Source organism: Streptomyces sp. NPDC059255, from assembly GCF_042752355.1.
Taxonomy (GTDB): domain Bacteria; phylum Actinomycetota; class Actinomycetes; order Streptomycetales; family Streptomycetaceae; genus Streptomyces.
The window spans coordinates 166,214-356,846 of sequence record NZ_JBHYZP010000004.1; the positions used below are offsets into that span (position 1 = coordinate 166,214).

The 190,633-nt window shown below is 71.1% G+C and carries 164 protein-coding genes, 6 tRNA genes, 1 other RNA gene, 4 pseudogenes and 1 riboswitch (1 of these 176 only partly in view); of the genes and pseudogenes, 68 read left to right on the forward strand and 107 right to left on the reverse strand.

Annotation, left to right across the window (positions count from 1 at the left end; genetic code table 11):
- A protein-coding gene (glmS, locus tag ACFXKG_RS07940; RefSeq protein ID WP_384834089.1) for a glutamine--fructose-6-phosphate transaminase (isomerizing) crosses the window boundary here: on the forward strand, nucleotides 1–1,478 show its 3' portion. It extends 352 nt beyond the left edge of the window; 1,478 of the gene's 1,830 nt are visible here — the last part of the coding sequence; its start codon lies off the left edge, out of view; the stop codon is at nucleotides 1,476–1,478.
- A 221-nt stretch (nucleotides 1,479–1,699) separates the two neighbouring features.
- On the opposite strand, the pseudogene ACFXKG_RS07945 reads toward glmS, so the two are convergent.
- Both ACFXKG_RS07945 and ACFXKG_RS07950 read right to left on the reverse strand, forming a co-directional pair.
- Nucleotides 1,700–1,894: pseudogene (locus tag ACFXKG_RS07945) on the reverse strand (hypothetical protein); the annotation flags it as partial.
- 205 nt (nucleotides 1,895–2,099) lie between these two features.
- A complete protein-coding gene (locus ACFXKG_RS07950; protein ID WP_384834092.1) occupies nucleotides 2,100–2,621 on the reverse strand; it encodes a universal stress protein in 522 nt (173 codons plus the stop codon).
- Nucleotides 2,622–3,722: 1,101 nt separating this feature from the next.
- Between ACFXKG_RS07950 and ACFXKG_RS07955 the strand changes: the two genes are divergently transcribed.
- The 7 genes from ACFXKG_RS07955 (at nucleotide 3,723) to ACFXKG_RS07985 (ending at nucleotide 10,995) form a co-directional block, all read left to right on the forward strand.
- Nucleotides 3,723–4,943: a GlxA family transcriptional regulator gene (locus tag ACFXKG_RS07955; protein ID WP_384834095.1), complete on the forward strand. Its 1,221-nt coding sequence runs from the start codon at nucleotides 3,723–3,725 to the stop codon at nucleotides 4,941–4,943.
- A 10-nt stretch (nucleotides 4,944–4,953) separates the two neighbouring features.
- Entirely contained in the window at nucleotides 4,954–5,556 is a 603-nt protein-coding gene (orn, locus tag ACFXKG_RS07960; protein ID WP_384834098.1) for an oligoribonuclease, read from the forward strand.
- A gap of 165 nt (nucleotides 5,557–5,721) precedes the next feature.
- Nucleotides 5,722–5,794: transfer RNA gene (locus ACFXKG_RS07965), tRNA-His, on the forward strand.
- A gap of 324 nt (nucleotides 5,795–6,118) precedes the next feature.
- A complete protein-coding gene (locus tag ACFXKG_RS07970; protein WP_384834101.1) occupies nucleotides 6,119–7,462 on the forward strand; it encodes an extracellular solute-binding protein in 1,344 nt (447 codons plus the stop codon).
- 3 nt (nucleotides 7,463–7,465) lie between these two features.
- Nucleotides 7,466–8,548, forward strand: coding sequence for a carbohydrate ABC transporter permease (locus ACFXKG_RS07975; RefSeq protein WP_384834103.1), 1,083 nt, complete (start codon nucleotides 7,466–7,468; stop codon nucleotides 8,546–8,548).
- A 9-nt stretch (nucleotides 8,549–8,557) separates the two neighbouring features.
- On the forward strand, nucleotides 8,558–9,517 hold the full coding sequence (locus ACFXKG_RS07980) for a carbohydrate ABC transporter permease (RefSeq protein ID WP_384834106.1): 960 nt from the start codon (nucleotides 8,558–8,560) through the stop codon (nucleotides 9,515–9,517).
- Between the two features lie 68 nt (nucleotides 9,518–9,585).
- A complete protein-coding gene (locus ACFXKG_RS07985) occupies nucleotides 9,586–10,995 on the forward strand; it encodes a GH1 family beta-glucosidase (protein WP_384834109.1) in 1,410 nt (469 codons plus the stop codon).
- Nucleotides 10,996–11,170: 175 nt separating this feature from the next.
- Here the strand turns inward: ACFXKG_RS07985 and ACFXKG_RS07990 are convergent, their stop codons facing one another.
- The gene (locus ACFXKG_RS07990; RefSeq protein ID WP_384834111.1) at nucleotides 11,171–12,619 is read right to left on the reverse strand and encodes an ATP-binding protein; all 1,449 of its coding nucleotides are present in this window, start codon (nucleotides 12,617–12,619) and stop codon (nucleotides 11,171–11,173) included.
- Nucleotides 12,616–13,344 (reverse strand): response regulator transcription factor, encoded by a 729-nt coding sequence (locus tag ACFXKG_RS07995; protein WP_384834114.1) that lies wholly within the window; start codon nucleotides 13,342–13,344, stop codon nucleotides 12,616–12,618. The genes ACFXKG_RS07990 and ACFXKG_RS07995 overlap by 4 nt, the downstream gene beginning before the upstream one ends.
- Before the next feature lie 148 nt (nucleotides 13,345–13,492).
- Between ACFXKG_RS07995 and ACFXKG_RS08000 the strand changes: the two genes are divergently transcribed.
- Nucleotides 13,493–14,113: a hypothetical protein gene (locus ACFXKG_RS08000; RefSeq protein WP_384834116.1), complete on the forward strand. Its 621-nt coding sequence runs from the start codon at nucleotides 13,493–13,495 to the stop codon at nucleotides 14,111–14,113.
- A 57-nt stretch (nucleotides 14,114–14,170) separates the two neighbouring features.
- Here ACFXKG_RS08000 and ACFXKG_RS08005 read toward each other — a convergent pair whose 3' ends face one another.
- Together ACFXKG_RS08005 and ACFXKG_RS08010 are read right to left on the reverse strand one after the other, a co-directional pair.
- Nucleotides 14,171–15,028 (reverse strand): spermidine synthase, encoded by an 858-nt coding sequence (locus tag ACFXKG_RS08005; protein ID WP_384834119.1) that lies wholly within the window; start codon nucleotides 15,026–15,028, stop codon nucleotides 14,171–14,173.
- 268 nt (nucleotides 15,029–15,296) lie between these two features.
- Entirely contained in the window at nucleotides 15,297–15,737 is a 441-nt protein-coding gene (locus tag ACFXKG_RS08010; protein WP_384834122.1) for a hypothetical protein, read from the reverse strand.
- Nucleotides 15,738–16,032: 295 nt separating this feature from the next.
- On the opposite strand from ACFXKG_RS08010, the gene ACFXKG_RS08015 reads away from it, so the two are divergent.
- Nucleotides 16,033–17,430 carry a tetratricopeptide repeat protein gene (locus tag ACFXKG_RS08015; RefSeq protein ID WP_384834125.1) on the forward strand — a complete coding sequence of 466 codons (1,398 nt, stop codon included), beginning with the start codon at nucleotides 16,033–16,035 and terminating at the stop codon, nucleotides 17,428–17,430.
- Between the two features lie 93 nt (nucleotides 17,431–17,523).
- Here the strand turns inward: ACFXKG_RS08015 and ACFXKG_RS08020 are convergent, their stop codons facing one another.
- The gene (locus ACFXKG_RS08020) at nucleotides 17,524–18,120 is read right to left on the reverse strand and encodes a histidine phosphatase family protein (RefSeq protein WP_384834128.1); all 597 of its coding nucleotides are present in this window, start codon (nucleotides 18,118–18,120) and stop codon (nucleotides 17,524–17,526) included.
- Between the two features lie 215 nt (nucleotides 18,121–18,335).
- Between ACFXKG_RS08020 and ACFXKG_RS08025 the strand changes: the two genes are divergently transcribed.
- The 7 genes and pseudogenes from ACFXKG_RS08025 (at nucleotide 18,336) to ACFXKG_RS08055 (ending at nucleotide 25,205) form a co-directional block, all read left to right on the forward strand.
- Complete coding sequence (locus tag ACFXKG_RS08025) at nucleotides 18,336–19,400, forward strand: phosphatase PAP2 family protein (protein ID WP_384834512.1); 1,065 nt, start codon at nucleotides 18,336–18,338, stop codon at nucleotides 19,398–19,400.
- Nucleotides 19,321–20,541 (forward strand): hypothetical protein, encoded by a 1,221-nt coding sequence (locus tag ACFXKG_RS08030; protein WP_384834131.1) that lies wholly within the window; start codon nucleotides 19,321–19,323, stop codon nucleotides 20,539–20,541. The genes ACFXKG_RS08025 and ACFXKG_RS08030 overlap by 80 nt, the downstream gene beginning before the upstream one ends.
- The gene (locus tag ACFXKG_RS08035; RefSeq protein ID WP_384834135.1) at nucleotides 20,532–22,166 is read left to right on the forward strand and encodes a hypothetical protein; all 1,635 of its coding nucleotides are present in this window, start codon (nucleotides 20,532–20,534) and stop codon (nucleotides 22,164–22,166) included. Before ACFXKG_RS08030 ends, ACFXKG_RS08035 begins: the two co-directional genes overlap by 10 nt.
- Before the next feature lie 52 nt (nucleotides 22,167–22,218).
- A complete protein-coding gene (locus ACFXKG_RS08040; RefSeq protein WP_384834138.1) occupies nucleotides 22,219–23,559 on the forward strand; it encodes an AAA domain-containing protein in 1,341 nt (446 codons plus the stop codon).
- A 73-nt stretch (nucleotides 23,560–23,632) separates the two neighbouring features.
- The gene (locus tag ACFXKG_RS08045; RefSeq protein WP_384834141.1) at nucleotides 23,633–23,995 is read left to right on the forward strand and encodes a hypothetical protein; all 363 of its coding nucleotides are present in this window, start codon (nucleotides 23,633–23,635) and stop codon (nucleotides 23,993–23,995) included.
- A gap of 436 nt (nucleotides 23,996–24,431) precedes the next feature.
- Nucleotides 24,432–25,141: pseudogene (locus ACFXKG_RS08050) on the forward strand (bifunctional DNA primase/polymerase).
- Nucleotides 25,132–25,205 (forward strand) — tRNA-Lys (locus ACFXKG_RS08055). The pseudogene ACFXKG_RS08050 and the gene ACFXKG_RS08055 overlap by 10 nt, the downstream one beginning before the upstream one ends.
- Nucleotides 25,206–25,295: 90 nt before the next feature.
- Here the strand turns inward: ACFXKG_RS08055 and ACFXKG_RS08060 are convergent.
- Nucleotides 25,296–26,540, reverse strand: coding sequence for a M6 family metalloprotease domain-containing protein (locus ACFXKG_RS08060; protein WP_384834143.1), 1,245 nt, complete (start codon nucleotides 26,538–26,540; stop codon nucleotides 25,296–25,298).
- Between the two features lie 464 nt (nucleotides 26,541–27,004).
- On the opposite strand from ACFXKG_RS08060, the gene ACFXKG_RS08065 reads away from it, so the two are divergent.
- Nucleotides 27,005–29,062, forward strand: a complete 2,058-nt coding sequence (locus ACFXKG_RS08065; protein ID WP_384834146.1) for a putative bifunctional diguanylate cyclase/phosphodiesterase — start codon at nucleotides 27,005–27,007, stop codon at nucleotides 29,060–29,062.
- Between the two features lie 150 nt (nucleotides 29,063–29,212).
- On the opposite strand, the gene ACFXKG_RS08070 is transcribed toward ACFXKG_RS08065, so the two are convergent.
- The 4 genes from ACFXKG_RS08070 to ACFXKG_RS08085 form a co-directional block, all read right to left on the reverse strand.
- Nucleotides 29,213–30,286, reverse strand: coding sequence for a serine hydrolase domain-containing protein (locus tag ACFXKG_RS08070; RefSeq protein ID WP_384834149.1), 1,074 nt, complete (start codon nucleotides 30,284–30,286; stop codon nucleotides 29,213–29,215).
- 248 nt (nucleotides 30,287–30,534) lie between these two features.
- Nucleotides 30,535–31,590, reverse strand: a complete 1,056-nt coding sequence (locus ACFXKG_RS08075) for an LLM class flavin-dependent oxidoreductase (protein WP_384834514.1) — start codon at nucleotides 31,588–31,590, stop codon at nucleotides 30,535–30,537.
- Between the two features lie 250 nt (nucleotides 31,591–31,840).
- Entirely contained in the window at nucleotides 31,841–32,569 is a 729-nt protein-coding gene (locus ACFXKG_RS08080; protein ID WP_384834152.1) for a decarboxylase, read from the reverse strand.
- The gene (locus tag ACFXKG_RS08085) at nucleotides 32,566–33,555 is read right to left on the reverse strand and encodes a decarboxylase (protein WP_384834154.1); all 990 of its coding nucleotides are present in this window, start codon (nucleotides 33,553–33,555) and stop codon (nucleotides 32,566–32,568) included. The genes ACFXKG_RS08080 and ACFXKG_RS08085 overlap by 4 nt, the downstream gene beginning before the upstream one ends.
- A gap of 189 nt (nucleotides 33,556–33,744) precedes the next feature.
- On the opposite strand from ACFXKG_RS08085, the gene ACFXKG_RS08090 reads away from it, so the two are divergent.
- The gene (locus tag ACFXKG_RS08090; RefSeq protein WP_384834157.1) at nucleotides 33,745–34,695 is read left to right on the forward strand and encodes a D-2-hydroxyacid dehydrogenase; all 951 of its coding nucleotides are present in this window, start codon (nucleotides 33,745–33,747) and stop codon (nucleotides 34,693–34,695) included.
- Between the two features lie 64 nt (nucleotides 34,696–34,759).
- Nucleotides 34,760–36,223 (forward strand): amidase, encoded by a 1,464-nt coding sequence (locus tag ACFXKG_RS08095; RefSeq protein ID WP_384834517.1) that lies wholly within the window; start codon nucleotides 34,760–34,762, stop codon nucleotides 36,221–36,223.
- Between the two features lie 101 nt (nucleotides 36,224–36,324).
- Here the strand turns inward: ACFXKG_RS08095 and ACFXKG_RS08100 are convergent, their stop codons facing one another.
- Nucleotides 36,325–36,822 (reverse strand): DUF3830 family protein, encoded by a 498-nt coding sequence (locus ACFXKG_RS08100; RefSeq protein ID WP_384834160.1) that lies wholly within the window; start codon nucleotides 36,820–36,822, stop codon nucleotides 36,325–36,327.
- 107 nt (nucleotides 36,823–36,929) lie between these two features.
- Here ACFXKG_RS08100 and ehuB point away from each other — a divergent pair, with 107 nt between their 5' ends.
- The 6 genes from ehuB to ACFXKG_RS08130 all read left to right on the forward strand — a co-directional run bounded on the left by ehuB (nucleotide 36,930) and on the right by ACFXKG_RS08130 (nucleotide 41,035).
- The gene (gene ehuB / locus ACFXKG_RS08105; protein ID WP_384834163.1) at nucleotides 36,930–37,832 is read left to right on the forward strand and encodes an ectoine/hydroxyectoine ABC transporter substrate-binding protein EhuB; all 903 of its coding nucleotides are present in this window, start codon (nucleotides 36,930–36,932) and stop codon (nucleotides 37,830–37,832) included.
- A complete protein-coding gene (ehuC, locus tag ACFXKG_RS08110) occupies nucleotides 37,829–38,521 on the forward strand; it encodes an ectoine/hydroxyectoine ABC transporter permease subunit EhuC (RefSeq protein ID WP_384834166.1) in 693 nt (230 codons plus the stop codon). Before ehuB ends, ehuC begins: the two co-directional genes overlap by 4 nt.
- The gene (ehuD, locus tag ACFXKG_RS08115; RefSeq protein ID WP_384834169.1) at nucleotides 38,518–39,171 is read left to right on the forward strand and encodes an ectoine/hydroxyectoine ABC transporter permease subunit EhuD; all 654 of its coding nucleotides are present in this window, start codon (nucleotides 38,518–38,520) and stop codon (nucleotides 39,169–39,171) included. Before ehuC ends, ehuD begins: the two co-directional genes overlap by 4 nt.
- Entirely contained in the window at nucleotides 39,161–39,943 is a 783-nt protein-coding gene (locus ACFXKG_RS08120; protein WP_384834172.1) for an amino acid ABC transporter ATP-binding protein, read from the forward strand. The genes ehuD and ACFXKG_RS08120 overlap by 11 nt, the downstream gene beginning before the upstream one ends.
- Before the next feature lie 190 nt (nucleotides 39,944–40,133).
- Nucleotides 40,134–40,892, forward strand: a complete 759-nt coding sequence (locus tag ACFXKG_RS08125; RefSeq protein ID WP_384834174.1) for an IclR family transcriptional regulator — start codon at nucleotides 40,134–40,136, stop codon at nucleotides 40,890–40,892.
- Between the two features lie 69 nt (nucleotides 40,893–40,961).
- Nucleotides 40,962–41,035, forward strand: a tRNA-Lys gene (locus ACFXKG_RS08130).
- Nucleotides 41,036–41,120: 85 nt separating this feature from the next.
- On the opposite strand, the gene ACFXKG_RS08135 is transcribed toward ACFXKG_RS08130, so the two are convergent.
- From ACFXKG_RS08135 to ACFXKG_RS08150, 4 genes are all read right to left on the reverse strand, one after another.
- A complete protein-coding gene (locus tag ACFXKG_RS08135) occupies nucleotides 41,121–41,612 on the reverse strand; it encodes a phospholipase (RefSeq protein ID WP_384834177.1) in 492 nt (163 codons plus the stop codon).
- 372 nt (nucleotides 41,613–41,984) lie between these two features.
- Entirely contained in the window at nucleotides 41,985–42,572 is a 588-nt protein-coding gene (locus tag ACFXKG_RS08140; RefSeq protein WP_384834180.1) for a lytic polysaccharide monooxygenase, read from the reverse strand.
- A 245-nt stretch (nucleotides 42,573–42,817) separates the two neighbouring features.
- On the reverse strand, nucleotides 42,818–44,644 hold the full coding sequence (locus ACFXKG_RS08145) for an SPFH domain-containing protein (RefSeq protein ID WP_384834183.1): 1,827 nt from the start codon (nucleotides 44,642–44,644) through the stop codon (nucleotides 42,818–42,820).
- Nucleotides 44,641–45,993: a peptidoglycan-binding protein gene (locus tag ACFXKG_RS08150; RefSeq protein ID WP_384834185.1), complete on the reverse strand. Its 1,353-nt coding sequence runs from the start codon at nucleotides 45,991–45,993 to the stop codon at nucleotides 44,641–44,643. Before ACFXKG_RS08150 ends, ACFXKG_RS08145 begins: the two co-directional genes overlap by 4 nt.
- Nucleotides 45,994–46,199: 206 nt before the next feature.
- On the opposite strand from ACFXKG_RS08150, the gene ACFXKG_RS08155 reads away from it, so the two are divergent.
- The 3 genes from ACFXKG_RS08155 (at nucleotide 46,200) to ACFXKG_RS08165 (ending at nucleotide 50,775) form a co-directional block, all read left to right on the forward strand.
- A tRNA-Lys gene (locus ACFXKG_RS08155) sits at nucleotides 46,200–46,273 on the forward strand.
- Nucleotides 46,274–46,756: 483 nt separating this feature from the next.
- Nucleotides 46,757–48,826 carry a glycosyltransferase family 2 protein gene (locus ACFXKG_RS08160; protein WP_384834188.1) on the forward strand — a complete coding sequence of 690 codons (2,070 nt, stop codon included), beginning with the start codon at nucleotides 46,757–46,759 and terminating at the stop codon, nucleotides 48,824–48,826.
- Nucleotides 48,823–50,775, forward strand: coding sequence for a galactose oxidase-like domain-containing protein (locus ACFXKG_RS08165; protein ID WP_384834191.1), 1,953 nt, complete (start codon nucleotides 48,823–48,825; stop codon nucleotides 50,773–50,775). Before ACFXKG_RS08160 ends, ACFXKG_RS08165 begins: the two co-directional genes overlap by 4 nt.
- Nucleotides 50,776–50,778: 3 nt before the next feature.
- Here ACFXKG_RS08165 and ACFXKG_RS08170 read toward each other — a convergent pair whose 3' ends face one another.
- From ACFXKG_RS08170 to ACFXKG_RS08200, 7 genes are all read right to left on the reverse strand, one after another.
- On the reverse strand, nucleotides 50,779–52,308 hold the full coding sequence (locus ACFXKG_RS08170) for an ABC1 kinase family protein (protein WP_384834194.1): 1,530 nt from the start codon (nucleotides 52,306–52,308) through the stop codon (nucleotides 50,779–50,781).
- 130 nt (nucleotides 52,309–52,438) lie between these two features.
- A complete protein-coding gene (locus ACFXKG_RS08175) occupies nucleotides 52,439–52,921 on the reverse strand; it encodes a hypothetical protein (protein WP_384834196.1) in 483 nt (160 codons plus the stop codon).
- A gap of 187 nt (nucleotides 52,922–53,108) precedes the next feature.
- Entirely contained in the window at nucleotides 53,109–53,912 is an 804-nt protein-coding gene (locus ACFXKG_RS08180; protein ID WP_384834199.1) for a class I SAM-dependent methyltransferase, read from the reverse strand.
- A complete protein-coding gene (locus ACFXKG_RS08185; RefSeq protein ID WP_384834202.1) occupies nucleotides 53,909–54,778 on the reverse strand; it encodes a hypothetical protein in 870 nt (289 codons plus the stop codon). Before ACFXKG_RS08185 ends, ACFXKG_RS08180 begins: the two co-directional genes overlap by 4 nt.
- A gap of 502 nt (nucleotides 54,779–55,280) precedes the next feature.
- On the reverse strand, nucleotides 55,281–56,336 hold the full coding sequence (locus tag ACFXKG_RS08190) for a glycoside hydrolase family 6 protein (protein WP_384834205.1): 1,056 nt from the start codon (nucleotides 56,334–56,336) through the stop codon (nucleotides 55,281–55,283).
- A 94-nt stretch (nucleotides 56,337–56,430) separates the two neighbouring features.
- Nucleotides 56,431–57,063 (reverse strand): class F sortase, encoded by a 633-nt coding sequence (locus ACFXKG_RS08195; RefSeq protein WP_384834520.1) that lies wholly within the window; start codon nucleotides 57,061–57,063, stop codon nucleotides 56,431–56,433.
- A gap of 169 nt (nucleotides 57,064–57,232) precedes the next feature.
- Nucleotides 57,233–58,090, reverse strand: a complete 858-nt coding sequence (locus tag ACFXKG_RS08200; protein ID WP_384834208.1) for a hypothetical protein — start codon at nucleotides 58,088–58,090, stop codon at nucleotides 57,233–57,235.
- A gap of 208 nt (nucleotides 58,091–58,298) precedes the next feature.
- Here ACFXKG_RS08200 and ACFXKG_RS08205 point away from each other — a divergent pair, with 208 nt between their 5' ends.
- A complete protein-coding gene (locus ACFXKG_RS08205; RefSeq protein WP_384834211.1) occupies nucleotides 58,299–59,078 on the forward strand; it encodes an HAD-IIA family hydrolase in 780 nt (259 codons plus the stop codon).
- An 84-nt stretch (nucleotides 59,079–59,162) separates the two neighbouring features.
- On the opposite strand, the gene ACFXKG_RS08210 is transcribed toward ACFXKG_RS08205, so the two are convergent.
- From ACFXKG_RS08210 to ACFXKG_RS08220, 3 genes are all read right to left on the reverse strand, one after another.
- Nucleotides 59,163–59,564: a hypothetical protein gene (locus tag ACFXKG_RS08210; protein WP_384834214.1), complete on the reverse strand. Its 402-nt coding sequence runs from the start codon at nucleotides 59,562–59,564 to the stop codon at nucleotides 59,163–59,165.
- Nucleotides 59,565–59,617: 53 nt separating this feature from the next.
- Nucleotides 59,618–60,565: a hypothetical protein gene (locus tag ACFXKG_RS08215; RefSeq protein WP_384834217.1), complete on the reverse strand. Its 948-nt coding sequence runs from the start codon at nucleotides 60,563–60,565 to the stop codon at nucleotides 59,618–59,620.
- 251 nt (nucleotides 60,566–60,816) lie between these two features.
- Nucleotides 60,817–62,091 carry an ROK family protein gene (locus tag ACFXKG_RS08220; protein WP_384834523.1) on the reverse strand — a complete coding sequence of 425 codons (1,275 nt, stop codon included), beginning with the start codon at nucleotides 62,089–62,091 and terminating at the stop codon, nucleotides 60,817–60,819.
- A 133-nt stretch (nucleotides 62,092–62,224) separates the two neighbouring features.
- On the opposite strand from ACFXKG_RS08220, the gene ACFXKG_RS08225 reads away from it, so the two are divergent.
- Both ACFXKG_RS08225 and ACFXKG_RS08230 read left to right on the forward strand, forming a co-directional pair.
- Nucleotides 62,225–63,394 (forward strand): Gfo/Idh/MocA family oxidoreductase, encoded by a 1,170-nt coding sequence (locus ACFXKG_RS08225; protein ID WP_384834219.1) that lies wholly within the window; start codon nucleotides 62,225–62,227, stop codon nucleotides 63,392–63,394.
- On the forward strand, nucleotides 63,391–63,885 hold the full coding sequence (locus ACFXKG_RS08230; protein WP_384834222.1) for a heme-degrading domain-containing protein: 495 nt from the start codon (nucleotides 63,391–63,393) through the stop codon (nucleotides 63,883–63,885). The genes ACFXKG_RS08225 and ACFXKG_RS08230 overlap by 4 nt, the downstream gene beginning before the upstream one ends.
- 109 nt (nucleotides 63,886–63,994) lie before the next feature.
- Here the strand turns inward: ACFXKG_RS08230 and ACFXKG_RS08235 are convergent, their stop codons facing one another.
- The 3 genes from ACFXKG_RS08235 to ACFXKG_RS08245 form a co-directional block, all read right to left on the reverse strand.
- Nucleotides 63,995–64,855: a fumarylacetoacetate hydrolase family protein gene (locus ACFXKG_RS08235; protein ID WP_384834225.1), complete on the reverse strand. Its 861-nt coding sequence runs from the start codon at nucleotides 64,853–64,855 to the stop codon at nucleotides 63,995–63,997.
- Nucleotides 64,856–64,959: 104 nt separating this feature from the next.
- Entirely contained in the window at nucleotides 64,960–65,730 is a 771-nt protein-coding gene (locus ACFXKG_RS08240) for a YidC/Oxa1 family membrane protein insertase (protein ID WP_384834228.1), read from the reverse strand.
- A 132-nt stretch (nucleotides 65,731–65,862) separates the two neighbouring features.
- On the reverse strand, nucleotides 65,863–66,183 hold the full coding sequence (locus ACFXKG_RS08245; protein WP_384834231.1) for a DUF6412 domain-containing protein: 321 nt from the start codon (nucleotides 66,181–66,183) through the stop codon (nucleotides 65,863–65,865).
- A gap of 290 nt (nucleotides 66,184–66,473) precedes the next feature.
- On the opposite strand from ACFXKG_RS08245, the gene ACFXKG_RS08250 reads away from it, so the two are divergent.
- The 3 genes from ACFXKG_RS08250 (at nucleotide 66,474) to ACFXKG_RS08260 (ending at nucleotide 71,772) form a co-directional block, all read left to right on the forward strand.
- Nucleotides 66,474–67,475 (forward strand): SEC-C metal-binding domain-containing protein, encoded by a 1,002-nt coding sequence (locus ACFXKG_RS08250; RefSeq protein WP_384834234.1) that lies wholly within the window; start codon nucleotides 66,474–66,476, stop codon nucleotides 67,473–67,475.
- A 106-nt stretch (nucleotides 67,476–67,581) separates the two neighbouring features.
- Nucleotides 67,582–70,677, forward strand: coding sequence for a DUF3427 domain-containing protein (locus ACFXKG_RS08255; protein WP_384834237.1), 3,096 nt, complete (start codon nucleotides 67,582–67,584; stop codon nucleotides 70,675–70,677).
- Nucleotides 70,678–70,686: 9 nt separating this feature from the next.
- Nucleotides 70,687–71,772 (forward strand): hypothetical protein, encoded by a 1,086-nt coding sequence (locus tag ACFXKG_RS08260; RefSeq protein WP_384834239.1) that lies wholly within the window; start codon nucleotides 70,687–70,689, stop codon nucleotides 71,770–71,772.
- 5 nt (nucleotides 71,773–71,777) lie between these two features.
- Here the strand turns inward: ACFXKG_RS08260 and ACFXKG_RS08265 are convergent, their stop codons facing one another.
- A complete protein-coding gene (locus ACFXKG_RS08265) occupies nucleotides 71,778–72,587 on the reverse strand; it encodes a DUF6602 domain-containing protein (protein WP_384834242.1) in 810 nt (269 codons plus the stop codon).
- Between the two features lie 241 nt (nucleotides 72,588–72,828).
- Nucleotides 72,829–73,464 carry an ATP-binding protein gene (locus ACFXKG_RS08270; protein ID WP_384834245.1) on the reverse strand — a complete coding sequence of 212 codons (636 nt, stop codon included), beginning with the start codon at nucleotides 73,462–73,464 and terminating at the stop codon, nucleotides 72,829–72,831.
- Nucleotides 73,465–73,656: 192 nt separating this feature from the next.
- Here ACFXKG_RS08270 and ACFXKG_RS08275 point away from each other — a divergent pair, with 192 nt between their 5' ends.
- The 3 genes from ACFXKG_RS08275 (at nucleotide 73,657) to ACFXKG_RS08285 (ending at nucleotide 75,843) form a co-directional block, all read left to right on the forward strand.
- Nucleotides 73,657–74,505 carry a helix-turn-helix domain-containing protein gene (locus ACFXKG_RS08275; protein ID WP_384834248.1) on the forward strand — a complete coding sequence of 283 codons (849 nt, stop codon included), beginning with the start codon at nucleotides 73,657–73,659 and terminating at the stop codon, nucleotides 74,503–74,505.
- Complete coding sequence (locus tag ACFXKG_RS08280; protein ID WP_384834251.1) at nucleotides 74,502–74,720, forward strand: DUF397 domain-containing protein; 219 nt, start codon at nucleotides 74,502–74,504, stop codon at nucleotides 74,718–74,720. The genes ACFXKG_RS08275 and ACFXKG_RS08280 overlap by 4 nt, the downstream gene beginning before the upstream one ends.
- A 271-nt stretch (nucleotides 74,721–74,991) precedes the next feature.
- A complete protein-coding gene (locus tag ACFXKG_RS08285; RefSeq protein WP_384834254.1) occupies nucleotides 74,992–75,843 on the forward strand; it encodes a DUF1963 domain-containing protein in 852 nt (283 codons plus the stop codon).
- Between the two features lie 15 nt (nucleotides 75,844–75,858).
- Here ACFXKG_RS08285 and ACFXKG_RS08290 read toward each other — a convergent pair.
- The 3 genes and pseudogenes from ACFXKG_RS08290 to ACFXKG_RS08300 form a co-directional block, all read right to left on the reverse strand.
- Nucleotides 75,859–75,951 (reverse strand): annotated as a pseudogene (locus ACFXKG_RS08290) (MerR family transcriptional regulator); the annotation flags it as partial.
- A gap of 163 nt (nucleotides 75,952–76,114) precedes the next feature.
- Nucleotides 76,115–76,507, reverse strand: a complete 393-nt coding sequence (locus ACFXKG_RS08295; protein WP_384834257.1) for a hypothetical protein — start codon at nucleotides 76,505–76,507, stop codon at nucleotides 76,115–76,117.
- A 248-nt stretch (nucleotides 76,508–76,755) separates the two neighbouring features.
- Nucleotides 76,756–77,664: a LysR family transcriptional regulator gene (locus ACFXKG_RS08300; RefSeq protein WP_384834260.1), complete on the reverse strand. Its 909-nt coding sequence runs from the start codon at nucleotides 77,662–77,664 to the stop codon at nucleotides 76,756–76,758.
- A gap of 286 nt (nucleotides 77,665–77,950) precedes the next feature.
- Between ACFXKG_RS08300 and ACFXKG_RS08305 the strand changes: the two genes are divergently transcribed.
- Nucleotides 77,951–78,757, forward strand: a complete 807-nt coding sequence (locus ACFXKG_RS08305) for an SDR family NAD(P)-dependent oxidoreductase (protein WP_384834263.1) — start codon at nucleotides 77,951–77,953, stop codon at nucleotides 78,755–78,757.
- Nucleotides 78,758–78,875: 118 nt separating this feature from the next.
- Here the strand turns inward: ACFXKG_RS08305 and ACFXKG_RS08310 are convergent, their stop codons facing one another.
- Nucleotides 78,876–79,808 carry a phytoene/squalene synthase family protein gene (locus tag ACFXKG_RS08310; protein WP_384834266.1) on the reverse strand — a complete coding sequence of 311 codons (933 nt, stop codon included), beginning with the start codon at nucleotides 79,806–79,808 and terminating at the stop codon, nucleotides 78,876–78,878.
- A gap of 441 nt (nucleotides 79,809–80,249) precedes the next feature.
- Between ACFXKG_RS08310 and ACFXKG_RS08315 the strand changes: the two genes are divergently transcribed.
- Entirely contained in the window at nucleotides 80,250–81,164 is a 915-nt protein-coding gene (locus ACFXKG_RS08315) for a hypothetical protein (RefSeq protein ID WP_384834269.1), read from the forward strand.
- A gap of 289 nt (nucleotides 81,165–81,453) precedes the next feature.
- Here the strand turns inward: ACFXKG_RS08315 and ACFXKG_RS08320 are convergent, their stop codons facing one another.
- From ACFXKG_RS08320 to ACFXKG_RS08330, 3 genes are read right to left on the reverse strand one after another with little or no spacing between them, the layout of a single operon-like run.
- On the reverse strand, nucleotides 81,454–82,506 hold the full coding sequence (locus tag ACFXKG_RS08320; protein ID WP_384834272.1) for an ABC transporter ATP-binding protein: 1,053 nt from the start codon (nucleotides 82,504–82,506) through the stop codon (nucleotides 81,454–81,456).
- On the reverse strand, nucleotides 82,503–85,595 hold the full coding sequence (locus tag ACFXKG_RS08325) for an ABC transporter permease (protein WP_384834275.1): 3,093 nt from the start codon (nucleotides 85,593–85,595) through the stop codon (nucleotides 82,503–82,505). The genes ACFXKG_RS08320 and ACFXKG_RS08325 overlap by 4 nt, the downstream gene beginning before the upstream one ends.
- A 1-nt stretch (nucleotide 85,596) precedes the next feature.
- Complete coding sequence (locus ACFXKG_RS08330) at nucleotides 85,597–89,214, reverse strand: FtsX-like permease family protein (RefSeq protein WP_384834278.1); 3,618 nt, start codon at nucleotides 89,212–89,214, stop codon at nucleotides 85,597–85,599.
- Between the two features lie 304 nt (nucleotides 89,215–89,518).
- Here ACFXKG_RS08330 and ACFXKG_RS08335 point away from each other — a divergent pair, with 304 nt between their 5' ends.
- The gene (locus ACFXKG_RS08335; protein WP_384834526.1) at nucleotides 89,519–90,226 is read left to right on the forward strand and encodes an ABC transporter ATP-binding protein; all 708 of its coding nucleotides are present in this window, start codon (nucleotides 89,519–89,521) and stop codon (nucleotides 90,224–90,226) included.
- Nucleotides 90,227–90,380: 154 nt separating this feature from the next.
- Here the strand turns inward: ACFXKG_RS08335 and ACFXKG_RS08340 are convergent, their stop codons facing one another.
- Entirely contained in the window at nucleotides 90,381–91,808 is a 1,428-nt protein-coding gene (locus tag ACFXKG_RS08340) for a DUF445 domain-containing protein (protein WP_384834281.1), read from the reverse strand.
- A 170-nt stretch (nucleotides 91,809–91,978) separates the two neighbouring features.
- Here ACFXKG_RS08340 and ACFXKG_RS08345 point away from each other — a divergent pair, with 170 nt between their 5' ends.
- On the forward strand, nucleotides 91,979–93,406 hold the full coding sequence (locus ACFXKG_RS08345; protein ID WP_384834284.1) for a GDSL-type esterase/lipase family protein: 1,428 nt from the start codon (nucleotides 91,979–91,981) through the stop codon (nucleotides 93,404–93,406).
- Nucleotides 93,407–93,446: 40 nt separating this feature from the next.
- On the opposite strand, the gene ACFXKG_RS08350 is transcribed toward ACFXKG_RS08345, so the two are convergent.
- The 4 genes from ACFXKG_RS08350 to ACFXKG_RS08365 form a co-directional block, all read right to left on the reverse strand.
- Complete coding sequence (locus tag ACFXKG_RS08350) at nucleotides 93,447–94,163, reverse strand: DUF1707 domain-containing protein (RefSeq protein WP_384834289.1); 717 nt, start codon at nucleotides 94,161–94,163, stop codon at nucleotides 93,447–93,449.
- Nucleotides 94,164–94,195: 32 nt separating this feature from the next.
- On the reverse strand, nucleotides 94,196–95,179 hold the full coding sequence (locus tag ACFXKG_RS08355) for an ATP-binding cassette domain-containing protein (protein WP_384834292.1): 984 nt from the start codon (nucleotides 95,177–95,179) through the stop codon (nucleotides 94,196–94,198).
- 120 nt (nucleotides 95,180–95,299) lie between these two features.
- Nucleotides 95,300–96,136 carry an ABC transporter permease gene (locus ACFXKG_RS08360; protein WP_384834529.1) on the reverse strand — a complete coding sequence of 279 codons (837 nt, stop codon included), beginning with the start codon at nucleotides 96,134–96,136 and terminating at the stop codon, nucleotides 95,300–95,302.
- 64 nt (nucleotides 96,137–96,200) lie between these two features.
- Entirely contained in the window at nucleotides 96,201–97,001 is an 801-nt protein-coding gene (locus ACFXKG_RS08365; protein ID WP_384834295.1) for an ABC transporter permease, read from the reverse strand.
- 326 nt (nucleotides 97,002–97,327) lie between these two features.
- Here ACFXKG_RS08365 and ACFXKG_RS08370 point away from each other — a divergent pair, with 326 nt between their 5' ends.
- Nucleotides 97,328–99,784, forward strand: a complete 2,457-nt coding sequence (locus ACFXKG_RS08370; protein WP_384834532.1) for a transglycosylase domain-containing protein — start codon at nucleotides 97,328–97,330, stop codon at nucleotides 99,782–99,784.
- Here ACFXKG_RS08370 and ACFXKG_RS08375 read toward each other — a convergent pair.
- The 3 genes from ACFXKG_RS08375 to ACFXKG_RS08385 form a co-directional block, all read right to left on the reverse strand.
- The gene (locus tag ACFXKG_RS08375; protein ID WP_384834298.1) at nucleotides 99,768–100,088 is read right to left on the reverse strand and encodes a DMT family transporter; all 321 of its coding nucleotides are present in this window, start codon (nucleotides 100,086–100,088) and stop codon (nucleotides 99,768–99,770) included. The two genes, ACFXKG_RS08370 and ACFXKG_RS08375, sit on opposite strands and share 17 nt — an antisense overlap.
- 34 nt (nucleotides 100,089–100,122) lie before the next feature.
- Nucleotides 100,123–100,189: riboswitch (guanidine-III (ykkC-III) riboswitch) on the reverse strand.
- Between the two features lie 47 nt (nucleotides 100,190–100,236).
- A complete protein-coding gene (locus tag ACFXKG_RS08380) occupies nucleotides 100,237–100,539 on the reverse strand; it encodes a co-chaperone GroES (RefSeq protein ID WP_329827408.1) in 303 nt (100 codons plus the stop codon).
- A 115-nt stretch (nucleotides 100,540–100,654) separates the two neighbouring features.
- Nucleotides 100,655–100,984, reverse strand: a complete 330-nt coding sequence (locus ACFXKG_RS08385; RefSeq protein WP_382887469.1) for a DUF3618 domain-containing protein — start codon at nucleotides 100,982–100,984, stop codon at nucleotides 100,655–100,657.
- Between the two features lie 136 nt (nucleotides 100,985–101,120).
- Between ACFXKG_RS08385 and bcp the strand changes: the two genes are divergently transcribed.
- From bcp to ACFXKG_RS08400, 3 genes are all read left to right on the forward strand, one after another.
- Nucleotides 101,121–101,588, forward strand: coding sequence for a thioredoxin-dependent thiol peroxidase (gene bcp / locus ACFXKG_RS08390; protein WP_384834301.1), 468 nt, complete (start codon nucleotides 101,121–101,123; stop codon nucleotides 101,586–101,588).
- A 115-nt stretch (nucleotides 101,589–101,703) separates the two neighbouring features.
- Nucleotides 101,704–103,200 carry a glycine betaine/L-proline transporter ProP gene (gene proP, locus ACFXKG_RS08395; protein ID WP_384834304.1) on the forward strand — a complete coding sequence of 499 codons (1,497 nt, stop codon included), beginning with the start codon at nucleotides 101,704–101,706 and terminating at the stop codon, nucleotides 103,198–103,200.
- Nucleotides 103,201–103,301: 101 nt separating this feature from the next.
- A tRNA-Leu gene (locus ACFXKG_RS08400) sits at nucleotides 103,302–103,385 on the forward strand.
- 58 nt (nucleotides 103,386–103,443) lie between these two features.
- On the opposite strand, the gene rdgB is transcribed toward ACFXKG_RS08400, so the two are convergent.
- The 3 genes from rdgB to ACFXKG_RS08415 form a co-directional block, all read right to left on the reverse strand.
- Nucleotides 103,444–104,046 carry an RdgB/HAM1 family non-canonical purine NTP pyrophosphatase gene (rdgB, locus tag ACFXKG_RS08405; RefSeq protein ID WP_384834307.1) on the reverse strand — a complete coding sequence of 201 codons (603 nt, stop codon included), beginning with the start codon at nucleotides 104,044–104,046 and terminating at the stop codon, nucleotides 103,444–103,446.
- 90 nt (nucleotides 104,047–104,136) lie between these two features.
- On the reverse strand, nucleotides 104,137–104,868 hold the full coding sequence (rph, locus tag ACFXKG_RS08410; RefSeq protein ID WP_384834310.1) for a ribonuclease PH: 732 nt from the start codon (nucleotides 104,866–104,868) through the stop codon (nucleotides 104,137–104,139).
- A 215-nt stretch (nucleotides 104,869–105,083) separates the two neighbouring features.
- The gene (locus ACFXKG_RS08415; RefSeq protein WP_365813002.1) at nucleotides 105,084–105,317 is read right to left on the reverse strand and encodes a PTS glucose/sucrose transporter subunit IIB; all 234 of its coding nucleotides are present in this window, start codon (nucleotides 105,315–105,317) and stop codon (nucleotides 105,084–105,086) included.
- 179 nt (nucleotides 105,318–105,496) lie between these two features.
- On the opposite strand from ACFXKG_RS08415, the gene ACFXKG_RS08420 reads away from it, so the two are divergent.
- A complete protein-coding gene (locus ACFXKG_RS08420; protein ID WP_384834314.1) occupies nucleotides 105,497–106,777 on the forward strand; it encodes a PTS transporter subunit EIIC in 1,281 nt (426 codons plus the stop codon).
- Nucleotides 106,778–106,929: 152 nt separating this feature from the next.
- A complete protein-coding gene (locus ACFXKG_RS08425) occupies nucleotides 106,930–108,216 on the forward strand; it encodes a PTS transporter subunit EIIC (RefSeq protein WP_384834317.1) in 1,287 nt (428 codons plus the stop codon).
- A 115-nt stretch (nucleotides 108,217–108,331) separates the two neighbouring features.
- On the opposite strand, the gene ACFXKG_RS08430 is transcribed toward ACFXKG_RS08425, so the two are convergent.
- From ACFXKG_RS08430 to clpS, 8 genes are all read right to left on the reverse strand, one after another.
- Nucleotides 108,332–109,090 (reverse strand): MBL fold metallo-hydrolase, encoded by a 759-nt coding sequence (locus ACFXKG_RS08430; protein WP_365812997.1) that lies wholly within the window; start codon nucleotides 109,088–109,090, stop codon nucleotides 108,332–108,334.
- 256 nt (nucleotides 109,091–109,346) lie between these two features.
- Nucleotides 109,347–110,297, reverse strand: coding sequence for a cysteine synthase (locus ACFXKG_RS08435; RefSeq protein WP_365812995.1), 951 nt, complete (start codon nucleotides 110,295–110,297; stop codon nucleotides 109,347–109,349).
- Entirely contained in the window at nucleotides 110,297–110,602 is a 306-nt protein-coding gene (locus ACFXKG_RS08440; RefSeq protein WP_384834321.1) for a MoaD/ThiS family protein, read from the reverse strand. The genes ACFXKG_RS08435 and ACFXKG_RS08440 overlap by 1 nt, the downstream gene beginning before the upstream one ends.
- A 160-nt stretch (nucleotides 110,603–110,762) precedes the next feature.
- Entirely contained in the window at nucleotides 110,763–110,879 is a 117-nt protein-coding gene (locus ACFXKG_RS08445) for a putative leader peptide (RefSeq protein WP_365812991.1), read from the reverse strand.
- Nucleotides 110,880–110,999: 120 nt separating this feature from the next.
- Complete coding sequence (locus ACFXKG_RS08450; RefSeq protein ID WP_384834324.1) at nucleotides 111,000–111,413, reverse strand: Mov34/MPN/PAD-1 family protein; 414 nt, start codon at nucleotides 111,411–111,413, stop codon at nucleotides 111,000–111,002.
- Between the two features lie 115 nt (nucleotides 111,414–111,528).
- Nucleotides 111,529–113,007 (reverse strand): amino acid permease, encoded by a 1,479-nt coding sequence (locus tag ACFXKG_RS08455; RefSeq protein WP_384834327.1) that lies wholly within the window; start codon nucleotides 113,005–113,007, stop codon nucleotides 111,529–111,531.
- A gap of 451 nt (nucleotides 113,008–113,458) precedes the next feature.
- Entirely contained in the window at nucleotides 113,459–114,061 is a 603-nt protein-coding gene (locus ACFXKG_RS08460) for a DUF2017 domain-containing protein (protein ID WP_384834330.1), read from the reverse strand.
- Complete coding sequence (gene clpS, locus ACFXKG_RS08465; RefSeq protein ID WP_384834333.1) at nucleotides 114,061–114,408, reverse strand: ATP-dependent Clp protease adapter ClpS; 348 nt, start codon at nucleotides 114,406–114,408, stop codon at nucleotides 114,061–114,063. Before clpS ends, ACFXKG_RS08460 begins: the two co-directional genes overlap by 1 nt.
- Nucleotides 114,409–114,511: 103 nt before the next feature.
- On the opposite strand from clpS, the gene ACFXKG_RS08470 reads away from it, so the two are divergent.
- Both ACFXKG_RS08470 and ACFXKG_RS08475 read left to right on the forward strand, forming a co-directional pair.
- The gene (locus ACFXKG_RS08470) at nucleotides 114,512–115,840 is read left to right on the forward strand and encodes a nicotinate phosphoribosyltransferase (protein ID WP_384834336.1); all 1,329 of its coding nucleotides are present in this window, start codon (nucleotides 114,512–114,514) and stop codon (nucleotides 115,838–115,840) included.
- A gap of 454 nt (nucleotides 115,841–116,294) precedes the next feature.
- A complete protein-coding gene (locus ACFXKG_RS08475) occupies nucleotides 116,295–116,900 on the forward strand; it encodes an isochorismatase family protein (RefSeq protein ID WP_384834339.1) in 606 nt (201 codons plus the stop codon).
- Between the two features lie 94 nt (nucleotides 116,901–116,994).
- Here ACFXKG_RS08475 and ACFXKG_RS08480 read toward each other — a convergent pair whose 3' ends face one another.
- Together ACFXKG_RS08480 and ACFXKG_RS08485 are read right to left on the reverse strand one after the other, a co-directional pair.
- On the reverse strand, nucleotides 116,995–117,321 hold the full coding sequence (locus tag ACFXKG_RS08480) for a hypothetical protein (protein WP_384834342.1): 327 nt from the start codon (nucleotides 117,319–117,321) through the stop codon (nucleotides 116,995–116,997).
- 124 nt (nucleotides 117,322–117,445) lie between these two features.
- The gene (locus ACFXKG_RS08485) at nucleotides 117,446–119,869 is read right to left on the reverse strand and encodes an immune inhibitor A domain-containing protein (protein WP_384834345.1); all 2,424 of its coding nucleotides are present in this window, start codon (nucleotides 119,867–119,869) and stop codon (nucleotides 117,446–117,448) included.
- Between the two features lie 459 nt (nucleotides 119,870–120,328).
- Here ACFXKG_RS08485 and ACFXKG_RS08490 point away from each other — a divergent pair, with 459 nt between their 5' ends.
- The gene (locus ACFXKG_RS08490; RefSeq protein ID WP_384834348.1) at nucleotides 120,329–120,622 is read left to right on the forward strand and encodes a hypothetical protein; all 294 of its coding nucleotides are present in this window, start codon (nucleotides 120,329–120,331) and stop codon (nucleotides 120,620–120,622) included.
- 36 nt (nucleotides 120,623–120,658) lie between these two features.
- Here the strand turns inward: ACFXKG_RS08490 and ACFXKG_RS08495 are convergent, their stop codons facing one another.
- Together ACFXKG_RS08495 and ACFXKG_RS08500 are read right to left on the reverse strand one after the other, a co-directional pair.
- Nucleotides 120,659–121,498 carry an RDD family protein gene (locus ACFXKG_RS08495; RefSeq protein ID WP_384834351.1) on the reverse strand — a complete coding sequence of 280 codons (840 nt, stop codon included), beginning with the start codon at nucleotides 121,496–121,498 and terminating at the stop codon, nucleotides 120,659–120,661.
- Nucleotides 121,499–121,583: 85 nt separating this feature from the next.
- A complete protein-coding gene (locus ACFXKG_RS08500) occupies nucleotides 121,584–123,032 on the reverse strand; it encodes an RDD family protein (RefSeq protein ID WP_384834354.1) in 1,449 nt (482 codons plus the stop codon).
- A 472-nt stretch (nucleotides 123,033–123,504) separates the two neighbouring features.
- Here ACFXKG_RS08500 and ACFXKG_RS08505 point away from each other — a divergent pair, with 472 nt between their 5' ends.
- Nucleotides 123,505–123,978, forward strand: a complete 474-nt coding sequence (locus tag ACFXKG_RS08505; RefSeq protein WP_384834357.1) for an SsgA family sporulation/cell division regulator — start codon at nucleotides 123,505–123,507, stop codon at nucleotides 123,976–123,978.
- Nucleotides 123,979–124,033: 55 nt separating this feature from the next.
- Here ACFXKG_RS08505 and ACFXKG_RS08510 read toward each other — a convergent pair whose 3' ends face one another.
- Nucleotides 124,034–124,816, reverse strand: a complete 783-nt coding sequence (locus ACFXKG_RS08510) for a hypothetical protein (RefSeq protein WP_384834359.1) — start codon at nucleotides 124,814–124,816, stop codon at nucleotides 124,034–124,036.
- Between the two features lie 33 nt (nucleotides 124,817–124,849).
- A complete protein-coding gene (locus ACFXKG_RS08515; protein ID WP_384834362.1) occupies nucleotides 124,850–126,217 on the reverse strand; it encodes an FAD-binding oxidoreductase in 1,368 nt (455 codons plus the stop codon).
- A gap of 97 nt (nucleotides 126,218–126,314) precedes the next feature.
- Here ACFXKG_RS08515 and ACFXKG_RS08520 point away from each other — a divergent pair, with 97 nt between their 5' ends.
- A complete protein-coding gene (locus ACFXKG_RS08520) occupies nucleotides 126,315–127,961 on the forward strand; it encodes a tetratricopeptide repeat protein (protein WP_384834365.1) in 1,647 nt (548 codons plus the stop codon).
- A 357-nt stretch (nucleotides 127,962–128,318) separates the two neighbouring features.
- On the opposite strand, the gene ACFXKG_RS08525 is transcribed toward ACFXKG_RS08520, so the two are convergent.
- The 4 genes from ACFXKG_RS08525 to ACFXKG_RS08540 form a co-directional block, all read right to left on the reverse strand.
- On the reverse strand, nucleotides 128,319–128,750 hold the full coding sequence (locus ACFXKG_RS08525) for a hypothetical protein (protein ID WP_384834368.1): 432 nt from the start codon (nucleotides 128,748–128,750) through the stop codon (nucleotides 128,319–128,321).
- Nucleotides 128,750–128,884, reverse strand: coding sequence for a hypothetical protein (locus ACFXKG_RS08530; protein ID WP_384834371.1), 135 nt, complete (start codon nucleotides 128,882–128,884; stop codon nucleotides 128,750–128,752). Before ACFXKG_RS08530 ends, ACFXKG_RS08525 begins: the two co-directional genes overlap by 1 nt.
- A gap of 119 nt (nucleotides 128,885–129,003) precedes the next feature.
- Nucleotides 129,004–129,189, reverse strand: coding sequence for a hypothetical protein (locus ACFXKG_RS08535; protein WP_384834374.1), 186 nt, complete (start codon nucleotides 129,187–129,189; stop codon nucleotides 129,004–129,006).
- The gene (locus tag ACFXKG_RS08540; protein ID WP_384834377.1) at nucleotides 129,186–129,899 is read right to left on the reverse strand and encodes a TetR/AcrR family transcriptional regulator; all 714 of its coding nucleotides are present in this window, start codon (nucleotides 129,897–129,899) and stop codon (nucleotides 129,186–129,188) included. The genes ACFXKG_RS08535 and ACFXKG_RS08540 overlap by 4 nt, the downstream gene beginning before the upstream one ends.
- Nucleotides 129,900–130,009: 110 nt before the next feature.
- On the opposite strand from ACFXKG_RS08540, the gene ACFXKG_RS08545 reads away from it, so the two are divergent.
- On the forward strand, nucleotides 130,010–131,143 hold the full coding sequence (locus tag ACFXKG_RS08545; protein WP_384834380.1) for an FAD-dependent oxidoreductase: 1,134 nt from the start codon (nucleotides 130,010–130,012) through the stop codon (nucleotides 131,141–131,143).
- Between the two features lie 636 nt (nucleotides 131,144–131,779).
- Here the strand turns inward: ACFXKG_RS08545 and ACFXKG_RS08550 are convergent.
- On the reverse strand, nucleotides 131,780–132,772 hold the full coding sequence (locus ACFXKG_RS08550; RefSeq protein WP_384834383.1) for a phosphotransferase family protein: 993 nt from the start codon (nucleotides 132,770–132,772) through the stop codon (nucleotides 131,780–131,782).
- Between the two features lie 9 nt (nucleotides 132,773–132,781).
- On the reverse strand, nucleotides 132,782–132,946 hold the full coding sequence (locus ACFXKG_RS08555; RefSeq protein ID WP_384834386.1) for a hypothetical protein: 165 nt from the start codon (nucleotides 132,944–132,946) through the stop codon (nucleotides 132,782–132,784).
- 188 nt (nucleotides 132,947–133,134) lie between these two features.
- Here ACFXKG_RS08555 and ACFXKG_RS08560 point away from each other — a divergent pair, with 188 nt between their 5' ends.
- Nucleotides 133,135–134,067: a hypothetical protein gene (locus ACFXKG_RS08560; protein ID WP_384834389.1), complete on the forward strand. Its 933-nt coding sequence runs from the start codon at nucleotides 133,135–133,137 to the stop codon at nucleotides 134,065–134,067.
- 108 nt (nucleotides 134,068–134,175) lie between these two features.
- Here the strand turns inward: ACFXKG_RS08560 and hppD are convergent, their stop codons facing one another.
- The gene (gene hppD, locus ACFXKG_RS08565; RefSeq protein WP_384834535.1) at nucleotides 134,176–135,255 is read right to left on the reverse strand and encodes a 4-hydroxyphenylpyruvate dioxygenase; all 1,080 of its coding nucleotides are present in this window, start codon (nucleotides 135,253–135,255) and stop codon (nucleotides 134,176–134,178) included.
- Between the two features lie 232 nt (nucleotides 135,256–135,487).
- On the opposite strand from hppD, the gene ACFXKG_RS08570 reads away from it, so the two are divergent.
- The 4 genes from ACFXKG_RS08570 (at nucleotide 135,488) to ACFXKG_RS08585 (ending at nucleotide 138,259) form a co-directional block, all read left to right on the forward strand.
- The gene (locus ACFXKG_RS08570; RefSeq protein ID WP_382887414.1) at nucleotides 135,488–135,958 is read left to right on the forward strand and encodes an Lrp/AsnC family transcriptional regulator; all 471 of its coding nucleotides are present in this window, start codon (nucleotides 135,488–135,490) and stop codon (nucleotides 135,956–135,958) included.
- A 79-nt stretch (nucleotides 135,959–136,037) separates the two neighbouring features.
- Nucleotides 136,038–136,658 carry an ArsR/SmtB family transcription factor gene (locus tag ACFXKG_RS08575; protein ID WP_384834392.1) on the forward strand — a complete coding sequence of 207 codons (621 nt, stop codon included), beginning with the start codon at nucleotides 136,038–136,040 and terminating at the stop codon, nucleotides 136,656–136,658.
- Between the two features lie 33 nt (nucleotides 136,659–136,691).
- On the forward strand, nucleotides 136,692–136,901 hold the full coding sequence (locus ACFXKG_RS08580) for a hypothetical protein (protein ID WP_384834394.1): 210 nt from the start codon (nucleotides 136,692–136,694) through the stop codon (nucleotides 136,899–136,901).
- Nucleotides 136,898–138,259, forward strand: a complete 1,362-nt coding sequence (locus ACFXKG_RS08585) for an MFS transporter (protein ID WP_384834397.1) — start codon at nucleotides 136,898–136,900, stop codon at nucleotides 138,257–138,259. The genes ACFXKG_RS08580 and ACFXKG_RS08585 overlap by 4 nt, the downstream gene beginning before the upstream one ends.
- Here the strand turns inward: ACFXKG_RS08585 and ACFXKG_RS08590 are convergent.
- The 6 genes from ACFXKG_RS08590 to ACFXKG_RS08615 all read right to left on the reverse strand — a co-directional run bounded on the left by ACFXKG_RS08590 (nucleotide 138,213) and on the right by ACFXKG_RS08615 (nucleotide 144,581).
- Nucleotides 138,213–138,971 carry a S16 family serine protease gene (locus ACFXKG_RS08590; RefSeq protein ID WP_384834400.1) on the reverse strand — a complete coding sequence of 253 codons (759 nt, stop codon included), beginning with the start codon at nucleotides 138,969–138,971 and terminating at the stop codon, nucleotides 138,213–138,215. The genes ACFXKG_RS08585 and ACFXKG_RS08590 overlap by 47 nt on opposite strands.
- Nucleotides 138,972–139,203: 232 nt before the next feature.
- Nucleotides 139,204–139,845, reverse strand: a complete 642-nt coding sequence (locus ACFXKG_RS08595; RefSeq protein ID WP_365819357.1) for a helix-turn-helix domain-containing protein — start codon at nucleotides 139,843–139,845, stop codon at nucleotides 139,204–139,206.
- Nucleotides 139,846–140,386: 541 nt separating this feature from the next.
- Entirely contained in the window at nucleotides 140,387–142,177 is a 1,791-nt protein-coding gene (locus tag ACFXKG_RS08600; protein ID WP_384834403.1) for a DEAD/DEAH box helicase, read from the reverse strand.
- A gap of 165 nt (nucleotides 142,178–142,342) precedes the next feature.
- The gene (locus ACFXKG_RS08605) at nucleotides 142,343–142,732 is read right to left on the reverse strand and encodes a type II toxin-antitoxin system death-on-curing family toxin (RefSeq protein ID WP_384834406.1); all 390 of its coding nucleotides are present in this window, start codon (nucleotides 142,730–142,732) and stop codon (nucleotides 142,343–142,345) included.
- Nucleotides 142,729–142,929, reverse strand: a complete 201-nt coding sequence (locus ACFXKG_RS08610) for a ribbon-helix-helix protein, CopG family (RefSeq protein WP_365819364.1) — start codon at nucleotides 142,927–142,929, stop codon at nucleotides 142,729–142,731. The genes ACFXKG_RS08605 and ACFXKG_RS08610 overlap by 4 nt, the downstream gene beginning before the upstream one ends.
- Nucleotides 142,930–142,970: 41 nt before the next feature.
- A complete protein-coding gene (locus tag ACFXKG_RS08615; RefSeq protein WP_384834409.1) occupies nucleotides 142,971–144,581 on the reverse strand; it encodes an MFS transporter in 1,611 nt (536 codons plus the stop codon).
- Nucleotides 144,582–144,749: 168 nt separating this feature from the next.
- On the opposite strand from ACFXKG_RS08615, the gene ACFXKG_RS08620 reads away from it, so the two are divergent.
- Nucleotides 144,750–144,821, forward strand: a tRNA-Cys gene (locus ACFXKG_RS08620).
- 98 nt (nucleotides 144,822–144,919) lie between these two features.
- On the opposite strand, the gene ACFXKG_RS08625 is transcribed toward ACFXKG_RS08620, so the two are convergent.
- Nucleotides 144,920–145,816, reverse strand: a complete 897-nt coding sequence (locus ACFXKG_RS08625; protein WP_384834412.1) for a hypothetical protein — start codon at nucleotides 145,814–145,816, stop codon at nucleotides 144,920–144,922.
- A gap of 159 nt (nucleotides 145,817–145,975) precedes the next feature.
- Between ACFXKG_RS08625 and ACFXKG_RS08630 the strand changes: the two genes are divergently transcribed.
- The 4 genes from ACFXKG_RS08630 to ACFXKG_RS08645 all read left to right on the forward strand — a co-directional run bounded on the left by ACFXKG_RS08630 (nucleotide 145,976) and on the right by ACFXKG_RS08645 (nucleotide 151,121).
- A complete protein-coding gene (locus tag ACFXKG_RS08630) occupies nucleotides 145,976–148,051 on the forward strand; it encodes a cellulase family glycosylhydrolase (RefSeq protein ID WP_384834415.1) in 2,076 nt (691 codons plus the stop codon).
- Nucleotides 148,052–148,165: 114 nt separating this feature from the next.
- Nucleotides 148,166–148,612, forward strand: coding sequence for a hypothetical protein (locus ACFXKG_RS08635; protein WP_384834418.1), 447 nt, complete (start codon nucleotides 148,166–148,168; stop codon nucleotides 148,610–148,612).
- Nucleotides 148,609–150,501: an alpha/beta hydrolase gene (locus ACFXKG_RS08640; RefSeq protein WP_384834421.1), complete on the forward strand. Its 1,893-nt coding sequence runs from the start codon at nucleotides 148,609–148,611 to the stop codon at nucleotides 150,499–150,501. The genes ACFXKG_RS08635 and ACFXKG_RS08640 overlap by 4 nt, the downstream gene beginning before the upstream one ends.
- Complete coding sequence (locus tag ACFXKG_RS08645; RefSeq protein WP_384834423.1) at nucleotides 150,498–151,121, forward strand: hypothetical protein; 624 nt, start codon at nucleotides 150,498–150,500, stop codon at nucleotides 151,119–151,121. Before ACFXKG_RS08640 ends, ACFXKG_RS08645 begins: the two co-directional genes overlap by 4 nt.
- Before the next feature lie 16 nt (nucleotides 151,122–151,137).
- On the opposite strand, the gene mycP is transcribed toward ACFXKG_RS08645, so the two are convergent.
- From mycP to ACFXKG_RS08690, 9 genes are all read right to left on the reverse strand, one after another.
- Complete coding sequence (gene mycP / locus ACFXKG_RS08650; RefSeq protein ID WP_384834426.1) at nucleotides 151,138–152,514, reverse strand: type VII secretion-associated serine protease mycosin; 1,377 nt, start codon at nucleotides 152,512–152,514, stop codon at nucleotides 151,138–151,140.
- Nucleotides 152,515–152,546: 32 nt separating this feature from the next.
- On the reverse strand, nucleotides 152,547–154,061 hold the full coding sequence (locus tag ACFXKG_RS08655; protein WP_384834428.1) for a hypothetical protein: 1,515 nt from the start codon (nucleotides 154,059–154,061) through the stop codon (nucleotides 152,547–152,549).
- 33 nt (nucleotides 154,062–154,094) lie between these two features.
- A complete protein-coding gene (locus ACFXKG_RS08660; RefSeq protein ID WP_384834431.1) occupies nucleotides 154,095–154,592 on the reverse strand; it encodes a hypothetical protein in 498 nt (165 codons plus the stop codon).
- Nucleotides 154,593–154,767: 175 nt separating this feature from the next.
- Entirely contained in the window at nucleotides 154,768–157,077 is a 2,310-nt protein-coding gene (locus ACFXKG_RS08665; RefSeq protein WP_365819391.1) for a molybdopterin cofactor-binding domain-containing protein, read from the reverse strand.
- Nucleotides 157,074–158,474: a (2Fe-2S)-binding protein gene (locus tag ACFXKG_RS08670; RefSeq protein WP_384834435.1), complete on the reverse strand. Its 1,401-nt coding sequence runs from the start codon at nucleotides 158,472–158,474 to the stop codon at nucleotides 157,074–157,076. The genes ACFXKG_RS08665 and ACFXKG_RS08670 overlap by 4 nt, the downstream gene beginning before the upstream one ends.
- Nucleotides 158,471–159,367, reverse strand: coding sequence for an FAD binding domain-containing protein (locus ACFXKG_RS08675; RefSeq protein ID WP_384834438.1), 897 nt, complete (start codon nucleotides 159,365–159,367; stop codon nucleotides 158,471–158,473). The genes ACFXKG_RS08670 and ACFXKG_RS08675 overlap by 4 nt, the downstream gene beginning before the upstream one ends.
- A gap of 246 nt (nucleotides 159,368–159,613) precedes the next feature.
- On the reverse strand, nucleotides 159,614–161,416 hold the full coding sequence (locus ACFXKG_RS08680; RefSeq protein WP_384834441.1) for a beta-N-acetylhexosaminidase: 1,803 nt from the start codon (nucleotides 161,414–161,416) through the stop codon (nucleotides 159,614–159,616).
- 334 nt (nucleotides 161,417–161,750) lie between these two features.
- Nucleotides 161,751–162,050: a DUF3039 domain-containing protein gene (locus ACFXKG_RS08685; protein WP_329826823.1), complete on the reverse strand. Its 300-nt coding sequence runs from the start codon at nucleotides 162,048–162,050 to the stop codon at nucleotides 161,751–161,753.
- A 280-nt stretch (nucleotides 162,051–162,330) separates the two neighbouring features.
- The gene (locus tag ACFXKG_RS08690) at nucleotides 162,331–162,891 is read right to left on the reverse strand and encodes a YqgE/AlgH family protein (protein WP_365816166.1); all 561 of its coding nucleotides are present in this window, start codon (nucleotides 162,889–162,891) and stop codon (nucleotides 162,331–162,333) included.
- A 274-nt stretch (nucleotides 162,892–163,165) separates the two neighbouring features.
- Between ACFXKG_RS08690 and murA the strand changes: the two genes are divergently transcribed.
- Entirely contained in the window at nucleotides 163,166–164,506 is a 1,341-nt protein-coding gene (murA, locus tag ACFXKG_RS08695; RefSeq protein WP_384834445.1) for a UDP-N-acetylglucosamine 1-carboxyvinyltransferase, read from the forward strand.
- A gap of 302 nt (nucleotides 164,507–164,808) precedes the next feature.
- On the opposite strand, the gene ACFXKG_RS08700 is transcribed toward murA, so the two are convergent.
- The 10 genes from ACFXKG_RS08700 to ACFXKG_RS08745 all read right to left on the reverse strand — a co-directional run bounded on the left by ACFXKG_RS08700 (nucleotide 164,809) and on the right by ACFXKG_RS08745 (nucleotide 176,688).
- Nucleotides 164,809–165,090, reverse strand: coding sequence for an HU family DNA-binding protein (locus ACFXKG_RS08700; RefSeq protein WP_004571953.1), 282 nt, complete (start codon nucleotides 165,088–165,090; stop codon nucleotides 164,809–164,811).
- Nucleotides 165,091–165,530: 440 nt separating this feature from the next.
- Entirely contained in the window at nucleotides 165,531–166,961 is a 1,431-nt protein-coding gene (locus ACFXKG_RS08705; protein ID WP_384834448.1) for an NAD-dependent malic enzyme, read from the reverse strand.
- Between the two features lie 363 nt (nucleotides 166,962–167,324).
- Nucleotides 167,325–169,778: a HelD family protein gene (locus ACFXKG_RS08710; protein WP_384834451.1), complete on the reverse strand. Its 2,454-nt coding sequence runs from the start codon at nucleotides 169,776–169,778 to the stop codon at nucleotides 167,325–167,327.
- Nucleotides 169,779–169,853: 75 nt separating this feature from the next.
- A complete protein-coding gene (locus tag ACFXKG_RS08715) occupies nucleotides 169,854–170,711 on the reverse strand; it encodes an anti-sigma factor family protein (RefSeq protein WP_384834454.1) in 858 nt (285 codons plus the stop codon).
- Nucleotides 170,708–171,295 carry a sigma-70 family RNA polymerase sigma factor gene (locus tag ACFXKG_RS08720; RefSeq protein ID WP_114624088.1) on the reverse strand — a complete coding sequence of 196 codons (588 nt, stop codon included), beginning with the start codon at nucleotides 171,293–171,295 and terminating at the stop codon, nucleotides 170,708–170,710. Before ACFXKG_RS08720 ends, ACFXKG_RS08715 begins: the two co-directional genes overlap by 4 nt.
- Before the next feature lie 441 nt (nucleotides 171,296–171,736).
- Entirely contained in the window at nucleotides 171,737–172,348 is a 612-nt protein-coding gene (locus ACFXKG_RS08725; RefSeq protein WP_384834458.1) for a CGNR zinc finger domain-containing protein, read from the reverse strand.
- 148 nt (nucleotides 172,349–172,496) lie between these two features.
- Nucleotides 172,497–173,027: a GNAT family N-acetyltransferase gene (locus ACFXKG_RS08730; protein ID WP_384834461.1), complete on the reverse strand. Its 531-nt coding sequence runs from the start codon at nucleotides 173,025–173,027 to the stop codon at nucleotides 172,497–172,499.
- 36 nt (nucleotides 173,028–173,063) lie between these two features.
- The gene (locus ACFXKG_RS08735) at nucleotides 173,064–174,203 is read right to left on the reverse strand and encodes a uroporphyrinogen-III synthase (protein ID WP_384834463.1); all 1,140 of its coding nucleotides are present in this window, start codon (nucleotides 174,201–174,203) and stop codon (nucleotides 173,064–173,066) included.
- Between the two features lie 215 nt (nucleotides 174,204–174,418).
- Nucleotides 174,419–175,795 carry a nitrate/nitrite transporter gene (locus tag ACFXKG_RS08740; RefSeq protein ID WP_384834466.1) on the reverse strand — a complete coding sequence of 459 codons (1,377 nt, stop codon included), beginning with the start codon at nucleotides 175,793–175,795 and terminating at the stop codon, nucleotides 174,419–174,421.
- Nucleotides 175,796–176,016: 221 nt separating this feature from the next.
- Nucleotides 176,017–176,688 (reverse strand): SnoaL-like polyketide cyclase, encoded by a 672-nt coding sequence (locus ACFXKG_RS08745; RefSeq protein ID WP_384834469.1) that lies wholly within the window; start codon nucleotides 176,686–176,688, stop codon nucleotides 176,017–176,019.
- 252 nt (nucleotides 176,689–176,940) lie between these two features.
- On the opposite strand from ACFXKG_RS08745, the gene ACFXKG_RS08750 reads away from it, so the two are divergent.
- Nucleotides 176,941–178,014, forward strand: coding sequence for a LacI family DNA-binding transcriptional regulator (locus tag ACFXKG_RS08750; RefSeq protein ID WP_384834472.1), 1,074 nt, complete (start codon nucleotides 176,941–176,943; stop codon nucleotides 178,012–178,014).
- A gap of 92 nt (nucleotides 178,015–178,106) precedes the next feature.
- Here ACFXKG_RS08750 and ACFXKG_RS08755 read toward each other — a convergent pair whose 3' ends face one another.
- The 4 genes from ACFXKG_RS08755 to ACFXKG_RS08770 form a co-directional block, all read right to left on the reverse strand.
- A complete protein-coding gene (locus tag ACFXKG_RS08755) occupies nucleotides 178,107–179,477 on the reverse strand; it encodes an acyltransferase family protein (RefSeq protein WP_384834475.1) in 1,371 nt (456 codons plus the stop codon).
- Between the two features lie 11 nt (nucleotides 179,478–179,488).
- The gene (locus ACFXKG_RS08760; protein WP_384834538.1) at nucleotides 179,489–181,648 is read right to left on the reverse strand and encodes a glycosyltransferase; all 2,160 of its coding nucleotides are present in this window, start codon (nucleotides 181,646–181,648) and stop codon (nucleotides 179,489–179,491) included.
- 159 nt (nucleotides 181,649–181,807) lie between these two features.
- The gene (locus ACFXKG_RS08765; protein WP_384834478.1) at nucleotides 181,808–182,590 is read right to left on the reverse strand and encodes a hypothetical protein; all 783 of its coding nucleotides are present in this window, start codon (nucleotides 182,588–182,590) and stop codon (nucleotides 181,808–181,810) included.
- 206 nt (nucleotides 182,591–182,796) lie between these two features.
- Nucleotides 182,797–183,744 carry a LysR family transcriptional regulator gene (locus tag ACFXKG_RS08770; protein WP_384834481.1) on the reverse strand — a complete coding sequence of 316 codons (948 nt, stop codon included), beginning with the start codon at nucleotides 183,742–183,744 and terminating at the stop codon, nucleotides 182,797–182,799.
- Nucleotides 183,745–183,969: 225 nt separating this feature from the next.
- Here ACFXKG_RS08770 and ACFXKG_RS08775 point away from each other — a divergent pair, with 225 nt between their 5' ends.
- Nucleotides 183,970–185,328 (forward strand): MFS transporter, encoded by a 1,359-nt coding sequence (locus ACFXKG_RS08775; protein ID WP_384834484.1) that lies wholly within the window; start codon nucleotides 183,970–183,972, stop codon nucleotides 185,326–185,328.
- Between the two features lie 88 nt (nucleotides 185,329–185,416).
- Here ACFXKG_RS08775 and ssrA read toward each other — a convergent pair.
- The 5 genes from ssrA to ftsE form a co-directional block, all read right to left on the reverse strand.
- Nucleotides 185,417–185,803: a transfer-messenger RNA gene (ssrA, locus tag ACFXKG_RS08780) on the reverse strand.
- A 159-nt stretch (nucleotides 185,804–185,962) separates the two neighbouring features.
- Entirely contained in the window at nucleotides 185,963–186,442 is a 480-nt protein-coding gene (gene smpB, locus ACFXKG_RS08785; RefSeq protein WP_329826808.1) for an SsrA-binding protein SmpB, read from the reverse strand.
- An 84-nt stretch (nucleotides 186,443–186,526) separates the two neighbouring features.
- A complete protein-coding gene (locus tag ACFXKG_RS08790; RefSeq protein WP_384834488.1) occupies nucleotides 186,527–187,807 on the reverse strand; it encodes a S41 family peptidase in 1,281 nt (426 codons plus the stop codon).
- Nucleotides 187,808–187,874: 67 nt separating this feature from the next.
- Nucleotides 187,875–188,795 (reverse strand): permease-like cell division protein FtsX, encoded by a 921-nt coding sequence (gene ftsX, locus ACFXKG_RS08795; protein ID WP_384834491.1) that lies wholly within the window; start codon nucleotides 188,793–188,795, stop codon nucleotides 187,875–187,877.
- Between the two features lie 56 nt (nucleotides 188,796–188,851).
- Nucleotides 188,852–189,541, reverse strand: a complete 690-nt coding sequence (ftsE, locus tag ACFXKG_RS08800) for a cell division ATP-binding protein FtsE (RefSeq protein ID WP_384834494.1) — start codon at nucleotides 189,539–189,541, stop codon at nucleotides 188,852–188,854.
- Nucleotides 189,542–189,857: 316 nt separating this feature from the next.
- Between ftsE and ACFXKG_RS08805 the strand changes: the two genes are divergently transcribed.
- Nucleotides 189,858–190,052: a hypothetical protein gene (locus ACFXKG_RS08805; RefSeq protein ID WP_384834497.1), complete on the forward strand. Its 195-nt coding sequence runs from the start codon at nucleotides 189,858–189,860 to the stop codon at nucleotides 190,050–190,052.
- Between the two features lie 86 nt (nucleotides 190,053–190,138).
- On the opposite strand, the pseudogene ACFXKG_RS08810 reads toward ACFXKG_RS08805, so the two are convergent.
- A pseudogene (locus ACFXKG_RS08810) lies at nucleotides 190,139–190,633 on the reverse strand (hypothetical protein); the annotation flags it as partial.

A 190,633-nucleotide genomic window follows, 5' to 3' on the forward strand; every position in this document is an offset into this window, starting at 1 on the left:
TGGAGGCGGACGGGGTCGTCTTCCTCTCGGAGACCGACACCGAGGTGGTCACCCACCTCGTCGCCCGCTCCCAGGCGGACACCCTGGAGGAGAAGGTCCGCCAGGCGCTCCAGCTCGTCGAGGGCACCTACGGCATCGCCGTCATGCACGCGGACTTCCCGGACCGTATCGTCGTCGCCCGCAACGGCTCCCCCGTGGTGCTGGGCATCGGCGAGAAGGAGATGTTCGTCGCCTCCGACGTGGCGGCGCTGGTCTCGCACACCCGCCAGGTCGTGACGCTGGACGACGGCGAGATGGCCACCCTCAAGGCCGACGACTTCCGGACGTACACCACCGAGGGGTCGTCCACCTCGGCGACGCCGACCACCGTGGAGTGGGAGGCCGAGTCGTACGACATGGGCGGCCACGACACGTACATGCACAAGGAGATCTCGGAGCAGCCGGACGCCGTGGACCGCGTGCTGCGCGGCCGGATCGACGACCGGTTCTCCACCGTGCACCTCGGCGGGCTGAACCTGGACGCCCGCGAGGCGCGCGGGGTGCGCCGGATCAAGATCCTCGGCTGCGGCACGTCGTACCACGCGGGTCTGATCGGGGCGCAGCTCATCGAGGAGCTGGCGCGGATCCCCGCCGACGCCGAGCCGGCCTCGGAGTTCCGCTACCGCAACCCGGTGGTGGACCCCGACACGCTGTACGTGGCGGTGTCGCAGTCCGGTGAGACGTACGACGTGCTGGCGGCGGTGCAGGAGCTGAAGCGCAAGGGCGCCCGGGTGCTGGGGGTCGTCAACGTCGTGGGCTCGGCGATCGCCCGGGAGACCGACGGCGGGGTGTACGTGCACGCGGGCCCGGAGGTCTGTGTCGTCTCCACCAAGTGCTTCACCAACACCGTGGTCTCGTTCGCCCTGCTGGCGCTGCACCTGGGCCGGATCCGCGACCTGTCCGTGGCGGACGGCAAGCGGATCATCGCGGGGCTGCGCAGGCTGCCCGAGCAGATCGCGGAGATCCTGGCGACGGAGCACGAGATCGAGAAGCTGGCGGCGGAGTACGCGCAGGCGAGTTCGATGATGTTCATCGGACGGGTACGGGGCTACCCGGTGGCGCTGGAGGCGTCGCTGAAGCTGAAGGAGATCTCGTACATCCACGCCGAGGCGTATCCGGCGTCCGAGCTGAAGCACGGCCCGCTGGCGCTGATCGAGCCGGCGCTGCCGACGGTGGCGATCGTCCCGGACGACGATCTGCTGGAGAAGAACCGCGCGGCGCTGGAGGAGATCAAGGCGCGCAGCGGCCCGATCCTGGCGGTGGCGCACCAGGAGCAGGAGAAGGCCGACCACACGATCGTGGTGCCGAAGAACGAGACGGAGCTGGACCCGATCCTGATGGGGATCCCGCTCCAGCTGCTGGCGTACCACACGGCGCTGGCGCTGGGCCGGGACATCGACAAGCCGCGTAACCTCGCGAAGTCGGTCACGGTCGAGTAGCCGAGCGGACGGGACAGGCAGTACGGGCAGTACGGGCGGTACGGGCGGGACAGGCGGGACGGGCCGTCGAGCTCGCGGCGCGGCGGCCCGTTCGGCCCGTTCGGGCGTGAGAGCGCCCCCAGCGCGTGCCACCCGTCACACTGGGGGCGCTCTCCGAAGGGGCCGGTGCTTGCCCGGGCACCGGCCCTCGGCCCGGGGCCGGTCGTGGCCTAACCGGTGGTACGGAGTTCGGGCAGCCCGGCCGCGAACAGGGCGACGCCGCCGACGTACAGCGCGAGGGTGACGGCGTCCGCCGCCGTGACGCCGTTCACGGCACCGGTCAGGCCGATGCCGAAGGCGAGCAGGGGGAGTCCGAGGGCAAGATGGCCGAGAATCGAAGTGGAATTGGCGCTTCCCGCAGAGACGTCGTTGGCCACGGCGGGCTCCCTTCACGGTGTGCGGGCGTGCTGAGCCCCAGTGGCCGTTATGTACCCTTCACCGTCGCGCGGCGCACCTCTACGCGTGAGTAAATTCACGCTGCGGGCAAGGAAGTTGACGGCTCCTCAGGGATTGAGGTCGCGACTTCTCAAGGTGTGAGGCCGCGCGGTGCCGTCGCGTGGATCCCCGAAGCCCCGCCCGCCCTCAGGGGATGACGACGACGGGGCGCTGCGCGCGGCGGGCCAGCCGCCCGGCGACCGAGCCGAAGATCCGCCCGACGATGCCGTGCGTGGAGCCGACGACGATCGCGTCGGCGGAGTACTCCTCGCCGACCTCTTCGAGTTCGTGGCAGATGTCACCGCCGCGCTCGACCAGGATCCACGGCACCTCGGTGAGGTAGTCCGCGCAGGCCAGTTCGAGGCCGAGCACCTCGGTGCGGTGGTCGGGGACGTCCACGAAGACGGGGGGCTCGCACCCCGCCCAGACCGTGGTCGGGAGGCGGTTGGCGACATGGACGATGATCAGGCCGGAGCCGAGGCGCCGGGCCATGCCGATGGCGTAGGCGAGGGCACGCTCGCTGGACATCGAGCCGTCGAAGCCGACGACCACTCCGTGCCGGAAGGCCGGATCGCAGGAGGCGTGCGTCTGTTCCGCCGCTCGGAGGCCTGCCAGAGGGTCGGCTACCTGCTCGCGGTCTGCGGGTTCTGGGATTTCGTGACCGGCCATGGATGTCTCGGCGAAAGAAGTCCTCTTGAGAAGGAGCAACGAGTGGCGGGGTGGACGGAGCTGTGTCCGGGAATCATCTTCCCAACCCCATACCCCAAAGGGTACGGCGACACTCCTCTCATGCCCAGAGCCCGCCGCGTCACACGCGGCGTTCCAGGGAGCATGCACGAGGCGGTGCCGGATCGCAATGCCGGGTGGCCCCTACAGGCTTCCCGGGCGGTGCCGCCGCACCCCTCGGAGACCCGGGATCACTCCCACGAGTGAGCGGGCGGTCCGGCTCGCCGTTGACCGTCGGCCACGGCGCCGCCCCGGGGAGCCGCGCGTCCCCGCACCTCCCGGCGCCCGACCCTCAGGAGCGCCACGCGCCACGCGGCGCCCGGGCGGCGCGGCACGGCCGGGGGCCCGCGTCCCGGCGCCGGCTCCGGGGACCCGCGGCCCCGGGCGCCGGCGCCGCACGGAATACTGGGAGCGGTCCCACGAGCCCGTCACAGGCCGCCACAGGCCCGCGACGGGCCCTCCGGGAGCCCTCCCCGGGCGCCTCGCGGGGCGCGCACCACCGAGGGGCCGACCGCCGTCGGACGCGATGGCGGCGTACGTAAGGATGTACGGAACGTACGGACCGTCCGGAAGCCGTCACTCGTGGAGGGTTCAACCAGATGGACAGGGGGCGCGGGAGGTCTCACGCGCGTACGAGAGTGGTGCGCCGGGAGACTGGGCGCATCACACAGACGAGCCCATCGCTTTTCAGCCAACTTCGCACTTGGGCCCAACCTTTGATGAAATGGCCTGCCAACCCCCTTGCCACCAGGGAAGAAAGGACCGCTACGGCCCTCCGCACCCTACGGGGATGGGCCATGCACGAGAGGCCTACTTCCACTCTCGGCTCGCGAGTGGAACGCTTCGTGATCGAATGCTTCGCGCCAAGTTGCCTTGTCGACATAGCGCCGGTTGGAGAACTTGTCACGCCGGCACCACGGAACACAGTAGATTCGATCATGAGGATCGACGGCTGGGGACCCGTGCAAAACCGAGGGGAATCGTGCAGGAGCGAAAGGCCCGACAAGAACGGGGAGACGAGAACACCGAGGGGGGCTTAGCGCCATGAGCCAGGACTCCACCGCCGTGCCGGAGTCAGTACGGAAACTTTCCGGGCGTCGACGCCGGGAAGTCGTGGCCGTGCTGCTCTTCAGCGGCGGCCCCATCTTCGAGAGCTCCATTCCGCTCTCGGTGTTCGGAATCGACCGCCAGGACGCCGGGGTTCCCCGCTACCGCCTGCTCGTCTGCGGTGGGGAGGACGGCCCGCTGCGCACCACCGGCGGGCTCGAACTGACCGCGCCGTACGGCCTGGAGGCGATCAGCAGGGCGGGCACCGTGGTGGTGCCGGCATGGCGGTCCATCACATCACCGCCACCACCGGAGGCATTGGACGCGCTGCGCCGTGCCCATGAGGAGGGCGCCAGAATCGTCGGACTGTGCACCGGCGCGTTCGTACTCGCGGCGGCCGGACTGCTGGACGGCCGCCCGGCCACCACGCACTGGATGTACGCGCCGACGCTCGCCAAACGCTATCCGTCCGTCCATGTGGACCCGCGGGAGCTGTTCGTCGACGACGGGGACGTACTGACCTCCGCCGGAACAGCGGCCGGAATCGACCTGTGCCTGCATATCGTCAGGACGGACCACGGCGCGGAGGCAGCGGGGGCCCTGGCCCGCCGGCTGGTCGTACCGCCGCGCCGCAGTGGCGGTCAGGAGCGCTATCTGGACAGGTCTTTACCAGAGGAGATCGGCTCCGACCCGCTCGCGGAGGTCGTGGCCTGGGCGCTGGAACATCTCCACGAGCAGTTCGACGTGGAGACGCTCGCGGCGCGCGCATACATGAGCCGCCGTACCTTCGACCGGCGGTTCCGGTCGCTCACCGGAAGCGCGCCGCTCCAGTGGCTGATCACCCAGCGGGTGCTCCAGGCACAGCGGCTCCTGGAGACCTCCGACTACTCGGTCGACGAGGTGGCCGGCCGGTGCGGCTTCCGCTCCCCGGTGGCGCTGCGCGGGCACTTCCGGCGGCAGCTCGGCTCCTCCCCCGCGGCGTACCGGTCCGCCTACCGGGCCCGGCGCCCGCAGGGCGATCCCATGCCACCGGGGGTCATGGAGTCGATGGTGCCCGCCCAGGCGTCCGCCCACTCCAGACGGGCGGCGGCGGCCTCCAGCGCCCCGGGTCATCCGGCGGCGTCGGCGGCCCTGCCGGACCACGGCAAGCCCGGAGGGGACCTGTACGCGGCGGGTCCGGGCCGTCCGAGTCTGCCCGGCCAGCGGAGCGCCCCGTAGGGTAAGGCGCATGAACGATCGAATGGTGTGGATCGACTGTGAGATGACCGGGCTCTCGCTGGTCGACGACGCACTCATCGAGGTGGCCGCCCTGGTCACCGACTCGGAGCTGAACGTGCTCGGTGAAGGGGTGGACATCGTGATCCGCCCGCCGGACGCGGCGCTGGAGACCATGCCCGAGGTGGTGCGGCAGATGCACACCACCTCGGGGCTCCTCGACGAGCTGGCGGGCGGCACCACGCTCGCCGCCGCCGAGGAGCAGGTCCTGGCGTACGTACGCCGGCACGTGAAGGAGCCCGGGAAGGCACCGCTGTGCGGGAACACGGTCGGCACCGACCGCGGCTTCCTGCTCCGCGACATGGCGACGCTGGAGGGCTACCTCCACTACCGCATCGTCGATGTCTCCTCGATCAAGGAACTGGCCCGCCGCTGGTATCCGCGGGCCTACTTCAACAGCCCGGAGAAGAGCGGCAACCACCGCGCGCTGGCCGACATCCGCGAGTCCATCGCGGAGCTGCGCTACTACCGGGAGGCGGTCTTCGTACCGCAGCCGGGGCCGGACTCGGACACGGCGAAGCAGATCGCCGCGAAGCACGTCCTGCCCGCGGAATAGCCCCCTCCCGGGGCCCTGGGCCCGCCCCCCGCGCCCACCCGCTCGGGGCCTGCCCCGGGCCCGCGCGGGCCCGTTGTCGCGGCCACGACAACGCGGGTGCGAGCACCCTCGCGGACCCTGTACACTTTTTCTCGGCCGGTCAGGGAAGTACGAAGACCGGTCGTGGTGGGTATAGCTCAGCTGGTAGAGCACCTGGTTGTGGTCCAGGATGTCGCGGGTTCAAGTCCCGTTACTCACCCTCGATGAAGATCGCCCCCGGAGCCTGTACGACAGGGTCCGGGGGCGATCTTCGTTCGCTCGCGACCACCGCCGGTGCCGCCACCGCCACCCGCGGGAGGAATCCGCGCCGAGTCCAGCCCTGTCCCTTGACACCCCTACGGGGACCCGCGACGCTTCAACACATCACTTGTGGGAGCGCTCCCACCGTACCTGACCCATACATGCCCCGCACGTGGCCCGACCGCGCCGGATCCCCCCTCGCAACGCGGACAGCGGCACGCAGCACGACGCACGCACGCGGTTGGCCGGAGGCCGGCGACGTCGGTGGCACTAGGAGGACGTCATGCGTACACGTACTCGCCCGTCCCGTAGGCTCGCGGCCCTCGCCGTCGTCGCGACCCTGGCCGCGGGCGCGCTGGCCGGCTGCGCCTCGGACGACGATCCGGCCGACGGTGCCGACAGCGCGAGCAGCGGCGGGGCCGTCGGGGGCAAGGGGAGGACGACGCTCACGGTGGGGGTCTTCGGCGCCTTCGGCCTCCAGGAGGCCGGGCTCTACGACCAGTACATGAAGCAGAACCCCGATGTCGTCATCAAGCAGACCTCCATCGAGCGCAACGAGAACTACTACCCCCAGCTCCTCACCCACCTGGGCTCCGGCAGCGGGCTCGCGGACATCCAGGCCGTCGAGGTCTCCAACATCGCCGAGGTCACCGCCACCCAGAGCGACAAGCTGGTCGACCTCGGCAAGGCGCCCGGCGTCCGGGAGGACAGCTTCGTGCCGTGGAAGTGGGCGCAGTCCACCACCGGGGAGGGCAGGACCATAGGGCTCGGTACGGACATCGGTCCCGAGGCCATCTGCTACCGCAAGGACCTCTTCGCCCGAGCGGGACTGCCCACGGACCGCGCGGAGGTGGGCAAGCTGTGGGCGGGTGACTGGGGGAAGTACCTGGCGGCCGGGAAGACGTTCAAGGCCAAGGCCCCCAAGGGGACGGCCTTCGTGGACTCGGCGAGCGGCGTGATGGCCGCCATCACCGGCAGTTCGGCGGAGCGCTTCTACGGCAAGGACGGCAAGGTCGTCTACAAGACCAACCCGGCGGTGAAGGGTGCCTGGGACGAGGCCGCCGCGTTCGCGAAGGAGGGGCTGACCGCCAAGCTCCAGCAGTTCACGCCCTCCTGGGACCAGGCCTTCGCGAACAGCACCTTCGCCACGGTCTCCTGCCCGCCCTGGATGCTCGGCTACATCCAGGACAAGGCCGGGGCCGCGGGCAAGGACAAGTGGGACGTGGCCGCCGCGCCGAAGCCCGGCAACTGGGGCGGCGCCTTCCTCACCGTGCCCGAGGCCGGGAAGAACAAGGAGGCGGCCGCCAAGCTCGCCGCCTGGCTGACCGCGCCCGAACAGCAGGCGGTCCTCTTCGAGAAGCGGGGCAGCTTCCCCAGCTCGCAGGCCGCGTACGCGCTGCCGGCGGTCTCCGGCGCCAAGCACCCGTACTTCGACAACGCGCCGATCGGGCAGATCTTCACCCAGGCCGCCCAGGGCGTCCCGGTGCAGATCCTCGGCCCGAAGGACGGCATCATCGCGCAGAACCTGGCCGATGTCGGCATGCTCCAGGTCGACCAGAAGGGGACCTCGTCGAAGGACGGCTGGAACGCGGCCGTGAAGGCGATCGACAACGCGCTGGACCAGTGACCCATGGCCAGTGACGCACCCGCCGCCGCGCCCTCCGAGGAGGAGGGCGCGGCCCCGGCCGCGGCCCGGACCCGCCGCGGGACCGCCGGCTCCCGGACCGCCGACTCCCGGAACCCAGGCTCCCGGAGCCCCGGCCGGTCCGGCGAAGAGCGCCTGGAGAGGCGGCGGGAGCGGCGCAGCCGCTGGTACCGCCGCGACGTGCGGTGGAGCCCGTACGCCTTCGTCGCGCCCTTCTTCGTCTTCTTCCTGGCCTTCGGTCTCTTCCCGCTCCTCTACACCGGCTGGGCCTCGCTCCACCGGGTGGAGCTGACCGCGCCCGGCGACATGGAGTGGGTGGGGCTGCGGAACTTCTCCCGGCTGGTGAGCGACGAGTTCTTCTGGAACGCGCTGAAGAACACGCTCACCATCGGGGTGCTGTCGACCGTCCCGCAGCTGCTGATCGCGCTGGGCGTCGCCCATCTCCTCAACTACCGGCTGCGCGGCTCGATGTTCTTCCGGGTCGCCGTGCTCACCCCGTACGCCACCTCGGTGGCCGCCGCGACCCTCGTCTTCGTGCTGCTCTTCGGCCGCGACTACGGGATGATCAACTGGGCGCTGGGGATGGCGGGGATCGATCCGGTCGACTGGCAGAACGGCGCGTGGACCTCGCAGCTCGCGGTCTCCACGATCGTCATCTGGCGCTGGACCGGCTACAACGCGCTGATCTATCTGGCGGCGATGCAGTCGATCCCCGACGACCTCTACGAGTCGGCGGCGCTGGACGGGGCCTCACGGTGGCAGCAGTTCCTCCATGTGACCGTGCCGTCGCTGCGGCCGACGATCCTGTTCACGGTCGTGGTCTCGACGATAGGGGCGACCCAGCTCTTCGGTGAGCCGCTGCTCTACAACGGCGCCGGGGGCGCGAACGGCGGGGCCGATCATCAGTTCCAGACGCTCGGGCTCTACCTGTACGAGCAGGGCTGGGTGAATCTGCACCTCGGCCGGGCCTCGGCGATCGCCTGGACGATGTTCCTGATCCTGCTGGTCGTCGGCGCGGTGAACTGGCTGATCAGCCGCCGTCTGCGCACGAGCTCGCAGGGCCGGTGAGGGAGACACATGTCCACGACGACAGAGTCGCACGCACAGGCACAGCCACCGTCCCGGACCGGGCCCCCGGGGCCCGCGCGGCCCGGTCGGGAGGCACGGAAAGCGGCGCGGAAGGCGGCACGGGGAGCGCCGGGGCGCGGCGCCGGGCGGCAGCTGCACGGCGGCCGGATCACCTACGCGGTGCTGACCGTTTTCACCCTCGGCTCGCTGTTCCCGCTGGTGTGGACGGCGATCGCGGCGTCCCGCAACAACACCCGGCTCGCGCAGACCCCGCCGCCGTTCTGGTTCGGCGGGAACCTCTTCAGGAATCTGGAGATCGCCTGGACCGACGCCAACATGGGGACGGCCCTGCTCAACACGACCGTGGTCGCCGGGTCCGTCGCCGCCGGTACGGTGCTCTTCTCGACGCTCGCCGGGTTCGCCTTCGCCAAGCTGCGCTTCCGGTTCAAGAACCTGCTGCTCCTGCTGGTCATCGGCACGATGATGGTGCCGCCGCAGCTCAGCGTCGTGCCGCTGTACATGCTGATCGCCGAGTTGTCCTGGACCGACCGGCTCCAGTCCGTCATCCTGCCCACCCTGGTCAGCGCCTTCGGCGTGTTCTTCATGCGCCAGTACCTGACCGGGGCGCTGCCCACCGAGCTGATCGAGGCGGCCCGGGTGGACGGCGCGGCCAGCTGGCGGGTGGTGTGGCACGTCGTCTTCCCCGCCGCGCGGCCCGCGATGGCCGTGCTGGGGATGCTGACGTTCGTGATGGCCTGGAACGACTTCTTCTGGCCGATCATCGCGCTGACCCAGAACGGCAGCCCCACCGTGCAGGTGGCGCTGACCGGGCTCGGCCGCGGCTACATCCCCGACCAGTCGGTGATCATGGCGGGCGCGCTGCTGGGCACGCTGCCGCTGCTGATCGCCTTCGTGCTGTTCGGCAAGCACATCGTCGGCGGCATCATGCAGGGCGCGGTCAAGGGCTGAGCCCGCCGCCGGGCGTCCCCGTACCTCACCCCCCACCACCCATCCCTACGGTCACTGGGAGTCGCACCATGTCCGAGACCTTCCCGCCGGGCTTCCTCTGGGGCACCGCCACCGCCGCGTACCAGATCGAGGGCGCGCCCCAGGAGAACGGCCGTACGCCGTCCATCTGGGACGTCTTCAGTCATACGCCCGGCAAGACGGCGAACGGCGACACCGGCGACCTCGCCGTCGACCACTTCCACCGCCGGGCCGAGGACGTCCGGCTGATGGCGGACCTCGGTCTGAACGCGTACCGCTTCTCGGTCTCCTGGCCGCGCGTGCAGCCCACCGGGCGCGGGCCCGCCGTCCAGCGCGGGCTGGACTTCTACCGCGCGCTCGTCGACGATCTGCTCGCACACGGCATCGAGCCGGTCCTCACGCTCTACCACTGGGACCTCCCGCAGGAGCTGGAGTCGGCGGGCGGCTGGCCGGAGCGCGAGACGGCGTACCGCTTCGCGGAGTACGCGCGGGTCGTCGGCGAGGCGCTCGGCGACCGGGTGGAGCGCTGGACGACCCTCAACGAGCCCTGGTGCAGCGCGTTCCTGGGGTACTGCTCCGGGGTGCACGCCCCGGGCCGTACGGACCCGGTGGCCGCCCTGCGCGCGGCCCACCACCTCAACCTCGGCCACGGTCTGGCCACTCAGGCGCTGCGCGCCGTGCTCCCGGCGCGGGCGCAGATCTCGGTGAGTCTCAACCCCGCCTGTGTACGGGCCCGCACGCAGGCGCCGGAGGACCTGAACGCCCGGCGCCGGATCGACGCCCTCGCCAACCGGATCTTCAGCGGGCCGATGCTCGCGGGCGCGTACCCGGAGGACCTCTTCGCGGACACGGCGCGGCTCACGGACTGGTCCTTCGTCCACGCGGGCGACGCGGCGGTGGCCCGTCAGCCGCTGGACTCGCTGGGCATCAACTACTACCAGCCCGCCGTCGTCTCGGCCGCCGGGGAGGGGGACACGGAGCGGCACGACGGCCACGGCGGGGGCGACCACTCCCCCTGGCCGGGCGCGGACGACATCGCCTTCCACCGGCCGCCGGGCGAACTGACCGACATGGGCTGGTCGGTGGATCCGACCGGCCTCCACGACCTGCTGCTGCGCTACACGCGGGAGGCGCCGGGGCTGCCGCTGTACATCACGGAGAACGGCGCGGCGTACGAGGACAAGCCGGCCGCCGACGGCTCGGTCCACGACCCGGACCGGATCCGCTATCTGCACGGCCACCTGTCGGCGGTACGGCGCGCGATCGGGGACGGGGCCGATGTGCGCGGCTACTTCCTCTGGTCGCTGATGGACAACTTCGAGTGGGCGTACGGGTACGACCAGCGGTTCGGCGCGGTCCACGTGGACTTCGAGACGCAGCGCCGTACGCCGAAGTCGAGCGCGCGGTGGTACGCGAAGGTGGCGGCGACGGGGGAACTGCCGGAGCCGCCGGTCGGCTGAGCGGGGCGGGCGACGGGCGCGCGGGCGGCGGGCACGGCGACGGGAGCCCGGCCCGCCCCCGGCTGACGGCTGACGGCGAGCGGGATCGCGGGCCCCTCGGCTCACGGGGCTCACGGGGCTCACGGCGAGCGGGAGCCCCGCCCGCCCTCGGCTCACCGCGCCGCCGCGCCCGGGTTCACGCCTCCGCCGCCTCGGACGTGCGCGCTCCCCGGCGCGGCAGTCGCGGCCAACTGCCGCGCCCCCGGCCCCGGCCGCGCCCGCGACCGCGCGGCCGGTGGCCGCGCCGTTCGTCCGGGGAGCGCCAGCCGTCGAGGCCGATCCAGATCCGTATCTCCGTACCGCCGAGCACCGAGCGGCCGATCCGTACGTCGCCGCCCGTCGACTCCGCGACGCGGCGCACGATGTCGAGGCCGAGACCGGTGGAGCCCTCCCGGGCGCCGCTGTTGCCCCGGGTGAGCGCGGCCTTCGGGTCGGCGATGCCGGGACCGGCGTCCGAGACGAGGACGATCACGGCGTCCTCGCCGTCGTGCACGTCGACCGAGAAGGCCGTGCCCTCCGGGGTGTGGCGGAAGACGTTGCCGAGCAACGCGTCGAGGGCGGCGGCCAGTTCGGTCCGTACGACCGGGGCGCGCACCGGCCGGCCGATGCCGGCGACCCGTACCGTACGGTCCTCGTCCTCGGCCAGCGCGGACCAGAAGTCCATCCGCTCCCGGACCACTTCGGCGACGTCGCAGCCGCCGGCCGGCCCCGCCGCGACCGTCTGCGGCTTGGCCTCGCGGGCGGTGCGGATGATCGTGTCGACCTCGCGCTCCAGCTGCGCGACCGCCGACCTGGTCTGGTCGGCGGCCGGACCCTCGCCGAGCGAGGCCGCGTTGAGGCGCAGCACGGTGAGCGGGGTGCGCAGCCGGTGCGAGAGGTCGGCGGCGAGTTCGCGTTCGTTGGCGAGGAGCTGCACGACCTGGTCGGCCATGGCGTTGAACGCGACGGCGGCGGAGTGGAGTTCGGCCGGCCCCTCCTCGGGGACGCGGGCGCCGAGCTTGCCCTCGCCGAGGGCGTGCGCGGCGCCCGCGAGCCGCCGCGCGGGCTCGACCATCCGGATGCCGAGCCGGTCGGCGACGGCGACCGAGCCGACGATCAGGGCGGCGCCGACGCCCGCGAGGACCAGCCAGGCGGTGGTGACGCCGTTGGTGACCTCGTCCTGGGGGACGTAGATCTCGACGATCGCGATCCGGCCCGAGCCGAGTGCGGTCGGCTGGAGCAGCACGGAGCCGCCCGCGACCTCGGCGGTGGCGGCGCGCGGGGTGCTCCGTACGGTCTCCAGGTCCTTCTGCGCGGCCCGGCGGGAGCCGATCTCCAGGGCGCCCGCCCTGTCCTCCTCACCGGCCGGTACGTGGACGGCCATCCGTCCTTCTGCGCCCGCCTGGGTGGAGGCGACGGCGCGTTCCAGTTCGGCGCGGTCGGTGGTGATGGAGAGGGTGGGGCCCATCGCGGCGGCCTGCCGCTCGGCGTTGGTGAAGGCGCGGTCCCTGGCCATCTCCTTGATGACGAGACCGAGGGGTACGGCGAAGGCGACGACGACCATCACGGTGACCGCCAGGGAGACCTTGACCAGGGCCCATCTCATGGGAGCGGCTCCCTGCGGGGCCGCGCGGGACGGGGCCCCGCGGGCGGCTCCAGTTTGACGCCGACGCCGCGCAGTGTGTGCAGATAGCGGGGCCTGGCCGCCGTCTCCCCCAACTTCCGCCGCAGCCAGGACAGATGGACGTCGATGGTCTGGTCGTCGCCGTACGACTGCTGCCACACCTCGGCGAGCAGTTCCTTGCGCGGTACGACGACGCCGGGGCGCCCGGCGAGGAAGGTCAGCAGGTCGAACTCCCGGCGGGTGAGATCGAGCGGTGTGCCGTCCAACTCGGCCTGGCGGCGCAGCGGATCGATGGTGAGCCCGCCGACCCGCAGCACCCCCGGGGACGGCGCCTCGCCGGCGCCCGCGCGGGAGCGGCGGAGCACGGCCGCGATCCTCGCCGAGAGGTGCGCGACGGAGAACGGCTTGATGAGGTAGTCGTCCGCGCCGTCGTTGAGCAGCCGGACGATCTCGGTCTCGTCGTCCCGCGCGGTCGCGATGATCACCGGTACGTCGGTGATGCCGCGCAGCATCTTCAGCGCCTCGGAGCCGTCGAGGTCGGGGAGTCCGAGATCGAGGATGACCACGTCGAACGGGAAATGGGCGACTTCACGCAGCGCTTCCAGGGCCGTGCCGACGCTCCGGACGGTGTGGGAGGCCTCGGTCAAGTGCCTGATGAGGGCGGAGCGTACGAACTGGTCGTCCTCGACCACGAGCACACTGGGCATGGGCGGCACCGTACGCCATCGGGGCGGCGGAGGCGGGCGGGTCCGGGTGCTCGGGGCGGTGGACGGTGGTGAGATGGGCGACGGACGGTGGTGAGGCGGGCGACGGGTGGTGGTGACGGCGGGACAGGGGTGGCGCGGGTGGTGCACTATGGCCCCGATGCGCAGAGGACTCGTACACGCGATCGCCTGGCTGCTCGCCACCGGCGCGGCGGTGACGCTGACCTGGTGGGGCGTGCACACGGTCATGTCCGGGACGGCGTACGACCCGCCCCGCGCGCTTCCGCTGCCGGTGGACGGGGTCCGGGAGCGGGACGTCTCGGCGCTGGACTCCTCGACGCGGCGGCCCCGGAGCCCGTCGCCGGAGCCGTCGGCGTCCTCGGCCGCGCCCTCGGAGTCCGCGGGTGCGGAGGAGGGCCGTACGTCGCCTGCCGCGCCCGCGCCCACCGGGTCGGCGACGAGCCCCGCGGGGCCGTCCGGGGAGAGTACGGAGCCGTCCGCGGGCTCCGGTTCGGGCCCGGGCTCCGGCTCCGGCGCCGGCTCCAGCTCCGGCCAGGTGAAGAGCTATGCGGTGGACGGCGGCCGGGTCGTGCTGGAACTGGGCGATTCCTCGGCCGAGTTGGTCTCCGCGACGCCGGACGCGGGCTGGCAGGTGCAGGCGTGGACGGAGGAGTACTGGATCCGGGTGACGTTCACGCGGGACGGCCGGGAGGTCTCGGTCTTCTGTACGTGGCACGACAGTGCGCCGAGGGTGGAGTTCGACGACCGTTGACGGGCCCGGTCGCGGGGGCTCCGCGCGGGGGATCGGCAAGGGGCCGCGCGCGGGGCTTCAGTCCGCGAACGTACCGGCCGGGGGCAGCGGCGACGCCTTCGCGCCCGCGTCCGTGACGACGGCCGCCCCACCGGTGAAGTCGGCCAGTGCGCGCCCGTGTTCGACGCGGCCGGGATGCGGATCGCTCGCGACCCGGCGGGTCAGCTCGGCCACGGGCAGCTCCCGGTCCGCGGCGAGCAGGACGGCGTTGCCGAAGCGCCGGCCGCGCAGCACGGCCGGGTCGGCGGCGAGCGCCAGCCGCTCGAACGCGCCCGCGGCGGTGGCGATCTGGCCCCGGAGGTGGCCGAGCGGCGGACCGTCCGCGATGTTGGCGGCGTACCAGCCGTCCGGCTTCAGGGCCCGCCGTACGTCGGTCAGGAACTCGGCGCTGGTGAGATGGGCGGGGGTGCGGGTGCCGCCGAACACGTCGGCGATCACCAGATCCGCCCAGCCGTCGGGCACCTTGGCGAGCGCGGCGCGGGCGTCGGCGGAGCGGACGCGGATCCGCGCGGTGGGGTCCAGCGGCAGGTGTTTCCGTACGAACCGGACGAGGGCCGCGTCCACTTCGGCGATCTGCTGGGTGGAGCGGGGCCGGGTGGCGGCGGTGTAGCGCGCGAGGGTGAAGGCGCCACCGCCGAGGTGCACGACGTGCAGGGGGCGCTGGGCGGGGGCCACGAGGTCGATGGCGTGGCCGAGCCTGCGCTGGTACGCGAAGGAGAGGTGCGCGGGGTCGTCGAGGTCGACATGGGACTGCGGGGCGCCGTCGATCAGCAGCGTCCAGGCGCGGGCGCGCTCGCGGTCGGGGGTCAGCTCGGCGACACCGGCGTCGACGTCCTCGACGACGGCCTCCGCCCGGTCCCGCCTGCTGCGTGCCACACCCTCATTATCGGGGAGGCGCGGCGGCGCGGAGAACCGGGCCGGTGCCGGGGCCGGTGCGGGTGCCAGGGTCGCTGTCGGCTCGGGCGCCGGAGCCAAGGCCTGCGCGGGTGCCACGGCCGGTGCGGGCGCCGGGGTCAGGGCCGGTGTCGGCGCGGATGCCAGGACCAGGGCCGGGGGCAGGACCGGTGCCGGATCGGGCGCCAGGACCAGGGCCGGTGTCGGCGCGGGCGCCGGGGTCAGGGCCGGTGTCGGATCGCGCCGGCGGTCAGTGGCACCGGTCGGCGGCCTCGATCAGCCGGGCCGCCTCGCCCAGCGCCGCCCGGAGCACCACCGGATCCGTGACCGGCCCCGTCGCGTCGGGCGGCAGCAGCCAGCCCGAGCCGGTGACCGGCGGCTCCGAGGGGACGCGCCTGCCGCGGCCGAGCGTCTGCGTACAGGCGCTGCCCGGCAGGTCCCAGCCGGCCGCCGTGCCGGGCGGCACCAGGAAGCCGAGCGTGTCGCAGGAGCCGTCGTGCAGCACGGGACCGACCGCCGGGACGGCCCCGGCGGGCGCCGCGCCGCGCCGCAGGATGTCCACCGCCTCCAGCCCCTGCCGCGCCGGAACGGTCACCAGGTCGCAGGGTTCGCCGACGTCGTAGGGGCGCGCGCTGGACTCCTGGTGATGTGCGTGCTGAGCCGTCGTGCGTGAGCCACGGCTGGTCTCCATACCGACCTCCCACTCCCACTCCGACAAGGCGGGTCCTCCTCGTCGAATGCAGACACGTTGAGCGTCTCCGCCAGGTTCAACGCGGGGCGGCGTCAACGGCTACGGCGAAACGCCGCCGCAAAGGATGGCAGTTCATGGCGGATCGTGGGCGAGAAATCCGATTTGTAGCCAAACACTGCGTATAAGCACCGTCACGGACGGTACGTTCTTGCTGCGCCGGGTGACCGGCCGTGAACCGGCGGCGGGCCGGCCCTGTCCGATCCGTCCATCGGCCGTACCAGGAGAGGGCTCGGCCATGACGTCGTCCCGGACAGTTCCCAACCTCGCCTTCCGCCGGCTGCGCGGACAGCGCTCGCCGGGGGAGTTCGCCGCCGCCGTGCGCAGGGCCGCACGGGAGATCGGTGAACACGTGGCGTGCGACGCACGCTATATCGGGCGGGTGGAGGCCGGCGAGATCCGCTGCCCCAACTACGCGTATGAACGGGTGTTCCTGCACATGTTCCCCGGACTGACCCTGCGGGACCTGGGCTTCTCGGCGCGCGAGGAGGTACGCGGCAGAGCGGCGCGGGTCACGTCCCAGCGCCGCCCCGCGTCCGGCCCCGGTGCCCCCCTCACACCGCCGCCGAGACCCCCGGCCGGGACGGCACCGACGAACCACCCCAGCGACACCAGCGAGGAGAGCGACGTGCTGCGTCGCGCATTCATCACCAGCGGCCCCGCCTCCGCGATGGCCGCCTCCCTCGGGCACGGCGGTACCGCCGCCGCCTCCGTCCCGGCCCCCCGGCGGGTCGGCGAGGCCGAGGTGCACGCCGTCGAGGAAGCCGTACGACGGATCCGGCTGCTCGACGACCGGCACGGCGCCGACGGGCTCTACCGGAGCGCCGCCCAGCCGCTGCGGGCCGCGTACACCCTGCTCGACGCGGGCACGACGACCCGGCGGGCCACCGCCGACCGGCTCTACTCGGGCGCCGGCGAGCTGTCGATCTCGGTGGGCTGGCTCGCCCATGACTCGGGCCGCTTCGACGAGGCGCGCTCGCACTACGCGGAGGCGCTGGCCACGGCGCGGATCGCGGGCGATCCCGCCCTGGAGGCGCACGCCTTCTGCAACACGTCGTTCCTGGCCAGGGACGCGGGCCAGCACCGGGAGGCCGTACGCGCCGCCCAGGCGGGCCGGCGGGCGGCGGCCAAGCTCTCCTCGCACCGGCTGCTGTCGCTGCTCGCGCTGCGGGAGGCGGGCGGGCGGGCGTGGCTCGGTGACCGTACGGGGTGCGAGCAGGCGCTGTCCCAGGCCCACGGCTACTTCGAGCGCGGGCCCTCGGACTCCGACCCCGAGTGGATGTCGTTCTTCGGCGAGCCCGAGCTGGAGGCGCAGGAGGCGCTGTGCCACGCGGCGTTGGGCGACTGGGCGCGGGCCGCGCGCCACGCGTACCGCGCGACGGTCCTCCAGCAGCCGCACTTCGCCCGCAACCTCGCCCTGTACCGCGTGGAGCTCGCCACCGACCTGGCGCGCGCGGGCGCGCCGGACGAGGCGGCGGCCGCCGGGCACCAGGTGCTCGATCTGCTGGACGACATCCAGTCGTCCCGTATCCAGACGAAGCTCGCCGCGACGGCGCGGGTGCTGCTGCCGCAGCGGCGGCTGCCGGAGGTGGGCGCGTTCCTGGACCGCCACGCGTCGGCGAACGCGCGCGGGTGACGGAACGCCCGGGGTGACGGAATGCCCGCGCGTGACGGACGCCGCGGGTGACGGAACACGCGCGGGTGACGGGACGTCAGGAGGAGCGGCGGTTCAGGCCACGAGGTGCCCGGTGTCGTTCCAGACCTGGATGGCCGGCATGTCGTACGCCCAGCTCAGCACCGAGATCGATGTCGGGTCGAGCCGGATGCGGGCCGCGAACGCGATGTCCTCGCCCAGCCAGCGCGCCCCGATGGCGCGCAGGATGTGGCCGTGCGCGAAGACCAGGACGTCGCGGTCGGCGGAGCGCGCCCAGTCGACGACCTCGTCGGCGCGGGCCGCGACCTGCGCCAGGCTCTCGCCGTCCGGCACGCCGTCCCGCCAGATCAGCCACCCCGGGCGGGCCGCCTTGATCTGCGCCGGGGTCATCCCCTCGTACGCGCCGTAGTCGAACTCCATCAGCGCGTCCCAGGCCTCGGCGCGCCCCCCGAACCCGGCCAGCTCGCAGGTCTCGCTCGCGCGGGCCAGCGGGCTGGTGCGTATCTCCGCGTCGGCCAGCCCCGACCAGGGCTCGCGGTGCAGTCGCTCGCCGAGCAGCTTGGCACCGCGGCGGCCCTCTTCGAGCAGGGGGACATCCGTCCGGCCCGTGTGTTGTCCGGACAGCGACCAGGCGGTCTGGCCGTGCCGGGCGAGCAGGATGCGCGGTGCCATGAAAATGCTCCCTGAAGTTCCCATTGATGCCGTTCCATCATCGCGCACCTGAACGAACAGCGACTTCCAGGGGGCAACCTCCTGACGCGTACCGGCGTCCCTCATTGCGTCGAAGGTGATGTTGTCGAACGCGGATCCCTGGGTACACCCGGCCGAAGACGTCGATCGCGTACACCGTACGGTTGAACGTCGGCCGAAAGCTGCATGAAAACATGATGGAGACCGCCCGGATGTCGTACCGCGCCAGCGCCAGCGCCGCCCGCGCCGGTGGGAGAACGACGCACCCCCCGCGACTTCGGCCCCGCTGGTGGACCGAGCTGGCGCTGCTCGTCGTGGTGTACGCCGCGTACTCCGCGGGCCGGCTGCTGGCGCGCGGGGACGTGTCGACGGCGGTCGACCACGGGCTGGCGATCCTCCGCGTGGAGAAGGCTCTGTTCCTCAACGCCGAGCATCCCCTCAACCGGCTCTTCACCAGCACTCCGGCGATCGGGATACCCGCCGACTTCATCTACGCCTCGCTGCACTACCTGGTGACACCGGCGGTCCTCGTCTGGCTCTTCCGCCGCCGTCCCGCCCGCTACCGGGCGGCCCGCACCTGGCTGATGATCTCCACCCTCCTCGGTCTGGTCGGCTTCACGCTCCTGCCCACCTGTCCGCCCCGGCTGCTGGACGCGGGGCACGGCTTCGTCGACACCATGGCGCAGTACAGCTCGTACGGCTGGTGGGGCACGGAAGCCAGCGCGCCGCGCGGGCTGGGCGGAATGACGAACCAGTACGCGGCGATGCCGAGCCTCCACGTGGGGTGGGCGGTGTGGTGCGGGGTGCTGCTGTGGAAGCACGCGCGCACTCCGCTGGTGCGGTGGCTGGGCGTCATCTATCCGCTGGTCATCACCGTGGTGGTGATGGGCACGGCGAACCACTACTTCCTGGACGCGGTCGCGGGCGCCGCGGTGATGGGCGCGGGCGCGCTGCTGACGGGCCCCGTGACGCGCGCGCTGGAGCGCGTACGGGCCCTGGCCGCCGGGCGGCCGGTGGGGGCGGAGCCGGCCGACGGGCCGTCGCCGGTGGGGACGGAGCCGGCCGACGGGCCGTCACGGATGCCTCTCACGGCCCGGGCCGCTCCCCCGGCACACGCGGCGGACCCGGCCCGTTCGGCCCGCACGGCCCCGATTGTCAGCGGTGGATGCGAGACTTCCGCGGGTGAGCGATTCCCTGGGCAGCGGACCCGCAGCAGCACCAGCACCTCCTCCGCAGACGACACTCCGGCGACGGCTCGCTGAGCTGCGCGGCCCCACCGTCGCGCCGCATCCGCTCGACGCCCGCGCGCTGGCCGCCCTCGCGGCCAACCCCGGCTGCCGGCGCCGCGCGCTGCTCGACGGCGCGGGCGTCGACAAGGCCGCGCTGGCGACGGCGCTCGGCTCACCGGGTCCGTTCGGACAGTCGCAGTTCGCGTTCATGCGCGGCAACGCCTTCGAGGCCAAGGTGAAGGCCGACGGGGGTACGGAGCTGATGCGGCTGGTCGCCGAGCGGCTCGGCGGCGCCGCGCCACCGCCCGCCCCGGGCGAGGTCCTCGTACCCGACCTGTCGGCGGCCGGTCCCGAGGGCCGGGTGGCCCGTACGGCGCTGGCGCTGCGCGAGGCCACGGAGGCGGGCGGGTGGGCGCTGCTGGACCATCCGCTGCTGGCCCTGGAGGTCGCGGGGTCACCGGCGTATCTGGAGCCGGACGCGGTGGTGGTGCGGCCCGACGGCCTGTGGACGGTCGTGGAGATCAAGTCCTTCCCGATGATCGACGGTTCGGCGGACGCGGCGAAGGTGGGCGCGGCGGCCCGGCAGTCGGCGGTGTACGCGCTCGCGCTGGAGCGGGTCGCCCTGCGCACCGGGGGCGCCGAGGTGGGCCACCGGGTACTGCTGGTCTGCCCCAAGGACTTCTCCAACCTGCCGACGGCGTCCGTGGTCGACGTGCGCAAGCAGCTCTCGGTGACGCGCCGGCAGCTCGCGCGGCTCACCAGGATCGAGGAGATCGCGGCGGCGCTCCCCGAGGGCACCACCTTCGACGTGGAGCGCTGCTCGGGCGCGGAGCTGACGAGCGCCGTCGAAGCGGTCTCCGCGGCCTACGCGCCCGAGTGCCTGGCCGCCTGCGAACTGGCCTTCCACTGCCGCTCGGCGGCGCGCGCGGACGGCGCGGTGGAGGCGCTGGGCCGTGGCGTACGGGGCGAGCTGGGCGGGCTGGCCGAACTGGGCGGACCGGCGGTGCTGGCGGCCGCCCGCGGCGAGGCGGGCGACCCGGCGGACCCGACGGTGGCGACGCTCCGGCGGGCGGCGGCGCTGCGGGCGGAGGCCCTGGCCGCGGCGCGGCGCCCTCCATCGGCGGATGCCGGGGACGCCGCCGAGGCTGTCCTGGAGGCGGTCCCGTGTCGCTGATCGGTACGCTCGCCCGGCTGGAGGCCATGGAGAGCGGGCGCGCCCAGCCGCTGACGACGGTCCGGCACCGCCGGATCTCCGACCGGCCGCTCGTGCTGGTCCCGCTGACGACCGCGGGCGAGGCGGGCGCTCCGCTCGGCGCGCTCGTCGGGACGGACCGGGACGCGCCCCGGCTGCTGACCGTCGCGCAGCCGCGCGACCGCGATCTGCGGTTCGCGTTCCTCGGCGAGCTGGCCGAGGCGGTCCTGCCGCATCTGGACGCGTACGCCGATGTGATCGAGCCCGCCGAGCGGAACGAGACCGACCCGGAGACCGGGAAGCGGGTCAAGGTCGAGGTCGAACTGTGCGTGGACGCGCCGCAGCTGATCGTGCCGAACCGGCCGGGCGTCGACTTCGTCCGGCTGCTGGGCCGGTCGATGCGGTTCCGGCGGACGGCGGAGGACGATCCGGACGCGCCGTACCCCGCGCCGCCGCGCGTGCCGCTGCTCGGCCGCTGGCTGACGCACTACGGCGAGCGCGCCCGGGTGCCGGGCTCCTCGCTGCTGCTCGCGGTGACGGATCTGCTGAACCGCCACTGGGCGACGGGCCAGTCCAATCTGGAGGACCAGCATCTGGGCGCGCTGCTGGCCTGGCTCGACCCGCCGGACGGGATCCCGGGCGCGGAGGCGGCGCTCCGGGCGGAGCTGGGGCGGGACGGGGAGGGGCAGTTGGTGTGCCCGCCGGCCGGTCCGGCGACGGATCCGGCGTTCGACAACCGGCTGCTGGCGCCCGCGATCGAGGCGTACGACCGGGCGCGCGGCGCACTCGCGGCGGCGGAGGACGGGCCGGGCGCGGAGGAGCAGCTGGCCCGGCTGACCGCGGCCGAGCGGCGGATCCGCGAGCTGCTGGAGTCGGTCATGCGGCCCACGTGGGACGCGGTCTGGCACGGTCTGGACCTGCTGGGCGCGCTGCCGGAGGGCGAGCGTGTCGACGGCCGCTGGACGCGCGACCGCTGGTCCTTCACCGGCCACCGCGACCGGGTGCGCGCCGGGGAGCCGCCGCAGCCCCGCAGGGACGACGCGGTGACGGCGGCGCAGAAGCTCGCCTCGCGGGAGACGGCGCAGGGGCAGCTGGAGGCGCAGGAGGCGCTGGACGACCCGCTGGTGCTGGCGGGGCGTCGGCTGGCCGGTGAGGCGTTCCTCGGGGAGGTGACGGAGGTGGAGATGGCGTACAGCGAGAGCAAGCGGCCGAGCCCGCGCCCCCTCGTCACGCTCCGGACCGACGACCGCCCGCAGCTCGGCGCGGGGGTGAAGGTGTTCCGCTCGCTGGACGGCAGACCGCAGACGGCGGAGTTCGTACGGTACGAGGCGGCCGGCCCGGTGCGGGAGGAGGGCGGCCTGCTGGTGGTGCGGCTGACCGACCGCATGGGCCGGAGCAAGGAGCCCGCGCCGGGTTCCGTACCGGAGAAGGGCGACCGGATCGCCTGGACGCTCTTCGAGCACGACCAGCGGGGCGGTCCGAAGCTGCCCGACCCGGAACAGACGCCATGGACCCATGGCGGCCCGCCGGCCGGCCCGGAGGGGACGCTCGACGGGTCCGTGCCCGCACCGGCGCCGGACCCGGTGACGGAGGAGGACTTCCTGTGAGACCCCTCAGCCCGGTACACCGCCGCCGATCTCGATCCCCGGAGCCCCGCCGATGAACGAGCCCACCGTCCCGGACCCGGGCGCCGCCGCGACCCGGGCCACCGACGCGATCCTGCGCGACACGCTGCACGGCGCGCACCGCGGAGTCGTCGTCGACTCGCCGCCCGGCGCGGGCAAGTCGACGCTCGTCGTGCGGGCCGCGCTGGAGCTGGCCGCGGCGGGGCGCCCGCTGATGGTGGTCGCGCAGACGAACGCGCAGGTGGACGACCTGGTCGTCCGGCTAGCGGAGAAGAATCCCGAGCTGCCGGTCGGCCGGCTGCACAGCAACGACCCCGACCCGTACGACAAGACGCTGGACGAGCTGGCGAACGTACGGAAGTCGGCGAAGGCCGCCGATCTCGCCGGTCTCGACATCGTCATCTCGACGGCCGCGAAGTGGGCGCACGTCCAGGGCGTCGAGCCCTGGCGGCACGCCATCGTCGACGAGGCGTACCAGATGCGTTCGGACGCGCTGCTCGCCGTCGCCGGGCTCTTCGAGCACGCGCTGTTCGTCGGGGACCCGGGTCAGCTCGACCCGTTCAGCGTGGTGGGCGCGGACCAGTGGGCGGGGCTCTCGTACGACCCGTCCGCCAGCGCCGTCTCGACCCTCCTCGCGCACAATCCCGAGCTGCCGCAGCACCGGCTGCCGGTGTCGTGGCGGCTGCCCGCGTCGGCGGCGCCGCTGGTCTCGGACGCGTTCTATCCGTACACCCCGTTCCGCAGCGGTACGGACCACGGCGACCGGCGGCTCGCGTTCGGTGTCCCGTCCGACGGCTCGGGGCCGGACCGGGTGCTGGACGAGGCCGCCGCGTCGGGGTGGGGGCTGCTGGAGCTGCCCGCGCGGCGCACGCCCCGAACGGATCCGGAGGCGGTACGAGCGGTGGCGGTGGTGGTACGCAGGCTGCTCGACCGGGGGGCGGCGGCCACCAGCGAGCGCGCTCCCGATCCGGTGCCGGTGACGGCGGACCGGATCGCGGTCGGCACGGCCCACCGCGACCAGGCGGCGGCGGTGCGGGCGGCGCTCGCGGAGCTGGGGGTGAGCGGTGTGGCGGTGGACACGGCCAACCGGCTCCAGGGCCGTGAGTTCGATGTCACGGTCGTCCTGCACCCGCTCTCGGGGCGCCCGGACGCGACCGCCTTCCATCTGGAGACGGGCCGGCTCTGCGTGCTGGCCTCGCGCCACCGGCACGCCTGCGTCGTGGTCTGCCGGGCGGGCGTGGCGGAGCTGCTGGACGAACATCCGTCCACGGAGCCGGTACAGCTCGGGGTGACGGTGAAATTCCCGGACGGGTGGGAAGCCATGCAGTCGACCTGGGCCCAGTGGTCGGAGCACCGGGTCACGTGGCGCCCCTGAGGGGTACTTGCGGCGGGCGGGACAATGGACCGTGGCCCGCGGGCCCGGTACACGCACGAGCAGGAGGACTGACATGGCGGATCCCGAGCGGAGTGAGCGGAGTGAGCGGCGGCGTCCGCTGCGACCCGCGCCGCTGCTCTTCGAGCCGTCCGAGGCGGTCGCCGACCCCGAGCACTTCTTCGATCTCGAATCGATCGAGGACCCCGCCGAGCTGCTCGCCCGGTCGACGGAGCTGACACTGGCGTTCCGCGCGGCGACGGACCGCGCGGTGGAGTTCCAGGCGGTCGCCGCGGCGCAGCTCGCCGATCCGCGCCGGTTCGACCGGCTGACGACGGCGGACATCGCGGAGCGCGCGGAGTGGACCGAGGACTACGCGAAGAAGATGGTCGAGTTCGGCCGGGAACTACTCGCGGGCGACGCGCAGCCGGGCCAGTAGCCCGGCGGTGACGCGCGGCCGGGGCCGTGGCCCGGCACTGACGCGCGGCCGGCGCCGTGGCACGGCGGTGACGCGCGGCCGGGTCAGCAGCCCGACGCTGACGTCCGGCCGGCGCCGTGGCCCGGCACTGACGCGCGGCCGGGGCCGTGGCCCGGCACTGACGTGCAGCCGGCGCCGTGGCACGGCGGTGACGCGCGGCCGGGTCAGCAGCCCGACGCTGACGTGCGGCCGGCGCCGTGGCCCGGCAGTGACCTGCAGCCGGGTCAAGTGGTCCGGCAGTGACCTGCAGCCAGGTCAAGTGGTCCGGCGGTGGCCTGTAGCCGGGGCAGTAGCCCGGCATATGCCGGGGCGCAGGTTACGCCCCTCTGGGGTGTCCTGTCCCGGTTTCCGGAAACCCTGGGGAATCGGTTCATCACTCCCGGTAGACCTTATGGTCATGAGCTCATGGCTAAGAGATGAAGCCCCATTACGCCCCGGCCCGAGCGAGGACGAGCGCCGCACCGACCTCTTCGGCCTGCTGAGCGACGCGGGCCGCCACCAGACCGCCCAGGTCACCCCGGCCGGCGCGGACTGGCTCGCGTCCGCGGGCCCCTCCCCCCGCTCCCTTCTCTCCCTGTGGGCGGCCCGGCCCGCCACCCCCGGCGTGCTGCCCTGCGGCTCCGCCTTCGACGTGGTGAGCGCGCCGGCGATGTTCGGGCGGCACATGCTCAACCGGCTGTGGTGCGACGGCCCCGGCTCGGGCCCGGTCGCCGCGCACCGGGGCCGCACGCTGCTCTTCGCGGCGCCGGGCACCGCCCAGCGGCTGCCGTCACTGCTCTCCTGGGAGGAGTGGGGCGGCCGGGGCCCGGACGGGCGGGACACCGCTCCGCCGCCGCTGTTCTGCCACGGCGCGGGCGACGCCGTGACCGTACCGCCGCTCACCCCCGGCGCCCGGTCCGGGCCGCGCTGGCTGGTCGCGCCCGACACCCGCCACCCGTGGCTGCCGGGGCCCGACGTGCTGCTGTGGGCCTGCGTCCGGGCGGCCCGTACGGCGGCGCGCACCGCGCTCGGCCGCCTGGGCTGACCTCCTCGAACGCCTCCGGCATATCGATTTTTCTTCGCGCCGATCCGGGTGCTAAGGTCTACGACGTCAGCAGGCGCCGCTAGCTCAGTTGGTTAGAGCAGCTGACTCTTAATCAGCGGGTCCGGGGTTCGAGTCCCTGGCGGCGCACCGACAGGAAAGGCCCCTCGCTCCGGCGAGGGGCCTCTTCCGTATGCCTGCCCGCCTCGGACATCTGCCCGCCTCGGACGGCCGCCCGCTTCAGCCGGCCGGGGTGATCTTGACGGTGAAGGCGCCCGAGGACGTCCGCTCGGCCACCTGCACCTGGGTCCCCTCCCCCGGCACGGTGAACGTCTCGCCGACCGCCAGCGGCGCGTCCGCCAGGGGCGGGTAGACCGACCGCTCCCAGCACGCCTCGCTGCCCGGGTGGGTGTCCACCACCTCGACCGGACCGCCGCCGGACGCCTTCCCGCTCCGTACCCGGTAGATCAGCACCCCCTCCGTACAGGTGTGCAGATCGTTGCGGGTGGCGGTGCGCGCCTCGATCGCCAGGGCGGAGTCCTTGCCCGTGCGCACCACCGCGAGCCGGGTCCCGGCGGCGCCCCCGAAGGAGGGCTCGGCCGCGATCGGATCGAGGGTGAGGAGGGTCGTTCCCGTGGGGGGGACACAGCTCACCTGCCGCCGGTCCAGCCAGCCGAGCTTCCACTTGTGCCAGGCGAAGAAGTCCGGCGCCAGACCGAACTGGCTGCCCATCACGTCCCAGTCGCCGACGTAGGTGTCCCAGTCACCCTTGTCGTCGGTCGGCCGGTGGTAGAGGTCCGCCAGGTCGAAGACGTGCCCGGTCTCGTGGGCCAGCACGTTGCGGTCGGGCGGATGCCGCTCGAAGACGGTGACGACGCGCTTGATGTCCGTACCGTCGGCGCGCATCGGCTGGTCGAAGTTGACCACCTTCGTGGCGTCGGAGTCGACGCCCGGCGCGTCCGGGTCGGCCACGAAATAGACCACGTCGTACCGGGAGAAGTCGATCTCCGGATCGGCGGCGGCCAGCGCGTCCCGCAGATAGGCGGTGCGCCGGGCCGGCTCCCAGTCGCGCCGTATCCCGTACGAGGTGGAGGGGCGCGGCATCGTGAACCAGCGGAGCTGCGGGTGCGCGCGGAGCGTGAACCTGCCGTACGAGGCCCGCTCGTAGAAACGGCTGGTGGCCGGGAAGTGGTCGGCCGCCAGGGCGTCCGGGGTGGCGAGCGGCCGGGAGTCCGGGAAGGAGAGAAAGATCATGACCGCGTCGAGGGAGCGGACGGGCCGGGGATAGTCGTCGTTCCAGGTGTCCAGGCCGACGGAGTGGTGCGCGGCGGTACGGGGCAGGGCGCAGGGCCCCTGCGCGGTCGCGGTCGCGGCGGGCCCGGCCACCAGAGACGTGGTGGCGACCGCCATGAGGGAGGTGAGGGCCGCGGCGGCCCTGCGCAGCCGTGGCCTCTCCACTGCCTCGGGTGGCTGCGGATGCTCCACATCGACCTCCGGCTACGGCAGGGGAAACGGCGGTACGGCGGGTACTGCGGGTACGGCGTTCGGCGCGGCGGACGCGGGGCGGCACGCCACCCCCACCTTGTGCCGGTTTGCCGCGGTACGCCCTGTTGGGCTGCCCCACGCGGGTGAGAGCGGCCCGACACCCCGGGCCCGGCGGCGATGTCACAGCCGGTCACCTTTGGGTGGCCCGGTGCCACAGCCGTGCAGAAACGATCGCCCGACGCCGCGGGAACGGCTCTTCGGGGCCGCCTTCCGTACGGGGGAGCTGGAATGGCCACCCGGCCTACCTCTATGATCGGCACACTTTCTCTGGCTGATCCGTCTCCACCACCCCCCTGTACGACACGACTGCACCGCGGGAGCGAGCCGTGAGCGGAACCTCCGAAGGGCCGCCCTCAGCGGCGGTCGCGGCAGCGGGCGGCGGACACCCGCCGAACACGGAGCGTATGGATCGTCCGGAACGTCGGACCGTGGGCAGAGCCGTCCCCGACGACGACACCGAGCGACACGACCGGCCCGTCGCCGAGCAGGCCGACCGCACCGAGCAGCGCGCGCCGCACGAGACGAGTGAGGCGCGCGACTACCGCGCCGCCTTCCATGTCTCCCGGCTCGCCATGGCCCTCCTCGACCGCGAGGGCACGGTCCTCGACGCCAACGACGCGCTCGGCGCACTCCTCGGCACCGGGACCGGCGCGCTGGCCGACCAGGCCGCCGCCGACCTCCTCGACCTGGCCTCCGACACCCGCACCTGGCACGCGTACCGCGAAGCCCTCGACAGCCTGCGGGCCCGATTCCGCTGCACCCGGCGCCTCAAGCACCCCGACGGGAGGACGCTGTGGGCCGAGGTCACCGTGGCCCCCGTACCGGACACCGATCGCGTGCTGCTGTCGGTCACGGACATCAGCGACCGCCGTGAACTCCAGGCGCGGCTGCGCCATCTCCAGCAGCACGACCCGGTGACCCGGCTGCCCAACCGCACGCTCTTCTTCGAGCGGCTCGCCGCGGCGCTGGAATCGTCGGCGCCCGGCGACGGGCCGTTCGAGGGCGGGGGCGGGACATACGGCAGCAGGACCTACGCCACGGGCGCGGCGGCGTACGGCACGGGCATCGCGTACGGCGTGGCGTCGGCGGCGGCATCCTCCTCGGCAGCAGCAGCGTCGTACTCCGCGCGCGGACACGACCGCGCCTCCGGTCCCGGGCGCACGCCCGGGCGCGGTCCCGGGCGGGGAAACGGCAGAGTGGATGGCAGAACAGGGCGGATCGGCCTCTGCTATCTCGACCTCGACGGTTTCAAGGCCGTCAACGACACCCTCGGCCACCGCACGGGCGACCGGCTGCTGGCCGCCGTCGCGGGCCGGCTCACCGAGTGCGCCGACCACGGCGGGTACACGCGCAGCGGCGGCCATCTCGTTGCCCGGCTCGGCGGCGACGAGTTCGCGATCCTGGTCGAGGACTCGACCGGTACGGAACAACTCGCCGACCTCGCCCGCTCCGTGCTCGCCGCGCTCCAGCGCCCCTTCGACCTCGCCGGGCAGCGGCTCTCCGTGTCGGCGTCGATCGGGGTCGTGGAGCGCGCCGTGGAAGGCACCACCCCGACCGGGCTGATGCAGGCCGCCGACACCACGCTGTACTGGGCGAAGGCGGACGGCAAGGCCCGCTGGACCCTCTTCGACCCGGAGCGCAACGCCCACCGGATGACCCGGCAGGCGCTCACCTCGGCGCTGCGCCCGGCGGTCGAGCGCGAGGAGTTCGTCCTCCAGTACCAGCCGCTGGTGGGAATGGCCGACGGGATCGTACGGGGCGTGGAGGCGCTGGTCCGCTGGAACCACCCGCAGTTCGGCACCCTGTCGCCGAATCGGTTCATCGGTATCGCCGAGGAGGACGGCTCGATCGTGCAGCTCGGCGGGTGGGTGCTCCGTACCGCCTGCCGCCAGGCGCGACGCTGGCAGCTCGACCACCCGGGCGCCCAGCCGCTGTTCGTCAGCGTCAATGTGGCCGTACGTCAGGTGTGGGACTCGGACCTGGTCGGGGACGTGGCCGGGATCCTGGCGGAGACCGGACTCTCGCCGCACCTGCTGCAACTGGAGCTGACGGAGTCCGCGGTGATGGGCTCGGCGGGCCGTCCGCTCCAGGCGCTCCAGGCGCTGAGCGACATGGGCGTGCGGATCGCGATCGACGACTTCGGCACCGGCTACTCCAACCTGGCCTATCTGAGCAGGCTGCCGGTCTCGGTGCTGAAGCTGGACGGCTCGTTCGTCCGCGGGTTCCGGTACGACGAGGGGGTGCACCCGAGCCCGGCGGACGAGACGATCGTGGAGGCGCTGATCCAGCTGGCGCACCGGCTCGGGCTGACGGTCACGGCCGAGTGCGTGGAGACCTCGGGCCAGGCGGCACGGCTCCAGCGGATCGGCTGCGACACCGGGCAGGGGTGGCTCTTCTCCCGCCCGGTGGCACCGGAGCGGATCGCGGAGATGATCGCGGCGGTGAGCCCGAACGGGGTGTGAACGGTCCGCCCGGGGCCCTTGGTCCCCCGGGCCGGAACGCCGCGCCACGAGCCTCTGCGCCGACCGACCGTCCGACCGCGCCGGCGGCGCCTCGCGTCGCGGTCCCCGCGCTGACGATCCTCTCGCCACGGTCCCCTGCGACGGGCCCCGTCAGCTCGTCAGAGCCGCCGCTATTCGCTCCGCCATCCGGCTCTGTTCCGCGTCGCGCCGTACCGGCGTGTAGGACCAGACCATCCGCAGCTTCCGGTCACGGGTCCCGAACGCGCCCGAGTTGTATCCGTACCGCTCACCGGTCTTGCCCCAGAAGGTGACACCGTTGACCGTGACCGTCTGGAGCCCGGCCGAGTAGCGGGCCGGGGTGCCGTCGACCATCAGCACCTCCGGGGGCGGCAGGGTGAACATGTGCTCCAGGAGGGACGGTGGCAGAAGTTCGCCCGCGAAGAGAGCGGCCAGGAACGTCTCCAGATCGCGGGTCGTGGAGACCGCCTCTCCGCTGCCGTAGGCGGCCGACTGGTTGTAGACGGTGGCGTCCTCCAGTCTGCCGTCGCTCATCTCCTGATAGCCATGGACATGGGGGCCGTGCAGATACGGATCGTCGCTCGCCGGTACGGACGTGCCGGTCAGCCCCAGCGGCTGGGCGATACGGCGGTGGATCTCCGCACCGTACGCACGGCCGGTGACCCGCTCTACGACCATCGCCAGCAGAAGGAAGTTGGTCCCCCGGTACTCCTGTTTGGTACCCGGATCGAACTTCATCCCCTTCGTACGGGTGACCCTCGCCAGCAGGCGCGCGGGCGTCAATCGGTCGTACCGGTGGGCCAGGATCTGCTCGGGGGTGCTCAGGTCCGGCTGATCGGGGCCGCTCGCGTCGGGCAGGCCGCTGGTGTGCATCAACAGGTGCGAGAGCCGGATCTCGGGATACTCCGCCGGCAGCAGATCCGGCAGATACCGCTGGACGGGGCCGTCCAGGCGCAGCCGTCCCTCACGCACCAGTTGGAGTACGACGGTCGCGATGAATGCCTTGCTGATACTGCCGGCCCGGACCTGGTCCCCGGTTCTTATCGACCTTCCGCTGCGCAGGTCGGCGACGCCCGACGTGCCGTACCAACGGCCTGCCGCGCCACCGACGCGGAGCTGCGCGCCCGTCGCCCTCGGGTGCTCCAGGTCGTCGATGGCGGATTGCAGGGCCTTGGTACTGAGGGACGGGAGGGGTGAAAGAGGCAAGGGAGACGGGCGTGATGGGTACGACTCGGCGGCGGGCCCTGCGTACGCCCGCGCGGGAACCGCCGCGGCGAGCGCTGCGGTCAACGCGCCGCCGACGAGGACCCGGCGCGAGAGCCGACGCGGGGACGAGGCACGTAACGAGGACTCGGAGATTTCGGTCATGTCTCCAGACTGAGGCTCCGCGTTCCCCACCGGATCAGGGCAGTCCCCGATCCAACCCCGACGTTCCCCTCACCGGCCCTCAGGTGTCACCCCTGAGACTCGCGCCCCGGCAGGCCGTATCCGTCCGCGATCAGCTCGTAGCTGCGCAGCCGCGCCTCCCCGCCGTGCGAGTTGGCGGTGATCATCAACTCGTCGGCACCGGTGCGCTTCTGAAGGTCGTTCAGCCCGTCGACGACCGCGTCCTTCGTGCCGTGCACGATGTTGCCGAGCCAGCTGTTGACGAACTCCTCCTCCATCGGGCTGAACCGGTACGCCTCCGCCTCCTCCGGCGTCGGGACCAGCCCCGGCCGGCCTGTCCGCAGCCGGACCATCGAGAGCGCGCCCGTCATCACCTGGCGGCGGGCCTCGCGTTCGTCGTGGCTCGCCAGGGCCGCGACGCCGATCAGGGCGTACGGCGCGTCGAGCACGGCGGAGGGCTTGAACGACTCGCGGTAGAGGTCGAGCGCCGGGATGGTGTTCTGCGCCGAGAAGTGGTGGGCGAAGGCGAACGGCAGCCCCAGCACCCCGGCCAGCCGGGCGCTGAAGCCGGAGGAGCCCAGCAGCCAGATCGGCGGGCGGGCCGCAGGTCCCTGGACCGGTCCCGGCACGGCGTGGATACGGGAGTACGGGTGGCCGTCGGGGAAGTCGTCGTCCAGGAAGCGGGTCAGCTCGGCGAGCTGCTGCGGGAAGTCGTCCGCGCCCTCGTTCAGCCGGTCGGAGCGGCGCAGCGCGGCGGCCGTCGCGCCGTCGGTGCCGGGCGCGCGGCCCAGGCCGAGGTCGACGCGGCCAGGGGCGAACGCCTCCAGCGTGCCGAACTGCTCCGCGATCACCAGCGGCGCGTGGTTGGGCAGCATGACGCCGCCCGAGCCGAGCCTGATGCGCTCGGTGTGGGCGGCGAGATGCGCGAGGATCACGGCGGGCGAGGTGGAGGCGACGCCCGGCATGGAGTGGTGTTCCGCGACCCAGTGGCGGTGGAAGCCGCGGTTCTCGGCGAGCCGGGCCAGCGCGACGCTCGTACGGAGCGCCTCGGTGGCGGTGGTGCCGCTGCCCACGGTGACCAGGTCCAGTACGGACAGGGGCACGGGCGCGGTGCCGCGGGCCATCCCCCGGATCGGGTCCGCCTCCCTCGCCGTTTCCGTCGTGCCTCGATCCGTCGTGCCTCGGCTCGCCTCGTCCACCGGTCAGCTCCTCCTGCGTGTGCGTCATGCGTCATCGTGAAGTCAGTGCACAGCACTCAACAGGAGGGTATCTCCGTTTATTCCCCGGCCGACGGGGTGTTCCCCCGGCCGACGGGTTACTCCCCGGCCGCCGGGTTCCCCCGGGCCGCCAGGTTCCCCCCGCCCGGCGGGCCCGTCACGCCGGGGACGGCCTGCTCGCGAAGAGCGTGCCCAGTTTCGGCTCCCGCACCGTGCGCTCCGCGAGCCGCAGCCCTTCCCAGACCGTGACCTGGTTCGCCGTGAGCACCGGCTTGCCGAGCACCTCCTCCAGCTCCGGCAGATACCCCGCCGTGTGCAGGGCCGTGTCCGGGAGCAGCACGACCTCCGCGTCCGGGTGGTCACCCGCGCGGGCCAGCTCCAGCACCTGCTCGCGGCCCCACGTGCCGACCTCGGCGGCCGTGATGATCCCGCTCGCCCGGTCGGCCACCACCTCGATGCCGGCCGATTTGAGGAAGACCCCGAAGTACTCCGTGACGTCGTCCGGGTAGGTCGCGGCGACGGCGACCCGTTCCGCGCCCAGCGCCCGTACGGCGTGGGCGAACGCGAACGACGTGCTCGACGCGGGCAGCCCCGCGGCCCGGGCGAGGGCGCGCGTCTGCTCGTGCGCGCCGTCCCACCCGTAGACGAAGCTGCCGCTGGTGCAGGCCCAGACCACGGCCTCGGCACCGGCCAGCCGCAGCTCCTCCACCCCGGCCGCCAGCCGCTCGCCCGCGCCCATCTCCAGCAGCGCGTCGACGCGGTGGGCGTCCTCCCCGATGTCGGTGTGGACGACCTGCAGTCTGACGTCGCTCGCGAGCAGCATCTCGATGCGCGGGTAGTCGTCCTCGGCGGAGTGGCCGGGGTAGAGGAATCCGACGGTGGTCATGTCCATCCTTCCGTATCGTCCGGCAGCGGCAGTGCCGGCGGGACGGGCCCGCCGGGGCCGGCCGGTGCGACGGGTGACGCCGGTGCCACCGATTCCACCGTAGGCACGGACTCGGCCGACGGCTCACCCTCCGCGGGCGGCGGGACCGGCACACCCGGGCGGAGCGGGGTGAGCGGCGTGATCGGGACGATCGGCGTGATCGGCACGATCACCGGCATCGGCGTGGCCGTCGGTGCCGACAACGACGGCGACGGCCGGTCGAGCAGCAGCGCCTGGTACGGGCCGACCGCGTGCGCGCCGAGGCGGCGCAGCGCGGCCCACATCGTGACCTGGTTGGCGGAGAGCACCGGCATGCCCAGTTCGGCCTCCAATTGCGGAATCACGTCGTACGTCGGCAGATTCGTGCAACTGATGAACAGCGCGTCGGCGGCCCCGACGGCTGCCTGTCGCGCCATGTCCATGACCGACCGGTAGGGGACCTTCCAGATGTCCCGGGTCAGCCCGAGGAAAGCGCGTCCCGTAACGGCTGCCCCCACCTCCGCCAGATACTCCTCCAGCGCCCGTGTGACGGACTCCGTATAGGGCGTGACCAGCGCGATCCTGCTCACACCCAGTTCCTCCAGCGCCTCGACGAGGGCCCCGGAGGTGGTGAGCGACGGCACCTCCCCGGCCCGGGTCATCGCCTCGCACATGGCCTTCTCGCCGGCCGGGCCGCCGACGAAACTGCCCGAGGCGCAGGCGTACGCGACGACCTCGGGTTCGGAGACGCCGAGGGCCCGGACGGCCTCCCCCAGGGTCTCGTGCTCACTGACCAGCCTGGCCAGGTCGAGGGAGACCTCGACCGGCACGTAGGGCGTCCTGGTCAGGCGCAACGAGATGTCGTCGGGCACCCATCGCCACAGCTCGCGATCGAGTGCGAAGTCGAACGGGGCGACCACACCCACGCCACGCTGTGGCTGCGGTCCACCCAGAAAGGAGACATCCATTGCCGGCCCCCTTGCTCACGCTCGTAGTGTCAAGGCACATGCTCTTGTTGACGACGGTAGGAGGGGGATGCGAGCGTGGTCAATCGGTACATCTCAGACGTTGCACGGAATTTTCCAACGGGAAATCCCGCTCGGCCCGCGCACCCGCTCCCACCTGGTGCAACGGCCCCGGCAGAAGGGCTGCTCCCCATGCCACCACCCACCCTCCTCGTCCTGTCGGCGGACCCGCCGCCGCGCCTCGGCCGGCTCACGGGACGGGCCAGGATCACCTCGGTCGACGCGGACGGCCTCGCCGAGCGGCTTCCGTCCGCGGACGCCCTGCTGGTCTGGGACTTCACCTCGGACGCGGTACGGGACGCCTGGCCGGGGCCGGGGGCGCGGCCCCGCTGGGTGCACACCGCGAGCGCGGGGGTGGACCGGCTGCTCTGCCCGGAACTGGTCGCGTCCGAGACCGTCGTCACCAACGCGCGGGGCATCTTCGAGGAGCCGATCGCCGAGTACGTGGCGGGGCTCGTCCTGGCCATGGCCAAGGATCTGCCCGGCACGCTGGAACTCCAGGGCCGGCGCCGCTGGCAGCACCGGGAGGGGCTGCGGGTCGCGGAGAGCCGGGCCGTCGTGGTCGGCGCGGGACCGATCGGCCGGGCCGTGGCCCGTACGCTGCGGGCGCTGGGCGTCACGGTGGCCGTCACGGGCCGCACGGCGCGCCCCGGGGTGTACGGCGCCGACCAGCTCGACCGGCTGCTGACCCGGGCGGACTGGGTGATCTGCGCGGCCCCGCTGACCGACGCGACGCGCGGCATGTTCGACGCCCGGCTGTTCGGGCTGATGCAGCCGTCGGCACGGTTCGTCAACGTCGGGCGCGGCCAGCTCGTCGTCGAGGACGATCTGGTCGCCGCGGTCTCCAAGCGGTGGATCGCGGGCGCGGCGCTCGACGTCTTCGACCAGGAGCCGCTGGATCCGCTGAGCCCGCTGTGGGACGTTCCCGGGCTGATCGTCTCCCCGCACATGAGCGGGGACACGGTCGGCTGGCGCGACCGTCTCGGCGAGCAGTTCGTCGAACTGTACGAGCTGTGGGTGGCCGGAAAGCCGCTTCCCAACGTGGTGGACAAGAAACGTGGGTACGTCCCCATGCATGACTGATCGCATCGGAGGCCACATGTCGAACGGCGGCACCAGGGATCACACGGCTACGGACCGGACGGCCATGGACGGGACGGCCACGGGCGGGACGGCCACGGACCGGACGGCCACGGACGCCCCCACCCGCCTCACCGACCTCACCGCACGCGCGCTGCTCGCGGGCTACGCGCGGGGCGACTTCTCCCCCGTCGACGCGACCCGTGCCGTACTGGACCGGATCGCGACGGTGCAGCCGCTGGTCAACGCGTTCGTACGGGTGGACTCCGAGGCGGCGCTCGCGCAGGCGGCGGAGTCCGCGGAGCGCTGGCGCAGGCAGGAGCCGCAGGGGCTGCTCGACGGGGTGCCGGTCTCGGTGAAGGACCTCTTCCTCCAGCGCGGCGGCCCCACCCTGCGCGGCTCCCGGGCCGTCCGGCCGGGGGGCGCGTGGGACGAGGACGCGCCGGCGGTCGCGCGGCTGCGGGAGCACGGCGCGGTCCTCGTCGGGAAGACGACCACCCCCGAGTTCGGCTGGAAGGGCGTCACGGACTCGCCGCTGAACGGGGTGACGCGCAACCCGTACGACGTCTCCCGCACCTCGGGCGGGTCCAGCGGCGGCAGCGCGGCTGCCGTGGCGCTGGGCGCGGCGCCGCTCTCCCTCGGCACGGACGGCGGCGGCTCGGTCCGTATCCCGGCGTCCTTCTGCGGGATCTTCGGCCTCAAACCGACGTACGGGCGCGTACCGCTCTACCCGTCGAGCCCCTTCGGCACGCTGGCGCACGCCGGGCCGATGACCCGGGACGCGGCGGACGCGGCGCTGCTCCTCGACGTGATCAGCGGCGCGGACTGGCGGGACTGGTCGCAGCTCGCCCCGGCGCGGGACGCGCGGGACGCGCTGGCGGCCGGTGCGGACGGGGTGAAGGGGCTGCGGGTGGCGTACTCCGCGTCCTTCGGCGGTCAGGTCGCGGTACGCCCCCAGGTGGCCTCGGCGGTGCGCGCGGCGGTGAGCCGGCTCGCCGAGCTGGGCGCGTACATCGAGGAGGCCGACCCGGACATCAGCGACCCGGTGGAGGCCTTCCACACCCTGTGGTTCACGGGGGCGGCGCGGCTGGTGGCGCCGTTCGGCAAGGAGCAGCGCAAGAACCTCGACCCGGGGCTGCGGGAGATCGTCGCGGACGGCGAGCGGCGGAGCGCGCTGGACTATCTGGCGGCGGTGGACGCGCGGATGGAGCTGGGGCGGCGGCTCGGCCGGTTCCACACCTCGTACGACCTGCTGGTCACGCCGACGCTGCCGATCACCGCGTTCGAGGCGGGCAGGGAGACCCCGAAGGGCTCGGGGCAGCGGCGCTGGACGGCGTGGACGCCGTTCACGTACCCGTTCAACCTGACGCAGCAGCCCGCGGCGACGGTGCCGTGCGGGGTGGACGGGGACGGGCTGCCCATCGGGGTGCAGATCGTCGCCGCGCGCCACGCGGACGAGCTGGTGCTGCGCGCGGCGCACGCGCTGTACGAGTCGGGGGCGGCCCGGATCCCGGCCCCCACGGCCGGCTGAGCCACCGGGCCGGCGGGAGCGGCGGGCAGGCGGGCGGCCCGCCGGTCCGCCCGTCGGCTCGCTTGCTCGCCTACCCGTCGGCCCGCCTGCCCGCCTTGGCGCTACGCGCGCCGGAAGCTGAGCGTCTCGCCGATCGCCCCCGCCCGCCAGAGGTCCTGGCAGGCGTCGGCCATCCGGTCGAGGCCGTCGACGATGCTGCCCCAGACGATGCCGGGGATCCACCCCATGTCGCCGTTGATCAGCAGGTTGTTGCGCTCGTAGAAGAGGGCGAGGTCCACGACCGTGCGGCGGCCCGCGGTGGCCTTCTCGTCGTAGCCGTACGACGCCGTGCCCAGCTCCGTGTCGGAGAAGGTGAAATAGCACAGATCCCCGGGGATCGGGGTCACTGTCGGATTTTCGAGGGGTGGCTCCTCGGCGGCGAAGGCCGGAAACAGCGCGTAGATCTCGTTGCGCGCGTACTTCGCGTGGTACACGTCCGAGCCCAGCGGCAGTGCCTCCCACACCGCGGCGCAGGTGACCGGAGCACGGTCGTCCAGGAGTTTCGCGGTGCAGTGCACGCCGCGCTTGTCCAATGACACGGTGACAAATCGATCGGTCATGCCCTCATGGTCCTCGTCCGGTCCCCCGAGTCAAGGGCACAGCGGCCGCACGAGATCGTCTCAAATCCATATGCATAACCCGTATGGAGTCGGGTAGCCGCGCGCCCATGGCTTCACCACCTGAGAACACCACGGAAAGACGCTCAAAACGGAACATAGGCCGACGTTCCCTGCTTCTGGGTACAGCGGTGCTGGGCGCGGCGGGGGCGCTCGGCGCGGCCGGATGCAGCAGGGTTCCGACGGGTGACACCCTCGCCCGGCTGAAATCGCAGCGCACCGTACGGCTCGGCATCGCGGGCGAGGCACCGTACGGGTACATCAACGACCAGGGCGATTTCACCGGCGAGGCGGTGGAGCTGGCGAAGGTCATCTTCAAGCGGCTCGGGATCGGCTCGGTGCAGCCCGTCGCGACCGACTTCTCCTCCCTGATACCGGGGCTCAACTCGCAGCAGTTCGATGTCGTCTCGGCCGGGATGTACATCAACGCCGAGCGGTGCGGCCAGGTCATTTTCGCCGACCCCGAGTACCAGATGCTGGACTCCTTCATCGTCCGCAAGGGAAATCCGAAGAAGCTGCTCTCCTATCAGGACGTGGTGCGCACGAAGGCGAAACTCGCCACGGGTACCGGCTACGCGGAGATCGATTACGCGATATCCGCCGGGATACCCGAGAAGGAGATCGTCATTCTGCAGGACCCGGTCGCGGGACTGAACGCCGTCGAGTCGGGACGGGTCGACGTCTTCGCCGGTACGGCGCTGACCGGGCGCGAAGTGGTGAAGAACAGCCGCAAGGCCGAGGCGACCGAGCCGTTCGCGCCGCTCGTGGACGGCGAGAAGAAGGTCGACGGCGGCGGTTTCGCGTTCCGTCCCACCGATACCGCTCTGCGGGACGCCTTCAACGTCGAGATCCACAAGATGAAGAAGAGCGGCGAACTGTTCCGCGTTCTCAAGCCGTTCGGATTCGCCGAGTCGGAGATGACCACCCTGACGGCAGAGGAGCTGTGCGCATGACCGCCGGCCTCTGGACCCACTGGGTGCTGCCGGGTGTCTGGATCACCGTTCAGCTCACCCTGTACAGCGCGGCGCTCGCCACCTTCGTGGCATTCGCCGTGGGAATCGCCCGTACGCACCGTTCGCGCGCCGTCCGTTTTCTCGCGGGCTTCTACACGGAGGTCTTCCGCGGCACGTCGGCACTGGTGCTGATGTTCTGGCTGTTCTTCGTCATGCCGGGACTCTTCGGCTGGGCCCTCGTCCCGATGTGGGCCGCCGTGCTGGCCCTGGGCCTGTCGTACGGGGCGTACGGCGCCGAGGTCGTGCGCGGCGCCCTGAACTCCGTCGCGCCGGCGCAGCGCGAGGCGGGCATCGCCCTGAATTTCACGCCGTGGCAGCGCATGCGGCTGATCCTGCTGCCGCAGGCGGTACCGGAAATGATCCCGCCGTTCTGCAATCTCCTCGTCGAACTGCTGAAGGGCACGGCGCTGGTCTCCCTGCTCGGGGTGGCCGACGTGTCGTTCGCCGCCTATCTGGTGCGGCTGGCCACCCAGGACAGCGCGCAGATCTACTCGATCACGCTGGTCATCTATTTCGTGCTCGCGTTCGTCCTCACGCGCGGCATGAAGGCGCTTGAGCGCAAGACGAAGGCCGGTATCGGCATCACCATGACACCGGGGACGCCGGGGACAGCGGGAGGCGCCCGATGAACAGCTGGGACTGGTCCGCCGTCGCGGACTTCATGCCACGTTTCTGGGACGGGCTGCTCCTCACCCTTCAGGTGCTCGTCCTCGGCTCGCTCCTCTCCTTCACGCTCGGGCTGGTCTGGGCGATCGGATTCCGGTCGCCGACGCGTTTCGTCCGGTGGCCGGTCAATGTCGTCACCGAGTTCATCCGGAACACGCCGCTGCTCGTCCAGCTCTTTTTCTTCTTCTTCGTCCTGCCCGAGTGGGGGGTGCAGTTCTCCGGGCTGACCACCGGGACGATCGCGATCGGGCTGCATTATTCGACGTACACGGCACAGGTCTACCGGGCCGGAATCGACGCGGTGCCCGTCGGGCAGTGGGAGGCGGCCACCGCGCTCAGTCTGCCCGTCGGCCGGACCTGGATCGCGGTGATCCTGCCGCAGGCGATCCGGCGCATCGTGCCGGCGCTGGGCAATTACGTCATCTCGATGCTGAAGGACACCCCGCTGCTCGCCGGGATCAGCGTGCTGGAAATGCTCCAGCAGTCCCGGCTGGAGAGCGCGGCCACCTTCCAGTACACCGAGCCGCTGACCGTGGTCGGTATCGCCTTCATCCTCATCGCCTATCCGGCTTCCCTTCTCATGCGAGCCCTGGAGCGTCGTCTTGTCCGCTGACCGAATCCCCCCGCAGACCACGGAAAAAGCCGCGGGCACCGAGCTGATCCGCTTCGAGAACGTCACGAAGAGATTCGGCGCGAACACCGTCCTGGACGACCTCTGTTTCTCCGTACGGCCGGGAAAGCACGTCACGCTGGTCGGCCCCTCCGGATCGGGCAAGACCACGATCCTGCGGCTGCTGATGACGCTGGTCAAACCCGACGAGGGCATCATCACCGTCAACGGCGACCAGCTGTTCCCCGCGACCGAGAAGCATGTGCGCGAAGTGCGGAAGAACATCGGAATGGTCTTCCAGCAGTTCAATCTCTTCCCCAACATGAACGTCCTGCGCAATGTCACGGAGGCGCCGGTCCGGGTGCTCGGACTCGACAAGGACGAGGCCGAGGAGCGCGGCCGGGAACTGCTCGACCTCGTCGGGCTCGGCGACCGCTGCGCGGCGAAGCCGACCCAGCTCTCCGGCGGGCAGCAGCAGCGCGTGGCCATCGCCCGCGCTCTGGCGATGCGGCCGCAGATCCTGCTGCTGGACGAGGTCACCTCGGCGCTCGACCCGGAACTGGTCGCCGGGGTCCTGGACGTCCTGCGGGACATCGCCCGCACCACGGACATCACCATGCTCTGCGTGACCCACGAGATGAACTTCGCCCGGGACATCTCCGACGACGTGATGATGTTCGACGCCGGGAAGGTCATCGAGTCGGGGCCGCCGGAGAAGATCTTCACGGACCCGGAGCACGAACGTACGCGCGAGTTCCTCGGCGCGGTGCTCTGAGCGCCGCGCTGACCTGCGCCCGGTCTCACACTCCGTTGAAGAAGTATCCCTCTGGCATATGCCAGCGTGGCGCGGCCCAGTACAGCGACCTGGGCCGCGCCGAATTCGGTGGTCAACAGCGCCCCTCTTTCCCACCCTTGACGGCTATCGTGGTGGTGAGCTTGCGGTAACAACCTGCCAAGGGGGGACCGTGGTGCTGAAGCCGGAGCCGACCGCCCCGTTCCATTCGGTGCGGTACGTCCTGCGTGTGCTGGAGACGGTGTCCCGGCACGGCGGCGGGGTGACCGCCGCCAGGATCGCCAGCGAGAGCGGGCTGCCGGCCGGACATCTCGCGCCGCTGCTCGCCATGTTGCGCCGCGAGGGTTACGTGGAGCAGGCGGCGGACGGGGCGTATGTGATCGGCGACTCGCTGACCCTGCTCGGTTCCGGCGCCGACCGGGCGCAGGTCCTCGAAACGCGGCTCCAGGACACCCTCGCCGAGCTGCGCGACGCGATCGGCGCGGCCATCTACGTCAGCCGGTACGTCGACGGCGAGATCAGGATCACCCAGGTCTCCGAAGGCCCCCTCACCCCCGCCGTCAACGAGTACGTGGACTTCCGTACGACGGCGCACGCGAGCGCGATCGGCAAGTGCCTGATGACCCAGCTCGACCACGGCAGCCGCAAGGAGCACCTCGCCCGTCACAAGATCGCGCGGTTCACCTCCCGCACGATCACCAGCGAGCGGCTGCTGCTCTCCCGGCTGGACGGCCACCCGCCCACCGTCCCCGTACTGGACCTCCAGGAGTACGCGGTCGGCACGGTCTGCGCGGCCGTCCCGCTGACGGCGGGCTCCGCGGTCGGCTGCCTCGCCCTCTCCCTCCCGCTGGAGCACGCCCACCGGCTGCGCGCGGCGGCCGAGACGCTGAACCGCAGGGCGGCCCCGGTGGCGCTGGCCCTGACGATCTGAGCCTCGGCGGGGGCGGAAGCGCTGGTGCCGAGCACCCTCGGACACCGGGTATTATTTTCGAGTCAGCAGGCGCCGCTAGCTCAGTTGGTTAGAGCAGCTGACTCTTAATCAGCGGGTCCGGGGTTCGAGTCCCTGGCGGCGCACCGACACAGGAAAGGCCCCTCGCGCGAGCGGGGGGCCTTTCCTCATGCTCATGTCAGATCACACCAGGGCGGATCGGGCCGAGGCTCAGGCCGCGCCCTTCGCGCCGCCGCCCTTCTGTCCGTCCACGCCGAAGATGTCCACCGCGTGGTAGTACGTCCACGCCGTCGCGTCGCAGGACGCCTTCGTCGCACCCGAGTAGGCCGAGCACACCCGCTTCAGGTCCGCGTAGAACGCGGAGTCGAGCCGGGCCTTGTTGGCGTCGAACTGCCCGGCCGCCTTGTAGTTGCGGTAACCGAAGTCGTGGCGCGCGCAAGAGGTGGCGAAGGGGAAGCCGAACGGGTTGTCGGGCGAGGAGGAGCAGTAGTCCGTGGACCAGTCGAAGCCGTAGGCGGACCAGGAGCCCTGGTTGCCACGGGCCGCGACCCAGGAGTTGTAGCTCGCCGCGCTCTCCTGGGTCCAACTGCTGAGCACCTGCGGCTTGTCGGCCGGTGCGGCGGTCGCCTGAGCGGCCGTCAGGAGAGTGAGGGGGAGGGCGAGTACGGCTGCTGCGAGAGGAAGTGCCAGACGTCTGCGCATGACGGAAAACCTCCGGGCATATGGGGGGAGACGCTCCATGACTGGGTTGGCACGGAGCGCCCACAGCGTGAACTCCACGGCTGTCGCACGGGTCTACGCGCGATGACCGACGCGGGAATGGTGCCCCAATTCCAGCCACCTGGAAACCCCTCTGGCGTTCGCACGCCCCTTGGGAGCGGCGCCTGTTGACGGTCCGTCCGCACTTGCCCGATTGGCTCCCGGGCGATCGGCGCCACACTCCCCAAGTCTTCACGAACCGACCCGCCGTCGGACCGGGCCGGGAGGCCGGACCGAGCGGCGGGTCAGGTCACGCGTGGATCAGAACGGCCGGAACGGCCAGAACTGTCAGAACTGCCGGAACTGCCAGAACTGTCAGAACTGGACGTCGGAGCAGGCGTAGAAGGCGTTCGACGTGTCCGCGATCGTCCAGACCGCCAGGATCATGTGGCGCCCCGACTTCGACGGGAGGGTGCCCGAGTGCGAAAGCGTGGCGGGCGGCTGCTGGTTGTTGTACGGCACCGTCAGGAACGGCTGCGTCTCCAGAGCCGCCCTGGTGAGCTTCTGCGACGGGTCCCAGCCGTTCTTGGTGATGTAGTACCGGAAGTCGGTCGTCGCGTGACGGGCGGTGAACTGCCAGCGGAAGGTGTGGCTCTGGCCACTCGTCAGCTTGGTGGTGGGCCACGCGCCGCCGCGCGGGTCGTCGAGCTGCGCGAACTGGCCGTTGCCGCCCGAACAGATGGCGCCGTCGGCGGGACCGGCCGCCGGGAAGCCCTTGGGCCCCTCGACGCTCTGCGGTTCCCACTGGATGTTGCCGCAGTTGGTGACGGTGCCGTTGGCACAGAGCTTCTGCCGGCTGATCGGGGAGTCGGTGTAGCCATGGCTGCTGGCGCTGCCGGTGGCGAGCAGGGAGACGGCGGTGACGGCGAGGCCGACGACGGCCGCGCCCATCTTCTTTCGCATGCTTCGCTCCAGAGAACGTGGGGGAGTTCGGTGAGCCGTACCGCACGCGCGCGCAGAAGGAGAACGACTGTTGGTCTGGACCAAGTCTCAGAGTATGGAGGATTTTTGGTCGTGTCCATAACAAGTACACAACGCGGTCCAGACCAATCGACCGATCATCGCTCAGCTCTCTCCCGGCTCTGTCCTAGCTCTCTCCCGGCTCTCTCCTGGCTCTCCCCGGCCGTCTCCCCGCCGCGCGGGCGGGCTCAGATCTGCTCCGCGGCCCCCTGCCGGCCCGTGTAGAACGCGACGGTGAGGTCCTTCACCAGCGCCTTGCGCTCGTAGTCGTCCAGCTCGACCAGGCCGCGCGACGTCAGCCGGTGCACCGTGTCGTCCACCGCGTCCACCACCGACGTCAGTACGGAGTCCCGCTGCCGGGCGTCGATCGCCGCGATCCGGCTGCGCTGCATCGCCGCGGCGATCTCCGGCGCGTACTCGATCCGCGTCGGCTGCGCGGAGAAGACCTCCACGCCGACGGGCCGGCACTCCGCCGACAGCATCCGGGTCAGCGCGTTCCCGACCGCCTCCGCGTTGCGCAGGGTCGGCGCCTCCTGGTGGAACGCGTCGGCGGGCAGCTGCGAGAGCACCCGCGCCATCGCCGCCTCGACCTGCTCGCGCAGATACTCCTCGTGGTCCTGGACACCGAGCGCCGCCTGTACGGTGTCCCGCACCCGCCAGACGACGAGGACGACGACGCGCAGCGCCGTGCCGTTCGCGTCGACCGCGGGCATCGGCTCGCTGCGCCAGTGCCGCAGCCGTACGTCCACCCGGCGGCGCAGCAGCAGCGGGCTCACCCAGAGCAGTCCCGTACGGCGCACACTCCCCCGGTAGTCGCCGAAGAGCGTCAGCACCCACGCCCGGCCGACCTGGCCCCGGCCGAGCCCGCCGAAGGCGAAGAGCGCGACCGTCACACCGAGCGCCAGCAGCGCCCACTCGCCGAGGCCGATGCCGTCGTACGGGAACGAGGGCAGCCGCAGCGCCTCCGTCACCGCGTCCGGCAGGGCCCCGGCCCACCAGGCCACGGCCGCGCACCCGAGCAGCGCGGCGAGGCCGACGAGCGCGGCGGCCGAGCCGGGAAGCGCGGGCCCCGGGCGCTCGGTGAGGTGCGGATCGCCGGGCGGCGCGGCGCGCGCGGGCACGGCGGTCGCCGGCGCGGGCGCGGAAACGCGCCGGATCCGGGGCTGTTCGCCGGTCCCGCGCCGCCGCCCGATGACGGTGGGCCTGGCCGTCCCTCCGGCGACCGCCCGCGCCTGCGGGGGTGTGCCGGGCTCGTCGCGGAAGAGGAGGTGGACGGGGATCTCGTGGGTGGTCTCGCCGACGATGAGCGGGCTCCAGCGCGGCCGGTCGCCGGGGTGCGCGGGGCGCGCGGACCGTACGGAGACCCCGTTGCCCCGGCCGAAGGCACCGGGCTCCAGCTCGAACACCGGGCGCGCGGCCCGGGGCGGGGCGAGCCACGTCTCGTCGGCGGCCCGGGGCGGGGACGCCGGGGCCGTGACCTCCGCGACGTCCGTGACCTCCGCGACGTCCGGCGGGGGCGTGGCCTCCGGCGGGGCCGCCGGGCCGGCCGGACCGGCCCGGTCCACGGTGCGCAACGGGCCTTCGGCATCCGCCGGGTACTCGGCGTCCACCGCCACGGCGTCCAAGCCGGTGGTCCTCACAGGGAGGCCCTCCCCCGGCGCCTCCGGCCCCTCCGGTTCCCCCGGCTCCTCCGGTCCGTGCGCCTCCCGGGCCGGCTCGGGCGCCACCTCCGTCTCCGTCTCCTGTACGGTCCCGGGCCCGGGTTCGCTCGCCGGGCGGGGCGCCGGCTCCTGCGAGGGCGCGGACGGGGGCGGGGGCGGGGGCGTAGGCGCCGGCGCCGGCGGTGGAGCGGCCTCCGGCGCGGGCTCGGGGCGTACCGTGAACAGCCCGCGCAGGCCGTCCTCGTCACCCTGCACACGCGGACCGCGCGAGCCGCTCGGGGTGGTCGGGGTGGTCGGGTCGTCGCCGGTCGGGGTGGTCGTCGTCATCGTCACCGTCATCCTCGTGTCCGTCATGCGAAGAGTCGCCGCCAGGTCCCCGGGCCGGGATAGCCGTCGGCCGCCGCGCCGCGCCAGCCCTGGGCCCGCTGGAACGCCTCGACATTGCGCCGGTCGGCCTCCGTCCACCGCGGGCCCGGCCCCGTGGCGTAATGCCGGCCGAAGCCGCGCTTCACGAGCTGCCGGCCGAGCTGGGCGACGTACGGGCTGGAGCTGCCGGGCCGGAAGTGCGCGCTCCCGGGGAACGCCGGCGCGGGGGCCGTTCCCCCGCCGGGCGGACGTCCGTGGCCGCCGCCGGAGGTGCCGCCCGGGGGCCGCGTGGACGGGATGTTCTTCCCGAGGCCCTTCACCAGAAGCCGCCAGGTCCCCGGGCCCGGTGTGCCGTCCGCCGCCGCGCCGCGCCAGCCCTGCGCGAGCTGGAACGCCCGGGTGGCCCGCCGGTCCGCGTCACCCCACCCCGGTCCCGGCCCCTGGGAGTAGAAGCGCTTGCCGCCGCGCTCCACCAGCATCCGGCCGAGCTGGGTGACGTACTTGTTGCGGGCTCCGGGGCGGAAGGCGCCCGCCCCGGGGAAGGTCGCGGACACGCCGCTCGCGGCCCCCGTACCGGCCCCCGGGCCCTTGCCGTCGGGCCCTTCGACGAGGCCCTTGTAGCGGTACGGGATGTAGCGGCCGTTGTTCTCCCAGTACGCCATGGGCGTGGACTGCGCACGGGCATTCGGCTTGGTCTGCTCGTACGCCCGGTAATAGGTGTGCGTGTAGTCGGTCCAGCCGCCGAAGAGCGTGACGTGCGACCCCTTGTTCGGGTCGTCCGGGTTGTGGAAGAGCAGCATGTCGCCGGGTTGCAGCTCCTCCCGGTCGATCCGTACGCCGAACTCCGCGAGGCTGCCGGTCCATTCGTTGTCCGCGAGGTGCCAGGCCATCGAGACATAACCGGAGCAGTCCTGGCGGTACCCGTCCGACCAGTACTTCTCCATGCTGTACGGCACCTCGGCGGCCACCCACAGCTTGGCGCGGTTGATGATCTCGGCGCGGGTGGCCGTGCGCGGCTCCGCCGGCGGCCGGCCGGCGCCCGGGCCCGGCAGGGGGCGCCCGTGGAGGGGCCCGCTGCCGCCCTGCGGGCTCTCCGGGTCGGGGTCGAAGGCCACGGCGGACGCCACACCCGCGGCGCGCGCCGGTTCGGCCCCCGTCGCGCCCAGGGCGACCCCGGCGGCGGTCATCAGGACCAGCGCGCGCCGGGCGCCGTGCGCCGCCGGGTGGCCGCCGGACCGTACGGGCAGGCCTTTGGCCAGATCACGCCGCCGCTCGGCGCACCCGGCGCAGGGACAGTCGGGAGCGGGCTCGTACTCCTCGAAGACAGGGACGGTCATGCGATCCCCTCCACACTCATCCTCATCACGGATCTCTTCGTTCAAGATCTTTCAACCCGGCGACACGGGCGCCTGGTGCGTCAACTGTGCGGACAAATCGCATTTTGACGGATCAACGGTAAGAAAGGACAATCCGACAGGCCGTAACGGCCATCAATTGGTCGGAGCCACCCCTCGCGGTCGGGTAGAGTTCTCCAGGTCAGCAGGCGCCGCTAGCTCAGTTGGTTAGAGCAGCTGACTCTTAATCAGCGGGTCCGGGGTTCGAGTCCCTGGCGGCGCACGCAGAGTGGAAGCCCCTTCACAGCTTGTGAAGGGGCTTCACTCGTGCCCGCGTCGGCCGACGACTCGCAGAATCACGCCAAACTTGGCGACCGCTCGCCATCGCATCCGTCACACCGAACACACAAATCGCCCAGATGCGCGCTAATCGGCTCTTCTCTCCCTTGCGATCCGGACGATGGTCGGACAACCTATCCTCAACTCATCACCACCAAAGGAGCACGCGATCCGCACAGTTGTGCGCGGCGCGCCCAGTTGTTCCAGCGGTGGGGATGCGGCGGGGCGGGGGCCCGTACGGACGCGGCTTGTGCGGTGCCGTCGGCGACATCGCGCAACCGGACCGGTCACTTCTCCTGTCCTAGGGAGACAGCGGCCGCACTTCACGCGCCCGGAGTGACGGTCGAGGGGCGCCACTCCGGACGCGAACATCCGGGCAGAACACTCGATCAATCACGCAGTACGTGTGCGTGCGGGGGGATGACTCATGACGTCGACGCCAGACGGACCGGCCGGACAGGCCGGACCGGCCGGGGACCGGCGGGAGCCCGACGCGTCCCGGACCACCCAACTCCGCATACCCGCGCACCTGAGAAGGGCCGGACAGCGGCGGCAGGCCAAGGCCGCCGCCCTGCCCAAGTACGACTACGAGCACTACAGCCGGCTCGCCGGGCCGCTGACCAGGCCCGACGCGGACAAGCCGTACAAGGTGCAGTACCGCTCGCTCCTCTCCCAGGAGACGCACCGCATCCGGGCCGCCCTGCTGCTCGGCGCGGCGCCGCTCCTCTCCATCGGGCTCTTCGTCTGGCTGATGCAGCCGCAGCACTGGACCGAGCGCGACCCCAACCTCAAGAACGACACTCTCCTCGTACTCGACATCGTGATGCTCGTCTCGATCGGACTGATCGAGCTGTTCCGCACGATGAACGTGATCTCCAACGCGCATGCCACGCTGGTCGCGCGTGACCCGGTCCCCGTCATACCCGAGAGCGGTACGCGTGTGGCCTTCCTCACCTCCTTCGTGCCGGGCAAGGAGCCCCTGGAGATGGTGACCAAGACGCTGGAGGCGGCGGTCCGGATCCGGCACCGCGGCGTCATGCACGTCTGGCTGCTGGACGAGGGCGACGACGCGGCGGTCAAGGAGGTCTGCGCCCGGCTCGGCGTGCACCACTTCTCCCGCAAGGGCATCGCGAAGTGGAACCAGCCGAAGGGCGCGCACCGCGCCAAGACGAAGCACGGCAACTACAACGCCTGGCTGGACGCGCACGGCGACGACTACGACTACTTCGCCTCCGTGGACACCGACCACGTACCGATGCCCAACTACCTGGAGCGGATGCTCGGTTACTTCCGCGACCCGGACGTCGGCTTCGTCATCGGCCCGCAGGTGTACGGGAACTACGACTCGTTCGTGACGAAGGCCGCCGAGTCGCAGCAGTTCCTCTTCCACGCGCTGATCCAGCGCGCGGGCAACCGGTACGGCGCCCCCATGTTCGTCGGGACGAGCAACGCGGTCCGGATCAGGGCGCTCAAGCAGATCGGCGGCCTCTACGACTCCATCACGGAGGACATGGCGACCGGCTTCGAGATGCACCGCCACCGCAACCCCGTGTCCGGCAACAAGTGGCGCTCGGTCTACACCCCCGACGTGCTCGCCGTGGGCGAGGGCCCGTCCGCCTGGACGGACTTCTTCACCCAGCAGCTGCGCTGGTCGCGCGGTACGTACGAGACGATCCTCAAGCAGTACTGGAAGGGCTTCTCCTCACTGCCCCCGGGCAAGCTCTTCAACTACACGATGATGATCATCTTCTACCCGATGTCGGCGCTCAACTGGATCCTGGCGGCGCTGAGCTGCGCGCTCTTCCTGGGCATGGGCGCCTCCGGGGTCCAGATCGACCCGACGATCTGGATGATGCTGTACGGGAACGCCTCGGCCCTCCAGATCGGCCTCTACATCTGGAACCGCCGCCACAACGTCTCCCCGCACGAGCCGGAGGGCTCCGGCGGGCTCGCCGGGATGGCGATGTCGGCGATGTCGGCGCCGCTGTACGCCCGTTCGCTGATGGACGCCGTACTGCGCCGCAAGAGCAGCTTCGTGGTGACGCCGAAGGGCGACTCGTCCAGCCCGGACACGCTCTTCGGCACGTTCCGGGTGCACTTCTTCTTCATCCTGGTCTTCGGCGGTTCGATGGTCGCGTCGCTGATCCTCGGGCACGACCACCCGGCGATGCTGACGTGGGCGACGCTGGCGATGCTGATCACGGCGGCCCCGATCTTCATCTGGCGGTGGTCCATGCGCCAGGAGCGGCGTACGAAGCGCCGGCGCGGGGCGCACCGCGGCGGCGCGGGTGGCGCGGGCACGGCAGGTGGTGCGGGTGCGGCGGAACAGGCCGTACCGCCGCTGGACCGTACGGCGCCCCTGCCGCAGATCCCGCACCAGCAGTACCAGGAACACCAGCCGCAGCAGCCACACCAGGCGCACCAGCAGGACCAGGCAGCGCCCACAGGGCAGACAGCACAGACAGCACGGATTCCTCTTGGGGGACGTAAGAAATGAGCGCGATTCCCGTCCGGCAGAACCACCGCAAGAACCGGGCCCGGCGCATCGCGATCGGCGCGGCCGTCGTCGTCGCGGTGGCCGGCTTCAACGGACCCGCGCTCTACCGCTTCGGCTCGGAGCAGTACCACGAGTACAAGATCAACCGCCCGGACTACAAGGCGGCGAACGGCTACTGGGAGTTCCTGGACGTCCCGGCCAAGTTCAAGATCAACTCAATCCACGCCTCGCTGCTGCACACCGGCAAGGTGCTGCTGATCGCCGGCTCCGGGAACAACCAGAAGAACTTCGACGCGGGCAAGTTCGAGTCGGTGCTCTGGGACCCGGAGACCAACACGTACAAGATGATCCCCACCCCCAAGGACATGTTCTGCTCCGGGCACACCCAGCTGCCCGACGGGAATCTGCTCATAGCCGGCGGCACGAAGCGGTACGAGAAGCTCAAGGGCGACATCACCAAGGCGGGCGGCCTGATGGTCGTCCACAACGAGGACCCGGACAAGCCGATGACGCTGCCCGCGGGCACGGTGTTCACCGGCAAGGAGAACGGCAAGACGTTCGTCTCCAAGGACCCGGTCCTGGTCGAGAAGGCCACCAAGGTCTTCGACAAGCAGACCGGCGCGTTCCTGCGCAACGACCCCGGGCTCGGCCGTATCTACGTCGAGGCCCGCGAGTCCGGCGCCCAGTACGAGACCGGCACCGAGGACAACTACCGGGTGCAGGGCATGAAGGGCTCCGACGCCCGCAACGTCTACGGCATCGCGCAGAAGCTGGCCCTCGACAAGAAGGACTTCCAGGGGATCAAGGAGGCCTACGAGTTCGACCCGACCGCGGAGAAGTACATCAAGGTCGACCCGATGAACGAGGCCCGCTGGTACCCGACGCTGACCACGCTCCAGGACGGCAAGGTCCTGGCGATGTCGGGGCTCGACGAGATCGGCCAGATCGTCCCCGGCAAGGACGAGATCTACGACCCGGAGACCCGGACGTGGAAGTACACCGGGATCATCCGGAAGTTCCCCACGTACCCCGCGGTCTTCCTCATGGACAACGGGAAGCTCTTCTACAGCGGCTCCAACGCGGGTTACGGACCGGCCGACGTCGGCCGTGACCCGGGGATCTGGGACCTGAAGACCAACAAGTTCGACAAGATCCCCGGACTGAGCGACCCCGACCTGATGGAGACCTCGGCGACGGTGATGCTGCCGCCCGCCCAGGACCAGAGGTTCATGGTGATCGGCGGCGGCGGGGTCGGCGAGTCGAAGAAGTCCAGCGACAAGTCCCGGCTGGTCGACCTGAAGGAGGACGACCCGCGCTTCAAGGACGGCCCGACCCTGGCCCAGGGCACCCGCTACCCGAGCGCCTCCCTGCTGCCCGACGACAGCGTGCTGGTCACCGGCGGCTCGAAGGACTACCGGGGGCGCGGCGGCTCGAACGTACTCCAGGCGCGGATGTACGACCCGGCGTCGGACTCGTACACCCGCGTGGCCGACCCGGCGGTCGGCCGCAACTACCACTCGGGCTCGGTGCTGCTGCCCGACGGCCGGGTGATGATCTTCGGCTCGGACTCGCTCTACGCGGACAAGGCCAACACCAAGCCGGGCGTCTTCGAGCAGCGCATCGAGATCTACACACCGCCGTACGGTTTCCGCGACACGCGTCCCGAGGTCACGGACGGGCCGAAGGAGGTCGAGCGCGGCGCGACGGCGACCTTCAAGGTGAAGGACCCGGGCACGGTCAAGACGGCGAAGCTGATGCGCCCGAGCGCGGTCACGCATGTCACGGACGTCGAACAGCGCACGGTGGCCCTGGACTTCGAGAAGACGGCGGACGGCATCGAGGTCACGGTGCCGAAGAACAGCGCGCTGGTGCCGTCGGGGTGGTACATGCTCTTCGTGACGGACGGGGAGGGCACACCGTCGAAGGCGGTGTGGGTGGACGTGCAGTAACGGTCAGCGGTCTCTGCGGCGCCGGTCCATGAAATATGCCGCCGCGGCCAGGGCGAGAACGGACCGGGCTACGCCCGGGCGGTCCGCGGTCAGGCCCCGGGGGAGCCGGGGACGCTGCACCTGGAGGGAGAGGGTGCGGTTGGACAGGTCGTTGGCGAGACTGCGCAGTTGCTCCAGGCTGGACGTCGTGCCGATCAGCAGTTCCGTCCAGTTGCGCGCCAGTTGCTGTGGTGAGGAGTACTCGCGCACCAGGTGCGTGAGGATCCCGTTGACCTCGGAGCGGAAGGCGTCGGCGAGTGCCAGGTCCGGGTGGAGGCAGCGGATCGAGCCTTCCAGGTTGGCGAAGGACTTGCCCAGGAGCGATACGGACGGGGCAGACGCGATGCCGCGGCGCGAGGCCTTTTCCAGGACTGAGGTGAGGGCGGCGCCGAAGTTGAGTTCCTGCAGGGTCGCCCCCGCGATCCTGGGGGCGAGGGCTGCCATGTCGGCGGCGAACCCCGGCAGGTCGGCCCAGGGCGTGGCGTGGCCCATCTCCGTCCACGCCTTGGCGAGACCGTAGCCGTCCCCCTCGGCCACGGTCATGAGCACCAGGACGAGGTGGAGGCTGGCCCGTTTGTCCAGACGCCCGACCATCCCCCAGTCGATGAGGGTGGCCGGGCCGTCCGGGGAGATGAAGACGTTGCCGGGGTGGGGGTCGGCGTGGAAGGTGCGGTCGATGAAGTAACCCTGGTACATGAACGACAGCAGATCCCGGCTGACCCTCTCCAGCTGTGCCGGATCGAAGGCGGCCCGGTCGGCGTGGCGCACCGATGTGCCCGGCGCCAGCGACTGCACCAGGACGCCAGGGGTGGCGTGCACGACGGCGGGCACGGCCAGGGAACGATACTTACGGATCGCGTCGCGGGCCCGGTCCATGTTGACGGCCTCGCCGGTGAAGTCCAGTTCGGGCTCCATGGCGTCGAACAGGCCGCCCAGCATGGCCTCAAGATCCACGACCGCGCTGAACCGCGGCGCGGTCCGGCCCACCAGCCTGGCAGCGCGGCGCATCAGCGCCATGTCCGCGGCCACGGACTCACGGATGCCCGGACGCTGGATCTTGATTACCACGGGCCGGCCGCCCGCCAGGGTCGCCCGGTGGGCCTGGGCGATGGAGGCGGAGCCGAGGGGCTTCGCCGTGTCGATGTCCTGGAAGCGGCGCCTCCAGTCGGGGCCCAGATCATGTTCGAGCACCGGCTCGAGCCGGGAGAACGGCAGGACCTCCACCTGATCGTGCAGGTTCTCCAGTTCGGCGATCATCGCCGGCGGCATCATGTCCGGCCTGGTGGAGAGGAGTTGGCCGAGCTTGACATAGAAGGGGCCGAGCCGTTCCAGTGCCTGGCGGACCGCCCGCGCCCGGCGTTGCTCGTTCCCGGGACCGTCGACGGGGGCAGCTTGCCTCCGACGGCCCCGCACGGAGACGGCGAGTTCCTCGCCGAGAAGTTCCTGCAGAACCCTGGCGACCAGACGGAGCCGGTTTCCGATGGGGGAGGGCACGATGGTGAGGCCTCGCAATTCCGCCGGAAACCGTGCGGAGGGTGGGGAGCTGTGGCGTGGGGGAAAGGGCGGAGGAGGAGAGAACGGCCCCCCGCTGTCCGCCGGGACCGGCGTACAGCGGGGGTGCCGACTACGCGGTTTTCCTGCTCGCTGGGGCCGGCAGCTTCAGGTTCTCCAGCAGGTCCATGAGCCTGCCGACCCCTTCGGTGAGCTGGGCCAGTTGCTGCGGCAGCTGCGCGAGGTCCGCCGTCAGTGAGGCCGCGTTCTGTGCGGTGCCGGCCAGTGCGGCGAGGGGGGACGCGACCTGGCCGGCCGTACCGAGTGCGCCAAGCGGTGATCCGCCGGACAGCAGCGCCGCGGGGTTGACTCCCGCGAGGGCGAGAGGATTGGCGGCGGCCAGCCCGGAGAGCCCGGCCATGGGGTTCACACCGGCCCCATTCGACGCCAGTGCCTGAACGGCACCGAGGGGCAGCGCGGCCAGAGCCGGGATCTGGGAGAGGGCCGCCAGCGTGTCCGCCTCGGATTTCTTCTTCTTGCTCTTCGTGGAATCCTCATCGTCGCGGTCGAGAAGGTCGTCCCACGCCTTCTTGTAGTCGTCCGCGATATCTCCCATGAGATCCTTGAAAGTATCGAACGTTGTCATTTCTACTGCTCTCCCAACTGATCTGAAGGCTGGGAACGATACGTCGCCGCGCCATCGGAAAACGCCCGGAAAGCGTACCGTTCATCAATGCGGGGAAGGCGGCGGGCGGATGGGCCCAGCCGGATATTCGGGAAGTGTCCATGTGCTGGACGGTGGCTCAGCGTCCCTTGTCCTCGGGGCGTTTCGCGCTCACGGTGAAGGCGACGGAGTACGTCAAGGTGTCCTCGTCGTCGAGATAGCACAGGAAGGACTCGACGGCACGCTCCGCTTCCTCCGCGCAGCCGAACGCGCGCTCCAGCAGCGGCCGGGCGACATCGAGCTTCAGTGCCCACTGCGCCCGCTCGACGGGGCCGACCCGCCCCGCGATGAGGTGGTACGGCTCCACCCGCACCCGGACATCGGTGAGACCGGCCGCACGGGCGAGCCGGCGCAGCGCCCGCCCCGTGTGCGGGTCGAAGCCGGTCGGCGCGAGGGCCGAGACGACCCGGTCCAGACGGGACCGCATCCCGGCGTCGACCGGGTCATGCCACACAAGCTGGCCGTCGAGGTCGAAGAGCACCACCGACCCGCCCGGCCGGGTGACCCGGGCCATCTCGGCGACCACACGCTGCCGTTCCGCCACGTACTGCAGCATCAGGCGGGAGTAGACGAGGTCGAAGGACCCGTCGGGGAAGGAGAGGGCACAGGCGTCGCCCGAGCGCCGCCGCACCGCCTCCCCGCCGGGTAGGTCCGCGCCCAGAGCCAGCCGTTCGGGGTTGCCGTCGAAAGCCGTCACACAGGCCTGAGGCCAGCGCCGTGCCACGGCGGCGGCGAGGTGACCGGGGCCGGCCCCCACGTCCAGTACGGCGGCTCCCGGGCGCGTCACCGCCGGAAGATACTCCGCCACCCACGCGTCGGAGTCCACCTTCCGCATCAGGCGCTCGGCCTCACGCGGATCCTCCATGACATAGGAAACGGTCATGCCGCGCTCCTTGAGGTCGCGAGCCGGCCGCCGGACCGCTGCCGGTACAGCGCGTCGATGTGCCGCTGCCAGTCGCCGGCCGCGTCGGCCGTCCAGATGCCCTGGCTGTAGGGCTGCACGGGTTCCGCTCCCAGCGTGGTCAGGAGGGGCGCGGCCGCTCCGGTGAGGGTCATCGGAACGGCACCCGGCTCGAAGTCCTCGTAGGCGGCCCGCACCGCTGCGGTCAGCACGCGTACCGTCCGGTCGGCCTCCTGAGGATCCTGGTCCGGGGCCACCAGCAGGTCGCAGCGGTTCTCCAGGAACGAGAAGTTGAGTCCCAGCGGCCCGCGGTAGGCGACCGCCGCGCCGAGCAGTCGGCCGTCGGTCTCCTGCCGTACCCAGATCCTGCGGTGCCTGCGCAGCCCCACGAGCCGGTAGAGCCAGTCCGTCTCCGCCAGCCGCAGGTCGCCCTGGTCCAGTTCCTCGGAACGGACGTACAGCTCGCCGCGGGCCCGACGGGCCAACTCGGCCAGCTCCGGAGAGGCGCCGCCGTCGAGTTCCACGACAGCCCGCGCGGGGCCGCTGTGGAGACTGCGGGCCAGGGCGAGCGGCACCATGACGTACTCGCCGGGGATGACGGTGGCTTCGGAGCCGAGGCGGTCGATCATCCCGCCGAAGGCACGCGCCGCGAAGCGGTTGCCGGGGCGGAACCAGTTCTGCTGGGTCGTCACCCCCTCCAGCACCGCAGGTGACTGGCTTTGCAACAGCACGGCCCTGCCGATCGCCGCCGTGCCCGTGCTTACCAGGTGCTGCGCCAGCCAGCCGCCGTGTGTGCTGCGCCAGCCCATCAGGGAGGCCCACCCGGTACCGGTCCGCTCCCCGGTCACGATCCGGACCAGCAGCTCACCGGCCCTCGAAGCCCGCCGCCAGTTCTCCGTGATCAGCGGCCAGTAGGGGGCCAGGCGTCGTTTCTTGGCCGGATAGAGAAAACGAGACTCCTCGTATCTCTGGAAAAGCTCCGGAATGCCTACCCGGTTGACTTCGAGATGACAAACGCTGCCGGTCTCTCTACCCCCTCCTTCGGTGGATGTGTTTGGTGCTTCGGAATCGGTGGCCACTCAGAATCCTCCCCGCATCGGGCCGACCGTGAACACCGAAATCCTACGGCGAGAATCGCAGAATGCGGCAACGGGCGGAATCCGTCACTCCATGGAGTGAAAACTTCGGGAAGGCGAAACACCGGCGAAATGTCACTTGATCACGCGCGGGCAGAAAAGACCATCGATGATCTCCGCGCATGCCGGGCTGCCCGCCGGCCGGACAGCGGTGCCCGGCCGGAGCGCGAACCGAGAGCTGGTCAGGTCTTCGGCACCTGTACTCGGCACCTGTCTATTTCGTGTTGCGCGCCAACTCCAGGGCGTACTTCTCGTACCAGTCCCCCGCCTTCGGCCCGCCCTTGCAGTCCCCGTCCGACTCGCCGGGGCGTTTGATCCACAGATACGCCTTGACCAGCGGGTCACCGGTCTGTGTCGTCGGGTCCTCGCCGAGGGCACGGCCCGGCGGGTTGCACCAGTTCTCGCTCGGATCGCCCTTGGTGTAGGGGCCGTTGCCGTTGCGGCTGGTGTCGATCACGAAGGGCTTGCCGCCGACCTTCGCGGAGAGCCGCTTGCCGTAGTCCTTGCTCGCGTCGGTCGTGTAGAAGTTGGAGACGTTGACCGAGAAGCCGTCGGCGGCGTCGACGCCCGCCCGCCGGAGCGGGTCGAAGAGCGCGTCGGGGGTCTGCCACCCCGCGTTGCCCGCGTCCAGGTAGACGGTCGTGGCGGGCTGCTGCTTGAGCCGCTCGACCGCGCCCTTCAGCAGGGCGTACCGCTCCTCGTGGAACTCCTGCGGTGTGCAGCCGTCCACCAGGTGCAGTACGGCGTCGGGCTCCAGCACCACCGTCGCCCTGCGCTCCCCGATCCCCCGCGCGACCTGGTCGACCCAGGTCCGGTACGTGTCGCCGTCCGCGGCGCCGCCCTTGGAGAACTGGCCGCAGTCGCGGTGCGGGATGTTGTAGAGGACCAGCAGGGCGTCGCGGTCGGCCTTCGTCGCCGCTTCCGTGAACCCCTTGGCCTGCGCCTCCGCGTTGTCGGGGGTGATCCACTCGGCGGCCGGCTGTTCCGCGATCTTCCTGATCAGCGCGGCGTTCCCGGTCTCTCCCTTGCCGGTGTACGCGGCGGCCTGGCGGGCCGCGCCGCCGTCGGGGTTGACCCAGTACGGATCCTCCGCCTTGGGGCGCTGGCTCACCGGCGCCGCCTTCCGGTCGCCGTCGCCGTCGTCACCGTCGCCGCCGGACGTACAGCCCGCCAGCAGCAGCGCCGCCCCCGCGACGGCCGCCCCGGCCTTCCTGACCCTCGGTCCCGTGCGGACGCCCCCACGTCCGCCACCGGAATAGCTGCCGTACATCCACTCCCCTTCGAATGCCGCCCGGAGCCACCAATCCTGGCATACCGGGTCCCGCGCCCGGCCCGTTACGGCGTCGGCCCGTCCCGGCGCGCGATCAGCGCACGCCGGTCAGATAGGCCGACACCACCACGTTCGCCGTATAGGCCTGCTCCGTACGGTCGAAGGTGCCGCCGCAGGTGATGAGGCGCAGCTCGGCGCGGGACCTCTCGTGGGCCCCATAGACCTTCTTCGCGTCGAACCGGTCCCGGTCGACGACCTGTACGTCGTCGATGGTGAACTCGGCGGTCTTCCCGTCGGTCCGTGTGACGTGGACCTTCTCCCCTGTCCTGGCCGAGCTGAGCCCGTAGAAAACGGCCGGTTCCGTCTGCGTGTCGACATGGCCGACGAGGATCGCGGCGCCCTCCGCGCCCGGCCGGACGCCCACGCCGTACCAGCCGACCGTGTCCGGCGCCGAGTACGGCGGCGGGTCGACCGCCCCGGAGGCGTCGAGCCCGCGCGGCACGACGGGCGCCTCGATGCCGAGGGACGGGATCTCGACGCGCCGCGGGGTCCCCGCGCCGGGCGTGGACTCCAGCGGGGTACGGGACGGCGGCAGTTCGGCGCCCAGCGAGCGGCCGACGGCGGCGACGTCCCCGGTGGAGGGGCCCGAGACGGCGCCCGGGACCTGGCCGTCCCGCCCCCAGAGCCAGAGGCCGAGCAGGAGTACGGCCCAGGCGGTGCCGGTCATCAGCCGCCCCGAACCGTACGCGTAGCCGCCCCGGTGCCAGCCGGGGCGGCGCCCACAGGAGCAGTGGTCCACGGAACAGTGCCCTGTCGAACAGAACGCGGAGGAGCAGTGGTCTATGGAACGCCGTCCCGACCAGCCGTGCCCTGGGGGCCGGTGTGCTGAGAACATGTCAGTTCGCGTCCCGCCCGGCCGCCGTACGCTGCCGCCGTACGCTCCTGAAGGCCACGGCGACCGCCGCGACACCGGTGAGGACCAGGCCGATCACGGCGTGCGAGGTGCCGGGGCCCGCCGTTCCTGCGGGCTCGTGCTCCTCCGACCGTCCTGCGGGCCGTGCGTCCGCGGGCCGGGTGTCCGCGGCGGGCTGTGCGTCCGCAGCGAGTTGGGCCGTACCGCCGCCGCCGGCCCGGACCGGGGCCCACGGCTCCCGGCGGTCGTGGTCACGGCCGTCCTTGTCACGGCGGTCCTTGTCCCGGCGGTCCTGATCCCCTCGGTTGTGATCACCGCCCTCGCGGTCCCGGCGGCCGTCGTCGCCGCGGTCCTGGCCGGGACGCTGCTGGTCCGCCCGGCCTGGATCGGGCTTGCCTGGATCAGGGCGGGCCGGATCAGGCCGGTTGCGGGCGACGACGTCGAAGCTGCCCGAGCCGGGGTGGTTGTGGCCGTCGCATCTGATGTCGATCTCCTGCCGTCCCCCGGTCGCGGACGCCTTCACCCGCACGAGTCCGGAGAGCGGCACCTTGAAGTCGGGATTCCTGGCCGCCTCGGCCTGGTCGCGGATCCAGTCCTCGCCGTAGGCGCGGGGGGCCAGGTTCACGTCGTTGGCGAAGACCGGGGACACGCCCACGGCCTCAAGGCCCTTGCATCCCTCGGCGCGGATCTCCACCTGATCACCTGGGGCGGCGGTGGACGGGATGACGGTGACCCGGACGCCGTCATGGGCCTGGGCGGTGGTGGCGGTGCCGAGGACGGGTGCGGCCACCAGGACGGTGACCACACCCGTGGCACGGAGAGCGAGCAGAGCAGTACGCATCGTGAACCTCCTGATACTGGCAAGGCTCACCCGTGCGCGGGGTTTTCGCATCCTCAACGGCGCGGCGTCCCCCCGTAGACCCCTCTGACGTGCTCAGACGCGGTCGACGAGATCGGCGATCGAGTCACCGTCCGCCGCGCCTGCGGGAATGAATAGGATGATAGCGACGCCCCCACTTCATCAGCCCGCATGGCAGGAGTCCGCACCCATGACAGAGCGCAGGCCGATCGAATCCTGGCTTACCGACATGGACGGGGTGCTGATCCACGAGGGCATCCCGATCCCCGGCGCCGGGGACTTCCTGAAGCGGCTGAAGGAGTCGGGGAAGCCCTTCCTCGTCCTGACCAACAACTCGATCTACACGCCACGCGACCTGCGCGCCAGACTGGTCAGGATGGGCCTGGACGTACCCGAGGAGAACATCTGGACGTCGGCCCTGGCGACGGCGCAGTTCCTCGACGATCAGCGTCCCGGGGGCACCGCCTTCGTCATCGGCGAGGCCGGGGTGACCACCGCGCTGCACGACATCGGCTACACCCTGACCGACCACGAGCCCGACTTCGTGATCCTGGGCGAGACGCGGACGTACTCTTTCGAGGCCCTGACGAAGGCTGTCCGGCTGATCAACAACGGCGCCCGGTTCATCGCCACGAATCCCGACGAAACGGGCCCCTCCGCCGAGGGCGCGCTTCCCGCCACCGGGGCCGTTGCCGCGCTGATCACCGCGGCCACCGGAAAGAAGCCGTACTTCGTCGGCAAGCCGAACCCGCTGATGATGCGCGCCGGGCTGAACGCGATCGGTGCGCACTCGGAGACCTCGGCCATGATCGGCGACCGGATGGACACCGATGTACTGGCGGGCCTCGAGGCGGGGATGAGGACCTTCCTCGTCCTGACCGGGGTCACCCAGCCGGACGAAGTGGACCGCTACCCGTACAGCCCCTCGAAGATCATGGACTCGATCGCGGACCTGGTCGACCTCATTTGAGGCCCGGCATCCTCAACCCCTGAGACCCCCGCAGGGAAGTTCCCCCGGGGGACTTCACCGGACACGCTGAGCTGATCAGAGACGCTACGCGTTCCGTTCATCGGCCAGCTTGTCCAGTTCGCGCATCGCCTCGGCGTGGGCGCTCATCCGGCAACTCACACTGCCGCTCGTGAAGAGCGCCACACCAACGACCGACACCGGCACGGACAGCCCGAGCACAGCCAGCGCTTCAGGCCAGTCGCGCTCGTTCTGACACCAATCACCCCTTTGCAGGCCGTCGTTGGCCGTACCGAATTCGGTCATCAACCGTGACTCGCACTCCTTCGGGTAACGGTCGTCGGGCTTCCTGTCGACCTCGTACGGTGTGAGCAGCAACAGGGCACACCATGTCCACTGGAGCGCCGCCACGACCAACAGGCCGATACCCCAGGCGCGTATCCGCCAGGCCCGGTCGCGGAAGTCGAGGTCGTACTCACGTGATCGCATGACGGACGAATCTAGCAGCGTGTCATCGCAGGTAGGCGGGCGCCGAGGTACGGTCAGCCCCGGTGGCCGGCGCGGAGGCTGCGGACGCCGAGGACGAGTACGGCGCAGGCGGTGAGCAGGGCCAGCGCGGCGACGATACGTCCGACGAGGTCGGCGCGGGTTCCGGTGGCGGCGAGTTCCGGGAAGCCGAAGAGGCCGGTGCCGGGGGACATTGCCTCGGTGCGCGCCCCCGACGCGACGCCGGTCAAAATACCCGTCGAGGAGCCGGTCGCGGTGCCGGGCGAAGTGCCGCCCGGCGCGCGGGAGTCGGCCGTACGGTGTGGGGCCGGGGCGGAGGCCGGAGCGGAAGCCTGAGCGGAGGCCGGGGCCGAGGCGGCGGGGGCACCGGCCGGTGCGGCGACGGCGAAGCGGTAGGTGTTGGACGCGCCGACCCAGTCGCCGTCGTTCCCCCGGCGCTGCACCGTCGCGGCGGTGGCCGAGATCCGGTTCGGGCGCGCGCTCGCGGTGAAGGCCAGCCGCGCCCGGACGGTGACGGTCCGGTGCGCCGCGACGGTGAAACCGGGCGACCCGTCGTCCCGTACGGCGACGATCTCGGCCTGGTCGGTCCGCTCCAGCGGCAGCACGCGCATACGCCCCCGGTCGTCGGCCATCTCCAGCTTCACCTGGGAGGCGTCGAGCACCCGGTCGCGGTCGTAGAGGACCACGACGGGGTGGAGGTTGCGGCACTCCGCGCCGGTGGTGTTGGTCAGGTCGAGCGACCACTCCCCGGCCGCGCCGCCGGCCCGGTACGCACCCGGGCCGCCGCGTAGCTCTGCCCTGATCGGGAAGTCGGGGTCGGCCACCCTGCCGCAGGTCTGGCCCGGGTCGCTGCCGGCCGGGCCGGCCGGCGCGGCCGGGGTGACCGAGGCTTCCGTGGTGGCCACGGCGAGCGCGGCGAAGGTGAGGAAAACGGCGAACACGACGAACACGGCGACGGCGGCGAGGAGGTGAAGCGGTCGCACGGAACGCATGACGGAACGGCCTTCGCTGGTCGCTGGACGGTCGGGGCGCCTCGACCGTGCCACGGGCCCGGGTTCCGACCGGCCACGCCACCCCACAGAACAGTCAGAAAATCATACAAATACACCTCATTGGGCCAGTACGGCTCGCCGACCCAGGGAAGTCGCTCCGGCTTCTCCGGGGGCACTCCGGCTTCCCGGGGGTCACCCCGGCTCCAGCCCCGTGCCGCCCGCCCCGCGCCGCCCGCCCCGCGTCAGCGGCCGAACACCGGCGCGAGCACCAACTGCGCCGCGCCCTCCGCGACCGCGTGCGCGCCTCCCCCGGCGAGCTCCACCGGGATGCCCGCGCCCCCGGCGCGCTCGTCGATCACGGCGCGTACGCCCCGTACGAAACACTCCTCGTGCGCGGCGATCGTCCGGCCGCCGAGCAGAACGCGCTCGATGTCGAGCAGGGCGACGAGGTTCGCGGCGCCCGCGCCGAGGACGCGCGCCGCCTCCGCCAGATCGCCGCGCGCGACGGCGGCCAGGCAGAGCACCTCGACGCAGCCCCGGTTGCCGCAGTCGCAGAGCGGCCCGTCGAGCTGGATGACCTGATGCCCGAACTCCCCCGCGCCGGTGCGCGCGCCCCGGTGCAGCACGCCACCGAGTACGAGCCCGGCGCCCAGCCCCGTACCGAGATGGAGGTACGCGAACGAGTCCCCGGCCCCCGTGGCACCCCCGGCAGCCGCCGGACTCCCGGTTCCGGCGCGCCCGCGCAGGGCGATTCCGAGCGCGGCGGCGTTGGTGTCCTTGTCGAGGACGACGGGCAGCCGGAGCCGGGCGGCCAGGGCGTCCCGCAGCGGAAAGCCCTCCCACTGCGGGAAGCCGGTGACCCGGCGGGGCACACCGGTCGCGTGGTCGAGCGGCCCCGGCATCGCGACCCCGACCCCCAGCGGCCCGACCCCCAGCGGCCCGGCACCCCCACCGCACCCGCCCGAACCGCTCACTCCACCCGTCCCACCCGGCCCGCCCCGTACGGCCTCGACCTGTGCCGCCGCCGTCTCGACGACCCGCTCCGCGCCCGCGCCCAGGTCGAACGGGACCCGGCGGACGGCGACCGGCGCCCCGGCCAGGTCCACCAGCACCGCCGTCAGCTCGTCCCGGTCGAGGTGCAGCCCCACGGCGTACGCGGCCGAGGGCACCAGCCGCAGCACGGTCCTCGGCTTGCCGCCAGTGGAGGCGCGGCGTCCGGCCTCGGCCGCGAGCCCCTCCCCCCGCAGCCGCGCCGTGATCTTGCTGACGGCCTGCGGGGTGAGCCCGGTGCGCTCGGCGAGTTCGAGCCGGCTGATGCCGCCCTCGCCCGCCGCGCGAAGCAGGTCGAGCACGAGCGCGGAGTTGTACCCGCGCAACACCGGCAGATTGGCCCCGGAGCCACCCGCACCACCCGTCCCGCCCGAGACACCCGCGACACCCACGCCAACGGCCCCACCGGCACCACACACACCACCGGAACCACCAGAACCATCCGCACCATCACCCGTACCGCGCATGCCCTCGCCCACACCCACGCTCATACGCACCCCATGTCCCCGCGCATACCCGCACCGGCCCCCGTTCTTCTGCTCACACCCGCCATTGTCCACCGCTCTTGCACTTTGGAAACGCCGTTGCTTAAGTGGTTGCATGACTGGTACCGGCACCCCTCCGCGCGTCGGACTCGTGGGCTACGGCCTCGCGGGCTCCGTCTTCCACGCTCCGCTGATCGCCGCAACCGAAGGACTCGTCCTCGACACGGTCGTGACCGCCGCCCAGGAACGCCGGGCGCAGGCGCGGGCCGAGTTCCCGGACGTACGGTTCGCGGCGACGCCGGAGGAGCTGTGGCAGCGGGCGGACGAGCTGGACCTGATCGTCATCGCCTCCCCCAACAGGACGCATGTCCCGATCGCGACGGCCGCGCTCAAGGCCGGACTGCCTGTCGTCGTGGACAAGCCCCTCGCGGGCACCGCCGCCGAGGCGCGCGGACTCGCGGCGCTGGCCGAGGAGCGCGGGCTGCTGCTCTCCGTCTTCCAGAACCGCCGCTGGGACAACGACTTCCTCACCCTCACCCGCCTTCTGGGCACGGGCCGGCTCGGCGACGTACAGCGCTTCGAATCCCGCTTCGAGCGCTGGCGCCCGCAGCTCAAGGGCGGCTGGCGCGAGTCGGGCGCGCCGGAGGAGATCGGCGGACTGCTCTACGACCTGGGCAGCCATGTGGTCGATCAGGCGCTGGTGCTCTTCGGTCCGGCGGTACGGGTCTACGCGGAGGCGGACGTACGGCGCCCCGGCGCCCAGACCGACGACGACACCTTCATCGCGCTCACGCACGCGAACGGTGTCCGCTCGCATCTGTACGCCAGCGCCACCACGGCCCAGCTCGGCCCGCGTTTCCGGGTGCTGGGCTCGAAGGCGGGGTTCGTGAAGTACGGCCTCGACCCCCAGGAGGCGGACCTGCGCGACGGCCGGCGCCCCGGCGGCGGCCGGGCGGCGGGCTGGGGCCTGGAGCCGGAGTCGCTGTGGGGCAGGCTCGGCGCGGGCGACTCGCCGCTGACCGGCGGGGGCCACCCGGTGGAGACCGAACCGGGCGACTATCCGGCGTACTACGCGGCGATCGCGGCGGCGCTGCGCGACGGCACGCCGCCGCCGGTGACCGCGTACGAGGCGGCGGCGACGCTCGATGTCCTGGAGGCGGCGGTGCGTTCGGCGCAGGAGGGCGTCACCGTCACCCTGGAACACCCCGTGGACACCACTACGAAGCCCGCTCCGGAGACCACCACTCCGCAGACCGCCGAGGCCCAGGAGGCCCCCCGCTCATGAACGCCACACCCACGGCCCCCACTTCCGTCACGGCCCCGACCGTCGCCGAACTGGAGTCCCAGGAAGCCCGCCTGACGTTCCGCCATTTCACCCATGAGACCGCCTGGGAGCTGGGCACCCTGCTGGTCGAGCTGGCGCGCGCCCGGAACGCGCCGGTGGCGATCGACATCCGCCGGGGCACGCAGCAACTCTTCCACTACGCGCTGCCCGGCGCGACGGCGGACAACGACGCGTGGATCGACCGGAAGCGCCGGGTCGTGGAGCGGTACGGAGCGGCCTCGCTCCTGGTCGGCACCCGCTGCCGCGCCAAGGGCACCACGTTCGAGGAGTCCTCGCGCCTGGACCCGGACCGGTACGCGGCACACGGCGGCTCGTTCCCGATCACCGTGGAGGGCGCGGGCGTCATCGGTTCGGTGACGGTCTCGGGCCTGCCGCAGCTCGACGACCACGCGCTGGTGGTAGAGGCGCTGGAGAAACTGCGCCGCGACTGAGGCACCGCACCACGGAGCGGGTACGGGTACGGGGGCACGGCAAGCCGTTGCCGCAGCCCCGTACCCCTTGCCCCACGTCGGCACGGCGGTGCGTCGGCGGATCGGCGCCTCAGGCGTCCTTGAACTCCTGCCGCTGCCGCCCCAGCCCGTCGATCTCCAGCTCCACCACGTCGCCCGCCCGCAGATACGGCTTCGGCTCCGGCCGGCCCATCGCCACGCCCGCCGGGGTCCCGGTGTTGATCACGTCGCCGGGATACAGGGTCATGAACTGGCTGACGTACCGTACGACCTCCCCGACGCCGAAGATCTGCTCGGCGGTCGTCCCGTCCTGCTTCAGCTCCCCGTTGACCCAGAGCCTGAGCCCCAGCGCCTGCGGGTCGCCCACCTCGTCGGCGGTCACCAGCCAGGGCCCCAGCGGGTTGAACGTCTCGCAGTTCTTGCCCTTGTCCCACGTGCCGCCGCGCTCGATCTGGAACGCGCGCTCGGAGACGTCGTGCGCGACGGCATAGCCGCCGACGTGCGCGAGGCCGTCCTCCGCCGAGTCGAGGTAGCGCGCGGTGCGCCCGATGACGACGGCGAGCTCGACCTCCCAGTCGGTCTTCAGACTGCCCCGGGGGACGAGAACGGTGTCATCAGGTCCGATCACTGTGTCCGGTGCCTTGAAGAAGATGATCGGCTCGGCCGGGATCTCGGCGCCGGTCTCGGCGGCGTGGTCGTGGTAGTTCAGCCCGATGCACACGATCTTGCCGATCCGGCCGAGCGGCGGCCCGACGCGCGTCCCCGCGCCGTCGAGCACCGGCAGCTCACCACCGGCGGCGGCCTGCCGTATCCGGTCCAGCGCGGCGTCGTCGGAGAGCAGCGCCCCGTCGATGTCGCCGACGAGCCCGGACAGGTCCCGGAGCGTCGTCCCGTCCTGGTCGAGCAGCGCCGGGCGCTCGGCCCCCGGCGTACCGACACGCAGCAGCTTCATGGTCCCTGGTCTCCTTCTCCTCGGCCGGATCTGCGATACATCCGATCATTACGCGGGATCGAGGGCAAGCCCCCGACCACCCCGTGGACGCCCGGCCCGCCCCCTCACATCGCGGTGCCGGGGGCGAGGGCGCCCGCGACGGGCATGTCCCGGTAGAGGAAGTACCGCTCGGCGGCCGTCCAGGTCGTGCTGGTCACCACGTACAGCGCGGCGGCGAGCGGCACGACGGCGACGGTGAAGAACGTCGCGAAGGACATCAGCGGCATCATCTTCGTCATCGCGCCGAGGCCGGGCACCTGCTGCCCGTCGGGGCCGGCCGGCATCGCGGGCGCGTTCGCCATCTGCGCCTTCGTACGCCGGTAGTTGAAGGTGGCGACACCGGCGACGATGGCGAAGAGTGCCAGGTACACCAGCCCGGCGCCGCCGAGGACGCCACCGTCGGCGAGCGCGTGCGTCCAGCGGCCGCCGAGGGGCGCGGCGAAGAGGGAGTGGCCGAGGAGTTCGTTGGCCTCGCCGCCGATCTCGCGGCTGGAGAAGAGGTGGTACATGAGGAAGAACGCGGGCATCTGCGCCAGGCTCGGCAGGCAGCCGGAGAGCGGCGAGACCTTCTCCTTGGTGTGCAGTTCCATGAGCGCCTTCTGCATGCGCTCGGGGTTCTTGCCGTGCTTCTTGCGCAGTTCGGCGATCTGGGGCGCCAGCTTCGTACGCGCCTTCTGCCCCCGGGCGGCGGCCCGCGACAGGGGGTGGATCGCGAGCCGTACGCACGCGGTGAACAGGACGATCGCCGCGGCGGCGGCGCCCGCGTGGAACAGCGGCTGGAGCAGCTCGGCGAGCTGCCCGACCAGGTGGGCGAATACGGACATGAACGCGGACAAGATGGAGCCCTCCGGGGGTCTCGTCGTGCCGGACGAAGGACGCTGCGGCATGGCGGCGGCAGCGAGGCATGACGACCCGCGTGGGGATACCCGGGGCGGGAACCGCCCGGGGGCTTGCGAAGCGAGGGATCCCTACGCGAAGGCCGCCGGCACCGTACGCCCGGGGGCTCGGGGCCGGGTGCGGCCGGCGGCGTCGGGATCGCGCTGCGGCAGGAAGGCGGTACGTTGCTCGCGGTCGCGGATGGCCGTCCGCACCCGGTGCCGGGGCTGGGCGGGCACGGAGCGCGCGCTGATCACGGCGCAGACGACGAGCGCGGAGCCCGCGGTGGCGGTGGCGGTCGCGGCGAGCGCGACGGCGGCGGAGAGGCTGCCCGCGTCGAGGAGCAGGAACTCGGCGAGGAGGAAGATCAGAAGCACAGCGGGGCGCAGCAGGCGCAGCGCACTGCGGACCATATGCCTGCCTCCTCCGTTTTCCGCTCCGTCCACCACGTCCTCTTCGTTATACACGATGCCCCGTCGGCACCGAGTCGTACAGAAGAAGGACAGCCCCTCCAGCGGCGCGCGGCGGCCTCGGGATGCCGCCGAGGCCCCCGGCGGCGCCCCGTGACGGCCCCGGAGGAGCTGCGGGGAGCGCCCGGGGAACCGGCTCCGTGGAGCTCCACGGCCCCGCCGGTCCGACCCGTCCCCCGCGCCCTGTCCCCTTGCCCTCCACCCCTGCCCGGTACGGCAGTACGGTGTGGACCATGCGCCCCGACATGCTGCCTGCCGACCACACCGCGGAAGCCGAGCGCCTGCTCCGCACCGCCGAGCGGTACCCCGAGGACCACGAGCCCCTGCTCCTCCGGGCGGCGGCCCACCTGGAACTCGCCGGCGACCGCGAACGCGCCACCGGCCTCTACGACACCCTCCTCGCGGCGTCCCCGGAACACCCGCACCTCGTGAAGGCGCTCCAGGCCGCCAACCTGTGGGAGTACGGCCACGAGGCGGAGGCCCGCGCGATCATCGAGGGGCTGCGCACCGCGGCCCCGCTGGACCCGGCACCCTGGGAGATCGTCGCGGAGACCCTGGAGTCCCACGACGAGCTGGAGGCGGCCCACGACTCGTTCACCAGCGCCCTGAACCTCCTCCTCGCCCCGGGCGAGGACGTCCCGTACCCCACCCACTCCCTCCTGATCGGCCGCCACCGCGTACGCCGCCTGCTGGGCCTGGACCACGACACCTGGGACGCCCTGGCCGACCGCGTCAACCCGGCCGCGGTCCCCCTGGACGAGCTTCACGACCCGAAGCGCCTCTGGTCCCTGGGCTCCGACAACCCCGCCGAGCTCCAGGCCGAGATCACCCGCCTCCGCGCCGAACTGGGCTCCTACCGCACCGCCCTGTCCCGCCCCTTCCCGGTGGCGCTCCTGCACTGGCCGGCCGGGGAACTGGCCGAACTCCTGGCCGCGTACCCCACCCTCACCGCCGAGTACCCCTCGCACGAGGCACACCTGGCCCAACTGGAAGCCGCCCTCCGCGACCTCGCCGCCACGGGCACCCCGAACCTGGGCATCGTCACGGCCACGGTCCCCTCGTACGAAGCCTTCGCGGCCTCGGAACAGTCCTCCCCCACCGAGCCCGCCCTGCTCCCCCTGTACGCCACCACCCTCGCCGCCCGAGGCCGAGCCACCCCGTGGCCGCCTTCCCGCAACGCTGCTTGCTGGTGCGGCTCGACCAAGGCTTACCGGGACTGCCACGGGGCGGCGTAGGGCGACGGGTGGACGATTCGACTGATGTTCCTTCGACGAAGGAACATCAGTGACCGCTGCAAAAGGCGAGATCGAACTTTGCAGCTTCGCTGAAGGGGATAACTGAATGACGGACGCGCTGAACTACGAGTCGTCAGCAACCGGGCTCTACGAGCAGCTCATTACGCTTCGACTCCAAGAGGCTTTTAAGAAACTGGATGACTTAGAGGCGCGGGCAATCTATTCCAAGGCCGGCATCGCATCAACTTCCCACGCCTTGGCGCGAAATGTGACCGATATCGTTCGGCGCGTCTTGCAGGGCCTGCCTACCTCCGAGCATGCCCACGCAGCGAATCACATCCTCGAGTCGGTCAGTAATTCACATGGCTTCCAAGAGTGGGTCGACATGGCATTGCCCACCAAGACCCCGGAGAAGCCTAGCCTCGACTGCGAGCTACGCGCAGAGATTTCTACCACCGACCGGCTAGATCTAATGTTCACGTCCGTTAAGTGGCACGACGTACACACTCTTGAAGGCCCGTTCCTTGCGGCCCACAAGCGTGGAGTACCCATCCGGGTTATTACGACGACACACCTTGGCATCACCGAGCGCCTCGCCCTGGATCACTTGGTCCAGGAGTTTGATGCCGAAGTAAAAGTAAAACACGATCCCCGCTCTACTCAATTAAACGCGAAGATGTGGCTGTTCCGTCGAAATTCTGGCTACAACACCGCCTACGTTGATAACTCACAACCCGTCGAGACCACACCTATCTATGATATCGCGCGAAAAACCCGCTTCTCATCGATCACAACCCCAGAGAAAATGGAAGCGTCCGAATTGACCTTTGACTCCTATTGGAACGAACCCACTTTTGCATCATATGACCCCGCCGTTCATACCAATCGCCTGGATGAAGACCTACAGCGGGCCAATGGCAGTTATTCCACAGCCAAGAATGACCAACACTCCACCTACTCAACTCTGAAAATTTACCCCTACCCACACCAGCAGGACATGCTGGAGCGCCTTGCAGTCGAGCGAGACGTTCATGACCGACATCTCAATCTTCTCGTCGCAGCAACCGGCACAGGAAAAACGGTCATGGCTGCGCTCGATTATCAAACCCTTAGAGCCAAATTTGGCCAGAATCCTCGCCTACTCTTTATTGCCCACCGCAAGGAGATCCTGGAGCAATCGATCCGCACATTTCGAAGCGTGCTAGACGATGAGACTTTTGGTGAACTACTGGTCGGCGGGGAGATCCCCTTCCACTGGAATCATGTATTCGCGAGCGTTCAATCGCTCAACGCCCGCACGCTGGATCGGCTAGCTAGCGATCACTTCGACGTTGTCGTTATCGATGAATTTCATCACGGCACAGCACCCACGTATAGGAAAATCTTCCATCACTTCACACCTATTGAGCTGCTCGGCCTAACAGCAACACCGGAGCGCACGGACGGATCAAATATCCAAGACGAGTTTTTTGACGGGCGAATCGCTGCAGAGATGCGCCTATGGGAAGCATTGGACAATGAGCTTCTCTCGCCTTTTCATTACTTTGGAATCACCGACACAACCGACCTCACCGCAATTCAATGGAAACGCGGATCATACGACCCTGCGGCACTCAGCGAGATCCTCACAGGAAATGTGAGTCGAGCTCAACTAGTACTGAAATCGATTGAAGAGAGAGTCACAGATCCAAAAAAAATGCGTGCGCTCGGGTTCTGTGTATCCGTAGCCCATGCTCATTTTATGGCAGAATCCTTCCAGGAAGCCGGGCTAAATTCCATCGCCCTTTCTGGCGAAACGCCAGGAGATCAACGCAAGTGCGCCGTCGAGTCACTGAAGTCCGGAGACCTGCAAGTAATCTTCTCCGTAGACCTATTTAATGAGGGTCTAGACATCCCCAATGTCGACACCTTGATTCTTCTTCGTCCGACATCCAGCTCGACCGTCTTCTTGCAGCAACTCGGACGCGGTCTGCGTCGCTGCGAGGGAAAATCAATCCTCACGGTGTTGGACTTCATCGGTCAACATCGGAAGGAGTTCCGATTCGAGGATCAGTTCCGCGCCCTCACCAACCTAACCCGAAACCGCCTTGTCACCGCAATCAATCAAGACTTCCCTCAGCTTCCTTCAACTTGCCAGATCACTCTTGAGCCCAAAGCCAAGAGTTTGATCATCGACAACATTCGCAGCCAAATCGCCGTAAACGTAAACCAACTCGCCAATGAGGTGCGGCAGTTTGGCGCATTGCACCTTGCTGAGTACCTCAAGGAGAGCGGTCGCGAGGTCAAGGAGCTCTACAAGGGAACCTCTCACTCATGGACCGCGCTGCTGCGTCGTACAAAACTCTTGCCCGAGCAGGCACCCGAAGGCGAGATCGGACTACTGAGGCGAGCCTCTGCTTTGCTTCATGTAGACGACCCAGCCCGAGCAGCCGCGTACACCCTTCTCCTGGAAGACGACAGCCCGTCGTACAACGATCTCACCGACTTGGAGCGCGCCTACGCACGCATGCTTTTCTTCACGCTTTGGCCATTGGGCGGCTTCGATACCTATCAAGCAGGCCTTGCATCGCTGCGCCCCCAACACGCCGTGCGCAGCGAACTGCGCCAGGTACTCGCGCACGTACTAGAGCACGTAGAGCACATCACGCCCGCCTTGCCGGCCCCTCACCACACCCTGCCGCTACGAGTTCACGCTTCGTACAGCCGCGAGGAGATTCTCGCTGGGCTCGGCGAGTCCACCATTGACGGTCTGATGCCAGCTCACTTCCGGGAAGGCGTGCGTTGGTGTGAAGCGATCAAGACTGATGCTCTACTCATCACCCTAGAAAAGGACGAGAAGGACTTCTCCCCTCAAACGCGGTACAAGGACTACGCGATGAGCGATTCACGCTTCCACTGGGAGTCACAGAACCAAACTTCCGAGTCCTCTCCCACGGGCATCCGCTACAGATCCCACCAGGACGCGGGCACCCACGTGTTGCTCTTTGTGCGTCGCTACAAGAAGACAGACATCGGCGGCCCGCAGCCGTGGATACTGCTGGGACCAGCAGACTACGCGTCACACACGGGCAGCAAGCCAATGGGCATCGTATGGAAACTACGATCCCCGCTGCCTGCTGACGTCTGGACCTACTCCGCAGTGACAGGAGCAGGCATCTCTTCCGAAGTACCTGTCAAGGAGACTGTCACTGGCAGGATCTAAGCTGATGGTATGACGAATGGCTCCATGATCCTTCCTGGCGACGTCCGCACTAGAGTCGAGATCTGCGCAACGTTCGGCGGTAGCCCATATGCGGGGATTTGCCCATCTCATGAGAAGCAGAACGTAGTCCTCTACTCAGACCCAGAAGTTGCAGAGCGGTTGGGCTACCACGACGGCTGGCTCTCCGAGGAGGACGCTCTCGGCCCCATCTTTGAGTACACAGGCGCGGGCATGTCGGGAGACCAATCGTTCTCGGGCTCAGGCGGCACAGGGAACAAAGCGATACTGCGACACGCTCAACAAGGCCGGACACTTCACCTATTTGTACGCGAGGGAAAGATCCCCGGCACTGGCACGAAAACGCATCGCTACGTTGGCGAGTTCGCTGTGGACGAGGAGCAGCCGTTCGTACCGCGCCGGAGTATAGGCGCGGATGAAAGAGAACGCACCACCATCGTTTTCCGACTACGCCCCACAGGAGATTTCGAACAATCTGCAAAAGACACACTAGTTCCAGCTCTAGGCACTACGGCTCAGTTTGTTCCTCGTGCCGTTACCATTGACATGTTGCAAGCAGCCGCCGTCACAGAGGGAAATTTCATAGCCCCAGACTTGAGGAATGAAAACAACTTTGCCGCACTAGGCGCCGCCGCTAGCGGGAAGCTAATCCCCGTTAAATCAATGAACGTGACAGAATTCGCACGGGCAGCTTCCGCAGCAACCACGGTCCGCCGCAAGAAGGCGCTCCTCATCGAGTCCTACGTAGCCCGCCTTGAGGCACAAGGGCATTCCGTCGGATCCTTTCAGATAAAAATCGAGGGCCACACTTCTACTTTGCGAACGGATTTCTTTGATGCCACAGACTATGTACTTTACGAAGCACAGGGATCCAGCGATCGCGACGCTGTAAGAATCGCACTTGGTCGGCTCCTCGATTACCGAAGGTACATAAAGCTCGATAATCGAGAATACGAGCCAAAGTCCGTAGCCCTCCTACCATCGCGACCTGATGCCGACATGGAAATATTGTTGGCAAGTCATGGCACTTCGCTCATATACCGGGAAGACGACGGCAGTTTCAGAGAGGCCGCTTAGGCTCTTCAGAGGGGGTCCCAGATCCGAGATATTGTTCCCAGAGGCGTCGATCCTGCATAAGGCATGAGATTCAATGGATGCATCCACGCCTCGGAGAAATGGACGTTGAGGTGGAGTGCGAGCGGTAGTAGGACATCATCCCCCTCCCACGCATCAATCTGCACAAGAGAAGCCCCGGGAGAGGGCGTGCGCTCCAACAGCCCATTCTCTTTCCCTCTCCACTGCAAAATTCCCTTACCGAGCACCCAGACACTGTCGGGCCACTCATGCACTTGACGAGTACTACACCACTCCATGAGATGATTCCCGAGAGTCTCAAGCTTTCCACTCTCGAAGGCCACAATGATTCCAGAGGTAGGAAAGTGATCATACGTGCGACCATACGCCGTGGTGGTTCGCCGAATCGGATTCGGAACCTTCCGGTAGGCTGTCTTTTCCATCTGGCGGGCTTTACTAATTTTATTGCACGCGTCGATGAGATCCACTTTAGCGAGATTGGTCTTGACTTCGATCAACCCATATACGCATTCATTGGGAATGATCCGATAGCCCTCCAGAGAGGTGAGTGGAAGCGCCCCACGATCTACAACCACGATGTCGCATTGCGACGAGACTTCCCCCGATGAAGTAACGATCTCCGCGTTGTGAACTGCTTCTACGTGAGCAGGCAGGTAAGACGACAGAAAGTTTTTAACCAAAACCTCTCGGGAAGTTCCAGCTTCGCCATTATGTTTGAATACTTTGGACTGGTCAAAGTCCGCACGCATCCTCTTGGCCACTGAACTAAGTATTACTCTCAGCTTCTCATGCGACATGCATGAATCATAGAGGACTGCTGCACTCTCGCTGGACTAGATCTAGATTGAGTGATGCCGAAGCTCCGATCTGGTCGTGTCTAAAGCGCTGAGGCGACCCAAGCGGCACGAAAACGTCCTTAAGGTCGAAGTAAGGCCTAGTCACCAGGCCGCCACCAGCCAAGACGGAACCGGACTTTCCGGCCATCACCTCCATCGCCGTCCGCAGTCGGGCCACCCGGATACGACCCGTCATTCCGTGTTACGACGCTGCGTCCAACTCCGCCTCGTAGTGCGTCTGAGCACGGTCGAGGGCTTCGTCCGGGTCGCAGCCGTGGGCCCGTAGCCAGTGGAGAAGGTCGGCGATCATGTCGATCGCGACTTCTTCCGCCACGGCTACCGAGAGCGGGCTGTTCGTCTCGGCGCTCAGGGGGCGTCTTGCCGCGTAGGAAGTGAGGAGCGCTTCGCTTCGGGTTACCCGGGGGCCGCCTGTGTGGCCCGAGGGCGAGGTCAGGGTGGTGGCGAGTTCGCACCACACGACCTTCGCGTCTGGGCGGAGTGTAATTCCCCATCGATCCGCGAGTTCGTCCACCAGCAGCATTCCGCGTCCCGACTCCGCGTCCTCGGAAGGAGCGAGCAGAGTAGGGAGCGCACGGGGAGCCGGGTCGCGGAGTTCGAGGCGCACGTGGGTGCCTTGTATCGAGACCGCGAGGGTTGCCGGAGTCCCGTCACCAACATGTCTGATGACGTTGGTGACCATCTCGCTGACACAGACCTGAGCCGCTGCGATGACTTCAGGCAAGCCCCAGAAGTCCATGTGCATTTGGAGCACCCGCCGCAGGCCGGCAACCTCTCTCGGCTCCGCCAGGAACGGAACCTCCCAGGGCTTTCTCTGCATGCATCCGTGATGGTCAGGGGACATGAGCCTCACCTTCCGCCGTTCCGCGTACGGACAGTTACGTATTGTGTGAGGATGACAGCCGCGCGTCCCGATATGCAATGTGCACGAAAGGATTCCCTCCAACGAGTGATTGGCGGGTCACTCCCTTTCGGATGGGATGGAACCTCCCCTATGTCATGAGGAGTTGAAGTGGCCGGATCACCTACTGCACGCCGTCGTCGGCTTGCGATCGAGCTGAAGAAGTTGCGCGAGGAACACGCCCTGACCTGCAATCAAGTCGGCAAGGAGCTGGACTGGAGCGGCTCCAAAGTCAACCGGCTGGAGACAGGCCAGGGACGGGTGCAGCCATCGGACGTCGATGCGCTGTGTCGGTTCTACGGAACCTCGGACGAGCTGCGCGCACTGCTGAAGGCTCTTGCGAAGCAGTCGAAGACCAAAGGTTGGTGGCATGCACACGGCGACGCCGTTCCCTCTTGGTTCTCTGTCTACGTGGGACTCGAACAGGCTGTCAGCAGTCTGCGCACCTACCAGGGCGAGTTCATCCCTGGCTTGCTGCAGACAGCCGAGTACGCCTCTGAACTGAGTCGGGTCACCCCAGACCTGTCGCCCGATGACATTCCGCGTCTCGTAGATGTCCGCATGCGACGTCAGGAACTACTCACCGAGGCCAGTCCGCCCGACTTCTGGGCGGTGGTGCATCAGAGCGCGATCTTGCAGGTCATCGGGAATCGACAGGTGATGGCCCGCCAGCTCGAACGTATGCTGGAAATGGCGAAGCTGCGGAACGTTACGGTGCAGGTACTGCCCTACGACGCGGGGACTTATCCAAGTACCGGCCCCTTCACCGTGCTCGGCTTCCCAGAGCAAGAGGACCCCGACATGGTGTACCGGGAAGGGCTGACGGACTCGGTCTACCTCGAACTCCCCACGGACGTAAGCATCTACACCAAAGCGTTCGACCACCTCAGGGCGCTCGCCCTGAGCCCGCAGAGATCAGCTTCGCTGATCCGCTCATCCATGGAGGATCACGCTCGATGACCCTGCCCCTCATAGGAGACCAGTGGCGGAAGAGCAGCTACAGCAACGGTGCCGGTGGCGAGTGCATAGAGGTGGCGTCCACTGAAGCGGTCGCAGTAGGGGTCCGTGATTCCAAGGACGTTGACGGGCCGCAGCTCGTCTTTCGACAGGCCAGTTGGACCGGGTTCGTGAGCGCGTTGCGGCATCAGCGGCTCGGGGGACGTCTCGGAGCTTGAGCTTCGAGGGTCGGGGTGGGCACATGCGGGGTGTTGAGCTGGGGCTTTGAGGGTGGTGGTCGGGCCGGGGCTCAAGCTTCGGGGGTCGAGCCCTGCTTGTAAGGATTGGTTGGTTCTTGTTCCCACCCACCCTCCCTTACCCGGCAAGGTGGTTGTCGCCTGCGGTGGTGGCGCGGGTGGGGTGGGGCGCTGTGCCGCGTCGGGCTCGCCAGGGTGAGGGGCCGGGCGGCTTCGAGGGGGGTGTGTCAGACCCTCGTTCTAGGGTTCTGTCATGACTCCTGAGATGCAGTACCGGTTACGTTCTTTCCGTGAGGCGGCGCTTGCGAAGGGCATTCCCGCCGACGACGTGGAGCGGTGGGTGGCCACCGGCCGCCCGTGCGCGACGATGATGGTGCGCGGGGACGGGCCGGTCGTGGGGCGGTTCGGCGGGCCGCTCCTGCTTCCCGCCGGCACCGCGGACCCCTTGTCCCCCTTCGTCGCCTCCGTCGATCTCGCGGCGCTGCCCGCCGACGTGACGGACCTCTCCCTGCCTCCCGACGGCCAACTGCTGCTGTTCGCCTTCCCCGCGACCGGCTACGACTACGAATGCATGGGCAGCGTGGTGTACGTCCCCGCCGGTACAGCCGTGGAGGAGCGGGACAGGTGCTCCTGGAACGAGGACGACGAGGACGAATACCGCGAGATGTTCGAGGACTTCCCTCAGGGGCCGATGCGGATGACGACCGATGTGTCGCTGCCTCACCACTACGCGGTCGAGGTCTCCAGGGACTGCGTACCGCTGCCCGGGCATCCCCGCGCCGAGGAACTGGTCGACGTGTGGGAGAGCATCGAGTCCAGCTCGTACCCCATCGGGAAGGATCTCCAGATCGGTGGATACTCCGACGAGGAGGCCGTCCACACCGACCCGCTCGCGCATGCTGTGGGCTGGGCCGTGAAGTCGGTGGAAGGGGGCCGGTGGGAGGGACCGGTTTCGGCTGACGTCGAGGACTGGGTGCTCCTCGCCGACTGGTACTGCGACGTCAGAGACCATGAAAGCGCCACCGTCCACTGGGTGATCCAGCGCGAGGACCTGGCCGCGCGGCGCTTCGACCGCGTGTTCACCGATGTCTTCTCGAACCCCTGACGCCTGTGCGCGGCGCTACTGCCAGGTCGCTGTGTCGGGGTCGATGCCGTGGGCGCGTGGGCTTGCGTCGATGATGCGGCGGAACCATGTGGCGAGGCCGGTGTGGATGCCGTGGACCGCCGGGAGGATGGCCTCGTTGGCCGGCTAGTCCGGAACGTGTGCGGCAGGCCCGCCGATGCCGCCGGGGCCGGCGGGTGCGACCAGTCCGGTCCACCCGCCTCGTGCGCCGCTTCGGCCTCTTTCGCGGCTGCGGCGTCGCGCTGTCGGGGGCTCAGTTCCGCGACTGCGCGGCCGGGTTGTTCTGACGGGCCAGGCGGGAGAGGAGCCTTTCGTACACCGTTGTCGCCGCCGCGACAACGGTCGCCAGCACCGCCAGTGCGAGGATGCCCAGCAGCGCGGGCCACTCGCGCCATGCGTCGCGGCACCGGAAGCTGTCGGACGGCAGCTCGATCAGCGGGCCCCGGCATATGGGCCTGCCGCTGCGCTCGGGACCGTAATCGGCGATCATCAGCCAAGCGAACACCCCCCAGATCACCAGGGCCAGGAGCATCCACGCGATCGACCACGCCTCCCTACGGCGTGCCTGCCGACGGTCCTCTTCGGCACGTTCCGGTGCGGCAGTCGCGGAATCGGGTGTGTGCGGCGCCGACGCTCGGGCAGTCATGTTTCCCCCTCTTGACCAGCAGTGATCGGAGGGCAGTTCATCACACCGCGCGGGATGGCGGCTCAGTGCCGGGCCCGGCTCAGTGCTGATTCAGGCCGCCCACCGGGACGGGGGCTGTGTGGCCGGTTGCTGGAGGTGTTCTCCTGGACCGGCGCCGAGCATTCGTTCCTTCCAGCTCCCCGACCTGCCCGGCGGTCTACGGCCCCTTCGGGACAAGCACGCGGCCGACGACCGGTGAGGCTCTTGACTCAGAGGGCGGTATGCGGGGCGAGGAGGCCGGTGCCGCACCAGTTCTGCTGACGGAGGTGGTCGAGCACGGCTGCCTCCGCCGAACCTGGGTGGCGGCGTGTACCGACGATGACGGGTTCGGTCAGGGAAGGCAGGAACGGGCGGGCGAGCTGTTCGAAGTTTTCGGGCACGGCCGATGCCGGAACCACGGTGACGCCCAAGCCCTGGGCTGCCAGTCGCACGGCGGTGGAGATCTGTGAGGCTCGGGCCACCGTGGGCGGGCTGATGCCCGCGTCGGCGAGCAGGCGGGCGAGGTATTCGTCGAGCAGGCTGGCGCGGCGGAAGCGCACCCATCCCTGTGTCGCAAGGTCTGCCATGCGCAGGGCCCTGTCGCCGGCGAGGAGCGGGTGTCCCTCGGGCAGGACGGCGACGTAGGTCTCCTCGCCCAGGGGGTGGATGTCGAAGGTGCAGCCGGTGGGGATGCGGTGGACGAGGATCATGTCGAGTGTTCCCTGGCGGGCCAGCCGTTCCATATCCGCTGGATCGGGCTCCTCGTGGAGAATGACCTGGAGTTTCGGGTGGCGGTGGCGGAGCCGGCCCAGTGCCAGAGGGAGCTGTCGTGCTCCCAGGCCCATGTGGACGGCGATGATGAGTTCACCGGCCAGTTCCCCGGAGGCGGCACGGGCGGCCAGGACGGCTCTGCGGGACGCGGTGGTCGCGATCTCTGCCTCGGCGAGGAAGGCGCGTCCGGCCATGGTCACTGTGACCCCGCCCGGTGTCCGGGTGAACAGCTGCACACCGAGGTGCTTTTCCAGAGCGCCGATCTGCTGCGACAGGGACGGCTGCGTGACGCGCAGACGCTCGGCAGCCGCTGTCATGGAGCCTTCTTCGGCCACAGCCAGAGCGTATTCGTATTGCCGCAGGTTCATCCGTTTCCACTTTCCGATGACATAGGCAATGTCAATCTCAAGTATGCGCTGACACTATTTGTCTCTATGTCTCGCGGATCCTACCGTGGTGCATGTCCGGTGGATCGCCGCCGCCGAAAGCGGTGGCCATCAGGGCGGGAGCCGGTACGGGCGTGCCGGTGAGGGGCCCGTGGCGGCGAGGCCGCCCGGCGGGTTCTGTTCGACAACGCATCGTCCCGATCCCGGGCAGTTGCCCCGGAGGCCCGCGTCACCCGGACGCTCACCGACATGGACGGGAGTGGCAATCATGGCAAATCAGACAGGTGTTGGCCGCGGCGACGGGGGATCGCCGAAGAACGCCGATTCGAGACTGGCGGGAAAGGTCGCGCTCGTGACGGGTGCTTCCAAGGGCATCGGGGCGGGCATCGCGCGGGAATTCGCTGCGGCCGGAGCGTCGGTCGTGGTCAACTACGCCTCCAGCGCCGCCGGCGCCGAGCGGGTGGTGCAGGACATCCAGGCGCGAGGGGGGACCGCGATCGCCGTGCAGGGCGACGTGTCGGTGCCTGCGGATGTCGAGCGCCTCTTCGCCAGGACCGTGGACGCGTACGGCCGGTTCGACATCCTCGTCAACAATGCCGGTGTCTATCACGCACAGCCGCTGGAGGCCGTCACGCAGCAGGAGATCGACCGTCAGCTTTCCGTCAACGTGACCGGACCGATCCGTACGATCCAGGAAGCCCTCAAGTACTTCGGGTCCGACGGCGGGTCGGTCATCAACATCGGATCGCTGGACAGCGCCCGCGCGGTGCCGGGGATGTCGGTGTACGCCGCGACGAAGGGCGCCGTCGATGCCTTGACGCGAGTCCTGGCCGCCGAGCTCGGCCCTCGCGGGATCCGAGTGAACACCCTGGCCCCTGGCGGTGTGGAGACGGAAGGCATCCACGCGGCCGGCTTCATCGGCAGTGACGCCGAGACGGACATGATCGGGCGCACCCCCCTGGGCCGCATCGGTCAGCCCGAGGATCTGGCGCGGGCGGCGGTCTTCTTCGCCTCCGACGACGCCGCATGGGTCACCGGCGAGCGCCTCACCGCCTCCGGCGGCCTGCGAGCCTGACACACCCTGACAACGCCGGAGTCCGCAGACCCGCTCCGTGGGATCCCCATGGGGACGCTGCTTTCGATCAGCAACCGCTGCATCGAGAGTTGCTCCCGCCCTTGCCGGCCGGACCGTCCTATTCGCGCGCGCGGCGCGCAGCCCGGTACTGGGACACCAGTATCTTCAAGACGGCGGGCATCGGTGCCTCCGCTCCCCCGTCGACCAGGTTGCCGCCCTTGTTCCGGATCGCGGACAGCTTCAGGTTCTGCATCTGCCACAGTGCGGTGACAAAGGGGCGCACCTCGGGCTCGACGAGCTGCGGAAGCACGCCTGCGGCGTGCAGTTGATGCTGTGCCAGGTCCGCCTGCTCGTGCACGAGCCCCGTGAGCGAGTGTCGCACGGCGTCATGCGCACCCGGGGATATGTCGGCGACGGTGAGCTGGTGGCGCGCCAGATCCTGGTACGGAATGCCGATCACGCCGTCGGCCGCGTCCTCTGCCAGATCATCGAGGTAGTCGACGCGCTGCATGGCCTCGATCAGTGCGCGGCAGGCGGCCTCGAAGGATGCCTGACGCCCGCCGGTGCGCGTGGGGGCGACGAAGGCGGCCATGAGCATGAAGGCGGGCAGTGAGTAGCCGTCCACGTACGTCTGCAGGTCCTGCTCTGTCGCGTGGCCGGTGTAGTCGACTTCGAGGTGCGCTCCATCGAGGAAAGTGTCGATGCGTCGGCGCAGGCCGGGGTGGCGTCGGACGGCATCGGCGAGCGTCCGGAGCGTAGCGTTTTCACTGGGCTCGGGGCCGTCGACGGCGGTGAGAGCGGCTGCGGTCCATTCCGCCAGGGCGTGTTTGCGGGCGCCGACGGCGCCGGTGTCGATGCGCTCGTCGGTCGAGTGCATGAAGGCGACTGCGGCGATGACCGGGGGGTGCAGTGCCGTGGGCAGCAGGAGGCGGACGGCCAGGTACTCCTTCTTGGCGAACTCCTTCACGAGAGCGCGTTGTCGGGTGTAGTCGTCGCACAGGTCGAGCCGGTGTATGCCGGCTGCGCGCAGGGTCTTCTTCCAGGTGGGCATGGGGGAGATTCCTTAGGTGGGGCGGGTTGCGAGCGTGCGCGCGGTGCGCAGCGGGATGCGCGGGTGAGCCAGGGCGCGGGGGCGGTACGCCGGTTGATGCCGGCGATCCGGCACGCTTCCCGGCTGCTCACGCCTTGATCCATGAGCCGGAAGTATTCCCGGCGCACGCTCCGGACGGGTGGGGCGAGGTGCGCCGCGTTCTGTATCGCGGCGGCCGGGCGGGCTCGACACGCCACGCACGGGTGGCGGGTGTTGACTTTTTGCGACCGGCTTGCCACTCAGGGTGAGCAGCGTCTAGCGTGCCCTTGGACGTAAAACAGCCTCCGCCTGGTGTTACCAGCACCGGACGGAGGCCTGACCGACGAGATCGAAGTAGGCGATCCCATGGCTGATTCGCAGTTTAGTGATGCGCCGAGGCGTGCGCACACCGCTTCCCATCCGATGGCCAGTGCCGGGTACGGCAAGCGTTCGGTTGCCGGTCAACCGGGCCGCTCCGGCGATGACTTCGCGCTGCTTCCGGGGCGTGAGGCTGCCATCGCCGGGTTCATCGACCGGCTTCCGGACGGGGCGGATATTTCGGTGAAAGCGCTGGCCAAGGTGATGGCGTACGGGCAGTGCGCCTTACGTACCGCCCTGAACTTCCTTGAGCAGGCTGGGCATCTCTTCCGGCGCCGGGAGGTGGTGGTCGGGCCGGGCGGGGCGCGGTGGGTCACCCGTACGTGGTTCTCCCGGGCCGCCCGGGACGGTGACTCCTGGGCGGCACAGCCCGCCGGTGATGCCCCGGGAGCGGTGCCGGATCTCGCCTTGGGCCCGGACACGAAGCCAGGCGCGGCCCCTGGCGCGGACTCGGGCGCGACGCCCGGTCCGGCGGGCTCCGCCGGGCGTCCGGCCCGGCTGCCGGGGCGGTTGCCGGAGCGGTCTCGGGCTTATGCCGTGCTCGCCTCCGTCGGGCAGCGGTGTCCCGCCCTGTCGCTGTCCGCCGCCGACTGCGCCGAGTTGGAGGCGCTGGCCGCCGAGTGGTTCGTACGGGGAGCCGGTGAGGAGGACGTGTTGCGGGCCCTCACCGGTGGACTGCCCGTACCGGTCCATTATCCGGCCGGGTTCGTAGGGTCCCGGCTCGTGGCCAAGCTGCCGCCCGAGTTGGTGGCCGCGCCGGTGGCATCGGGGCCGGTGGTGGCCGTCCTGGAGTGTGCGAGCTGCCGGGCGCCGGGGCGGCCGGAAGCGCTCGTCGACGGGGAGTGCGGTGCCTGCCGGGGCGCGCCCGCGCCCGTACGGCATCCCGCCGCGCTGCCACCTGAGCGGGTCCGGGCCCTCGCCGCCGAGGTACGGAGCGGCCGGGGGGCGGGGATGACGTAGGCGCGCGAAGTGGGTGCCGATGACCGCCTCGTGGAGGTGCCCGGCGATGGCGCGGTCGCCTCGACGCCCGCGACGACGCGGAGGTGGACGAACCCGTTGCGGATCTCGCAGGTGCCGGTCATCTCGCCGTGCAGGTCGTACGTGGTGGTGGCGGTGTCCTTGAGCGCGGCGCCTTCGGACATGGTGGAGACGGTGGTCGCGACGGCCCGTGCGCGCCGCGCGCGGGCCGTCCGCCGTGACCCCGCCGATTCTGCGGCGGGAAGCGGGCCTCCGCCGTGGTACGGGCCGGTCAGCGCGTCGCCCCGTCCGCCCCGCGCCCGCCGTCCGCCCCGCGCCCGCCGTCCGCCCCGCGCCCGCCGTCCGCCCCGCGCCCGCCGTCCGGCCACACCTGGATGTGATCCTGCTCCAGCTCCAGCAATACCCGCTGCTCCATTCCGAGCGCCGCCGTGTACTCCGCGGGCAGTTGGAGCCGGCCGGCCCGGTCCAGCATCGCGTACTCCCGGGCCACCACCGACTCCTGGCCCTCCGCGTCGATCTCCGTACGCCGCAGGACCTCGGACGACGTACGGCCGTCACGGATCGCGACCGTACGCCGCACCTCGTCCTCGACCGCCTGGTCGTGCGTGACGATCACGATCGTCGTCCCCAGCTCCTCGTTGGCCCGGCGGAACGCCGCGAAGACCTGCTCGCCCGACGCCGAGTCCAGCTCGCCGGTCGGTTCGTCGGCGAGGAGTACGGACGGGGAGTTGGCCAGCGCCACGGCGATCGCCACACGCTGCTGCTGGCCGCCGGAGAGCTGGTGCGGGCGGCGGTCCGCGCAGTCGGTCACGTCCAGCATCGCCAGGAGTTCCCTCGCCCGCTCGCCCTTCGCCCTCGACGTGCGGGCGGCGCGCGGCCGCCCGGTGCCCCGCGGGCCGCCACGGCCCCGTAGCTGCATCGGCAGGGCGATGTTCTGGACCGCGGTCAGGTACGGGAGGAGATTGCGCGCCGTCTGCTGCCAGACGAAGCCGACCACGTCGCGGCGGTAGCCCAGGCGGACCTTCGCGTCCATCGCGAGCAGATCGCGGCCCGCGACCCTGGCCGCGCCGGCCGTGGGGACGTCCAGGCCCGCGAGGATGTTCATCAGCGTGGACTTCCCGCTGCCGGACGCCCCCACCAGGGCCATCAACTCGCCCTCCTGGACGGTGAGATCGAGCCCCTGGAGCGCCTGCACCTCCACGCCGTCCGTGGTGAAGACCCGGACCAGCCGGTCGCAGGTGATCAGCGCGTCGTGCCCGTAGGACGGGCGGTCCCGGTGCGCGGTCGCCTGCCGTTCCAGCTCGCCGAGGGTCGGTTTCGTCATCGCGCGTCTCCTACTCTCAGTTCTTTGATCGATCCGCGTCTGCCCGCCCACCATGCCTGACCCGCGGCCACCGCTCCCGCGAGGAGCAGCACCCCGGCCGCCGGGAGCCCCAGGGACCAGCCGTCGGTACGGAGCGTCACGCCGCCCACCGAGGACGTGGAGGCCACGGCGAGCTGGGCCAGGTCGATGCCGGGGGCCAGCAGCCGGATGGTGGACCAGCCGACGAGGATGCCGCCCCCGGCGGCCAGCAGCGCCTGCGGCAGGGCCTCCAGGCCCAGCAGCTGACGGCCCTGGCGGGTGGTGAGGCCCATGGTGCGCAGCCGGGCGAGCAGTGCGCCGCGTTCCGGCGCGGTGTGCAGGAGGGAGAGGAGAAGGGCGATGACCGTGTAGGCCGCGCCGGCCAGGACGGCAACGGTGTAGATCAGTTCGGCGCCCGACTGGAGCGGCGACGCGGTGAACCCCGCCCGCTCCTCGCTCAGCAGGCTCACCTCCGGGTCCTGGGGGTGGTTCGGGGAGGTGGCGGCCCCGGCGCCAGAGTCCGCCCCGGTCTTGGAGTCCTTGGAGGTCTCCCCGGCCTTGGAGTCCTTGGTGTCCGCCCCGGCCCGGGTGTCCTTCGCCGCCGCCCGCAGCTCGCGTCCGTCCAGCCGGTCCCCCGTGACCAGCAGGGTCGTCGGTGCCGACGCCGTCAGGGCCGCGCTGTCCACCAGCAGGAATTCGGAGCGCGGGGCGGCCGGGGTGTGGGGCCGGACCGTGGTGATCCGTACGGTGATCTCACCGGCCGACGAGACGATCCGGCGCGGCTCCGTGCCCAGCCGCTCGGCGGTGCCGGGGGACGCCACCGCGTTCACCACGCCGTCCCGGCCCCGTGCCGTCAACGCGTCGGCGGGGAACGCCCCGAGGTCCAGGTGCCGGGCCAGCCGGGCGTACGTGCCGGGTTCGACGCCGATCAGGGTGACGGGCTTCTGCAGCTCGGCCGCGGCCCCCGTCCCACTGGTCCCGGTTCCGGTCCCGGTGTCGGTCCCGGTGTCGGTCTCCGTGGACGGGGCCGGTTCCGCGAGCGTGTCGATCCGTACCGGCGCCACGTCCCGTACGCCGTCCACCTGGCGCGCCGCCCGTTCCGCGCCCGCGGGCAGCGGCAGGGCGTCGCGCGGGGTGGAGATCCGCGCGTCCGCGCCGACGGCCAGCAGGGCGGCCCGGTCGCGCGCCTCGGTGATCCCGGACAGTACGGAACCGCCGAACGCCGCCGTCGTCAGCGCGATCAGCAGGGCCAGCAACGGCAGCGCGGTCGACGACGCCGGGGAGCGGCCCGCACGCGCCAGCGCCAGGAAACCGATCGCCCCACGCAGCCGCGCCGCCGGACGGGCCGCGTAGCGCAGGGGCAGCGGGTAGAGCCGTACGAGGACGAACGCGGCGATCAGCGCCACCAGGACGGGGGCCGCGCTCACCAGCAGGTCACCCGCACCGCCGGACGAGCCGGACGAGCCGGACGAACCGGACGAGGTGCCTCTGCGGCGCAGTGCCGCCACCGAGGCCACGGCCAGCAGGAGCAGGGTCAGTTCGGCCACGGTACGGCGGCGGCTCGGCCGGGATGCCGCCAGGTCGTCGCGGCCCCCGTACGCACGCGCCCTGCGCAGCGGCGGAACGGCGCGCAGCGGGAGCACCACGCAGGCCAGCAGCGCGACGGCGGACGCGGCGAACACGGCGGGCAGCAGGCGTACCCCGGTCGCGCCGCCGGTCCCGGGCCCGATCCCGGCCCCCGCCCCGGATCCGTCCACCATCAGCACCGCGAGCAGCAGCCCGGCCCCGGCGGCGGGCAGCGCGATCACGGCGCTCTCCGCGAGCAGCCGGCCGCCGATGCCGAGCAGGGAGCCGCCGCGCGAACGCAGCAGGGCGAGTTCGGCGGTGCGGCCCGCGGCGATCAGACCGCCGGCCATCGCGAGGACGACGGCGGCGACGGTGCCGATCCCGAAGGCCGCGACGACGACCACGCGCGCGATCTCCTCGCGCGTCGCGAGGTGGGAGGCGACGACCGTGCCGAGGCCGGTCCGGACGACCGCGTTCCCGCCCGCGATCTCCCGCATCCGCAGCAGGTCGGGGCCGCTTTCGAGGGACGCGGTGCGCCGCCCCAGCTCCACCGCGTCGGCGGCGGTCAGCCCGTCGGTGACGGGGGCGAAGCGCCAGTACTTCTCCGTGTCCGTACGGGTGCCGAGGAGCGCGGGCGCGGCCTCGGGCGCCAGCAGCAGCCCCGCCTCCCAGCGGAGCGCGGGCGGCAGGCTCGGCAGGGCGTTCAGCCCCGGGGTGCGCAGAAGCGGCTCGGCGGACCAGTAGCTTCCCCCGGGATCGCGGGGTTCGACCAGGCCGGTGATCCGCACAGTGAGGGCCGGTGTCCCGTAACGATCGCTCAGGTTGAGTACGGAGCCGACGCGCAACCGCAGTTCGCGGGCGGTCGCCGTGGTGACGGCGGCCTCCAGCTCCGTCGTGCGCGGGCCGACGCCCGGCTCCGCGGCCGGGAGGCGTCCGCTCCGTACGGTGGCGTGCGCGGCCACGTCCGACTGCGTGGCCAGGGTGAAGCGGGGCGGAATCCCCTCGGGGCGCGGCAGCCAGCGGTCCGTGCCGGTCAGGGGCTCGCCGGTGCGTACCCCGTAGGCGGACCGGCCGAGGTCCACCCGCAGCGGGCTCAGCAGGCTCGCCGCCGCCTGCCGGTGCACGGCTTCGAGCGCGTCGGGCAGCATCGAGGCCACCCGCCGGGGCTCGGGGATCTCCAGGCCCGCCTGGGGAGCGGTCAGTTGCACCATGGTGCCGGTGGCGGGCGTGCCGGCGATCTCGCGGCGCAGCCCGTCGGTCTCGTACGCGTCGACGGCCCGGGGGAACGCGGCGGCGAGGAAGGCCGTGAGCAGGACGAGCGCCCCGAAGGCGGCGGCGACCCCGGGCGCGGTCCGCAGCCGGGTGCGGACCCAGGGTGCGACGGGGCGCGTGCCGCGCGCCTTCCGGGCCGGGCCGGGAGTGGTGGGGCCGGCGGTGGTGGGTCCTGCGGTGGTGGGTCCTGGGGTGGCGGGTTCGGGGGTGGCGGGTTCGTGCGTACGGGTCATGTCAGTGGTCCCTCTGGTGGCGGAGCGCGGCCGCGAGGCCGGCGCCGCGCCGGGCGGCGAGGACGGCGGTGATCAGCAGGGGTACGGCCGCTACGCCCGCGAGGAACAGGGTCACCTGGGGCAGCGGGAGTTCCGCGAGCACCTGGGGGACGGGCCGGGCCGCGCCGGAGGTCAGCACGGTCAGCGGGACGAGCGCCCGAGTCAGCAGGACGCCGAGCGCCGCGCCGACGGCCAGGCCGATGCCGATCAGCACGCCCTGTTCCGTCACCACCAGCCGGGCGAGTCCCCGGCGGGGCGCTCCGAGGGCGCGCAGGACGGCGAGTTCGGCGGTCCGCTCGCGCAGGGAAGCGGCGGCGCCGACCGCGAAGCCTACGGCGGAGAGCGCGGCGGCGGCCAGCGCGACGGCGATCAGCGCGGAGCGCGGCCCGTCGCCGAGCGGGTCGCCGAGCAGTCCGGCCGCCGTCTCGTCGCGTACGAGCACCCGGGCGGGCTCGGTGCCGTCGGAGCGGTCGCGGAGCGCGGCGGCGACCTGCGCGGCGGCGCCGGGGGCGGTGCTCAGCCACCACTCGGTGGGGGCGAGGGAGCGGTCGGTCCGCGCGGCGAGAGCCGCGTTGACGGCCCGCAGGTCGACGAGGAGGGCACCGCCGCCGCCGGTGTCCGCGCCCGTGACTGCCTGTGCGTCCGCCGGTGCGCCGGTCGCCGCGGCCGGGTCCGGGTCGGTGTCCGTGCCGGTGCCCGTCGCCGATCCGGTCGTGGGCAGCTCCCGTACGGTCTTCACGACGGTCACCCGGACCTGCTCGCCCGCCAGCGTCAGGTCGACACTGCCGCCGAGGGTGACCCCGGTGGCACGGAGGAAGGCGTCGGTGGCGACGGCCGCGATCCGCTCGGGGGCGGCGGCGCCCACGACATCGAGCCGTACGGAGAAGAAGCCGGAGTCCTGGGAGGCCTGCCCGGTCGGGTACGTGACGGTCAGGAGCGCCGGGGCGGACGGGGATGCGGAGTCGGGGGCGGACGCGGTCGGTTCCAGGTCCTTCGGCTCACTCTCCCCGGCGCCGGCCGTCACCGTGGCGCTGCCGCGCCAGCGCACGTCGGCCGGGACGGGGACGGGGACGGAGGCGGGCGCGGGGCCGGCTTTGGTGGCTCCCGCCGCTCCGGTGGCGTCAGTGGCTCCGGTGTCTCCGGTGTCTCCGGTGTCTCCGGTGTCTCCGGTGGCGAGCAACCGCTCGACGGTCAGCCGGTGTTGCTCGGACTCCTGCCCGGCCACCCCGCCGAGCCGCAGCCCGGTCAGGCGGAGCGGCCCGGCCGGGGCGCTGTGGGTGCGTGCGGCGGTCAGGTCGAGATCGACGGTGGCCCGGTGGAGCCGCCCGTCGACCGGCACCTGTCCGGCGCTGAGCCGGTACGGGATGCCGTAGCGGTCCTCGACCACCACCAGCAGGGCGGCGGTGCGCCCGGTCGGCGGCGCGCCCGAGGCGTTCTTCCCGGCCGTGAGCCGCACGTCGAGGCCGAGCCGGCGGGTGTCGTCGGGCAGGGCGATCCCGGTACGTTCCCGGTCTTCCCGTACGGGCCCGTCCGCCCCCTCGTCCGCCCCTTCCTTCGTCACCCCGGCGGTCACCCTGCCCAGCAGGCTCTCCGCGGGTTCGTCGGCGAGATCGGCGCGCAGCAGCAGTCCTTCGTCGGCGTGTGCCGTGTCCAGCGCGAGTACGGTCGCCGACAGGCCGCCGGAGAGGCCCGCCTCCGTACGGTGCGCGGGGGCCACCTGGCGTACCCCCGGCAGCGCGGCGTAGAGACCGGCCTGGCCGGGGTCGGCGGGCCTGCCGTCCAGCACGCGTACCGACGCGCCCGTGGCGAAGTCCGCCTGGTCGCGCTGCGAACGGTCCCACGACGCGCTCTGGCCGAGGGCGAGCAGGCCCGTCGCCACCGCGAGGACCAGCAGCAGGGCGGGCCCGGCGCCGCGCAGCGACCGGCGGGCGAGGCGGTGGGCGGCCAGCGCGCCGGGCAGCGCGCGGCTGCGCGCGGCGCGGCGCTCGGCGAGCCGGGCCAGGGGCGGCAGCAGGCGCAGGGTGAGCACCGTACCGGCGAGCAGCGCCAGCGCGGGCGCGGCGACGAGCAGCGGGTCGATGCCGAGGCGGCCCTCGCGGTCGCTGCCGAGGGCTCCCGTCCCGGTGCCGGTCTGCCGGTCCAACTGCCAGTAGGCCAGGGCCGCGACGACCAGCAGCGCGAGGTCGGCGCCCGCCCGTACGGGTGCGGGCAGGGCGGCGGCCCGGCCGCGCCCGCCGCCGGTCGCCTCGGCGGTCCCGGGCGCCCCGGCGTTCCCGGCGAGGGCGGGCAGGACGACGACCGCCGCGCAGCCGAGCGCGACCGCCGCCGCGACGAGCCACACCGGCCAGGGCGGGAGGTCACCGAGGCCGGTCCCCGCGCCCGCCGCGCCGTCGCCCGCCGCGCCGTCGCCGGGCGCGGACGAACGAGCGAACAGGCCGGTCAGCGGGGCCGCGAGGAGCGGGGCGCAGAGGGCCGCCGGGAGCGCCAGGAACAGCGCCTCCGTGGCGGCGAGCGCGGCCAGCCGGGCGCGCGAGGCGCCGCGCGCCCGCAACAGGCCGGTCTCGCCCGCCCGTTCCGCGCCGAGCGACCGGGCCACCAGGAGCAGGGTGTACGCGGCGAGCAGCAGCAGCTGGAGCGCGACGATGACCAGAGCGGACCGGGACACCAGCAGCGCCCGCTCGGTCCGGTCGAGGAGGGCCGGCAGCGCCGTGGTCACCGTCGCGGCGCCGCCGAGCGCCGGTTCCTCCCGCAGCCGCTCGGGGACCTGGGTGGCTGCGGTGCGCAGGGCGTCGAGCCGGTCGGTGGTGATGCCCCGGTAGTCGGCGGCGGCCAGCCAGCCGGTGGCGGCGCGCGAGACCTGCCCGGCGGCGAGGACGGACGCGTCCGTGAGGAGCGGGCCGTAGGTGGTGAAGTCGACCTCGCGGATGCCGCGCCCGCCGAGCGCGTCCAGCCGCCAGTACGGGTCGGTGGGGTCGGTGGCCCGGTAGACCCCGGTGATCCGGACGGTCAGCCGGTCGTCGGTGAGCCGGTCGGTGAGCGCGATCCGCGCGCCCGGAGCCAACTCCAGCCGCCGGGCGGCCTCTTCGGGCAGGGCCACGGGGACGCTCCCGTCCGCGTCCTCACCTGCGCCCGCGTCCGTGCCCGTACTCGCGTCCGTGCCCGGCAGTTCGCCCGCCACCAGGGTGATCCGGGAGCGGTCCAGGGCGGCGAAGTGCGTCAGGTCCGGCTTGTCCCCGGCCACGGGCGCGGTGGACGCCCGGAGCGACTCGGGCAGCGCGTACGGTCCCGAGCGCTCCAGCTTCCGTACGGTCACCGGCAGCCCGTCGAACGACTCGCGCGCGCCTCGGACCACGGCCCGCTGCGCCGCGTCCCGCTCCCGCTCCGGAACGTCCGCGCTGATGACGAGCACGGCGGAGGCGGCGTCCCGGCCGCGCAGCGTCTCGCGCAGGGCGGTGTCCCCCACCGAGGTGGAGAACGCGGTGAGGGAGGCGAGCACACAGGTGGTCAGCACCACCGCGAGCAGCGCGGCGGCCAGCAGCAGCCGATGCCCCGCCGCGCGCAGAAAAACGAACCCCGTCACACTTCCCCCGACAACCCGTGCGCCGTCCGGCAGAACGGCTCCCTCTCCGGGTCTCCCCCGTCGATCCACGCCCAGCCAAACAGAAAACCATCCCATTGCCTACCCTGCGGTGCCCGCACATACTGTGGCCGGGCGACACCACAGGCCACGACGCGCAGGGGATGCGCCCATGACGGAACACACCAACACGCACGACACCGGCACGCACACCACAGGTACGCACAACACGGGTACCCACGACACCGGCACGCACGACACCGGCGCCGGGCGGAACACCACCCCACCCCCCGGCGCGTCCGGCCCGATGGTCAGCGTCGAGGACCTGCACCGCTCGTACGGCACCGGCCCCACCGCCGTCCACGCGCTGCGCGGCGCCTCCCTCGACGTCCCGCGGGGTGAACTGGTCGCCCTCAAAGGGCGGTCCGGGGCCGGCAAGACCACACTGCTCAACCTGATCGGCGGCCTGGACGCGCCGGACCGGGGCCGGGTCGTCGTCGACGGCACCGACCTCTCGTCACTCGGCGGGAACGAACTCCTGGAACTCCGCCGCGACCGCGTCGGATTCGTCTTCCAGTCCTTCGGCCTGATCCCCATCCTCACCGCGGCGGAGAACGTGGGCGTGCCGCTGCGGCTGCGCAAGGCGGCGGCGCGTGAGCGCGAGGAGCGGGTGGCGCTGCTGTTGGCCCTCGTCGGCCTCACCGACCACGCGGCGCAGCGCCCGGGCGAACTCTCCGGCGGTCAGCAGCAGCGGGTGGCCATCGCCCGCGCCCTCGCCAACCGGCCGGCCCTGCTGATCGCCGACGAGCCGACCGCCCAACTGGACGCGCACACCGGGCTCGCGGTGATGGAGCTGCTGCGTACGGTCGTACGGAGCGAGGGCGCGACCGCGCTGGTCGCCACGCACGACCCTCAGTTGCTCGAACTGGCCGACCGGGTGGTGGAGCTGAGCGACGGCCGGATCGTCGAGAACGGTCAGGAGCCCAGGAGGACCGGCGCGACAGCATCGCCGTGAGCCGCAGAAAAGTTTTTTCGTACGCGTTGAACACCCCGGGGCCGGGCCGCGTACTTAACGGCAACTCCCCCATGGTGGCTGGGCGCGTGAACGGACGACAGGGTCCGGTACACGCGCCCAGCACTTTTCTACGATCGGGCCTGGGCCGGGATTCTCACGCGCCCAGCGCGTGCGACACCGTGTAGATCAGCAGCCCGGCCAGCGCGCCGACCACCGTGCCGTTGATCCGGATGAACTGGAGGTCCCGGCCGATGTTGGCCTCGATCTTCTTCGAGGTGTCGGCGGCGTCCCAGCTCGCGACGGTGTCCGAGATCAGCGAGGTGATCTCGCCCCGGTACGTGGAGACGAGATAGGCCGCCGCGTCCTCGACCCACCCGTCCACCTTCCCCTGGAGCCGGTCGTCCGTCGCCAGCCGGCCGCCCAGCGAGAGCAGCGAGGCGCGCGCCCGCAGGCGCAGCTCGCTGCGGTCGTCCTCGGCCGCCGAGATGATCATGGTGCGTACGGACGCCCAGGCCGAGGCGATGATGTCCTGCACCTCGGGCCGCGCCAGCAGCTCCGACTTCAGCCGCTCGACCCGCGCCCGGGTGTCCGTGTCCGACTGGAGGTCGGCGGCGAAGTCGCGCAGGAAGCGGTCGATCGCGCCGCGCGCCGGGTGCGCCGGCATGTCGCGCATCTCGGTGACGAAGCGCACCAGCTCCTTGTAGACGCGGTCCCCGATCCTGCGGTCCACGAAGCGCGGCGTCCACCCCGGGGCGCCGCCCTGGACCGCGTCCATGACCGAGTCCCCGTGCTCCACCAGCCAGTCGTGCGCCCGCGCGCAGATCAGGTCGACGGCGCGGTGGTGGGCGCCGTCGGCGACGACCTTGTCCAGCGTCTTCCCGATGCCCGGCGCGATCTCCGCGGCGTCCGCGCGGCGGGTGATCGCCTCGCCGACGACGGCCTGGACGTCCGCGTCCCGCAGCACGGTGAGGGCGCCGCGCAGCGCCGTCGACAGCTCGGCGGTGACGCGGTCGGCGTGGTCGGGCTCGGCGAGCCAGGTACCGAGCCGGCCGCCGATGCCGAGGGCGCGCAGCCGGGTGCGTACGACATCGGCGGAGAGGAAGTTCTCCCCCACGAAGGAGCCCAGCGAGGCGCCGAGCTGGTCCTTCTTGTGCGGGATGATCGCGGTGTGCGGGATGGGCAGGCCCAGCGGGTGCCGGAAGAGCGCCGTCACCGCGAACCAGTCGGCCAGCGCGCCGACCATGCCCGCCTCGGCCGCCGCGGCGACATAGCCGGCCCAGGGGCCCGCGCCGGAGTTCTTCGCCCAGGTCGCGAGGACGAAGACCAGCGCGACGAAGACGAGCAGGCCGGTGGCGGTGGCCTTCATCCGGCGCACGCCGCGCCGTTTCTCCTCGTCGGCGGCCGTGTAGGAGAAGCCGGGCAGGGTCGCCGGCCGCCTGGCGCCCGTCCCGCCGGAAGCCGCCGCCCTCGGCCCCCCGGCCGGCCCGGCGGCCCCCGCCGCGCCTGTCGCCCCTGCCGCCTCTGCCGCTCCCGGCGTCAGCTCTTCACGCGGAGCCGACTTGTCCGGATCCGTACGTTCCATCCGCTCCACCCGTCCGCGTACACACTCATGGGCCTCATGCTCATGGGCCTCGTGGCCGGACCCACTCGTACACATTGTCCCTTCCTGACGTACTCCCGGGGCGCGCGTCGAGTTCCCCGGGCGATGCCGGATGATGGAGGCGAACGCAGGGGTGAGGGGATACGGGGGACATGACCAGACAGCGCGGATTTGCCCTGCTCGGGGGGCTGATAGGGGTGGTGGCGCTGGTGTGCGCCGCCATATTCGGCGGGTTCGGCCTGCTGGCCGCGGGGTCGGAGGCCCCCTCCGGCATCGCGGCGGGCCCGAACGGTACGGCGGGCCCGAACGGCACGTCCGGCTCGAACGGCACGGCGTCCGGCTCGAACGGTACGTCCGGCCCGAACGGCGCGGCGACGGGCGGCGGCGGTACGGGAGAGGCGCGGGCCCAGGCCCCGTCCACCGGCGGCCGGGCCGCGCCCGCCTCCGCCGACGCCTGGACCGGAACGTGGGCCACCGCCCCGGCCGGGGCCGAGAAGGACGTCCCGTACGGCTATCCCGGGCGTTCCATCCGTAACGTCGTGCACACCACCATCGGTGGTACCGGCGTCCGGGTCACCCTCTCCAACCTCTACAGCCCCACCCCGCTCCTGGTCGGCCACGCCTCCGTCGCGGTCGGCGCGGGCGGCCCGCGCGCGGCCGGAGGGACCCTGCGGCAGCTCTCCTTCGGCGGGCGGGCCGCGGTGACCATACCGGCCGGCGGGCAGATCATCAGCGACCCGGTGGTGATGCGCGTGCCCTACGACGGCGATCTGCTGGTCACGCTCCACACACCGGTCGCGAGCGGGCCCGTCACGTACCACCCGTACGCGCTCCAGACCTCGTACCTCGCCGACGGCGACCGCACGCGGGACACCACCGGGGTCCCGTACACCGAGCCGAGCAGGTCCTGGCGGTATCTGACCGCCGTCGACGTCCAGAACCGCGACGCGCGGGGGGCCGTGGTCGCCTTCGGCGACTCGATCACCGACGGCGTGGGCTCCCGCCCCGACGCGAACCACCGCTGGCCGGACATCCTCGCGGCCCGGCTGCGCGACCGGGACATCGCCGTGCTCAACGAGGGCATCGGCGGCAACCGGATCCTGGCGGACTCCGTACGGGACCGGAAGGGCGCGAGCGGTGTCTCCCGCTTCTCCCGCGACGTCCTCGAACGCGCCGGGGCCAGGACCGTCGTCATCGACCTCGGCGTCAACGACATCCTGCGCGGCGCCGAGCGCGACCCGGCCAGGATCACCGCCGGGCTCAGGGAGCTGACCCGGCAGGCGCACGCGCGCGGGCTGCGCGTCATCGGCTCGACGCTGACGCCGTTCGGCGCCTATCGCGGGTACAGCCCGGCCGCCGAGTCCGTACGGGAGCGGGTCAACGCGGAGATCAGGGCGGGCGGGGTCTTCGACGACGTCGTGGACTTCGACCGGGTGGTGCGCGACCCGTACGCCCCGCAGCGGATCAGGCCGCTGTACGACTCGGGCGACGGCCTGCACCCGAGCGACGCCGGATACCGGGCGATGGGCCGCTCGCTCAGCCTCGAACTGCTGGAGGCGAAGGCCCCCGCCGAGCTGTAGCCGGAGGCGCGACGGTGGCGCGGAGGCGGAGACGGGGCGGTCAGTCCAGTTCCTTCCGCTCCGCCTTCTTCTCCAGCCGCTGGCGCTTGCGCTCCTCCTTGAGCCTGCGCTTCTCCGCGTCCCGGAGCTTGCGCTCCACCCCGACCCCGCCCATCAGCGCGAACCCGGTGACGATCACCCGCGGCGAGCCGGGGCTCACCGCCGATCCGTCGTGCGGCGCCTCGCCGAAGCCGCCCATCAGGCCGAAGCCCCTGACCTCGACGTCCATGTCCGGCGGGACCGTGACATGGACACCGCCCATGACGGTGTAGCAGCGGATCACCACGTCGCGGTCCTCGAACCGGGCCTCGCGCAGATCGATCTCGCCGCCCGCCTGGAAGACGACGGCCGTGAACTTCCGGCCCACCGTCCACGTCCCCCTGCGGCCGAACCCGCCCCAGAACGCGAACGCGCCCTTGGACGTGGCCGGTTCGCGGCCGACGCGGTCGGCCCAGGCGGTCGGGGCGCTCTCCCCGTCCCCGTCCCTGGCCACGGCGCCGTCCGCTATCCGCGCCACGTCCGTCGTCGTCCCGGGCGCGGGAAGGTCCCGTACCAGCGGAACCAACTCGCCGTGCGTACGCGCCTTGTAGGCCACGCCGAGCCGCTCGTCGAACTCCTCCATCGTGAGCCGGCCCTCGGTCATCGCCTCACGGAGCCGCTCCGCCACCTGCTCACGCTCGGCGTCGGAGGCACGCGTCTCAGGCCGTTCACTCGTCATAGGAGCAGAGTAGCCACCCGCTGAGGCCCACGTCACACGGCTGATCGATCCACGTACATCTTGGCGATGACCGACTCGATGTCCGGCTCCCGCACCGAGAGATCCACCAGCGGATACTCCGCCGCGATCCGCGCAACCAGCGGCGCCGCCGACTCCGTCGCCGGGAACGCCAGCCACTGCCGCGGCCCCTCCACCTTCACCACCCGCGCCCCCGCGCCCACCACGTCGACCGGCGGCAGCTCGCGCTCCAGGTCGACGACGAGCGTCCGTTCGCTCTCCCCCACCTCGTGCAGCCCGGCCAGGGCCCCGTCGTACAGCAGCCGCCCGTGGTCGATGACCATCACCCGGCTGCAGAGCTGCTCGATGTCGGTCAGGTCGTGGGTGGTCAGCAGCACCGTCGTCGCGCGCTCCGTGTTCAGGTCGCGCAGGAACTCCCGCACCTTCGCCTTGGAGACCACGTCGAGCCCGATCGTCGGCTCGTCCAGATACAGCACCTCCGGGTCGTGCAGCAGCGCCGCCGCGATGTCGCCGCGCATCCGCTGGCCCAGCGAGAGCTGCCGTACCGGTACGTCAAGCAGCTCACCGAGATCCAGCAGCTCCACGCACCGCTCCAGATTGGTCCGGAACCGGGCGTCGGGGATCCGGTACATCCGGTGCATCAGCCGGTACGAGTCGATCAGCGGCAGGTCCCACCAGAGCGTGGTGCGCTGCCCGAAGACCACGCCGATGCGGTGCGCCAGCCGCGTACGCTCGCGCGACGGGTCGATGCCCGCGACCCGCAGCCGGCCGCCGCTGGGGGTGAGGATGCCCGTGAGCATCTTGATGGTGGTGGACTTCCCGGCGCCGTTCGGGCCGATGTAGCCGACCATCTCGCCGCGCGGCACCCGGAAGCTGATGCCGTCGACCGCCCGCACCCGGTGCTTCTCGCGGCGCAGCGGGCCGGTCTTCCGGCGCACGTCGAAGACCTTCTCGACGCCGTCCAGCTCGATGAAACCCGCCGCGTCGTCCGTCGTCATCCGCGTGCCCTCTCTCTTCCGTTCCCTGTTCTGTGCCTGTCCCGGCGTTCCTGTTCCAGTCCCGGCGTTCCGGTCCCTGTCCCGGCGTTCCTGCACCGGCCCCGTTCCTCCGCACCCGGCTCAGCTCCCCGTGCTGCGGTACGCCCGGAGCCCCGCCCGCCACGCCGCCATCGCCAGCGCGCAGCACCCGCACGCCACCACCGGCGGCAGGAACGCGACCGCGGCGGGCAGCCCCAGCGGGTTCTCCCGGCCCAGCACGTAGAGCGCCGGGATCCAGTTGACGAAGGCCAGCGGCACCAGGAACGTCACGCCGCGCACCAGGTCCTTCGCGAAGAGCGTCGGCGGGTACTGGAGCAGCGTCGTCCCGCCGTATGTGAACGAGCTCTGCACCTCGGCCGCGTCCTGCGCCCAGAACTGGAACGCCGCGCCCGCCACGAACACGGAGGCGAAGATCGCCGTCCCGCAGAGCACCATCATCGGCACCATCAGCACCCGTACGGACGTCCAGTCGATGTCCACGACGAGCAGCGCGTACCCCAGCACCAGCAGCCCCTGGACGACCCGGCCCACCCGGCGCAGCGCGAACCGGTCCGCCGCGACCTGCGCCAGTACGGGGACGGGCCGTACCAGCAGCGTGTCGAGCGTGCCGTCGCGCACCCGGCGCCCCAGCCGGTCCATCGAGCCGAGGAGCAGGTCGGCGAGGCCGAAGGCGGTGGCGGACGTCCCGTACAGGAAGGCCACCTCGGGCAGCGAGAAGCCGCCCAGGGCGTCGACGTGCGTGAACATCACGAGGATCGCCACGAAGTCGAAGACGGTCACCGCGAAGTTCCCCAGCGCCGTCATCGCGAAGGAGGCGCGGTAGGTCATCGTGGAGCGCATCCACATGGCGACGATCAGTCCGTACGCCCGCAGCCCGTCCCGCAGCACCGCCGCACGCGAGGCCCGCGGAATCCACACCTCCGGCCGGTCGCGCTCCGGTGTCCCGGACCGTCCCCGGCCGGAGAGGTCCGACAGCGTCTCGTCAGCCACCCTGGACCACCACCCTGCGCGTCGCCACGCCCTGGAGCAGCCGCCCGGCCACCAGCAGCGCCGCCGCCCAGCCGGCCTGGAACGCGTACGCCCCCGCCAGGTCCCACCCGGCCCGCCGGCCGAGGAACACATCGGCGGGGACCTGGAGCAGCGAGGACCAGGGCAGCGCCCGCGCGATCTCGCCCAGCACCCCGGGGAAGAGGGTGAGCGGCAGCAGCAGCCCGGAGAAGAACGTCCCCGCCAGGAACGAGATCTGCGCCACGCCCGCGCCGTCCAGCAGCCAGAACGCGGAGAGCGCGACGAGATAGCGGATCGCGAAGCTCACGACGACCCCGAGGAACACGGCGAGCAGGAACGCCGGCCAGACCAGCGCCGAGCCCGGCATCGCCAGGTCGAAGACGAACGAGCCGAACACCATCGGCGCGATGCCGCGCCCCAGCAGATGGAAGGCCGCGCGGCCCAGGTCCCCGGCGAGCCACCAGAGCTGGAGGTCGGCGGGGCGGTAGAGGTCGACGGCGATGTCGCCGGTACGGATGCGCTCGATCAGCTCGTCCTCGAAGCCGCCGCCCATCATGGCGCAGGTCATCAGCAGCCCCTGGCCGAGCCAGACGAAGGTGACGGCCTGGGAGAGGTCGTAACCGCCGAGCTGGGGCCGTTCGTCCCAGAGGGCGGTGTAGGTGTACGCGATGATGAAGCCGAACACCGTGTTGGTGAACACACCGGCCACGGTGGCCACCCGGTACGTCGCGTGACGCCGGAACCCTCCTGCGGCCACCGCTAAGTAGAGCCGCACGAAGGGCCCCTTTCTCTTCCGTCCCGGGCCGTCAGGCCGCAGGCACCAAAGCGCACGACCCTAGTCCGGCCGGACGGGCCACCGCGACCGAATATCGAGACCGGACACCACGACCGAACACCACGACCGGACATCGCGACCGGACATCGCGACCGGACATCGCGACCAGACATCGCGACCAGATATCGCGACCAGATATCGCGACCGGACATCCGGCCGAATATCCGGGTACCACCGCTCCGGCCCATCGCGTCCGGCCCTCCGGACCGTTCTGGCCGTGTTTCATAGGGCTGCGCAGCGTTTCTTATGCCTGCGTTACGAATGGACTGATACGACACCGTTATGCCGGGGAGTCAACCTTCGGCCACGGCCGAGGGGTCTCCAGACACATGAACGACGAGCCACAGCAGCGGACCGGTCGGCGCCGGCGCCGTTTCCTCCCGTCCCGGCGCATGGTGCTCGGCGCGTTCCTGGTGTGCGCGCTCCTCGCGATCGGCGGCTTCGCCCTCGGCTACAAGCTCGTCGGCATCCCGGCCGCCAACGCCGCGGCCACCGCCCAGTCGAACGTGTACCTGTACGCGGACGGTACGGAGATCGCCCGCGACGGCGCCGTCAACCGCGAGAACGTCCAGCTCGCACAGGTGCCCAGGACCGTGCAGCGGGCCGTGCTCGCCGCCGAGGACCGCGGCTTCTACAGCGAGCCCGCCGTCGACCCGCAGGGCATGGTCCGCGCCGCCTGGAACACCGCCACCGGCAAGGGCACCCAGGGCGGCTCCACCATCACCCAGCAGTACGTCAAGAACTACTACCTCGGCCAGGAGCAGACGATCGCCCGCAAGGCCAAGGAGTTCTTCATCGCGATCAAGCTCAACCGCGAACAGTCCAAGGAACAGATCCTCCAGGGCTATCTGAACACCAGCTTCTTCGGCCGGAACGCGTACGGCATCCAGGCCGCGGCGCAGGCGTACTACGGCAAGGACGTCGAGGACATCACCACGGCGGAAGGCGCCTACCTCGCGTCGCTGCTCAACGCGCCGAGCGAGTTCGACGTCGTCGTCCACCCCGAGAACAAGCCCGCCGCCGTCGCCCGCTGGAACTACGTCCTCGACGGCATGGTCAAGGAGAAGTGGCTCGACGCCCGCACCCGCGCCACCCTGAAGTTCCCCGAGCCCGGCCCGATCCGCTCCGCGGCCACCGGCCTCTCCGGGCAGCGCGGCTACCTCGTCCAGGCCGTCGAGGACTACCTGGCCGGCCACCGGATCATCGGCGCCGACACCCTGGCCACCGGCGGCTACCGGATCACCACCACCCTCGACCGCAAGAAGCAGAACGCGCTGGTCAAGGCCGTCGGCAACCAGGTCACCTCGCAGCTCGACAGCAGCCGCGCCGCCGACCGCAACGTCCGGGTGGGCGGTACCTCCATCGACCCCGCGACCGGCCGGGTGGTCGCCATGTACGGCGGCATCGACTACACGAAGCAGTACGTCAACAACGCCACCCGCCGCGACTACCAGGTCGGCTCCACCTTCAAGCCGTTCGTCCTCGCCTCCGCCGTCCAGAACGGCTCCGAGACCCAGGACGGCCGGACCATCACCCCCAACACCGTCTACGACGGCGACACCGGCCACATGGTCCAGGGCCCCGTCGGACCCACCGGCTACGCCCCGGCCAACGAGGACGACAAGGACTACGGCCCCATCACCATCAGGACCGCCACCGACAAGTCCGTCAACGCGGTCTACGCACAGCTCGCCCAGGACGTCGGCCCCGCCACCGTCAGGAAGACGGCCGTCGCCCTCGGCATCCCGGCCAACACCCCCGACCTCACCGCCTCCCCCTCCATCGCCCTCGGCCCGGCCACCCCGAGCGTCCTCGACATGGCCCAGGCGTACGCGACCCTCGCCCACCACGGCGAGCGCGTCCCGTACACGCTCGTCACCAAAGTCACCAAGAACGGCACGGACGTCGCACTGCCGCGGCGGGCCGCCACCCGGGCCGTCAGCCGGGAGGCCGCCGACACCACCACCGCCGTGCTGCGCGGCGTCGTCGACGGCGGGACCGGCACCGCCGCCCTGTCCGCCGGCCGCCCCGCGGCGGGCAAGACCGGCACGGCGGAGGAGGACCGGGCAGCCTGGTTCGCGGGATACACCCCGAACCTGGCCACCGTCGTCGCCGTCATGGGCGCCGACCCGAAGACGGCCCAGCAGAAGCCGCTGTACGGAGCGCTCGGCCAGGCCCGGATCAACGGCGGCGGCGCGCCCGCCGCCATCTGGGGCGAATACACCGCGGCCGCGCTGCGCGCCACCCCCGTACAGGACTTCGACCTCCAGGTCGCGGCCGGCGCCGAGGAGAGCGCCTCGCCGGACCCGGAGCAGTCGCTGGAGTCCGGCATGCCCGGCAGCGCCTCGCCGCGGCCCAGCACCCCGGGCCGCACACAGGGGCAGACCCAGGGCCCGTCACAGGGCCGGACGGGGGGCGCGGACGGCGCGGGCGGCGCCACCACCGGCGGCGCCGACGGAGGCCAGAGCCCGCCCCCGGGCCACCGCCCCCCGCCGCCGGGCGGCACGGACGGCGGTACGACCACCACGGGCGGCGGCGCCGGCCAGGGACCGCCCGTCGGCGGCCAGGGCGGCCCGGGAGACACCGCGGGCGGCGGCAGCGCGGGAGACGCGCGGGACCAGGGACCCCCGGGAGGCGCGCCCGACGCCGGTACGGCCGGACAGGGTCCGCCCGCGGCCCCGCAGCGCCAGGACTCCGGCGCCGCGCTCAGTGCCCGGACGTGACCTTCAGCCCCACCACGGCCACCACCAGCAACGAGACGAAGAAGATCCGGGCGGCGGACACCGGCTCCCCCAGCACCACCATGCCGAGCACCGCCGCACCGGCCGCGCCGATCCCGACCCACACGCCGTACGCCGTACCGATCGGCAGCGTCTTCGCCGCCTGCGCGAGCAGCACCATGCTGACCACGATCCCGGCACCCGTGAACACGCTCGGCCACAGCCGCGTGAACCCCTCGGTGTACTTCATCCCGATCGACCAGGCGACCTCGACCAGACCCGCGACGACCAACAGAACCCACGCCATGACGGCACCTCCGGCACAGAAAGCACGGACAACAGGTGCGTCGTCTTTCGATTGACCCGGTACGGCGCGTCTCGTCGGGTTCACCCCAACGTAGCAAACAGCCCGCGGGGAGACGACCGCCGACGTCTGCGCCCTGGGCGGGGGCGCCCTACAGATAAAGCCCGGTCGAGTCCTGGGACCCCTCGAACCGGTCGGCGGCGACCGCGTGCAGATCACGCTCCCGCATCAGTACGTACGCCACCCCGCGCACCTCGACCTCGGCCCGGTCCTCCGGGTCGTACAGCACCCGGTCCCCCGGCGTCACCGTACGGACGTTCTGCCCCACGGCCACCACCTCGGCCCAGGCCAGCCGCCGGCCGACCTCCGCCGTCGCCGGGATGAGGATGCCGCCGGACGAGCGCCGCTCGCCCTCCGGGATGTCGGTTCTGACCAGCACGCGGTCGTGCAGCATCCGGATGGGCAGCTTGTCGTGTTGGCTGGGGGAGTTCTCGCTCACGCCCCAGAACCTACCTGCCCGCGGCGCGTCCGTACGCCGGAGGGGTGACACGGACCGCCGCGGGAACCGCTCATCCCTTCCGGCGCCTCGCGGGCCTGCCCGCCATCACGAGCAGCCCCACCAGCCCGACCGCGAGCAGCGCCACCGGCACCACCCGCTCCAGCCGGGGCGCTCCGTCGTGCCCGACGAACGGCGCCCGCACCCCCGCGACCGTCCTGTTCACGGCGACGAACGCCCGCCCCGCCGTCTGGTCCACCCGGGAGGCCACCCTGGCCTTCGCGTCGCCGACGATCGTCTTCGGGTGCACCCGCACCCCGATCTCGTCCAGCGTCTCGGCGAGCTGCCCGCGCCTGCGGACGATGTCCGCCTCGATCTGCGCCGGGGTCCTGGAATCCGACACCGCGCTGCCTCCGTCGTCGTGTCCGGTAGTCCTTGGGCGACAGTCTGTCAGCTCCACCCCGACCGCACCCGACGGCACCCCCGATTACGCTCGGGCACGTACGACCGCGAGCCCGCCCCACGACCTACGGAGAACCATGAGCGAGCGACTCACCCCCGGCGACACCGCCCCCGCCTTCACCCTGCCCGACGCGGACGGCAAGGACGTCTCGCTCGCCGACCACAAGGGCCGCAAGGTCATCGTCTACTTCTACCCCGCCGCGCTCACCCCGGGCTGCACCAAGCAGGCGTGCGACTTCACGGACAACCTCGACCTGCTCGCGGGCGCCGGATACGACGTCATCGGCGTGTCCCCCGACAAGCCGGAGAAGCTCGCGAAGTTCCGCGACCAGGAGAGCCTCAAGGTCACCCTCGTCGGCGACCCGTCCAAGCAGGTCCTGGAGAGCTACGGCGCCTTCGGCGAGAAGAAGATGTACGGCAAGACCGTGACCGGCGTGATCCGCTCCACGATCGTCGTCGACGAACAGGGCAAGGTCGAGCACGCGTTCTACAACGTACGGGCCACGGGCCACGTAGCGAAGATCATCAAGGACCTCGGCATCTGACTGCCCGGGAACGCTGTGACCGAAGTCCCACTTCCGCGGGACTTCGGTTTGCATCCGCCATCGCCGTACAGAAGGTTCCCTTGGACTGCTTCACTCCGAGGAAAGGACCCGCGCCATGGCCGGCCAGCAGCACGACGAGGCGGCCGACCCCGCAGCGGTCAAACGCCACCCCGCCCTCTTCCGCACGATCAGGCAGCGGAAAAACCCCAAGCTGCGCCGGTCGGACATCACCGTCACCGACGAACGAGCGGTCAAGCGCGCGGTGAAAGCGGCCTCCCTGGGCAACGCCATGGAGTGGTTCGACTTCGGCATCTACAGCTATCTCGCGGTCACCATCGGCCATGTCTTCTTCCCGTCGGGGAACCCCACGATCGAGCTGCTCTCCTCCTTCGCGACATTCGCGGTCGCCTTCCTCGTACGGCCGCTCGGGGGCATGTTCTTCGGCCCGATGGGTGACAGGCTCGGCCGCAAGAAGGTCCTCGCGCTGACGATGATGCTGATGGCGGTCGGCACCTTCGCCATCGGCCTGATCCCCTCGTACGCCACGATCGGCTTCTGGGCCCCGGCGCTCCTGATCCTCTTCCGGCTGGTCCAGGGCTTCTCCACGGGCGGCGAGTACGGCGGGGCGTCCACCTTCATCGCCGAGTACGCGCCCGACAAGCGGCGCGGGTACTACGGCAGCTTCCTCGAATTCGGCACCCTCGCCGGGTACGTCGGCGCCGCGGGCCTCGTCACCGCGCTCACCGCCGCGCTCGGCTCCGACACGATGGAGGCCTGGGGCTGGCGCGTACCGTTCCTCATCGGCGGCCCGCTCGGCCTGGTCGGCCTCTACCTGCGGCTGCGCCTCGACGAGACGCCCGCCTTCCAGAAACTGGAGGCGGAGAGCGCCCACGCCTCGGAGGCGGCCGACCAGGTGGAGACGACGACGAAGGACGACCTGGTCGAGATCTTCCGCCGGTACTGGCCGTCGCTGATCCTGTGCATCGCGCTCGTCGGCGCGTACAACATCGCCGACTACATGCTGCTCTCGTACATGCCGACGTACCTCTCGGACCAGCTCGGCTACAGCGAGACGCACGGACTGCTGATCCTGCTGGGCGTCATGGTCGCGCTGATGCTGATCATCAGCCAGGTCGGCAAGCTCAACGACCGCTACGGCCGCAAACCGCTCCTGATGACCGGCATGCTCGGCTTCTTCTTCCTCTCCCTGCCGGCCTTCCTGCTGATCAAACAGGGCGGCGCCCTCGCAATCACGGCGGGCATGCTGATGCTCGGCCTCTCCCTGGTCTGCCTCCTGGGCACCATGTCGGCCGCGCTCCCCGCACTCTTCCCCACCCACGTCCGGTACGGCTCCCTGGCCGTCGGCTACAACCTCGCCGCCTCCCTCTTCGGCGGCACGACCCCCCTGGTCATCACCGCCCTCATCAGCCTGACCGGCGACGACCTGATGCCGGCGTACTACGCGATGGCGGCGGCACTGGTGGGCGTGATCGCGGTGGCCTGCATGAAGGAAACGGCCCGCAAGCCACTCACGGGCTCACCCCCGTCGGTGGAGACGGAGGAGGAAGCGGTGGAACTGGTCCAGTCCCAGACCCCGGAACCGAAGTTCTGACACGGCGTCACGTCCTGAGCCCCGCAGGCTCCGTGTATCCCCCTCTCCCACTCCCCCGTCCCCCGGCAGGTCGCCTCGCCCGATAGCATGGTGGCCGACTTGCGGCGGTGGCGCAGTGGCGACGCAGCAGACTTAGGATCTGTGGCCTGTGAAAGGGCTTGAGGGTTCGAATCCCTTCCGCCGCACAGCGAACGGCGTGCGTATCGAAGGATCGATACGCACGCCGTTTCTTCTCCCCGGCCCTCAGCCCAGCAGCTCCCGCACCACCGGTACCAGCGCCCGGAAGGCCTTGCCGCGGTGGCTGATCGCGTTCTTCTCCGGTGCCGTCAGTTCCGCGCAGGTGCGTGTCTCGCCGTCCGGCTGGAGGATCGGGTCGTAGCCGAAGCCGCCCGTGCCGGCCGGGGTGGGGCGGAGGGTGCCCTGGAGGCGGCCTTCGACGACGCGTTCCGTGCCGTCCGGGAGGGCGAGGGCGGCGGCGCAGGCGAAGTGGGCCGTGCGGTGGGGCGGGGCGATGTCGGCGAGTTGGGCGAGGAGCAGGTCCAGGTTGGCCCGGTCGTCGCCGTGGGTGCCCGCCCAGCGGGCGGAGAAGATGCCGGGGGCGCCGCCCAGGACGTCGACGCAGAGGCCGGAGTCGTCGGCCACGGCGGGGAGGCCGGTGGCGGCGGCGAGGGCGTGGGCCTTGAGGAGGGCGTTCTCGGCGAAGGTGACGCCGGTCTCCTTGACGTCGGGGATGTCGGGGTACGCCTCCGCCCCGACCAGGTCGTGCGGCAGGCCGGCGCCGGCGAGGATGGCCTTGAGTTCGGTGATTTTCCCGGCGTTGCGGGTGGCGAGGATCAGGCGGGTCATGCCCACCAGTATCCGTACCGTACGGACGCGCCGGGCGGGCGCCCGTACGGTACGGGGCCGTACCGTACGGGCGCACAAGTACGGGGCCGGTCAGGCCGTCCGGGCCAGGGCCTCGTTCTGGAGGGCGGCGAGGTCGACGCAGCCGGCCGTCGCCAGGTCCAGGAGGGCGTTCAGTTCCTTGCGGTCGAAGGGCTCGGCCTCCGCGGTGCCCTGGACCTCGACGAAGCGGCCGTCGCCGGTGCAGACGACGTTCATGTCGGTCTCGGCGCGGACGTCCTCCGCGTAGCAGAGGTCGAGGAGGGGCGCGCCGTCGACGATGCCGACGCTGACGGCGGCGACGGTGCCGGTGAGGGGGCGGCGGCCGGCCTTGACGATCTTCTTGCCCTGGGCCCAGGCGACCGCGTCGGCGAGGGCGACGTAGGCACCGGTGATGGCGGCGGTGCGGGTGCCGCCGTCGGCCTGGAGGACGTCGCAGTCGAGGACGATGGTGTTCTCGCCGAGCGCCTTGTAGTCGATGACGGCGCGCAGGGACCGGCCGATGAGGCGGCTGATCTCGTGGGTGCGTCCGCCGATCTTGCCGCGTACGGATTCGCGGTCGCCGCGGGTGTTGGTGGCGCGGGGCAGCATGGAGTATTCGGCGGTGACCCAGCCTTCGCCGCTGCCCTTGCGCCAGCGCGGGACGCCTTCGCTGACGGAGGCGGTGCAGAAGACCTTGGTGTCACCGAAGGAGATGAGGACGGAGCCCTCGGCATGCTTGCTCCATCCGCGTTCGATGGTGACGGGGCGGAGCTGTTCGGGGGTGCGGCCGTCGATTCGAGACATGGCCGTGAGCCTATCCGGAGGCGGGGAGGAGCCTGATCCGGTGGTGGTGACCGTGGTCGGATTCAGGCCCCGTCCGTACCGCGAGCGGCGTCGGGGGCGGGACGTTCCCGCGCCGGGCCGCGCGGGCCTCGCGGGGCCGAGCCCGTTCCGCGCCGCGGCCGTTCCGGGCCGAGCCCGTTCCGTGCTGCGGCTGTTGCGCCGCGGCTTCGGCGGACCTACATCATGTCTTCGATGTCCGCCGCGATGGGGTCGGCGTCCGTGCCGATGACCACCTGGACCGCGGTGCCCATCTTGACCACGCCGTGGGCTCCGGCGGCCTTGAGGGCGGTCTCGTCGACGAGGTCGGGGTCGACGACTTCGGTGCGGAGGCGGGTGATGCAGCCCTCGATCTCCTCGATGTTGTCGAGCCCGCCGAGCCCGGCGACGATCTTCTCAGCCTTGGTGGCCATGTCTTTACTCCCTGACGTTCGAACACAGACCGTTTCGTCACCGTAACGCACGGTTGGCCCATCTTCGCGGGCGTGCGGTCACGCCGTACCGAATGATGGCGGGGAGAAGCCTAGCCCAACTGGTCTACACCAGTCGTGGCGGGATGGGAGAGGGGCGGGCGAGGGACGGGAGAACGCCGATGAGCGCCGACAGCACCGCCGCGCCCGGGCAGCCGGCGGGGCCGCGGCAGTGGCGCTGGAGCGGGCTGTTCCAGGGGCTGCAGAAGGTCGGCCGGAGTCTGCAGCTCCCGGTGGCGGTGCTGCCCGCCGCCGGTCTGCTGGTCAGCCTGGGCAATCTCTTCGCGGCGTATCTGCACGGGCCGTTCTGGGACAGGACGGCGAAGGTGTTCACGCAGGGCGGTACGGCGATCCTCGACGGGGCGTTCGGGCTGCCGCTGCTCTTCTGCATCGGCGTGGCGATCGGCTTCGCGAAGAAGGCGGACGGGTCGACGGCGCTCGCCGCGGTCGCCGGTTTCCTCGTCTACCACAACGTGCTGGCGGCGTTCCCGGTCGGCGGTTCGGTGACGAAGGCGGCGCCGGAAGGTGTTCCGCAGAACCCCGGGGTGCTCGGGGGGATCCTGATCGGGCTGCTGACCGCGGTGGTGTGGCAGCGGTTCCACCGGACGCGGCTGGTGGACTGGCTGGGGTTCTTCAACGGGCGCCGGCTGGTGCCGATCCTGATGGCGTTCATCGGTGTGGTGCTGGGCGTGGCCTTCGGGTTGCTGTGGCAGCCGGTGGGTGATGCGCTGACGGCGTTCGCCAAGCAGCTCATCGGGCTCGGCGCCTGGGGTGCGGGGATCTTCGGGGTGGCGAACAGGCTGCTCATCCCGATCGGTATGCATCAGTTCCTGAACACGTTCTTCTGGTTCCAGGCGGGTTCGTTCACCAAGCCGGACGGGACGGTGGTCCAGGGCGATCTGACCCGGTTCTTCGCGGGGGACCCGTCGGCGGGGCAGTTCATGTCGGGGTTCTTCCCGATCATGATGTTCGGCCTGCCGGCCGCCGCGCTGGCCATCACGCACTGCGCGCGCCCGGAGCACCGCAAGCGGATCGCGGGGCTGATGCTCTCCGTCGCCCTGACGTCGTTCGTCACGGGGGTGACCGAGCCGCTGGAGTTCTCCTTCATGTTCGCGGCGCCGCTGCTGTACGGGGCGCACGCGCTACTGACGGGCGCCTCGATGGCGATCACCTGGGCGCTGGGGGTGCACGCGGGGTTCAGTTTCTCGGCGGGGCTGATCGACTACGTCGTCAACTGGCACCTGGACACCAAGCCCTGGCTGATCATCCCGATCGGCCTGTGCTTCGCGGTGATCTATTACGTGGTCTTCCGCTTCGCGATCACCGTGTTCGACATTCCCACGCCGGGGCGGGAGCCCGAGGAGCTGGAGCGGGAGGGCGAGCAGCAGAACACCAGGGCGTGACGGCCCGGCGGGTCCGCCGGCGCGTAATCCACGTCACATCTTTCGCCGAATTGCGGCGGTTCCTTATCTCTTCCTCACCGTGTACAACTGGTCTAAACCATTAGTGGTGTAGACCACGCGGCCGTGTGCCGCGTTCCCCCTGGAGGAAGTTGATGTCCACGGCCAGCGCCGCCCCCGCGGCGGAGAACAAGCCCGCTGCGGAGAAGCCCAAAAGGGGCAGCGCTGTCATGTCCGTGATGCAGCGTATCGGGCGCAGCCTGATGCTGCCCGTCGCCGTCCTGCCCGCCGGGGCGCTGCTCGTCCGGCTCGGGAACGCGGACATGCTCGGCCGTGACTCGTTCCCCGCGTTCATCACGAAGATCGCGGGCTTCATGGCCGCGGGCGGCAACGCGATCCTGGACAACATGCCGCTGCTGTTCGCCGTGGGCATCGCGATCGGCTTCGCGAAGAAGGCGGACGGCTCGACCGCGCTCGCCGCCGTCACCGGCTATCTGGTCTTCAAGAACGTGCTGGCCACCTTCACCGACTCCAACCTGCCCAAGGTGGCACAGGTGGTGGACGGCAAGGTGGTGATGACGGACGCGCCCGTCGACGCGAAGGTGCTGGGCGGTGTGGTGATGGGCATCGTGGTCGCCCTGCTGTACCAGAAGTTCTACCGGACGAAGCTGCCGGACTGGGCGGGCTTCTTCGGCGGCCGGCGTCTCGTCCCGATCCTCGCCGCCTTCGCCGGGCTCGTGATCGGTATCGTCTTCGGCTACATTTGGCCGGTTCTGGGCGCCGGACTGCACAACTTCGGTGAGTGGCTGGTGGGTTCGGGCGCGGTCGGCGCGGGCATCTTCGGTGTCGCCAACCGTGCGCTGATCCCGGTGGGCATGCACCACCTTCTCAACTCGTTCCCGTGGTTCCAGGCCGGTACGTTCGACGGGAAGAGCGGCGACATCAACCGCTTCCTGGCGGGCGACCCGACGGCGGGGCAGTTCATGACCGGCTTCTTCCCCATCATGATGTTCGCGCTCCCCGCGGCCTGTCTGGCCATCACGCACTGCGCGCGCCCCGAGCGCCGCAAGGCCGTCGGCGGCATGATGCTCTCGCTCGCGCTGACCGCGTTCGTGACGGGCGTCACGGAGCCGATCGAGTTCACGTTCATGTTCATCGCGCCCGTGCTGTACGCGATCCACGCGGTGCTGACCGGTGTTTCCATGGCGCTGACCTGGGCGCTCGGCATGAAGGACGGCTTCGGCTTCTCGGCGGGCGCGGTCGACTTCTTCCTCAACCTGGGCATCGCGACCAACCCGTGGGGGCTCGCGCTGGTCGGGCTCTGTTTCGCGGCCCTCTACTACGCGATCTTCCGCTTCGCGATCGTACGGTTCAATCTTCCGACGCCGGGCCGGGAGTCGGACGAGGAGCTCGCCGAACTCCGCAAGGCGGAGGCCAAGTAGGCGGCACTCCCGCTCCCCCCAGGGCCCCGTGGGCCCGGCCGATGTCAGGACCGGCCGGGCCCACGGTCGCGTGCGTCGGACGCCGGATCCCGGGCGCCGGGTCTCGGGCGGCGCGTCAGATCTCGTAGACCGCGCCCGGAACGGCCAGTTCCGCCGGGCCCGCGTACACGTCGCGCGCGTCGGCCAGGTTCCGGTCGCCGTCCGTCCACGGCGGCACATGTGTGAGGACGAGCCTGCGGGCGCGGGCGCGGGCGGCGTGTGCGCCGGCCTCTCGGCCGTTGAGGTGCAGGCCCTCCACGTCCTCCTTGCCGTAGGTGAAGGCCGCCTCGCAGAGGAAGAGGTCCGTGTCCTCGGCCAGCTCGACCAGTGGGTCGCAGACACCGGTGTCCCCGGAGTACGTGAGGGACCTGCCGTCGTGCTCGACACGGATCGCGAAGGTGTCGACGGGGTGCGCGACCTTCTCCGTACGGACGGAGAACGGGCCGATGTCGAACGAGCCCGAGCCCGGCTTGAGGGTGTGGAAGTCGAAGACCTCGCTCATCGCCTTGTCCGAAGGGGTGTCCGCGTACGCCGTGGTGAGTCGCTGTTCGGTGCCCTCGGGGCCGTAGACGGGGATCGCGTCGCAGCGTCCGCCGTCGAAGCGGTAGTAGCGCGCCACGAAGTAGCCGCACATGTCGATGCAGTGGTCGGCGTGGAGGTGGCTGAGGAAGATGGCGTCGAGGTCGTAGAGACCACAGTGGCGCTGCAACTCTCCGAGGGCGCCATTACCCAGGTCGAGGAGCAGCCGGAAGTCGTCGGCCTCTACGAGGTAGCTGGAGCAGGCCGATCCCGCGGAGGGGAACGAGCCCGAACAGCCGACGACGGTGAGCTTCATGGAGCGGGAACCTCCGTGGCGTGGACGGCGGGGCGACGGGGGTCGTGCGTTTACCGAGCGTAAAGCGCGAAAGGGCTGGTCGCTCCTTCACAGTGGTCCGTTGTGGGGGAACTCACCCAGGACGTCACTGGTTCGGATGGTCCGTACGGGTGGGCCCGCTGCCCGCGCCTTGTTTCCCGTCCTCCTGCGCGCTCTTTCGCACTCCCTCGCGCTCCTTCGCGCCCCTTCTCACGTACAGCACGAGCGGGCGCGGGCACTACGCCCAGAGCTGGCCGTGCAGCCTCTCGATCGCCTCTTCGGTCGTCGCCGCGGTGTAGACGCCCGTCGACAGGTACTTCCAGCCGCCGTCCGCCACGACGAACACGATGTCGGCGCTCTCCCCCGCCTTGACCGCCTTCCGGCCCACACCGATCGCCGCGTGCAGCGCCGCGCCGGTGGAGACGCCCGCGAAGATGCCTTCCTGCTGGAGGAGTTCGCGGGTACGGGTGACCGCGTCCGCCGAGCCGACGGAGAAGCGGGTGGTGAGGACCGAGGCGTCGTAGAGCTCGGGGACGAAGCCCTCGTCGAGGTTGCGCAGCCCGTAGACGAGGTCGTCGTAGCGGGGCTCCGCCGCGACGATCTGGACGGAGTCGACGTGCTCGCGCAGATAGCGGCCGACGCCCATGAGCGTGCCCGTGGTGCCGAGGCCTGCCACGAAGTGGGTGATGGACGGCAGGTCGGCCAGGATCTCCGGGCCCGTCGTGGCGTAGTGGGCGCCCGCGTTGTCGGGGTTGCCGTACTGGTAGAGCATCACCCAGGAGGGGTTCTCCGCCGCCAGTTCCTTCGCCACCCGTACGGCGGTGTTGGAGCCGCCCGCGGCGGGGGACGAGACGATCTCCGCCCCCCACATCGCGAGCAGGTCGCGCCGTTCCTGCGAGGTGTTCTCCGGCATGACGCAGACGATGCGGTAGCCCTTGAGCCGGGCCGCCATGGCGAGCGAGATGCCGGTGTTGCCGCTGGTGGGCTCCAGGATCGTGCAGCCGGGGGTGAGCCGGCCGTCCTTCTCGGCCTGCTCGACCATGTGGAGCGCGGGCCGGTCCTTCACGGAGCCCGTCGGGTTGCGGTCCTCCAGCTTGGCCCAGATCCGTACGTCGTCCGACGGGGAGAGCCGGACGAGACGGACCAGGGGCGTGTTGCCGACCGCCGCCAGCGGGGAGTCGTACCGCATCAGACGGAGCGCTTCGGGTCGGGCGCGCCGCCGGCCACGGCCGGGAGGATGGTGACGCTGTCGCCGTCGGCGAGCTTGGTGGCGATGCCGTCCAGGAAGCGGACGTCCTCGTCGTTGAGGTAGACGTTGACGAAGCGGCGGAGCTGGTTGTCCTTGGCGGGGTCGATCAGCCGCTCCCGGATGCCGGCGTGCCGGGTGTCGAGGTCGGCGAAGAGCGCGGAGAGCGTGTCGCCGGTGCCCTCGACCGCCTTGGCGCCGTCGGTGTAGGTGCGGAGGATGGTCGGAATGCGGACCTCGATGGCCATGGCGTGGGCTCCTGTCGGGAGACATCGTGACGGGCGGGAGACTGCGTGACGGGCGCGCGGCTCGGGCCCCCCGCGCGAGGGGGTGGTGCGGGTTTGCGGAGATGCGACGACGTGCGGGTACGTACGGGTACGGAAGACCGCGCTCCGGGCAGGCCGTCGCTCAGCCGGCGGCGCGGCCGGGACAGATGGCGCTGGCGAGGCGGCACAGATCGACGTGCAGCCGCGCCACGAGCAGCGGTGTGCTCGGCGTCTTGTCGCTCACGTCGATGGAAACCATGCGCTCATCGTATCGATTCCCGTTTGGCGCCCGGGCATGCGTTCCCAGTAGGTGGACGTCTGACGTCCACGGAGTGGACAGCCGGGCGGAGAGGGCACAGGACCTGCGGCGCAGGGCCGGTCAGACGATCTCCACCTGCTCTTCCTCCACCGTGCCGTCCACGATGCGGTACGAGCGGAACTGGAAGGGGCCGGAGCCGTCGGTGTCGGCGGTGGAGACCAGGACGTAGTGGGCGCCGGGCTCGTTCGCGTAGGTGATGTCCGTACGGGAGGGGTACGCCTCGGTCGCGGTGTGCGAGTGGTAGATGATCACCGGTTCCTCGTCGCGGTCGTCCATCTCGCGGTACAGCTTGAGGAGGTCCACCGAGTCGAACTCGTAGAAGGTGGGCGAACGGGCGGCGTTCAGCATGGGGATGAACCGCTCGGCCCGGCCGGTGCCCTCGGGGCCGGCGACGACGCCGCACGCCTCGTCGGGGTGGTCGGCTCGCGCGTGCGCGACGATCTGGTCGTGCAGGGCCTGGGTGATGGTGAGCATGAAGAAAATATAGAGGGACCGGCACACGCGCCCCCGGATCAGGGGTCGGCCAGGATCCGGGGGCGGGGACGGTGCGGGACGGGGACGGACAGGCGTCAGGGGTTGCCCGTACGGGTCACTCGGCGACGGGGGCGTACTCCGGGGTGCCGGAGGGCCCGGAGGGCTTCGGCCGCTGCGGGGTGCGGTTCTTCACGTACCGCCAGCCGATCGCGAGGAAGACGGCCCAGACCGCCCCCACGTAAAGGGAGATCCGCGCGTCGCTGTCGTACGCGATGAGGCAGGTGACCAGGGCGAGGAAGCCGGCCGCGACCCAGCTGAAGAGCGATCCGCCGGGTGCCGGGAAGGACGAGGCGGGCAGCCGGCCCGCCTCCACCGCGCGCCGGTAGCGGATGTGGCTGATCAGGATCATCATCCAGGTCCAGATGCCGGCGGCGGTGGCGACCGAGGTCACGTAGCCGAACGCCTTCTCCGGGACGATGTAGTTGAGGACCACACCGATGCCCATGAGGGCGACGGAGACGGTGATGCCGACGGCCGGGGTCCGGCGGGCGTTGAGCCGGCCGAAGGCGCTCGGTGCCTCGCTGTTGGCGGCGAGGTCGCGCAGCATCCGGCCGGTGGAGTACATGCCGGAGTTGCAGGAGGAGAGCGCGGCGGTCAGCACGACGAAGTTGACGATGCCCGCGGCGAGCGGGATGCCCATCGTCTCGAAGGCGTGGACGAAGGGGCTGGTGCCCGCGGAGAACTCCGTCCACTTGACGACGGAGAGGATCACGAGGAGCGCGCCGACGTAGAAGACGATGATGCGCCAGGGCAGCGTGTTGATGGCCTTGGGGAGGGTCTTCTCCGGGTTCTCGGACTCGCCCGCCGTGACGCCGACCAGTTCGACGGCGAGGTAGGCGAACATGACGCCCTGGAGGGTCATCAGGCTGGAGCCGATGCCGTTGGGGAAGACGCCCTTGTGCTCCCAGAGGTTGGCGGCGGTGGCGGTGTCACCGGCGTCCGAGAAGCCGAGGGTGAGCACGCCGAGGCCGATGACGATCATGCCGATGATGGCGGTGACCTTGATCATCGAGAACCAGAACTCGACCTCGCCGAAGATCTTCACCGAGATCAGGTTCACCCCGAAGAGAACCACGAGGAAGACGAGCGCGCTGACCCACTGAGGGATCTGCGGGAACCAGAAGTGGATGTAGATCGCGGCGGCGGTGAGTTCCGCCATGCCGGTGACCACCCACATCAGCCAGTACGTCCAGCCGGTGGCGAAGCCGAAGAAGGGGCCGAGGAACTCGCGGGCGTACTCCGCGAAGGATCCCGAGACGGGCCGGTAGAGGAGCAGTTCGCCCAGCGCCCGCATGATGAAGAAGATCACGACGCCGGCGAGGGCGTACATGAGGATGATGCTGGGACCGGCCTTGGCGATGTTCGCCCCGGCGCCCATGAAGAGGCCGACGCCGATCGCGCCGCCGATGGCGATCATCTGGACCTGGCGACTGCCGAGTCCGCGCTCGTACCCCTCTTCGCCCGGGCCGTGCCCGGCGGGACCGCCGACGGGCCCTTCGCCGCCGTACTCCTTGTCGACCTGCGCAGAGGTCATGGTCGTGCGCCCTTTCTCCATGCAGATCCGAGACCGTGCTCGGCCGCGGACCAGTTTCGTGATCCCCCCCGGATGTGGATGGAGTGCCACCGGCGTTCGGCCGGTCGGAAAACACCCCCGGGGACAGGGGTGGCGTCCCCGGGGGGTCTGGCAGATCTATCACGGGAGGACGGGCGTCCCGCGCCCGCGACTGTGGCACAGCCCACAGGAAAAAGGGGACGAATCGCACCGCGAACCGCAAAGAAGGCCGCGGTGGTGACGGGATCGTTATGCCGAATTGAGCGTCATTTGAGCGAATCGCGGGTGCATCGCGGATGGCGGGACCTCGCCTCACCGGAGCACCGCCGGAGCACCGTCGGAGCGCCGCCGGAGCGCCGGCCCCGGACATCGCCGGGGCGCCGGCCCCCGCCCTCCGGGCCTTGAGGCCTCAAGGCCTCAAGGCCTCAGAGCCTCAAGGCATCAGCGTCTCGACGAGTGTCTCCTGGAGGGCGCCGAGCCAGAGGTACGCCATCACCATCGGCTTGCGCGGGTCGGAGTCCGGCAGCCGGTACAGCTCACCGCCCTCGTCCTCGTCGGTGACCTCCAGCCGCGTACCGATCGTCAGGCGCAGGTCGTTGAGGGCGCCGAGCCAGTGCCGGCAGTCGTCGGGCGTCAGCTTCAGTACGGCGCCGCCCTCGCCCGTGGCGGTGAGCGCGTCCAGCGTCCGGACGAGCGCCACGCCGTCCTCGCGCTTGCGGTCCCGCAGGTCGTTCTCGGTGAACCGCCGGAACTCCGAGGAGTACTCCTTCAGCTCCTCCTCGTCGGCGCCGGAGCCCGGGCCCTCCGGGTCGCCGTACGCGTCCGGGAAGAGCCGGGCCAGCGCCGGGTCGGCCGGGGGTTCACTGGGGCCCGGGGTGAAGAGCGCGGCGAGCGGGTCCTCGCCCTGGGCGGGTTCGTCGGCGGGGCCGATCAGCTCCAGCAGTTGCACGGCCAGCGAGCGCAGGATCGAGATCTCGACCTCGTCGAGCGCGACGGCCGCGCCGCCGCCCGGGATCGCCTCGAAGCGGCCGGCCATCAGGTGCGGTCCTGCGAGAGGGTCGCCCAGAGCCCGAATCCGTGCATCGCCTGCACATCGCGCTCCATCTCCTCGCGGCTGCCGCTGGAGACGACCGCGCGGCCCTTGTGGTGGACGTCGAGCATCAGCTTGTGCGCCTTGTCCTTCGAATAGCCGAAATAGGTCTGGAAGACGTAGGCCACGTAACTCATGAGGTTGACCGGGTCGTTGTGGACGATCGTCACCCATGGCACGTCCGGCTCAGGGACCGCGAAGGTCTCCTCGGCCGATTCGGGGCGTTCGATCTCAGTCGGAGCAACACTCACGGTTCGGGACGACCTTCTTCTCTGCGGGGGGGGCGCCGGCATGCCGCGGCCTCACGCGTCCCATGCTGCCACCACGTGAGCGGTGTCGCACAAACGGCCACCGAGAAATCGTCAGAGTGACGAGTATTCGGGGTAGCATCGTTCTATGAACACTGCGGACCTTGGGCTGCCGGTGGACATTCCGTCGACCGCGCTCTTCACCGATCAGTACGAGCTGACGATGCTCCAGGCAGCACTGCGGGCCGGTACGGCCGACCGGCGCTCCGTCTTCGAGGTCTTCACCCGGCGGCTGCCCGAGGGCCGCAGGTACGGGGTCGTGGCGGGTACCGGCCGGCTCCTGGACGCCGTGGAGAACTTCCGCTTCGACACCGACCTGCTCGGCTTCCTGCGCGACAACCAGGTCGTCGACGAACAGACCCTCGCCTGGCTCGCCTCGTACCGCTTCCGCGGCGACATCTGGGGGTACCCGGAGGGCGAGGTGTACTTCCCCGGCTCGCCGATCGTGCGGGTCGAGGGCTCCTTCGCCGAGTGCGTGCTGCTGGAGACCGTGATCCTCTCGGTCCTCAACCACGACTCGGCGATCGCCGCCGCGGCCTCCCGGATGGCGACGGCCGCGGGCGGGCGCCGGCTGATCGAGATGGGGGCGCGCCGCACCCACGAGCTGGCCGCGGTGGCCGCCGCGCGCGCCGCGTACGTGGGCGGCTTCGACGCCACCTCCGACCTGGCCGCCGGGTTCCGGTACGGCATTCCGACGGTCGGCACGAGCGCGCACGCCTTCACGCTGCTCCACGACAGCGAGCGCGACGCGTTCCGGGCGCAGATCGACTCGCTCGGCCGGTCCACCACGCTGCTGGTCGACACGTACGACGTGGCCGAGGCCGTGCGGACCGCCGTGGAGATCGCGGGGCCCGAGCTGGGCGCCGTACGGATCGACTCGGGCGACCTGCTGCTGGTCGCGCACCGGGTGCGGCAGCAGCTCGACGAGCTGGGCGCGGCGAACACCAGGATCGTCGTCACCTCGGACCTGGACGAGTACGCGATCGCCTCGCTGGCGGCGGCGCCGGTGGACGCGTACGGCGTCGGTACGCAGCTCGTCACGGGCAGCGGGCACCCGACCTGCTCCATGGTCTACAAGATCGTCGCGCGGGCCGCGTCGGCGGACCCGAAGGCTCCGCTCCGGCCGGTGGCGAAGAAGTCGCTGGGCGGGAAGACCTCGGTCGGCGGCCGCAAGTGGGCGGCGCGCCGGGCGGACGCGCAGGGGTACGCCGAGGCCGAGGTGCTCGGCACCGGGGCCGTGCCGCAGGAGCTGCTGGACCGGCAGCTGCTGGTGGAGCTGGTCAAGGGCGGCGAGATCGTGGCGCGCGAGCCGCTGGACGTGGCGCGCGAGCGGCACCGGGCGGCGCGGGCGGCGCTGCCGATGTCGGCGACGCAGCTGTCGCGGGGGGAGCCGGTCATTCCGACCGAGTACGCGTGAGCGGCCGGGTCCCGGGGCACGCGAGGACGAACGGGGTACGGGGAGGGTACGGGCGGAACTCGGGCCGGGTACGGGCCCGGGCACGTGTACGGACGGAACTCGGGCCCGGGCACGGGTACGGGTACCGGCGGAACTCGGGCCGGATACGGGCCGGGTAACGGGTAGGACCGGGCGGGCCGGCGGCGGGCGAGCCGGACGGGCGCGCGCCGGGTGCGTGGGCCGCGGGTGCGGGTGAGACTGGAGGGACAGCGGATGCGCCGTACGAGAGCGATGCGCGCCCCCTCCCGCGCGGCGGCCGGAGTCTCTACGCTCGCAACCCGGCCGCCCCTCCCCCGGCCGCCGTACCGCATCCCGTACCGCTCCGCCACCCGTCACCCGCCACACCCGCCACACCCGTCACACCCGTCAGCCCCTCAGCTCATCGCTTTCCCGCTTCCTCAGTGAAGGACCCGCTATGCACCGCGCACTGATCGTCGTGGACGTACAGAACGACTTCTGCGAGGGCGGCAGCCTCGCCGTGGCCGGGGGCGCCGATGTCGCCGCCGCCATCACCGAACTGATAGGCCAGGCGACCGCCGGTTACCGGCACGTGGTCGCCACCCGCGACCACCACATCGACCCGGGCGACCACTTCGCGGTGCCCCCGGCCGTACCGGACTACGTCACCACCTGGCCGGTGCACTGCGTGGCCGGCACGGAGGGCGTGGGCTTCCACCCGAACTTCGCCCCGGCGGTCGCCTCCGGCGCGATCGCCGCGGTCTTCGACAAGGGCGCGTACTCGGCCGCGTACAGCGGCTTCGAGGGCTTCGACGAGAACGGCGTCCGGCTGGCGGACTGGCTGAAGGCGCGCGAGGTGACCGAGGTCGACGTGGTCGGCATCGCCATGGACCACTGTGTGAAGGCGACCGCGCTGGACGCGGTCCGCGCGGGCCTCACCGCGCACGTGCTGCTGGACCTGACCGCGGGCGTGGCCGAGGAGACCACGGAGCGGGCCCTGACGGAGCTGCGGGAGGCGGGCGTGGAGCTGACCGGCACGCCCGTGGTGGCGGCCCGCGGCTGACCGCCGGAAGGCCGGGAGCGGGGCCCCAGGGGCCTCGGGGCGCCCGTAGGGGTCCTTCGGCGCCCGGCGGAATACGCCGGGACCGGGACGGGCGTCAGTACCCCATCACCGCGGGTCTCAGCAGCGCCCGGATCGGCCGCCACAGCTGGTCCGCCGTCCCCGGCGCGTCCGGTGTCGTACGCCAGAGCAGGCCGTCCGGGTGGTGCAGTACGGCCGTGATCTCGTCCGGTGTCGGCGGCTCCGCGTTGCCGCGCAGATAGACCGCCGGCAGCCCCAGGTTCCGCAGCCTGGTCAGGGCGCGGGCCCGGTTCGCGGCGTGCACCAGGACGCGTACGGTGCCGCCCTCCGCCGCCGGTCTCGGCAGGTTCAGTGCGACCACCACGGTGCCGTTCGGGAGCTTGCTGAAGCCTCCGCTTGCCATGTCCTCATCGCCCCCGTAAGACGTTGTGTCAATAAGAGATCCGTAGGACGCACCTAAACACGATCGGCCGCCGCCCGCTAGAGGGCGACGGCCGATCATGGACTTGACCTGCGATTACTCCAGGTTACTTGCCAGACTTACCGACCTTGACCGTCATCGTCGAGCCGTCGAGCGGCTGGCTGATGATGCTGATCTTGGTGTTGGTGTCAGGAACCTTCACGCTTCCGCCCTTGTTCTCCTCGCTCCAGTAGGTGCCCTTGCGGTCGTCGAAGACCGGGGCGCCCAGGGACGGGGAGATCCGCGTCAGCTTGTCGGCGCGGTGGAGCGACAGACCGCTCGTCGGCCACCAGCTGAAGGTGGAGTCGTACGACTGGATCCGGTTGCGCATCAGCGTGCCGTCCGACCACTTCAGCGGCTTGGCGTGGGCGTCGATCGGCAGGATCAGGCCCTCGCCCGGGTGCTGGCTGGTGTTGTTGTCCTTCTGCGAGGTGTCCCACAGCCAGATCAACAGGCCGTTCTGGTAGGCGAAGTGCTCGACCTTGCCGTCGTTCGGCGCGGTGAAGCCGAAGTTGTACGGGCCGACCTTGAGGGTCTTGTCGTACGAGACGTACTGGCGGTTCTCCGCGATGTAGTACTGCTCGTACTCCTGGGTGAAGGACTCACCGATGCGCGAGAAGCCCTTCGCGGTCCAGCCCGCGTCGTCGCCCTCGGCGTTGTCGGTGAAGAGCGGCGCGCCGTCGGCCGTGAGGGTGATGGCGTCGGCGGTGAAGCCCTTGCCGGCCACGCCGCCGTCCGTCTGGTAGCGGAAGCGCAGGTCGAACTTCTGGCCCGCGTAGGCGTCCAGCGGGAAGCTGAGCTTCTTCGCCGTGCCCGAGACACCGGTCAGGGCCGGCTTGTCGGCGGCGTCGCGGGGCAGGGACTTGCCGTCCGCCGTGCCCTCCAGCGGCGTCCAGTTGGCGCCGCCGTCCGTGGAGACCTCGGTGTAGAGGTAGTCGTAGTCGGCCTCGATGTCCCACCAGCCGGTCAGGTCGAGCGACGCGGCGGACCTGCCGGTCAGATCCACCGAACGGGTGAGGGTGTTCTTGAGGTCGTCACCCATGTCGCTCCACCACTGCTTGGAGCCTTCCGCGGGCTTCACGACCGTCGTCGTCTTCTCCTTCTGGGGAAGTTCGACGACGAGCGCCTGCGGGTTCTTCGTGTTGTACGCGGAGACGCCCAGCTTGTGGGTGGAGTTGGTGGCCGCCTTGGCCTCGGCGTAGTCGAGCCAGCCGAGCTGGAGCTTGTCCCAGGCGGTCATGTCCCCGGGCAGGTCGCCGATCGCGTCCTTGCCGGTGCCGAGCCACGAGCCGGACGACATCAGCGTCCAGAAGGCGGTGGAGTTCTCGCCGCCCGAGGTGTCGTAGAGGTCGGGCAGGCCCAGGTCGTGGCCGTACTCGTGGGCGAAGACGCCGAGGCCGCCGTTCTCCGGCTGCATGGTGTAGTCGCCGACCCAGATGCCGGTGTCACCGACGGGCGCGCCGCCGGCCTTGTTGCCCGCGGGGCCCGTGGAGCCGGCGTTGGTGCCGTACGCGTACCAGCGGTGCGCCCACAGGGCGTCGGTGCCCTGGACGCCGCCGCCCGCGGACTCGTCCTCGCCCGCGTGGACGATCTGGAAGTGGTCGATGTAGCCGTCGGGCTCGTTGAAGTCGCCGTCGTTGTCGAAGTCGTACCGGTCCCACTGGTCGTACTCGGACAGGTACGCCTTGATCTCGGCGTCGGTCTTCCCCTGGGCCTTCTGGCCGGCGGTCCAGGCGGTGAGGCCGTCGCGGACCAGGTCCCAGACGTTGGCGCAGTTGGTGGAACCGCAGTAGTTGGAGCCGTAACGGGCCTCGTTCCACGGCACCTTGACCCAGTCGGAGACCGCGCCGTCGACCGAGTAGCGCCCGGAGGACGTCTTCTCGTAGTACGTCTTCAGGGACTCCTTCTGCTGTCCCTTAGCGTCCTTGCCGGTGCCGAAGTACAGGTCCTGGAAGTGCTCCTGGCTGTAGTCGGCCTGCCAGGCGGTGGAGTTGTCCACCTTCCGGTCGGGCTCGGCGATCTCGTTGTGCAGCGGGCCCGGGTCGCCGCCGTACTTGACGACGGGCGGCAGGGGGCCGTCGGCGCCGTCCGGGTCGTACATCGAGGTGTTGTCGACGTCGTCGCCGAACTCCACGAGGATGGTGAAGATCTTGTCGGTCTTCTCGCGGCCGAGCTCCACATACTTCTTGCTGTCGAGCTTGACGACCTTGGAGCCGCCGCGCTTCTCCACCGTGGCGTCGCCGGATATGACCTGCTGGAGCGCGGCCTCGCGCTGCTTGGACTGCTGCTTGCTGAACGGGCCGTCGAGGTCGTGGTCGACCTGGCCCTTCTGGGGCGCCGGGTCGCGGCGCTCCGCGCCGGACGGGGCGCTGGAAGCGGACGCGGGCTGCTCCTGGGCCTGAGCCGTGGTGAAGGCCGAGGCCGTCGCGGCGGTCGCGGCCAGAGCCACGACCACGGCGGAGACTCGTCTCGCCCGTCGGTTTCTGATCACTTGGTGGTGTTCCTCCCCGGCGCACGCGATCCGCGGACCGGGAGTGTGGATCCGCGCGCGTCTGCGCGTCATAAGTGACGACATTGGACCGGAGTTGGGGAAGAAAAAACAGATCTTGACTTGAACCCGTCAATTGCACTATGCGGCCTTCCGGTTTCGCTATCCGAACAGGGGAGTGAACCGGCCAACGGGCGCATACATCAGGCCTGTTGAAGGGGGGCGTGACTCGATGCGCCCCCCATGCACCGGAGCCATAAGACAGGTCACGCTTACTACCCGTTCCGTCCGGGCATCCACCGTCTAGAGTCGCTATGGAGTGCGACCGCCTTGCGGCGCCCTGGTACCACTTGTCCTCTGTACGAGATACGCGAGACGCACCAAACATCCCCAGAACCAGAGAGTCCCCCAAGCCCCCCAGAACCACACAGATATTGATGCCCCCGAGGGACGGATTCCGCCATGCCGCGTCCGACTGCCGCACAGCTCGCCTACGGCTCCGCCACCATCGTCTGTTCGACGCTCGCCATGCTGCTGCTCTCCGGTACGAGCACGGGGATCGGCGTCGCGGTGATCGGCGTCGCCGCGCTCGGTCTGGGGCTCCTGGTCGCCATGACCGTGCCGCTGCCCCGCAAGGCACGGGCCACGCGGGCGGCCACCCCGCACCGCCACCGGACCACCGGTGACACCGCGACGCGCGGCGAGGTGTCCGGGGCGCGAGCGACGTCTCCGGTCGGTGAGACCGCCCGTCACTGAGTCGCCGTCACTGAACCGGCCCTCGCTGAGTCGCCGTCACTGAGTTGCCGTCACCACAACGGTCCTGGCCGCCTTGTCGTGCAGCCCCTGCTTGTACGGCCGGCTGGCCAGGATCGTCACGATGATGATGAGCCACCAGAGGAAGAGGCAGCAGAGCAGCGCGGGCACCCAGAGCACGGCGGCGCGCACCAGCGAGGCGTTGCCCTCCGGTACCGAGCCGTCGTTGAGCATCGCGACCCGCAGCTTGAGCCACCGCTTGCCGAGGGTCTGCCCGTACTTCTTCGTCATCAGGGTGTCGTAGCCGACGTACGCGATGATCGAGATGAGCGACCAGACCCACTGCGTACCGGTGTTGACCTGGTTGGTGACCTCGTCCCAGCTTCCGGTGTTGTTCGGCGTGTTGCGCCAGCCGCCGACGAGCAGCGAGATGATCGCCAGCGGGATGAAGATGATCAGCGCGTCGATGACCCGGGCCGCGAGGCGGGTGGCGAACGGCGCGAGGGGCGGCATCCCGGCGAGCGGGTCCCCGCCGTAGGGGGAGCCGCTTCCCCCGTAGGGGTCCTGCCCGTAGGGAGAGCCGCCGTACGCGCCGCCGCCGGGGGCGTTCGGATCGTACGGCGGGGCCTTGGGCGGACCGTGCTCGCCGCCGTAGGGAGCGCCGTACGGGGATCCTCCGGAGGACGGCGGAGGCTCGTGGGGCGGTGGCGGTCCCTGCGGTTCCTGTGGCCCGTGCGGTTCCTTCGGCCCGTGCGGTTCCTGTGGCCCAGGGGGCCCCTGTGACTCCCGTGGCCCCTGCGGTTCCTGCGGCCCCTGCGGCTTCTTGAGGAAGGGGTCGTCCTCGGGGGGTGGGCCGGACGGCGGCTGATCATTGCTCATGGGGGCAGTGCACCCCGGCCCGCAGGGACCCGCAACGGCTGAACCGCCGTTCGGACGAACAGCCCGGCCGGCGCCTCACACCCCGTCAGCGGGCGACGAAAGTGTGGGCGATCTTGTCGTGCCAGCACTGCCGCCAGGGCCGGTCGAACAGGCACCACAGCACATTGCCGAGCCCCACGACGAGCACCCCGAGCACGCTGTAGACCAGCCAGCGGCGCAGCGCGGCGCCGAAGGCCGGAGCCTCGTGGGTCTCGATGTCCCGTACGTCGATCCCGCAGAGCTTCTTGCCCAGCGTGCGCCCCCACTTGGCGGTCGGCACCGCCTCGTAGAGCACGCCGACGACCAGCAGGGCGGCGAGGACACCGCCGAGGTAGCCGGCCGTGGTGGCGTCGAGCAGCCAGACCGTGACGGTCTCCCCGGTCTGTCTGGCCGCCTCGACCTTGTCGTCGATATGGGCCAGGGCCCGGGTGATGAGCGGTACGGCGATGGCGGCGACGACCGCCCCCAGCACCACCGTGTCGATCAGCCGGGCGACGACCCGCTTGCCGAGACCGGCGGGGCGGGAGGCGGCCTGGGCGCGCGCGGCCTGGAGGAACGGGTCCTCGACCGGCGGCTTCCAGGGGACCACGGGCTGGTCGGTCCCGTCCCCCTGGGCGAGCCGGTGCACCTGCTGGGCCCAGGAGGTGGCGCCGCCGCCGGCGCCGGCGCTGATGGGCCCGGGGTCGGGCTCGGGCTCCGGCGTGGGAGCGGGCGCGTAGGACTGAGGGGGCTGGGCGGACGGCTGGGCCGGTGGCTGCTGGGCCGGCTGCCGGGCGGGGAGCTGCGGCCTGGGTCCGGCGTCGAGCGCGCGGATCGCCATCGTGCCCGGGTCGGGGCGCCCGGCGGCGGTCTCCTCGCCCTTCGCGCGGCGCGCGGCGCGCAGGGCGCGGATGGTCATCGTCGAGTCGGCGGGCGGCTTGCCGCCCTCACGGGGCCCCGGGGCACGTCCGGAACCGGCGCCGCCGCGCCGCTGGGGGCGGATCGCGACCGTGCCGTCGGTGAGCGGCGCGTTCTCGTCGGCGTCGATGCCGGTGCCCGTGCCGCCGGCGTCCCCGTCCCCGGGGCCCAGGGCCCGTACGCCGGGCAGCGCGCCCCCGGTCGGGTCGGCGGGCGAGGGAGCAGGGGCGGGAACCCGGGGATCCTGTCCCGCGCCCGCACCCGCGCCCCAGGAGACCCGGGCGTCACGCTCGCCCCCGAAGCCGGACTGGCGGGAGGCGTCGGCCTGCCACGCGGAGGCGGGCTCCTGCCGGGGCCGCTCGGGCGGGTCCTCGTCGAGGAAGACGGGCCCCGTCTCGTCGACGGCGGGCGGCGCGGCGGCGGGCAGCGCGGCGGCGGGCAGCGCGGCGGGCGCGCCCTCACCCTCCCGGGGCGCGGGCCGCGAGGTGCCGGGCACCCAGGCGGCACCGTTCCAGTACCGGACATATCCAGGAATGGAAGGGTCCGGGTAGAAGCCTTCCCGGGGTACGTTCCCGCCGTCACCAGGAGGAGTAGCCACTGACCCCAACTCCGTTCGCTCACACCGTGATTTGACCTGACAGGGCCGCCCGGCGCCGGATCGGCGGCCGGGTTCGTACTCCCGCGCGTCCAGGAAGACATTAACGAAGAACTGGGGACCCGGAAGATGGTGGCCACCAGAAACGACCGCGTTCGGGCAGCCGCCCGGCAGTGCTGCTCCGCAGCGTAAAGCTGCGGGGTGGGATCTGTACGCCGACCTGCACGAATTCAGCACATCGGTTCGAACGGAAGCACGCGACCACCCGGCAGAAGACGCGAACCGCGCCCCCAGGTCGTCCACCACCCGGACGGGTAAGGACGGACGGCCCGGAAGCTGACGGCGATGCACCGCCGGGAAGGAGATCCCCCGTACAAAGTTGTTGTCGAAAGTCGCGTCATAAACCAAGACGTGGCGCCTCTCTCCCGGTAAGGCCCCGCAACTGGGCCCCTTGCCAGGAAAGGAAGTGCCCGCCATGCACTCTGTGGTCGAACGCGAGCTGGAACTGAATCTGGTGCTGTCGCCCGAGCACAGCATCCCCGTACCGGCCCGGCTGACGTACCGGACGGACGATCCGTACGCCGTGCACATCGCCTTCCACATCGGCTCGGACGCCCCCGTGCACTGGACCTTCGCCCGGGAGCTGCTGGTGGAGGGGGTCTTCCGGCCGTGCGGGCACGGGGATGTCAGGATCTGGCCGACGAAGGTCGAGGGGCGTCAGGTGCTGTGTCTCGCGCTCTCGTCGCCCGACGGGGACGCCCTGCTGGAGGGGCCGTCGGCGGCGCTGGCGGCGTGGGTGGAGCGGACGCTGCGGGTGGTGCCGCCCGGTACGGAGGCCGGGCGGCTCGGGCTCGACGGCGCGCTGACCGCGCTGCTCGCCCCGGCCGCGGCCGACGAGTTGTGGCTGCGGGACCCGTGGCCGTCGGACGGGTCCGCGGACGACACGTGAACACCCGGGACCCGTGGCCGTCGGACGAGTTCGGGGACGATGCGTGAACGCCCGGTCAGACGTTCAGTTCGCGGGTCTCCTCGATGAACTCGCGGACGACCGCCGCGTTCCGTACGGGCACGTCGCACCGCCCGGTGCTGGTCAGCACGCGGAGCACGGACGGGCCGGACGTCCGCGTCTCCGTCAGCTCCGACCAGTCGATCCCGGCCGGCCCGGCCGACGCGGCGGTCCCGCCCGGCAGGCCGCTCCGCAGGGTGATGCCCTCGTCGGTGACGTCCAGGTCGCCGAGGCGGACCGTGCCGTCGGTGTCCAGGGCCGCGCGCAGCCGGTCGAGCAGCCGGGGGCGTATGCCCGCCTCCAGGGCCTCGGCCAGCTTGTGCTGCCGTACGACGTGGGTGAGGACGACCGGCTGCCCGGCACGGGGCCAGATCGTGGTGGCCGGCGCCTGTTCCGTGGTGCCGAAGCCGCCGGGGCGGAAGTCGATCTCGCTGCCGCCCAGGTCGTGGCCGGTGGCGTCGATGTCCTGCCAGGCGTACGTGACCGGGGCGGCGCGCGGGGTCGCGAGCAGCACGCCGCCCTCGTAGACGACGGCCAGGCGCACGCCCTCGGCGGGCGGGATGCGGCGCAGGCCGGCGAAGCCCGCGTAGAGGAGGCCGGCCACCACGGGGACGTACAGGAAGGGGGACTTGAGGGTGAGGTAGGCGACCACGGAGACCATGACCGCGGGGACGAGCAGGACCTGGATCCAGGGCAGCCTGCGGTACACCCGGTGCACGGAGCGCCGGTCGCCCAGGCCTTCCCTGCCGGCCGTCGTGTCGTACTCGGTCAGCTTGCTCACACGTACCTCACCCGTACGGCCGCATCCTCGGCCTCAGAACAGCTTGCCCGGGTTGAGCAAGCCCAGCGGGTCGAAAGTCTGCTTGATCCCGCGCTGCAACTCCAGCCCCACCGGTCCCAGCTCGCGCGACAGCCACTCCTTCTTCAGCACGCCGACGCCGTGCTCACCCGTGATCGTGCCGCCCAGCTCCAGGCCGAGCCCCATGATCTCGTCGAAGGACTCCCGGGCCCGCCGGGACTCGTCCGGGTCCGCCTGGTCGAAGCAGACGACGGGGTGCGTGTTGCCGTCGCCCGCGTGGGCGCAGACGCCGATGGTCAGGTCGTACTTCTCCGCGATGGCGGCCGTGCCGTCGATCAGCGCGGCGAGCCGTGAGCGCGGTACGCAGACGTCGTCGATCATCGTGGCCGTCCTGACGGCCTCCAGCGCGGGGAGCGCGAGGCGGCGGGCCTGGAGCAGCAGCTCCGACTCGGCGGCGTTCTCGGCGGGGACCACCTCCGTGGCGCCCGCCGCCGCGCACAGCGCGCCGACCGCGGCGAGGTCGGCGGCCGGGTCCGGGGTGTCGAAGGCGGCGAGCAGCAGCGCCTCGGTGGATTCGGGGAGGCCCATGCCGGCCATCGCGTTGACGGCGCGGACGGTCGTACGGTCCATGATCTCCAGCAGCGAGGGGGTGTGCCCGCCCTCCATGATCCGGCAGACGGCGTCGCACGCGGCGGCGGCCGAGCCGAACTCGGCGGCCAGGGCGAGCTGCTGGGGCGGTTCGGGCTTCAGCGCGAGGACGGCCTTGACGACGATGCCGAGGCTGCCCTCGGAGCCGACGAAGAGACGGGTCAGGTCGTACCCGGCGACGCCCTTGGCGGTGCGGCGTCCGGTGGTGAGGAGCCGGCCGTCGGCGAGGACGACGTCGAGGCCGAGGACGTACTCCGCCGTCACCCCGTACTTGACGCAGCACAGCCCGCCGGAGGCGGTGCCGATGTTCCCGCCGATGGTGCACATCTCCCAGCTCGACGGGTCGGGCGGGTAGGCGAGGCCCACCTCGGCGACGGCGCGGGAGAGCGTGGCGTTGATGACGCCCGGCTCGACGACGGCGATCCGGTCGACCGGGTTGATCTCCAGGATCCGGTCCATTTTGATCAGGGAGAGGACGATGCACCCGTCCGAGGCGTTGGCGGCGCCCGACAGCCCCGTACGGGCCCCTTGCGGGACGACGGGGACACGGAGCGCGGTGGCCGTGCGCATGACGTGCTGGACCTGTTCGACGGTGCGCGGCAGCACCACGACGGCGGGCGTTCCGGCCGGGCAGAAGCTGGCCATGTCGTTGGCGTAGGAGACCGTGATGTCGGGATCGGTGATCAGGGCATCGGCGGGAAGGCCGGTCCGGAGCCGTACGAGGAGATCGTCCATGCCCTCAGGCTCGCACCCGGGGCCATCGGTGTGAACCCGTGTGCAATCCACAACTCAAGACCGTGTGTGCTCTTCATATTGACGCACAGTAATCGGCATGAACGCCATGAAGAAGGAGCAGGTTAGGCAGGTCAGAAGGGCGGCGCTGGCGGCCGGGGTGGGTGCGGCGCTGGTCGGGGGCGTGCTGCTGTTCGTACCCGACAGGGGTGAGGGGTCGCGGCCGGCGACCCCGGTCGAGCGGGCGCTGGCGGCGGTGAGCGCGGGCGCGCCCGCCTCGCTGCCCGACCTCGACGCGCTCATCCTGGACCGCGAGAAGTGGCTGCGTACGCATCCGGAGGACAGCACGGCGTGGGCGGTGCTGGGCGCGGCGTATGTGGAGCGCGGGGAGCAGCGGGGCGACTCGACGTACTTCTCCAAGGCCGACCAGGCGCTCCAGCGCTCGCTGAAGGGGCAGCCGGTGGGGGCGGCGGGGCCGGAGGACCACGGGGCCCGCGCCGCCGAGGAAGGGGACGGCGACGGTACGGACGACGGGGACGGGGACGGGGACGGGGCGGACGACAACAAACAGGGCGGGATCGGCGCGCCCGCCCGCACCCGGGCGCTGGCCGGTCTCGGCTCACTCGCCAACGCCCGCCACGACTTCACCACCGCCAAGAAGTGGGGCGAGACGCTCCGCGCCCGGAAGCCCGGGGCGTGGACGGCGTATCCGGTGCTGATCGACGCGTACACCGGTCTGGGTGACTACGCGGCGGCGGGCAAGGCGCTCGACAAGCTGAAGGAGCTGCGCCCCGGCACCCCCGCCGTACTGGCGCGCTCGGTGTCGGTCTACCGCGACCGCGGCTGGCGCGAGGACGCGGAGGCGAAGGCGGCCGAGGCCTCGGCCCGCGCGGACTCCCCCACGCAGAAGGCGGAGGCGCTGTACACGCTGGGCGAGCTGGCCTGGGAGCGCGGCGAGCCGACCGAGGCGATGGGCCTCTACGACGCGGCGCTCGCCGCGGCGCGCGACCACCCCGCGGCGCTGGCCGGCCGGGCGCGCGTGCTGGCCGCGCTGAGCAGGACGGACGAGGCGTACCGCGCCTACCAGGCGGCGCTGGCGAAGCTGCCGCGCCCGGAGTACGCGCTGGAGCTGGGCGAGCTGTACGACGCGAACGGCCTGGACGGCGACGCCCGCACGCAGTACGCGACGCTGCGCGCGCGGGCCGCGCGGGCGCAGGGCCACGGGGTCAACGAGGAGCTGGTCCTCGCCCGCTTCGAGGCCGATCACGGCGACCCGGCGGCCGCGGTGGCCCGGCTGCGCTCGGAGTGGGCGCGCCACCACCGGAGCATGGAGGTCGCGGACGCGCTGGGGTGGGCGCTGTACCGGGCGGGCCGGGGCGAGGAGGCGCTGAAGTACGCGAAGAAGGCGACGGAGCAGGGGCGGCGGAGCGCGCTGTTCTCGTACCACCGGGGCGAGATCGAGCGGTCGCTGGAGATGGACGGCCCGGCCCGCCGCCACCTCGACGAGGCGCTGCGGATCAACCCGTACTTCTCGCCGCTGCTGGCGCCGCGGGCGCTGGACGCGCTGGAGTCGCTCGGGGAGCCGGTGGAGGGCGGCCCGCAGGACATCGAGGGCGCGGGCTCGACACCGCAGCCGCCCGAGGTCGTACGCCCGAAGTCACCGGCACCGCAGCCGACCGCAACGCCGACGGCGACCCCGCCGATGACGCGGCCGGTGACTCCTCCGGTGACGCCGTCGCCCTCCTGAGGGTCGGAGGTCAGCGGCACACGCGGCATACGTACGGGAGCGGAGCGGGGCCCGGTCGAGGAGACCGGACCCCGCTCCCGTGTGTGCGGCGCCTGGTCCTGGGGCTCGCGTTGGCCTCCACGGTGAGCCTCGGTGCGCCTTGGAGCCGGTACTTGGTGGCCTCGGCCAGAATGGCCCAGCCGTTTGCGGACTTCCGCCCGGACCATTCCGTGACTTCCGGCAGCTTCGACTACTTGGCCTTCGACAGTGGCTTCGGCTGGGCCGTCGCCTGCGCGGAACTCCCGGCGATGGTGAGAGCGAGACCGGCAGCGGTAGCTGCGCCGACTCCGAGCAAACGTCTACGGCTGGTTGTACCGCTCACGAGGAGACCAGTTCCTTTCCGTGTCGAATCGCGCAAGCGATCCGGAAGAGGGCAAGGGCAAGGGCGCTGACGGTGACGACCGCGAGAACGACGATCGTGGGGTTCACCCACGCGGGCACGAGGCTGACGTGTTCGTTGCACGCATTGGCTACTGGGAAGTACGACGTGCCGTCCGCACCCGTACGGTCCCGCCACGCCTGGTCGTAGGTGGTGTGATGGGCGAGTTCACAGGTCTCCCGAATGTCCAGGCCGCCCGAGATAAGACCAAAACCCCACACCATGGCCGTGAGGCTTCCGGCGATCAGGGCGGCACCAAGAAGGGCGACAGGTTGCTTGTGCCGGGGGGAAGGCTGCTTCACGCCACGACGCAGCATCAGCAGCCCTGCCGGGATGGCCAAGACCATGCCTGCGAATACGAGGTTGAACATCAGGACTCGGCACCGACCCGTGCGACGATCGCGTCGGCGAACCCCTGGCAGAAGCTCGCCGCAAAGCCCTTTGCCCTTGGATCGGTGCAGGGCAGGAGCAGATGTCTGAAGTGGCCGTCGGGCAGGTCATCCACGTCGGGTCCCCTCACTTACGTCGGTTACGCCGGTTACGTCGGCTCGGTTACGTCGGTTCACTGACGTACGGAATGCTCCGGCGAGTCGAGCCACGTCCGCTCGCCGTCACCGCCCACCGTCAGCCCGAACCGGGTGACGCCCGGACGGTCGTGCTCCACCCACCATCTGTATGCGCGTAGAACCACACGGCGCGTTCTCCGTCCCGCTCGCGGTCGGGGTGATGGACGACGTCACGCACCCGCAGGCCCAGCGCGAAGCCGACCGCATCGAAACTCCCGGTGCCGCTGAGCTCCGTCTCGGTCATCGTCGTGGACGAGATCTCCGCGGCTGGCACAGGGTTGAAATGCCGGCGAGAAAGATGTCCACCCCGGCGAGGAACTGCTCTCGATCGTCGTGCTCGCCCAAGTGAGTCGCCGCCGCGTGCACGAACGGGTAGCGGCCCGGGTCGATCTGCGCCCACTGCGTGGCCGCGTTCTCCAGGAAGGTCTCCCGGTCCGTGTCGCTGCCCGCGCGGAGCCGTGCGTTCGCGGCGTTCTGCGCGGCGACCCCGAGGACGTAGTTCACGAGCGTGCCGGCCGCGTCGAACCGCGCTTCCTCCGGCACACCGAGGGCGTCCAGCAGGCGGCCGACGCCCTCGTAGAAGTCCAGCAGCGCGGGCCGCCACGGCTGGCGGGAGAATTCCGCACCGACCCAGGGGTGCGCGTCGATCGCGTCGAACAGGCCGAGGGCGAGGACACGCAGAGCGGTGCGCGGATCCGCGTCGGCGACCACGCCGGACATCACGCCGGTGATGACCTCGTCGGCGGCCGTCGCGAGCAGATCGCTCTTGTCCGCGACGTGATGGTAGATCGCCCCGTAGCCGGTGCTCAGGCGCACGGTGAGCGCACGCAGCGTCAGCGCCTTCTCCCCACCGCCGTCCAGCATCTCGATCGCGGTCCGGATGATCACCTCCCTCGACAGGCTCTCCGTCCGCCGCGGAGCCCGCGCCGATCCCTTCGCCGATCTCTTCACCATGCCCCCAGCATCGCACGAATGGAGCGCCGATCCAACTTCATGCTAGCGTGATTGGAGTGACGATCCAATGACGACGTCACGGCACCCCGCAAGGGCCTACGGAGGACACCATGACGACACCTGTCACGATCATCGGAGCAGGTCTGGGCGGCCCGACGCTGGCCCGTGTACTGCACGTGCACGGCATCCCGGCCACGGTCTACGAAGCGGAACCCGCGCCGGACACGCGCCGCCAGGGCGGCCTGCTCGACCTGCACCCCCACAGCGGGCAGGCCGCCCTGGAAGCGGCCGGTCTGACCGAGGAGTTCCACCAGCTGATCCTCCCGGGCCGCGAGGCGTACCGGATCATGGACCAGGCGGGGAACGTGCTGCTCGACCTGCCCGACGACGGAACCGGCTTACGCCCGGAGGCACCGCGCGGCGAAATTCGGCAGATGCTCCTCGACTCGCTGCCCGCCGGCACCGTCCGCTGGGGCCGCAAGGTCACCGCCGTGCGGGCCCTCGGCGACGGCCGCCACCAGGTTGACTTCGCCGACGGCACCACCGCCGTCACGGGCCTGCTCATCGGCGCCGACGGAGCCTGGTCGCGCGTACGACCGCTGCTCTCGAAGGCCGCCCCGGAGTACTTCGGCGTTTGCAGCGTGGAGACGTTTCTCCTCGACGCGGACACCCGCCACGGCGCTTCCGCGGAGGCGGTCGGAGGCGGCTCACTGTTCGCGCTCGCGCCGGGCAGGGGACTGCTGGCCCACCGCGAAGGCGGCGGAACCCTGCACACCTACGCGCAGTTGAAGAAGCCCCAGGACTGGTTCACCGACCTCGACACCACCGATGCCGCAGCCCTCACCGCACGGGTTGCGCGGGAGTTCGACGGGTGGGCTCCCGCACTCACCGCCCTGATCACCGACAGCGACACCCCACCGGCCCTGCGCCCCGTCTTCACCCTGCCGGCCGGGCACCGCTGGGACCGCGTGCCCGGGGTGACCCTGCTCGGCGACGCCGCCCACCTCCGGGCCCCGAACGGCGAAGGCGCCAACCTGGCCATGCAGGACGGCGCCGAACTCGGCCGAGCCCTCGCCGCGCACCCCGGCGATACGGAGACCGCGCTCGCCTCGTACGAACAGGCCATGTTCGCCCGCGCCGCCGCCGTGGAAGCGGACGACGACGACTTCTACACGATCATGATCGACGACCGGGCGCCCCACAGCTTGCTCGCCCTGATGACCGGCGCCGAACCGAACGCGTGACCCGCAGTTGCGCGTACGGCGACAGGCGGCCCGACGCAGTGCCCCGCCCCGGTGTACTGAGGCGCGGGTCGTCAGCATCGGCTCAGCCCTCGTGGCCGTCGTCGTCCTCGTCCAGCTCCGGCGCATCCGGGTCGCGCATCGGGCGCAGGGCGCCGACTGCCGGCCGAACCTCGGCAGCGAAGTAGATCACTGTGCCGGCCGACCATAATCGTTCTCACCGATAACCGCTGTACCGATGTACCGATGTTCCAAGCGCCGCCAAGTGCATCGGATGCGAATTCGCGACGGGATGCGAATCGGCCTGAGTCCGGGCAGCCCACCGCCGAGACCCCGCATCCCCCATTCCCGCACGTCAACGCAGCTCCGATGCTTCGTTGCTGCGGCGGCTCGAAGCCGCCGACGCCCGCATCCGGCGGCTCACCGAGGAGAACCAGCAACTTCGCGAGCAACTCTCCCGCGCACTCGGCGAACAACGCGCCGCAACGTCACGCGCAAGCCCACCGCAGGCAGGCGCAAGCAAGCCTGTCGATGGTCAAGTAACTCCCCACTGCCGGCGTCAACCTCCCCGCCGCCCCGTCCGAACTGATCGTGTCGAGGAGTGGACGAGTGCTCCGCTCGGTCCTACGCATCCCGGGGCTACACCGACGGAAGGAGCGCCAGCGCCTCTTTCGCATTGTGCTCGGCGATCTCCTGCATGAACGCCCGATCGGGGAAGTCCCCGTCGAGGAGACGCAGTGGTCCCGCCACCAGCGACAGGCGCATTGCGAGCATGTAGAGGTCGAGCCGCTGCGGATCGAGAGCGGGCCTGGCCAGTGCGGTGTACCGCTCGCTGAAGCGGAGTTGAAGGAAGACGTGCTCCCACTCCACGTCGAAGTACATCAGGCCCTCGATGTCGATCAGGACGGGCTGCCCCTCGGCGTCGACCAGGACGTGGTCGGGTCCGAGTTCACCGTGGATCAGCCCGTATTCGGTACGAGGGCTCACCCGATCGGCCAGTTCCTGCAGACGGTCACGCAATGCGGCGCAGGCTGCCGCGATGCGGCGGTCACGCCCCGCCGCCTCCTCAAGGTCCCGCAGGGCGCGGTCGTGAACCCGCCGCTCGCACGAGACCTCAGGCACGGGGCCGCCCCGCTCCAGCAAGTCCACCCTGCCGTAATGCCGCCCCCGGTGTCGGTGCATCACCTCAAGGATCTCGGCGAGATCGCCCAGGGTTCTCGCGGCGCGCGTGGGATCGGTTTCGAAGAGGGCTTCGAGCGTGCCGCCGGAGACGTCCTCGACCACGGCGACGTCCGCCGGACAGCGGCGCCGGCTGTCATCCACCAGGAGTACCTGCGGAACCCGTGCCCCGAGACTGTCCAGGCTCCGCTGCGCGGTCAGGAACGGGACCAGCCCGGAGGCGGGCGCGAACGGGTCAGTCGGATCGGCCTCGTGCACGCCTGGCCAGAAGTTCTCAACTTCGGCCCAGCTATAGACGATCACACTCGCTGTGCGGGTTCCATCAAGGCGGACCCGGTACACCCCCTTCTTGCTCCCCCCGCGCAACCGATCCACGGCGACGACGCGGCACCCCGATCCGAGTGCGTCACGCACGAGCCCCGACAGGTCTTCGATGTCCGCGAATTGCCGCATCCGCAGAACCTACTGGACGACGGCACCGGCCGCGTCCGTCCCGAACAACGCCTCGCTCACCCGCAGGCCGACCTGGGACATCAGCTTCGAGGCGGTGCAGTTCCGGGCGGCTCGGGGCTTGAGCTTCGGGGGTCGAGCCGTGCTTGTGAGGAGTGGTTGGTTCTTGTTTCCCACCCACCCTCCCTACCTTGGAGGTTGACTTTTCGCGACCGGGTTGCCACGCAGGGTGAGATCCGTCTAGCGTGCCCCTGAACGGAAAACGGCCTCCGCCTGGTGTTAGAGCACCTGACGGAGACCTCACCAGCTAGATCAAGGGCTTGATCTTTATGGCTGCTCCGCAGTTTAGTGTTGCGCCGCCGCGCGTGCACGCCGCTTCCCATCCGATGGCCAGTGCCGGGTACGGCAAGCGTTCGGTTGCCCGTCAACCGGGCTCCTCCGCCGATGACTTCGCGCTCCTGCCGGGGCGTGAGGCGGCCATCGCCGGGCTCATCGACCGGTTGCCCGACGGGGCCGATATTTCGGTGAAAGCGCTGGCCAAGGTGATGGAGTACGGGCAGTGCGCCTTACGGACGGCCCTGAACTTCCTTGAGCAGGCCGGGCATTTGTTGCGGCGACGTGAGTTTCTGGTGGGAGCGGGTGGCGGGCGATGGGTCACCCGTACGTGGTTCTCGCGTACCGCCCGGAGTGATGACGCCTGGGGCTCGCCTGTCGATGCGGGCGAGTCGGGTACGGGGGCGACGGCCGTCACGGCACCGGACCCGGCGCCGGGGCAGGCGCCGGTTTCGGGCCCCGCCTCGGCTCACGCCCCCGCCCCGGTCCGGACTCACCCACCCGCCCCGGTCGAGGCGCCCGGTGCACGGGTGGGGCGGTCGCGGGGGTATCTCCTGCTTGCCTCGGTCGGGCGGCGGTGTTCCGCCCTGTCGTTGTCCGCCGCCGACTGCGAGGCTCTGGAAGCGCTGGCCGCCGAGTGGTTCGCACGCGGGGCCGGTGAGGAGGATGTACTGCGGGCCCTCACCGACGGGCTGCCCGTACCGGTCCATTATCCGGCCGGGTTCGTACGATCCCGGCTCGTGGCCAAGCTGCCGGCGGACATGCCGGTGGCCCCGGGCCGGGTGGCGGCGGTCATGGTGGAGTGCGGCACCTGCCGGGCACCGGGACGGCCGGAAGCGCTGAGCGACGGGGAGTGCGGCACCTGCCGGGGCGCGCCCGCCCCCGTACGGCATCCCGCCGCGCTGCCACCGGACCGCGTCCGGGCCCTCGCCGCCGAGGCACGGAGCGCCGCCGCCCACGGGTGAGCGCGCTGCGGCCCGGCACAGGTGAGCGGGGCCCGGCCGGGCCGGGAAGACCGGGCCCCGCCCACCCACGTACGGCGGGAAGGGGCGCGGGAGCCCCCTCCTCCGCCGTCAGAGGTTGCCGCGCTTCTCCTGCTCGCGCTCGATCGCCTCGAAGAGCGCCTTGAAGTTGCCCTTCCCGAAGCCCATCGAGCCGTGCCGCTCGATCATCTCGAAGAAGACGGTCGGCCGGTCCTGGACCGGCTTGGTGAAGATCTGGAGCAGATAGCCGTCCTCGTCGCGGTCGACCAGGATCTTCAGCTCGCGCAGGGTGTCGACGGGCACCCGGGTCTCCCCCGCCCACTCGCCGAGGGTGTCGTAGTACGAGTCGGGGGTGTCCAGGAACTGCACCCCGGCGGCCCGCATGGCCCGTACGGAGGCGACGATGTCGTTCGTGGCGAGCGCGATGTGCTGGACGCCGGCCCCGCCGTAGAACTCCAGATACTCGTCGATCTGCGACTTCTTCTTGGCGACCGCGGGCTCGTTGATCGGGAACTTCACCTTGAGGGTGCCGTCCGCGACGACCTTCGACATGAGCGCGGAGTACTCGGTGGCGATGTCGTCGCCGACGAACTCCTTCATGTTCGTGAAGCCCATGACCTTGTTGTAGAAGCCGACCCACTCGTTCATCCGGCCGAGTTCGACATTGCCCACGCAGTGGTCGACGGCCTGGAAGGTGCGCTTGGCGGGCGGCGCGACGATCGGGTCGGCCGCGCCGAAGCCGGGCAGGTAGGGCCCGTCGTAACCGGAGCGGTCGACGAGGGTGTGCCGGGTCTTGCCGTACGTGGCGATCGCGGCCAGGACGACGGTGCCGTGCGCGTCCTTCAGCTCGTACGGCTCCTGGAGGCCGTGGGCGCCGTGCTCGGTGGCGTAGGCGTACGCGGCGCGCGCGTCCGGGACCTCGATCGCGAGGTCCACGACTCCGTCGCCGTGCTCGGCGACATGGTCGGCGAGGAAGCGGCCCCGGTCGGTGGACGGCTTGATGACGGACGTGAAGACGAAGCGGGCGGCGCCGTTGGTCAGAACGTAACTCGCGGTCTCCCGGCTGCCGTTCTCCGGGCCCGCGTAGGCGACGAGCTTCATGCCGAAGGCCGTGGAGTAGTAGTGCGCGGCCTGCTTGGCGTTGCCGACGGCGAAGACGACCGCGTCCATTCCCCTGACCGGGAAGGGATCGGCCTCGCGCGCGGTGTCGGGGGCTGCGCCGGGGGCGGTGCCCGGGGCGCCGAGAGTGCTGTGCGTCGAGGTGTCAGCCATGACTCCAGCGTCAGGCCGCTCGGCAAGGTGCGCAACAGTTCAGAATCTGACTGGGCATTCTGTACAGCGGATGGCGAGAATGGCGGGACGATTCGCACAGGATGACCATGCTGGAGGAGGGAGAGTGACCGTGGGTATCGACCGGCTCGACGGCAGGCTGATCGTGCTGCTGGCCCAGGAGCCCAGGATCGGGGTGCTGGAGGCGTCACGACGGCTCGGCGTGGCGCGCGGGACCGTACAGGCGCGACTCGACCGGCTGCAGTCGAACGGGGTGATCCGGGGGTTCGGCCCGGCCGTGGACCCGGCGGCGCTCGGCTACCCCGTCACGGCCTTCGCCACGCTGGAGATCAAGCAGGGGCAGGGCGCGGACGTACGGGCCCACCTGGCGAGCGTCCCCGAGGTGCTCGAACTGCACACCACCACCGGCGAGGGGGACATGCTCTGCCGCCTGGTCGCCCGCTCGAACGCCGATCTCCAGCGGGTGATCGACCTGGTGGTCGGCTTCGACGGGATCGTGCGGGCCGCCACCGCGATCGTCATGGAGAACCCGGTGCCGCTGCGGATCATCCCGCTGGTGGAACAGGCGTCGCGGGACGACTGACCGGGCGGGAAGCAGGATCCAAAGACTCCGTTGCAAAGAAAGCGTTGCAACGGAGTCTTTGCATGGTTACGGTGACACCATGCCCGAGCCTGAACCCACACCCGAGACGCCCGAAGAGGCGCAGCCGCCGCAGCAGAACGTACGCACCCTGGACGCGCGGTCACTCCGTGGCCTGGCCCATCCGCTGCGCATGCGCCTGCTGGACGCGCTGCGCCACCACGGCGCCGCCACCGCCTCCCAACTCGCCGCCCGGCTCGAAGAGTCGAGTGGCGCCACGAGTTATCACCTGCGCCAGCTCGCCGAGTACGGCTTCGTCGAGGACGACCCGACGCGCGGCAAGGGCCGCGAGCGGTGGTGGAAGGCCGCACAGGACGGGGTCCGCTTCACCGAAGACCTGCACGCGAACACCGATCCCGAGGTACGGGGCGCGGCGGACTTGTACCTGCACGAGGTGGCCACCACCCATACCCAGGAACTCACCACCTGGCTGGGCACCTCGGGCGACTGGCCGCTGGAGTGGTCGCAGGCCGCGGACATGAGCAACTTCACCCTGCGGCTGACACCGCGCCAACTCACCGAGATGAACGAGGAAATGCACGCGGTCGCCGAGCGCTACCGCCGGATCGGGCCCGCCGCCGAGGACGCCCCACAGGTCCGCGTACACCTGCACTCCTTCCCGCGCCGCGGCTCGACGGGCTGAGACGACCGAAGCAGAACTCAGGGGGGATCCACCATGCATGCCGACATTCATCTCACCACTCATCGCCTGCGCGCCGCCGAACTGCACCGGGAGGCCGCCGAGTTCCGGGAGGCCACCGGGCCGCGTCGGGACCGTACGGAACTCCGCGCGAGTCTCCGCACCCGACTGGGCTGGTCGCTGGTCGAGTTGGGGCTGCGCCTCGTCAACCGCCCGGTGGCGCGCACGAGAACGCATCTCGCGTGAGCGGGCCCGAGCACTCCGGCGAACGCCCCGGCGACCGGTGGCCCTTCGTCGCCACGCTCGCCGCCAACACCATCTCCATCGCGGGTAGTTCGCTGACCCTGATCGGGGTGCCCTGGTTCGTCCTCCAGACCACCGGCAGCGCGTCCGACGCCGGGATCGTGGCCTTCTGCGCGACGCTGCCGGTCGTCATCTCCGCGGTCGTCGGCGGCCCGGTCATCGACCGGCTCGGGCGGCGGCGGGTCTCCGTCGTCTCCGATCTGGTCTGCGGTCTCGCCATGGCCGCGATCCCGCTGCTGCACTACGCGGGCGCCCTGGAGTTCTGGATGCTCTGCGCGCTGATGGCGCTCAGCGGCCTCGTCCACACCCCGGGGCTCACCGCCCGTTACGTCCTGCTGCCCGATCTCGCCGATCGCGCCGGCACGACCCTGCCGCGCGCCGCGAGCCTGTACGACGCGGTCTCGCGCGGCGCGCGGATGATCGGCGCCGCGCTGGCCGGCGTACTGATCGCGGTGGTGGGCGCGGAGACGGTGCTGCTGCTGGACGCCGTGACCTTCGCGGCCTCCGCCGCACTGATCGCCGCCGGGCTGCGCGGAGTCCGCTCGGCGGAGCCGCAGCGCCTCGCCCCGGTCTCGCTCGCCACGTACCGCACCGAACTCCGCGAGGGGTACGCCTTCCTGGCCCGTACCCGGCTGCTGATGGGCATCACCCTGATGGTGATGATCACCAACGGCCTGGACCAGGGCTGGGGTTCGGTCCTGCTGCCGGTCCACGCCCGCGACGAGCTGGGCGGCTCGGCCGATCTCGGGCTGCTCATCGCCGTGTCCGGCGGTGCAGCCCTGCTGGGCGCACTGCTGTACGGGGCGTACGGGGAGCGCTTCCCGCGCCGCGCGGTCTTCGCCGGGGCCTTTCTGCTCTGCGGAGCACCGAAGTTCGTGGTGGCGGCGCTGACGGACGGGACCCTGCCACTGGCCGTGACGATGGCCGCGGGCGGTTTCGCGGCGGGTGTGCTCAACCCGATCCTCACCACCGTGATCTACGAGCGGGTGCCGGACGCGCTGCGCAGCCGGGTGTCCAGCGTGACCACGGCGGGGGTCGAGCTGACGATGCCGCTCGGTGGACTGGCCGCGGGCCTGCTGGTCGAACGCGCGGGGCTCGGCAGCGCGCTGCTGGTTGTCGGCGGGGTCTATCTGCTGGCGACGCTGAGCCCGCTGGTCTTCCCGGCCTGGCGGTCCATGGAACGCCCCGTGGAGAAGCCCGCTCCGGAGACATCCCGGAACGTGGACGCGAATGCGGACGCGGGCGCGGGGGACGTCAGCAGCTCGGGACCCGGTCCGTCCGCCCCTGCTCCAGCGCCGTGAGCGACGACACCGCGCCCTTCAGCGTGGTGACCGGGACCAGCAGCATCCCCTTCGGCAACTCGGCCTGCGCGTCCGTGCACTCCGCCTTCGGTACGAGGAAGACGGTCGCCCCGTCGCGCCCCGCCGCCTGGGTCTTCAGGGCCACCCCGCCGACCGGGCCGACCTTGCCGTCGCCGGTGATCGTCCCCGTACCGGCGATGGTGCGGCCCCCGGTCAGGTCGCCGCCCGCTCCGTCGCCGTCGAGCTTGTCGACGATGCCGAGCGCGAAGAGCAGCCCGGCGCTGGGGCCGCCCACATCGGCGAGGTGGAGGCCGACATCGACCTTCGCCGGGTCCTCGCCGAGGAGGGCGAGGGCGGCGGTCGTCGCGGAGTTCTGCGAGTCGATCATGTCCTGGGTGTTGTGCTTCCTGACCTGCCGGTCGGACTGGCCCGACGGGTAGACCGCCTCGCGGGGCAGCACGGCCCGGTCCGTACGGAACCAGCCCTCGACCACGTCGCCGAAGTCGACGTCGGTGGACGGCCCGGTCGCCTCGATCGTCGTCATCCGCAACTGCCCCTCGGTCTTCCGTACGGGCGCGCCGCTGATGGTGATGACCGGCCGGTCCTTGTTCGTGCCGAGGACGTCCGCGGTCATCCCGGGCTGCGCCACGGCGTACGGCAGCGGTGCGACGCCGACGACGACGAAGAGCGCGACGACCGGGAGGGCGCACACGATGAGGACGCTGGGGCGCGAAAGGCGAGAGAACCGCGGGAGGCGAGAGAACACGGTGTTCAATCTATCTGCCGCGTACCACCGCCCCCGCCCAGGCATCCGCGCCGCCCCGGCCGACCGTCCGCACCGCCCCCGCCCAGGGGTCCACACCGGCCAGCGCAGACCGCCCGCAGGCCGTCCGCAGGCCGTCCGCAGGCCGTCCGCATCGGTCAGCGCAGGCCGTCCGCACCGGTCAGCGCAGGGCGTCGGCCACCTCGCGGGCCGCGTCGACCACGCGCGGACCGACCCGTTCCGGTACGGCGTCCGCGAGCATCACCACGCCCACGCTCCCCTCTATCCCGGTCACCCCGATCAGCGCCGCCGCCGCCCCGCTCGCGCCCGCCTCCAGCTCCCCGCTGGTGAGGGTGCAACTCGGCTCGGTGAGAGCGCCCTGCCGGGCGGCGAGGATCGCCTTGCCGGCCGCGCCCCGGTCCAGCGGATGACGGAATCCGGCCCGGTAGGCCACGTGGTAGTCGGTCCAGGTCGGCTCCACGACGGCGACCGCCAGCGCCTCCGCGCCGTCGACGAGCGTCAGGTGCGCCGTCGCGCCGATGTCCTCGGCGAGCGCGCGCAGCGCGGGCAGCGCGGCCTCCCGCACCAGCGGGTGCACCTGCCGGCCCAGGCGCAGCACCCCGAGGCCCACCCGGGCCCGGCCGCCCAGGTCGCGGCGGACGAGCGTGTGCTGTTCGAGGGTGGCGAGCAACCGGTAGACGACGGTCCGGTTGACGCCGAGCCGGGTGGACAGTTCGGTGACGGTCAGCCCGTGATCGGTGTCGGCGAGCAGCTTGAGGACGCGCAGTCCCCGGTCGAGCGTCTGGGAGGTCTCCGCGGTCACGACGCCCTCTCCTTCGGTGTGAGTCGGACGAGTCCGGATGGGGTCTCCCCTGGTCGGGCGAAGCCGAGGCCTCGGGGAAGAGTGACGACGGCGCTCTCCCCGCCCTGGAGCTTCCGCGGCGCCGGGTCCCGTCCCGTCGCCGCGCGGAGAGGCCACCGGCGGGGCATGGCACCACCGGCTGCGCTACGCGGCGGAGTTGCCACGGAGCGTTCACATTGCGGGGACATTAACCATCAGTACCGCTCAGCGGAAGCCCTCGTCCAGAATCCGGGCATGAGTGGTGAGTCAACGCGCATTGACGCCAAATGTCCGATCACATGGTGACGTCGTGTGCCCATATATGACCCGTTGAGTGATCACCGAGGGACGGAAAGGGCGCCCGAAAGGGCCCGGAACGGCGGCGTGGCCGCTGCCGGGGGTCCCGGGCAGCGGCCACGCTGTACATCAACCGTTACATCGATCACGGCACCTGGCTCATACCTCTACGACGTCCACACCTCGGACGGCGTCGACATCTCGCCGGCGGGTGCCCCGCGCGCCGTCAGCGCATCCGGGTGGCCCACTCCCCCACCTTGGAGATGCGCTCCCTGAGCTGTCCCGCCGTGGCCTCCGCGCTCGGCGGACCGCCGCACACCCGGCGCAGCTCCGTGTGGACGACCCCGTGCGGCTTGCCGCTCTGGTGGACGTACGCGCCGACCATGGTGTTGAGCTTCTTGCGCAGCTCCAGCAGCTCCTTGTGGGAGACGACGGGGCGCCGCTCCGCGGGCAGTTCCAGCAGGTCGGCCTCGGAGTCCGGCTTCTTGCGGCTGTGCGCGATCTGGCGGGCCTGCCGCTTCTGGAGCAGCAGCTGCACCTGGTCGGGTTCGAGGAGCCCCGGGATGCCGAGGTAGTCCTGCTCCTCCTCGCTGCCGGGGTGCGCCTGCATGCCGAACTCGGCGCCGTCGTACAGCACCCGGTCGAAGACGGCGTCGGACTCCAGCGCCTCCCACGGCAGCATGTCCTGCTCGCCGGTGTCCTCATCCTGCTCGCGCTCGGCCTCCGCCATCTCCTTCTCGGACTCGGCGTAGGGGTCGTCCTCCTCCCCCTCCTTCTTCGGCTTGTCGAGGACGTGGTCGCGCTCGACCTCCATCTCGTTGGCGATACCGAGGAGGGTGGGGATGGTCGGCAGGAAGACGGACGCCGTCTCGCCGCGCCGCCGGGACCGTACGAAACGGCCCACGGCCTGCGCGAAGAAGAGCGGGGTCGAGATCGTCGTCGCGTACACGCCGACGGCGAGGCGCGGCACGTCGACGCCCTCCGACACCATGCGGACGGCGACCATCCACCGCTCGTCGCTCCCCGAGAAGTCGTCGATCCGCTTCGACGCGCCGACGTCGTCGGAGAGGACGAGCGTCGCCTTCGTCCCGGTGATCTCGCGGATGAGCTTGGCGTACGCGCGCGCCGCCTCCTGGTCGCTCGCGATGACCAGCCCGCCGGCGTCCGGAATGCCCTTGCGGACCTCGGTGAGGCGCCGGTCGGCGGCGCGCAGGACGCTCGGCATCCACTCGCCGCGCGGGTCGAGCGCGGTGCGCCACGCCTGCGAGATCGCGTCCTTGGTCATCGGCTCGCCGAGGCGCGCGGCGACCTCGTCGCCGGCCTTGGTGCGCCAGCGCATGTTGCCGCTGTAGCTGAGGAATATCACCGGCCGGACGACGCCGTCGCCGAGCGCGTTCCCGTATCCGTACGTGTAGTCGGCGGAGGAGCGGCGGATGCCGTCGTTGCCCTCCTCGTACGCGACGAAGGGGATCGGGTTGGTGTCGGACCGGAACGGCGTGCCGGTCAGCGCGAGCCGCCGGGTCGCCGGCTCGAACGCCTCCAGGCACGCCTCGCCCCAGGACTTGGAGTCGCCCGCGTGGTGGATCTCGTCGAGGATGACGAGCGTCTTGCGCTGCTCGCACCGGTTGCGGTGGAGCATGGGCCGGACCCCGACGCCCGCGTACGTGATGGCGACGCCGTCGTACTCCTTGCTCACCGGTCCCGCGCTGTACTCGGGGTCGAGCTTGATCCCCACCCGCGCGGCGGCCTCGGCCCACTGCTTCTTGAGGTGCTCGGTGGGCGCCACGACGGTGATCTGCTGCACGACATGGTGGTGCAGCAGCCAGGAGGCGAGCGTCAGCGCGAAGGTCGTCTTGCCGGCGCCGGGCGTGGCGACGGCGAGGAAGTCACGGGGCTGCTCCTCTATGTATCGGCTGAGGGCGCCCTCCTGCCAGGCACGCAGCTTGTTGGCGGTGCCCCAGGGCGCGCGGCCGGGGAAGGCGGGCGAGAGGTGATGGGAGGCGGCGGTAGTAGTCACGGTCTCCGGTTCGGACGCTCGGACGTGGGGTTACGTGAGCGCCCGGCCGGACGCGTGGACGTCGGCGGGCGCACGGGCTTACGTACGACAACCGGGCCACCCTACCGGCGGGGTGACCCGGTCCTCGTACGAACGAGGCCGTGACCGAACCGAGTGCGACGCCTGTCACACCGGCGGGACGACCAGCTCCCGCAGGCAGTCCGCGATGGCCTTGATCTCGTCCATCCGCCCCGTGGCCACCCCGATGACCAGCCGCTCGGCCGCGTCGATGTCAGGGCGCAGATGCACGTCGTTCAGGGCCAGGAACGTGACGCAGGACAGCCACGCCGTCCGCTTGTTGCCGTCGAACAGCGGATGGTTGACGGCCAGGGACTGCAGCAGCGCGGCAGCCTTCTCGATCACATCCGGATACGCCTCCTGGCCGAACATCGCAGCCGACGGGCGGTGCACGGCCGACTCCAGGAGCCCGACATCGCGGACCACGACCTGCATGTCGTCGCAGGCGTGGTCCGCGATGGCCAGAACGTCCTCGGCGGAGAGATAGACACAGATCACTTGAGCCGCTCCATGAGCTCGCTCCACTTGGCGGCCTGCTCCTTGGCGGTCTTCCTGACCATCGCCTCATGCGCGGTGCGGGCCAGATAGTCGTCCACGGCCTGGAGGAGTATGGCGTGCATGCTGGTCCCCTCCTGCTCGGCACGCTGCTTCAGGGCCTCGGTCTGGTCGTCACGGAGACGCAGGTTCATAGCCATACCAAAACGGTACCACCACCCTGGGGCCAGAGTGGTACCAATCAGCGCCCCGCACCCCGGCCCCCCGCACCGACCCGCGTAGCCACCCACACGCCCGCCAGCGCCACCACCGCCATCGGCAGGAACACCGCCGCGAACGCCGCCGGGTGCGATGCCGTGGCCGTGACGTCCGACGCGGCGTGGCCCACCGCGCCCACCGCGCCGCCGCCGAGCGCCGCGAACGCCGCGCCGCCCGCCGCCAGCAGCAGGACGTTGGAGAGGCCGTCGGAGATCTGGAGCGCCGCCGAGTTCGAGCCCGCCTCCTCCGGCGCCGAGAGCTGGAGCAGCAGCACGCTCGTGGAGGCGATCACCGCGCCCATGCCCAGGCAGCCGAAGGCCCAGGCGACCGCCACGACCCAGACCGGCACCGCGTCGATCAGCACGCTCGGCGCGGCGGCGATGGCCAGCGCCACCAGCACCATGCCGCCCGCCATCAGCCGCCCGCGGTACGGCTCCATGCGAGGCCGGGACTGTACGTACGAGCCGAGCGCCCAGGTCGCGCCGCCGACCGCGAGCGAGAGCCCGGCCATCGTCGGCGACAGGCCGCGCTGGGTGACCAGCATGAGCGGTACGAAACTCTCCGCCGCGATGAAGGCCCCGGAGGCGACCCCGCGCAGCAGCACCACCGACGGCAGCCCGCGCGCCGCCCGCCAGGTCCCGCCCGGCAGCAGCCCGAGGACGGCGGGCACGAGGAACGCCAGCCCCGCCGCGGCCGGCAGCAGCGAGAGGAGGCGCAGGTCCTGGCCCGCGTACTGGAGGAGCGCCGCGCCCAGCGAGATCCCGAGCGCGAGCCGGATCCGGCGCCGGTCGAAGCCGGCCGCGCTCCCGGACGCCCCGGCCTTCCCGGACGCCCGTTCGGTTGCGGACACTCCCGCCTTCCCGGACGCCCCGGCCTTCCCGGACGACGCGGCCGGCGGCACGGCGGTCCCCGACGCCATCCGCCGTACCGCAGGCACCGCGAGGACCAGCGGCGGCACGACGAGGACGGGGATGCCGAGGAAGACCCAGCGCCAGCCCAGGTGTTCGGTGACGGTCCCGGCGGCGAGCGGCCCGACGACCGACGGGACCACCCAGCTCGCGGCGATCGCGGCCATCATCGCGGGCCGCAGCCGCTCCGAGTAGGCGCGGCTGATGACCACGTACAGCGCGACGATGACCAGCCCGCCGCCGAGCCCCTGCACGGCCCGGCCCAGGATGAACACCCACATGGAACCGGCCGCGCCGGAGAGCAGCAGCCCGGTGGCGAAGGCGCCGACCCCGGTGACGAGCGGCGCGAGCGGCCCGTCGCGGTCGGACCACTGGCCGGAGAGGACCATCGCGAACAGGCTGGTCGTGAAGTACGCGGAGAAGGCGAAGGCGTACAGCGACACCCCGTCCAGCTCACGCGCGGCGACCGGCATCGCCGTACCGACCGCGGTCGCCTCGAAGGCGATCAGCAGCACGACGGCGACGATGGAGATGCTGAGCGCCCGGTGCTCCGGCCCGAGCACGCCGCCGCGCCACCCCCGAACGGGGGCGGGGGCGGCGACCGGGGCCGGTGCGGCGCTGGGACCGGATATGCCGGAGGGGGCGGCGGAGGCGACGTCGGCGTCGCCTGGTTCCAGTGCGGTCATTGCTTCAGAGTAAGGGGCGTATCAGGGGTTGAGCCCTGTCGCGGGATGGATCTTCGCTGGGCCCTTGGTCGTACGACTGTGAACGCGGTGTGGCAGTCACATTGCACGCCGCCGGAAAGTCTTGAGCGGCGCCGTCCGCCCTCGTACGGTCGTCAGCAGATGGAGCATGGCCGTGTGCCCGAGTGGTTCAGGGGCTCGACTGCAAATCGAGTTACGTGGGTTCGATTCCCGCCACGGCCTCGGGTTCTCGTACGCGTACGGGCCGTCCCCGGCAACCCGGGGGCGGCCCGTTCCGCTGCCCGCCAACGCCTACGCCTACGCCTACGCCTACGGGACGTTTACGGGGCGTCCCCGTACCGGTCGAAGGTCTCGGTGCCGGTGCCGCCGGAGGTCCACTCGACGCTGAGAGTGCCGTCGCTGAAGGTGAGGTCACCGCTGCGGTCCTCGGACTCCACCCGGACATCGTCGCGGGAGCAGATGAGCGCGAAGCGGTACTTCTTGCCCGCCTCCTGCACCGTGCGCACGCCCTTGCACTCCATCCCGCCCTTGACGTACACCATCGAGATCTTGCTGTCCGGCTGGAGGGTCTTGATGTCCTCGCCCTTCAGGACGCCGAGGACACCGCTGCCCGAGCTGGAGCGCCACATCCCCTCGATACCGGTACCGGTGGGCCCGGCGTCGGAGGGCTCCGGGTCGGACGTCGCCGGTGTCTCGTCGGTGGGCTCGTCCACCGGCTCCTCCACCGGCTCCTCCGAGTCCCCGCTCGATGCCGTCCCGGACGGCCCGGCGCTCGCGGCGACGTCCTTGCCGTCGCCTTCGTCGTCACCCCCGCTCGTCGCCAGCCAGATGCCGCCTCCGGCGAGCAGCACGACGGCCGCCACCGCGCCGGCGAGCAGCACGGCCCTGCGACGGCCCCCGGGACGCTGCGACGGCTGGGGCGAGTAGGGCGGATGAGGCGATTGAGGCAACTGCGGCGACTGGGGTATGTACGGCGGCGGGGCCGCCTGGTGGCCCGGGTACCCCTGGGGTCCGCCATAGGCGGGCGGGGCCGGCTGGACCGGCTGCGCGTACGGATTGCCCTGGACGGGGGCGCCCTGCGGGGGCGCCTGCGGCTGGGGAGGAGCCGAGTAGGGACCGGGCCGGGCCGGCGGCTGCCCCGGCTGCGCAGGCGGACCCGACGGGCCCTGCGGAGCCCCCGAGCCGTCGGGAGCGGGTGGGTACGGCGGCTGGCTCATCGGTCTCCCTCGCTGGCATACGGCGCGGTTGCAGGAGCAACGCCCGGCGGATCAGCATATGTTGACCGTCCGCCCGGGGCGGCTCCGGTCCGGCACCCGCGGCCCTCGCCCGGGCGAGGCTATTGACTACCCGTCAGTAGCTGCTCCACTGTTGTGTCCATGACGACCCCGGGGGCGGAAGCGCGCACGGCACGTCGCACCACACCTCGCAGCACAGGCCGCAGCACACGTCGCCGCACCGTTCGTACGGCACGCGGGGGCGCCCTGCTGGCGGCGGTCCTGGCGCTGCTGACGGGCGTCGCACTCGGCGGCCCGCCCACCGCGGCGGCGGAGGGCGCTCAGTCCCAGAGCACGCAGGCCGAGAACACGCGGGCCGCGCTGTGGTTCGACGACCGGGCCGCCGCCGAGGTCGCCGTGGACGGCGGCCGGTTCACCGACGGGCACGGCCGCGAGGTCGTCCTGCGCGGATTCAACGTCTCCGGCGAGACCAAACTGGACGAGAACGGCGGCCTGCCCTTCGCCGACGTGGCGGACGCCCGTACCTCCGCCACGGCCCTGCGCTCGCTGACCGGAGGGAACGCCGTACGGTTCCTGCTCTCCTGGGCGTACGTCGAACCCGAGCCGGGGAAGATCGACACCGCCTACCTGCGCCGCGCCACGGAACAGATCAGGGCGCTCCTCGACGCGGGGCTTCGAGTGTTCCCCGACTTCCACCAGGATCTCCACTCCCGGTACCTCTTCGACAAGGACAGCTGGTACACCGGTGACGGCGCGCCCCGGTGGGCCGTCGAGGCGGGCGGGTACCCGCGTGAATCCTGCGGCATCTGCATCCTGTGGGGCCAGAACATCACCCAGAACCAGGCGGTCAAGAGCGCGACCCGGGACTTCTGGACCAACCGCGTCCTCTCCGTCCCCATGGGTACGGGTACGGGCACCGAGACCACCGCCGTCCCGGTCCAGACCGCGTTCCTCGACATGGCACAGCAGACGATGACATACCTCGCGCGGAACCTGGACGCGGACGAGTTCGCGGGCATCGTCGGCTTCGACCCGTACAACGAGCCGTTCGCGGGCGAGTACGCGGCGGGCCAGAACAGCCGTGCCTGGGAACGGGACGTGCTCTGGCCGTTCTACGTGAAGTTCCGCTCCCGCATGGACGCGGCGGGCTGGCGCGACAAGCCGGTCTTCGTGGAGCCCAACATGTTCTGGAACGCCAATCTGGACTTCGCGCGCCATGATGGCGGCCTGCTCGACGCGGGCAACGCCGGCGCGCGCTTCGTCTTCAACACGCACTTCTACGACCAGAAGGCGATCTCCGGCATCTTCATGTGGGGGAAGGCGAACGACGGCCAGTACTCCACCGACTTCACGACCGTCCGGGACCGCTCGGCGGCGCTGGGCACCACCGGCATCGTCAGCGAGTTCGGCCACCCGCTGAACGGCACCACCGCCGACAAGGCGCCCAGCGTGAACAAGGCGCTGTACCAGGCGCTCGACTCCCGGCTGCCAGGGGCGAGCTGGTGGGCGGGGGCCGCCCGTTCGGGGCCGGTGCTCTCGGGGACGCAATGGCAGTGGGACATCTACAGCGGGCGCCACCGCGAGGCGATGAACGGCAACCCCGACAAGATCCTCACCCAGGGCGACGCGTGGAACGACGAGGACATGTCCGCCGTCGGTCTCGACGCCTCCGGCAAGGCCGTGCTGCGCCAGGACACCCGGCTGCTCGACCGGCTCTACCCGGGTGCGGTGGCGGGCCGCACGGTCGCCTTCACGTACGAGGACCGCTCCCGCGACGGCGGTACGACCCTGTCCTGGAACCGGATCCCCGACACGATGCCCAACACCGCGCGCCTGGTGGGCACGGGCCGGTACGGGGTGCTGGTGTGGCGCTCCGAGGGCGCCACACGGGCCCCGACCCAGCTCCACCTGCCGAGCGGCTTCACCCCCGCGTCCAGCACGGTCGTCTCCGACCTGGGCACGGCCACCGGGCTGCCCGCCTACACCGCGCAGGGCCAGAGCGCCGACCACGCCCTGGCAGCGGCCACGGAACCGGGCACCGCCAACGCCCAGCGCCTCCTGCTCACGGCCCCACCCGCCGCGGACACCGCGGGCACCCTCCACTACGCCCTGGTCGCGGAAGGCCCCGCGACACCGGAACTGCGCGCCGCGGCCCAGCGCGAACTGTCGGCCTGGGCGGCGTCCACCGCCTTCCCCGGGCTGCCCGCGGCCCCGTAGACGACGGGGGCCGCGCACACTCCTGGGCGTGTGCAATCGCGTACCCCGTCCACCCGGTCCGATAGCTTTGTCCGGACACGGGGCGCGGAGACGCGGGGGCAGGGGAGACGCAGCATGACAACCAGTCCGTACTCGGACCAGTGGCAGCAACTGCTGGACATGGCAGGCCGTAGCAGCGACAGTTCGACGAACGCGCGGATGTCACCGGCCTCGGTCTCGGCGGGAGACTCCGGCGGAGATTCGGACCTACGGCACAGTGACGGACCATGGACCAGAGCCGCTGCTGTCGCCGAGGAGTTACGCATCAGCGTCACATCGGCAAAGAGCCGGCTCACCTCCGCACACGAAGGTGCTGCCGCAGGCACCGAGGGTCTGGCAAGCACAGGCACGCTGAAATCCGTACTCACCTCCTGGGAGGAGCGGCTGAAGGCCGTTCAGGACGAGTGCGGTTCCCTCGCCCCGAAGCTGCGGCTCGTGGCTCAAGGCCAGGGGGAACGCAACACGGAGGTGAAGTCCTCCTTCGCCGGACTGGACCGGCCGGCCGAAGGAAAGGCGAAGTGACCGCTGTGCTGACATGGCAGCAGTTACGCGACCTGAAGTACGCGGAACTCCAGGACGCGGCCGACGGCTGGGCCGAGGTGAGCAACCGGGCCGACGCCGCGCGCGACAAGGTGAGCAACGAAATGACGAACACGCTCACGGAATCCCAGAAGAGCGAGGCGGCGAGCGCGGCACTGAGCCGGCTGAAGCGGCTCGACCGGAACTTCGAGTATCTCTACACCGAGTGCGGCCTGATCCGTACGACGCTGAACAGCCTGGCGTTCGAACTGAGCGGCTCACAGACACGCTTGAAGCGCGCCTTGGAGGAGGCGGCCAACCTCAAGTTCACCGTGCATCAGGACGGTTCGGTGAGTTACCCGGCCGGTGGCGAGAACCTCGCCGACGGCACGCCGCTCCCCGGCGGCAGCACCACAGGCTCGCCCGTCGGCACCCCGTACGGCCCCACACTGGGCGCCACGTCCGGGGCACCTCCACTGACCCCGCCCAACCCGAAACACGCCAAGGCCCAGGACATCGCCGACCGCATCCTGAATGCGGTCAACGAGGCCCGCGAGACCGACAGGCGCTTCAGCGAGACACTGGCCAAGCTCAAGGCGGCTCCCGGCCTCACGGTCGACACGAAGACATGGACGGACGCCGCCGCGGACGCCGCCGCCGTCCGTGGCGTGGCGGACGACTACCTGAGGGGCGCCATTCCGCAGGACAAGTCTCCTGCGGAGCGCGGTGCGTGGTGGGCCGGGCTCACGGAGGAACAGCGGCAGGAGTATCTGGCCGTCTACCCGGACGTGATCGGCAGCCTGGACGGAATCCCGGCGGAGACCCGGGACACGGCCAACCGCGACAACCTCCAGTTGCTGATCGGGAAGCTGGAGGGCCAGAACAGCGAGAAGGCGCAGACGCAGTTGGATGGTCTGAAGTCGATCGACCAGCAGTTGCGGGCGGACCCGGCTGACGGCGTTCCGCCGATGTACCTGCTGGGCATCGGCGACCAGGGAAACGGCCGAGCGATCGTGTCCTTCGGCAACCCGGACACTTCGCGGAATGTCTCGGCGTACGTTCCCGGTCTGGGCACGGCGCTGGACGAGAGTTTCGCGACGAACGATGTGAAGCGAGCGCGTGACACTGCCGTCGGGGCTGCAGAATACGACGAGTCGAGTGCGGCGATCGTCTGGCTCGGCTACGACGCACCACAGCTTCCCGCCGAAAAACTGGCCGACAACGCGGGCGTGATGTTCGACCACGATGCCAAGGCTGGAGCCAGGGCGTACAACGAGTTCATGGCAGGCATCTCGGCCACGAATCAGAATGCCGACCCTCACATCACCGCAATCGGCCACTCATACGGTTCCTTCACCGTAGGGCAGGCGGCACAGCGGAACGGCGGCATCCCGGGCGCCGACGACATCGTGCTCCTCGGCAGCCCCGGTACCGGCGCGGAGTCCGCCAAGGACCTCGGCGTCGGCAAGGGCCATGTATATGTGGGCGCCGCGGAGAACGACCCGGTGACCATGATGCCGACCAAGGACGAGTCGAGCGCCCTCGGAGCCGGCGTGGTGGGCGGGGGCTCCGTCGGAGGGTCGCTGGGGCTCGTGGGAGGGCCTTTCGGCGGACTGGCCGGTGCCGCGGTGGGCGGTGTCCTCGGCGGCATCGCGGGCTACAACTCGTCGGAGGAGGAAAGCCAGATTTGGTTCGGCGCAGACCCGGCACATGCGGACTTCGGCGCGACCCGTTTCAAGGTGGACGACGGACCAAGGCCGTTCGTCGACGGAGAGGGTCCGACACCGGCCCACTCGAACTACTTCAATCCCGAGAAGGACCCGGAGTCGGCCGACAACATCGCGAAGATCGTCGCGGGCCGGGACGATCTCACGATTCAGGAGCACCGATGAAGAAGACACTGCGCTTCTCGCTGGCCGCAATCCTGGCGATGATGGTGGCCGGATGCAGTATCCCGGGAACTCCGTGGGGCGAGCAGGAGGAAAAGCACGTGGTGAGCAAGATCAGCCTGCAGGAGGCGGCCGAGAAGGCTGACACGATCATGCTGGACACCATCTCATCGGTACAGCCACCTCTGAATTGGGTGCATTACGCGCCCACGGAAAGCGGATGCGGCAACTACACCGTCGACGGCAAGAAAACCGGGGCGGCAACCCGACGTGCTGCAGTAACCACCATCGTGTCCGAGGAGCGACGGGGCAACCTGCTCGGCGTGTTGGAGCGACTATGGAGGAAGCGGGGATATGAGATCACCGGCACGAACCCGTCCAAAGAAACCCCCGCTATTTTCGCCCGGACACCGGAAGAATTCCGTATGAGTGTCAAGGTAGGCGCCAAGGGTCAGTTCTTCTTCTCGCTGGCAACTCCGTGCTTCACCGAGTCGGAGGTCGCCCCGCCCAAGACCGAAGCCAATGGAACTCCGTTCGAAGGACCGAAGGTTCCCGCCCCCTCCGTGCACTCCGACTTCTGGTCCGCGACGACACCGATCCCGTCCACGTCTCCAGCCCTCTGAAGAGGCCGCCAACGACTCAAAGACCCGGCCCCGGAGGGGCGTTGCGAGGATCACCGTAGCCCTGCCCCGGCTGCGGCGGGGCATAGGCGGGCGGATACGCAGGCGGCTGCTGTTGCGGGTACGGCGCATAGGCCGGACCGGCCGCTACCGGCGCCACCGCGGCGGCACGGCGCCGGGACCGGACCACGGGAACGGCGACGGCACCCCCGAGCAGAGCGGCGGCACCGAGCCCGAGTCCGATCCAGAGCCCGGTGTTACCGCCACCATCGGACGCGACAGCCGCTGCGGGCTGCTCAGTGTCATCCTTGGCGCTGCCCGACGTCGCGGACGCCTCAGGAGACGGCGACTCGGAAGGCTCCGCCGCCGCGAGATCGGGCAGCGGATACTCGTCGGCCGGACCGGGGTCCCCGGGGGTCTTGAGAGCTATTCGAGGGCGGACGACGCCGTAACCGAGGAAGTCGTTGCGCTCTTCTCCGCTCTTCGCCTTTCCGGCTGTGTTCAGCATGACGCGAAGAACCTGGTTGTTCGTCCACTCCGGGTTCTTGGCCCAGATCAGCGCGGCGGAAGCGGAGGCGAGGGCGGTCGCGTCACTGGTTCCGTGGCTGTTGCATATCTCCGACCCGCCAGTGCAGGCCGAAAACATGTCTTCGCCAGGCGCCGCAAGGTCTACCTGCGGCCCACGCTCCGATTCAGCCGTCGACTTGATGTTCTTGTCAACGGCCGCCACGCCCACAACGCCCGGAGTCGCTGCCGGATAGTAGACCGGGTTTCCGTCGTCACCGCTATTCCCTACAGCGGCAAAAACCAACGCCCCCTTTTCCAAGGCGTACTTGACGGCCGCAGTTATGTTATCGCCCGTCACCTTCGAGCCCAGCGAGACATTGATGATCTTCGCACCGGAATCCACCGCATACCGAATACCTTCACTGAATGCTCCGGTATACATTCCGACATCGAACGAGAGGTTCGTTCCCTCATCAGGCTCGGGCATCCTGATGGGCAGGATCTTCGCGCCAGGTGCAAGGCCGAAGGCCCCTTTGCCTCCGGACCGCTTTCCGGTTCCCGCGATCAGGGAGGCCATGGATGTGCCATGCCCGTCGTGATCGGTGTTCTCATCTCCCGACTGTTCTATTGACAGATCGAGACCTGGCAGAACCTGCCCCGCGAGGTCAGGCAGGCTCTTGTCAACACCGGTGTCGAGCACGGCCACCGTGACACCCTTGCCCGTGCTCGTACTCCACATCTCATCGGCCTTCATGGCGTCCAGATGCCACTGATCGTCCCGAACAGTCTTCGCGTGGGCCGGAGTTGCGGCGATGCCCACCAGTAGCATCCCCATAGCGACGGACACCACCCGGGCATTCCTCAATGCTGAGCGGCTGCTGATACGCATCTGATTCCTCTTGCCGAGCGATGTGGGGGGGGTTAGTCGATGACCGGTGGCACAATGTGCCGACGACCCTGCTGCCAGGTCTCTTCGTCCTCGACGAGGTAGTCCGGGCGCTCGGCATCCTCACGGTCCCGACGAGGTGCGGCACTCCGGGCACCGGGCCCCATTGCGCCCGCACGCCCCGACTGCCCGTTACGGACCAGCCCGGAGCCACCCGGGGTGAACGGTCTCCCCTGCTGGCCCTGTCTTCCCCCGACGACACCACCGGACTCCGAAGCAAGCCGTCGGCCCGGGGCCATGCCGCCCTGGCCGCTCCCTGCCCCCACTCCCCCGCCATGAGGCATTCCTCCGGGCAGGCGCCCCTGAGCCTGCCCACGGGCTTGGCCTGTTTCTCCCCCGATGACCGTGCCACGAGGGATTCCGCCGGTCGGGCGGCCCGGGTTCTGGGGTACGGGTCTGCCCCCCGAGATGCCGTTCTGCTGCGGCAGCCGCCCTCCGGCCGTACCGCCGGAAGGAGACTGGCTGGGCAGCAGTGGACCACGCGGTCCGGCGGCACTCCGTCCACCGGGCACGCCGGGACCTGACACTGCGGGCTTCCCGCCGAACGCGGGCGGCACCAGGCCGACCGGAAGCGACGTCAGCCCCTCGGACCTGCCTCCCGGCGGAGTCCCTCCGGGGGGCGCGGAAGGCAGGTTGGGCGTCTGCGGCAGGGTGGCCACACTGTCGATCCCCATGTCGACCGGCCGTTCCGGCACGACAACAGGAGGCGGCGTCACTCCTCCGGCCGTTGCCTGTGAGACCGAACCGCTGGAAGACGACGACGAGGAGTACGCGTTCCCCGGCGCGGGCGTGTACGAAGCCGCCGAAGAAGAACCGCCTCCGCCGGAGCCGTACGAATCGCCTCCGACACGGTTCGCCGCACTCAACTCGTCATTGGGCTCCGGCATGAACTGCGCAGGCGGTGCCGGGAACGACGGCGGCGCCTGGGACGAGATCTGCTCGGCCGAGTAGACGTACGTCTGCGCCAGCTTCCTCAGTTGCTGCGCCGCTTCCTGGCGACGGGACTCCATCCCGTCCTGGGCGCCCCGCAGATCTGCGAGGACATCCGAAATATCCCCCGCGCCGGCGTCGTGCCGTGCCGCCTGCACGACGACCTGCGAGTCCTCGGCCTTCTTCTCCAGCGCCGGAGACCTCGGCGGGACGGCTGACTTCGCCTGGCTGATGGCGGTGGCGACCTCCTCCAGCCAGGACGACGCGTGCTGGCTGTACGCGCCGAGATCCAGCGTGGCTATGGCTGCCTGGTGACCCCAGTCGCGGAACGCGTTACCGCCCTCGCCGTCCCATTCCAGCCGTGCCACGACGGACTTGAGCCCCATGCCGATCCGGTTGACGGTGCTCGCGGCGTCGGCCAGCTTCCGTGCGAGCTCCGACGCGGATTCGCTGGTCGCGCCGTCGAGCATGTCGAGCAGCTCTTGATGTGTCTTCGACTCGAAATCGGTCTGCTCAAGCGCCGGCGCCTTGCGCCCCGCCTTCTCCCCGTCAGCAGCCACGTCCCGCCCCCACTGCCACAGCTCCCCCACTCATCAGATCTGGCCGTCCTGTGATCCAGGCCTCGCCTGGCCGCCCGCGCCGCCCGTCCCCTGCGGTGCCCCGCTCTGCTGCGCCCGGTCGCCGTCGCCGTACTCCGTGCCGGCTTCCTTGGCGAGGAGCTGCATCCTGGAGCGGATGTCCTCGTTCATCCCGTCGTATCCGTTGCGGGACGCCTGGAGGCCGACCGACAGGCCCTCGATCTGCAGGGCCAGCATCCGGGACAGCTCCTCCAGCTGGTCGTGGACGACCATGTACGTGCCGTACAGGAACGCGCTCTCCCGGAGGGCGGGCGTGCCCAGGTGGCTCTGGACCATCCGTTCGCCCGCGACCCTCCGCTCCGCGGCTTCCGACTCGTCGAGCCTGACGAGCAGTTCGTCGACCTCGTTCTTGAACTTGGTCAACTCACCCGATTCGACGCCCACGTCCGGTTTCGCGGCAGGGGTGGGCAGCGTCGGATACACCGGCCGTCCCGTCCCGTCGTCCTGCGCCATCGACGCGCCTCCCCGTTGTCCCCCGTTGCACACTCAGCTACGGAAGCCACTCTAACCAGCGCGTCTGACAGCGCACACCTCAGCCCTTGCATCTGCAACGCAGATCACCCCACGACGAGTTGAGGGCGGGGTGAGGTGGGGTGAAGTGGGGCGGGCCTGCCCGCCCCGCGCCCCCCTACGCCCCCGGCGCCGCCGCCACCGCCGCCTGGGGGCGGATCGGGAGGCGGCTGATCGGGCGGCCCGTCGCGGCGCGTACCGCCGCGGCCACCGCTGCCGGGGAGGTGACCACCGGGGCCGCGCTGGCCGGTTTGGCGCCGAAGGGGGCCACCACGTCGCGTTCCTCGACCAGGCGGACGATGCGGATGTCCGGGGCGTCGAGGGAGGTCGGGAGGGCGTATCCGGTGAGGTCGGGGCGGCGGATCAGGCCTCGGGTCGTGCGGAGGTTCTCCGTCAGGGCGGTGCCGATGCCCTGGGTGATGCCCGCTTCGATGCGTGTGGCGAGCTGTGCCGGGTTGAGGATGCGGCCGACGTCCTGCGCCAGTGCCATCTCCACGACCCGGATCGAGCCGAGTTCGATGTCGACGTCCACCACCGCGCGGATCGCGCAGAAGGCCATGCCCACGAAGGCGTCGCCCTGGCCGGCGCCGTCGAGGGGTTCGGTGGGGTGGGGGCGGCACTGGGCCGTGGCCCAGAGTTCCTTGCCGTCCATCGCCTCGGTGACGGTCGTGGAGAGCACGCCGTCGTACGAGGTGATCTTGCCGTCGGTGATCTGGAGCAGTTCGGTGGACATGCCGAACTTGTGGGCCAGCGGCTGGAGGAGCTGCGTACGGACCATCTTGGCGGCCCGTTCGACCGCCCCGCCCGAGACCCAGGTGTGCCGGCCGTGGGCGGCCGGGCCCGCCGGGGGCTGGTCCGTGTCGACGGGGGCGACGTGGACCTCCTCGATGCCCAGGGTCTCCTGGACGATCTGCCGGGCGAGCGTGGCGAAGCCCTGGCCGGTCTCGACGGCGGCGCAGATGACCGTGGCGATGCCGTCGTGGACCTTCACGGTCGCCGTGGAGACCTCGTCCGCGCCCTCCGCGCCGAGCATGTGGACCATGCCCAGCGCGTAGCCGACGCCGCGCCGTACCGCGCCCGGCTCCCCCGCGCCCTCGGGGCCGCCGGGGAGCAGCCAGGCGGCTTCCGGGGTGTCCTTGGGGAGGGGGGGCAGCGGGTAGTCCCGTACGGCGGTGAGCAGTTCGGCCACCGGGGCCGGGCAGGTCACCGTCTGGCCGGTGGGGAGGATGTCGCCCGTGGCGAGGACGTTGCGCATGCGCAACTCGGCCGGTTCGAGGCCGAGTTTCGCCGCGAGCTTGTCCATCTGGCCCTCGTACGCGGCGCAGACCTGCATGGCGCCCTCGCCGCGGACATGGCCGGAGGGCGGGTTGTTGGTGCGTACGGCCCAGCCTTCGATGAAGGCGTGCGGGACGACGTACGGGCCGCAGGCGAAGGCGACGGCCGCGGCGAGGGATTCGGACGAGGCGTCGGCGTACGCGCCCGCGTCCAGCAGGATCTGGGCCTCGACCTTGACGAGGCGGCCCTCGGCGTCCGCGTGGTGGCGGTAGCGCAGCAGGGTGGGGTGGCGGTGGGCGTGGCCGAGGAAGGACTCCTCGCGGGTGGCGGCGAGTTTGACGGGGCAGCCGGTGCGCAGCGCGAGAAGTCCCAGCGGGATCTGGAAGCCGGGGTCCTCGCGGTCGCCGGTGGCGCCGGGGACGCCGGTGACGACGACCTTGACCTGTTCGGGGTCGAGGCCGAAGCAGGCGGCGGCCAGATCGCGGTCGGTGTGCGGGTCGGTGGAGGCGGTGTAGATCTCGACGCCGCCGTCCGGTCTCGGTACGGCGAGCCCGGCCTCGGCGCCGATGGGGGCCGGGTCCTGGCGGCCGATGCGGTAGAGGCCCTCGACGATGATCTCGCCGGCGATGTCGGGGTCGCCGTAGCGCAGCGGGATGTGGCGGATGAGGTTGCCGTCGGGGTGCAGCGGCTCGGCGGCGAACGCCTTCTCGGGGTCGGTGACCGGGTCGAGCACCTCGTACTCGACGGCGATGGCCGCGGCGGCGAGCCGGGCCGTGTCGGGGTGGTCGGCGGCGACGGCGGCGATGGCCTCGCCGTGGTGGCGTACGACGTCGGCGGCGAAGACGGGGCGGTCGACGACGCTCCTGCCGTACGCGGAGTCGCCGGGGACGTCGGTGTGGGTGATGACGGCCCGTACGCCGGGCATGTCGGCGGCGGCGGCCGTGTCGACGGAGACGATGCGGGCATGCGGGTGCGGTGAGCGCAGGATGGCCGCCCACAGCAGGCCCTCGGCCCACAGGTCGGCGGCGTACGGGAAGGTGCCCTCGGTCTTCGCTCGCGCGTCGGCGGGCGCGAGTGAGGCTCCGAGGCCGTGCGCGGGCGGCTCCTGGTGGGGACCGTCGAGCGTGGTCCCGGTGGCCGCGTCGTTGCTCACGCCATGCCTCCGTCGGGCGAGTGCGGGTGCGGGTGCGGGTTCAGGTGCGGGTCACCGGCGGCGCCGGTGCCCGGGGGTGTCTGGTGCGGTACGCGCGCTTCCTCGGAGGCCGCGGCGGCGGCCTCGGCGCTCGCCTGGCGTTCGGCGACGACCTCGCCGACCGCGTCGAGCACGCCGCGGTAGCCGGAGCAGCGGCAGAGGTTGCCGCAGAGGGCCTGGCGGGTCTCCAGCTCCGTGGGGGCGTGGTTGCCCTCCAGGAGGTCGTGGACGGTCATGGCCATGCCGGGGATGCAGAAGCCGCACTGCACGGCCCCGCACGCCGCCAGGGCCCGCTGGACGTCGGAGGGTTCGCCGTCGACGGCCAGGCCCTCGACCGTACGGACCTCGGATCCGGCGGCGGTCGCGGCGGGGACGAGGCAGGAGGCGACGAGCCGGCCGTCGACCTGGACGTTGCAGGCGCCGCACTCGCCCTGGGAGCAGCCGTCCTTGGCGCCCGCGAGGCCGAGGCGTTCGCGCAGTACGTACAGCAGCGACTCGCCGATCCAGGCGTCGGTGACGGGACGGTCGGCGCCGTTGACGCGCAGGACGTAGGAGCCCGCGGGGTGTTCGGCGCTGTCGTTGCTGTGGGTGAGCGGCGCGAAGTCGGGGTCCGGCTCGGTGACCGCCACGGCCAGGGGCTCCGGCTCGGGCAGGGGTTCCGGGACGGGCTCGGGGGCCGGCGGGGGCGCCTGGGCGGTCTCCGGGGCGGCTTCGGATACGGAGACGTCCTCAGCGGGCTCCGGCGCCCAGGGCGCGGCGGCGCCGCCGGGCAGGGTCGCGGGCGGGGCCTCGCCGGACCACTGGGAGGCCAGGACCGACGTGCTGAACTCGCCGGACTCGTCCGGAAGATCACCCCCGGCGACCGGGATCGTCCACTGGCCGGTGAGTTCGGCGGGGGCCGCTCCGTCGGCGGGCGCGTCGGCGGGGGGCGCGCCCGTGCCCGCCTCCTGGACGACATCGCTGAAGTTCCAGTGGCTCGTGCCCTGCGGTTCGTAGCCGCCGGGGCCGTAGCCGCCGTGGCCGCCGTAGCCGTACCCGCCCTGGCCGTAGTCGCCGCCCTGGCCGTACGCGGCGTCCTGCGCCCCTGCCACGGGCTGGGCGGCCCAGCCGCCGGGCGCGGAGGGATCGGGCCGCGACGGGTCGCCGGGGGCCTGTGGCTCGATGCTGGGCGGTACGTAGCCGTGCCCCGGCGCGGCGAGGGGCGCGTCCAGGGTGTCCTCGGGCGGCAGTTGCACGAAGGCGGTCGCCTCGGCGTCGTAGTCGCCGCCCTGCGGGACCGGCTGCCAGCCGCCCTGGTTCGCGGCATCCTGGCCGTGGCCGGAGCCCTGGCCGGATCCGGAATGGTCGTTGGTGGTCACGACAGCGCCCTCCCCAGTGCTCGTCGGGCCAGCGCGGCGACGGTGCGCCGCAGGTGCACCACGGCGGCGGACGGCGCGGGCGCCTCTCCGCCGTCGGCGGGCGGCGGCGGGTCCGGGATGCACGCGGCGGCGACGTACTCGCCGAAGGCGGCGAGCGCCTCCTGCGCGAGCCCGCGCGCCCCGTCCCAGTCGATCAGCGAGGCGATCCAGCGCTCCGCGTCGAGCGGACGCAGCGGCATCGGGGCGATCGCGCCGACGGCGCAGCGCACGCCGCGCCGCGCCGGGTCGAGGACGACGGCGACGGAGGCGGTGGCGCGTCCCGGGCCGGTCCGTCCCGTCGCCTTGAGGAAGACCTGGGGGGCGTGCAGCAGCGGTACGCGGACGAAGCCGATGAGTTCGGCGGGGGCGAGCATCTCGCGCCCCGCCAGGAGGTGGGAGACGGGGATCTCGCGGCGGACGCCGCCGGGTCCCGCGACCACCAGGTCGGCTTCGAGGGCGGCGAGGACGGGCAGCGCGTCGCCGGTCGGCGCGGCGGTGGCGATGTTCCCGCCGAGCGTGCCTGCGTTACGGATCTGGGGCGGCCCGGCGGCGCGCGCGGACGCGGCGAGCGCGGGGATCAGGGCCGCGAAGTCGGGCCTGCCCATGCGCGCGTGCGTGAGACCGGCGCCGAGCAGGGCGTGGCCGTCCTGGTAGTGCCAGCCGCGCAGTTCGCTGATCCGCCCGAGGCCGACCAGGCCGGCGGGCCGCAACTGGCCCTTGTTGACGGCCGCCATCAGGTCGGTGCCACCTGCGACGGGCACGGCGGCAGGCATCTCGGTGAGCGCCGCCACGGCCTCGTCGAGCGAGGCCGGCAGCGTCACGAACTGCGCCGTCTGCGGTGCGTGCGTGGTCAACCCCACTGCCCCTTTCCGGTGTCCCGGTGTCCCGCCTGTGTTGCCGTACCGTACGTGCTCACAGCCCGGACGTGGCAACTCTGGCACATCTTCCGGGCCGGGCGACGCGAGGGTCCACGAAGGACGCATCCGTCCCCGACCAGGGGGAAGGTCCGCTTTCACCCCGCATCACCGGCACGTACCGAATGCCACTCTTCGGCGGTCGTTGTATGACTTATCCGTCCGCCGGGGCGCGTCTCCCGCCGCTCAGATCCGGGGCGGCGGCCCCTCGATCGGGCGTCCCGGCACGCCGGGGCGGCGCTGCCAGGGCAGGGGGCCGCCGGGCGGCCGGTAGGCGACCCCGAGGGCGTCGAGGCGCCGGTAGTGCTCCGCCATGCGCTGCTCGAAGTCGGCGAAATCACGTTCGCCGGGGGCGGGCAGCGCCGACCAGGCGACCTCGGCGAAGGCGGCCAGGCGCGGAAAGACCTGGTAGTCGACGCGGGAACGGTCCTGCATCACCTCGGTCCAGACATTGGCCTGGGTGCCGAGGACATGGGCGGCCTCCTCCTCCGTGAGCTCCGGGGGCACGGGCTCGAAGCGGTAGACGTCCTCCAGGGTGCGGACGTATCCGATGGGCATCGGCTCGTCGTCGCCGGGCGCCTGACGGTGGTCCAGGTACACGTGCTGTTCCGGGCACATGACGACGTCGTGTCCGGCGCGCGCGGCGGCGATCCCGCCCGCGTAACCGCGCCAGGACGAGACGGCGGCGCCCGGCGCGAGACGGCCCGCCCCGGCTCTGCCCTCCCCGGCTCCGCCCGCGCCGTCCCCACTCGCCCCGGCTCCGCCCTCGCCCTCGCCGTCTCCGTCTCCGTCTCCGTCTCCGGCCGACAGGCTGCCGCCCTCCAGGATCTCGTCCCAGCCGATCAGGCGCCGCCCGCGCGCGGCGAGCCAGCGGTCGAAGTGGCGGATGAACCAGGACTGCAGCTCGTCCTCGCCCGCCAGGCCGAGTTCGCGGATCCTGGCCTGCGCCGCCGGGGACGCCTTCCACTGGTCCTTGGGGCACTCGTCGCCGCCGATGTGAATGAACGGCGAGGTGACGGCGGGGAAAAGAGCGAGTATCTCGGTGAAGACGTCTTCGTAGAACCGGAGGGTGTTGTCGGTGGGGGCGAGTACGTTGTCATTGACGCCCCAGGTGTCCCAGACGGTGAGGGAGGTCGTGTCGATGACGTCGGTGTTGCCGAGTTCCGGGTACGCGGCGATGGCGGCCTGCGAATGGCCGGGGATCTCGATCTCGGGGACGACGGTGATATGCCGCGCGGCGGCGTACGCGACGATCTCGCGAATGTCGTCCTGCGTGTAATAGCCGCCGTGCGGTTTCTCCTCCCACAATTCCGAGGCGCGGTGTCCCCATTTGGTGCGCGCCCGCCAGGCCCCGACCTCGGTCAGCCGCGGGTGGCTCCTGATCTCGACGCGCCAGCCCTGGTCGTCGGTGAGGTGGAAGTGAAAGACGTTCAGCTTGTGGGCGGCGAGCAGATCCAGCCACCGCAGAATGTCGTCCTTGGGGGTGAAGTGCCGTGACACGTCGAGCATCAGCCCCCGCCACCCGAAGCGGGGCGCGTCCTCGATGACCGTCATCGGTACGGACCAGTGGCGTACGGGATCCGGCGCAGCCCCCAGGGGCGCCGCGCGGAAGGCGTCGGGGCCGAGGAGCTGACGGAGCGTCTGGGCGGCCCAGAAGACCCCGGCGGCGCTGCCGCCGTCGAGCCGGACACCGTCGGCGCCGACGGTGAGCCGGTATCCCTCGGGGCCCAGGTCGCGCGCGAGATCCGCGCTGATCCCGAGCACGATCACGTTGTCGCCGGAGCCGGCTCCGGATCCGGAGCCGTCGCTGTCGCCCGTCGCGGCGTCGGGGAGCGGCAGCCCGGTGGCGGCGCCCACGGTGGTACGGAGCCAGCGCGCGACGCCCGCCGTGCCGGGACCCGCCTCGACGGCGGTCTCCTCGTCCAGCGGGAAGGCGCAGGCGGCCCTCGGTCCGGGCCAGGACCGCAGGGGGTCGGGGATCAGGTCCATGAAGTCGCTCCTCCACGCCGGACGGCGATCGCGAGTTCCGGGGACACACGCCCCGGGACGGCTTGCCTACCCGGGAACGGCGACTCCCAGACCGCAGCCGCCCCGCAAGCCACCCCGTACCCCCGCACCCGCCCACCGGCACACGCGGATTCCGTCAGCGGCACACTCGGGTTTCCGTCACCGACACAGGCGGGTCCCCCACCGACCGGAACCGGCCACGGCGGGAGCGCCCCGGTCCCCGGAAACACCCCGGTGCGCCGCCCCGTGCACGCGTACGGCCCCCGGAGCACGCCGTGCGCGTGCTCCGGGGGCCGTCAGGACGGAAGGCCTGCCGCTACTTCTTGCCGCTGTCCTTGCCGCTCTTCCCCTTGTCCTTGTCCCCGCCGGGGCCCATGGACTCGTAGATCTCCTTGCACATGGGACAGACCGGGTACTTCTTGGGGTCGCGCCCCGGTACCCAGACCTTTCCGCACAACGCGACCACGGGAGTGCCGTCGAGCGCACTCGCCATGATCTTGTCCTTCTGGACATAGTGGGCGAAGCGCTCGTGGTCGCCGTCGCCGTGCGACACCTGGGGTGTCGGCTCCACGAGGGTGCTTGTACCTGCCCCGCGATCGGGCTCAAGAGTGCTCATGAGGACCAAGGGTACCCACGCCGGGGGCATCACGGAGTAGCCGGGTCCATGCACTCCGCAGCCGAACGGGCACGTACCGCGCCGACACGCCGGGCACGGAGCGCTGAACGGCGAGTTCAAGCCATCACCCCCGGGCACGCATGTCGCCCACGGCCCCCGGGCGAACCCTTCCGGCCACCACCCCCGAGCGGCCACCGTCCCGGCCGACCACCCCCGGCCGACCACCCCCGAGTGGCCACCCCCGAGCGGCCACCTCCCCGGCCGGGCGACGGGCGGGCCCTCAGTTGAGCGACGGGTCGTCCGGGTACGTCGCGACCATCGCCAGTTCGCTCCGCTGTCTGCGCAGCACCGCGCGCCACAGGCTCTCCGGGCGCGGCGAGGACACGTCGCCCGGCTCCGACTCGACCACGTACCACGCGCCTTCGCGCAGCTCCCCCTCCAGCTGGCCGGGGCCCCAGCCCGCGTACCCGGCGAAGATCCGCAGCGAGCCGAGCGCCCGCGCCAGCAGCTCCGGCGGGGTCTCCAGGTCGACGAGGCCGATCGCCCCGTACACCCTGCGCCACCCCAACGGGCCCTCGTCGCCCGGGATCACGGCGAGGCCGAGCGCCGAGTCCAGCGAGACGGGTCCGCCCTGGAAGACCACGCCCGGTTCGCCCGCCAGCTCGCCCCAGGGCTCCAGGATGTCCCCGACGCCCACGGGCGTGGGCCTGTTGAGGACGACGCCGAGCGAGCCCTCGTCGTCGTGATCGAGCAGCAGGACGACCGCGCGGTCGAAGTTCGGGTCCGCCAGGGAGGGTGTCGCGACAAGCAGCCGCCCTGTGAGCGAGGACACCTCGGTCATGCGAGACATGATCCCGCATATTCGCCGTCCGCGGGGCGTGCCCGACAGAGTGGCCCCGCGCGCAGCTCAGGGCGCACGGCGGCAACGGGAGCGCACGGCCGGACGGGAGCCGGGGCGGTGACCCTGCGCGAGGGACGTTCCACCGTACGTATCAAGGGTGTTCCCGTACGTGTCCATTACGTATCCGACGCCGCCCGGGCCTTACGGCACAGGGGGTGGGGACCCGTACCCTTTTCCTTGGCCACCCGCCCGCCCACTCCGGAACGCGAGATTCATGACCGGCACTGACGATGTAATGCTTGTCCACGGCGGCACCCCGCTGGAGGGTGAGATCCGGGTCCGCGGCGCGAAGAACCTGGTGCCGAAGGCCATGGTCGCCGCGCTTCTCGGCAGCGGCCCGAGCCGGCTGCGCAATGTGCCCGACATCCGCGACGTGCGGGTGGTGCGGGGGCTGCTGCAGCTCCACGGTGTGACCGTGCGCCCCGGCGACGAACCGGGCGAGCTGATCCTCGACCCGACGCATGTCGAGAGCGCCAACGTCGCGGACATCGACGCGCACGCCGGTTCCTCCCGTATCCCGATCCTCTTCTGCGGACCGCTGCTGCACCGGCTCGGCCACGCGTTCATCCCGGGTCTCGGCGGCTGCGACATCGGCGGCCGGCCGATCGACTTCCACTTCGACGTGCTGCGCCAGTTCGGCGCGACCATCGAGAAGCGGGCCGACGGGCAGTACCTGGAGGCGCCGCAGCGGCTGCGCGGCACGAAGATCCGGCTGCCGTACCCGTCGGTCGGCTCGACGGAGCAGGTGCTGCTGACGGCCGTGCTGGCCGAGGGTGTCACGGAGCTGTCGAACGCCGCGGTGGAGCCGGAGATCGAGGACCTGATCTGCGTGCTCCAGAAGATGGGCGCGATCATCTCGATGGACACCGACCGGACGATCCGGATCACCGGTGTCGACCGGCTCGACGGCTACACGCACCGGGCGCTGCCGGACCGTCTGGAGGCCGCGTCCTGGGCTTCGGCGGCGCTGGCCACCGAGGGCAACATCTACGTACGCGGCGCGCAGCAGCGGTCGATGATGACGTTCCTCAACACCTACCGCAAGGTGGGCGGCGCGTTCGAGATCGACGACGAGGGCATCCGCTTCTGGCACCCGGGCGGCTCGCTCAACGCGATCGCGCTGGAGACGGACGTGCACCCCGGTTTCCAGACCGACTGGCAGCAGCCGCTGGTGGTGGCGCTGACGCAGGCGTCGGGGCTCTCCATCGTCCACGAGACGGTGTACGAGTCACGGCTCGGGTTCACCTCGGCGCTCAACCAGATGGGCGCGCACATCCAGCTCTACCGGGAGTGCCTGGGCGGCTCGGACTGCCGCTTCGGGCAGCGCAACTTCCTGCACTCCGCGGTCGTCTCGGGGCCCACCCGGCTCCAGGGCGCCGATCTGGTCATCCCCGACCTGCGGGGCGGCTTCTCGTATCTGATCGCGGCGCTGGCGGCGCAGGGCACGTCGCGGGTGCACGGGATCGATCTGATCAACCGCGGCTACGAGAACTTCATGGAGAAGCTGGTCGAGCTGGGCGCGAAGGTGGAACTGCCGGGCGGCGCGCTCGTCTGACCGCTCCGTCGCGCACCGCTGTGGCCCCGGTCCCCCGGACCGGGGCCACAGGCGTGTGAAGCGCCGCCTGCGGCCGTCTGACGGGGCGGCAGAGGGTAGCCGTCAACAGCCCGAAAGCCCGGCAGCCCGACGGGGCGGCAGGGCCGCGCTGTCGGGGCGGCTGGGCGGCAGGACGGCCCGGGACGGCGGAGGCGCAAACAGCGGAGGCGGCTCCCCGGTCGGGGGAGCCGCCTCCGTGTGTCGCCTCCGTGTGTCGCCTCCGAGAGGTGCCGTCAGGCGGTCCCCACGAAAGGCGCCGGCGCTTACTTGCCCTTGGCGGCTTCCTTGAGCTTGGAGCCCGCGGAGACCTTCACGCTGTAGCCGGCCGGGATCTGGATCGGGTCGCCGGTCTGCGGGTTACGAGCGGTGCGAGCGGCACGGTGGGTGCGCTCGAAGGTCAGGAAGCCGGGGATGGTGACCTTCTCGTCGCCCTTGGCGACAACCTCGCCGACGGTCTCGGCGAGAGCGGCCAGCACAGCGTCGGCGTCCTTGCGGGTCACCTCGGCGCGGTCGGCCAGGGCGGCCACCAGCTCACTGCGGTTCATGTTTGTACTCCCGTGTTCTTCTTGCCTGTGAGGCGTGAGATCGAAGCCGATGCTGCCAGGGCCCTCGGACAGTCCCCGGACCCGGGTCTGCTGACAGACCCTCGCGCCCGAATACGCATCCTGCCCCCACCAGCGGCGGGAAAGCCAATCCGGCACCCTCAGGAGCCGGACGAAGAGCGCCACTGCCTCGTCGTCGTGACGTTCCGTCGACTCTGTGGAGACTCCTTGGAGCCTTGGGGCCCCACAAGGGAAGCCTGGGGCCCCGTGAGCCCCGCCTGGAGCCCGTCGGAGGCCCTGAAACCTCCCCGGAGCTGCGGGGCTCATGGTCCGTCACCCTAAAGGGGCCCGCGTGGCCCGGCGAATCGCGACGCGCCGGGCACCGGGCGGACGTGAGATGTACCGCAGTGGCCGCTACCGTGACCGGCCCGGGGTGGGCATGGTCACACCGACGGGGCCGCGCCGGCCTCGGCGGACTTGGCCGCCGCGTCCCGCACCGCGCCCGCGACCGCGCCCGCCACCTTGTCGTTGAAGACGGACGGCACGATGTAGTTCGGGTTGAGCTCGTCCTCGGTGACGACGTTCGCGAGGGCGGTCGCCGCGGCGAGCATCATCTCCGTGTTGACCGTACGGGACTGGGCGTCCAGGAGGCCGCGGAAGACACCCGGGAAGACCAGCACGTTGTTGATCTGGTTGGGGAAGTCGGAGCGGCCCGTGGCCACCACGGCGGCGGTCTCGCGAGCGATCGCCGGGTCGACCTCGGGGTCCGGGTTGGCCAGCGCGAAGACGACCGCGCCGTCCGCCATGGCGGCGACGTCCGCGCCGTCGAGGACGTTGGGGGCGGAGACGCCGATGAAGACGTCCGCGCCGGCCACGGCCTCCTTGAGGGTGCCGGTGACGGCCTCGGGGTTGGTGTTGTCCGCGATCCAGCGCAGCGCCGACTCGGGGGCGGCCTCCACCAGGTCGGCGCGGCCCGCGTGCACCACACCATGGATGTCGGCGACGACGGCGTGCTTGACGCCCGCCGCGATGAGCAGCTTGAGGATGGCCGTACCGGCCGCGCCCGCGCCGGACATGACGACCCGTACGTCGCCGATGGCCTTGCCGACCACGCGCAGCGCGTTGGTCAGCGCCGCGAGGACCACGATCGCGGTGCCGTGCTGGTCGTCGTGGAAGACCGGGATGTCCAGCGCCTCGCGCAGCCGGGCCTCGATCTCGAAGCAGCGGGGCGCGGAGATGTCCTCCAGGTTGATGCCCGCGAAGCCGGGGGCGATCGCCTTGACGATCGCGACGATCTCGTCGGTGTCCTGGGTGTCCAGGCAGAGCGGCCAGGCGTCGATGTCGGCGAAGCGCTTGAAGAGGGCCGCCTTGCCCTCCATCACCGGCATGGCGGCCATCGGGCCGATGTTGCCGAGGCCGAGCACCGCGGAGCCGTCCGTCACGACCGCGACGGTGTTGCGCTTGATGGTGAGCCTGCGGGCGTCCTCGGGGTTCTCCGCGATCGCCATGCAGACCCGGGCCACGCCGGGCGTGTAGACCATCGAGAGGTCGTCACGGTTGCGGATGGGGTGCTTCGACGCCATCTCGATCTTGCCGCCGAGGTGCATCAGGAACGTACGGTCCGAGACCTTGCCGAGGGTCACACCCTCGATGCCGCGCAGCTGCTCCACGATCTGCTCGGCGTGACCGGTGGAGGTCGCGGCGATGGTGACATCGATCCGCAGCTTCTCGTGGCCGGAAGCGGTCACGTCGAGGCCGGTCACCGAGCCACCGGAGGACTCCACGGCCGTGGTGAGCTGGGAGACCGCGGTACCGCTCGCGGGCACCTCCAGCCGGACCGTCATCGAGTACGAGACGCTGGGCGCCGTTGCCATGACCGAGTTCCTCTTCTTTCCCTAGCCGCATTGCCGCGCTGCGGGAACACATGTCCCGGCGGCGCTTTCGAATGGTCGCACCTACCTGCCAGTAACAGGTAATAGCGGCGTATTCAACAAAAGCAGGTCCCCACCGTTCACCGGTGAAGACCTGCTGAAATGCGTGTGAAAGATGGCATATAAGTGTGAAAGATGACACCGACCCGCCATGCTCGCCTCGCGGCAAGTGGTCGCTCGTAGCGACGAAGGTTGGGCCCGGGGGCTTGGATCGGGCCGGTGCCAACACCAGGCTAACAAACCACCCCGGTAAGTGATTCCCTCCTCGCGAGTTGACCGGAAGTCAACGCGTGAGGAGGGCCGCCGTCACTCCCTGAGCAGGTCCGGGATCCCCTCGGCGTCCGGCTCGTCGCGGGCCGCCGAGACCACCGTGAGCTGCTGTGTCGCCCTGGTCAGCGCCACGTACAGGACCCGCAGGCCGGCCGGGGACTCGTCGGCGATCTCCGCCGGGGAGACCACGACCGTCGCGTCGTACTCCAGCCCCTTGGCCTCCAGGCTGCCCAGCGCGACCACCCGGTCGCCGAGCCCGGCCAGCCAGCGCGCCGCCTGCTCGCGCCGGTGCATCGCGACGACGACCCCCACCGTGCCGTCGACCCGGTCCAGGAGCGCCCGCGCCTCGGCCCGTACGGCGCGGGACAGGTCCCCGTCCGAGACGACCGCGAAGCGCGGCCGCACGCCCGTGGAGCGCACCGCGCGGGGCGCCTCCATCCCGGGCATGGCCAGCGCCAGCACCTTCGCGGCCAGCTCCGCGATCTCGGCCGGGTTGCGGTAGTTGACGGTGAGGGTGAAGCGGCGCCGCGGGCGGGTGCCGAGCGCCTCGTCCCTGGCCTCCGCCGCCTCGTCCGGGTCCGACCAGGACGACTGCGCGGCGTCCCCGACGACCGTCCAGGTGGCGTGCCGGCCGCGGCGGCCGACCATCCGCCACTGCATGGGCGTGAGGTCCTGCGCCTCGTCGACGATGACGTGCGCGTACTCCGTACGTTCCGCCGCCAGCCGCTCGGCACGCTCCCGCTGCGTCTCCTCACGCTGCGGCATCAGCTCCTCCAGACCGGTGAGCTGGTCCAGCGGGTCGAGATCGCGGCGCTTGCGCTTGCGGGGCGGCGCGCCGAGCAGGGTCTCCAGCTCGTCCAGGAGGGCCACGTCGTGCACGGAGAGCGGGCCCGTGCCGTCCGGGCCGAGCCGCTTGAGGGAGCGGGCCAGGCGCCGGGTCTCGCCCGGGTTGAGGACGCGGCGGGACCAGCGGCCGAGGCGGCGCTCGTCGGCCATCGCGGTCAGCACCCCGCGCGGGGTCAGCTCGGGCCACCAGGCGTCGAGGAAGGCGGTGAAGGAGTCCTCGGAGGTGATGTCCTCGTCGAAGGACGAGCGCAGCTCGGCCGCCAGCTCGGGGTCGGTGTGGCGCCCCGCGGAGCCGGACTTCGACCAGAGGGCGTCCAGCAGGAGTCTTCGGGCCCGGGGTCTGAGCAGGTTGACGGGCGCGGTGCCGCCGAGCACGGAGTGCCGGATGCGCCCCAGCTCGGCCGCCTCCAGTTCCAGGCGGCGGCCGAAGGCGACGACCCGCAGCAGGTCGGTCCGTACGGCGACGGCCGGTCCGGCATCGTCCTCGTCCTCGTCGGCGTCGGGTTCACCGAACGCGAGCTGGCCTCCCACGGGCGCGGCGTTCCTCCCGGGCGCCGGGGCGGGTCCCGTACCGCCTTCCAGCGCTCCCCGGGCGGCCTTGCGCAGCACCTTCAGCATCCGCGCCGAGCCCTTGACCCGGGCGACCGCCGGTTCGTCGTACGCCGTGGCCTCCGCGCCGTCCACCAGCGAGCCGACCGCGCGGATCGCGACCTGTCCCTCCTCGCCGAGCGAGGGCAGCACGCCCTCGGTGTACGCGACGAGCAGGGGCGTCGGCGAGACGACCAGGATGCCGCCCGCGTACCGCCGACGGTCCTGGTAGAGCAGGTAGGCGGCGCGGTGCAGCGCCACCGCCGTCTTGCCGGTGCCGGGGCCGCCGGAGACCTCCGTGACCGAGGCGGCGGGCGCCCGGATCACCAGGTCCTGCTCGGCCTGGATGGACGAGACGATGTCCCGCATGGTGTGGCTGCGGGCCTGCCCGAGGGCGGCCATCAGCGCGCCGTCCCCGATCACGGCCAGCGCGTCGCCGCCGAGGGAGGCGGTCAGCTCGGGGCGCATCAGGTCGTCCTCGACCCCGAGGACCCGGCGGCCCTTGGAGCGGATGACCCGGCGCCGTACCACCCGGCCGGGATCGACCGGTGTGGAGCGGTAGAACGGCGCCGCGGCGGGCGCGCGCCAGTCGATGACCAGCGGCGAGTAGTCGGAGTCGAGCACCCCGATCCGGCCGATGTGCAGGGTCTCGGCGATCGCGGCCGTACGGTCGGACCCGATCGCGTCGTCGGCCGGCTCGACCGAGGTGTACGCGCCGTCCGGGCCCTTCCGGCCGTCCTTGCCCCGGAGGAGGTCGATCCGGCCGAAGAGGAAGTCCTCGAACTCGTTGTTGAGCCGGTTGAGGTGGATCCCGGCCCGGAAGACCTGGGCATCACGCTCGGCGAGGGCTCCCGGCGTACCGACCTGCCCCCGTTTGGCGGCGTCGTTCATCAGGAACTCCGCCTCGTGGATCTTCTCCTCCAGGCGGCGGTACACCTGGTCGAGATGGTGCTGTTCGACGCCGATCTCACGGGCGCGCACGGAGTCGTTCCCCGTGTCGCGTCCGGGATCGACGGCGGGTCCAGCGGATTCAACAGCGGCATCCTGCGCGGCCACCGAGGCCCCCTTCATGACGTGCGTCGGGCAGCCGTCAACCGTACGCGAAGGGGGCACGTATGTCAGGCATCGGCGTCAGGCGCCGACTTCCCACAGTTTCTTGCCGTCGAAGGTACGCACTTCGAAGTGGTCGATCTCTTCGAGGTCCATGGACGTGCTTCCCTGGACGTAGAGCGGCTCCCTGCCCTTCGGGTTCGGGCTGTCCGGGATGCCGTACCCCCAGTCGGGGACGGACCAGGACGTCGTGACCTCCTGCTCGCCGGTCTTGGAGACGGCGACCAGGCTGCACTTCAGCGGGCCCTTGACGTTCTTCAGTTCCAGCATGACCTCGGTGCCGAATCCCTTCGACTCCGTGGCGACGGTTCCACTGACCTTCGTGGTGGGGTCCGTACCACCGACCTTGTCGGGCATGTGGCCGAAATTCTGCGCAGGTGTGGAGCGCGCCGCGAAGTCGTTGCTCTGGTCGCCACCGCCCTGGGTGGCGACCCCGACCCCGATGGGACCGCCGATGATCAGCACGGCCGCCGCCGCGACGAGATAGAACCCGCGGCGCTTGCGCTTGGCGCGTTTCGCCGCGACCTCGTCGACCAGCTTGTCGAGCAGCTGGGGACTGGGCCGTACGGAGACGGACGGTGTCGGGAGCTGGGCGAGCGGTATCTGGGGTGGCGGAGCCTGCGGATTGATCGAGGAGACGGAGGCGAGCGACCCCATCGGCCCCTGTGCGGCGAACGGGCTGGGGTTGTCCGCCAGCATCGCCAGCATCGGTTCCATCCCGGAGAACTCCTCCAGGTGGACCGCGCAGATCCGGCACTCGGCCAGGTGCGCTTCGAAGACGGAGGCGTCGACATCGTCCAGAATGCCGAGAACATACGCGCCGACGGTTTCATGCACAGTACTTTCGTCGCCCAGTCCGTACTGCTCGTGCGTGGTCATGCCGAGACCCCCCTCTCCTCCAACGCGAGCTTCATCGAACGCAGTGCGTAGAACACACGGGAACGCACGGTCCCGCTGGGTATGCCGAGCGTCTCGGCCGCCTCGTTGACCGTACGACCCTTGAAGTACGTCTCCACCAGTACTTCCCGGTGGGCGGGGGTCAAATCCTCGAGGGCATCTGAGAGCGTCATAAGCCACAACGCCTTGTCGATCTCGTCCTCCGCGGGCATGACCTCCAGCGGTGACGGATCGACTTCCTGCGGCCGGGCCTGCCGGCTGCGGTGTCCGTCGATGACGATGCGTCGGGCGACCGTCACCAGCCAAGGTCGGACAGAGCCGGTCGCACGATTGAGCTGACCGGCGTTCTTCCAGGCACGGATGAGCGTCTCTTGCACGACGTCCTCGGCTCGCTGGCGGTCACCCGCGACGAGACGCATGACGTAGGCGAGCAACGGTCCGGCATGTTCCCGGTAGAGGGCTCGCATCAACTCCTCGTCAGGTGCGGGAGTGTTGGTGCGCGGTGTCGCGCTCCGGTGTCGGGCCCGGTGAGGGCGGTCATCGGCCACGGCCGCATCCTTGCGCACCTAAACCTCCCGGTCGATACCTACGTGGCTGCTTCTCCCTCATCACTACGGACGCCCGACCAGGCGTGCTCAACCGTTCGGGAAAAACTTTCAAGATCTTTATGGGAACGCTCCCACGCTCCACGAGCGGGTTTCACGCCGGTCCGGGCCCCTCGCACGGATTCGTGCAGAACTCGTGGAGGACATGTCTGTGACTCGCAAAGGAGGCGCGCAGAGTTGGCTTGAAATAGCGCAAGAACCCTATGGAATCGGCCGGAGAGACGCTCTTGTTCGGCCGCCCGGAGTGTGCCGGAGAGCCGTCTGTGTGGCCTTTGGTGCACATGAGGCGCCGTCAGGGTCGCATATGGAGCGGGCTCATGCCCCGGTCAGGAACGGACACGGGGTGGGCCGACACCTCGGTCGGCGCCGGACACGGGATGAGCCGGCGCCCCGGCTCCCGTTCTAGGCGGTGGCGGCCCGGCGCCGGTGCCGGGCGACCCGTTCACGGTTCCCGCAGACCTCGCTGGAACACCAGCGGCGGCGCCGCCCCCGCGAGGTGTCGAGGTAGACGCGGCGGCAGCGGTCGCCCTCGCACCGCCGCAGCCGGGCCCGCGCGTCCTGGTCGGTGAGGAGCTCCACCGCGTCCCTGGCCACGGCGGCGAGCAGCGCGGCGCACTCCGGCTCGGGGATCGGCGCCCGTACGAGGGCACCCGCCTCGTTCCGTACGGCCCTGATCCCCGGCGGCGCCCCGGCCGCCAGGGCGTTGACCCGTTCCAGGGCGGCGGGCGCCTGCCGGCCGTCGATCTCGGCGCGCACCAACCGCCCTATGCCGTCGCGGAGTTCGGCGAAGGCGCGGACCCAGCGGGCGTCGATGCCGGCGACCGGGGTGCCGGGCGGCAGCAGTCCGGCGCCGAGCAGCCACCGGCCGAGCGCCGCGGTGCCGTCGAGCCGTCCCCGGCGGCCCCCGGCGGGTTCCCCGGTGGCCACCAGGTCCAGGCAGATCCGTCCGGAGTCGAACCGCCAGCCGTTCCCACCCGTGCCCGCCACCGTGCCCGCAGTCCTGCCCGCCGCCATGGGTCCCTCACCGCCTCGGATTCACCGTGGGTGTGCCGTCCGTGGTGCCGTCCTGAGTGCCGTACTCCTCAGAGTGCCCGCAAGGCGGCGCGGCCGGAACCCCGCGGCCTGAGCCCATGTCGGACTGCGGTGTTCCAGGGGGCACCTGTCAGGGGGCGGTGTTCGGCGGGCCGTCGTGCAGGATCCGCTGGAAGAGGTGGTGGTCGCGCCACGCCCCGTTTATATGGAGGTAGTCGGGCGCGGTGCCGATGAGCTCGAAGCCGCACTTGCGCAGGACGCGCTGGGAGGCGGTGTTGTGGAGGAGGGTCCCCGCCTCCAGCCGGTGCAGCCCCAGGTCCTCTCGGGCCCCCCGGCAGACCTCCTCGACGGTGCGGGTCGCCAACCCGCGTCCGGTGTACTCGGCGTCCACCCAGTAGCCGAGGCTCGCGCTGCGGAAGGGGCCGAGCACGATGGTGGAGAGGGCGGCCTGGGCGACGACGCGGTCACCGTCCCTGGCGTGCCAGAGCCGGACGGTCGGGTCGGCGATCCGGTTGGCCTGGGCCCGGGCCGTGTAGAAGTCGGCGGGACGCAGGGGACCCCAGGGCCGCATGTGGTCGCGGTTGCGGAGCAGCGCCTCCACGACAGGCTCGGCGTCGTCCGGGGTGGCGGGGCTGACGGTGATCGGGGAGTCGTGGGCCATCTCCGTACCGTACCCAGCGGCGTCCCCGGGGCCCGCTCAGGCGTCCGCGTACTTGGAGTCGGCCGAGGGGTCCAGCGCGAGCCGGTACCCCCGCTTGACCACGGTGTGGATCAGCTTGGGGGCGCCCAGCGCGGTCCTGAGGCGGGCCATCGCGGTCTCGACGGCGTGTTCGTCGCGGCCCGCGCCGGGCAGGGCGCGCAGCAGCTCCGCGCGGGGGACCACCCAGCCGGGCCGCCGGGTCAGCGCCTTCAGCAGGGCCATGCCGGCGGGCGGCACCGGCCGCAGCTCGCCGTCGACGAGGACCGCGTGGCCGCGGATCTCCACCCGGTGGCCCGCGACCGGCAGCGTACGGGCCCGGCCCGGCAGCTCCGTACAGAGCAACTGGACGAGCGGGCCGAGACGGAAGCGCTCCGGCTGGACGGTGTCGATGCCGTGCGCCTGGAGCGGCAGCGCGGTGACCGGCCCGACGCACGCCGCCAGCACGTCGTGGTGGAGGGCGTCGAGGAGTTCGGGGAGCCGCCCCCGTTCCTCGGCACGGGCGAGGAGCGAGGCGGCGGCCGGCGCGCTGGTGAAGGTGACGGCGTCCACGGAGCGGGCCACGGTCCCGTCGATCAGCCGGTCGACCGGGGCGAGGTCCTCCGGCGGCATCCAGCGGTAGACGGGGACGCCCACGACGTCGGCGCCGCCCGCGCGGAGCGCCTCGACGAAGCCGGGCAGGGGTTCGCCGTGCAGCTGGAGCGCGATACGGCGCCCCTCGACGCCCTCCTCCAGGAGCCGGTCCAGGACCTCGGCCATGGATTCGGAGGTGGGCGACCACGCCTCGGTGAGCCCGGCGGCCCGGATGGCGCCCTTCACCTTGGGGCCGCGGGCGAGCAGTTCGACGCCGCGCAGACAGGCGAGCAGTTCCTCGCCGTGGCCCCATCCGTCGGCCGCGCCGATCCAGCCGCGGAAGCCGATCGCGGTCGTCGCCACGACCACGTCGGGGACGTGGGCGATCAGCTCCTTCGTCGCGGTGAGCAGCTCCGCGTCGTCGGCGAGCTGCACGATGCGCAGGGCGGGCGCGTGGACGACGGAGCCGCCGCGGCGCTGGATCAGCGCCCCGAGCTCGTCGGCGCGCCGGGCCGCGGTGACCCCGATGGTGAATCCCGCGAGCGGGCCGTGCTGCCGGTCGTCCATGCGTCTCCTCCCGTACTGCGCCGTGCTCCCCGTGTGCCCAGCTGTCTCCGCCGTGTGGCCGGCCGTCCGCGCCGTGTGCCGGCCGTCCGCGCCGTACTCCGGTGTTCTCGGTGTTCTCCGCTCGCGCTCACGCCCGGCCGGACGACCGAGCCTGTCAACCGTGCGTGACAGGCCCGGTGCGTCACCATTTCACCGATGTTACGTACGCCTCCGGTCTACACCTCTGCGTAACTGAGCTGGGGCTTGGTCTCGGCCTGCACGGCGCTGACAGGCACCCTTCGAAGGTATACCGCCCAGGTGAGGGCGAAACAGCAGGCGTAGAAGGCCAGGAACACGACGAACGCCGACGTCCCCGTCCCCGCCGTCTGGAAGGACTGCCGGAAGGCGAGGTTGATGGCGAGCCCGCCGAGCGCGCCGACGGCCCCGATCAGCCCCATGGAGGCCCCGGAGAGCCGCCGCCCGTACGCGGCGGCGGCCTCGCCGGTCATCCCGCCGGCCAGCGCCTTCGCCTGGAAGATGCCGGGGATCATCTTGTACGTCGAGCCGTTGCCGAGCCCGGTGAGCAGGAACAGCGCGACGAAACCGACGAGGAAGACGGTCAGCGACTCGATCACGGAGGCGAAGACCACGACACCGGTCGCGGCGGCCATCGCGGCGAAGTTCCACAGGGTGATGCGGGCGCCGCCGAACCGGTCGGCGAGCATGCCGCCGACGGGCCGGATCAGCGAGCCGAGCAGCGGTCCGATGAAGGTGATCGAGGCGGCCTGGAGGGGGGTGCGGCCGAACTGGGTCTGCAGGACGAGACCGAACGCGAAGCTGTATCCGATGAACGAGCCGAACGTCCCGACGTAGAGGAAGGACATGATCCAGGTGTGCCGGTCGCGTACGGCTTCCCTGGCGGCGCCGGTGTCGTTCGTGACGGGCGCGAGGTTGTCCATGAACAGCGCGGCGCAGAGGGCGGCCCCGATGATCAGCGGGATGTAGACGCCGAGCACGATCCGGGGGTGCGCGGCGCCCGCCGTCCCGATCACCAGCAGCCCGATGAGCTGCACGACCGGTACGCCTATGTTCCCGCCGCCCGCGTTGAGGCCGAGGGCCCAGCCCTTCTTGCGCAGCGGGAAGAAGGAGTTGATGTTGGTCATGGAGGAGGCGAAGTTCCCGCCGCCGACGCCGGTGAGCGCCGAGACGACCATGAAGGTGGTGTACGAGGTCCCGGGCTCCATGACGACGAACGCGGCGACGGTCGGCAGCAGCAGCATCAGCGCGCTGAAGATGGTCCAGTTCCGTCCGCCGAAGCGGGCCACGGCGAAGGTGTAGGGGACGCGGACGATCGCGCCGACCAGGGTGGCGGTCCCGATGAGGAAGAACTTCCCGGCGGGGTCGATGCCGTACTCCGGCCCCATGAACAGCACCATCACGGACCACAGGGTCCAGATGGAGAAGCCGATGTGCTCGGAGACCACGGAGAAGAGCAGGTTGCGCCGGGCGACCCGCTCGCCCGTCTCGCGCCAGAAGGTCTCGTCCTCCGGATCCCACGTCTCGATCCAGCGGCCCCCTTTGCGTGCTGCGACGGTGGTGATCGGGGCTGTCATCACGCCTCCACGGACGGTCTCGGTAGGTGTCCCCCGACCGTAGATACGTCTCGTTTCGCCCCCGTGCCTCAAAATGACCGGCGCGCAACCTTGCTCTCACCCGGGGCGGAGGGGCGCTGTGAGCGCCGCCCCGCCCCGGGCCCCGGCGGTGTCGGACGCCGGATGTCAGGCGCCCGATGTCACGCGTCGGGTGTCAGGCGCCGGATGTCAGGCGTCTGATGTCACGCGCCGGACTTCTGGTGGCGGACCGGGCAGCCGCCGGTCAGCTTGCCGAGGAACTCGTTCGGGTCGTAGTAGTGCTCGACCTGGACCAGCTTGAGGTCCTCCGTGACCGTCGCGACGCTCATGCCGTACATCTCGACCAGCTCGCCCGTGGGCTTGAAGCCCTTGTACTCACCGTCGAAGGTGCCCCAGTGGCGCCACTTGAAGGCGATGGTGGGCGGCGGGCTCAGAACCTCCAGAACCTCCCAGAAGAAGCCCTGCGACAGCGCGTTGAGGAAGACGCTGTGCGAGGACTCGAAGCTCTCGTCACCGGCCGGGTAGAAGACGCTGTCGCCGATGAGGACGTTGTAGCTGCCCTTCTCGACGAGGTCCTGCGCGTCGGACCACGGGTTGCCGTTGAAGTTCGTGCGGAACTTCTCGGTGACCATGGAGACCCAGGTCTTGGGGTCCTTGTTGTGCGAGACCTCCATCTCGAAGACCTGGACAAGCTGCTCGACGATGTCCTCCAGGGAGCCGGGCTCGTGCCGGCTGATCCGCTGCTCCGGCATCACCGTCGCCGAGAGGTGGTAGTCCGGCACGCTCTTTCGCCAGGACTCGGGGGCGGTGGCGGCGACCACGGCGTCACGGCCCTGGAGCCAGAGGGGGGTCTCAGCGGTGGGAGTTTCGGACACGTTGGTACGTCCTCTGTAATCACGCGGCCACTGAATGTATGATGATTCAGTGAAGGTCTTGAGGATCTTCCGTGGGTAAAACGCATATTCGCAAGGCGATAATTGGCCACTCGTTCGAATGCGCGCTGCGCTGAACCGTCCCGGCCCCGCCTCTCCCGCCCCCCGTCCCTCCCCCGCGCCGTTTATCGTTTCAACTCGGGGCGTCACACCACGCGTTGGAACCCGACGCGCGCCCGCACGCGGAGGAGAGCGATGGCGCGTACGACGACGAGGTCCACCGGCCACGCCGAGAGACCGCCCACCCTGGCGCAGGTCGCCCAGCGTGCGGGGGTGTCGCCGCAGACCGTCTCCAACGCGCTCAACTCACCGCACCTCCTCGCCCCGTTGACCCTGGAGCGGGTCCGCAGGGCGATAGCCGAGCTGGACTACCGGCCGCACCAGGCCGCGCGCGCCCTGCGGACGCGGTCCAGCAAGCTGATCGGTTACGGGGTCCACCCCACGCCCGACGGGGTGTCGGGGCCGGTGATGGACCACTTCCTGCACGCGTTCTCCCGCTCGGCCAACGAGGCCGGATACCGCGTCCTGCTCTTCACCGCGCCCGCCGGCGCCGAGCGTGAACCCGACTGCTACGCCGAGCTGTTGCGCGAACAGCCGGTCGACGGCTTCGTCCTCACCCACACCTACCGGGGCGACCGCCGCCCCGACTGGCTGCGCCGGCGCGCCATCCCCTTCGTCGCCTTCGGCCGCCCCTGGTCGACCCGGCCCGCCGGGGACTGGGCGGACGTCGACGGCGCCCACGGCACCTCCGCCGCCGTCGACCACCTCGTCGCGCTCGGCCACCGCAGGATCGCCTTTCTCGGCTGGCCCCGGGGCTCCGGCGTGGGCGACGACCGGGCCGGTGGCTGGCGGACGGCGATGCGCCGCCACGGGCTCTCCGCGCGCGGCCTGCGGGCGTACGCGGTGAACGACGTCGACGCCGCGCGGGACGCCGTGGCCCCGCTCCTCGCCGCCGGTACGACCGCGGTGGTGGCGGTCAGCGACACCCTCGCCCTCGGCTGCTACCGCGCCCTGCTGGACAGCGGCCGTACACCGGGACGGGACGTCGCCGTCGTCGGCTTCGACGACTCCTCCGCCGCCGCGCTGCTCACCCCCGGCCTGAGCAGCCTGTGCCAGCCGCTGCCCGAGGTCGGCCGCGCCTGCACCCGGCTGCTGCTCGCCCGCATCAAGGATCCGCAGGGCACGCCGGAGCAGGTGCTGCTCCCGCCCGAACTGGTCGTGCGGGAGAGCTCCGCGTACGGGCCCGGGGGCGGCGGCGCGGGCGCGTAACGCCGGGCGGGGCGCGCCTCCTCGGTCGAAGAGGCGCGCCCCCGTATCAGCGTCCACCGCCATGCCTCGGCGTCTGCGGCCGTATTCAGTATTCAGCGTCGGTGGCCGCCCGCCGCCGCTCCGCGCCTTCCCCCTCCCCCGGCCGTGTCCCCGGCCCGGGTCTCGCCGTTCGGCCACAGCCTCGGCCGGCGCCGCGCCGCCAGGTCCTCGACCCACCCGATGGCCAGGATCATCAGCCCGATCATCGGCCACACCATCACCAGCGGCAGGATGTTGTACGACGCGTCCAGCTCCGACGAGAAGGCGTCGATCCCCGGGATGTTCCAGAGCTGGTCGATGAGCGGGTACGTCATCATGATCAGCAGGTTGTGCCAGAGATAGATCGTCACCGCGCGGTTGTTGGCCAGGGTGATCGTCGAGTCGAACTGCTTCAGTTTCCCTGGCAGTTCCCGCCAGGACGGCGAGTACTGGAGCAGGATCACCACGAACCCCAGCGACCAGGTCGCCTGCGCCAGCGGGATCTCGTCCAGGTTCCAGCCCTCGTCCGTGAGATGGCCCGAGGCCCACCACAGGCCGAACGCCATCGTCATGGCGGCCACCGAGACCGTCAGATAGCGCGGCACCTTCTGGAACATGCCGTCGTTGTGCGCGAAGCCGAGCACCCAGCAGGCCCCGTACACCGCGAAGTCCGTGAGGGCCTCCCCGAACTCCCCGGGGATCTCGACCAGTCCCGTACCGATGACGGCCGTCAGCACCACGGGGAAGAGCAGCGTCGCCCACGGCGTCCGGCGGAACGCCCGTACCAGCAGCGGCGAGAGGAGGACGAACCACAGGTAGGCGCGGATGTACCAGAGCGGGCCCGCCGAGTCCTCGGCCCACGTCGTGTCCAGCAGACCGCTGCCGTCACCGCTCTCGAACGGGTACGGCGGGGCGCCGATCGGCAGGAAGTAGTTGAGCAGTTTGACGATGCCCCACACCCCCTCCTCCCGCATCGGCTGCCAGCCCATCAGGAACATCACCGGCACGATGACCAGGGCCAGCGCCCACATCGGCGGCAGCAGCCTGCGCAGCCGGCCCCGCAGGACGCTCCACGGGGGCCGCTTCTCCAGGGATCTGGCCATGAGCGAGCCGGCCAGCGCGAACATCACGCCCATGGAGGGGAAGAGGATCGTCAGCCACGCCCAGCCGAAGATGTGGAAGACCACGACACGGACCAGCGCGATCGCCCGCAGCAGGTCCAGATAACGGTCCCGGCCCGAGGGGCGTACGGGCGCGGGCTGATCGGCGGTCTTCCCGGCAGGTCCTGCGGGCTCGGCCGACCGCGCGGCCGGTTCGGGAGACCACCCGGCCGGTCCGGGAGACCACCCGGCGGGTCCGACGGGCTGTCCGACCGGCTGCCCCACCGGCTGTCCGGCGGGCTGTCCGGCGCGCCCGCCCGCCCCGTCCGGTCTCGTGGCGTCCATGGAATGGCGGCTCATCCGACCGGCCTCCGGTCCGCGCCCTGTCCGGCGCCCTGCTCGGTTCCGTGCGGCGCGCCCCGGCCACGTTGGCTCGGAATCGACCCCGGCGCCTCCACCGCGCCGGTGCGGCGCAGCTTCTGCCAGCGCAGCCGGCCGCCGGTGAGGGCGGTGATCCAGGACTGGAGGAGCACGACGTACATGAGTTGCCGGTAGAGGATCTGCTGGAGGGGCAGCGAGATGAGATGGGTCATGCGTTCCCCGTCGAGCCGGAAGGCGTACGCGGCACACACCGCCTGGACGAGCAGGACGCCCAGCCACGCGCCGATCGTCTTCTGCGTGGGGCCGAAGACCAGGCCGTACACGAGGAAGACATCGATCAGCGGGGCCAGCAGCGGCGCCAGCACCATGAAGAGGGAGACCAGCGGCAGGCCGACGCGGCCGAACCGGCCGGAGGGCCCGCGTTCGACGACGGCGCGGCGGTGCTTCCAGATCGCCTGCATCGTGCCGTAGCTCCAGCGGTAGCGCTGGGACCAGAGCTGCTGCACGGACTCCGGGGCCTCGGTCCAGGCGCGGGCGCGCTCGGCGTAGACGACGCGCCAGCCGTCCCGGTGCATGGCCATGGTGATGTCGGTGTCCTCGGCGAGGGTGTCCTCGCTCATGCCGCCGACGCGTTCCAGCGCCTGGCGGCGGAAGGCGCCGATGGCGCCGGGGATGGTGGGCATGCAGCCCAGTACGTCGTACATCCGGCGGTCGAGGTTGAAGCCCATCACGTACTCGATGTGCTGCCACGCCCCGATGAGCGTGTCGCGGTTGCCGACCTTCGCGTTGCCCGCGACCGCGCCGACCCGCGGGTCGCCGAAGGGCTGCACCAACTCCCCCACGGTGGACGGCTCGAAGACCGTGTCGCCGTCCATCATCACGACGATGTCGTGACTGGCGTGCGCGATGCCGTTGTTGAGGGCGGCCGGTTTGCCGCCGTTCTGCTGGCGTACGACGTGGACGTTGGGGAGCCAGAGCGCCTCGACGATGTCGGCGGTCCCGTCCGTCGAGCCGTCGTCGACGACGATGACCTCGATCGGATGGTCGCTGGCCATCAGGGAGTTCACCGTATTGGCTATGCACTCGCGTTCGTTGTACGCGGGGACGAGGACGGTGACCGGTTCGGTGACCTCCGGACCCCAGCTGAAGTCGCGCCGGCGCACCTTGCGGGAGTGCGCGAAGGAGAGCACCAGCATCAGCCCGAACCGCGAGATGACCAGGACGCCGATCACGGCGAGCCCGGAGACCAGGACGGCGGTGAGGTTGTCGGAGAGGGTGACGGCGGCGACCCACGCCTTGCCCTTCCACAGCTCGAAGCCGGTGACCTGGGTGTGGGCGGTGGGCGCGCCGAGCGCCTCGGTGAGGTTGGCGAAGGTGAAGCCGCGTTTCTGCATCTCCGGCAGATAGCGGCCGAGCGCCGCGACGGTCTGGGAGCGGTCGCCGCCGGAGTCGTGCATCAGGACGAGGGAGCCCTTGTCGCCCTTGGGGGTGGCCCTCTTGATGATCTCCTCGACGCCGGGGCGCTTCCAGTCCTCGCTGTCGCGGTCGTTGAGGACGGTGATGTAGCCGCGGCTGCCGATGTACTGGGTGACCGGCCACGACTTGTTGTCCATGGCGTCGGCGAAGGAGGAGTACGGGGGCCGGAAGAGCGAGGAGCGGATCCCGGCGGCGCCCGCGAGCGCGAGCTGGTTCTGGGTCAGCTCCCAGTTGATGCGGGACCGGGTCTGGAAGGAGAGGTCGGGGTGGTTGAAGGTGTGCAGGCCGATCTCGTGGCCCTCGTCGACCATGCGCCTGACGAGGTCGGGGTAGCGGGAGGCCATGGTGCCGGTGATGAAGAAGACGCCGTGGGCGTTGTACTTCTTGAGTTCGTCGAGGACCTTGGGGGTCCACTCGGGGTCCGGGCCGTCGTCGAAGGTGAGGACGAGCTGCCGGTCGGGGATGTCGATGGACTTGGCGGCGTCCGTGCCGCGCGCGTCGATGACGGGGCCGCCCTTGAGGATGGACTCGGGGACCTGGTCGGTGGCGTCCGGGGGGCGGACGCGGTGGTCGGCGAGGATCTCGCTGTGCACATAGCCGCGGAGCATGAGCATGGCGGCCAGGGCGACGAGGACGAGCGAGGGCAGCAGGTAGCGCATGGGCAGTCTGCGCCGCCGGGCGGGCCGGGAGTTCTTACGGGGCTTGGCTCTGCTGGGTCCGGTGCTGCCGTGGTTGCCGCTTCCGCGACCGTTCTTCGGAGCCTGGGACTTGCGCGGCTGGGCGTTGCGAGGCTGGGCCCGCCTGCCGGAGGACATCATCTACTGCGCGCCTTCCACGGCCCGCGGGCCGCCGTCGTCGCCCGGCGGTGATTCGACGGGAGTGCTGGGATCGGGGGACTGCGAGGTCCCGTCGCCGGCCGGGGCCGAGGGGCTCTCCCCGCCGGGGCCGGCGGAGCCCGCGCCCGCGGCGGTACCGGGGTCGGGGTCGGAGTCGCCGGGCGGGTCCGGGTCCGGGGCGGGGTCGACGGGGGAGTTGGAGACGACGGGCTCCTTCACGGAACCCGAGACGCCCGGTGCCGGGTTGCCCGACGTGCCGGTGGTCACCGTCTCCGAGGTACGGGGGCCGGCGCCGCCGGTGCCGGTCTCGGTGGGCGACGCGCTGGGATCGCCGCTGGTGGCCGCCTCGGACGGGGAGCCCGAGGGGGCCGGCTGTATCTGGACGGTGTCCGGCTTCTTCTTGTCCGCGAGACCCGGTATCTGGAGCCAGGGGGCCGAGGAGTCGCCTCCGACGAGCGCGGCGACCACCGTGACGGCATAGCAGGCGCAGGCGATGGCGACGACCCAGCCGGCCCGGCGGAGCTTCTTGCTGCGGCGGCCGCTCTCGTCGACGAAGACGGGACCCTCGGGCGCCTCGGCCCCGTCGGCGCCGCCGGTGCCGCCGCCGTCCGCGGCCCTGTCTTCCAGGCCGGGGGCCCTGAAGGCGATCGTTTCCCCGCCGGTGCCGGTGCCGAGCCGTGCCTCGGGCCGTGTCCCGGCGGGCAGTTCGGAGAGCTGACGGCCCAGACCGTCCAGCTCCACGGTCACATCGTTCGGCTCGTACATGTGCCCTGTTCGGGCATCTTCGCGCCATTGGTCCACTGAAGTACGCACATCCCCCACCACAGAACGATTTGGGTGCATACATAGAACTGGCTGATTTTGTCGGCCGGGTCCCCGTCCCGAACCGCGCGCCCCTATCACACCGCACCCGGGCCATGAATGTAGCGCACCGAGAGAGTGTGTGGATCCGGTTCACAAGTTGTGATGCATCAATGCAATGAGAGTGGTAGGAGGAGATCACGGGGGTCCGGATCCAGCCATCCTTCTTCGGCTCCCAGCTCGGCAGCGGCAGCTCGGAGCGCCTCAACTCCCGGATGACGCAGTCCTTTGCGCCACACCAGCGAGAGCGGCGACAGCGGTACGGGGTCGACGAGCGGGCGCAGCACTGTGTCCGGCATCACCGGGAAATCTACGACGGCCAGGACCGGGTTGCGATGTTTGGCCATGACTCGGCGGAACTCCTCCGCGCCGACGGCCATCGGCGCGGGCGCGGCGACCTCGATGGAGCGGCCCGCGAAGAGCCGCCGCGCCAGCCCGGTCCACTCCACCGTCCCCGGATTGCCGGCCCCCGCGTACACACTCTCCCCCGCGAGCGCGCCGAGCGGCACCTCGGGGAGGCGGGCCAGCGGGTGGTCGGCGGGCAGGAGCACGGCCATCGGCTCGTACCGTACGAGCTGGTGGGAGAGCGCGTCGCGCAGGACGGGCGCGAGCCCTCCCGCGTAGCCGAAGGAGGCGTCGAGCCGGCCCGCGAGGATCTCGGTCGCCGCCCCGGTGAGACCGCTCTGGAAGCGGGCCATCAGCTCGTGGCGCGGGGCGAGTTCACGGGCCCGCGCCAACACCCGTCCGGAGACCATGCCCTCGGTGTTGAGGTCCACGAGCAGCGGCGGCGCCCCGCCCGCACCGGCGGCGAGCAGCTCGTCCTGGGCCGCCAGCACCCGCCGGGCGTACGGGAGGAGCCGCTCGCCGTCGGGCGTCAGGGTCACCTGGCGGGTGGTGCGCAGAAACAGCTCCACGCCCAACTCCCGCTCCAGCCGCCGCACATCACGGCTGAGGGCCTGCTGGGCGACGTAGAGCCGTGCGGCGGCGCGGGTGAAGTGCAGCTCTTCGGCGGTGGCGGTGAAGGCACGCAGCAGCCGGGGGTCGATGTCCTGGGGCACACCGCATTCAACCGCCCACCCTCGCCATTGACAACGCGATGGCGTGAATGGCCGCTCATCAGGTGTTGGACCGGGTACGGAGCGGGCGGCGAAGGTGAGGCCATGCCGCAACCACACTTCTCCCGTACCGGAACGCACACCAACCCCTTTCACGGAACTGACGGAACTGACGGAACTGACGGCACAGCCCGACCTGACGGCACGACCCGGCGGAACACACCGCTGATGGCGGCGACCGGCACCACACTGGTCCTGGCCGCGCGCGACAAGGCGTACGGGGACAGCCGCGGCGGTGTGCGCCGCCCCACCGCGCGCCGGAGCGCGTCGCGGCGCGTGCGGGAGCGCGTGCTTGGGCGAGGGTGGGAGCGTGCGCGGCAGCGCGTGCGGGAGTTCACCGCCCCGTACGGGCGCCTGTTCGCGCCGCCGGGCGCCCGCGCGTTCACCGCCGGGAACCTCCTCGCGCGCCTCCCCATGGGGATGTTCAGCGTGGCCGCCGTGATCATGATCGCCGGGTCGCGCGGCTCGTACGCCCTGGCCGGCGCCGTCACCGCCACCGGCCTCGCGGCCACCGCGCTGGTGGGGCCGTGGACGGCGCGCCTCGTCGACCGGTACGGGCAGGCCCGGGTCGCCGTGCCCGCCACCGCGATCGCCGTACTCGGCTCGCTCGCCCTGCTGCTCTGCGTACGGTACGGAGCCCCCGACTGGACGCTCTTCGCCGCGTACGCCGCGACCGCCACCACCCCCAACACGGGCGGCATGTCCCGGGCGCGCTGGGCCCATCTGCACCGCGGCGACACCGCCGCCCTGCACACCGCCAACTCGTTCGAACAGGCCGCCGACGAGTTGTGCTTCATGCTGGGACCGGTGGCGGCCGCCTTCCTGTGCACCGCGCTCTTCCCGGAGGCGGGCACCCTGACCGGCGCGGTCCTGCTGCTGACCGGCATCCTGGTCTTCGCGGCGCAGCGCGCCACGGAGCCGCCCGCCGCCGGCCGGGGAGCGGGTTCGCAGGCCAGGGCCCCGCTGTACTCCCCCGCGCTGGCCGCCCTCCTCGCCGTCTTCCTCGCCACGGGCGCGGTCTTCGGCGCCACGGAGGTCGTCACCCTCGCCTACGCGGACGACCGGGGACACCAGGCGTGGGCCGGTGCCGTACTGGCGCTCCAGGCCGCCGGTTCCTGCGTCGCGGGTCTGCTGCTGGGCTCCCTGGGCCCGGCCCGCCACCCGCGCGCCCGGCTGCCGCGCTGTGTGGCCGCGATGGCGGTGCTGCTGATCCTGCCTCTGCTCGCGGCACGCGCGGGATCGCTGCCGCTGCTGGCCGGTGCGCTGCTGCTGGCGGGCGCGGCGACGGCGCCGACGATGGTGACGGGCATGACCCTCGTCCAGCGCCTCACTCCCGAGACGCGGCTGAACGAGGGCATGACCCTCGCGGTGACCGCGCTGCTCGCCGGCATCGCGGCGGGCGCGGCCACGGGCGGCTGGGCGGCGGAACACACCACTCCGGCCCTCGCCTATGTGATCCCGCCCGCCGCCGCGCTGTCGGCACTGCTGATCGCCTGCGCGGGTGCCCAGAGGCCAGGGCGCGAGTGAGTGCGGGTGCGGCGGCGGGCGCGGCGCATACGAAAGCGGCACCCCCGCGTGGGAGGTGCCGCCGACGACAAACATGGGTGGAGATGGTGAGTGGAGATGGCGGGAATCGAACCCGCGTCCAACGGTGCGGAACCAGGGCTTCTCCGAGCGCAGTCCGCTGCGATTTTCTCGGCCCCGGAGATCACACGGACAAGTCTCCGACGGGCTCAGTCACTGTTTGATTTCCTTCTGGGCCCCGCGACCGGGCTCAGAAGTTTAGTCCCCTAGTTGATGCCAGGATCCGGGTCGGGAACAGCCCCGGGCTGACACTCCGCAGAGTCTTCGCTAGCTGCTAATTAGGCAGCGAGGGCGAAGGCGGAGGAATCGCGCTTGGAATTGGCGATTATTGTTTGCGACATATGGTTTACGAGATCATTGCCGCTTCCTCGGCTCGCTTCCCCTGCTTCGACATCCGCTGTCGAAACCGATCATCCCCATGTTTATTTTTCAAACGCGCACCCTCTGTGGGGTGCGTGCTCCATCGTACGTGACCAACGCGTCCGGGGGCCAGTCCATTCCCCCGCACGGCGCCCCGCCTGGTCAGTCGGGCCGGGTCACGGGCCGGTCGGGCCGTACAGGCCGGTCGCTCGTCCGGTCAGGCCCGCTGGCGCCGCTTGACCGCGGAGATCGCCCGGTCCGTCTCGCGCCGGTCCTGCTTCTCGCGGAGCGTCTGACGCTTGTCGTACTCCTTCTTGCCCTTCGCGAGCGCGATCTCGACCTTCGCCCGGCCGTCCTTGAAGTACAGGGCGAGCGGCACGATCGTGTGCCCCGTCTCCTGCGACTTCGACTCCAGCTTGTCGATCTCGGCCCGGTGCATCAGCAGCTTCCGCTTGCGCCGGGCGCTGTGATTGGTCCAGGTCCCCTGCGTGTACTCGGGGACGTGCACATGGTGCAGCCACGCCTCGTGCCCGTCGATCTGCACGAAGCCGTCGACCAGCGAGGCCCGTCCCTGGCGCAGTGACTTCACCTCGGTACCGGTGAGCACGAGACCGCACTCATAGGTGTCGAGAATGAGGTAGTCGTGCCGCGCCTTCTTGTTCTGCGCAATGATTTTGCGCCCTTTTTCCTTAGCCATGGTCTCCCCATTTTCGCACCCCCGCGCAACTCCTTTACGCGACGGTCCGGCCGGGCGGTGCCGCTGCCCGGCCCCGGGCGGCCGCTACTCCGTCTCCGTACCGCCGAGGCCGCTCAGCACCGTCCTGGCCCGCTCCTGGGCGCCCTCGCCGACCTGGAGGTCGGGGGTGACGCCGTGGCCGTCCACGCCGTGGCCGGCCGGGGTGCGGTAGTGGCCCACGGTCAGCTCGGCCACCGAGCCGTCGGGGAGCTTGCTGGGCATCTGGACGGAGCCCTTGCCGAAGGTCCGCGAGCCGACCGTGACGGACCTGCCGCGGTCCTTGAGCGCCCCGGTGACCAGCTCCGCCGCGCTCATCGTGCCGCCGTCGACCACCACGACCACGGGCCGCTCCGTGTCGCCGCCGGGGTCCGCGTACAGCGCGCGCTGCTCGCCCCGTATGTCGTACGTGGCGACCAGCCCGCCATCCAGGAAGGCGGAGGTGGCCCGGACGGCCTCACTGACCAGCCCGCCCGCGTTGCCCCGGAGGTCGAGCAGGACACCGGCGCCCTTCGGCGCCTCCAGGACCGCTTCCCGTACGCGCTCGCCCGTGCCCTTCGTGAACGCGCCGACCTTGATCCGCAGCGCGCCGCCCTCGATCGTGTCGACCGTGACGGACTCGGTGGTGAGCCGGGCGCGGCGCAGGCTCTCCGTCCAGCGCCGGCCCTCGCGCTCCAGACCGAGCGCCACGGGGGTCCCGACGGCGCTCTCACCGGACGCGTCGGGCCTGCCGGGGTCGCCGGATGCGTCGGGAGCGTCGGCAGCGCCGTCGGTGGAATTCTTCGCGTCCGCGGTGTCCTCCGCCGGCGCCGCGGACCGGGTGTCGCCGCGCAGCAGCGCCATGACCTCCGTCACGGGGCGCTTCGCTATGCCCCGGCCGTCGACCTCCCGGATGATGTCCCCGGCGCCGATCCCGGCCTGCTGCGCGGGCCCGCCGGGCTGTACGCGGGTGACCTCGACCAGGCCGCCCGCCGTACGTCTCGCCCAGAGCCCCACGCCCGTGTACTCGCCGTCCAGGGCCTGCCGGAACTCCTCGTACTCCCGCTTGTCGTAGACCGCGCCCCAGCGGTCCCCGCTGCGGCTGACGACCTCCTCCGCGGCGTCGGTGGCCGAGGTGCCGTTGGCCATGGCGTCGGCCGCGGCCCGCGCGACCTCGTCCCGGTCGGCCGTCGAGGAGACGGGACGGGCCCGCTCCCCCGGGGCCTCGCCGCCCGTGCGCGGCAGCGAGTTCGTCGCCGCCGCCGTGGCGAGCACGGTCGCGAACACCAATGTCAGGGCCGCCCCGCGGCGTAAACCGCGGAGCCTCTCAAGCGACTCGGAACCCGACATGGCGTTGAGTCTAGGACAACACGACCCGACCGGACGGTGCTTGCCGCCACCGCGCCAGGGGCGCTTGTCACACCCGGAGATACTTGCGCAGCGCGATGAAAGCGGCCACGGCGGGCATCAGCAGACCGATCGCGATCACCAGCGGAAGCTTGGCGAGCACCGCGTCCCAGCCGATGAAGTTGACCAACTGCATCTTGTCGGCGAGGGCGAGACCGTGGTCGATCAGGAAGTACCGGCCGAGGAGCAGCATCACGCACGCGACCCCACCGCCGATCAGTCCCGCGAACGCGGCCTCCATGATGAACGGCATCTGGATGTAGAAACTGGACGCGCCGACGAGCCGCATGATCCCGGTCTCCCGGCGCCGGCTGAACGCCGACACGCGCACGGTGTTCACGATCAGCATCAACGCGATGACCAGCATCAGCGCCATCACACAGAGTGCGGCGATGTTCATGCCGTTCATCAGATCGAAGAGGTTCTGCAGGATGTTCCGCTGGTCCTGGACGGACTCCACCCCGTCCCGGCCGGCGAACGCGGTCGCGACCACCTGGTACTTCTCCGGGTCCTTCAGCTTCACCCGGAAGGATTCCGGCATCTGGTCCGGAGTGATGGTCGCGGCGATGGGGGTGTCGCCGTACCGCTCCTTGTAGTGCTTGTACGCCTCGTCCGACGTCTCGTAGTGGACGGTCTCGACGATGCTGTCCATCTTGGCCAGATCGGTCTTGATCTGGTCCTTCTGCTGACCCGTGGCCGCGCCCTTGGCGCACTTGGGCGCGGTCGCCGCGTCGTTCTTGTTGCAGAGGAAGATGGAGACGTTGACCTTGTCGTACCAGTAGTCCTTCATCACGCTGACCTGCTCGCGCATGAGGAGCGCGCCGCCGAACAGGGCGAGCGAGAGGGCTACGGAGACGATGACCGCGAAGGTCATCGTGAGATTGCGACGGAGACCGACGCCGATCTCCGACAGGACGAACTGGGCGCGCATGGCGTCCTTTCAGCTTTCGTTTCTCAATGCTCGGTGACGCGGTGGGGAGCCGGTGGTCAGTGCTGGTATCCGTAGACGCCGCGTGCCTGGTCACGCACGAGACGGCCCTTCTCCAGCTCGATCACGCGCTTGCGCATCTGGTCGACGATGTTCTGGTCGTGGGTCGCCATCACGACAGTCGTACCGGTGCGGTTGATACGGTCCAGCAGCTTCATGATGCCGACGGAGGTCTGCGGGTCGAGGTTGCCGGTGGGCTCGTCCGCGATCAGCAGCATGGGCCGGTTGACGAAGGCGCGCGCGATCGCCACGCGCTGCTGCTCACCACCGGACAGCTCGCCGGGCATCCGGTCCTCCTTGCCGCCGAGACCGACGAGGTCGAGGACCTGGGGGACGGCCTTGCGGATCTCGCCGCGCGGCTTGCCGATGACCTCCTGCGCGAAGGCCACGTTCTGCGCGACGGTCTTGTTCGGCAGCAGCCGGAAGTCCTGGAAGACCGTGCCCAGTTGACGGCGCATCTGCGGCACTTTCCAGTTGGACAGGCGGGCGAGGTCCTTGCCGAGGACATGCACCATGCCGTGGCTGGTGCGCTCCTCGCGCAGGAGGAGTCGGAGGAAGGTCGACTTGCCGGAGCCGGACGAGCCGACGAGGAAGACGAACTCGCCCTTCTCGATTTCGAGGGAGACATCGCGGAGGGCGGGGCTGTTCTGTTTCGGGTAGGTCTTGGTGACGTTGTCGAATCGGATCACGGGTGCACCACGGTCGGCCGGGAGTAGGTGAGCGTGACCTTACGCGAACCCGACTGGCGCGCGCAGTCCGCGTCCGAAGTCGGCCCGCCCGCGGAGGTGCCCGGCCGGCCGTTCCGGGGCGGGATTGGGGTCGGCTTGGGTGATTTAGCACGGATACGGAGCCACCGCCACCGGGAAGGGTCCGGCCGGAATCCGTCCGGCCGCGCCGAACCGGCCGGAAACTGGCACAGTGGGGGTGGGGAACGGTCGTGTTGCCCCGAGCGTTGAGCGGAGAGACACTTTCTGCGGCTCCGCCGCGCGGTGAGGAGGAATGCGCATGACCTACGACCGATTGGTGTGCGCCAACTGCGCGGGACCGGTCACCGAGGGCAGATGCCGGGTGTGCCGTGCCCACCGGGAGCGCCTGGAGCAGCAGGGCCCCCTGGGGGCACTGAGCCCTGTGGCGCTGCTGACGCTGGTGGTGCTCCTGCTGGCGGCGGTGGCGTTCGTCGCGACGCATCAGCCGGCGTGAGGCATCACCCGGAGTGACATCTCGCACATACGTGTACATGGCGAAGGGCCCGGACGCGGAGAACGCGTCCGGGCCCTTCACTGTGATCAGGCGACGGTACGACCGCCGCTGACCAGGCGGGGCAGCATACGGAAGCCGATGCCACCCGCGATCATGGTCGCGGCGCCGATCAGCAGGAACGAGGTCTCGGCGGCGCCGGTCTCCGCCAGCTCCTCCTTGGCCTCACCCTGCTGCACCGGCTTGGAGCCGGCGTTGTCGGTCTCGGTGTTGTCGGTGCACGCGGCACCGTCGAGGTCGACGGTGCAGGTGCCCGCGCCGTTGTCGCCACCGGTGGTCGAGCCGCCCGCGGTCGAGGAACCGCCGCCGGTGGTCGAGCCGCCGTCGGTGGAGCCGCCGGTGGTCGAGCCGCCGTCGGTCGAACCACCATCGGTCGTGCCGCCGTCGGTCGTGCCACCGTCCGTGGTCCCGCCGTCCGTGGTCCCGCCGTCCGTGGTGCCACCGTCGGTGGTCCCGCCGTCCGTCGTACCACCGTCGGTCGTGCCACCGTCCGTGGTCCCACCATCGGTGGTCCCGCCGTCGGT

What these genes read in the sequence shown, in the direction of transcription:
- ACFXKG_RS07950 (WP_384834092.1), bottom strand. Translation starts at nt 2,621, where the DNA reads ATGGCCGGTCACGAAATCCCAGAACCCGCAGACCGCGAGCAGGTAGCC.
- ACFXKG_RS07955 (WP_384834095.1), top strand. Translation starts at nt 3,723, where the DNA reads ATGAGCCAGGACTCCACCGCCGTGCCGGAGTCAGTACGGAAACTTTCC.
- orn (WP_384834098.1), top strand. Translation starts at nt 4,954, where the DNA reads ATGAACGATCGAATGGTGTGGATCGACTGTGAGATGACCGGGCTCTCG.
- ACFXKG_RS07970 (WP_384834101.1), top strand. Translation starts at nt 6,119, where the DNA reads ATGCGTACACGTACTCGCCCGTCCCGTAGGCTCGCGGCCCTCGCCGTC.
- ACFXKG_RS07975 (WP_384834103.1), top strand. Translation starts at nt 7,466, where the DNA reads ATGGCCAGTGACGCACCCGCCGCCGCGCCCTCCGAGGAGGAGGGCGCG.
- ACFXKG_RS07980 (WP_384834106.1), top strand. Translation starts at nt 8,558, where the DNA reads ATGTCCACGACGACAGAGTCGCACGCACAGGCACAGCCACCGTCCCGG.
- ACFXKG_RS07985 (WP_384834109.1), top strand. Translation starts at nt 9,586, where the DNA reads ATGTCCGAGACCTTCCCGCCGGGCTTCCTCTGGGGCACCGCCACCGCC.
- ACFXKG_RS07990 (WP_384834111.1), bottom strand. Translation starts at nt 12,619, where the DNA reads ATGAGATGGGCCCTGGTCAAGGTCTCCCTGGCGGTCACCGTGATGGTC.
- ACFXKG_RS07995 (WP_384834114.1), bottom strand. Translation starts at nt 13,344, where the DNA reads ATGCCCAGTGTGCTCGTGGTCGAGGACGACCAGTTCGTACGCTCCGCC.
- ACFXKG_RS08000 (WP_384834116.1), top strand. Translation starts at nt 13,493, where the DNA reads ATGGCCCCGATGCGCAGAGGACTCGTACACGCGATCGCCTGGCTGCTC.
- ACFXKG_RS08010 (WP_384834122.1), bottom strand. Translation starts at nt 15,737, where the DNA reads ATGGAGACCAGCCGTGGCTCACGCACGACGGCTCAGCACGCACATCAC.
- ACFXKG_RS08015 (WP_384834125.1), top strand. Translation starts at nt 16,033, where the DNA reads ATGACGTCGTCCCGGACAGTTCCCAACCTCGCCTTCCGCCGGCTGCGC.
- ACFXKG_RS08020 (WP_384834128.1), bottom strand. Translation starts at nt 18,120, where the DNA reads ATGGCACCGCGCATCCTGCTCGCCCGGCACGGCCAGACCGCCTGGTCG.
- ACFXKG_RS08025 (WP_384834512.1), top strand. Translation starts at nt 18,336, where the DNA reads ATGGAGACCGCCCGGATGTCGTACCGCGCCAGCGCCAGCGCCGCCCGC.
- ACFXKG_RS08040 (WP_384834138.1), top strand. Translation starts at nt 22,219, where the DNA reads ATGAACGAGCCCACCGTCCCGGACCCGGGCGCCGCCGCGACCCGGGCC.
- ACFXKG_RS08045 (WP_384834141.1), top strand. Translation starts at nt 23,633, where the DNA reads ATGGCGGATCCCGAGCGGAGTGAGCGGAGTGAGCGGCGGCGTCCGCTG.
- ACFXKG_RS08065 (WP_384834146.1), top strand. Translation starts at nt 27,005, where the DNA reads ATGGATCGTCCGGAACGTCGGACCGTGGGCAGAGCCGTCCCCGACGAC.
- ACFXKG_RS08075 (WP_384834514.1), bottom strand. Translation starts at nt 31,590, where the DNA reads ATGGCCCGCGGCACCGCGCCCGTGCCCCTGTCCGTACTGGACCTGGTC.
- ACFXKG_RS08080 (WP_384834152.1), bottom strand. Translation starts at nt 32,569, where the DNA reads ATGACCACCGTCGGATTCCTCTACCCCGGCCACTCCGCCGAGGACGAC.
- ACFXKG_RS08085 (WP_384834154.1), bottom strand. Translation starts at nt 33,555, where the DNA reads ATGGATGTCTCCTTTCTGGGTGGACCGCAGCCACAGCGTGGCGTGGGT.
- ACFXKG_RS08090 (WP_384834157.1), top strand. Translation starts at nt 33,745, where the DNA reads ATGCCACCACCCACCCTCCTCGTCCTGTCGGCGGACCCGCCGCCGCGC.
- ACFXKG_RS08095 (WP_384834517.1), top strand. Translation starts at nt 34,760, where the DNA reads ATGGACGGGACGGCCACGGGCGGGACGGCCACGGACCGGACGGCCACG.
- ACFXKG_RS08100 (WP_384834160.1), bottom strand. Translation starts at nt 36,822, where the DNA reads ATGACCGATCGATTTGTCACCGTGTCATTGGACAAGCGCGGCGTGCAC.
- ehuB (WP_384834163.1), top strand. Translation starts at nt 36,930, where the DNA reads ATGGCTTCACCACCTGAGAACACCACGGAAAGACGCTCAAAACGGAAC.
- ehuC (WP_384834166.1), top strand. Translation starts at nt 37,829, where the DNA reads ATGACCGCCGGCCTCTGGACCCACTGGGTGCTGCCGGGTGTCTGGATC.
- ehuD (WP_384834169.1), top strand. Translation starts at nt 38,518, where the DNA reads ATGAACAGCTGGGACTGGTCCGCCGTCGCGGACTTCATGCCACGTTTC.
- ACFXKG_RS08135 (WP_384834177.1), bottom strand. Translation starts at nt 41,612, where the DNA reads ATGCGCAGACGTCTGGCACTTCCTCTCGCAGCAGCCGTACTCGCCCTC.
- ACFXKG_RS08140 (WP_384834180.1), bottom strand. Translation starts at nt 42,572, where the DNA reads ATGCGAAAGAAGATGGGCGCGGCCGTCGTCGGCCTCGCCGTCACCGCC.
- ACFXKG_RS08145 (WP_384834183.1), bottom strand. Translation starts at nt 44,644, where the DNA reads ATGACGGACACGAGGATGACGGTGACGATGACGACGACCACCCCGACC.
- ACFXKG_RS08150 (WP_384834185.1), bottom strand. Translation starts at nt 45,993, where the DNA reads ATGACCGTCCCTGTCTTCGAGGAGTACGAGCCCGCTCCCGACTGTCCC.
- ACFXKG_RS08160 (WP_384834188.1), top strand. Translation starts at nt 46,757, where the DNA reads ATGACGTCGACGCCAGACGGACCGGCCGGACAGGCCGGACCGGCCGGG.
- ACFXKG_RS08165 (WP_384834191.1), top strand. Translation starts at nt 48,823, where the DNA reads ATGAGCGCGATTCCCGTCCGGCAGAACCACCGCAAGAACCGGGCCCGG.
- ACFXKG_RS08175 (WP_384834196.1), bottom strand. Translation starts at nt 52,921, where the DNA reads ATGGGAGATATCGCGGACGACTACAAGAAGGCGTGGGACGACCTTCTC.
- ACFXKG_RS08180 (WP_384834199.1), bottom strand. Translation starts at nt 53,912, where the DNA reads ATGACCGTTTCCTATGTCATGGAGGATCCGCGTGAGGCCGAGCGCCTG.
- ACFXKG_RS08190 (WP_384834205.1), bottom strand. Translation starts at nt 56,336, where the DNA reads ATGTACGGCAGCTATTCCGGTGGCGGACGTGGGGGCGTCCGCACGGGA.
- ACFXKG_RS08195 (WP_384834520.1), bottom strand. Translation starts at nt 57,063, where the DNA reads ATGACCGGCACCGCCTGGGCCGTACTCCTGCTCGGCCTCTGGCTCTGG.
- ACFXKG_RS08200 (WP_384834208.1), bottom strand. Translation starts at nt 58,090, where the DNA reads ATGCGTACTGCTCTGCTCGCTCTCCGTGCCACGGGTGTGGTCACCGTC.
- ACFXKG_RS08205 (WP_384834211.1), top strand. Translation starts at nt 58,299, where the DNA reads ATGACAGAGCGCAGGCCGATCGAATCCTGGCTTACCGACATGGACGGG.
- ACFXKG_RS08210 (WP_384834214.1), bottom strand. Translation starts at nt 59,564, where the DNA reads ATGCGATCACGTGAGTACGACCTCGACTTCCGCGACCGGGCCTGGCGG.
- ACFXKG_RS08220 (WP_384834523.1), bottom strand. Translation starts at nt 62,091, where the DNA reads ATGCGCGGTACGGGTGATGGTGCGGATGGTTCTGGTGGTTCCGGTGGT.
- ACFXKG_RS08225 (WP_384834219.1), top strand. Translation starts at nt 62,225, where the DNA reads ATGACTGGTACCGGCACCCCTCCGCGCGTCGGACTCGTGGGCTACGGC.
- ACFXKG_RS08230 (WP_384834222.1), top strand. Translation starts at nt 63,391, where the DNA reads ATGAACGCCACACCCACGGCCCCCACTTCCGTCACGGCCCCGACCGTC.
- ACFXKG_RS08235 (WP_384834225.1), bottom strand. Translation starts at nt 64,855, where the DNA reads ATGAAGCTGCTGCGTGTCGGTACGCCGGGGGCCGAGCGCCCGGCGCTG.
- ACFXKG_RS08245 (WP_384834231.1), bottom strand. Translation starts at nt 66,183, where the DNA reads ATGGTCCGCAGTGCGCTGCGCCTGCTGCGCCCCGCTGTGCTTCTGATC.
- ACFXKG_RS08250 (WP_384834234.1), top strand. Translation starts at nt 66,474, where the DNA reads ATGCGCCCCGACATGCTGCCTGCCGACCACACCGCGGAAGCCGAGCGC.
- ACFXKG_RS08255 (WP_384834237.1), top strand. Translation starts at nt 67,582, where the DNA reads ATGACGGACGCGCTGAACTACGAGTCGTCAGCAACCGGGCTCTACGAG.
- ACFXKG_RS08260 (WP_384834239.1), top strand. Translation starts at nt 70,687, where the DNA reads ATGACGAATGGCTCCATGATCCTTCCTGGCGACGTCCGCACTAGAGTC.
- ACFXKG_RS08265 (WP_384834242.1), bottom strand. Translation starts at nt 72,587, where the DNA reads ATGTCGCATGAGAAGCTGAGAGTAATACTTAGTTCAGTGGCCAAGAGG.
- ACFXKG_RS08270 (WP_384834245.1), bottom strand. Translation starts at nt 73,464, where the DNA reads ATGCAGAGAAAGCCCTGGGAGGTTCCGTTCCTGGCGGAGCCGAGAGAG.
- ACFXKG_RS08280 (WP_384834251.1), top strand. Translation starts at nt 74,502, where the DNA reads ATGACCCTGCCCCTCATAGGAGACCAGTGGCGGAAGAGCAGCTACAGC.
- ACFXKG_RS08285 (WP_384834254.1), top strand. Translation starts at nt 74,992, where the DNA reads ATGACTCCTGAGATGCAGTACCGGTTACGTTCTTTCCGTGAGGCGGCG.
- ACFXKG_RS08295 (WP_384834257.1), bottom strand. Translation starts at nt 76,507, where the DNA reads ATGACTGCCCGAGCGTCGGCGCCGCACACACCCGATTCCGCGACTGCC.
- ACFXKG_RS08300 (WP_384834260.1), bottom strand. Translation starts at nt 77,664, where the DNA reads ATGAACCTGCGGCAATACGAATACGCTCTGGCTGTGGCCGAAGAAGGC.
- ACFXKG_RS08305 (WP_384834263.1), top strand. Translation starts at nt 77,951, where the DNA reads ATGGCAAATCAGACAGGTGTTGGCCGCGGCGACGGGGGATCGCCGAAG.
- ACFXKG_RS08310 (WP_384834266.1), bottom strand. Translation starts at nt 79,808, where the DNA reads ATGCCCACCTGGAAGAAGACCCTGCGCGCAGCCGGCATACACCGGCTC.
- ACFXKG_RS08315 (WP_384834269.1), top strand. Translation starts at nt 80,250, where the DNA reads ATGGCCAGTGCCGGGTACGGCAAGCGTTCGGTTGCCGGTCAACCGGGC.
- ACFXKG_RS08320 (WP_384834272.1), bottom strand. Translation starts at nt 82,506, where the DNA reads ATGACGAAACCGACCCTCGGCGAGCTGGAACGGCAGGCGACCGCGCAC.
- ACFXKG_RS08325 (WP_384834275.1), bottom strand. Translation starts at nt 85,595, where the DNA reads ATGACCCGTACGCACGAACCCGCCACCCCCGAACCCGCCACCCCAGGA.
- ACFXKG_RS08335 (WP_384834526.1), top strand. Translation starts at nt 89,519, where the DNA reads ATGGTCAGCGTCGAGGACCTGCACCGCTCGTACGGCACCGGCCCCACC.
- ACFXKG_RS08340 (WP_384834281.1), bottom strand. Translation starts at nt 91,808, where the DNA reads ATGGAACGTACGGATCCGGACAAGTCGGCTCCGCGTGAAGAGCTGACG.
- ACFXKG_RS08345 (WP_384834284.1), top strand. Translation starts at nt 91,979, where the DNA reads ATGACCAGACAGCGCGGATTTGCCCTGCTCGGGGGGCTGATAGGGGTG.
- ACFXKG_RS08350 (WP_384834289.1), bottom strand. Translation starts at nt 94,163, where the DNA reads ATGACGAGTGAACGGCCTGAGACGCGTGCCTCCGACGCCGAGCGTGAG.
- ACFXKG_RS08355 (WP_384834292.1), bottom strand. Translation starts at nt 95,179, where the DNA reads ATGACGACGGACGACGCGGCGGGTTTCATCGAGCTGGACGGCGTCGAG.
- ACFXKG_RS08375 (WP_384834298.1), bottom strand. Translation starts at nt 100,088, where the DNA reads ATGGCGTGGGTTCTGTTGGTCGTCGCGGGTCTGGTCGAGGTCGCCTGG.
- ACFXKG_RS08380 (WP_329827408.1), bottom strand. Translation starts at nt 100,539, where the DNA reads ATGCTGCACGACCGCGTGCTGGTCAGAACCGACATCCCGGAGGGCGAG.
- bcp (WP_384834301.1), top strand. Translation starts at nt 101,121, where the DNA reads ATGAGCGAGCGACTCACCCCCGGCGACACCGCCCCCGCCTTCACCCTG.
- proP (WP_384834304.1), top strand. Translation starts at nt 101,704, where the DNA reads ATGGCCGGCCAGCAGCACGACGAGGCGGCCGACCCCGCAGCGGTCAAA.
- rdgB (WP_384834307.1), bottom strand. Translation starts at nt 104,046, where the DNA reads ATGACCCGCCTGATCCTCGCCACCCGCAACGCCGGGAAAATCACCGAA.
- rph (WP_384834310.1), bottom strand. Translation starts at nt 104,868, where the DNA reads ATGTCTCGAATCGACGGCCGCACCCCCGAACAGCTCCGCCCCGTCACC.
- ACFXKG_RS08415 (WP_365813002.1), bottom strand. Translation starts at nt 105,317, where the DNA reads ATGGCCACCAAGGCTGAGAAGATCGTCGCCGGGCTCGGCGGGCTCGAC.
- ACFXKG_RS08420 (WP_384834314.1), top strand. Translation starts at nt 105,497, where the DNA reads ATGAGCGCCGACAGCACCGCCGCGCCCGGGCAGCCGGCGGGGCCGCGG.
- ACFXKG_RS08425 (WP_384834317.1), top strand. Translation starts at nt 106,930, where the DNA reads ATGTCCACGGCCAGCGCCGCCCCCGCGGCGGAGAACAAGCCCGCTGCG.
- ACFXKG_RS08430 (WP_365812997.1), bottom strand. Translation starts at nt 109,090, where the DNA reads ATGAAGCTCACCGTCGTCGGCTGTTCGGGCTCGTTCCCCTCCGCGGGA.
- ACFXKG_RS08435 (WP_365812995.1), bottom strand. Translation starts at nt 110,297, where the DNA reads ATGCGGTACGACTCCCCGCTGGCGGCGGTCGGCAACACGCCCCTGGTC.
- ACFXKG_RS08440 (WP_384834321.1), bottom strand. Translation starts at nt 110,602, where the DNA reads ATGGCCATCGAGGTCCGCATTCCGACCATCCTCCGCACCTACACCGAC.
- ACFXKG_RS08445 (WP_365812991.1), bottom strand. Translation starts at nt 110,879, where the DNA reads ATGGTTTCCATCGACGTGAGCGACAAGACGCCGAGCACACCGCTGCTC.
- ACFXKG_RS08450 (WP_384834324.1), bottom strand. Translation starts at nt 111,413, where the DNA reads ATGCTCACCATCACCCAGGCCCTGCACGACCAGATCGTCGCGCACGCG.
- ACFXKG_RS08455 (WP_384834327.1), bottom strand. Translation starts at nt 113,007, where the DNA reads ATGACCTCTGCGCAGGTCGACAAGGAGTACGGCGGCGAAGGGCCCGTC.
- ACFXKG_RS08460 (WP_384834330.1), bottom strand. Translation starts at nt 114,061, where the DNA reads ATGGCCGGCCGCTTCGAGGCGATCCCGGGCGGCGGCGCGGCCGTCGCG.
- clpS (WP_384834333.1), bottom strand. Translation starts at nt 114,408, where the DNA reads ATGCCGGCGCCCCCCCCGCAGAGAAGAAGGTCGTCCCGAACCGTGAGT.
- ACFXKG_RS08470 (WP_384834336.1), top strand. Translation starts at nt 114,512, where the DNA reads ATGAACACTGCGGACCTTGGGCTGCCGGTGGACATTCCGTCGACCGCG.
- ACFXKG_RS08475 (WP_384834339.1), top strand. Translation starts at nt 116,295, where the DNA reads ATGCACCGCGCACTGATCGTCGTGGACGTACAGAACGACTTCTGCGAG.
- ACFXKG_RS08480 (WP_384834342.1), bottom strand. Translation starts at nt 117,321, where the DNA reads ATGGCAAGCGGAGGCTTCAGCAAGCTCCCGAACGGCACCGTGGTGGTC.
- ACFXKG_RS08490 (WP_384834348.1), top strand. Translation starts at nt 120,329, where the DNA reads ATGCCGCGTCCGACTGCCGCACAGCTCGCCTACGGCTCCGCCACCATC.
- ACFXKG_RS08495 (WP_384834351.1), bottom strand. Translation starts at nt 121,498, where the DNA reads ATGAGCAATGATCAGCCGCCGTCCGGCCCACCCCCCGAGGACGACCCC.
- ACFXKG_RS08505 (WP_384834357.1), top strand. Translation starts at nt 123,505, where the DNA reads ATGCACTCTGTGGTCGAACGCGAGCTGGAACTGAATCTGGTGCTGTCG.
- ACFXKG_RS08515 (WP_384834362.1), bottom strand. Translation starts at nt 126,217, where the DNA reads ATGGACGATCTCCTCGTACGGCTCCGGACCGGCCTTCCCGCCGATGCC.
- ACFXKG_RS08520 (WP_384834365.1), top strand. Translation starts at nt 126,315, where the DNA reads ATGAACGCCATGAAGAAGGAGCAGGTTAGGCAGGTCAGAAGGGCGGCG.
- ACFXKG_RS08525 (WP_384834368.1), bottom strand. Translation starts at nt 128,750, where the DNA reads ATGTTCAACCTCGTATTCGCAGGCATGGTCTTGGCCATCCCGGCAGGG.
- ACFXKG_RS08535 (WP_384834374.1), bottom strand. Translation starts at nt 129,189, where the DNA reads ATGACCGAGACGGAGCTCAGCGGCACCGGGAGTTTCGATGCGGTCGGC.
- ACFXKG_RS08540 (WP_384834377.1), bottom strand. Translation starts at nt 129,899, where the DNA reads ATGGTGAAGAGATCGGCGAAGGGATCGGCGCGGGCTCCGCGGCGGACG.
- ACFXKG_RS08545 (WP_384834380.1), top strand. Translation starts at nt 130,010, where the DNA reads ATGACGACACCTGTCACGATCATCGGAGCAGGTCTGGGCGGCCCGACG.
- ACFXKG_RS08550 (WP_384834383.1), bottom strand. Translation starts at nt 132,772, where the DNA reads ATGCGGCAATTCGCGGACATCGAAGACCTGTCGGGGCTCGTGCGTGAC.
- hppD (WP_384834535.1), bottom strand. Translation starts at nt 135,255, where the DNA reads ATGGACGCGGTCGTCTTCGCCGTCGGCAACGCCAAGCAGGCCGCGCAC.
- ACFXKG_RS08575 (WP_384834392.1), top strand. Translation starts at nt 136,038, where the DNA reads ATGCCCGAGCCTGAACCCACACCCGAGACGCCCGAAGAGGCGCAGCCG.
- ACFXKG_RS08580 (WP_384834394.1), top strand. Translation starts at nt 136,692, where the DNA reads ATGCATGCCGACATTCATCTCACCACTCATCGCCTGCGCGCCGCCGAA.
- ACFXKG_RS08610 (WP_365819364.1), bottom strand. Translation starts at nt 142,929, where the DNA reads ATGGCTATGAACCTGCGTCTCCGTGACGACCAGACCGAGGCCCTGAAG.
- ACFXKG_RS08615 (WP_384834409.1), bottom strand. Translation starts at nt 144,581, where the DNA reads ATGACCGCACTGGAACCAGGCGACGCCGACGTCGCCTCCGCCGCCCCC.
- ACFXKG_RS08625 (WP_384834412.1), bottom strand. Translation starts at nt 145,816, where the DNA reads ATGAGCCAGCCGCCGTACCCACCCGCTCCCGACGGCTCGGGGGCTCCG.
- ACFXKG_RS08630 (WP_384834415.1), top strand. Translation starts at nt 145,976, where the DNA reads ATGACGACCCCGGGGGCGGAAGCGCGCACGGCACGTCGCACCACACCT.
- ACFXKG_RS08635 (WP_384834418.1), top strand. Translation starts at nt 148,166, where the DNA reads ATGACAACCAGTCCGTACTCGGACCAGTGGCAGCAACTGCTGGACATG.
- ACFXKG_RS08645 (WP_384834423.1), top strand. Translation starts at nt 150,498, where the DNA reads ATGAAGAAGACACTGCGCTTCTCGCTGGCCGCAATCCTGGCGATGATG.
- mycP (WP_384834426.1), bottom strand. Translation starts at nt 152,514, where the DNA reads ATGCGTATCAGCAGCCGCTCAGCATTGAGGAATGCCCGGGTGGTGTCC.
- ACFXKG_RS08660 (WP_384834431.1), bottom strand. Translation starts at nt 154,592, where the DNA reads ATGGCGCAGGACGACGGGACGGGACGGCCGGTGTATCCGACGCTGCCC.
- ACFXKG_RS08680 (WP_384834441.1), bottom strand. Translation starts at nt 161,416, where the DNA reads ATGGACCTGATCCCCGACCCCCTGCGGTCCTGGCCCGGACCGAGGGCC.
- ACFXKG_RS08685 (WP_329826823.1), bottom strand. Translation starts at nt 162,050, where the DNA reads ATGAGCACTCTTGAGCCCGATCGCGGGGCAGGTACAAGCACCCTCGTG.
- ACFXKG_RS08690 (WP_365816166.1), bottom strand. Translation starts at nt 162,891, where the DNA reads ATGACCGAGGTGTCCTCGCTCACAGGGCGGCTGCTTGTCGCGACACCC.
- murA (WP_384834445.1), top strand. Translation starts at nt 163,166, where the DNA reads ATGACCGGCACTGACGATGTAATGCTTGTCCACGGCGGCACCCCGCTG.
- ACFXKG_RS08700 (WP_004571953.1), bottom strand. Translation starts at nt 165,090, where the DNA reads ATGAACCGCAGTGAGCTGGTGGCCGCCCTGGCCGACCGCGCCGAGGTG.
- ACFXKG_RS08705 (WP_384834448.1), bottom strand. Translation starts at nt 166,961, where the DNA reads ATGGCAACGGCGCCCAGCGTCTCGTACTCGATGACGGTCCGGCTGGAG.
- ACFXKG_RS08715 (WP_384834454.1), bottom strand. Translation starts at nt 170,711, where the DNA reads ATGACCACGCACGAGCAGTACGGACTGGGCGACGAAAGTACTGTGCAT.
- ACFXKG_RS08725 (WP_384834458.1), bottom strand. Translation starts at nt 172,348, where the DNA reads ATGGCGGCGGGCAGGACTGCGGGCACGGTGGCGGGCACGGGTGGGAAC.
- ACFXKG_RS08730 (WP_384834461.1), bottom strand. Translation starts at nt 173,027, where the DNA reads ATGGCCCACGACTCCCCGATCACCGTCAGCCCCGCCACCCCGGACGAC.
- ACFXKG_RS08735 (WP_384834463.1), bottom strand. Translation starts at nt 174,203, where the DNA reads ATGGACGACCGGCAGCACGGCCCGCTCGCGGGATTCACCATCGGGGTC.
- ACFXKG_RS08740 (WP_384834466.1), bottom strand. Translation starts at nt 175,795, where the DNA reads ATGACAGCCCCGATCACCACCGTCGCAGCACGCAAAGGGGGCCGCTGG.
- ACFXKG_RS08750 (WP_384834472.1), top strand. Translation starts at nt 176,941, where the DNA reads ATGGCGCGTACGACGACGAGGTCCACCGGCCACGCCGAGAGACCGCCC.
- ACFXKG_RS08755 (WP_384834475.1), bottom strand. Translation starts at nt 179,477, where the DNA reads ATGGACGCCACGAGACCGGACGGGGCGGGCGGGCGCGCCGGACAGCCC.
- ACFXKG_RS08760 (WP_384834538.1), bottom strand. Translation starts at nt 181,648, where the DNA reads ATGCGCTACCTGCTGCCCTCGCTCGTCCTCGTCGCCCTGGCCGCCATG.
- ACFXKG_RS08765 (WP_384834478.1), bottom strand. Translation starts at nt 182,590, where the DNA reads ATGTACGAGCCGAACGATGTGACCGTGGAGCTGGACGGTCTGGGCCGT.
- ACFXKG_RS08775 (WP_384834484.1), top strand. Translation starts at nt 183,970, where the DNA reads ATGGCGGCGACCGGCACCACACTGGTCCTGGCCGCGCGCGACAAGGCG.
- smpB (WP_329826808.1), bottom strand. Translation starts at nt 186,442, where the DNA reads ATGGCTAAGGAAAAAGGGCGCAAAATCATTGCGCAGAACAAGAAGGCG.
- ACFXKG_RS08790 (WP_384834488.1), bottom strand. Translation starts at nt 187,807, where the DNA reads ATGTCGGGTTCCGAGTCGCTTGAGAGGCTCCGCGGTTTACGCCGCGGG.
- ftsX (WP_384834491.1), bottom strand. Translation starts at nt 188,795, where the DNA reads ATGCGCGCCCAGTTCGTCCTGTCGGAGATCGGCGTCGGTCTCCGTCGC.
- ACFXKG_RS08805 (WP_384834497.1), top strand. Translation starts at nt 189,858, where the DNA reads ATGACCTACGACCGATTGGTGTGCGCCAACTGCGCGGGACCGGTCACC.